Source organism: Okeania sp. SIO2C2 (assembly GCF_010692625.1).
Taxonomy (GTDB): domain Bacteria; phylum Cyanobacteriota; class Cyanobacteriia; order Cyanobacteriales; family Microcoleaceae; genus Okeania; species Okeania hirsuta.
In genome coordinates this window covers 34,174-264,859 of the sequence record NZ_JAAHGM010000002.1, presented here as the reverse complement: position 1 = coordinate 264,859, position 230,686 = coordinate 34,174, and the positions used below count along the sequence as shown (strand labels likewise).

The window sequence follows — 230,686 nt, the reverse complement described above, 5'->3', positions numbered from 1 at the left end:
ATATTAATCTTTTTTCTTAAGATTTTACTTTTTGTTGTAATATCATTTCTCTATAACAATGCGCTTAATAATTGTTGCTCATACCTGATTAACCTGACTATTCTAATCTTTATATTAAGTGCAACTTCATGGAGAAATGGTATAACTTTTCTCAGTTGCATAATTTAAGCAATTAATAATTAATAATTAATAATTAATAATTACTTCTCCTGAAAATTATCGGATTGGCGAACAGTTTTTTTTATAGTAAACCTGATTACCACAACCCCTTTATGATAGTTCACTCAATTCCATATTATATAAAAAATTTTGTCTACTAAAATCAGGGTGGTATGGTAACCGGATTTAATATTATTTATTCTATAAAAAAAATGCTTTAAACTTTAATTATATCATGTCCAAATAATTAGTTATCAAAAAAAGATTTTTTTTCCTCTTTATTCTTTCTTCTTCTTTCTTCCCTCCTGACTCCTGAGGACTGACTGCTCCGTCATTTATTTGTAAGTATTCAACCGGACATGATATTATTCATTAGTTCGGTAAAAAAAAATGTAATTTTAGGGAGTAGATAAAAGGTAAGGTATAGCAGTCGAAGGAAAGGTTAGGACAGTTCAAAAGTTTAAAACTCAGACAATGTAATACTTTTCCTTCTTCCTCTCTTGGTCAGCATTCCCTTAGGACTGTCGCCGCTGGGTATTACCCCTTGCGTCTGTCGCCGACGCGGGGTCGCACCGCTTCTTTATTCTTCCTTGTTCCTTCTGCTATAAAATGCTATATTTTTAATCTTTTAATATTTTTTGACGCTCTATTTGCATTTGTTCAATTTCTTGTCTCAGGGTTTCTTTTTGTTGTACTATACTATTGAGTTGGTTTTGAGTTAAATTAAGTTCAGCTTCAGTTCTAGCTTTTGCTTTTTGAACTTGCCTAAGTTCTTCTTGAGTACGGATTTTTACTGCTTGAACTTGATTTAATTGCTCTTTGGTTATTTTGAGTTGGAATTCTGTTTCTGTTTTTTGGACTAAAGCCTTGTCCAAAGACTGATTAACTTGATTCAATTGAGTTAGAGCTAATTCTAAATCAGCTCTTGCTTTTTGTAATTCATTTTTGATTCGGGTGGTTTCAAATTCAGCTTTTGTCACTTCCTTGCGAGTTTCATTAAGTTTGGTTTGGATTTCATCTATTCTGAAAACACCTTTTCTTAATGGTTTGCTAGTTGCAAATAGGATAGCTAAAGTTAAAGCTGAAAGAATACTGCCAGTGAGCATAGTAACCAATGCGGCAGTATCCCGCGGCCTAAGATTAAAAAGTCGTAGTCTTGCTTTACCTACCTTTGTCCCCAGGCGATCGCTAATAGTAGCGATGACACCGCCTAACACCAGAATTGCTAATACTAAGATAATACCGGCGGTCATTAATGGCTGCTGGTAGTAGTTTAATTATGAGGTTGCCTTTAGTTTATTGTCTCAGACTATATGCCTAATATCAAAAATTATAGACAGTAATTATTATAGACAGTAATTATTTATTTGGCTAATAAATATTATATTTTATGGTTTTTATAAGGCAATCTTTGTTACTTAATTAATATTTGAAGAGAAAATAATATGATCTCCTCAGATTGCCATTATACAATTATTTCAGTTTACCCTCAGCAGTTATTTCATCTTGATTTTTACAGATATTTGTGTCTCTAAATCAGGTAAATTGTTGACTTAAAGCCACTGGGTTATGTACTGTAATTTTCTTCTTGTGAATAGATATCATTCCATCTTGCCGAAGGTCTCCAAGCAGACGAGTAACTGTCACCCTTGTTGACCCAATTGCTTCTGCAATTGCTTGGTGAGATAATTTCAGGTCTATGGTAATCCCATCTTTGCTAGGAACTCCAAAATCTCGACAAAGGATTAACAAAAAGCTAACCAGTCTAGACCCCATATCCCGGTGTGCCAAAGTTTCAATCATCATCTCTGTCTGTAAGATTCGAGATGAAAGTCCACGCAATAAAACAACTGACAAATCTGGATCTTCTCTGAGAGCTTTCTCCACTTGGTCAATTGGCACAGATATTAATTCTACAGGGGTAAAAGCCACTGCATGGTAGAAACGGTCAGACTTATGGCCTGTAATTAGAGACAATACTCCAAATACACTATTTTCCCGGAGTAAGGCCACTGTAATTTCATCTCCTGCTTCATACACCCTCGATAGCTTCACTGCGCCTTTAATTAGAACGTAGACGCGCTCTGCAGGGTCTCCTGGAAAAAATATTGTCTTGCCCCGTTCAAAAGTTTCTACAACTGGCGGATATGACCCACCAGATATATTACGGAACACTGCTGCTAGCGGTCTATCATGCGTCACGACCAATTTCCTTACTCTCTAATAACTAACTAAACATCTCTTAACCTTAATAGCTCAGTTGCTGAAATATACTATTAAGTTTCTACATATTGCTATATATATATTTAATATATTTAATACTTACTTTACTTTTATATTCATATATATTAGGGCAGTGAAACCGAGAAATTCAATTTCTCATTATGGCCATAGGTGCTAATATTATCTATAAATTTGCCTAATGTCAAAGATGCTATGTATTATAGCTTCTAAGTATGAAATTAAATTTTAGACTTTATTATTTGATTGAAAATTTTACTATAGTTTCTCCATAAATCAAGGTATTATGTTAGATTTAACAGGAAAAAATGCTCTAGTAACAGGTATTGCGAATAATCGTTCTATTGCGTGGGGAATTGCTCAACAACTTCACAAAGCTGGGGCAAATTTGGGGGTTACTTTTCTGCCAGATGATAAGGGTAGATTTGAAAAGAAGGTTTGGGAGTTGGTAGAACCTTTGAGTCCTTCTTTATATTTACCTTGTAATGTTCAGGACGACGAACAGGTTAAGGCTACTTTTGCTGCAGTCGGAGAAAAGTGGGGTAAGTTGGATATTTTGATTCATTGCTTGGCCTTTGCTGGTAAGGAGGAATTATCTGGGGATTTTAGTAATACTACTCGTGAAGGTTTTACTCGTGCTTTGGAAATTAGTTCTTATTCTCTGATTGATTTGAGTTCTGAGGCGAAGGAACTGATGACTGAAGGAGGAAGTATTGTCACTCTCACTTATTTAGGGGGCGTGCGGGTAGTTCCTAATTATAATGTGATGGGCATTGCTAAGTCTGCTTTGGAAATGAATGTTCGTTATTTGGCAGCGGAACTTGGTCAGAAAAATATTCGGGTCAATGCTATTTCTGCTGGTCCAATTAAAACTTTGGCTTCTTCGGCAGTGGGTGGTATTAAAGATATGATTCATCATGTGGAACAGATAGCTCCATTACGTCGGACTGTGACTCAAATTGAAGTTGGTAATACTGCTGCTTTTTTATGTAGCGATCTGGCAAGTGGCATTACTGGTCAGGTTATTTATGTGGATGCTGGTTATGAAATTATGGGAATGTGAGTTTTAAGTCAAAATTCAAAATTCAAAAGTCAAAAGTTAAGGATAGCCAAATTGGTAGGGTGCGTTAGACGGCTTAAATTTAGACTATGAAAGGGATTCAGTAACCCGTCGTCACGCACCATTTTAGGTATGTCGTTCCACTACTGGACTAGACTGCTCAACGGTGCGTTACGGCGCAACGTAATATTTGACAGTTCAATGGTAGTTTGTGGTAAGCGCCTAACGCACCCTACTGGACTGTCATTTGATATTTTTCATCATTCTCAACCTACCTGTGAAAAATTAAAATTCAAAATTTATATTGATATTTTTATTATGCAGATAAGCGATCGCCATTCTTCATCTACTCCAGCAAAACTGAATTTGCCTGCCAGAGTTGCTTCGGTGAAACGGACGACTGGGGAAACTGATGTAACTGTTACTCTTAATCTTGATGGTGTGGGCAATTGTAAGGCTAGTACTGGGATTCCTTTTTTAGACCATATGTTGCATCAAATTTCTTCTCATGGACTAATTGATTTGGAAATTCATGCGGTGGGGGATATTGAAATTGATGACCATCATACTAATGAAGATGTGGGGATTACTTTGGGCCAGGCTTTGAAGCAGGCATTGGGCGATCGCAAGGGTATTGTGCGTTTTGGTCATTTTTTGGCTCCTTTGGATGAGGCTTTGGTTCAGGTGGCCTTGGATTTTTCTGGTCGTCCACATTTGAGTTATGGTTTGGAAATGCCTACTCAACGGGTTGGTACTTATGATACTCAGTTAGTGCGGGAATTTTTTGTGGCTGTGGCTAATAATAGTTTGATGACTTTGCATATTCGACAGTTGGCTGGAATTAATTCTCATCATATTATTGAGGCAGGGTTTAAAGCTTTTGCTCGTTCTCTACGGATGGCTACGGAAATTGACCCCAGGCGAGTTGGGGAAATTCCTAGTTCTAAGGGAGTTTTGTAAGAAAGGAGTCAGGAGTCAGGAGTCAGGAGTCAGGAGAATGAAGTTATTCAAAATAAGCTGGCTGGATTTGTTAGTATTAGTGAATTTAAACAAGAATATCTTTCTAATCCATTAGACAAATAAGCAGTCATATCTACACTATGCTGCTCCCCAAGAATCAGCTATTCCTATAGAAGACTGGGATATGGAGAATTGTTGTGAAGAGGTTTTATGATTGTTTTGGACACTCATATTTTTGTTTGGTGGAATTAGAATGACCCTAAACTAACCAGTTACTATCTCTTTATTTCTATTCTATGTCCCTATTTCCTATTCCCTATTCCCTATTCCCTGTTTCCTAAAAGCAATGATTTATTATGGTTTAAACTGTTCAAGCTCAGGATATTACTCTAGAAGAATTACAAGAAAACTTTGGATTACAACTAACAACTGATAGTCAATTTTTTCGAGAATGGCAAGATGATTTACCTTCTTTAACTGATGAAGAAAAACGCAGTTTAGAAAGAGTTAGAAGTAACTATTTTAATTTAGTTAATCGTCGCCCTTTATTGGAAGAGGGAGTCAAATTGGTTATTTTAGCACCTTTACTAGATTTAGCTGGATTTTTTCAATCTCCCTTTTCCATAACAACTGAAACTTCTGTAGAAATTTCTGATGAAGATAATGATTTAATTATTAGAGGTAGAATAGATGTTTTAGTTCTACAACAGAGATTTTGGATATTGGTTATTGAATCGAAAAGGACTAAATTTGATGTGATGGCAGCTCTACCTCAAGCTTTAGTTTATATGTTGAAAAACTCCCAACACGATCGGCCAACGTTTGCTTTTTTGCTTAATGGTAGAGAGTTTGTTTTTGTTAAACTGCAAAAAGCAAATGTTCCTATATATAGTCGTTCTTATGCTTTATCTACTGAGAAAGAAAATGAATTGGAGCAAGTTTTAGCAGCTCTCAAAAATATTGGTAATTTAAGTTATCACTTATCAGTTAACGGTTAAATGAAACTGATAGCTGATATAGCAATCCTATTTTATTCGTGTCAAAAATCTTACTGCTTTTTAGGCAACAGGCAACAGGCAACAGGCAACAGGCAACAGGCAACAGGTGGGAGTTTCAGTTTTTTTATTTACTTTTTGATTTGTTACGACATATTTAGGATTACTATAGCTAACAATACAGAATGCTTACGATAGATTTAAGCTATTAGCCAATGAATTTATGGTTGTTTGGCAAGCTCAAACTAAGCAATAGTTAATATTCAGGAAGGTATATCAAATGAAATTTATTAGCCCTAAAACTGACTTTGCTTTTAAAAAAATCTTTGGTTCTATTCACAGTCAAAATATCCTAATTAGTTTTCTCAATGCCATAGTTTATGAGAACCAAAATATTATTCAATCCCTAAAAATAATTAACCCTTATAATCCTGGAGCTACTAACAGTCTTAAGGAGACTTATTTAGATGTAAAGGCAGTTTTAGATAATGGTTCTACAGTCATCATTGAAATGCAAGTATTGAATGTAGAATATTTTGAAAAACGAGTAATATATAACCTAGCTAAAGCTTATGGAAATCAATTAGATGTGGGGGAAGGTTATATGATGTTAAAACCTTTTATAGCTTTAACAATTACCGATTTTATTTTATTTGAAAACACGGATAAAATTATTACTAAGTTTAGATTGAAAGAAGAAGCAGAAAATTTTAATTATCAAGATGAATTCACTTTAATGTTTCTAGAGTTACCTAAATTCACTAAAGAATTATCAGAATTAGAAACCCTCAGTGATAAATGGACATATTTTATTAGATCGGCACCAACATTAGAAGTAATACCCTCTTCATTAGGAGAAGTACCAGAAATAGAAGCGGCATTAAATATGGCGAATAAGGCGAATTTAAAGAATGAAGAATTAGAGGAATTAGAAAAACAGGAAAGGTTGATTAGAGATAAGAAAGGACAAATTAGTCTAGCCAAAAGGGAAGGAAGAGAAATTGGACGGGAAGAAGGAAGAGAGCAAGTAGCGAAACAAATCTTACGTCAAATTCGCCGAAAGTTTGGAGAAATAGCTCCAGAAGTTCAAATTCAGATAGAGCAGTTATCTCTGGAAAAATTAGATATTTTAGGGGAAGAAATTTTTGATTTGGCAACTATAGTAGATTTGGAAAACTGGTTAGCTAATCAAGAATAAAAAAAGACGATATAAATAATTTAGTCATCTTGAGATGACTGAAAATAGCTGATTTATTAGGGCTAATTAATTAGGCTTGATATTAATATACAAATAGATTAATTACTCTATATGTGAGGAAAAGATTATGATTAAAACTAATGTTAATATTACTCCAGAGGCTCAAGAGCTTTTGAAAAAAGCAGCAGCTAAAAAACAAGTATCTGTAGAAGAACTCGCTTCAGAAATATTAAATGAAGCTATTCAAAATAAGCTGGTTGGAGTTGTTAATATTAGTGAAAATAAAAAGGAATATCCTTCTAATCCATTGGCAAATAAGCAGCCCTATTTTTACTATGCCGATCCCGAAGAACCAGCTATTTCTGTAGAAGACTGGGATATGGAGAATAGTTATAAAGAGGTTTTATGATTGTTCTAGACACTCATATTTTTGTTTGGTGGAACCAGAACGACCCTAAATTAACCAGTTACCATCGTGAGATAATTAAGAGAGAAAGACCAGATGGATTAGGAATTTGTACTATCAGTCTTATTGAGATAGCAAGACTTGTTAAAGCAGGAAGAATTATTCTTCCTTTAACTATTCAAGAATGGTTGAAAATTGCATTAGCACAAGAAGGAGTTATTCTTATTTCTATTACTCCTGAAATTGCGGTTGATGCTCAATCACTGCCAGGTAATTTTCACAAAGATCCAGCAGATAGAATAATTGTCGCAACGGCAAGATTATCTAATTTTTCTATAGTGACGGTAGATCAGAAAATACTTAACTATTCTTATGTGAGTTCTATTCCACCTACCTGAAAACCACTATACCGAAACAAAAATGGGATTTATATGATTTATATCAGGTTTATTAATTAGGGTTTGCTGAAAAAGTCTTATGGGTGAGGGTAGGAGACAGGAGACAGGAGACAGGAGAAAAGGGAATGAACGAGAAGGTAGCAGTAAGAATTGTCCTTTGATTTTTCTGCCCAACTATGCGCCTAAAATAAGCTCCTTTTTGAGCATGAAGAGCTGAAAACCAGGCACTTTTTTCGACCCCAAAAAGGCGAAAACCTTTATCTGTAAATACTTTTAGATTTAATCAGCAAGCCCTAATTAATCACAATACAAAAAGATGGTATAAATAATTTAATCATCTTTAGATTACTTAAGCTATTAGCCAAGGATTGAAATCCTTGGTGAGCCAGAGGAAAAAGCTTATTTTCAAAGAAAAGCATATAATATGAAATTGAGATAAATTATCAACCAAATCACGATTAATCCTCGTAAACTAACAGAATATGCTCTCAATCCTGATAATCCGAAAGGTGCTAATAAAGCTCTCATGTTTGAGCGTCATTTGGGTTTCACAAAAGATAATTATGAACTACTATTAGAACAAATTTCCACTCAAGTTTTAGAGGCCGAAGCTATTTTTAAATCTAGGGATGAACATGGCGATCGCTACCAAGTAGATTTAGAAATTATCGGTACACAAGAAGGACAAAAAGAGATTGTTTGTACGGGATGGATAGTTGAACTAGAGATAAATACTGCTAGATTAATTACTCTATATGTGAGGAAAAGATAATGATTAAACCTGAATTATTTGATGTTGTTGAATTATTAGTTAATTTACCTTCAGAGCAACAATTTATAGGCAATCAAGGCACAATTGTTGAATGTTATAATGATGGAAAATATGAAGTTGAATTTTCTAATGAACAAGGAGAAACTTTAGCTTTATGTAGTCTAAGTAATAATGAATTTATGGTTGTTTGGCAAGCTCAAACTAAGCAATGGTTAACTACAACGGATAAAGTTACTGCTCTGATTAATTTCCTTTCGGAAGAAAAACGGGTGGAACTCTTAAACTTTGCTCTAGGTCTAATTGAAAAATCGTAAAAAAACCCCTCTGCGCTTGATTTGCTATTCCTAATTTGAGGTTTAATTTATGTTAGATAATATTGTTAAAACGATTATTAATGCTGCTAAATCTGCTGTTCCTCAAGCGATCGATGCAGCTCAACGAAATGAACTTGTTGTTAATACTTTAAAAAAATTAAAGCTTGACCCCACACAACCTCCGAAAGATGTTGATGGAGTTTATGTTTATGCTTTGGTGGAATATGGCGTGGGTAAGGATGAGCCAATTTTGAAGCTTTTTCGGGAGAAAGAAATAAAAAATGCTTTTTGGAGTGCCTATTCTACTAATTCTCCTATTAGTTTCTGGAATAAGGTTGATGACTTTATTCAATCTTATGCTTTGGGGGATGAAATAAAAGAATCTCAGATTAATGTTCGGTGAGAATTAGAAAAATTTGGTATAGCTTTTATTGATGTGGCGAAGCGGACTAAATCTCCAGAATTTCGCCCTTATCCAGATTGGAATTTTGACGAATATCCGGCAGAATTTAAGTCTTTAATTATGGAAAAAATTAAGGGTTTTTGTGGTCGGGAATTTGTGTTTAAGGAATTTGGGAATTTTCTCAATCAAAATTCTAATGGTTATTTTACTGTGGTTGGGGATGCAGGGATGGGGAAAAGTGCTATTGCTGCTAAATATGTTTATGACCATAAGTCTCCCTGTCATTTTAATGTTCGTGCTGATGGTCGTAATAGACCTGAACTTTTTCTGGAGAGTATCCGCAAACAATTAACTAGACGCTACGAGTTGGGAAATACGGATAAGGTTAATTTGTCTGCTTTGCTGCAAAAGGTTAGTGAAAATCTTCGGGGGCAAAAGTTGGTTATTGTGGTTGATGCTTTGGATGAGGTGGAGCAAACTGGAGGCGGTAATATTCTGGATTTTCCGACGACGTTGCCGGATGGGGTTTATTTTTTGTTGACTAGGCGACCTTATGAACGAGAGAATAAACCTTTGAATGTTTCTCCAGGGGTGGGGATGACAGAATTAGATTTGAGGGCGAGTCAATATCGGGGTTTTAGTCGGGATGATGTGAAAGAATATATCGGTTTTATGTTGAATAAAGACCCAGACTATGGGGTTAAGTTGCAAATGTGGGTGCAAGAGCGGGATATTAAAAAGGAAGATTTTATCGAGCAGATAGCAGACAAGAGTGAAAATAATTTCATGTATCTGCGTTATGTGTTACCGGATATTGCTAAGGATAAGTATCCAGATTTGAGTTTGAAGGAATTGCCTGATGGTTTGCAAGATTATTATCAACAACATTGGGTGCGGATGGGAATGGAGGATAAACCCCAGAAGGATGTGGAGAGGGTGGAGAGGGGGAAGAGGGGGGAGAGGGTGGAGAGGGGGAAGAGGGGGAAGAGGGGGGGAATGGCATTCGCCCTTGGGATGTTCCTATGGCAGGTTTAGAGGAATATTATCAGGGTTTGTGGCAAAAAATGGCAGGTGAGGGTTTGTCGGAAATTGAGTTGGGAGTGCTGAGAGTATTAGTCGAGCAAGAAGAAGCAGTTTCTGTGGAGGCGATCGCCAAATCCATAGACACTGACGAATATGATGTGGAAGAAGTGTTGGAAACTTGGCTAGAATTTTTACATTGGCAAGAAATTGGGGGAGAAATTTGTTATAGTTTGTATCATTGGGGTTTCCGTGACTTTTTGCAGCTTAGGGTTTAGTATTCTCTACTGATATCATTTCTCAAAAACTTTTCTACATTTTATTGAGTAGTAGGGACGTTGTATGCAACGTCCCTACAGGGAGGGAACCCCCCCCTAACGCTACCGCTAATACACCATACTGGACCGACACATCTAAAATGGTGCAATAGAAAATGGGGGGAGTGGGGGAATGAGGTGAGGGGGTGATATCAAATCCGTTTAATTGGACATAAAAAAAATCTTCAATCGCCATAACTACGTTTATCTTTGTAATTCTTTCTCCTCCTGAGGACTGAGGACTGAGGACTGACTCCTCCTAACTTAACTATTCTATGGCTGTTTAACCGGATTTGATATGATGGGATGATTACGAAAAAGGCTAATGCACTATTTTAGTGAAACAGTCCACTACTGGACTATTGACGGTGCGTTACGCTGTCGCTAACACACCCTACTGGACTTGTGGAAAAAATGCTGGATAAACAAAAGCAAAAGCGGTGGAACTAGGGATAGTTGTACCATCGAATTCTTCAACAATAACGGTTTGCATTTGACTGTCCCATTTGGCACGAATTTTTCGCCCATTAAATTCTACAATTTTTTCTTTTAGTTGCTTAATTTCTGAATGTAAAAACTGAACACTACTACCTGAGAAATAATTTTCAGGTGTTTCTCGGTCTGCTTCCCAAACATAACTAATAATAGCTTTGGGATGTTGGTTAATTTGGTCTTGATTTCTGACTGGAAAAATCAACATTTTATCGGTATAGTAACTGCCATAAGGATAGTTAAAATAGTCACGTTTATAACCTGTTTTTGTAGATAAAATTTTACTATTAGGATACACTGCTAACCAATTTTTTAGAGTAGTTTTAATAGCAGAAATTCTATTCAAATTACTGTTAACATTCTGACCAAGAATACCAATAGCCCAAGGTTGAGAATAAAGAGTACTATTAGAGCGGTCATACATAACTAAACAACTTTGATAAAGTTTGCCAGAAACTCCATAAGTTGTATTGCCACGTTCAAATGCAATTATAGTGTCACAAAGAGGGCAATAAGAAACAGTAATATTCATTGCTCCTACTGTATCATTAACAATTTCATGCCAATTCATAATGCCAAAAGGATAAGCAACAGCTTCACCGTTTATTTCTATACCAATTACTGTTTCATTAGTGGGAAAAGGTGTTGTTGTCGCCGTATCAAATTTCGGATTATCAATAGAAGGGATACCATCTTTTTGCGGTCCGCCGTTCAACAGTTCAGCTAAATTAATTCGACTATATTTCTGAGGGTCGAGATTTTGTGCTTGAATATCTTGGAGTTCTCTATCTTGATTATTGAGATATTGTGTGAGATTAAAATAGCGAAGTTTAAAGTTATTCCAGCTACCTGCTTGTAAGACTATAGAACTCAAACCCAAGCTAGCAAATAAAGCAGTATTGAGAATTATTTTAGCTACTTTTTTCATAATTCAATAAGGAAGGAAGAAGGAAGAAGAAGTAAGAAGGAAGAAGTAAGAAGTAATATTGTCCGCTTGAATACTTATACTTTGGTGGAAGGAAGACAGAAAGGTTTATTCCAATTTTGACTTGATTCTATACACAAACGATGCTACCGGACATGATATAAGAAGGAAAAATTTTGCATTGTCTGAGTTTTAAGCTTTTTATATGTCAAATACAGTAATAGCGACTGCTATAATATTTTTAATAGGTTCGTTTATTGATACTAGAATTTGAATATTTTCTGGAGAATTATCAGGATTTTTTACCTTACTTTATTTTGTCAAATTACAATATTTTCAATTTTAAGAATGGTGTATATACCTTAAATTAAACTGAGTTAAAAATTAAGTTAAGATAAATATAGCAATCCTATTTTATTCGTGTCAAAAATCTTACTGCTTTTTAGGGAACACTTAACTGGGAACACTTAACTGGTAAGAGTTTCAGTTTTTTTATTTACTTTTTTATTTGTCATGACCTATTTAGGATTGCTATAATTAGATTATGTCAATTTGAATACTTATAAATAAATGTTCAACAATTAATAATTGACAATTACTTCTCCTGAAAATGGATAGGATTAGTGAAAAGTATTTTTGATCTTTATTTCTTCTTCAAAGAAGAGGCTTTAAACCTTAATTACTAGGTAATCTTATTTTTTTCCAATTGGTATTATACCATTTTGAAAAAAGAATGTTACAAATAGTAAGCAGTATTAAAGTAATTTATAGGAAGTATCTATTGGACGAAAAAGATAAATTACTAAATAAAAAATGGTATCAAACCTATTCCCATACGACTCGGTCTTCCTGTATTCCCCTCCTGGGAGGGGGAGGGGCGAGGGGTGGGTTGACTCCTAAGCGGTAACCTAAATATTTGTAGCAAAGATTTATCAAACTGGTATTACACTTTTTGAAAGTTATTTATTTAATAAACTTGCATCTATCTAAATATAAACTAAATATAAAAGTAATAGCTTTATCTAAAAATTTATTTGTTATTTTTGTCTTTTGTCAAATAATATCAAATCGATTTAATTAGCGATAAAAACATTCTCCTTCTTCACCATTACCTAATCTTTATAACTGTTGTCTATCCTGAGATTATGTCCAGATAATTAGTGATAGAAAACTTTCTCCTTCTCTTCCTATTTTTTCTCTCCTGACTCCTGAGGACTGACTTCAAAAATATTTTATACCGATATTACCGGACTTGATATTACATCATATCTCTTTCAAATTCAAATTCAGAAATTGATTTTTCTCCTTCCTGTTTCTGTGCTCGAACTAAAGGAATTAAATAATTATGAGCTAATTGATAGCTATCTTGCGGTAAATCTGGCAGCAGTAAAACTAATCCTCGAGCAACTAATACATCTAAAACTAAATCTAGTTTATGGCGTTGCATTAATAACTCTGATGCTAATTCAGCACGAGTTTTTAGAGGGCGAGTACCATGTTCATTTGTTAATAAGTATAAGACAGATATTGCTGTTCGTCCGTTCAGAAAGCCACAATCTTTTATTACTCCATCTAAAAAATTTATTGTGAGTTTTTTGATAGGATTATCTCCTAGTTTATGATATGCTTCAACAGTTGTAATTGCTTCTTCTTGAAGTTCAGTGCCTACTACTTGCAATTCTATCGGACTTACTGTATTATCTGCTGAACTTAAATCTTTTACTACTTGAGAAATTAAATCTGGCTCCCAATTTAATTGAGCAGGTTCAATTAAGTTTTTGATAATTTCTTGACTATGATTTGGCTCAAAATTACTTATGTAGTAAAGAATTTCCTTAGATAAAATTTGATAGTTAATTACTGCTTCTAAGTTTGTCAGGCGGTCGCATTCTAATAAGTAATGTAAGTAATCTGTTTGGATAGATAAAACTACTTTGACAAAATTCAAGCTTAAACAGTCATATAAAAATTTATAAAGTGGTAGTCTTTGAGCTAGTTTGGGACAGACAGTAAATAACTCTTCAAACTGGTCTAAAATTAATACTTTTAAATTATTTTTTTGATGTTTTTTACGCAATGTTTCTAGTACATATTCTAGATTCCAAGTTGCAGAGTCAGAATTTCTCATCCAATCTGTATAGACTCGTAGTGGTATGAGTGAAATTGCTTGATTATCTTCTGAATTTTCTGCGAGTAGAGTAGGTATTAACCCAGAATTAATTAAAGAACTTTTACCCACACCAGAGACACCATGTATAATTATTAGTTTATGGTTCTGGCTTTTGATTCTTGCCACTAAATTATTCACATCTTCTAGACGACCGGAAATTTTAATTTCTCTAGGAATTATCGGACTATTATCAGATTTTTGTTGTGGTTGTAATGGATTTATTCCTATAAAAGCCTTTAATCCATATTGATGCTCAAGTCGTAATTTTTCTTCTTTGATTCTGGCAGATTTTCCATATTTGTCTTGGTCAAAATAAAGTTTTTTTAATGCTTTTAGTATGGAAATATAAGAGTGTAAATTATGATGGGGGCTTGTTTGTTGTCGCGCTTTTTCTAGTTGATTAACAGTAGCTTGCCACTCTTCTAAATTACTTTGAGATTCACTTAAAATTGAGAAATAAGAATTCTCATATTGTGCAATTTCTACAGGATTTCCCATAGATTGATTTTGAATGGCAACTGCTAATTCTGCTAATTGACTAGCATGGTCCCATTTTGACTCGTGCATTGCTGCCTCAGCCAAAAATCCGTAATCTTGAGCAATTTGCTCTTCTGTACCGTAAGTTAAATGTAGTTCTAAAGCGCGTTTAGCAAGCTTGTATAAATCGCTCCATGCTTCTAATTTTTTCAGAACTTCACCTTGCTGAATGATAAATTTAGCTACTAATTCTTGTCGGTCTATTTGAGCAAATAAATCTAGGCTTTGCTGAAAATTATTTTGTGCTTGTTGCCAATAATTATTTTTTTGTTCTACTGGAATGTTTAAATTGCCTTGATGCTCGTAACATAATCCGATATAAAAGAGGACAATTCCTATTTTTTCTAATCTTTCATTAATTTGTTGAGTGACTGCTTCCCCTGGTAAATTTTTTGTACTTTTTTCCCAGATTAATAGGCTATTTTTAAACTTATTTAATGCTTGCTCTATTTGATGATTAGCATACTCTTCTCGACCAATAATAAAATCTATATTGGCAATGTGTAATGGTAATATTGGCTGTATTTTATAATTACTATATAACTGTTCAATTGCTGCTTTTAGTTGTTGGCTCTCTGTGGCATTCAGAAGATTTGAATTGCTTTGAAACTGAATAATATGAGAATCTAAAAGATTATAAAAAATTTTACTGGTACAGTATTCAATTACACTAATAGCTGTAGTATAAATAAGTTGAGCTACATTTTTTGCTTGGTATTTGTCAGTCATAGCTAAGATTTTTAATTTTTACTAATAGGCCAAAGAGTCTGAATTGATCTTTTTCAATTATGGGAATTAGTTTTAATTTTAATTCATTTTAACACTTGTCAGGATTATAAGTAATACCAAATTAATAAATATTTGCTACAAATAGCTAGGATATTTTTTAGAAGTCAGGAGTCAGGAAGACCAAGTCAGAATGAATAGCTTCAATACCATTTTTCAGGTCGAAAATCATTCTTTTTGTCAAAGGACATATCCTGCATTTGTCTTTTTATTCCTCTTATTATTCGTAACATTCTTTTTTCACGCTTGGTATAATATCATGTCTGGTTAAATACTTATAAATAATGATGAAGGTGTCAGGTGTCAGGTCTCAGGTGTCAGGAGGGAAGAAGAAGGAAGAGGAAAAGAAAGTTTTTTATCACCCTATTAAACGGACATGATATAAATATCAAATTTTGTAGAGAAGGGAGGAAAAATTTGTAGAAATCAAAGGTGAGCTAAGGGTAAAAGTAACTTACTTTCTACTAAACCACTTTCTTGTAAATTTAACTCTAGCTCTCCTCCCATTTGTTGAATTAGTCGCCGACAGATAATTAAATGCTTGCCTGGAGGTGAAACCAAGAGAGAAGGTTCTAATACATCTGGGATAGAAACGGAGTTAAATTCTGCAATTAATTTTGAGCTAATCTTACCTGCATCAATAATAGAAATTTCAAGCCATTCTTCATCTAAAGTTTGGCATTTAATATCGATTTTTCCTCCTGTTTGAGAACGACTACAGGCACTAATCAAAAGCTCGTAAACAACTAATTCTAATTTAATAAGATCTCCATAAATATTCAAATTTCCTTCCCGATGAACTTCTAATTGCAGTTGTCTTTTTTTTACTTGGGAATCAATGCGAATGAGCGATCGCCTCAACAAATTAGCTACAGAGACAACATCAAAATTTGCTTGTAAACGCCATTTTTCTTGTGTAAATAATGAAGTAGTAGACGATAACACATTCCCAATTTGCCTTAGTAATTGCTGATAACGTAGATTTGTCAATACATTTTTTTGTTGGGCAGGATTTTCTGATGGAGTATAATGCAATTCACTTAACTGCTTAAAACCAGAACCAACAGTACGGTAAAGTTCTTCTAAACGCTTTTGTTTATACCAATTCAACCACTCTAGTTCTTCTCGCTGAGATTCTAAAGCAGTCTTTACTATTAAATAGCGACGCGACCATGCAAACTGAGAAACCAAATGAGTCAATAAATTTTTCAGAGTTTCAGTAGGAGAATGTGGTTGCGGCAGTTCTGTTTTTTGCCATAAAATTTTGTGAGGGTCTGCAATTAACAATATACCCGTCGGTTGATGTTCAATAGCAGTACGCAAAGCAGTTGCTACGACCTGACCGCTATCAAGAATATTGAGCCACCGTAAAGTTTTTGCTGGTACATCACTCACACTCAGATGCAACCAACCATTTGTAGAAATTATTTGTTGAATCCAAGAATCAGTACGAACTGGAATCGAAATTTTGTCAGTGCTAGTAATATGACACTCAGGATAACTATAGCTCATAACTCTACCTGTTTGTGATAATGGATACCAGGTAATTAAAGCAACTAGGGGAATAGTTTGCGGGTTGATCTGTGCTATTGCCACAATTGCTTGAGCAATAAATTCGAGAAAGTTTCCTTCTAGACAGTCTAGGGATAAATTTCCTAATACACTCAGTTCTCCAACTAGTTCAAAATTGTTCACTTCTTGCGATAATAAGGAGTTGGAAGAGTTAATCAATACTTTTGTTGGATTTGCAACTATTGTAGTTGGTTGCAAAGTAGTAAAACCAGACTGAAGATATTCTGTATATTGCTGCTGCTTGTTGATTATCTGATTAATATGTCTTTGATGCAGGAGAAAACCTAACTGTTGACTGGCAATTTGGACTAATTCTCGTTCATTGCGATTCCAGGTGCGAGGGGTTTCATAACCAATAATTACGAGTCCTTCGGGTTGGTTATATCGATCGCCTTGATTCTTTGTAATAAATTCTTCTTGTTCCTTTTTCCCAGCTCCTATTGTGCTGCACAACAGAAGAGAACGTACTCCAAGTTTCTCAAAATCTTCCTGCCAAGCATTCAATATATGACTTTCTGACCAATTTTCAATTCCTACTACTTCAGTGTTTCGTCCTAGCAAGGTCATATCCTCCTTGCTGAGGGTGGGTAGAGAAGTTTTGACTGTTCGACTTTGAGTAGAATGATTTTGATAAACAACTTCAAACTGCCCTCTGTTGCGGATTGCCAACATAAAATATTTAGCACCTAAGCGCTGAGATATTTTTTCTGCCGTTGTTTTTAGGGTTTTCTGCCAATCATCATCACCGTAAATAGCGCGAGTGATGCCTGCAGTTAAAGTCTGGTCTAGTTTAGCTTGACGAATTTTGTCCTCCATTTCTGAGAGGGGAGAAGTTAAAGCTAGCAGTTGACCTACCCCTTGCAAATAGTTTTTTTCATCATCTTGCCATGGACGGTTGCGTTGTTCTTCTACAGCAATAAATCCTAATAGTTCGTCTTCTAAGATAATTGGTGCTGCTAATACAGAAGCAGCTCTAATTTGTCGGATTAATCTGCGAATAATATCGCTGTCTACAGAAGTGTAATATTCTCCAATGCAAACAATTTTTCCTGCTAATAGTACATGATAGAATTTACCTAAATCTTGCAATGTAATGCCAGAAGCAGGACGTTTAAAGTCGCTCCATTCTACTATTACTTGATGATTACTCGCACGACGCCAAAAATAGCGTCCATTGGGATAATACCAGTAAATATTTGTGCGGGATGGCTGTAAAAATTGATGAGTTATTTCTACAACTGTTTCGAGGCGTTGATCTAAAGTCGTTAATTTTCCTAATTGAGATAGTAATGAGAGTATTGGTTCATCAGGTCGTTTTGCTTGTTGATCTTGCCATTCTTTTTCTATTTTTTGTAATGTTTGTCCTAGTTCACCCCAGATTAAAGATAGTAGTGCTTTTTCTTCTGATTCTAAAGATATTCCCCACTCTTGTGAACCCATTAAGGCAATACCAAAACATTTTTCTTTGTAATGTATGGGAAAGAAAATTGTACCTTTAATATGATATGTTTGTGTTATTTTTACCCATTCTCCAACTTGCTTTTCTGCCCTTAAGTCAGCGACTTTAATTGCTTTTCTTTTCATTAATACTTGTTCTAATATATCTCCATGACTTATGGTGAATTTTTGTTTGAGAGCAGAAATTTCACCATTGGGAGTAATTCCGCCTTTGCCTACTATTTTATTTGCTAATCGATCGTACAAACAGACCCAAATCAAACAATAATCAAATTCTGACTGAAGATAATTTATGACTTTTTTCATGAGAAAATCTAAATCTTCTTCTTCTCTAATTGCTCTAATTATGCTTTCTAAAGCAATCAGATTATTATGATTTTTTTCTGCTTCATTTTTTTTTAACATCGATGGATTATCCTGATTATTTAATAGTTATTTTGAGAATAAAAGAAATAAATTATAGTATGTCAGCTTAATTAGTTAGCTAGTGGTCAAAAACTTTCTATTCCTATGGTCTCTTGCTTTATTTCTGCCTTTATAACCCATATTCGGCACCCCCTATTACTGTTTATTTATCAGCATTCAACTGGACATCATCTTCTCAATATTTTTGACTAATCAGTATTAATTTTTTGTCCGCTAAATCTGTAAATACGATTTAATATCAACTTTAGATAAGCCGTTATCAATAAAATATCTTGTTTTTGCTGATGAGAAAGAGAGATTGTATGAAATTCTCCTGTTGAGACCTTGCATATCTATACTCTTACTGCTGTTTCCCTTATTTATCAGTAGTATTCCAGCTAACTCGATCTAAATGATATATTGATGATCGAGAATTAATTAGTGTGCTTTGATCAAAAAGAGTCTTGTCATTCCAAGATTATACCTGATAAAAATTTGAGTTTTAATTTTTAGTTTTTAATTTTCAACTACTATTTAGAATCAAGTGTTAAATATTTATCGTTCTGTCATATTTCCGACTCTATTTTCTGGATTAAAAGCTGATCCAGAATGGGTACATCATCAACTTCTAAATATTCTCAGTTTTATGGATACTAACTCCTCCAGTAAACTAATAAGTAGCTTGCAGACAATAATGCAAAAATCTTTATGTTTTGAGGATATTCGCCTAGAACAAACTTTGTGGGGATTAAACTTTAAAAATCCTGTGGGTTTAGCTGCAGGATATGATAAAGATGGTGTGGCCATTAATGCCTGGCCTCAATTAGGTTTTGGGTTTGCTGAACTTGGTACAGTTACTCTTCATCAACAACCGGGAAATCCTCAGCCAAGATTGTTTCGTTTGCCAATGGATCGAGCTGCTTTGAATAGAATGGGATTTAATAATCAAGGTGCTGCTGCTTTAGCTATGAGATTACAATCTCAAGGAAAAAATATTCCAGAGGCCCTCAGATTACAGGAGAATAATTATTCTTTTTATCCGAATTTTTTCCCTTATGGTATAAATATTGGTAAATCCAAGATAACCTCTTTAGAGGCAGCAGCAACAGATTATTTAGGTAGTTTTAAGTTGTTAAAAGATTGGGGTGATTATTTTGTAGTCAATGTTTCTTCTCCTAATACTCCAGGGCTACGTTCCCTGCAAAATGTTGAAAATTTAAGTAGCATTTTAACAGATTTACAAGCAGAAAATCAAGGTGTGAAGCCAATTTTAGTTAAGATTGCACCAGATTTAGAAAAAGAAGCGATCGCCTCAATACTAGACCTGATTAAACAATATCAAATATCTGGAATTATTGCCACCAATACAACTATTTCCCGTGATGAATTAAAAACTAAAATTATTGCCAAAACTGGTAAACTTGTCACTGAAGAAGCAGGTGGAATTAGTGGCGCACCATTAACTCAAAGAGCAACAGAAATCATTAAATTTATCTGGCAAGAAACTCAAGGAAAATTACCAATTATTGGTGTAGGGGGTATATTTACTGTAGAAGATGCTTGGGATAAAATTACTGCGGGGGCAAGTCTAATTCAAGTTTACACAGGATGGGTCTATCAAGGACCGGGAATGGTCAAACAAATTCTCCAAGGATTACTGCAAAAGTTAGATGAAAGAGGATTAAATTCTATTTCTGAAGCAATTGGTTTGGCACATCAGAAGTAAATCAAAAGTCAAAAGTCAAAAGTCAAAATTAATAGGATAATTGATAATTGATAATTGATAATTGATAATTAATCCCCAGAGGTTTAAAGCCTCTCCTTTTAAGGATAAAAAAGCGGTCGTTAGCGTAGCTTCCCGAAGGGTGGGATGGCGATCTTCGGAGCGGGTCTGCAAGAACGGGTCTCCTCGCTGTCCTCCAATCGACCAAGAGAAGAAATCAGATTTCCTCATATTCAATTCCGTAACGGTTTTAACCAGAGGTAATTATCCATTATTCATTATCCATTATCAATTAATGAAATATGGCTGCGAAAACGAATGAAGGGATGTTTTATAGAACCTCCCTGTCAAGGTGACTCGAAATATCTCTCAATAAATACTATTTATTTTTTAATTAATTATTGCCTATGTTACCTAAATTATTTTTACTAAATCAACGCTTAATTTTTCTAGCTTTAGTATTAATAATGCTACTAATTCCTCTAGCTTTAAACGTTTATGTCAAAATAGCGACAAGCAAATATCGATACAAAAACCCGGAAGATGTGCCAGAGCAACCTATTGCTATAGTTTTTGGGGCAGGAGTATGGGAAGATGGTACTCCCACACCAATGTTAGCTGACCGAGTACAAGGAGCTGTTAACTTGTACAAAACTGGTAGTGTTAAAAAAATTTTGATGACTGGTGACAATGGTACTCCTGATTATAATGAAGTGAAAGCAATGCAAGAATATGCAATTTCCCGTGGTGTATTTGTTGATGATATTACTTTAGATTATGCTGGTTTCAGTACTTATGAAAGTTGTTATCGTGCTAAAGAAATATTTGGCATTACCCAAGCAGTTTTAGTAACTCAAAGTTATCATTTACCTCGTGCGGTTTATACCTGTCGTCAACTGGGAGTAGATGCTACAGGTTTAGGTACACCAGATTGGGGAAAGTTTAGAAATGATTCTATGAGACGTTATTCTCTCCGCGAACTTTTGGCAGTCTTAAAAGCATTGTTAGAAGTTCATATTACTCGCCCTCGCCCTACTTTTTTAGGACCTTTTGAGGGAATTAGTGGTAGGTAGTAGGTTGTAGGTTATACCAAGCGCGATCAATGTTTGCTACATTTTTGCATTGGGGGGGGCTACCCCTCGCCCCTCCCCCTCCCAGGAGGGGAATGTGGGGAGAGGGGGAAGAAATTAAAAAATATATATCTTCCTTTCTTCCCTCCTGAGGACTGAGGACTGACTTCTTTGTAATTAAGGTGTTGCACAGTGACGAATGATTTGATATTTTTGATTAATTGGATTGTGGATTAATCAATTGCTAGAATGATTAATATTAGGTTTTTCTTAGTCAAAATATAAAGCAATTTTTGGCAATATCATTCCATAATGTGCAACCCCGTAATTAAAATTAATATCATACACGTGCTTCAGCAACGCCAATTTTTGTAGGAGAAAAAAAATGGTTCTTTATCTTGATTCCGCAATAGTAACAGAAGCTAGAGTTGCCAGTAAATTTGGTTGGATATCTGGTGTGACAACTAACCCTACTTTGTTAGTAAAAAGCGATTTGTCTCCAGAAGCTACATTAAAGGAACTTTCAGAAATTGTTTCTGGAGAATTATATTACCAACTTACTGCTACTAATTTTGATGACATGATGGCAGAAGCGAAAACTGCATCAAAATTAATTGGTCATAAAATAGTTCTGAAAATTCCGGCAACTGCCACTGGTTTTCAAGCTCTATCTCATCTGTCTGGAGAAATTAATTGTTCTGTGACAGGAATATATCATCCTGCTCAAGCAGTAGTAGCTGTAGAGGCGGGTGCTAAATACGCGATCGCTTATGTTAACCGGGCAACAAGACTATTGGGAGATGGTTTAAAGTTGGTACGGAAAATGGCTGAGGTAGTGCAGGGTAGCGGTACAGAAATTTTAGCAGCAAGTATAAAATCTCCTGATGAAGCTGTGGCCACTTTACTGGCAGGTGCTAATCATCTGACATTACCATTTTCTGTTTTACAAGCAATTACTACCCAGGAGTTATCAGAGCAAACTTTTAAAGAGTTTAATGAAAAAGGGCGAGGAATTATGTATTAATTGGCGATTAGAAAATATCTGTAGAAGGAAGCTGAAATTGAAGATAAATATTTCAAATTTTAGGTCGATGAAAAGCTTACTCCTAGATGTATAAATGACCGTTTTTATCTTGTTAATTAGGGCTTGCTGATTAAATATAAAAGCATTGACATCTAAAGAGAAGTTCCTTTTTGGGGCCTTTCAAAAGTGCCTGGTATCACGTCTAAAACGCTCAAAAAATTAGTATTTTAGGCGCATAGTTGGGCAGAAAAATCATTCTTACAATTGTTACTCCTACCTCCTCGCTCATTCCCATTTCTCCTGTCTCCAGTATAGCTGTCTCCTATCCCTACTAAAAGACTAGTGAAGCGCAAACCCTAATTAATGTTATTTGTGGCAGCTAAAGATATATTTCATCAATCCGTTTGTATGGCTATAGAAAAGGATGGCTGGAACATTACCCATGACCCTCTTTATCTGAAAGTAAAAGAAAGGTTAATTGCTGCGGAAAAAGCAGGTCAAAAAATCGCCATAGAAATTAAATCTTTCTTAGGGGCATCAGAAGTCACAGAATTTCATCTTGCATTAGGACAAATCCTTAATTATAGGTTAGCTTTAAAACAGGAATATTCTGAAAGGATTCTCTATTTAGCGATTCCTCAAGATACTTATGAAGATTTCTTTTCTCGTCAATTTATTCAAGATTCTGTGGCAGAATATCAAATTAAACTTTTAATTTTTGATTCTATCAAACAGGAAGTCGTGTTATGGAAAGAATAGATTACTCTCAACTTATCCAAGATATTCTCACCGAACATTCAGTTAATGATGGAAAAAGTAACACAGAAATTCAACTTCTATTTGACACAAAACGCCATCATTACCAAGTCTTAAATATTGGCTGGAAAGAACAAAAAAGAATCTATGGTGTGATTATTCATGTTGACTTAAGAGATAATAAAATTTGGATTCAAAGAGATGGAACAGAAATCGGAATTGCTAATCAATTAATAACTGCTGGGGTTCCTAAAAAAGATATTGTCTTAGGATTTCATGCCCCCTATAAACGCAGTTTAACTGAATTTGCTGTTAGTTAGTAATTGTTACCTGCTGGAACAATGTTTCCTGTCAGGAATCTGAAAAACAGCTTGATTTTCGACTTCAATTACCATTGCCAATGATGTCTTGTCATGCCAAGATGACCCTTGATCTCTGAACCATATGATGTCAAAAGTTCTTGCCGTCTTTTTCGCTTCATATAGAGCATTTTCTCAAGATCCCGATCGCGCATAAATGTCATAAATTTTGAATCAAGGAACCCGCGTCGATAGGAATGTTGAGAAAGATCAATATCACCAAAGTATGTAAGTTCAAGTATTGTCGGTCCAGATTCACAAATAGCAATATCCCAACCAGGACAAAGATAACCAGGAAATGCTAAATGTGCTTCAAGTACAAGTTCAACTATCTCACTCCAGTAAGGAAGTTGGAACCCAACTAAATCCCGCTTTGTCTTTGGATGTACAGGATTTTGAACTTGGGATAGACCAATACCAGAGATAACACGGGTAAGTTTACCAGTTTCAATGTCTACAGAGGCTAAAAGATTTCCACTTACACCATGCTCAAAGTTGTCAGAGTCCAAATTACCTAAGTTGATCTTAAAAATTGCACGGATTATTTGCGGACCGGAGTCTAATAATAATGTATGTATTCTGACACCTGAGATCTTTTCAGTACCAGAAATCTCAGCAATTTTAGGATGGGCAGTGAGGGGTTGCTGTAAAATCCACCCCAGTTTTATTTTCTCATCCAAAGAGTTACAAAAATCTTTAAGTGGTTGTGAAGAACCTGTACCCAGGTGGAGGATGTCACCATCTAAGCGTTGGGCTAAAACATTACCATGACCATAGGAACCTGAAGATTGCTTAAAGTAAATAGGTAACGATTCTGGTTCCCTCAGATAATCTTCAAGGTCTTGTCGATGAGAAATATTAAGTATAGCACTTGGACGATGAGATTTATAAATTGCCCGAATCTCAGGTGTTGGTAAACCACATCCACGAAACAAGAAGTACATTGTTACTTTATCAATACTGAGGAATTTAGAATATTCATCAGCTAGTATCTCTATGAGAACACGTTGCATACGATGCCCACAATTGATTTCACTCCTAAGTCAGCTAGGGTTTTGCCAACCCAACCAGTTCCTGCGCCAATATCAAGAACTACCATATCTTCAACTTTACCACCTGCTTGAGTAAATTGTTCAACCAATAAAGAAGTCACAACAGTGTGAGATTTAGATTCCAGCTTTTCCATCAGATGCTCATAGAGATAGGGAACTTGGTATATCTCAACATAGTCGTGTAAGCGCAGTTTGCGTTGAGTTCCATTTTGCTTTAACCAAAAGTATTCCTCATGGATCGATAAATTGCGAACACTTTCAATTTCTGGTAGTTCTATCTCAAAATCCACTTTCTGCATATCTGTTTCTTGTTTCCATAAGTTAATTACGAAAAAGTTGTTCACTTTTCCATCAGAACAAATTGACTTGATCGTTCCAGATTTATATACCACATCAACCCGATCATTGTGAAGAGCAAAATTGATAAAACTCTGATTATAGCAGTTTTAGAGTTAGTGAGGTACAAAGTTTGATTGCTTTAGTAAATAGGGAAGATAGATTAATCTTCAACTGTCCTTTCGATTTTGGCTTAACCAAAAGAATTATTCCTGAATGATTAAGTTCTTAATCTCTTCTGGGATTCGGATTTCAAAATCAAGTTCTGTCATTATTTTTTTACTTTTTATTCAATCAACAAATAAACGCTAAGATTGGGGCAATTCTGGTAATTATCTCAAGAGTCTTTACTATGAGATTTAGGGTGAGAATTGCCTATCTTAACTGCCTAGATTTAGCAGATTTAAGAAAGGCGAATACTTTATTTTACCAGATAAATAAAATCGGCATCACATCTTAGATTGAGCTAACTTGTGGCAGATAGTTAAATTACTATTTGCCTTCTAGAGTATAGAGTATTCTGAAATTTAGAGGCAGATGTTGCCGAAGTTTAGCATTTTGACGGCCAATTTGGCTGAAATTGTAAAGAACTAAAGGTGTCCCGTATTGCTTTGACGCTTTGTATTTCCTTATGAGGTAAGATTATCCCTCAAATTTTACTCTCATTGAAATTAGATTTTTTCAAGTATCAATTAGACTTAAATTTTACACTAACTAAAACTATCTCGTTAATACTTAAGAAAAACTTAGTGGGCTACTTTTACCTGATTTTGTATACAATTTAGGCTAAGATGCATACTTATCAACAAATCCCTGTAAACCTGAATTATAACCTTGTCCGACAGCTTGGAATCTCCAATCATTATCTTTGCGATAAAGTCTGCCAAATTCTAGAGCTGTTTCTCGTGAAAAATCTTCTTCTAATTCATATTTAGCTACTTCTTCTTCGGTGGTAATATCGTAGATTCTAATAAAAGAATTTCTAACTTGTCCAAAGTTTTGTCTCCTGGCATCTGCTTCATGGATAGTCACTACAAATACTATTTCTTGAATAGCTTGGTCTACTTTTGTTAAATCAATTTCTATTAGTTCATCATCTCCCGAACCTTCTCCTGTTCTACTATCTCCTGAATGTTTAACAGAACTATCTGGTGAGATGAGATTATTGTAGAAAACAAAGTATTTTTCTGCTGGAATTTTTCCATTAGCTCCTAACATAAATACAGAAGCATCTAAGTCAAATGCTGACCCTGTGTCTGTAGTATTTATATCCCATCCCAAGCCAATACCTGCTTGCTTCAAATTGGGAGATTCTTTGGAAAGATTTACTCTTTCACCTTTGCTGAGATTAATAGACATAATTTACCTCTTGCGTAATCTTATTTGCTCATTTATATTATACAGTAAATACTATTGATAAAAATTAGTATATTAGGTTATAAACTCAGTCTTTAACTATTTTGGGTTGTGCGATGTTAATTTGTTGATATAATATTAATTATCCAGTATTTTTGACCGGATAATTAAGGTTTAAAGCCTCTGTTTTAAAGAATAAATTAATCAAAAAAAACTCTATTCACCAATCCTATAACTGTCAGGATTGGTGATGATTAATTATTAATTATTAATTATTAACTAGCTATTAGCTTTTAGTATTTCCGTACCGGAATGCTCCGCAAACAGGATTCAGCTTTTAGAGCTAGGGGTTGAAATCCTCTTTCTGTTCCGGAATGCTCCGCAAACGCACACATTTACTGCTGACTGCTGACTGCTGATTGCTGATTGCTGATTGCTTTTTAATTACTTATATGCTTCTACTCCCTGATTAACAAATTGTAAAGTAAAAGCTTCTTTATAATTAGTATCTGGCTCAATTAATCCTGCCTCTACTACACTATCAAAGAATAATTTCCAGCGTTCGTCTGTCATAGCACCGATACCTTTTGTGGAAGCATCTCCAGAAATAATAATACCATATTTTTTCATTTTTTCTAAACTATAAGCTAATAAATCATCTTTCATTTCTGGGTTATCTTTTTTAATTAATTGATTTGCCGGTTCAGGATTTTCTAAATAACTATACCAACCTTTAATTGAAGCATCGACAAATCTCTGGACTAAATCAGGATTTTTTTCTACCATTTCTTTTGTTGTTTCTATAGTAGTAGCATAAGGTTTATAGCCAGCATCTGCTAATAACATAACTACTGGTTCAAAGCCTCCTTTTTGCTGGATTGTGAAAGGTTCAGATGTCAGATAACCTTGCTGAATTACATTTTTATCTACTAAAAACGGAACTACACTAGAATTATAAGGACGTCTCTGGTCATCTTGATAACCAAACTTAGTTTTGAGAAATTGCCAATAGCCTTTTTCAGCTAAAGATGATACTAAAATTGGCTTGCCTTTTAGTTGTTCTAAAGAGTCATTTCCTACTCCTGGATGAGCAATTAATACTTGGGGGTCTTTTTGGAAAATAGCTGCAACTGTAATAGTAGGAATTCCTATTTCTACAGAGCGAATTGCTTCTAGACTAGACCCCATAAAAAAGTCAATTCCTCCCCCTACTAATAGCTGAGTTCCATTTACTTGAGCATTTCCCATTCTAATAGTAACTTCTAAACCATAATCTTCATAAATTCCTGTAGCAATTGCTTGATAAAAACCTCCATGTTCGGCTTGAGCATACCAATTAGTTCCATAGGTTACTGTGTCAAGATTTTTATTATTTTTAGCAGTAGAGTTGGAGTTATTAGGAGTAGCACAACTTGTTAATATGCTGGTACTAATAGCGAGGCTACTATACTGAATAAATTGACGACGATTAATATAATTCATCAGAATCTATTTAACTTAATATTTTACTAGAGTTATTTAGTTGACCAAAGTCACCAGAGAATAGGGAACAGGGATTAAACTGTGCCTCACACTTCTTAAATTAAAAGTGCTGTATTATTGGATAAATACTCACTTAATTATAGAACACTATGGCAATAGAAATTCATGTTGTTTGATTTTCATTAAAAGGTCTTGAAGTTGTTCTTTGTTACATTATGCTATGCTTGATTTTATTAAAATTAATGGCGTAATTATTATCTCAAAGTTAAGAAAAAATGGCAAAGCATAAACATATTGTATTAACATCTCATCCTGGTCCTGCCGACAAAAAACCAATTCCCGTGCAGTGGGGTGCTCAAAACCCCATAGAGCGAGGACCTGCGATTGGGTCTTTGAGTAACCCTAACCATCGTAATGTCATTGGTACTCACTCCGGTTCTTATGCTGTTTATCGTGCCCTGGCGATCGCCTCTGGTAAACTACAATCAAATCACCGTGCTGATTTAACAAATACTTCTCCGGCAGCACATATTGGCCCCTATCCAAGCTGGTATGACCCCGATAAAATTGTCTGTCTCGATCCATTAGGGGCAGTGGTGGAAGAAGTATTTGCATCTTACTATGAACAAGGATACGATATCCGACCTACTATTGCAGTCACGAAGGCAAATATTAATATGCCAGAATTACAGGATGCTGTTGCTAGAGGTGTATTGAAAGTTGATGGCAATATTGTTAAAGATAATGGCAACTTGGTGGTAACGAAAGCAGCGATCGACCCAGTTTGGTATTTGTCTGGGGTAGCTAAACGACTGAATGTGGAAGAAAGTGACTTGCGTCGGGTGTTGTTTCAACAAATGGGTGGAATGTTTCCGGAGTTGGTAACGCGCCCAGATTTACATTTGTTTTTACCTCCTATTGGTGGTACGACTGTATATATAGTGGGAAATGTTGCTGATGTTGCTGACCCCACGAAGAAACTTGCAGTCAGAGTTCACGATGAGTGTAACGGTTCGGATGTCTTCGGTTCTGATATTTGTACTTGTCGCCCCTATTTGGTGCATGGCATTGAGGTTTGTATTCAGACAGCGCAGGAGGGAGGTGTCGGTGTCATTGTTTATTTCCGTAAAGAGGGGAGAGCGTTGGGAGAGGTGACTAAGTTTTTGGTTTACAATGCTCGGAAAAGACAGGAAGGTGGCGATCGCGCGGATGCTTATTTTGCTCGAACGGAATGTGTTGCGGGAGTCCAAGATATGCGGTTTCAGGAAATGATGCCAGATGTTTTACACTGGTTGGGCATTACGAAAATTGACCGTTTCGTGTCGATGAGCGATATGAAGTATAATGCTATTGTTAATTCTGGGATTAAAATAGTTGAGCGCGTACCTATTCCTGATGAGTTGGTGCCGGAAGATGCGCAAGTGGAAATTGCTGCGAAGAAAGCGGCGGGTTATTATACAGATGGGGAGGTGCCGGATGAGACTATTTTATCAGAAATTAAAGGAAGGGAGTTGTCTTGAGAAGGCAAAAGTAAAAAGGCAAAAGACAAAAATCAGGGGTTGGTGATTAGGTAATGCCATTAAATATTTATGAACGGTACAATTATAGTTTTTTCATAGATATTTGAGACAAAAGCATTACGCATTCACCAATGCAAAAAATCATCTATGGTTGAGTTTGAGAATTTAGGAATGTTCTAAGTTTTGCTAAAGTTGAAGATTCTTTACCTTGGTTTGAAAAGGCAACACAATTAGAACCGAATAATGTTAAAGTTATCAATAAATGTGCTAATACTTTAATAAAGTCAGACAGAATAGAAAAATCCTTACCTTTATTTGAAAAATCTCTGCAACTGGAACCTGATAATGTTAAAACTGTTACTAACTATGCTAGTGCTTTAATAAAGTCAGACAGAATAGAAAAATCCTTACCTTTATTTGAAAAATCTCTACAACTTGAGCCTAATAATGTTAAAACTATTACTAACTATGCTAGTGCTTTAATAAAGTCAGACAGAATAGAAAAATCCTTACCTTTATTTAAAAAATCTCTACAACTTGAGCCTGATAATGTCAAAACTATTAATAATTACGTTAATGGTTTAATAAAATTAGGCAAAAGTGTAGAATCTTTTCCTTTTTTAAGAGTATCTCTACAAGGCATTATTGACGATGCCAATTATTTGATAAAATTAGGAAAAACCCAAGAATCTTTGCCTTGGTTTGAACAAGCTTTGGAACTAGAACCTGATAATACTGATGTTATATCATGTCCGGATAATTAGTGATAAAAAAACTTTCTCCTTCTCTTCCCCTTTCTTCCTTCCTGACTTCTAACTCCTGACTCCTGACTTCTCCATCATTTATTTATAACTGTTCAACCGGACATGGTATTATTGTTAATTATCATTTTCTTTGTGGGTTTAATACCCCACCGTCTACACGGTGTTCAAAATTCCCAGGGATGAAATCCCCATGTAATTTTCCTCCTGTCTCCTGTCTCCTGTCTCCTGTCTCCTTCTTCAAGCTAAACTTTATTTTGAAAAAGCTCTAAAATTGGAACCTGATAATGTTAAAACTCTTACTAGCTATGCTATTGCTTTAATAGAATTAGGCAAATTTGAAGAATCTTGTAAATTTTTTGAGAAATCATTTAAAGTTAGAAGATAATAACTATATACGATACAAATATGCAACAGCACTAGAAGAATCAGGCCAATATCAACCAGCAACTGAACAACTAGAAAAAATTAATTTAACTGATTTATTACAATACCATGCCAATGTAATTCGACTAACACTAGGAAGACTATATTATTCTATTAAACAACCAAAAAAAGGCGGTCAATATTTCGATGAAGCAGTTGATAATTATGACGATCAAGAAAAAACTTTACTCTACAGTGCCAGAAGTATTTTAGCTAATAACTCTGATCACAAAAAAACTATAGAAAAGCTAGACGAAATTGCTCAACACTCACCTCGTTATGCTGATGCTTTAAAAATGTTAACTCTTAACTTAACCTCAGAAGAATATTTCGATAGAATTGATCCCAAAATTAAGTTAGAAGATACGAAAATGCTTAACGAATAAATGTATCATAGTATCATAAAATAGGCAACGAAATTGCTATTTTAAAAAGTATTGCTTACCGTATTTTAAGGAACTATCAAGACAAAAATTTAATTTTAAATGACATTATTGAAAAAATTGAAAAATTAGTAGAAAACATTGCCGAACGGAGATAAACACAACAAGACAAAATATACAAAATTACTGAAGGTCATTACCAAGAAATCCTATCTGTTATTTCTAAAACTGCCCATGATATTTCTGACTTTTTCAATAATGAATTAGCAGTTATTAAGTCAAAAACTCGTCGGGTGATCCGTAAAATTGGTAGTGAATCTCAAAACTATTCCCAGTTTAAAAAACTTTGAACTCAACTAGAATTAACTGAAGCTGCTTTGAGCGATTTGAAAGCAATAAATAAAGGTATAGCTATTAAAAATCAACACTTTCTAGTGAAAAAAATATTTGAAAAATGGCAAGTTAATCCAAAAATTTAAAATACATAAATTCAATGATCAATTATTAATGGTGACTCAGAATCTTATGGAGATGAAGAAAAAATCAAAAGTTTTTTAAATGAAATGGTGGAAAATTCTCTAATATTATGTTCGGACGGGTCAGTTATAAATAAAATTTAAGGACTGACAATACCGACAGTACCAAATAAATACTGAAATTATCAATACCCCCAATACCAATATTTCCTCTTTTTCTCCTTTCTTCCCTCCTGACTCCTGACTTCCTCTCCTGGGAGGGGGAGGGGCGAGGGGTGGGTTGACTCCTGAGAACTCACAATAGTTATTTATAAGTATTCAACCGCAATTCGTAGCTCCCCCGGAGGGGGAACATGATATAAAACATAATTAATACCAAAAACATTTAATTATCAAAATGAAATCTCAAGATATTATTAAAGCTAAAGGTATCATAGGTCAGAGTATACCTGGAGAAAAAAAATATTTATTAATAGAATTTTCTGACAATGGTAAAGTTATTCCTGAAAATCAAAAATAATGGATATTTAAACCCCTAATCACTACTTCCAAAAAATGTCAAGGTAGTGGTTTAGGATTGCATATTATTCGTAGAACTCTATATGAAATTGGAGGTTATATTCAAGAAACCAGAGAAAATGATGTAATGTTTGAAATGTATATTACTTATGGTGATCGCTAACAAAAGTTAAATCAAAATTCAAAAATAACAGGATTAACTATGGAAACAAAAAACGTTCATTTACTATTAGTTGAAGATAACCCAAATTATCTCGAAGAATTAATAGAGTTGTTAAAAGAAGACTTTGGTTATCAAAATATTGAAACAGCAGTTAGCGCTAAAGAAGCAACAGAAAAATTACAAAATCCTTTTGACATTATTGTTGCTGATATGCGTATGGAAGCAGATGATAGTGGTTTTGCTGTCCTAGAGGAAGTTCAATCTCGAAATCTTTCTTCTTTTGTGATTATCTTAACAGCAAATGATAGCGTAACTGACTGTCGCGATGCTTTTAAAAAAGGTGCTTGGGATTATATTTCCAAGAATATGAAAGGCGATGTTTTTGAAATTTTAGACAAGTCTATTAAAGAAGCAATTACTGATTTTAATAGTTGGGGTAACGTTAAAAATGACCGATGGATTGAAAAAAATAGAGAACACTTAGAAGACCAATATTGGGGGAAATATATTGCAGTTATTAATCAAACAGTCATAGAAGTAGCAGATACAGAAGAAGAACTGAATCAAAAAATTGAGGAACGAAAATTAAGAAGATTTTTAACGACTATTCGTAAAATAGACGAGTTTAAACCTATAGATGAATTGATTAAACAAGGGGAAAGCGATACTTTAGAATTTAAAAGTACTTTACGATGGGATATTGAAAAATATCACAAAAATGAAAAGTTAAAATTTAATGTTTTAAAAACAATTGTTATTTTTCTCAATTCTCAAGGAGGAACTTTATTAATAGGAGTTGAAGAGAATGGTAATATTTTTGGTTTAGAAAAAGATATTTCTTTCTTGGAAACTCTAGACAAATTTAAACAAACATTATCTAATTTTATTTATGACCGCATTAGAGCTGGTTTTCCTCAATATATTAAAGTCCGTATTGAAACTTTAGAAACCAAGGAAATTTGTATTGTTGATGTCAAAAGATCGCTAAAAAAGTCATTCCTTAAAACCGAAAAAGGTTTAGAATTTTATATTAGAGTAGGAAATACTTCAAGAGGATTAACTATTCCTGAAATTCACGATCATTTTTCCTAATTAGGGCTTGCTGATTAAATCTAAAAGTATTTACAGATAAAGGTTTTAGCCTTTTTTTGTTCAACAAAAGTGCCTGTTTTTCAGCTCTTCACACTTAAAAAGTTAGTATTTTAGGCGCATAGTTGGGCAGAAAAATCATTCTTACAATTCTTACTCCTACCTCCTCTAAGTACCCATTTATCCTGTCTCCTGTCTCCAGTATAGCTGTCTCCTACCCTCACCAATAAGACTTTTTCAGCAAACCCTAATTAGATTAAACAAATTATTATTCGTTTCCGACTATAGCAATATGAAATGATTGGTGAAAAAAAACTGTAGGGGTTTAGTCTTTTCATTCCATTTTTGCTTGGGTAAACTTTTTACCTCTAAGCGAGAATGTTTCTACTCGTAACCCAATACTGTTCAGATAAGACCAAAACTCTGATGATATAGAACCATTAGATAAGATTTTCAGATTACAGAACTCAAAAAAAAATCTTTAACTGAACCGTATTGACCCGTAACCAATAACTTCTGACTTCTGATACCAATTCACTTTAAAGATGTCACAAATAATTTCAAACTTTAAATGTGAAATAATTTCCTGAAACTACTGTTTCGTCAAAGTCTTGAATTTATAAAATCTTACTTTTGACTTTTAACTTTTGACTTTTAACTTCCGTGAAACGGTATGACTTCCTAATTTTCTCCTTCTAAATATTGAGTTTCAACCGCTTGAGTTCTACTCATAAGTTTTTCCCCTGTTAAATATTGAGATTCAACTGCTGGAGTTCCACCCATAAACTTATTATCAGATTCAAGTGGCAATAGAATACTTGATGCTTCTTTAACCTCAGAAATTAAAGCTTGCCCACTACCATTAAATAAGCGAATAACTGCATAGGAAATCAACACTGGTGAAGCTAAAATTAAAGCAGCTATCATTCCCACAGGCGCTACTAATTGATAAACAATTAAAGCAGTAGGTTGAAATTCCTCATATTGGGAAAAAACCCGAGATAACCACCACACTAATAATGCCATTACCGCAAATCCAAAAAGAGTAACAATTGAAGGTACAATAAAAGATAAAAATACAGCCATTAGTGCAATTAAAGCACCCCAACCTTTAGCAACAATTTTCTCTGATAGGTCAGAAACCATAATCGTTCCATGGACAAACCAAATCATAAATCCAAATACTAATGTAATTGCTGACCCTGCCAAAAAAATGTTAACGCCCTTAATAAAAAGTTGTTTAATTTCATCGTTATTTAAGATAGGTTGTTTTTGGTTGACCATTTTTTTAATTCCCTAGCCTCTAACCTTTTAGTATACCTTATACTGCTCCCTCTAGATTTAACCAAGTAGATGGGTAAGTTTTTTGTGTATTTTCAAATTTTGCTGGAAAGTCGATTGAATAAAAATGCTGCCAGTTGTCAATTAAAAATGGAAAAATAAGTCTATAATTTTTCCAGGCGTTGCTGAAGAGCGTGTATAATATTAATATTAATTACTTAACTTAGGAGTCAACCCACCCACGCGCCCCTCCCAGGAGGGAAAGTCAGTCGGACCGAGTCATATCATGTCCGGTAGTATCGGTATTGTATAGCAAAGGTAGGCAACAGGCAACAGGCAACAGGCAACAGGTAAGATATTTTTACGAAAAAGGGACGAAAAAGGATTTTTTAGGGTGAATTTTTCGTATCCTTAGCCTGCTCTAATTAAAAGGTTTATTTATTTTCTGGAGATGTCTATTAGAGAAACCTGGTTTTTGTGAGCAGATGTTAGTATTGTGGGATATCTAATACCAGGTTACTACACATTAGCAGGTAGAAATTATATCACTCCCAAGCCAGCAGATTCAATATCAAATATTATAAATAGGACTTACGCACCTCCAACGTATTTCTGTCCGAAGCGACCCACAGGGTTTGCGCAGCAGTCCGGAACGGATAGCAATCTCAAACGCTATTTTTTCGTGCGTCGTGCGTAAGTCCTGATAAATTTACCTGCTTCATAAAACCGATATAAAACGTCACATAGCATGATATTCTACTGTTTACTTCCTGCTTCTACTGAGGCCGTCGGCGGTTACTCATCCACAGGCATTCACGGGTCTTGCCCGACCGCATTTCTTAAATTAATACTTGCATCTCATACGCGGTCTATAGATATCCCACAATCGGGGCAGTCATAAGTTCTCACATTTAAGGGCAGATCTTGGACATGACCGCAGTTCGAGCAAGTTTTTGATGATGGAAAGAATCTATCAACGACTACTAATTCAGAGCCGTACCAGTGAGTTTTATATTCTAGCTGTCGTCTAAACTCATAAAATCCTTGATCTGCTATTGATTTCGCCAGCTTATGGTTAGCTAACATACCGCTAATATTCAAATCTTCTATAGCAACAACGCTGTGGTTTTTAGCTAGATATGTTGTCAATTTGTGAAGTGTGTCAAGACGGATGTTAGCTATTTTTCTATGTAGCTTGGCAATTTTGAGTTGTGCCGCCCTCCAGTTAGCAGAACCAATTATTTTATTTCGGTGCAAGTATTGTAGTCTGGAGAGTTTGTCTTCAAAGGAGCGGTAAGATTTCGCACCAGGGAAAACAACTCCCGTACTTAAAGTTGCTAAGGTTTTTACACCTAAATCAACACCTACAACTTCAGTAGTTTTTGGAGTTGAAGTGGGAGTAAATTCAAAAGCTAAGCTAAGATACCATGAACCCGCTTGTTTACTAATAGTTATTTTCTGAGTAGCCACCTCAATGGGTTCATAAGTTCTAACGATACCAATAAAAGGTAATTTGTGATTCCATCCGTTTAGTTTTATCGGTTTCCCACAATTATCAATTGTGTTTGCGTAGCATTCCGTAGGAAAGGAATCATGTTGGCCTTTCTTCTTAAACCTTGGGTGTTTACCTAATCCTTGTTTGCGTTTGCGTAGCATCCCGTAGGGAAGCATTCCGCAGGAAAAGAACCTTTTAAATGTCTCACCCAAGTGGATGTTTGCGTTTGCGTAGCATCCCGTAGGGAAGCATTCCGAAGGAAAAGCGTATTGATAAACTCTAGACGACAAGTTTTTCATCCAAGGATAAAGAGGTTTTGTGTGGTTGGTAAAAACTTCTCTCAATTTACGGGCATTAGGTTTATAGCCATCTTTATATGCTGCGTTCCACAAACTTAAACCCCAGTTGTAACACCACCTGGAATAACCTGCGTGTTGAGCCATCATGGTTTTCTGCTTGTTATTCAGTTTGAGCTTAGTTCTGATGGATTTCATCTATGGGTATTGCCAGTATAATGGTATGCTTAAATACCTATTATATCGTTATTCTCTGATTAAGTCAATGCTCTATTAAAAAAGTTAATTCTCTAGAAAACATTAATAAATTTTGCAATAGCTTGAGCATAATCAGCAAAAAAGAGAATCTGGTAAATATAAGCGAGCAGGAGGGCAAGAAGGTCGAATGACTTTATCTATCCTATAAAAAACACGGCCAACCCATGCCCTGCCATAAAGACGTAAAAATCGCTCATCTAACGAAACACTAGGATGTACCCGCCTACCACTACTAATTTCCACTTTAGGCCATCCCTCACACTTACTGTAGATAGCTTGTATTATAGATTCAATGATATTTATAGCCAGAACACGCCCCTTACAAGCACGAGGGCCACTACCAAAACCGATCCATTGGTAAGGGGGAGGACTATTTGAGCAGAAATCTTCTGGATTAAATTGTAAGTCAGTTTTATCAACAACTTCAACATCAATATGATAGGACGTATCCTTACCATCAGCTACGCGAAACATGGTTTGTAGAACAGGGTACTTACAAGCTATTGCCAAAATTACAGCTCTCAGATATCTTTCATCCTTAACAGCACGTTCTAGAATTTCTGGATGGTCTTCATATTCTTGAAAAATATTAGTAACAACCTCACCAATTTCTAAAGCAGGGGTGACAAAAAATTCCATAATAATAGCTGTTAACCATTCTTGCATTGATAAAGAATAAGTAACTCTTAACTGAACTAAAAAATCCAAATTGCTACTATTTTTCCCACCCTCTTCAAACAAGTGGGCAAGATGTTTACACCATTCCAAACGTTGTTTCCAGTCAGGGTCTAGATTTTCTGTAAAGCAACAGCAAATATCTTCAATCAGGTTGTATAGAACTTGCTTAGTATTTAACTGCCAGCTATCATCCTTTGTTTCAATATCCAAAATAGCACACCACATTATATCTACAACCAAACAACGCAAAATGCTATCCCTAACTGACTCTTCTCCTAAATTCGGTAACTTATACACTTGTGTTCTAGCGATCGCTCCACATCTGTCCTCAAGCTCAAAGTGGGACATAATGGCCTTAAACCGTACGAAAAAAACTGTAGAAAATCGTAACAGCTTTTATCTTGATATTGGATTAACCAATACAGGCTGTACGGCACAGCTCACTATTCCCTCGGCAGTAAATGCCCCTGGGAATTTCTTTCTAATTATTTGAAGACTACCGTTGATATCGGCGTTAATCACTTTACCTGTTGCACTTCTGAACAAACCACGTTTGACTCGTTTACCTAGATAGTTTTCATGGCAGATTGGTTCTTCTAGGTCAATCGCAGATGTTTTACTGGTGTAACTTTCTTCGGTTTCAATGACTTTTACCCCAGCCAGTTGACATTTATAAGTTATCTGTTGAATTAACTTATAGTGAGGTATTTGAGTAAAATTTTGGTTGTTTTTTTTGCCGATGTTTGCACCTTGTTTCCAATGATCATTTTTTCCAATTACTACAGTACCAATATTATTTGTGGTTAAATACTCAACCACTAAGAAACTGGTATTATGCAGATAATTCTCCACAAAACGATTTCGGTGATAGGTTAACGCTTCAATCTTACGGCTAGTTTTTTTCTGGCCCTTGATCACACTTTGATATTTAGCTTTTCGCTTGTTATATAATTGATTGACGCTTTTTAGTGGCTTCCCATTAACAAGCAGAGGTTTCACACCAGGCTTGTTTGTAGCTAGAGCAACTAATCTATCAATCCCTAAATCTATTCCTGCTACATATGTAGACTCTATATGTTGTTGTTGAGTTTTTTCATACACAACTTCAATTACATAGCAGCCAGTTGCAGGTACTATCCTCACTTCAACTACAGACTCAACCACTACAGGTATTTTGATATCACTCATAGATAAGTGACAAATACCCTCCTTTAGTCGTCGTTTATATACAGACTCGTTTGAGTAGATAACTACATTTCGGCCTTTGGTTTTGTCCTTATACTTTGGTATTTTTGGTTTACCTAGAAACCTTTGTGGATGTTTTGACCATTCTTTTATAGCTTGAAAATAACCACGCCAAGTAGCAACCAAGCATTTGATTATTTGTTTTGATACTTTAGTTGGTAATGCTCTATAGGCATCGCTATCTTTGGTGGCGTGATATAGTTTGGTTAAATCTAGACTTTTTGAACACTTGAAAAAATGTTGACGACAATAATAGTTAGCTAAGTTGTACAAGTGTTTCGACTTAAAGGCTAACTCATCGCACACCCGCCAATACTGATGTGTTCGGTTAATAATATGTCTGTCAACAACTTTCATTGAACTTGCCCTTTAGTGCGAGACTTGATGTGATTTTGACGTCGCTGGCTGCTCCGTTTCCCATATAATTTAGCCGAAAATGATGCCATCAAAGACACTATATCTTCTACAAGTTCTGCCTCATAAGACTTGGGAAAAACTGACTCTATCATCTCTATTTCAACTCCATAGCTACTAAAAAAATTATCTAGGTAGTTAAAGTTAAATCTAGTCAGTCGATCTTTGTGTTCTAAAACAACTTTGTTAATTAACCTTGAGCGCACTAAGTCAAATAATCTGTTTAATTTATGCCGATTATCATTCATCCCTGAACCAACTTCGGATAAAATGTGTTCAACTTTGTAGTTTTGTTTGACACAGTATTCTAATGTTCTAGCTTTCTGTCTATCTAAGTCTCCCTTACTCTTTTGATCGTGGCAGCTAACTCGACAATATACGGCAACTACCTTGTGGTTTTGAGCCTCACTCGGAGTTTTTACCCCCATCAATTCATTTACTTCACTCTCATGAAAGCGTCTATGGCCACCAGTTGTTCTGATTGGCTTTAATTTATTTGCTTTTTCCCATTTAGCTAAAGTCCACCGAGTTACATTTAAGATGATGCAAACTTCAGATGTAGTTAGGAGTTTTTTTGTCATGGTTTGTTTGCCAAATATGTAACCAATGGTCATAGAACTGTTGAAAAGCTTCAGGTAATGGTACTTCTTCATACTCCAATGGTATTGGATGTTCGTATACCCGCCCGTCACTTAATTCAAACTCTGTTGTCGTTACTCGGACTACCTTGATTGAGTTTTCATCCATCGCCTTATCCCACTTTGTTCAGACCTACTTTAGATATTATACCACTTTTATACAAATAACAACAACTTTCTACATTTTTAGTTCAACAGTTAATCACCCCTGCATTATTCGCTGCCAACTAGGAGTATCAGATCCGCTTAAGTCAAGGGGTAAGAATGGGTAGACAAAACCAGCAAAGAAATATTCAATTCCCACTGGACGAGAAGGTTGTCTGATGATATTTTTTTCAGTATCGGCAAACTCTTTTAATGTTGTTGGTAAAAGATATTTTTCTGAGTCTATCACAGTGACTTGAGTATAGCTGTACTTGCCTCGCAAATAAATTCCCCATAATATCCGAAATCCACCTAATAAAGATTTCATCTGTAAGTTTGTGAGCAAGGGATGTCTCCAAGGAAAACTTAAGATTACCAAGGCCAACACGGTAGTAGTGATACTAAGTAAAATGAGTATACTGAGTAATTTCATTTTGTTATTTATTTAATAGACATCTCCAATCATAAAAAATCAAATCAATTATCGTAGGTAAATCATCAATTATTTCCCCCTACTCCCTACTCCCTACTCCCTCTTTTCCGGAGAGGTCTAATAGTAATAATTTGGCAATATTACCAATAATAAGTACCTGTGAAAAATTAATTTAATATTTACAGGACTTAAGCCTTTTTAGTTCTAAACACTATATATTTCTAAGGTTATATTTTTTGCCTACTACAAATAATTTAGTGTCTTTACCTAATATCATTTCACCCCAATTACCTCTAATAAAATAGCAACTTCCATAACATCAAAAAAATTATTTTTTCAGGAAAAAATAAATACACTCAAATTTATCACAACCAATTTAGGAGTAATAAATTAGTATAGCACTCCTAATTTTATAGAATCAAAAAATTACTTTTCCCTTTTGAATAAATACATTTACTCGTACAAGTTTCATCAATTCTAACTGCTACAAGTCCAGGAATTTTATTTTCTAATTGCTCATAAATCCATTTAGCGATCGCTTCACTGGTAGGATTAACTAAGCCTGTAGTTTCGTTTAAGTGATAGTGGTCTAAATAATCATAAAGCAGGGGTTTTAGATGTTTTTTTATATCTCCATAATCCATAATCATTCCCTGCTTTCCACCAGAATTTACTAATTCATTACCAGAAACATAAATAACACCACGCCAAGAATGACCATGCAATCTTGCACATTTACCATCGTGATTAGGTAGTTGGTGGGAAGCTTCAAATCTAAATTCTTTGCCTATTATCCAAGTTTCTGAGTTAGATTCAGTTTTTTTAATTTCTGGTATTTCCTCCTGATTAGAACTCATTTTTATTTTTCGTTTAAATAATCAGTAATATCAAAATATAAATTGTCAAAAATAGGGATGAAAAAATTATAACTACAAATTCCAGCCCCCAGAAACTTCTAAAACTTGCCCTGTAATATAATCAGAATTAGGGTTAATAAAAAACCAAACAGCATGGTTAATTTCTGGCAAAGTTGCTGGACGTTTAGCTGGTAATTTAGGAATCATTTCTTCTAAATCAAAAGAATTTTCGGCTATTCCTGGCGATACTACGTTAACAGTAATTTTGTCTTGAATTAGCTCTTGAGCTAAAGATTTAGTATAGATGATGATGCCTGTTTTGGCAATTATATAAGCTGTATTTGTCCGGCGTGCTACCACATTTTGGGCATGAGCACAAGCGAAGTTAACTATGCGTGCGCCATTAGCTGCTCTGAGATAGGGAAGTGCTGCTTGAGTAATATAAAAAGTGGCATTGAGGTTAGAATTAATAACTTCCTGCCACTCTTTTATAGATGTTTTGCTAATGGGTTTTCTGAGGTAGTTACCCACATTATTAACTACTACTGATAAACCACCCAGTTGTTTAGCTGAATTATCTACTAGAGATTTAGCTTGTTCGGGTTTGGTAACATCTGCTTGTAGGGCAATAGATTTTACTCCGTAGTTAGCTGCTTCTTGACTTGCTTGATTGGCTGCATCTGGACTGCGGTTATAGTGAAATGCTACATCAAATCCTTTACTGGCTAAATCTAGAGCGATTGCCCTACCTATTCCTACTGCTGAACCTGTCACGAGTGCTTTTTTGAGCATTGTTTTTAAGACCTAAATATAATCACCAGTCAATTTTAGGTTAATCATTTTGGCAAAATTTCATCAACCAACACCCAATGTTATAAGTAACTTGGACAGAATTAAATGTCGCCAAGGTAGCACTCCTCCAGTGCCCAGGAAACTAGATGGCTCATGTCATACTCATGATTGTAGCAATTTGCTGTAGTGAGCCTCCATCTGGTCATGTGCTATGGACACTCACTTTGCTCGTTTCGGAGCTAAAACGACGTGGAATAGTTACCGAAATCAGTAGAGAAACAGTACGTCAGAGTTAAAAAAAAACCAGCTGCGGCCTGGGAAGAAACAACGATATTGCATCCTGGAAAAAGACAGCGCCCGCTTTGTAGCTCAAATGGAAGTACTTCTAGATGTCTACATAGCTGAACACTCTGATGATCAACCATTAATTTGTATGGATGAAGCAGTCTTGGAATTAAAAGGGGATGTTAAACAATTAATTCCTATTCAACTAGGTCACGATGCATTTATAGGATTATCACTATGAACGCAATGATACTAGTGCCGCTACGCGGAAGTCAAAAGTCATGCATTCAAAAGTTAAAAGTATTGATTGGTAAGGCTTTTAGGATTTTGTAACTGGTTAGTTATTTCTGCCATCCTGCACTAGAGCTATATTTCTATTTGTAGACCCGATTCGCGGTTGGCGACGAGTTAAAAGCTATGAACATCGAACTCGTATTGAGTGGACAGAACAAATACGTCATCTACTATTAGTGGACTATCCAAATGCACGCAAGGTCAAGTTAGTCTGCGACAATCTTCACACTCATCATATTGCTTCTTTGTATCAAGGGTTTCCGGTATCAGAAGCTGATCAATTAGCTCGGTACCTTGAAATTCACCATCCCCCACGCAATGGTAGTTGGCTAAATATCATAGAAATAGAAGCGTACTTAATCAACAATGTCTTGAGCGTCGGATTCGGAGCGTTCGCGGTAGCGTTGCGTCAGCAAATCCCATACTAGAGCAAGAACTTCGGGCATGGCAGGATGAACGCAATGCTTCTCAAGCTAAGGTTCATTGGCGCTTTTCTACTGCTGATACTAGGATAAAACTACATCATCTTTACCCACAATTTTAATCTAGACGCGCTAGTAGAATTGCTATTTTAACTTGCCAGTTTAAAGTTTAGATACTCCTGAACATTCTACCTCTTCTAGAAGTTGAGCGATCGCTTTTCCTGATACTGGGTCAATCCAATCAGGAGCTATTTCTGCTAGGGGTACGAGAACAAAAGCTCTTTCTCTCATCCGAGGATGGGGTATTTGCAGGTTGGGAATATCTAATATTAAATCATTGTATAAGATTAAGTCTAGGTCTAGAGTTCTAGGTCCCCAATGTACTAAACGTACTCGCTTAAATTGTTTTTCTATATCCAAAATAATTTCTAACAATTTTTGAGGAGTTAATTCTACTTTTAATAATGCACAACCATTCAGATAATCTGGTTGTTTTGGACCGATAGGTTTAGTCAGATACCAGCTAGAATAAGTATTTAAGGTAATACCTGGAGTTTTGGATAAAATTTGGATTGCATTTTCTAGAATACTTAAAGAATCACCAAGATTACTACCAAGAGCAACAGCTACATTATTCTCTTGTTTTTCTGATTGGCTGAAGTCAATTTGATTAGACATTAACTGGCGGAATATTTGCTCTAATTTTTTGCTGAATTAAATTTAAGAAAGTCAACAAGAAACTATCAAAGTTTCCTATCTGACAAAAGACCCAAGAACTTACAACAGTCTGCAACTAGCTGAAAAACTACGCCAAGAACAGCAAATGAACTTGAGTCCTGAGTATGTACGTCAGTTGCTCAAAAAAAGAGGCGTTGCACAATAGAGAATGATATTCTAGAATTTTATTGAGAAATGGACTGTCCTGATTGTCAAAGCCATAAAGTAGTGAAAAATGGTCATCGTCAGGGAAAACAGAGTTATCTGTGCCGTGACTGTGGCCGTCAATGCGCGAGAAAGTCCCTCTCCTGCGGGTTATAGTTCTGATCTTAAAGAGCTTTGTGTGAAAATGTCCCTTAATGGCATGGGATTGGGAGCCATTGAGAGAGTAACTGGTATTTCCCATAACACAGTGCTTAACTGGGTACGGCTTGCACCAAGCACAGATTCGCTTTGGATAACTATGAAATACCTGAAACTGCTCACGCTAGATGAACTGCAAACTTTTATGGGCTCAAAAAAAACCAAATTTGGGTCTGGACAGTCGTGAATAGCCAAATGCCAGGAATTCTTAAGTTTGTGATCGGCGATCGCTCCGCCGTTACCTTTACAATATTATGGCAGATGATTCACGGTTGGGCCTGTTTTCTCTACATTACAGATGGATACAAGGTGTATCCTTGCTTAATTGACGATTGCGTTCGCGAAGTTCGGTGCGGAGCACTATCACCTAGTCAGTAAAACAGCAATGACGAGAGTAGAAGGAGAAAACTGCCGTCTGAGACACTACGCACCCTAGGTTAGATCGCAAAACTTTGTGCTACTCCAAGTCCATTGATATGTTGTACAGATCAATTAACTTGCTGATCTATTATTTGAAACATCAGCAAATTCCTCAATTCTCCTAATCATTCGTCACTGTGCAACGCCAAAAAAGAGGGTGATTTGGAAGTTTACACGAGTGAGCCATCAAAAACGGCAAAATCTACACAAGCTCTCTGTCAAGCAGAATGACCTAGAAATTCTAGAACTCGCGACGGTGGCCAGAGAGATTGACTTAATTTATGGGGACGAATCGGGATGCTGTTTGTAGAGTGCAGCCAGTTATAGTTATTACTTCCGACTAGAAGGGGGAGGCTTCAGACCCAATTTTTCGGTGATAATTTTTTTCTAGCTTACTATTTATATTATATTTCTTAACTCTGACTTTTAATGAATAAAAAAATTCCAGAAGTTATTACATACCTAAGAACTGCCCAGGCCATTCGAGAAAGGTGTGATAGCATCTTTAATCTTGCTTGTCAAGACCAACTCAATAATTTTCAAGTCGATTTAACTCAACTAGATAAATGCGCTAATTATGTCATTAATATTATTTATGCTCAGTATCCCAAATTAAATATACCCTTACATAGTCGTTGGCGACATTTCCAAGTAGGAGATGTGCCTCGCCTAGCTGAACTTGACCAAATGTTGGCAGGACTCACACCTGTAGAAAAAGCCAAGGTAAAATTTGATTTAGCCATTATTAGTGTACTACTAGATGCGGGTGCGGGTGCAAACTGGCAATACACTGAACCTGAAACTGGCTTAATATTTAGTCGTTCGGAAGGTTTGGCAGTTTGCAGTTTCCGACTATTTTGTCAAGGTTTTTTTTCTAGTAATCCCGATTTTCCCTGGCAAGCAGATACTAGAGGACTTTCACAAATTGATGTCCAGACTTTAACTCAAGGATTCCAAGTTAGTCCAGAAAATCCCTTGGTAGGTCTTGAAGGTCGTCTGGAATTGCTGCAACGCTTGGGGCAAGTTTTAAATCAAGACTCTCATTTATTTGGTATTGATAGTCCACGTTCAGGAAATATGGTTGATTATTTGTTGCAAAATCAGGCCAATAAAGAAGCAATTAAAGCTACTTCAGTATTAAATGCTGTATTGGAGGGATTGGGAGATATTTGGCCAGGGCGTAGTACTATTTCAGGTATTAATTTAGGAGATGTTTGGCCTCATTCTCTGCTCAAAAGCGATCGCTTGGGGGATGAATATATACCTTTTCATAAATTATCTCAATGGTTAACATATTCATTGCTCGAACCATTACAAGAATTGAGTTTAAAAATAATTGGATTAGATGATTTAACTGGATTAGCAGAATATCGGAATGGTGGCTTATTTATAGATATGGAACTAATAAAAATCAAAAATCCTTTGATTCTACAACAACAACATTTACCAGGTTCAGAAATTATTGTAGAATGGAGAGCGCTAACTATTAGTCTTTTAGACAAAGTTGCTCAAGTAATTCAAGAAAAACTTAACTTAAATACCTCAGAATTACCACTGGTAAAAGTCTTACAAGGGGGCACATGGACAGCAGGGCGAAAAATAGCAACAGAATTAAGAAAGGATGGTGCGCCTCCGATTAAAATCAAGAGTGATGGAACAGTTTTTTAATTAGTAATTATGGACTCAATCTCAATTACTGGAATTCGCTGCTACGGGTACATTGGGTTTTTTCCAGAAGAAAAAGTATTGGGACAATGGTTTGAAGTAGATTTAATTCTAGGGTTAGATTTGAATGCTGCAAGTAAAAGCGATGCTTTAGAAGATACCGTAGATTACGGCCGCATAGTTAATACTGTCCAACAACTTGTGAAAAATTCTAAGTTTGCTTTGTTAGAAAAAGCAGCTTATACGATAGCTACGGCTATTTTGCAAGAACCATTAGTACAAAATATCAAGGTTAGTTTAACTAAGTTAGCAGCTCCAATACCAGATTTTAGTGGCAAAGTTACTATTGAAATTACTAGAGCAAAGGAAGCATTAGTATATAACTCATTTAGTTAATACATTTGGTAATTTAGATGATTTTTTAATGTGGTGAAGTATATACTTTATTTTGATTTTTCGAGAATTTAATAAAGTCAAAAAAATGTACCTCGTTACTATCGTAAATTCTATCTAAATTTGCTCTAGAGACGGTTCAGCTAAAGTTCTCTATTTTATAATAATTTAGATGGCATCAGGTTATATCATGTCCGCACTTTATCGTTTGTGTAAAACCAAGGGTGAATATCTACAGGAAATTTACGTTTTTTCAAGCTTTTAAGCCTTCTTTCCTCTCTCCTAGATAACTAAAACCTTCCTCCTTCTTCCTTGCTTTCTTACCTTCACGCTGACAATACCGATGCTACCGGACATGATATTAGTCCTGTAAAAGTATAAAAATTATCCATTATGGTGAATAGGGAATAGTTGCTGTTGTCTACTTATATGATGTCCGGTTGAATATTTATAAGTAGAGGAGTCAGAATTCAGGAGTCAGGACGGAAGAATAGGGAGTTTGAAGTAAAAGGTATGAGAAAGTTTTTTGGTAACGCTCTTATCTGTATATGATATTACTTCTTTCATTACATTGTTTGATACCCTACACCTCACCTACAGTGCATCAATTGGGTAGGGGTTAAATTTCTATGTCAGTTACCCTGATTTTTGATTCATTAATTAGGTGGATTTAATTCTCTGTAAATATTAAATTGCGATGGATATTCAAAACAGTAAAAATATCTTGAAAATTGCCTTCATACTTCATTTTTATATTCTTCGTTTTCAGGTTTATTTATACCCACTTATACCATCGATCAAAAACTTTTCTACATTTTATTGAACAGAGGAATAGCTGGGGACGTTGCATGGGTCCGTACAGAGAAATAAACATAAGAATAATTAATGCACTCCTAGGGTGCTAATTATCAAAAAGGTAATTCTGTTTGTGTTAATTACCTAATAATTGAATTGATACCTAAGTTAAGCATTAATGCATGGTAATTGGTATTATACCAGTGTGAAAAAAAGAATGTTATATGAAATACGTTAATGTTTGCTACCAAAGATTGATGGGGAGATAGGGAGATAGGGAGAGTCGTATATTTGTACAATTTTTTGTATTTCATATTACCGAAAAATTGTGGGTATGCGCCTCCCCTTTTAAGGAGATAATAAGCGGTCGTTAGCGCAGCTTCCCGTAGGGTGGGATGGCGATCTTCGGAGCGGGTCTGTAACAACGGGTCTCCTCGCCATATCCAATCGACCAAGAGAAGAAAAATTTTCATGATTAGTCAATCCTCTCTTTGAAAAGAAGAGGTAATAATTAATTATTGAAAAGACTACTATGGTTATAAGCAACAGGCAACAGATATTTTTAGCAAAAATTTATCATACTTGGTATTACATAAATCGGTAATTATATACAGCATATTCCACCAGTCGTGAGATACACCCATAGCGGGCAAAATGCCCACACAGGGAACATTTAATTATTAATATCTGTACTTCATATACGAGGGAATTTTCTGTATAATTTGATGAATTAAACTAGGTCATAAAATGACAAAAACTACTATCATTAATCATCCATTAGTTCAGCATAAATTGACATTATTACGTCAAGTAGAAACTACCACTGCTCAATTTCGCCAACTGCTTAAAGAAATCTGTACTTCATATACGAGGGAATTTTCTGTATAATTTGATGAATTAAACTAGGTCATAAAATGACAAAAACTACTATCATTAATCATCCATTAGTTCAGCATAAATTGACATTATTACGTCAAGTAGAAACTACCACTGCTCAATTTCGCCAACTGCTTAAAGAAATAGGAATGTTATTAGCTTATGAAGTAACTCGCGATTTACCAATAAAATATCAACAAATTCAGACACCAATGAAGTTGATGGAAGCACCGATGTTAGCTGCTGAAAAAAAAAATGGTGATTGTTTCCATTATGCGAGCAGGTCAAGGACTTCTTGATGGGATTTTAGAGTTAATACCTACAGCAAGAGTGGGACATATTGGTTTGTATCGTGACCCTAGTACTTTAGTTGCTGTAGAATATTATTTTAAAGTCCCCCATGATATTGAGCAGCGAGATGTGTTAATAGTTGACCCCATGTTGGCAACTGGAAATTCAGCAGTAGCAGCAGTCGATCGGATTAAAGAATCTAACCCAGAATCAATTCGATTTCTGTGTTTATTGGCAGCACCAGAGGGAATTGAACATTTCCATAAATATCACCCAGAGATACTCTTATATACTGCTGCTATTGATGAAAAATTAGACGAACACGGTTATATTATTCCAGGATTAGGAGATGCGGGCGATCGCTTGTATGGAACGAGATAATTTTATTTTCCTATGAACTCAAACATAACTGCTATATGACAAATAATATTTCCTCTAAACAAAAATTTTTCGATCTTTGGGCACCTAATTATGATTGGTTATTTCCATCTGTAGTTTATCAAGCGGTACATCAAAGATTACTGGAATATGTAAATCTGCCAAGTCCATCAAATGTACTAGATTTAGGTTGTGGTACTGGAAAACTTCTGCATCGTCTTGCTGTTAATTTTCCCGATCTTCAAGGTACTGGTTTAGACTTATCTCCCGAAATGGTTAATCAAGCTAATAGTCGTAATCGTCATCAAGAAAGTTTAACTTTTTTACTAGGAAATGCTGAAGAAATGTCTTTTGCCGATGAAGAATTTGATGCTGTTTTTAATACAATTAGTTTTTTACATTATCCTCATCCTCAACAAGTTTTTAATGAAGTGAGTCGAGTTTTACGCCCAGGAGGATATTTTTACTTAGTTGATTCCTATTTTAAGTGGCAAGATGAATTTCAGTCTTTGAGTATTTCTCCTGGTGGAATTAAGCTTTATAGTCCAATAGCTCGCGAACAATTAGGTAAAGAGGTTGGATTAAATTTACAAGCAAATCAGTATTTGTTAGGAGCAGTATTACTAACTATTTTTACTAAATAATTGTAACTTCAAGTAGATTGATTCTGGTTGGTATAAAAAAGCCAGTAATAGTAAAATTACTTGAGCAAATGTCAGACTTTTTAGCTTAGTAAAAAGCTGACAATGACTTTCGCTATCGCCATACAAACTAGCAGTAGCTATATTACTTAGAGTAATTAATAAAATTGGCAACAAAAATGTTGGTTAATTAGCATAAATTCTGACTAGCTCAGAGCTAACTGAGTAAGCACTTGTCCAAGCAATATATACAAGAATTGCATCTAGAAGTACAAATCCAATTGTACCTAATCAGTGAATCTTAATACCGCGACTTAGACTAACAATTCTATTGGGCACACCTTGGTCTTGTTTACTATTTTGAGTATCAGAATTTATACGTTTTTTCGAGTACTGCATTTTTTGATTACCTATTCTATCTTAACATTCTCTATGATATGATTTAAAAAAATTAATTGGCTTTGCATAATCAAGCCGATTTTATTTTATTGTCTAAGATCACTAGGGAAATTCATCTGAACTCAAATAAATCATTTACCAGTTTTTTCTAAATTGCTAATTGATAGCATAAATTCAATCTCCCATTTTATTTTATTTGCTCACTGTTCATTTCTATGATTACTATAAAAAAATTATAAATTCAATTATTTGTTATCTGGTAGCATTACGTTGTAAAGGAGTGATTCTCTGAGAATTGGCAAAGATGCCTTCTCCCTGCATTTGATTTATTGGTGGTTTGATTTCAATTTTCATCACTTTTTCTGTAGAAATACAAACTGTTTGATCTATTAAGTGAAAAGTTATCCAAGGTTGTTGGAGTAACTGTGGTAATATAGTTTGAAACTGTTGAGAATTGATTGGTAAACTAAAGGTCTCTGAATTACCATTGAGATAATAAAGTATTATCTCTGTACTGCTTTCTTGAGCGTATTGCGCAAATGAACCTTTCATTGTTTTTGCTCCTCAATTTAATTGTGCAAAGACTTAGTCTTGTTTGATACTATGACTGTTAGAGATTTTAATAAATTTGACTGTACCTACTCCTGGCTTAAACTTTTATACCTGAATAAACATTAATTAGAGGATAATAAATACTTGTTAACTATAAAAAATTATCAAATTTTAACCATCTTGAAAAAATATTTATTACTATAGACATCATATTTAGTTTGAGTGAATAAAATTATTACATAAGTCAAAAAAAATATGATTTTAACTAGCTGTCAGCTTGGTTTAAAATTGCCGTTTTAATTGTATTGATTTCGGTTTTAGTATAGATATAAGATATAGCTAAATGCATCAATTGCCGTTAGCTTTTTAAGAGTTAAAAAATCATTCTGAGATTGATATTTTATCTAGATAATTAAATACTTGATGGAGTAGAAAAAAGTACAGAAAACTTTTTAGTTTCACAATTAATGTGTAAACACCATATATTTATAATAGAGTTGTCGCTAAATAGAGGGAAAAAATCGCTCCAACCTAGACAGAGCAATAATTCCAATACTTTTGGGCTTTCAATAGCTACAATCCTCACAGAATAAAGTTTTTGGGGATTTTTTAAGTTATAAAGCGACAAGTCTAATACACTCAATTATATTCCTCTAGTAGTAGCCAGTAAAAAAATTAATAATCAATCTTTAGTATAAAACTTATAAATTCAAAAAAAAATTAAAAATTTTCAGGAAAGCCTGGCAAGTATAACAATATTTGCCTATACTCAATAAAATTGACTCTAATCTAGCCTTTGTCGCCATGATTAAACAGACCAATACCTGCCAACCAGCAACAACTATATTATCCCTAAATATTGCGCCAACTCAAATTATTCGGGGAAAAAATGCTCTGGCCAAATCAGGAGAAGTGATCGCCCTTCTTGGCAATAATCCCTTAATTGTAGGAGGCGATCGCTCCTTGAATATCATTCAACCACACCTTGGGCCTTTACTACAAAATCATCATTTAAAATTTACTCAGGTCAACTACGGGTCGGACTGTAGTGAAGCGAACCTAGCTAATCTTCGCCAAATCGTTACAACTCAAAAAGCAGACCTCATAATTGGCATTGGTGGTGGCAAAGCTCTCGACACAGCCAAACTCTTAGCCCACCAATGTCATTTACCTATAGTCACCATTCCCACCTCAGCAGGCACTTGTGCAGCTTGGACTGCATTATCAAATGTCTACTCAGACCAAAGTGCTTTCTTATATGATGTTAGTCTAGCTAAATGTCCAGACCTGCTAATTCTGGATTATAGTTTAATCAAAACTGGGCCCTCCCGTATTTTAGTAGCTGGTATTGGGGATGCGATCGCTAAATGGTACGAAGCTTCAGTTAGTAGTGGCCATTCAGAACAAACAATGATAGTTGCTGCTGTCCAACAAGCAAGAGTTTTGCGGGATATTCTCTTTCAAAAATCAAAAGTAGCCTTACAAGAACCTGGTGGAGAAACCTGGCAAGAAGTTGTCGATGCCACAGTCTTATTAGCAGGTTTAATTGGAGGTATTGGGGGTGCTCAATGTCGGACTGTCGCTGCTCATGCTGTTCATAATGGCCTAACTCATTTGTCAGCAAGTCATGGTACATTACATGGAGAAAAAGTTGCTTATGGTATATTAGTCCAACTAAGGTTGGAGGAAATGCTACAAGGCAATCAACTAGCTATGACTGCTAGACAGCAACTGTTAAAATTCTATGATGAGATTGGTTTACCAAAAACATTGGGTGACTTAGGGTTAGGAGAAATCAGTTTATCTGACTTATGGCGCGTTGCTGAAGTTGCTTGTCGTGACAATTCTGATCTTCATCGCTTACCATTTAGGGTGATTCCTGAACAATTAGTAGCAGCAATGGTTTCAACAACAGTCCCACAGGAGTCAGAGAAACAAAATTCAGGAATTGATACCTATATAGATACAGATACTACAGCTAATTTCTGAAGATTGAAATCTGAATATTTTGAAAAAAATAGTTGATTTTAGCTAGTCTGAGTGTTACCGAATAATTAATAATTAAATAATTCTGGTTTAAAGCTTCCCCTTTGAAGCTATGCTTTATAAACATCATTTATTAACATAAAACTTGACAAAAATATCATTTGATGTTTTGAAGTCTGAAAGCTCCTAGTGTCGTCGCGATCGCCACGACAAAAAACAACTTTTAGGAGTACACAAGAAAGCCCAAGAAAGTCAAATCAGTAAAACCAATAAAATGCTCTTCATTAATGAATGGATAATGGGTAACTATCAATTATCAATTATCCATTATCCATTATCAATTATCCATTAATTAACTACCTTATTTCCTGCTTCAACTTGTAATAAATATGGATTGGATTAGTCCCGCAAACAGAGTACAAGCACTACCACCTTATGTTTTTGCCCGTTTAGACGAACTAAAAGCTCGTGCCCGCGAACAAGGGCTAGATTTAATTGACTTGGGAATGGGAAACCCTGATGGGGCGACCCCTCAACCTGTGGTAGAGGCCGCCATCGCCGCTTTACAAAAAGTAACTAACCATGGTTACCCGCCTTTTGAAGGTACTGCTAGTTTCAGGAAAGCAATTACTAATTGGTATTTCCGTCGTTATAATGTAAAACTTGACCCAGAGGGTGAAGCTTTACCACTGTTGGGTTCTAAGGAAGGTTTAACTCATTTAGCTTTGGCTTATGTGAATCCAGGAGATTTAGTTTTAGCACCTAATCCTGCATATCCTGCCCATTTTCGTGGCCCTTTAATTGCTGGAGGTAAGATTCATAGCATTTTACTGAAACCAGAAAATGATTGGATTATTGATTTAGGGGATATTCCCGATAGTGTTGCAGAGCAAGCGAAGATTCTCTATTTTAATTATCCTAGTAATCCCACTGGTGCTACTGCCCCACGAGAATTTTTCCAGGATATTGTGGCTTTTGCTAAAAAGTATGAAATTATGCTGGTTCACGACTTATGCTATGCTGAGTTAGCTTTTGATGGTTATCAGCCTACAAGTTTATTGGAGATTCCTGGGGGAAAAGATATTGGTGTTGAGTTTCACACTATGTCTAAGACTTATAATATGGCTGGTTGGCGAGTAGGTTTTGTGGTTGGTAATTCTCGGATTATTCAAGGGTTACGTACTCTGAAAACTAATTTAGATTATGGGTTGTTTGCTGCTCTACAATCCGCTGCTGAAACTGCTTTACAGTTACCGGATGAATTTTTACATCAGGTTCAAGAACGTTATCGGCAACGTCGAGATTTTCTGATTCAAGGTTTAGGAAAGTTGGGTTGGAATGTGCGGAAAACTCTGGCAACTATGTATTTATGGGTACCTTGTCCAGCAGGAGTAGGATCTACTGATTTTGCTTTGTCTTTATTACAAAAAACTGGGGTTGTGGTGACTCCTGGAAATGCTTTTGGTAGTGGAGGAGAGGGTTATGTGAGGGTTAGTTTAATTGCTGAATGTGAGCGTTTGGGTGAAGTATTAAGTCGGTTTCAGCAGGTAGGAATTTCCTATCATTGAATTAGCAAAATTTTATATGAAGAAAGACTCTAGCATCATTAGCTGAGTCTTTGATATTTACTATTATTTTCTCTGGATTTCTGAATACTTAACAAGCAACTGTAGCTCAAAACTTTGTAATTTAATTGAAGATATTTGGTTTGATCAGTCTACAGATTTTTTTACTTCCACTTTAGAGTCTGCTTTCAGATATGTCCCGGTATGGTCTATTTTTTCTAACACGTTTATGCTTACACTCAATACATTAGATATTTCCAGAAATTAAATATTTCTATTCTAGCAACTCTTGTAGAGAGGTTATATACAGTCCATTTAATTAGCGTTCAAATAACCTCTGCTATTGATCTAGATCGAGTTTTCCTATTCTCCCCGATCCCTGTCTTATGTTTCAGTGCTCAACATTTCTACATTCTTTTTTACACCTATGTCTATTTGAGGGGGCATTATTTCTAGCAACGTTTTTGATAAGTTAGTATCTGTTATTATTATTACGAGAGAACTTAGGATTATTGCCACCACTGTAGTTGCCACCACCCTTATTTTCTCGTGGCTTGGCCTTATTAACTCTCATGTCACGACCCATCCAACTTGCTCCATCCAAAGCTTCAATTGCTTTTTCTTCATCCTCCTCATTTATCATTTCCACAAAGCCAAAACCACGTAATCGCCCTGTTTCACGGTCTACAGGTAAGTTAACTCTTTTTACCTGTCCATATTCAGCAAATACTGCGTTTAAGTCATCTTGCGTGACTTCGTAGGATAAGTTACCCACATATATTGACATAGACTGTCTCCCAAATCAGTTAAAAATTTAAACAAATATAGAACTCGGAGACAAGTCTGTAAAGAAAAACTGGAAAACGCCCATCGAACTTAAACAGATCCTCGAAACCGATAACATATTCTATTATATCACAAGCTCGATGTAGCAATAGCAAAAATTAAAGAAAGTTTTGCTCAAAATAGATTTGTATACTTATGGTTGAGAATCAAGCAGATTTTTCTACTATATTTTATTTCGCCTCACTACAAATCCAAGATATTACATCTAAAGGTCAAATCTTGATTTGATAATTTTTAAGCAGACTCATGCTGTTTATGCCAAGTTGGATGCCATAACAATTCAGCAGTAGATCGTTTTTCTACCATTTCTTCAGTGATAATGCAACGGGTGACATCTTTACGGGATGGTAACTCATACATTACCTCTAACATTAACTCTTCTAAAATACCTCGCAATGCTCTAGCTCCTGTTTTGCGTCTATATGCTTCTTTAGCGATCGCCCTGAGAGCTTCTTTTTGAAATTCTAACTTAACATTATCCATCTTTAATAATTTTTGATACTGTTTAACTAGAGCATTTTGTGGCTCAGTTAATATTTTCATTAATGCCGTTTGATCTAATGGGTCAATTACTGTTAATACTGGCATTCGTCCAATAAATTCTGGAATCAAACCAAACTTAACTAAGTCATCTGGTTCTACATTTTTGAGTACATTAATATGACGTTTTTCTTTTGACTGTAAAGCTATACTATCTTGATTAATATTTTCGGCTTGAATAAAGCCTAATGATTTTTTTCCCTGTCGTTGTTCAACTATTTTCTCTAACCCGACAAAAGCACCACCACAAATAAATAAAATTGAATTAGTATCAAGCTGAATAAAATCTTGATAGGGATGTTTACGCCCTCCTTGTGGTGGGACATTAACTATTGTCCCCTCCAATATTTTTAATAGAGCTTGTTGTACTCCTTCTCCAGATACATCTCTTGTAATGGAAGTATTTTCACTTTTACGAGCAATTTTATCTATTTCGTCTATATATATGATTCCTCTCTGAGCAGCTTCTATATCAAAGTCTGCTACTTGCAATAACCTTAACAAAACATTTTCTACATCATCCCCTACATAACCTGCTTCGGTGAGGGTCGTTGCATCTGCTACAGCAAATGGCACATCTAGTAAGTCTGCTAGAGTTTGGGCTAACAGAGTCTTTCCACAACCAGTTGGGCCAATTAATAGGATATTAGATTTTTGTAATTCCACATCAGGGTCAAGGCTGTTGTCGGAATTATGATTTGTTTGACAACTCAGACGTTTGTAGTGATTATATACTGCTACTGACAGTACTTTTTTTGCTTGGTATTGTCCAATTACATGATGATCCAAGTATTGATTAATTTCTGTAGGTTTTGGAACTGCTTCTAAGGAAGTTTTACTCTTACCTGAATAATTATTATTTGCTAATTGCGCTCCGATTTCGCTAGCTGAAGTATCATCTTTTCTAGAGTTAAAAATTTCTTCTTCTAATATTTCGTTACAGAGTTCTACACATTCATCGCAAATATAAACCCCAGGACCTGCTATTAACTTACGGACTTGATCTTGGGACTTGCCACAAAATGAGCATTTAAGATGGGAATCGTATCTGGACATACTTCTGGACATACTTAGTTTTCTTCCTTGATGGTGGGGTTCTTTTTTTCTGAGGAGTTCCAAAGCTGTTATTTGATATTGATGATTGAAAAATCCAGATATTAGTCATATTATAAGTCTGAATTTTACAACTTCTCAGTTCTAATTATATTATATATTTTTCACCATTTTAATTTTTCAATAACTGGAGAGTACAAAGTTCTGCTAAAAAACAGTTGGTTCTCAAGATTGAAAGTGTTACTGGGAAAGGTTTACAGCACCTACGCTCTGTGAATGGAGAATTTTTAACCTTGAGTCCGTGAAACCCTTGACTAGCAATAGTTATTCCCAGAACTTTGCACTGTCTAGTAAATAAGATAATTGAAATAATTTACGATGAGGTTTATATATTCAGAACGTTTAACAAGTATAATTATTTGGCCTGATTATTTAAAACTCAAAAAATAAAAATAAGCTTGATCTCAATCATTACAATTATAGTTTGGATGATGATTATATTATATCCACAGTTTATTAGTTTTTTGCATAATAAATATAGTTTTAGATACTAACTAACTATTTTTTTGATTTTGATCAAGATGTATTAAGCAGAAAATGTTGAAAAATTTATAAAAATCAAAAAAATTTCGATCGAGAAGAGAAATATTGTGATATACTCTTCAAACTATGTTGGTTCTAGCGAGGGTCAGTCGTTAGAAGTAATGGGGAAAGTTTGGTGTAAATCCAACGCTGTCCCGCAACTGTGAAATGAATTTAGTAAAATCTAAAATTTCATTAAGCCAGAATGCCCACCAACATTAATTAAGAAAAATAATCAATACATCTGCGAGGTACGGATGAAAGACATACATGACAAACCCACAAAAAGTAGGGTTAGTTATCAATTGCATAGAATAAGAGTAATTTTAGCGCTGGCAATTTTAATTTTTTTCAGCACAATAGAATCGGCAATAGCTCATCATCCAATGGGTGGAAAAATACCAAGTAATTTGTGGGAAGGTTTTCTATCTGGTGTAGGACATCCAATTATTGGAATAGATCATCTGGCTTTTGTAGTTGCAGTTGGATTAATTGCAGTAGGAATCCCCAATGGTATATCAATAATAGCATCTTTTCTCGCTACAGTAATATTAGGAACGGGTATCCATCTTCTCAGTATTGATTTACCTTTAACAGAAATAGCGATCGCTCTATCAGTAGTTGTTTTTGGTACAATGCTAGTTCTTAAAAAGAAGCTAAGTCTTCAATTATTAAGTATCTTTGCAGCTATTGCTGGTATTTTTCATGGTTATGCTTATGGAGAGGCAATTATTGGTGCAGAAATGACGCCTTTATTTGCATATTTGTTAGGCTTTACAGTGGTGCAGTTATTAATAGCATTATTGGTAATGAAATCTGCTGAATTAGTAAGTAATTTTTGGGAAAATAAATTCTTTCTTGTAACGCGCTTCCTGGGTTTGACAATAGGTGCCATTGGAATGGTATTTTTCACCAGCGCCATATTTAGTTATTAGTTAATAGTTAATAGCAAAATTAAATTCCTGCAAATTATCAAAGAAACATAATGTCTACGCCACAATTACTATTTGTTTGTACTACTTGTGCAAGTGTTTGGAAAGATGGGAAACGACAAGGTATTAGTGGAGGAGAAAAACTACTTGATCGACTTTCCCAACAATATAAAAATTGGCACTTACGGGATAGATTTACTATAAAACCAATAGAATGTATGAGTGCTTGTAGTCACTCTTGTGCTATTTCTTTTGCTGCTCCTGGTAAGCATACTTATGTATTTGGAGATTTACCATCTCAAACAGAAATTTTGTCAGAAGTATCAGCAGCAGTATTAGAATGTGCGAGTCTCTATGATACTAAATCTGATGGATTATTATCTTGGTCTGAAAGACCTGAGCGGTTAAAAAAAGGTGTTTTAGCAAGAATTCCACCATTAATTTATGGAGAGATTTAAGCAAAATTAATCCTTAAGGATGGTTAGGGTTAAAAGAGTATCAAGTAAGAGATAAATGGAGCCTAGAACGCTATTTGATCTTGATGTTTTGTGCTGATACTTTTATAATTTGGTATAAGTTAACAGGAGGATTACAAAGGCAATGGGCTAACAAACCTTTAAAGACTTTTACTGAAGCAATGGTACGCTTTTTGTACAGCGATGTATGCACAGTTTTTGAGGTTGGTTGACTGAAAACATGAACGTATTTGCCTGCTATAAATAGGGTTTAGGCTATATTAAAGCTCTAAAAATTGTGTAAGTCCCACTAGCACCCTTTACGATTTTTTTATGGGTTTAATTCCCCACGGTCTAAAGGGTTTCTACAATTGGTTGAGGTTAGTAGAGAAGAAGTGGCTTTTTGAATACTATTCCCATTTACTTTTTTAGTATTTCAGTCTTTCTTTCTTCCTTATTCAAGACTGTAGTAGTTCCTCTGTTTGTTCGCTAATCATGCCTGGTTGAATACTTATAAATAACTATGGAGGGGTCAGGAGTCAGGAGTAGGGCAAAACGGTGGTTTGCCCGTACAGGAGGAAAGAAGAAGGAAGAGGAGAAGAAAGTTTTTCCTGAACGCTATTAAACGGACATGATATTAAATGTAGCTATAGAATTTACACTTCCAATGTAAATAAGAAACTTAATTCTCTAGAAAACAAGGGAAAGTTTTATTAACTTTTTTTGCCTCGCAAAAAATTTATAATCCAGCTTCAAACTCATTTCATTTCTAAGTAGGTGAGCATCATTGAAGAAGGAGACAGGAGACAGGAGACAGGAGACAGGAGGAAAATTACATGGGGATTCGCTCCCCCAAGTAATTTTGAACACCCCCGTTGACTGTGGGGTATTAAACCCACAAAGAAAATGATAAATGCGGCGTTGCATAGTGACGAATGATTTTAGATTTTTGATGAACAGGATTTTGGATTAATCAATTGCTAGAATGATTGATATTAGGTTCTTTTTAGTCAAAGTCTAAACTAATTTTTGGCAATATCATTCCATAATGTGCAACCCCATAAATGCAATATTAGAGGGGGGTTTTTAAACTCATCGCACTTAAGTCAAAGCTTTCGGTTAAACCCGCCCCTACAATTTTTTTAAGGTTTAATTAGACCTACTTACTTAAACTCTAATGGCAGGAAACGGGCAAGAACTCCAGAAAACAACAATGGGAAAAACATATCCCCTTATTTGATTCATCATCACTCTATTTCCTCAGCAACTCAATATTTGCTTTTGCTATAGATAAAGGAAAAAATCCAAAGAAAAGAAAAGATGAAATTTCGTAGTTCATAAAATATTCATAGCAGTTAAAGGAAAGGTTTAGGAGATATCAAAAGCTTAAAACTCAGACAACATAAGATTTTTCAGTCCTTCCTTCTTCCTTTTTCCTTCTGCCTTCTGCTATACCTAATAAATCTAGGTAATTTTGTACTTAGTTTTATTTATTCTAATTTTTGATTCCTACCTTGTTCCTTATTCTCAATTTTCTATTTGTCAAAAAAATCATCAATAAACACGATTAAAATTTATGAGTGCAAAAATTCCTGTTACTGTGATTACAGGCTTTCTCGGCAGTGGAAAAACCACCACAATTCGCCATTTATTACAAAATAATCAAGGTCGTCGTATTGCAGTTTTAGTTAATGAATTTGGAGAAGTTGGCATAGATGGAGAACTTCTACGTTCCTGTCAAGTTTGTGATGAAGAAGATGCTACTAATAACATTGTTGAACTAACAAATGGTTGTCTTTGCTGTACAGTGCAAGAAGAATTTTTTCCTACTATGCAACAACTCTTAAAGCGTCGAGGAAAAATCGATTCTATTTTAATAGAAACTTCTGGGTTAGCATTACCTAAACCTTTAGTACAAGCATTTCGTTGGCCGGAAATTAAGACTTCTGCAACTGTAGATGGAGTTGTTACTGTTGTTGACTGTGAGGCAGTTGCAAATGGTAGTTTGGTAGGAGATATTGATGCTTTAGAAGCTCAACGTCAAGCTGACCCAAATTTAGACCATGAAACACCAATTGAGGAATTATTTGAAGACCAATTAGCTTGTGCGGATTTAGTTTTATTAACTAAGGTTGATATGGTTGATGAAGCTACTTTAGATAAAGTACAAAATTGGTTAAAAGAACAGTTGCCTAAAACTGTAAAAATAGTTCCTTGCATTGGAGGAGAAATTAGTCCGGATGTATTGTTAGGATTTAATGCAGCAGTTGAAGATGATTTAGATGCTCGACCTAGTCATCATGATACTGAGGAAGACCACGAACATGATGATGAAATTAATTCTGTTCATTTAATTTTAGAGCAAGAGTTTGAACCGAAAGAGTTAGTAGAAAAGTTAAAAAGGTTAGCGATAAATGATGAAATTTATCGGATTAAAGGTTTTGTTGCAGTGCCAAATAAACCAATGCGTTTAGTTTTACAGGGAGTTGGTTCGCGCTTTGATTATTTCTATGACCGTCAGTGGCAAAAAGAGGAAGTTAAACAGACTAAGTTAGTGTTAATTGGTCGCTCTCTACAAAGAGAAAAAATTCAGTCCGAGTTAGGTAAAAAATTATCTAATTAACTAGCTATCAGCTAGAGCGCACTTCAGCACTTCAGCCTAAAAATTTGTGCATATAATTAGGTATCTGGTAAGGGGAGCATTCCGGACTCAAACGCTTTTTAAGTGAAATATTTTATTACCTTTTTTTGGGGATACAGTAAGCATTCAGCTAGCCTCCTTTTCTGCGGAATGCTGCACAAACGGAGGAACTACGTTAACAGCAATTATTAATGAATAATTAGGGTTTGCGCTCATAAAGTCTTTTTGCTGGGGTAGGAGACAGGAGACAGGAGAAATGGGAATGAGCGAGGAGGTAGGAGTAAGAATTGTCAGAGTGATTTTTCGGCTTTTGCTTCGGTGAAAATCCTCACTTTTTTAACCTAAGCTACCGAAAAGCTCATACTTTTTAAAGGCATAAAAAGCCTAAAACCAATATCAGTCAATGCTTTGATATTTAATCAGTAAGCCCTAATTACTTCTAAGGTTTAGTCCGGGGACCCATGGCAGTAACTTTTTATTCTTTCCTCAATTTCAAAGCTTGCTTTTAAGCGGACTCAAAATTAATAGCTGAAGTCCCCAGTTCCTACCTTATGAGGCTAGCTAATAATTGATGGCTGAATGCTTACGAAATACATAATATTTAAGAGTTTCATTATCAGTATTTAATTGTGGAGAGCGTGTAGCAGTAGAAATAGTTTTTCTTAGGGACATTAAAATTTGTTTAAAGTTTTTATAGCGAATGCGGAAATCATCACCTTCTCCTGAATCAAATGCCATTCCTTTGACTCCAAATAATAACTTTAAATTAACTTGACTTTCAACATCTTGAGTGGCAATAACTAAATAAAACTGCTCTACTTCTATGGTTTGAATAGCTGTTAATACTTCTTCTATATTTTTAGTTTCTTTATCGAAAATATGTGGAGGAGCATCTGTTACTAAAACAATAGCTTTATTACTTTCTAAATCAAAGGGTTGACGCAATGTTAACATCACTGCATCTAAACTACTTTTTGGTGCATCTCCCCTACAATAAGCTTCTAGTTTAGTAACTTCTTGACGCAAAAGTAATGGGGATAGGCTGTAAAAACACAGAACGACACATCTCCCGAATTTCTTCAGACCTTGATGAATCATTTTGAAGTTGAATTAAACGGTTTGCAATTTCTTCAAAGTCGGAGAGGGTCAAGATGCCATTTTGATCAACATCCATGAGTTTGAAGTAAGTCTTCATTCTGGTGCGCCAAACACTGGATGACAAAAATTGTTCAGGAGACATTTTTACTGATAAGTCAAGAAAACTATATGAACGTCTTGATATTATCATTATCTATGCAGAAGTAAGAAGGAAGAAAAGTATTACGTTGCTGAGTTTTAAACTTTTTAACTGTCCTAACCTTTCTTTAGACTGCTATAATTGCTGATTATGGAATTGGTTGCCATAAATAAATAAGTTAAATCTGCATTCCGCGCTTCAAAACGTAGTATAAAAAATAGGGAGTCAAGAGTAAATAATGAAGTCCTGATGCTTAATATTTTCCAGATAATTTGAATTTGAGAAAGGCCATTTCAGTTATCAGTTATCAGTACCTCTGCCTGAAGTATTGAGATTGAAATATTGAGCTTTATTTTCTCTTGGTCGATTGGATATGGGGCAGGTTTCCTCGCTATCCCACCCTACGGGAAGCTGCGCTAACGACCGCTTTTTTATCCCCTTGAAAGGGGAGTATTGAGACCTTATTTTTTGGTCAATGAAGATAATTGATACGGATATATAAATATTCACTTATCTGGCATTTTGTCTAATTTTTCTCTGAAGGATAACTGAAATCCTGACTTTAAAACTAAGATAAATCCTAATCCTGATAATATACAAACTACTATTGCTGCTTTCATAGATCCTCCTACAAATAAAACTGAAGCTGAGAGGAAAGTAAAACCAGAAAAACAAGTATAAATCAAAATTTTTAACGCTAAATTAATTCGTTTTAATAATCGATCGTTTTCAATAGAGCGGACTCTAAATTGAATTTCTCCATCTTCAATTTTCGTTTCTAATTGACGGATTAAAATTTCACTTTTACTAGGTTGCTGTAATTTATACTTAATAAAATCTCTTGTCTGTTTTGCCAATTCTCCTACAACTCTACCTCTACCTTGAGCAACAGTAATACTTTTGACAAAAGGTTGAGCGCAAGTAACCAAACTATAGTCAGGATCGAGGTTTCTCGCAATACCATCTAAGGTAGATAGAGACTTCAGAATAAAAATCATTTGGGAAGGCAAACGAAATGGTTGCTGCTCAAACAAAACATAAAGCTCCTCTTTTATCTCATCAAAATTATAAAAATCAACAGGTTTATCTGTAAAATTTTCCAATAGAAAATTCACTAATCTTTTTACAGGCATAATATCCGGCATTGGTTCAATTAAACCAATAGTAATCAAAGTATTAAGCACCTGGTCAACATCTTTTCTGAGAATAGCAAAAAACGTTTTAATCATCTGGTCTTTTGTCAATGACTTTACCTCAGCCATCATGCCAAAATCATAAAAAATAACACCACCATCTAAACTAACAGCTAAATTTCCTGGATGAGGATCTGCTTGAAAAAAACCATCTAATAATAATTGCTTTAAATAACAACAAACTCCTATTTGATTAATCCCTTTTGGATTAATCTTACAAGCTTCTAGTCGTACTTTGTCGTTAATTTTAATTCCCGGTAAATACTCAAGAGTAATAACTTTTTCCGTAGTATAAGTCCAATAAACAACAGGTACAATTATTTCCGAATAATCTTTAAAATTTTCCCGAAAACGATCGGCATTTTTACCCTCATTCACATAATCAATTTCTTGATAGAGAATTTTAAAAAAATCATAATAAATAGCATCTAATTCATACCTTTTAGCCCAAGCAAAATACTTTTGACAAAAACGGATAACACTTTTGACAACCTTTACATCCAAGTCAAATAAAGATTTTAATCCAGGACGCTGTACCTTAACTACAACTTCCTCACCTGTTTGTAACTTGGCTTTATGTACTTGTCCAAGACTAGCTGCAGCAATGGGACGTTCTTGAAAATCTCGATAGAGAGAATAAAGAGAGTTACCAAGTTCAGACTCAATAATAGCGATCGCTTCTGTCGTTTCAAAAGAAGGCACATTATCTTGTAATTTTCCTAACTCCTCCACATATTCCTTCGGTAATATGTCAGCCCGCGTGGATAAAGACTGACCTATTTTGATAAAAGTTGGGCCTAAATCTAGCATAGTCCTCACCAACCACTTAGCCCTACGCTTTCTCACAGAGGCAGACTTATTTTGAAATAAATTGTCCCACCATAAAAAGAAAAAAAATTTTCCGAAGGCACTAAAAACATCTATTTTTCTCGTCAGAGGAGAATATTGAGTGCGTTGCCAACGAAGGGACTTAGAAGCATCTTGAGTGAGCATACTATAAGTTATGTAAATCTATCCACCGTCCATTGATTGTAACTGGGAAACGAAAATTCCGGAAGATGGGTCATTTCAGTTATCAGTTATCAGTATCAAGCTAAAAAAGAACAGCTAAGTCCCTTGACATTGGAAGCAATTCTATAGCATATTGTAACATATTGTAACAAAAAAGTGCCTTTCCTTTTTGAGCTAGTGAATTATGTTAATGGTCTAAAAACAAGGAAAAGTCTTATTATGTCTAGCGAACAAAGATCGAAACACCCCTTTCATATGTACGAGGCGATTTTTGCACAACCTCAAGCATTTACTCATGTAGCTCAACGCAATGAAGTCTTAATTGATAATTGTGCTACCCGTATAGCCTCCTGTGAGCGACTATTTTTAGTTGGTATTGGAACTTCATATCATGCAGCTCTCGTGGGTGAACACTTAATGCATTTGTATGGGGGAGATCTTTTCACACAAACATTTCACTCATTTGATTTTGCGCTTTATAGACCCCGAATAACACCAAGAGATTGTGTCATTGGTATTAGTCATCGCGGGAATAAACTTTATACAGTTGAATCTCTCAAATATGCTCGTGAAGTAGGTTGTTACACGGTGTTCATTACCGGCTGTACAAAGCGATGTCACCTTACCTACAGTTGCACAGGATAAGTCAGCTGCTCATACCATTAGTTATATTGGTACGATTTCAGTCTTATCTACTCTTGCGGATCGTATCGGCTTTCATCGTACCGGGACAAGTCTTCTATCGAAAAGTTTTCTGGAGTATGAACTTTCTGAACTACTGTCTGTAGCACTAGAAACGGAGAATGAGATGGTACGCTTCGCCCACGAACAAGTCAATCAGCGACGCATCTGGTTGGTTGGTGGCGGCCAAAATGCTATCACAGCTTATGAAATAGCCCTTAAAATTAAGGAAACTTCTTATTTGCAAGCTGAAGGTATGTCAATCGAAACGATGCTGCATGGGCCATTTCAATGTACTGAAACAGAAGATCTCTTTTATTTTGATTGCGCCGACTGGTCCAGCACAGAGGCGCGTTTTCGAGCTAGCGAGACTTATCCAAGAAATTGGTGCACCTTATATAGTAATTAGCGACGGGGCAGCGGAATCGCTGCATGCTAGCGCAACAGGGTGGGTTATTGTTCCAAAAGTTCCAGAACCATTCTGTTCTCTAACCTGCATTGTGCCACTCCAATTATTTACCTACTACTTAGCATTAGAGTGCGGAACAAACCCTGATGGATTTAGGCTCGAAGACCCACGTTTTGCCCGTGCACGCTCATTAATACAGTTCTAGGAAGATTTCATTAATGGATAATTGATAATTGATAATTGATAATTACCTCTGGTTAAAATCGTTACGGAATTGAATATCAGGAAATATTATTTCTTTTTTCCCCTTAAAAGGGGAGGCTTCAAGGCGCGAATTATATAATGTCTGGTTGAACAGTTATAAATAAATGATGAAGGAGTCAGGAGTCAGGAGTCAGGAGTCAGGAGGGAAGAAAGAAGAAGAAAAAGAAAGTTTTTTTTATCACTAATTATCCGGACATGATATTATTTAATATTATATTAATTATTAATTATTAATTATTAATTATTCGGTAAAAAAAATGATACAAATTATACATAAATAAATAGAGAATTTCTTATTTTTGATTGGCTTCTTGTTTAGCTATATCGCTGTATTTTTGGTAAAGTTCAACCTTATTCATTGCTACATCATAGCCTGAGTAATAAGGTGTAGGGTTATTTTTTGAATTTAGTAAAAAAATGATACAAATGATACAGAAATAAATAGAGAATTTCTTATTTTTTATCGGCTTCTTGTTTAGCTATATCGCTGTATTTTTGGTAAAGTTCAGCTCTATTGACTGCCACATCATAGCGTGAGTAACTTGGAGTAACAGAGGCCATTAGTTGTGATGCCTGTTGCCATTTGGAGGCGATCGCCGTCCACTCCTCCTGAGACTGAGCTGTTTTACCATCAGCAGCAGCTTCTTGAGCAAGTCGCACCGCTTGAGCAAAAGCTTCTTTCGACTCAGCTTTAGTATCCTCTGAATTTTTAATAGTGGAGTCCGGAGATTGTAAGGTTGTATTTTTCAGAGCTGATATTCTATCTAACCTAGAAAAATTTAGCCATTTATTAACTTGGATGCCCAAAACTAGCATCAACAGACTTAGAAAAAAACCACCCATCATACCCAGTTGGAATTGATTTTGCTTTTGTATTTGAGCGCGATCGACACTTTTAGATAGAGATATGGGAATTGCTTTAGGCTTATTTGTCTGAAAATGACGTGCTATTTGTTTAAAAATATTGGGCTTAGTCAAAGTAATTTGTTGAGACCAGAGCAACTTATCTTTTGGATCTCTGGTAATTTCATCAAGCCATAGTAATTGCTGTTCTTGAACAATTCTGCTATTAATATTTACTTTTCGGATATTACGAGGTGAGATTTCTTCGAGAATGTACTTAACTTGTTGTACAAGGTTAGACTGTTCCAACTGTTCAATCTGAGTTGCTTCGCATAAAAGCTGCAAAACACCATCAGAAAATATAGCTCTAATTCTTACATCTAATGTAGCAAGCTGTTGATTAAGAACTTGAATAATAGCTGCTACACTTCCTTGACGTGCTTGTATAAATATATCGTTAATTTTATCTGTCATTGGTAGTTACTGCAATTGATTTAATAGTTAACTCAGATGGTTAAATATCATTTTTAATTTGTCTAAATTTTCTTGGTCATACTTGACAGTTATTACCGAAAAGAAAGCAATAAAATCAAATTAAATTTAAAGAAATTTATAGCTTTTTCCTAATAGTATATACGGACATAGTTATACCATTTATCTATGAAGTTGCGCTTAATAAAAGATAACAGCTATTAGTAAAATTCAGGTTTGGGAAAGAATTATTAAGCGCATTATTACAGAGAAATGGTATTAGAACTTTTGAAAGATATTCCTTGCATAATTTAATTCCCACTATAAAACCTTGGCTTTACTTATAAACTGGCCGTTTCACTAATATGACCAACTTCTGATTAAAAGTAGAGTTGTAATACCAAATTGATAAATATTTGCTATAAATAGCTAGGATATTTCTTAGGAGTCAGGAGTTAGAATGAATAGCTTCAATACCATTTTTCAGGTCGGAAATCATTCTTTTCTCTTGGTGCGCGTTCCGCAAGCGAGCTGGGGTCGTCGCGGGGTCGCACCGCTTTGCCAAAGGACATATCCTGCACGCGTCTTTTTATTCCTCTTACTATTCGTCACATTCTTTTTTCACGCTTGGTATAAAATATACCCCCTATATATAATAAGTAAAAATTATATCTGTTATCATCCTTTTTTCTCTTTTCTGTTCTATGTTTCCGGCAACTACAGCTAAGTCTAGTAATTCTTCAAGAGGTCTACGGTATTAGCTATTTGAAGTTAAAAGTCTTATGTTAAAATTTGCGACAGCAATAGAGGGAAAACAGGAAAGTGATTATGGCCCAATCCCTAAGTGGCAAAATCTTTGTACTAGATGACAATATTGATACTGACCAAATTATTCCCGCCGAGTACTTGACTTTGGTTCCTTCCAAGCCAGATGAATATGAAAAGTTAGGCAGTTATGCTCTATGTGGGTTGCCTGATCGCTACGGTAAGTTTATCTCACCGGGAGAAATGAAAACCCATTATCCAATCATTGTGGCTGGAGAAAACTTTGGTTGTGGGTCTTCGCGGGAACACGCACCTATCGCCTTGGGTGCTTCTGGTGTCCAAGCAGTAGTGTCTCAATCTTATGCTCGCATCTTTTTTCGTAATTGTTCAGCCACTGGGGAGTTATATCCTTGGGAGTCTGTTGATCGCCTATGTGAGTTATTTGAAACTGGTCAGGAAGTTACTATTGATTTTGAAGAAAATCAGTTAACCAATCATACTCTTGGTATAAGTTATCAATTGAAGTCTTTAGGAGAAGTAAAACCTGTCATTGATGCTGGTGGTCTTTTTGCCTATGCGCGTCAAACAGGTATGATTTCCCAAAAACCAAGTTAAATTGTTATTTTCAATAGGAGAGAAACTAATCTCTCCTTTTTACTGTTCAATTTTTCGATAATTTTTAGTTGTGTACTTTTGTATTTTTTGTAAGCTAAATCTTCAGAAAGTACCAGTCTAAAATTAATTATTTGGTAGTGGTGCATAGTAATGGTAGAGGGAGATGGGGAGATGAGGAGATGGGGAGTGGAAAAAACTGTGAGTAGGAAAGAAACCGAAATACATGCTCTCTCTTGGTCGATTGGATATGGCGCAGGTTTCCTCGCCATCCCACCCTTCGGGAAGCTGCGCTAACGACCGCTTTCTTTTAATTAATTGGAACTGAGGTAATTTGTCCCAAGTTCAATCAATACCATTACGGTTGCAGGATTGCCAATTATTTTATATCAGAGAATTATTTTTTCCTTCTTCCTTAGATTTGTCGCTAAATAGATAGAAAAAATCTCCAAAACCTAGACAGGGTAATTATTTCGAGTCTTTTGTTCGATAAATAACTACAAGCTTTACATAGCGGGGGTTTCTACAATTTTTTAGTTTATAAAGCTACAAGTCTCTTCTCTCCTAGATAACTAAAGCCTTCTTCCTTCTTGAATGCTACTTTCGTGTTGGTAATTTCTTTAATTTCTGCTTGGATCTGGAGACATTATGATGCTCTGACAACTTTGGCTCAACTTAATCTGAATTGATGGCCAGCTTCAGACAGTAGAATTAATATTAAAGCCGATTCTAAGTGTTGATATTTTTAGTCTTAAATTATAGTTATTTAAACATCTTTGTATGGTAGCCCGATAATTATAGCCTTGGTTGGTCTGTTGTACGAAAAAGTCTGGTCTAAAATTATTTTTTTGGGATTAGTTGGTTGACTATTACCATTAGAAATTAAGTAACTAATATATGATTTCTCCATCATCAGATTAGCTATTTTTTTACTTAATTTATCTGTTTTTATCTTTTTAATTATCCAAGAATTAAAACCTAAATACTAAATTTTGCTTTTACATAGGAAAGCCATGAAAAATTTATTTACGCTAGAAACTATCGATGTAGAAAAAATAAAAACTCACAACTCAATATTAGATTATTGATTTAGGAAACAATTAGAGGTTCTTAATTAAATTTCTGACATAGTTTATAAATATAGATATAGTAGTCGAAGGAAAGGTTAGGACAGATCAAAAGCTTAAAACTCAGATAACGTAAGATTTTTCCTCTTTCCTTCTTCCTTCTTCCTTCTTCTTTCTTCCTTCTGCTATACATTCTTAAATTTGCTTAAGATATTCTCAAATTCTCAAGCTGCAATTATAGCAATAATTTGACTTTTCAATTTAGCAAAATAAACTAAAACATACCCTCTTTGATACTTTCTGGCGTTGGTAAATCACAGAATGAAATTTGTAGGGGCAATCCCCCAGTCACTAATTGGGGTAGGTACGGGGGTGCTATCCGAAAATATAAATCATCCCATCAATTACCAACGCCTACTTTCTCTTATAGAAAAAGTAAAAGAGGGAAAAAGCAACAATAGATGAGTTGCTACATTGACCATCAATCCATTAATTTTGCATAAATTCCTGTAAACCACGAGTCATCATCTCAACTATTCCCTCTTGGTTATTCAGTTCAGTTTTTACCTCAGTTTCTATACGCTCCACTATATCACCTGGAAGATTCAGCAATTGCTTTAAATTTTCATAAGCAGCTTCTTCATCTTCATTAATATTTGGTTCTTCAGGAGTACGAGCACTACAAGCAATTACTTCGTAACCCAACTTTAGCACCAGTTCCCGTTCTTGTTGGGATTCTAATTTAGGAATTGACTCCCCTAATGGGATATTTTGCATGAAATAATCCCTTAATTCTTCCTGAAGTTGTTGCTGCTGATCTCCTGTAGCAAAAAGACTACTAAATCGATTTAACATTAAGTCCACTTCTTCTTGTGCCAGTTGTCCGTCAGACCATGCCATATAAGCAACAATCCGCAACAAATTCATCTGGCGTGGAGTAATAGATGGAGGTGGAGGTGGTTGCACTGCCATAGATTTTTCCTCAATTTTTGGCTATTCATAGCTAAAGTTTTAACCTATCATCAACTCAGCAATTCTTATCCAATCGTTGACAATTTTTAACTGAATTTGCGAAAAGTCCCACCATACTATTGGCCTTCATCCATTGGTGAGACGGACTTGGGTAGAGCGAGGCCAACAACCGCCAGCCCTTATGAACTAGAAACGAGAATAGTTGTAGTGATATGCGTTCGTTCAACTTAAAACTGGACAGACATACTGGTGGATATTGTCATGGGTGAGGATAGACCTATTTAGGGCTTGCTGATTAAATCTAAAAGCATTGATATATAAAGATATTAGCCAAGGCGTGTACTAAAAAAGTGCAAGGTTTTTGCTCCCTTAAGCTGAAAATGTCAGGATTTTGAGCAGACAAGAGCAGAAAAATCTCAGAACAATTGTTCCGACTATATTCTCTGTAATTCCTCATTGCTCATTCCTCCTGAATTCTGAATCCTGACTCCTACCCTCACCCATAAGATTTATTCCGCAAACCCTATTTAGTGAAGTGTTCAAAGATTTTGCCGAGCACTTTGAGATTGGGGCGAAAAAGCGAGTGCTTCTAGTTGTCAATCAAGTAGGGTGACATTTGAGGGAAAAGTTAGAGGTGCTTTCTTGGGATTCACTTATACCAATTTGAAAAAAGAATGTTACGAATAATAAGTGGGATCTAAATAGGGCTTGCTGAATAAATCTAAAAGTCTTTGCAGATAAAGGTAAGTGCCTTTTTAAGTATCAAAAAGTGCGAGGTTTTAGGTAGTAATGGTTCAATTAGGAGCGGATTTTGGTCAAGATAGGGGCCAAAAAATTAAGGGACTATTCTTCCTACTATCTCCTCTATAATTCCCCGTTCCTCCTGAGGACTGAGGACTGAGGACTGACTCCTACCCTCACCCATAAGACTTTTTCAGCAAACCCTAAATACTTTACAGGAAATGTCCCTTTGACAAAGCGGTCGTTAGCGCAGCTTCCCGAAGGGTGGGATGGCGAGGGAACCTTGCTATATCCAATCGACCAAGAGAGGGAATGGGGACTCCTGTGAGGGAATAGAGGAATGTCAAGAGCCTATTTGCCTAACACTATATATAAAATATATCTACTTATCTATGCGATCGCTGCCCTTACTATCAGGAGTAATATCAAATCCGGTAGCATCGGTATAAAATCTTTTGAAGGTAGGACGACTGAGTCAGGTAGGGGAACCGTCGGTAGAGCGACGTATAGGAGGGAAAACAGTTATAAAGATTTGGCAATGGTGAAGATAGAGAATATTTTTATACCTAATTAAACGGATTTGATATCAAAATACTCCCAAGCATGGAAGTTGGTTGAATATGGCTGAAATTGATGCTGGTTATGGTAACAATACAACATTTATAAAAAAACTCGAAGAAAGGGAATTAAAATACGCGCGGACGAATCCCAAAAAACCGTTTGCCTAGCATTCCGTAGGAAAAAGTAGTAGTTAAAGAAAATTCAATTGAAGAAAAAAAATCAGAATAGCGGTCATTACTTACTGCAATAGGGAGGCGAGAAGATGCAGAATTTCCTTTTTTATCCTCTTAATAAGGGGAGGCTTGAGACCTTATTTTTTTGGTCAGCTTATTTACAGAGTCAACTAAAAATATAGATTTTTTATTTCAATTTTTACCTGTAGATAAAGAATAAATTAGGGAGAATCCGGGAATTATAACAATATTTATATATTAACTAGGTAATTATTTTAGAGGTAAAATTAATCTCCAATCTAGTCAATTACAATTCCTCGGCTTCTCCATTCCATTTATTCTTCTATCTGTGAGCCATTACCATTAGTCTCATCGACCTTCTCATCTTCTACTTGAATTAAATGAATGTGTTTGTATCCTAGCTTTATTTCAAATTCATCTCCTGGTTTTAATCCCATAGATGCGGTATAAGTTGCTCCTATGACAATTTGGCCATTTCTATGAACGCTAACTCGATAAGTTGGTTCTCTACCACGCCCATCTTTACTACCGTCAGGATCTAAATCAACTCCTTTTGCTGCTAGAACTGCATCATAAAAATCTGTGAGATTAACACGAGTTTCTTCATTTTTTGTAACTGTGTAATATCCACAACGTTTAGCAGTTTCCCTTCGTGGTAAGTGAGCAAATTCTTTTACCTTTTGAAGTAAAAATTTTCCCGTTAATGGAGTTTCTGAATTTTCAACCATAGTTCTTAATAATTCTCCTTCTCTTTATAATATAGTAAATCAATTTTACTGAAAATTGTTAGGGTTATTTAAAATATATCCTGAAATTTATCAATTGTGCAAAAAAAAATTTACTAAGCCTTAAGGCCACTAATATTTGAGTAGATAATCTAGATTTCCATAATGTGGAACTTAAGCATTCTTGTTACTCTGAAATTCTCTCCTAATTTTCAAGAGTTCCTATTCTATTAGATTCTATTAGGTTTATTTTTGTACAAAATTATTTTAGGAGGTAGGAGAAAAGAAAAATGTGACAAATATAAGGTAAATTATCTAATCAGTTTGCTTAATTTACCAGCCGGATTTTTTGAAAATGGATCTGTCATTCTAGGTATTTGGATATCTGAAATTTCCTCTACAAAGTTATGGCCTAACTTTGAATAGTGATTTAAAATATTTGCTAAAATTGTATTTATTGGTAAAAATTTTGATAAGTAGCAGTTAGGCTATCGTGTTAATTGGTAGATGTAGTGACTTTACTGATAGAAACCATTGGTATCTTTGTTAATATTAAGTTTTTTTATAAGAGTTTGAAGTAAGAGGGATGTTGGTTAAGCAATACGGGAAAGTTAAATTTGAGGGCTGATTTTTCATCAAAACAGATACTGAAAAGACTTGCTAATGGTAGTTATTATAGATGTCATATAATTTACGATTGAATACTTATAAATAAGGGAGTAGAGATTTAGGTAGTGGTGATAACCCAAGAGATTTGCCGTCTAAACTAGAGGAGCTTTTTCCGGATCGCTATTACAACGCTTTTACCGATCTTTGAACCACATCGTCATAAGCAAAACCCTGTAATGGCGTTTCGCTCCGCGACATATAAAGCGGAGCTTTGCGTAGCGCAAATGGCCATTTGCCCCTACTAGACATCTCCAAAAATCAAAAATAAAATCAATTCTCACACTAGATATATCAATTATTTCTCCCTACTGCCTACTGCCTACTCCCTCTTTTGGAGGAGATGTCTACTGTGGTCTAGTGAAATGAAAACCGCTGTAAACGGAAATGATACCAAATGGTTTCTATGAAAATAAATACTCATATCAAATCTGGTTAAACAGTTATTGTAGGTAAAAAAAATTCGTGAGTATATCTCGCGAATTACTATGGTTTTCTTGCAGGGATTTCAAATAGTTATCTAAGGATATTGGTTGTAATTTTTGATGATTAATACTATGTCCGGATGATTAAGTATAATACAAATTTTCTCCTCTAAATGTTGAAGAAATATCTCACATTTCCGCCACTTTCATTGTTCCCTCCTGAATTTACACCTACCACTGCGCCACCTAAGAATTTTATGATCTCGCTACCCGAGCGGACATGATGTAAATTCGTCTTTTTATAGAGTCAGGATTTACGCATGAGGTAGGAAAAACTAGGATTTGAGATTGCTTTCCGTTCCGGACTGCTACGCAAACCCTGTCGGTCGCAATGATGAGAATACTTTCTAATATCATGTCCGGTTGAACAGTTATAAATAAATGACCAAGGAGTCAGGAGTCAGGAGGCAAGAAAGAAGAAGAAAGATACAGTTTTTTGATTGCGATCTTATCCGGACATGATATTATGCCTAAGTCCTAAAAGTATTGGCATTGCTGATTTGGGGTATGATTTGTATTTTTTGGCGATTGCTAAACTATATCAATGACAAATATTTGAGATTCTTCAGTATGGTGCAATTACATCAGCACCTGCTTGAGCTTGAGAAACGGCTGTTTTTTCAGCAATTCTAAAGTAGGGTCGTTTAATACACGACCTGTTAAGTCTCCTACTTCTAAATAACCACAGTGACCATGACTGGTGTATTCACACAAACAAGTATCTACAACTACTAATATAGTCATTACAATTAAGTTCCGTACAGTCTAACAATGTCATCCAGTGTTGTTTCTGGTGGAGCATATATCCGTTGCTTTTTGAGAATGGCAAAATCTTCTTCAATCTTGTTGAAGTCCGGTGAGTNCCTATGATTTTCAGGATGATAAATAATTTCAAAAACAAAGATAATTCCAGTATGAATTCGGTCTTTAAATCTTAATTTCAGTAGTTAGTGTAAATATTACGCTAACTTTTTTTGTCCAAAGTCCAATAAATTTATTCATTGAATTAATAAAAAATCTTCTGTGCGAACAGTATTTTTCAGTTCAATTCATCTCCTAAACATCACGAAATACAGCATCAAAAATTGAACGAGAAATTCTAAACTTGATATTGACAAGATTTTGATAAAACTCATCTTTATTACCTATTTCTATTTTTCCCTCCACAACTAACTTTTTCAAAATTGCTAAAGTTCCTTTTACATTTAATCCTAAATTAGTAGCTATTTTTCTAGCAGCTAAATCATCTAAAATTACAAAATCAGCTTGTAATTCCGTAGCCAGAGCAATAGTTTCTGATTCACCCCGACCAAAACTCTTATGTAACCGATTAAATAAAGAAGTTAAATTAGTGCTTTGTACTATTAACTTTTCTGCTGCCAATACAGGAGTCAATGCCCGACTAATCTCATCACTTTTAGCATTAATTTCAGTCACAACAGAGGGCGTTGTATAAAATTCATAATTGTTATTAAGAAATAATTCTAAAGCTTGCAACCTGACTAAAAAGATGATAGGAGACGAATTAATTACAATTTTCAAAACTTTTACCACCTTTGTTCCTGTTCTATATCCTCAGAAGAAAGATAGGAAAATTCAATGCCTAATAAATCCAAGATTTGCAACAATTCCTCAGCATCAATTCCCATGATTTCAGCACCTTTTCTCAAACTAATTAATCTAGTTATTAAAGCACCTAAAACAAATAAAAACTTTTCCTTTTGTTCGGGTTCGACAAAAATTGGTAAAGCACCAGCAATATCTTTAAATTCAAGAGTAGTTGTCATTTCAGTTATCAGTTATCAGTTAGATAGAGATATTATTTATTTTGTCATATTTTCCTCCTATAAATTCCCTGAAATATATTTGTTGAAATTTGCCAAACCCAAACCATTCTGAGTGAATAGCACTTTTTAATATTCGTAACATTAAATTTATTCATAATATCAATTCCATAAATTAAGAGTGGAAATAAAATAATTATTTTGGTAAATATTTTCATTGTAAAAAACAGATAATTATCAATTATCCATTATCAATTATCCATTATTTACAGGTCTCCTAATAAAACTCTCATCGCTTTCAACGCCGGACTACGTTTACCATTGTTAATTTTAGCAAACCAATAATGAGCTTCCTCACTACTCATTTCCATTACTCCCTCAGTAATATTAGATATTCTTTCAGGTTTTGATAAAGGTTGTAATGCCTGAAATAAAATTGCTAAACTTACTCCAGACTCTTCAGACAAAATATAAGGAGATTGCCGTTTATAAGAAAGAGTTTTCGGGTCATATTTATTAACCTTAAGAGTTTGATAAATTGCCTGCCTTGCCAATACCAAAGCATTACCTTTTATCTTGGCAATTTTCTTAGCAGCAGGTCGTTTTTTCTCCCCTGCTTTTTTATAAGAACATTGATATAATTCCAATGCCAAATTATTATTATCTAACGGCACAACTCTTAACTGAAACTCCTGCATTAATATGTCACCTTTGCACTTAAGCTAATGCGCTCTACCGGGTTGCGGGTTAACGCTTGTTTGATAGCATTGAGTTCGTGCCCTCCTGGTGTAATAGGTGTAGGAAACTCAATAGTAATTTTGAGATTAACATCTGCTTGAGCGTTTGGTACATTCAGTAAACCACTAATAGTAGTGAAAAAACTTTGAAACCCCCGTATTTTCCCTTGATATTCAAACCGCACAAACTGGTCTGGTGCTTGAATAGTTACTGTTTGGTCTATGGAAATGTTTAACCTGCTAAGTAATGGTAAAGCTGTACCTATTTTACGATAGTCTACTGCTTTATCTACCGTTAATTCTAAAGATTCAATAGTTGCGACTTTGCGATCGCTACATTCATCACCAAATTTAGTCAACACAGTATTAACCGTTCCCTCTAGATTAATATTGGGGGGTTGAAAGTCAAAGATATCTCCTTGAGTACCTTCACTGTCACTCTTACCAGGAACTTGATAGGTACTCGTGGGAGAGCTAACACTTATCGCCGGAGTAAGAGTAACAGCATATTCTTTTGACTCAGTTTCATCATTACCATAGTCAGCTATAACTTTGAAAACAGTATCCTCAGTAATAGTAGTTTCATACTCATCACTTGGTTTAAAATTACCAGGGATGACATCATTATCTTGGTAGAGAGTAACAGTCAAAGCACCCTTAGCTTTCCATCTGACTCGTACAGGTTTAGCAGCTTCCCGACTCTGCATCACCTGAGCGTTAAGTTCAATTATTTTCGGTGCAGGAGGTTCTAATATTCCCCGACGGTACAATACCATATTGTCAGAAAATTCAATATTGGGTAAACTGGGTAAACCAAGCTCTGTTTTGATAAACAACCGCTCCCCTACTTTCATATCCCATTTCCCCTCTTGCACCCCCTTGACAATAGTATCTCGTAACAATGAAATTTCTCTACCCATGAGAAATTTTAGGCTTAAATCTTTAGCAAATGCCTCCTTGATACCTTTTGTAGATATTGAGTCTAACCCACTAGACCAAACTTTCTGTAAAATAAAAGCGGGATCATAAGGTTTAGCTTCCTCTTCCGAACGAAATTTTTGACAGTCTTTGAGAGCTTTAACAATTACATCTTGTTGATTACTTTTACCTTTAATTGTACTCGCATCTTGAGTAGGTAAAGTATAGTGCATTAAACCATTAGGAGCTTTTTTCGGGTCATTACTCGGATAGAATAAATGACGGTAAGTGCTAGTTAAGGAAATTCTCACTTCTATGTCTTTTGCTCTGCCGTTCAGTTGTTGCTGCTGAGTTTCTGATAAATCTTGCAGACGATTTTGGCTTTTTAAGATGTTTTGAATAGCCTTATATTCCCTAGCATTATCGACAGCTTTTTCTAGTTCAATTTTATTAGCAACTAAGAATAATAAACGGTTGCGATAAACTCTAAATTTTCCTGATTCACCCGTATTATTAAATATTTTATCTACAATTTCCGGCGGATTATCTGTAGTGGATTTTACCAGCGCCTCATCAAAATCAATTAAACACAGAGCAATTTCATCCGGTTTATCATCAACCTCAGAAGGACTAGCAGGAGCCGGAATTGAGTTAAATATTCTCTTAGCAAAAATAGTATCCCGTTGCTTTCGTAAATATTCTTTAGCTTCAATTATCCCTATCATATCTTTTTCCTCAGTCACAATTTTATTAATTGAAGGCTCTTCTTTAAATCTACTTCTAGATGTTATAGGGTCATAATCTAAATACCAAGCAACTGAGGTTAACTTTTCCAAAGCACGTTCCACAAATCCAATTTCAATTCCTGGTGTTAAGAGGGATAAATTTAATTCCGATTTATTAATACCAGAAGAAGTACCTTGAGTCAAGGAATGAAGAAAAATTGTTCTGGCAGTCCAAGTTGTAAAAGGTGGTTTACCTGCTGCTATCCAGTTTTCATCTTGAACCTGAGCATAAGCTTTTCTGCCATCGGTATTGTAAATATCTGCCCTAATAGGTGGTATCATTTGAGAACGTTTTAGTCTGGAAGTCAAGTCATTAGTTACGTCATCATCCATTCCCACTGGTATGTGGTGAGTATGTATCATGGGAATGTTTTCTGTGGGGTTTTGCCATAGATGTTTGACAACCTGAGCAAATAAACGCAACGCACCTCTAGTTTTTTGAAACTCTGGGATAGAGGCAATTTTTTTCGTCAATAGGTTAAATAACTCTGGATGGAATGGGTAACTTTGAGCGATTGCACTTGCATAGTCAGCATCTTTACATCCATCTGGTAAGTTGAGTTTACAAGCGCGATATGATTTAAGATATTGTGTGGAGACTTTTTCAGCAACTTCAGCACTTACACTATCAAATAATCGTTGTTTGACAATATTATAAACTTCCACATCTGTAGAAGGACTAATAATTAATTCTTGTCGTGCAGAAGCAGATATTACTTCTTTAAATTCTGTGGATATTAGTTCTTTTAGTTCTGTAGTTTCCTGAGAAAAAGTGTCGGATATGGAAGCTAAAGAGTAAACAAATACAATATTATCGCTAGCACCTGCTAAGTCCATTAAAGTAAATAGAAAAGCCACCACTTGTTCTGCTAAATCACTATTACCAATAACCTTTGCTTTAGCAGTTCGTAAACAATGAGCAATTTCATCTAATATAATTACTGTGGGGTTGCCATTAATCAAATGTTTAAGAACAGAAGTACCCGGACTAATCCCTTTTTTATCACTACCAGACAAAAGTTCATAACCAGCAATTCCTCCTATCTGATAGGCAATTTCTCCCCATAAAGTGTAAGTTGTAAATCCTGCATCTTGACGGAAAATACCATTCTCTGGGTCTAAGTCACGACCATCTACTGCTGCTACTTGAATAGGAGAATTAGGAATTAAATTTAAGTCAGTAAAACGTTCTAATCCTTGTATTTTTCTACCTGTTTGACAAATATGCCAAATAGCTATTTCATCGTGAGTTTTACCACCACCAAAACTTGTTTCTAATCTAATCACAGGTGCGCCCGCTGCTGATTTATTGAGACGAGAAAATACTTCTTTAATCAGAGTTTTTAGCCCGTCGGTGGGATAAGTATTGGCAAAAAAAGCATCAGCATTTTGATAAACATAAGGAGCGTTTCCTTCTACAACTGATATTAGTTTAGCTGCAAATATTTCTGCTGATAAATTACCTGATTGAATTTCGGCTTTAGGAACGCAAGCTTTAAATATTGAGGGTAGCATGATTACAAATATTTTAATTTATAAGTAGTTAATTTGATTTTTTAGAGAACAAAATTTCAGATTTTTTTGTAGAGAAAAACTTATTTAATAAATCTGTTTTATCCTTTCCTAATGCCTTAATTTAATGGTAGATTAATTTCATCACCATTGGAGAGGGGCGGTTATGTCCATTTTCCCCACTATTTACTGTCTGGAATGATATACCTAAGTGTTTAGCAAATTTTGTCTGAGATAGTCCTAAACGCTGTCTCAGGGTTTTGACTAGATGTGGAATGTCTGCTGAGGTAGTGTGTGTCATGGGAGTTATTACAAAAGGGTAGTATTATCTTACCTATCAAAAGTTAGATAAGCAAGAGTAATTTTAAGATTATTAATTAATTGATAAATATTTGTGTCAGAAATTTTACTTTAAATAACATTTGAAAGTTCGATTAATTTAGAGATTTAAAAATAGATAAATATTATTTTTGGTCAAAGTAGAAATAGAGAGCGATATAGTTACTGCAATTGCTCCGCTTTTAATGTCGGCGACATGAAAACGCTTTAAAACTCAATATCATCCTCATCTTCTAAGTCCTCAAAATCAGTCTCAAAATCCTCACCTTTATCGTCTTTCCATAGTTTCCGGTAATCATGTGGTAGCCATTTCGGGTAAGTTATTGCATCCTTTTTACCCTCCAAAACCAACCATAAAATACCACCTTTAGCACGAGCTAGGCAGCGGGTTAAAGCAACATAAATCATGTGTTGTTCCTGTTGCCTTTCTTCTCTAGATTGCTTCTCAAATTCAATCGGCATATTCTCAGGATAAAGGATAAATGTATAATGCCCTTCTCCACCTTTTCCACTATGAATTGTATATAAATCTATAATCTTTTTAGTAGTAGTTGATTCATCAAATATTTTATCTATCTCAGTTTTCCAATCATTCAAACTTTTAGGTTGAAATTTAGCAAATAAAGCCACTAAACAATCTCTATAATCTCTCAGTTCAGTTAACTTTTGCTCCTGGACTTTTTCTGGCAATTTATTAATAGAATTAGCTTGAAATTCAAACCAACTATCAACCTGGTTCAAAAAAGTATCAACATCATAATTACCTTTCACAACTTCTTTCACTTTATTAAGTAATTTTGCCCCTAAATTTCTATCTTTAATACGGGCAGCATATCCAGCAGTTAAAAGTCTAATAGCAAAAATTAATAAGGGTGCATTCTTACGACAAATACCAAAGAAAGATAAGGAGCGATCGCTTTCATCAAATATATCTAAAAAGTGATTTTCTTTGATAATTCTAATCTCACCATCTGGAGCTGTAGGAGCTGGTTTAATATCTATATGCGGGTAAATATCTCTGACTAATTCTAAATGTTTTTTACCACATCTCCAGTTAGTAGTTAATGGCATTTTATCACAGTTAAATTTTTTAGCAATTACATCAATTCCATCTGTTAAACAACCGCGAAAACTGTAGATAGCTTGGAACTTATCTCCACAAGCAATTATAAAATTATTAGATGATTTGTGCAGCAATTTAATAAACTCTATCTGTAATAAATCTGTATCCTGGCACTCATCAATAGAAACAACCTTCAGCTTGTTTGACCATTTATTAAATACATTTTTATATACATTTTGGTCGTGCCATAATAACCAAGTTTGGTCTAAAAAATCTATGTTTAACTTATTAATTCCATCATCTAAACCAGCTTCTAAAACATCACAAACAGCTTCAGTTATTTCACCTAACCTATTTTTATATATTTCAATTCCATATTTATCCGCTATCTCCCATATCTCATCGCTACTAATCTCATCTACAAAATAACAATGCAGTCTCATCTTATCCAATAAATCTACAAAATCACCCTTTGACTTAATAGCTATTTCTCCATTATGATTTTCAATTTGTAGCTGACCTGGTATTTTCTCACCCCATTTATTATATCTATCTATATAGCCTTTATCCTGAGCTAGTTTCTCATACTTTCCATTATTTAGTCTGAATTGTTTGTGACTTTTGCCTAGTGCATCTCTCAACATTTCATAGCCTAAACTATTGAGAGTTTGTACTGATTTTTCCCACTTTATCTCTGATAATTTATTAGCTAAATCCTGTTGATTTTTCCTACCAAATACAACAAATCTACATTCTAGTGAGGATAACTTTTCAGATTTCAAAACTTTAGCTATCTCAGCTAACATTGTACTTTTTCCAGTACCAGCTAATGCCTCAATTAATAATCCTTTTTTCTCAGCTTGAGGGAGGCGATCGCGGAGCGGAACGGATGTTCTATCGCGCACAGCTTCTAATATATTAAATTGCTCTTTAGTTAGGAAATTTCCATCCGCACTTTTATAGTCAGAAAACTCAACTACTGAAACAACTTCTGACTTTTCTAGGGTCGCATCCTTAGCTAAGTTAACTTCTGGAGTGCTTACTGTATATGGTTTTTCTGTTGTAGCTTCACATAATACGTTTGACCTTGCCAACTGACTTTCTGATGTAGGTTCTATTTCAGTAAGGTCAATATCTGACCAATAGGCAATAAAGTCAACAGGAGAAAATTTACTAAATATTTTATCTAGCAATTCAACCAACGCTTTATCCTCCAAAGCTTTTGATAATTTTGGAGGTAGTTCATTGTTTGTATCTTGCTGTGGGAGGGTTTGATTATGTAGCAGAAAATTTTCCACACTCTCCCACTTACTCAAAATATAATTAGATTCTAATTTGGTAGTTAATTTCTTAATTTTATCTGCCAAATTTTCTTCAATTCTTATTGTTTTAGTAGGGGCTTTAGAAGGTCTACCCGCGCCCTCTCTAACTCCTCCTCTGCTATGATATGCCATACTTTTAGATTACTGTCACATAAATCTATAGTAGCATATAATACTTATTGTCAACCCAAAATAATTTATATTTTTGTATATATTTGATGCGCGGGGTGACAACAGAAATTTGTCATAATTAAGTGAATCGCGACTCAATAGGAATAGAAATATAAATAAATATTGTTAATACAATAATAATTAAAATTACTTAATCATATTGGATTAAAGTATTATGAAATTTCTATCTGTATAATTTATATGGACGTTATATGATAAGTAATTGATTTAAAATCCTTTTATTTATTGGTAGTTCCTATACTTGAAGCCGTATATAAGTATATATAAATCAATTAAATTTTATTATTTTAGTGGTTTGATTTTGGCGATCGCTCTAAACACAAACAAGCCAGTAGGATTAGATACCTACTGGCTTTTCAGTCAAACTCGTATATTTTTTGTTATGTTACTATTAATACTCCTAAATTAACTTTCTCCTAAAATCTCTTGAAGTTGTTCTTTTAAATTGGGTAAATCATTGCTAATAACTCCCCAAATAATATCCAAGTTCACCCGAAAATATTCGTGAGTAATAATATTTCTAACATCAATTGTTCCCACCCAAGGAATATTAGGATAACGCTGTCTTGTTTCCTCAGACATTTTGCTTGCAGCCTCCCCAATAATCATTAAATGATGAACCATCCAAGTTTGAATTAACTCATCCCCCGTAAACTTATTTTTTCCCTGAATTGCGTACTTTTCTATTTGAGAAATTGCTTCTAACATATCTATCAATCTTTCCCGATCGTTTCTCATAATTCTATTGCTTCTTCTAACACCCTTTCTCTAATCCGTTCTTTCAATCCTCCCACCGTAACAATATCAACTTTACGACCTAAAATAGACTGTAAATCTTGCATTAATCCCGAAGGAAACCAAGGACTAATTTTGTTTAAATCATAATCAATTAAAAAATCAATATCACTATTTTCATCATCTTCCTCTCTGGCAACTGAACCGAAAATTCTCACATTGTATGCCCCATGTTGGGATGCAAAATGAAGAATTTCTTCTCGTTTTTCTAACAGTAATTGCTTTAGTTTCATATAAACTCCGTGAGTAAAAGTTTCAATTTACAAAAAGTAAAATATTATCTAGTCGAAGTGGTTGGGCTTCAAATGCAACCCCTTTTCGCCGTTTGAAACGGCAGTGAAGTTTGAGAGTGCTTTTATAATGCGGTCGGTGCTGAGGTTTTTTTAACCTACAGCAGAACTACCCGCCCGCTCCTCCTGGTATTGTCTTAACCATAGTCCTACAGCTTCCCTAATCAACGCTGATTTGGTCATCCCTTCTTTTTTGATGATTTCATCAACTGCTTTTTGCTGACTTTCTAATATACGTCCTGAGATGTAAACAGTGCTTTCCTTGGGGTCAACGGGTGTGAACCATACTGACTCAGCATTTCTGTTGCCTATTGGTGCTGGCATTGGCCATTTCTCCTGTAATCTTGTGTATTGACTATGGCCTAAGAATAGCATAAAAGTTTTTTATTGAAAAGGTTGACATTATCCTGTGTATGCTCTATTATAATAAATGTAGAGGTAAAGAAGACAACTACAGGGGCAAAAACAAAAAGGACATTGCCCGTACCGTCGAAAGTCTAGGCAATGTCCTTTTTATAAAGTCCCAACCAAACATCAAAGTAAAGTAAGGAAATTACAATGATACTAAAATCTGAGAAAATCCACAACCAAGAGCAGTTAATCTCTATTATCAAGAATCAATTAGATACAGCAACAGCCCAACTAACTAAATTAGTTGAAACTGATTCACAAATTGCCTCAAAGGTTGCAGAATTGGAATTGCTACTAACCCAACACCCGGACTATCAGTCAGTGGTTAGCGATCGCCTTTCACAACTCCAGCCTACTCCAGAACCTACACTACCACCAGTAAGAATTGAGATTGAGTCTATTGAATCTGTGGATGAGTTGGAAAAAGCAGCAGAACATTTCAAAGCAGATATATTTCCAGAAGAGCAACAATTACCCCAAACACCCGCCCCACAAGCTGAGGAAAAAATTGAATCACCTTACTCTAGTAAGGAAGAGGTGGCAAAAATAGAAGCAGCATTTAATAAAATCTCAGAAAATCGTCAGCAATCCGAGCCAAAAATTATCACCAGCCCTGAGCAAAAAGTAGAAATTTCTCCAGAACCAAGCCCCACTTTAGAAGCTAATGAAGTTGTAGCGAGTGAAAATGATGTTAGTTTGCAAAAACCAGAATCTACAGAACAGATTTTTGACGAACTTCAGTCAGAGTCATTGAAGGAGCGGATGTTGAGCTGTAAGAATCGCTCTGAATTGGAAAAGTTTAAAGTAGAGATAGGTTCAGACAAGGCAGGCAAGGTTTGGGATTCCTGTAGTATCATAGAGCGTAACCTAATCAAATGTGCTAACGCAGCTATGGATAAAAAAGCAGCAACCCCTTTTGACCTTATCCAATGGCGCGATGTACTAGGCAAGCTTCAAAACGCTCGGTATGTTGGATTTTATTTGCACGGGTTACAAATTAAAAATGAAGATGACCGCGTAATCTACCTAATAAACCAGGATGTATTTAAAGTAGTGGACAAGCGATCGCTCAAAGCTGTGGCTGCAAAATCCCAAAAACCTTGTCCTCCTGAGTTAGTAGTAAAACTAGAAAAAGCTCTTTCTGAACCGGAAGATACAGAAGATACAGCACCTACAGCAGACGAGATAGCAAACAATACTTTTTCTGGACTCGTACCTGTAAAAAAGCAACAGACTGGTTTACAGATTGGAAACAAGCCAGAGTCGCAGCAATCAGAGCCAAACGTAGGAGTACAAACAGAATTAAATCTTCAAACTCCTGAACCACCAGAACTACCTCCCACTCCTACTCCTGCACTAGAAGTAATTGCAAGCGAACTGAAAAGATTCCACCCCCAAAACGCATTGACATTTACTTACGAAACTACCCCTCGCTCAACATTCCTTACAATCAAGCATGGTGACAGCCAGGTAGCTTGTTTCGAGGACGATGGAAGTGACATTTATGAAGTTGGGAACAACAGCCTAACTTTTCATGGATTCACGCCAGAGCAAGTATCAAAAGCCTACGATGCGGGTGAAGCTGTACTGGAATCACTGAAACAAAAAAAAGCATAGAGTCATTATCTGGGGAGGTATTAGAATCCTCTCCAGTGTTAGGAGAGGATGCAGATGATGACTTTGAAATTGCTTTTTTTGATGATGAGGATGACGATCCTACTTGCTTTGAACTTGTACAGACTGAAATTGAGCAGTTAGAAGGGTTTAAGGTTGATTTTGTGGAGTGGGAACAGCTAACAGTTTACCACTATGGAACAGTAGTAGGAACCTGTAGTCACCAAGGAAGTTATATAGACGTTGACTCCGCTCTGGTTAATGAGTTAGCCAAGTATGACTGCGATTTAGAAGGTTTCATGGTTGAAAACGATATTAGCTATGAATTAACAAAAGGAATCAAAGTCTACACCCCAAAAATAAGACCAGACCTACATCTTGGAATCAAGTGGGACGGCTGGTATTGCCCTAATTCCGGCACAATTAACGGACATTATTTCTGCCATCATCATAATGATGTTCATGGGAACTATATTAATTTAGTTTTCAATAATCAGATTTATCTATCTTTCTCTGATTTTACTCCAGACCACATAAAACCCTATTTTGATAAGATTTGGCAAGAGTTACGGGAAACAGGGTACATAAACCATCCTAGAGAAATATCACTAGGTAGTAAGATAGCAGCCCGGTTGCCGGAACATTTCAAAGCTTACAAAACTGACGATGAAGACCAATGTAAAGTAGCTAGGAGTACCACTAAATACTGTTATATCAAAAGGTACAGGGATTGTGAATGGTATGTTTCTCCCACTGACAACTCCCAACTCATGGCAAAACGAGCTGATTCAATGAAAGGCGCGATTAGTGAAGCCCTGAAAATGATAGCAGAAATGATAAGCAATCCCAATCACCCCTGGAATAATTAACTCAACAAAAAACCCCCTATCTGTATTGGATAGGGTAAATACACAATTAAAAGAAAATTAAAAGCAATGACATCACTTAGTATTTTCGGAACAAAACCAAAGGATGCAATTTTGGTAGCAGATAACATTCCTAATTTAAGATGCAACTGTCAAGAGGGACAATGGAAAATTTCTGATGAAGCTCTTGGAAATAAGCTTGAGTGTTCTATTTTGAAGTTTAGCAAGTATCATGGAACTTTAGGACAAACCACCAATACTATTTGGGGGCAATTGTTCTTTGTGGCTGAGAACAGTGGGAGTAGTTCGGACATTTACAGGGAATGCCTTATGGTCACTTACCAAAAAACCCGATCGCTCTCCAGTTTCCTAAATCTCATCACTAAACTCCAGTGCAAAGGAATTGAAGCAGCAGAAGGAGTTTTTGTTGCCAGTTTTGTTAAACATAGCGGTCAAAAGCCTGATGAAAGTGGTATAGTCAAACCGATTAATTACTATAGCGTTGATTGGCAGTGGAGAGAGAGAACTGAAGAGGATAACAGCATTGACCAATTAGTAGGTGCATTAGGAGAAGTTGATAAATTTATTGACCTTGAGGGTACAGCTAAAATGAGATGCTTAGATGGTTTATCCGCTTCTGAGGTACAAGCAATTATCTCAGGAAATCAACTATTATTAGAAAGTAATAAATAGTTTAATTCCGACAATATCCTCCTATTTATATCCTATAAGATAGGAGGTTTTAAACCAGAAAAATATATTCCTTTTGAGGGGGAAATTATGGATAAAATTGAGAGAAAAGAAATTAATTTAATGGGAGTCTCTTATTTTTACACTTTTACACCCCGAAAAGAATAAGCAATTGATAAGCCTTTCAACCTACTATTTGGAGGTTAGTGAGTTGAAACAATTAAAACACACTTTAAACCTGCATCACAACACAAACTACCTAAAATCATCTCAACCCACCTTAAACGCTCTCCTAGACACCGCAAAATGAATATATTGCTTCACGCGCTCGACGAAAAATTCACGGGCGCATTTTTAATTCAATTTTCAGATCAAGATTTTTATTCAAACCTCTAAATTAAAAAATTTTCTTTCTTAGCTGCAACTAAGATATATAAACAATTTCATCTTTAACAAATAATAAAAAAATGTAAATTAAATTTTTCCAACGCCTCTTGATCTTTTATTGGAGTTAGATTAATTATTTATTTTTTATTATATATATTTAAGTGTAGTCCCACCATGAGACTCGCCAATCCCACCATGAGACTCTAGAATCCCGTCATGGGATTCGCCAGTCCCACGATGATACACTGTAATCCCTCCATTCTTGATGTGTTTAACCGCTTCATGTTAATATCGCTATTAATAAATAAATTTTATTAGTTAATATTAATAGGTTATAATTTAACTACGGAAATTAACGGGAGAAAGTCTATATGTGAAAAATAATTAATACTTATTTATCTTTATTGCTAATAGTAATAAGCATAATAATAGCTATCACGGCTACAACAAACGCTTCATTAATCCTGTATATCCTGTCTATATTTAGATTAATACTAATATTATTAATAAAATAGGCTATTATTAATTATAATATCTACCAAAAACAACGCTTGAAAATAGCTTTTATTCACCATGAGACTTTTAATCTCACCAAGCTTATACAGAGTCTCACCAGTCTTGTGTAGTTTTTGTCAATTCTTTTAAACTTATGACTTTTTATAAATAGACTATTAAACAAAAAAAACTGGTGATTACACTCAACCTCCTATTTGGAGGTTAGTGATTTGAAATAATTTTACCCATTAATAAATGACCGCATTTTTTCTTAACTGCCGAGCCAAGGCTACCTTTGTAATTTGATGGAACATGGAACCCCAGACGAGTCGCTACATCTATAAAATAACAACTACTTAAATAAAATTTAAGACAAAAAATCCGGTAAATAGAATTACCGGATTTATACTTGTACCTTATATCTAAAAAGGATAATTATTTATTTCTTTAAAATCGAGTTAGTTTGATTTAACTGTTTATTTTACCATTTTATAATACCTAACTTATTCAAGAGCCAGAGTGCAAATATAACTCCAAATATTAACATTAAACTATCCATTTGTTTATCTGTTAGAGATAGTCCAGAAGTTTTGACAGTAGTCTTAATTCTTGGTGTTTGAATTTCAAATTCTCTAGCTACAGGAGATTTATAATTAGGTAATACACACCCTATACCACCTCCTCCTGATAAACAGATAATTTGTACTTCAGATAAATTTTAAAATACCATATTAGATTCATTATTATGGTATTTAATTGTGGCTTTTTTGCCATCTAAAATCAGAGTATAGGGAGGTAGTTTTGGTTGATTATCTGTGACTTGATTAGTAACTTTTTCTACTACTTTTTCTGGCTTAGGTTTGGAACTAAATACTGCTACTAAACCACCACCACCTAACACTAAACATAGTAATATTAATGGGAATGCTTTTTTAGCAATTTCTAATACTAAATTAGGTTGCTCTTCTTTGTTTGGTTGTAATGCACTTTTCATTGTCTTTCTTCCTATTGATTAGTAACTTTATTGTTTGAAACTTAGCTGTCACGGCGATCGCTGTACCTGATGCAGCTTCCTTGTAGATTTTGGGGAATTGAGGCATGGGAGAGAAACAAGATAAAATCGCTGGACAACCTATAAAATATGAGTGACAGCCTGAAAGAAACACCAGAGATACAACCAGTGACACCTAGCTGTCACCCTCGCTGTCACTGATAGTAAATGTCACACTAACCGCCCCTCCTACTTTTTTCTCCGTTACACTTCCTAAACCTTTTCTTTCAAAATCTCTGAGTATTGATTTGATAGCTTCAGCAGATAACTTATACTTCTTAAATGCCCTCTGAACCTCTCTAGCCGTGACTGAATTTTGTAAAGCACAAAAAGCCAATATTTCCTGTTCAATCTGTTCTAAAGTTGGTAAATTATCCTTAGTTAAGTCGATTTTACTATCTGAGAAATTACCTTGTATTTGGTCAGAATCGTCACTAGGATTATCCTCAGAATCGTCACTAGAATTATCCTCAGAATTATCAGGGTTAATATCAGGATTGTTGTAATTGCTTGTTTCATTCTTATTATTAGAATTTTCTTCAAAGTTATCCTCAGAATCATCCCCAACTTTGACAGATTCAACAGCCATCACATTGATAGGAATTGGTAGTTTTGCTGGAGTATCTTCTACTAAAATTGGATACTCTTGAGTATGGCACCAGGAATAAACTTCGGGGTCAATTCTCTTACTATAAGTTTTAGCAATCTCCCCTAGTCTTACTCTCTTAAAACACTTCCTGACTGAACCTAATCCTTTTAAGTCTAAAGCCTCTAATTCAGCATTTTGTACCAATCCAATTAGTCTAATATTGACTTTTCTTGCTTGCCTGAGAATTGAAATAAAACATTGTTTAAATGTAGGCTTAAACCATTCATTATCTTTAGCAGATTTTGACTGCTTTAATTCATCTATAGTTTCGTTAAACTCATCAGCTATTATATTGACAAAAGGATAGTTTTCTATTCCTTTTTCTCTCAGTTTGTAACGCCGTTTCATTTCTATGTGAATGATTTTAAAGAAGTGAGCGCAACTAACTGAAAAAGGTAAATTATCATCAATAAAATCTTTAAACAGTGTTTCCATTGATTCATTATCCTTGAGATAATGTTCAGGAATTGTATCTTGCTTCCAACTGCCGTAATTCATGCCTTTGCAATAGTTAGTAAATTCTGAAAAATCACCTGGTTTGTAATGTGGGTTTGATACTACTGCTTCACCTCCTAAATATTTAACTAATGCTGTTGCTAAGGTGCTTTTACCTCCTCCTGTTTCTGCTTCCAAGATGGCATGAGGGTACTTGTCAGACTCAGTTACAAACCGTATCCATTCAAAATATTTATCCGCATCAAGTTCAGTATTAGACATCATCATCGGTAGTTGCTGTTGTGGGTAAGCAGACTCATATATTTGATTGATTCTGATTTCTGCTTCTGCTGCTGTGGAGGAGACTTGATACTCGCGCATGGTGTTAGCTATTGCTCCATCTACCTGTAACTCATAGGAGCGCTTCATGGCATAAGCAGCAGACGCTATTCCACACCCCGCAAAGTAAGCACTCACAGCATTTGAACTGTTGGGATGGAGAGCGATCGCCATACAACCAACGCCTCCTACAAGGAAAGTGACTGGACTGCCCATAATATCCATGATGCGCCACCCCCTACTAATGCACCCGTAAAACAAATGAGCAAACACCAGCCGTAATCAATACTTCCCCTACCTAAATTAGCTGCCATTCCATCACGGGCTTGGGGATGTTGATTGCCTTGAAAAACTCTATATGCAATATATCCTAAAGCTAGATAGAACAAAGCTAAAGCCGGGTACATCTGCACTATTTCTGCTAAAAAAATACTCAGGCAGCAGCTAAAAACTCCTAAACTGGAGTACCAGATTAATTTCTGTTTGGCCATAATATTAGAGGGGGTAAAATTCCCCTCTACTAAACTAAACTAAATTAAGTTAACTTAAGTCACTAATTCTTAGAACTCAGTGCAGCTAACTGTTCTGAGTGTTTTTGTTGCATTGTTCCTAAAGTTGTTTGACGTTGCTTGTCAATTAGTTGAAACTGTTGCTGACGGCGGGTTTTGCCCACATCGTAGCCAGCCCACAGCCTGTCCATTCCTGTAAACATGGCATTGAAAGCATCCCACTGTTTCTTAACACTTTGAGCTACAATTAACTTGCTCTTGCTCCAGAATTTAGCGATCGTACTTTCACTCTTAGTAATAGATTTGATAGCAGCAAAATTCTTAGACGCGAACATAGCTTGCTTTTTTAATTCTTTAGCTAGTTCCTGATTACCTGCAACTTCCTCCTCAGATAGCATCAAACCATTGGCTTCCCAAGTGTTTACAGCATTGCTTCCTTCTTCCAAAAAAACATGAGAATATCCGCCATGATCCGGGGTAATGCAACCAGGTGTAATAGCTGCAGTTTTACCTCCTGAACTCTTATTACCGACTTCTGCTCCACCGAAAAACATTGAATTATCTGCCATTAATTTTTACTCCTTTTTGTTTGAGTAGTTGTGCCATGTGTTTCCTTCTGCACCTTTCATCATTCAAATATTTGATATGTGGAGGCGCATTAGGAAACCTTAAAAATGTATCCACATAATGCGGAATATATTGAGAATGAATTTTTATCAATGCTTTAGTCCATGAAATCGTCTAAATCTATTTCTACTTCAGGAGTCTGGTCTGTTTCTGCTGTAGTGTTTTCTACTGGTAACACTGTAGGTGTTGTCAATAATTGCTGTTTGATTTTGTAATCGTCCAAAAGAAAGTTAACAACAGTTGATAAATTGTTAGTCTCAAGGGTCGCTGCAACCCTTCTCAGGAAAGGTATTTGGTCAGGCCGGACAGCAACTCTACGATGTTCCCATGCCAAATTATTATCTGTTGCCATTTTGTTGACTCCTAGCTTGTGCAATTGATAACAGACCTTCAGCGTTACAGAACTGGCTATTACCTAAGATTTCAAATCCTTTTTTAGTGAAATAGTTACCGATACTAGGTAAATTACCACCGCCACCAACTAAAAATAAATGTGCTGCTTTTGGAATCCTGGGGCGCATTTTATCCATTGCTTGCTTCAAATTAGATTTAGTCCAGGAAATTAATGCTTCTGTGTATTGTTTAGAAAAGTCAAAAATACCTTCTTCAGTGCGATAGATAAACTTTTTAGTCTCAATAGCAGTTCTGACAACGTGACTATCTCCTTCAACTCCGTTTAAGGCTTTTCTCATTTCTGGATGCTGGCAGATGGAGTTATACAAGTCTCTGACTCCCCATCTAAAAATAGATCGTTCTAAGATTTTTCCTTCCTGGAAAACAGTATAAATTGAGGTTCCAAAACCCAAATCAAACAACAGAACTAAGTCTGATTTTTTAACTTTTCCAGACTTCAGAAGATAGTAGTAAGTACCTTTTCCTTCTGGGGTAACGCTAGTATTAGATATTTCAATATCAAGAGGTTCACCGTCTAACTGTATTCTGTGTACTCCTTCTATTTTCTGCTTAATCTGTTCCCCAAAAGTTGTGGAATCGTGGACAGACAAGACGGGGTTAATTACGCGATCGCATTGAGGTAAAAGCCCCACCGCTCCTAACAACAACTCCAAAGCATAATCAGCTTTTGCTTGGGGAGATTTGGCGATGGAGATGCAATTTAAAGGGTCGATGCTATATGCAATATCACCGATTAAAATTTGCTTACCAATAAGGTCAGACCGTGAACCGGAAACATATAACACAGAACATCCGTTTTTTGCAACTACCCCACCTTCAAAATATTCTGTAGGATAGGCTATTAATGAAGGTAAGATTATGCTGTCTCCCTTGTCAGCTCTGGCTTTGACAAACCCATTACCAGGGTCAATTCCTAGTAGTGTCTGTATTGGTACAGAACTGACAGATTTTGACTTATTCGTAACTCCATAACTTGCTACCATTATTTTCCTCCTTAATTTATATCCGTGTAAGTTATGTTTCTGACATACTGGTATCATTGCAGAACTTTTAATTAGTGTCACTAGACTGTGTACAATTTTTTTATCTGCATAAAAAAATCCCCACTGACTCTGTTGACAGTGAGGACATTTTGTGGCCATTGTTGATATCAACTTTTTAATTTTTCTGAGACCAAATAGCACAATTTTTTGATAGCAGTTTGAGGCGATCGCCTGTTATATCTCCAGGACTCAACTGTGTATTTACTAACTCCTAATAGTGCAGCTAGGTTATCGGCTGACAAGTTGTAAGGTGGGAATAGTAAGTCTTTTGGATGTAGCTCTGGTATTTTCGTGATCATAGTATTAATGTCTTATTTGAAACCCGTCATTGCTTTTGATGACGGGTTCTTTTGTCGTTGATCGTTGACATTAGTGCAAGCTGCACATTAACTTGATTGTGCCTAGAAAAGCTGCACTAAAGCTGATATAGAAAATTAACTCATTAAGCATCGTTCAACACCTCATCGACTATAGACATAACATCGGTCTCTTGTGCGGGTGTTAAGGTGGTATTTATGCGATCAAAGTCTGGATATTTTTCTTGAAAATTACAGACCTCAGCAATTCGCCATTTGCAGTTTGCTTTTTGAGCCTCAGAGATATTCGGGTCTTTAATTCTGAGTGCATGAGTGCGGATATAATTTTTATCCATTTCATCCATTATTTTCTATTGCTCCTATTCTCTGATTTAGTTGTGTAGCCAAGGCTTGAGCTTGCGAGTGCAGTTCGGGAAGAGGCGATCGCGCATCCACTCTAAATAGTCGTTTTAGTACCTCGCCCGAACTACCTTACCTGCACAGTAAAATTCCGATAGTGTGATTCCTTTGGGTTTTATTCGTGATGTCATTGTTGCTATTACTCCGGCAACAATGCCGAGGGTAATATTTCTACTTAATAACCTTCATTTACGACCCACTTGACTACAGCTCGTTTGTCACGGGAATTTAGGTCTTTGATTTCTGGAATTACTTCTGCTACAGCTTTTTCTATAGCTTGGCGTTGCTCGTCCGTTACTTCGGGTGCAGTGCCGTCATAATTCAAATTGCGGGTCGCCTCATCAGAGGAACCGTAATAGCCTAAACAATTTGCCATTATTATTTTTCTCCTTAGAATGTGTAGATTTTGTTAGAATTGAAAAACGTACAAAAATCAAAAACCTAGTATTATCAAAGCTTTTGATGGTTTTGCTTATAGGTCTTCTGCAATAACATAGTCACGCAAAGCCCGGACTTTGACGAAAGGAAGTCCTGGAGTTGGTGCAGGGAGATACGCTAGTTCTGCTATTTGTGCCAGTGAGTTCTCAAAGTCACCATATTGCTCGTGCTTTTCGTAGGCAATATCTTTAATTTGCTGCCAGACATCATCAGACAGAAAAGCCTTTAGGAATTGTGGTAAATGGTTGATTTCACAGAATCCTATATCCTCTAGTTGTCCGTTGGGGAGGTATTGCTGATGAAGTAGTTCTATGGTTTCGTTATTGTGAATGTCCTTATGGATTTCTACCTGCCAATGCTCACGGCGATCGTCAATTAATATCACTTCACATCCCAGGTTTTTTTGATAATCTCTCTCGATGTCGTAGGTAATCAAGGGCAAATTATCAATTAGTTGCCGAATATCGTCAGCCAATGCAGAGTCGCAAGCTGGACTCATTGGCCTATCCAATGCTATTGTCATTTTATGTCATTAAGTTGTTAGGTAACTTTTGGGCTAGGGTTATTGCTGGACTGGTACTCCGCTTTAACCCGCTTACCTGAAAAGTTTTGTTATACGCTTCAAATTTAGCTGTATAGGTGATATATTAATATAAAGTACGATGAAAAGTCAACATATAAATAACAAAAATATATGGCTCAAGTTAGTATAATTATTCCTGATAATGTCTTAGAAAATATCCAAATGATATGTACAGAAACTGGACGCTCACAGTCAAGCCTATGTGCTGATTGGATAAAAGATGGTGTTTACAGTGAAATAGAAAAATTAAATAAAGTAGAAGTTTACAAACAGATGGTAAGAAAGCGTAAGGCTGCTGAAGTGGACAAGTCTACAGGCAAATAAGCAGAAGGCCATTAGTTTGATCTCTAACTCTTGGCCATTTATCACCTATCATTCAAAAATCAAAAACAGATAAACATAAATAGCTAAAATAGTTATTTGTTTATATAATGTCACCCCCCTCTTGGTGGCCTAATTATTATTTAATTTACTATATCCTGTGTTTATCCATGTTATATCACTGGAATATGTCAGGCATATACCATGTATATCACAATGATATCCTAAAATGTTGTACAATAGGGATATAAATGTAATATGTCAGATATATGTCAGATATAGCCATTGATATGAGTAAAAAGGATTTTAGAATAGTAGTAGATGATGAGGTAAGAGATAGGTTCAAAGCAGCTTGCAAAAGCCTAGAAACGCCTCCAAGTATGAGTTCGGAGATAGAAAAATTTATGACTTGGTTTGCAGATTGTGTAGAGAAAAAGGGTACAAAACCCAAACTATCAGATATATCCCAGGGATATCCATTAGATAGCCATGAGCTATCCGCAGGGGGGGAAGATTTATTTGATGAAAAGATTTTATCTGTTTTAGAAGCGGTGGAGGGAGTAAAAAATAAAGTAGAAGGAATGGACAATCGTCTAAGTTATTTGGAGAAATGCCCTGACTTTTATAAGATGTCAACCCCTTCAGGTGAGAAACCTTTGGAGAAAAATAATAATATTGGTAACACTGAATGCCAGGGGGATAATGTTATACCTAATAGTATAACTGAAGACGACATTATCATTATAGGAAGTGATTACACTACTAAAGAGCAAGTCAGAAATATTAAAATCACACCTAAGCACCGACTACAACAAGACCAGATGGGGCTTAGGTTAAATTTGGAAAGCCGTAAAAATGTTCCGACCAAAGAGAAAAATGGAATCCTAGCAAACCCTAGCTTGAATAATGATCCGGAGGGGTTAGGATGGGTTAGAATCCCAAAACAGCAAGGTAAGCCGATACTATACAAGCCTATTTTGGAATTGGACGAGCCTATCTCTGAAGAGTAATTCTTGAGCTTGCTAAAAATCTTTTTATGATGTACAATTAAAGCATAGACGCAAAAAACAGAAAACTCTCATACCGCCAAGTTAGAGAGTTTCCTTGAAAACTATATTTAGTTTTTGCGTTTTTTCTATAAATAAAATCAGAGAGCCTTTATATGCCTTCTGAGGAAATAGTAAAAGTTACCAGCTTTTCTATTCCAGGACTAAACTTACATCACCTAAAGGTGTCAAGATTTAGTATTAGTATATTTCTATAATAATAGAACTTTCTAGTTAGTGTCAACCCCTCTTTCTTAGAAACTAATACAACCTCCTCAGAAGATAAATAAAGGCTCTCCCAGATAAATTGGAGAGACGTTTTGAATAAAATTTCCGTATATAACTCTATTGTACTCTATTTCTTAAGTTTTTACAAACTTTATAGTAAATCAGTTACAAAATGCAAAAACTTAGGTCAACCTACACAATGGCCAACTAACAACTCACTAGCTAACCCTTGGAATGTAGTAGGGGGTGCGGTGTGATGCTACTATTCACTACTCTACTAACTGGCAAAGCAGCATTTGATAAAGCCTTAGAAATAATCGACAGACCTTCTTACTGGTTTAAAGAAGGCCACAACAGCTTTTGGAAAGGGGCTGCTGAAATTGTCGCAACCAAAAAACTTGATAACGGAGATCGAGAATTATATGGTCATCCATACAATACCTACTTTAAGCTTAGAAATATATCAGAAACTTCAGTAGATGATGGTGTATTTTTCCTCCCTGGTGATGCTAGTGATGCTCCTAAGAATAAATACCATACAGGAAGTAACCTTATATCCTGTGAAATGGATGATGGCAGCACGGAGGAACAGGTACAGCGACTAATATGGTTTAGTGAAGTTTCTCAACTAGATTGGGCTTTAATCATTGGCTCTGGTGGAAAGTCTAAGCACGGACATATAAAGGCATCTGAGAAATTATCAGCAAGCGATCGCTACTACCTCCAGAAGCTTCTCAATATGGTCATGCGGAGTGACCCCGCTGTAATTTCCCCTCACCAACCCATGAGGTTCCCTGGGTTTTTCAGAAAAGGAAAAGGGAATGAGCAAACCCTAGACTATTTCAGTTACTCAACCTATTCTTATGAGCAACTACTAGCAGGTTTTGCCAGAGTATTTGATTTTCTTGGATGGAGACTACCCTCACCAGAAGAGCTAACTGTAGAGTTAGATGAGGGCAACCCTGACACTGTTTGGGGAGATGGTAAATGGCGCAAACAACAACCTTTGTGGACTGAGTTACGCCGTCGTGTCACCAGAGCTAAAAGTGTAAGTAAAGATAGAGTTAATTACGACTACTCTCAGTATACTGATACTGACGTTATAGCAGCAATTCAAGAATTATTGGGTTTACCTCCTGAACATTGGGAGAAGCAAAAACCATTACCTATATCTCCAGAAGAAAATAAAGCTTTAAAAACTGAGGTACAACAATCTCTACCTAAATTAATTGATGGATCGGTTAAGTTATTTGATTGCTTAAGCCGTGATGCCCAATATTTGATCCAAAATGGTGTTGTCAAGGGGACAGCAGGCCGCGACCCGGAAGGATTTAAGCTATCTTGCCATATCCAACAGACAGAGGAGATTTTACAAAGAAACAATATTAATTATTCTGGCAACGGGCGATCGCTTTTAGATGAGTATTGCTTAAATTGTTCCCCTGCTTTAAGTAGTAGTGATGCAGATAAGCTATGGAGTAGGTACTCCCAATACGGGAGAGTAGATAACACAGCAGAGAGTTATGTACTAAAACGAGTAGCATGGTTGCTCCGAGACTCTAAAGAAGCATCAAAGCCCAAAACTATTACCAAGCAACAATGGTGGGAAAAATTCGGATTAACCAGGGAAGCAAATAATCTAGCTAAATTTGTTCGCGGTAAATTCAAAAAATTCTCTCAGGTAGTAAAGCCCAGACATACAGAATATAAAGGCTTTTTGAATATTGAAACAAAAATCATTAAGCCTATTACCACTACCACAGCCATTACTTTATGGGAGCCACCACTTAAATTAGGTCGGCCTTATATCAAATACACGGGTCCAGGCAGCATACCCACATATTCAGAATTTCAGAAGTTATTAGAAGCTGAGAACTGGTTAATTAAACAACCTGAGATTAAATTTGACTTAAGAGAATGGGGTGATGCTCCTGCAAGAGAAGCGATCGCTAAAGGATGGCCTCTAATATTAGATAAGCATGGTTGTGGGGAAGGTAAATCTCATACTTATGGTGGACTAACAGCAAACAAATTAGAAGGAATAGAGCGGACGGTATTTGCAGCCTCTAACCACCGGAACCCTACAGTTGAAAGTGTAGAACATCGTAAGGACTTAATAGCAAAACATAACGGTTTAACTTATGATTACAGCAAAAAAACTCCACTAGGCAATCCCTATCAAGTAGCTACACCTTCAGATAAAAAAGATGATATAGAACCGCCTTGTGTAGACCACAAACTATTTAACACAGCCTATGCACTCCAATTAAATGCTTACTCTGGTAAAGGTAGCCCTATTTGTCAAAAATGCCCTATGTTTGCTTCTGGTTGTGAGTATTTGGAGGAAAGACGCAATACTCTAGGCACAGAAAAAATCAAAGATGACGCGGGAAAAGTTATAGCAGAAATTCCTAACTATCCTGATATTAGAGCTGACTTAAACGGGTTAAACCAATTTGATGTACCTACAACTTTAATAGTTGATGAGATTGACCAAACCCTAGAATCTTCTAAACCTTTATATGTAGATTTAGATGATTTATCAAGGGCGGTAATGCAACTGGAGAAACTTAAAGATAAAAAGTTAGCAGCAACTTTAGAGAAACTAATTAAACTACTTTACAAAGCTATTGAAGACTACAAGCCCAACGGTTTGCACGGTTTACCGCATGGAGAGACTATTAAACTACTTCCGAGTAAATCTGATGTAGAGGATATTATTAATAATATTTATGCAGAGGATTTAACTAATCCTGGTGTAAGTTTGTGGGGCAAGACTGAGTATGTATACGATGTAGAACGTGACCCCGTAACAGGTGAGTTAGCTTCCAAAGTGGTTAGTGAATATGAAACATTCTCTATACCTTCTATTGACGACATAATAACTCAATGCCAGAAGCTACTTAAAACTAATTTTGATGAAATTCTTGATGTAAGAATGACTCCTGCTGAGAAAAGAGAAGCATTAGAACTAAACCATATTCTAGATTTCATTTCTCCCATCCTCAAAGTGATTAACGGTCACGAACCTACTATTATTGGGTTTCAAAACGAAGAAACTCTTGGTATACTTCGCACTAATCCTGATGTAAAAAATACTCTCACTAAAATCTATGAAGACAACTGGACTAATCCTGAGATAGATTTATGGGATGCTGATATTACTGGGCAATTATTCAATAACTCATCATTTCCTACACCTTCTATAGAAGATTTAATAGCTCAACTTAAGAAAAAACAAGCGGTATCGAAACAACTTAAGAAAACCAATGGTTACAGAAAAATCAACCTAAGTCTGAGTAAGAACTGCCTAACCATAACCAAACCCTGGTATCGGCATCAAAACATTATTAACTCAGCAAAAATAAATATTTTCTTAGATGCAACCATAGACCCGGCTGATTTAAGACGTAAGCTCAAACTAGATAAAGATGAACCTATATTAGTATTTTCCAGTCTGGAAAAAGACCACAGTAATTTAACTCTAAAATTTGTACAAGACTTTGGTCATGCCAGTAATCAACGCCGTAGTGGTTCCGAATATTGTGAAACTGAAAGAGTAGCAGCATTAATTAACCAAGTAGCTGAGAACCACAAAGATGAAAAAATTGGATTGATCGACTACAAAGCTCATGCTTACTCTCACCAATTACCAAAAAATATAGAGATAGCTGGACATTGGGGGAATGATAGTCGTGGTTCTAATCAGTTCTTAGATTGTAATGTCATGGTTAACATTGGAGACTTTACCGAAAATCTAGGAGCTTTAGCTGCTGACTGGCAATGTACGACAGGTCAAATCACAAACCCTACAAACTTCTCCGGTAGCTTTGGTCGTTATGTACAACGTCGGAGGTTAGCAGATTTAGAACAAGTTATAGGTCGCCTCCGGTCAACTAACCGAACTGATGAACAATTAACTATTTATTTACCTGGTAAATGGACAGATGAGGAAATAAATGCTATTGCCTCCAGACTATCAGGAGTAAATATTGAGAAAGTATCTACCTATGATATATGTCCAAAAGCAGCAAGAAAAGGCCAACAGTCTGAAAGAAAATTTGTTGAGCAAATTTGGCTGCATATTCAGAGGGGTGAAAAATTCGCGCAAGAGCAAATAGCTAAAGTTGTAGGTTTAACCAGGGGGCGGGTATCCCAGATAGCAAAAGACTTATCACCAGGAGGTTATAAGCAGATCAAAAAAATGTTAGTTTTGCTTTGGGATACCTTAAACAAAACTAACATTCCTGAAAAAGCTTTATCTGAACTACCGGAAGATGCCCAGTGGTTTATCAAAGAATGGGTTCCTAATTTCCATGAATATGTGGAACTAGGGGAAACTTTGGAGGATACGATCGAGAATTTAAAGGTAGGTATCGACATACATGGGGTAAGCCTCTTGGAATATTTATCAGTTGATACGATTATTGACTTGATTAAATTATTTATGGCTCCGATGCCGATAAGTTTTTGGGAAAAATTACGATCGCAACCAGAACCAATACCAATTTAACAAGCAAAATTAGCTCAAATAGTAGTGAAATTTGTTATATTCATAACAAATTTAATTACATTATGTGAGAGGGCATATATAGCTGCGATCGCAAGCTTCTTATAATTCTCGTAAACTATCTAAAATCATATATTTTGTACTAATTATTGGTTTTACTTTACCTGCTGCTACCATTTTACTACCCTTTAGATAAACCTTAGTTGTATTGTAAAGTATGAAATTTGTAACAACAATCTTAACTCATCTCTAATTATACCATAGATATTCTGTACATAGTACCTAGCTACTACCAGGGGGGATTGATTATGATAAGGGTGCGTATGTAAATCTATGAACCCAATTACGGCCAAAATGAGTGATTTTGTCTCAAAATCCAATGATTGGACATTACAAATAGCCAAGTTGGAGCAAGAAAAGGACTTATGGCAGGAGATGATTGCTAATCAGCGATCGCCAAATACTCGACGTGCTTATTCCATAGATATGAGAGATTTTTTTAATTTTCATGGTGTGGAGCTAAATCAAACAACGGTGCAGCAGTTTTTGAACTTAAGTAGGTCTCAGGCGGTACAGTTGGTGTTAAAGTTTAGGAGGTATCTAGTCACAGAGCGTAATTTAAAGCCTGCTTCAGTAGCTAGGAAAGTCAATGCTATTAAGGCTTTGGCTAAGTATGCTTATGATGTGGGGTGTTGTCAGTGGAAGTTAGATGTTGAAGCTTTGCAAGCGGGTAGGGTTGAGAAGTACCGGGATACGACGGGAGTTTCAGTTACGGATATTCAGAAGATTTTGTCATATCCTGACAGAGATACGTTGATAGGTAAGCGGGATTATGCTATGTTGCAACTGTTATGGGGTAATGGTTTGAGACGTGCTGAGGTTGTTAGTTTGGATTGTACGGATGTAGAGTTAGGCGATCGCTCTTTATGGGTGATGGGGAAGGGGAAGGATGATAAGGAACGGGTGAGGTTGAATAGTGTAACTATAATGGCGTTAAGGGAATGGATGATTCCCAGGGTTAAGTATCCATCTAGCACTGATGCTTTGTTTATTAGTTTGGATAATGTTAATCGGGGTAAGAGGTTAACTGCTCAGTCTCTTTATAATTTGGTTAGCAGAACTGCTGAAGTGGTGGGTATTGAAAAGAAAATGAGTCCTCATAGAGTGAGGCATTCAGCCATAACTACTGTGCTTAATCTTAATGGTGGTAATATTAGAAAAGCTCAGGATTTTTCTCGTCATGCTGACCCGAAAACTTTGATAATTTATGATGATAATTTAAACAAAGCACAGGGCGATATGAGTGATTTATTAGGAGATTTAATTGATGATTGATTAAAGGTTGCTGCTATTATTCATTATTAACCCTAACAACTCGTCAAACAAAGGTTCTCCAAAACTCATAAATCTTACAGATGGTTTACCCTCAAAAACATTCACATCAAATGTTACTTGATAATTACTATTTTGATAATTTAACTGCCACAATTTATCCTCTAAAAATGTAAATTTTACCCCTAATAATTTTAATATTAACGAATCAGTAAATAAATTTTCTATTAGTTCAGCAGATAAATTTGTAGGAATTAACGGCTGCCTAATTTCCGTTAAATCTGCCTCTACATCCATAGCTATCATCTCATCTAAAGCAGGTCTTAATGGAGGAGTATTTAACACATTTTTATCAAAATCAGACATTAATACATTTTCCTCTTCAGGGTCGGCACTCATAACTGCCTGCTCTATAAAAGTAGGAACTTTGGCTAAAATAGGCTGAAGATTGCCTACTATATTTTGAAAAGTATCAATGCGATCGCGCAGTTTTTTATAAACTTTAGCTTCTACTGTTCCATCATAATAAAAGTTATAAATTCTCACAGTGGGATAAACTTGACCTATTCTATCTAATCTACCAATTCTCTGTTCAACTCGCATCGGGTTCCAAGGCATATCATAATTAATAATTACTCCACAAGTTTGTAAGTTTAAACCTTCGGAAGCTGACTCAGTACATAATAAGATTTTTATCTCTCCAGCTCGGAATTTTTGTTTGATTTTCTCTTTAGGAACTAGACACCATTTTTCATCTTGATAAAGTTCACCACCACGTCCAGAATAACAGGAAATTTGACTCCCATATAAATCTTTTAAAGTCCGTCGTAAATAATCCATTGTGTCAGTATATTGGGTAAATACAATTACACTTTCTCTATCTATTAATTCTGTTCTTAAAGTTGTGATGAAGTGAGATAGTTTAGTATCCTCACCAGTATTTTCAAACTGGAGTAATAGACTTTCTAAATATTCAATTTCTTGGGGATCTACAGTTTCAGTTTGACAATAACTTTCTAATCCTGTAATAATAGCATCGTCAGCATCATCTAAGTCTCCCAAGTCATCAGCAGTAATGCTAATACCATCCAAACGACGCTGCAATGACTCCCGAATCGCAAAAAACGAACTGGTGAGACGTTTGCGGTAAAGAGTCATTAGAAAACCTAACGCTTGACGTTTTTCTTTTTGAGCTAATTTATAGAAATGACGTACATAGTCACTAACTGCCACATATAATTGTACTTCCCTGTTGGGTTCTAATACAATAGCTTTATCTTGCACAACTCGTTTGGGAATATCCCTAGTGAGAATACCACGGCGATAATATTGACGTAAGGTGTCGCGGGTGTGACGAAACATCAAGTCTTTGAGGGGAGTATTAATAGTTAAATATTGACGAGAAGTATTCACAAAGGGTTTATCCTGTGCTAGACTTTTATAATTAACTATTTTTTTCCCTTGTTGCCAAATATCTCGGAGGCGGTAAGACATTAAGCGATCGCTTTGATTTAGATAAGATGCAAACTGAGAACAAGGTACTCCTCCTAGTCTAAAATAATCTGTAGTCATTGTCTGCCAAAAATTGAAAGTATGCTCGTCTGGTTTACTTGATAAAGAGGCAAAATAGTTACAAAAATTATCCCCATAACTCCAATGTCCTTTTAATCCTAAAAGTTCTAATAAGTCAAAAACTTCGATAGGGTCTATTTGCATAGGAGTAGCAGATAATAGGATTAAAGATTTAGTTTTTTCTCGTAACTGCTGCATTAATTTCAAGAGAGAGTTAGGAGTTTCTTTCCTATTTTGAGGAGCTTGACGACGAGCGTGATGAGCTTCATCTAAAATAATTAAATCCCATTTTTCTGCTGCTAATATTTCTGTCATTCTCTCAGCACGTCTGACTAAATGGGACGATGCTAATATTAGTTTATGACTGTTCCAAGGGTTAGTTTGATTAATAGTTGAAGTGTTGCCGTAGGGGTCTTTAAATTCTCCTTTGTTGTAACTCCAAAAGTGGAGATTAAATTTTTCTCTGAGTTCCTCTTGCCATTGTGGTTGAACGCTGGCTGGTGCTAATACTAAAACTCGTTGGATGGCTTTGGTGAGGAGTAAATAACGTAAGATTAAACCTGTTTCAATTGTTTTTCCTAATCCAACTTCATCTGCTATGAGAAAATTACAGGGGAATTTTTTAGCAACTTGTTTAAGAATTTTTATTTGATGAGGCCAAGGTTTGATTGTGATGGATTTTAAGCAATAGTCTAGGCAACCAGGATGTTGATGATAATTTATGATAATATTAAAATCTTGACGTTCTTTTTGTTTGTCTGCTTCTGAGATATTTGTGATAGTTTTTTCTACAATATTATCTGTAGAAAATATGTTTTTACTTTCCTGTTTTTTCTCGGAGTTGTTGTCAGAAAAATATGATAGTTTTGATGGTAATGGTCTCGTGTCAAATTCAACTTTTTGATTCCAAGTAGGTTTAGTAGAGGGAGTGTAACGTAACAGTTTGTCCGCAACAGCTTCCGGGATATCAAATACTTTAACATTAGGTGCTAAATTATGCCAAAGTTGCTCAAATCTAAATACTTCCTCTTGTACTCTATCAAAATCTCTTTCTCCTTCCCAAGCACAATAAACATGAAACGATTCCACATTTTGTTCCCATCCTCCTAACGATTCATTATTAGAACCACTAAAGGCTATTTGGTCGCCATTTTTATCGGTAAAAATTCCCACTTTTTCATGGAAAATATGTTGGGGGTCTAATTGGCGATCGCTTGCTTCTGGCAGTCCGTTATCTTTAACGGGAATGGCAATTTTAATATCTAAATAACCTGTATAAATTAACCAACTAAGAATTTCAAAATGTTTTAGTTGGGCAAAATTTTCTGGAGGTTTTAAGTCAGCATCAAGACGAAAAGTTAGAGCTTCTCTCAATTCATAACCTTTTTGAATAGTTTCTAAATCTTGAGGGTTAAATTGACATCCCATAATCAGACGTATTTTACCTTGATTTTGAAGCATTGCTCCTAAACCTCTGGCTACTTTACTGAGAATAGCACTACCAAAAAAACCAGATTTTCTATCATATTGAATGGCACATTCTAAGGCAGGGATATAGAAGTCAGTAATAGGATTATTTTCATTACTGGAGTAGCTAATAGACCAATGATGGGAACGGAGGTTAGGCATTTTTCAGTTATCAGTTATCAGTTATCAGTTATCAGTTATCAGTTATCAGTTATCAGTTATCAGTTATCAGTTATCAGTTATCAGTTATCAGTTATCAGTTATCAGTTATGGGAATTAATTTAATGTCTACATTAGCTTTTATGTCTGCAAATTTACTGATAAAATTTCTATTAGTTTTGAATGTAGAAGTTTTAACTATAAATTGCTATTTAAACATCTCCAAAGTCTAAACTTAACTGCCCTTCAAATAATTCTAATTGTTTCCCTTTGGTACTGACATTATCTTTAATTTCATCCATCATTAAATACAAATTCATCAAAATTTGTTCCTCTTCTATTTTGTCGGGAATTACTTTTAATGCTACTTCAATAGTTTGCATAAACATTTCATTGCTTAATAATCCTGTTTTTTCCATAAACCGACGGACTACTTCTACATTTTCCTCCTCTTGATAAATGGCAATAATAGCATGAATGCCATCTACTAAATATTGACCAGAAAAATCTTCAGGAGTGACAAAAAACGCTCGTTTTTTCAGTCGTTGTTGGGGTGTTAATAATTTGCAAGTGCCACTCGTTGAATCTAGTAATTTGTGAACTTTAACGAGGTCGTTGACGTTGAAACCTCCTATAGCTAGGGCAAGTTGTCTGGCTTCATCAAAGGGGAACTCCCTGGCACTGAAAGCATCCCAAGCTAATAAATACCATTGGGTCAAAATATCAAAACCTGCTGTATCTGTTTGTACAAGTTTCTGGAAGCGGTAGTTAGCGATCGCTTTTCTAGCTTCAGCAAAGGCGACTTCCGGGCGAACTTCTACTCCACTGCTGTCTAATATGGGATAGGAACGACTGAATACGTTTAATGCTGGGCCGAATGCGCTGAGATATAGGTCAATTCCGGTGATGTCATTTTTTTCAAAGTCGGGGGCGCGTTCCTCTACTTGGTTGGCAACTTCCGGTTGCAGGTCATCCCACCATGCTTGAGGGGCGTTGGGGTCGCGTTTGCGACAGACGAGTAAGACGGTGCTGGAAACAGAATTTTTCTTAGCTTGATGGAGGTTTTGGGGGTTTTCGGTACTGACAGCCCAAGATGCGGTGATTTCAAAACCAGCGTCAATAAGAGATTTAGCTAAGACATCCCACGCGCCGGACTCTTTGTGGTTGAATTGTACTGTCATTACCCCGTCGTCGCGCAATACTCGGTAATGTTCGGCAAAGGCGAGTGCCATTTTGGCTTCGTAGTCTTGGTTTGCGAGTTTTTCGGGGGATGTTCCCATGTTGCGGAAGCGGGAGGGGTTGGCAACTGCTTCTCTGTCTTTGTCAGTGAGTTCGGTTAAAAAGAGGTCGGGGAAGATGTCGCCTAAGACTCGGCGTTGCCAGACGTAGAAAAAGTCCGATAGTTCGGCGTATTGGATGGTGGCGTAGTAGGGCAGGTCGGTGATGATAGCATCTACTGAGTTCTTGGGGATGTGGTAGAGGGTGTCTGCTGATGCGGAGTCTATTTGGATGGTTTTTGAGTCGTGTTTTTCAATTCCAGGTAAGCTGACTGAGTGGGGTTTTGTGCCGAATAAATTAGACAGCTTTGTATAATCTTGTGTTACTGCACTACAAGCTAATTCCCATAGTCGAGCAGTCCCACATACCTCCGGATAATTCCACACTAGATTTAGGGAATGTGTAATTGATGCTCTTTGGATTTTATTGACACTAGAATCCCAAATCGAAAGACGAGAATTTAAGTCAGCGCATCTATCTAATACAAAAGCTAAGTAAGTAGCGATCGCCTCTACTTGATCGGGTTCATATTCTGCCTGTAGTTGTAACTTAACATCATTGATAATTTCGACATAAGTGACAAGAGTTAGGAGTTGACGGGGGTTGAAACAGTCTTGATATTTACGCAGTCCATATTCATAGTTTCTTGGAGAATCATGTAAACCTGTGCTTGTGGGTTCATTAGGAATCAAACTAGCGATAGTAAAATCAGTTTCTTTTTGCTTTAATACTTCTTCAGCTTTTGTAAATCCTTGAAAATCAGTTGTTTCTGGTAATCTAAATTGTAAGTTGCTTTTACCTTCTTTATAAGCTACAGCATAAAGTTGATGACCAAAATTATGTACTGATGAATAAGCTTTTATAGATTCATCCTCAATCACACTACCACAATTCAAACATTTACCCACACCTCTACTAATAGTATTGTAATCATTCGGATCGAACTCACCGTCATCAGTCTTAATAGTCGTACCTTTTCCCTTCCTCCCTTTTATCAATTCAAAATTAACCCGCTTCCCTTCAGGATTAGGAATAGGTTTCACCGCATACCAATCACTTGTCACCTTTCTTGCTTGCCCCTTCCCTGCATAGTTGCTCGTTTTACTCAACCACCAATTCGGACTCAAAGGTACAACAGACTGACAACTCGGACAAACCACCGTATGCGCCCACAAATAATTCTGCACTGTTTCCCCTGGCAACGACGGGAAAAACTCAGCTAACCGTTTCTCTGCTTCATCCCCTACCCACTGCACCCACTTATCAATATCCTGCTGTAAGTCAGGTCCGAATTTCAAGGGATATTCCATTGCTGCTTTCATCGTCACCACTGCCACCGGATTCAAATCTGATGCCAAAACATTCAACCCATACCGCGCTGCTTCAAAAGGAATGCTGCCACCACCCCCGAACGCATCTAAGATAGTAGGTGTTCTCGTCCCCCAGGTTTTCTCACAGTAGTCGTGTACTTGCTTAATTCTTGTTTCATCAGGAGGAGTTTTGTAAAGCTTAGTATCATCCTTGTACTGTTCACTTTTTTGAATAGAATTGCTCCGCTTTTTCAACCCTAACAAATACTCAAACTCTTCTACAGAGATATCATCAGGCAATAAAGAAGCTAAAACGGAAGCTCTTGAAAACGATAAAGGTTTACGAGAATACCAGCGATGCAACCCCTTAAAAGGATTACCTCCATGTTCATAATAAACCTGTTGATTTAATAATTTCACAGGCATAATTTTTTCAATAAAAACAGCCGGACGTTGGGAATTGTTCATTTATTTTTTCCTATAAATAATGGATGGATATTAGTTAAAATATGGCCGCGATATATAAGCTCGCACTGGATGAGATTTTAAATATCAATATTATTAAATTTTGGACTTTGGACAAAAAGCAAAATAGTTAGTGTAATAATTACGCTAATCATATCTGGCAATGTTCCTCTGTCTCCAGTGAATTTAATCACTGAAAAATAGAAATAATTGAGAGTGATCGCCGACGGGGATGCCAACTTTTAGTTATTTTCCTATGATTTTCAGGATGATAAATAATTTCAAAAACAAAGATAATTCCAGTATGAATTCGGTCTTTAAATCTTAATTTCAGTAGTTAGTGTAAATATTACGCTAACTTTTTTTGTCCAAAGTCCAATGCCCTAACGTTAACCATTTTTCTGATAACGAGAAGATTGGCATTTGGGACAGTAGATTTTTTCTTGAGTTTGACAACAATTTTATTCTTAAGCATTCTATATTCACCAACGCCAAAATTTGTCCTGTGCCATCATCAAGCATAAATTCATCGCCCGAAATTCCTATGACTTGCCCGGAAATAGTCGCATTGTCACCACGTTGTAATTCTCCTATGGGAGTTTATAGCAAGAGTAGGGGTGACAATGACAATTGAGAAAAAACTTATATAAGCAGCGATCGCTCCTGTTAAACTTTTGGCCACTCTACCAAGTTTAATAAAATTCATGGCAATTAACCTCCTATAACTGTTTCCTAGCTGAATACTTATGAAAATTGTTTTGAAGAAGGAGACAGGAGACAGGAGACAGGAGACAGGAGGAAAATTACATGGGGATAGTCAACGAAGGGCCGCTCCGCGTCTACGCTCCCCCAAGTAATTTTGAACACTGTGTAGACGGTGGGGTATTAAACCCACAAAGAAAATGATAATCTATAATATTAAACTAAGATAATTACTGTAGTCAAGTCATTGCAACTAGAACGGAGTGAAATAAAGGAATATCAAGGGTTTAGGGGATTGCTTCCTCTGGTTGTAATGACTACTTTTCAAGGGAATCCTACATAATAATGTTAAAATAACTTTTTACTCAAAACACTAATGACAACAGCTAAAACAAAACAAATAAATTGGGATGCTTTAGCATCAGACCTAAAAAATATCGAAATTATTACCGAAACAAATCAAGTCATTAAACTCTCCTTAGACTATTATCATTTCAGCCCAATTTTACAATCCCAACTAAAAGATAAAAGAGCTAATTTAATTGTCTGCCCTACCAATGAAGCAGAGGTTTTACAAATAGCTAAAATTTGCGTTAAATATCAAGCACCTTTAACAGTAAGAGGTGCTGGAACTGGTAATTATGGGCAATGTATTCCTTTAGAAGGAGGGGTAGTTCTCGACACTACAAAAATGAATAATATTAATTGGATTAAACCAGGTTTATCTTGCGTCGAACCAGGAGTAAAATTAATAGCATTAGATAAAAAAACCAGAGAAATTGGTTGGGAATTAAGAATGTCTCCTTCAACTTATCGCACTGCTACAATTGGCGGTTTTATCGGTGGTGGTAGTAGTGGAATTGGCTCAATTAATTATGGTGGATTACGTCATCGTGGCAATGTTTCTGCTGTCCGAGTTGTTACTATGGAAGAGGAACCAAGAGTTATAGAATTGCGTGGCGATGAGGTACAAAAAGTTAATCATGCTTATGGAACAAATGGAATTATTACTCAATTAGAAATACCTTTAGCTCCTACTTATCCTTGGGCAGAATTAATAGTAACTTTTGACGACTTTATGACCTGTGCAAAATTCGGTCAAGCATTGGGAGATAGTGATGGAATTGTCAAAAAATTAATTACTGTTTTTGCTTGGCCGATACCTAGTTTTTTTGCTGGGGTAAAAAGTTCAATTCCTGAAGGAAAACATTGTGCTTTTTTGATGGTATCTGAATATAGTTTGGAGTCTTTTCAGGATTTAGTTAAAGAATTTAAGGGTGAAATTTGTTATGAAAAAACTGCTGAAGAGGCAAGTAAGGGTACGCCAATATATGAATTTACTTGGAATCATACGACGTTACACGCTCGGAGTGTAGATACAAATTTGACTTATTTACAAAGTGGTTTTCCTGCTGATAGAAATCTGGCACTTGTAGAAAAAATGTATCGGCATTTTGGTGATGAAGTAATCATGCACTTAGAGTTTATGAAAATGGATGGTAAAACTACACCAGTAGGATTACAAATTGTCCGTTATACTTCAGAAGAACGACTAAATGAAATTATTGAATATCACGAAAAAAATGGGGTAAATATTTTTAATCCTCATACCTACATTTTGGAAGATGGGGGAATGAAAACTACAGACTTTGAGCAGTTAGAATTTAAGAAAAAGGTAGACCCCTACGGATTATTAAATCCTGGAAAAATGAAAGCTTGGTTAGAGAGATAGAAAAAATTATTAGAGTTTTTCTATGGAGGTAAGGAGCAGACTTATTTCCTCTGTTAGAAAAAAGCTCAACTGCTCAAGATGATTTAATGAAGGAAAAAATAACTCGTCATATCAAATCCGGTAGGATCGGGATAAAATTTTTTGAAGGTAGGAGTCAGAAGTAAAGACGATAGCAATCGCTCTTGAATAGACAGTAAAAAATCAAAAAATAAGCGTTGGCGGAGTTTAGCGACAGCTATATCGCTACTGGTTGATAGTGAAGGTGAACAATCCGGGGGAATTATTGATGTTTGGAAGTTTCAAATACAGGATAAAGATAAAGATGTTGCAGTTTGACTCTAGCATCGAAGCGTGGAAAAACGCCAAACCACCTTGCTAAGATTTTGATTCCGCTGTTGATTCCAGGTTTCTAACTCTTGGCGTAACTGCTCAGTAGTAGGAATACGTCTATCTCGCCATGTTTAAAGATTGTAAAACAGGTGGATATAATCTAGAGGGAAGTCTAGGTAATGTACAAGGTTTGACTAATTTAATTTGACTGATCGCTATTGCTGATACTGGTTGATTTTATCAAGGTAAATTTATCAAAAAATCTGGTGTTCAAAATTACATTTGTAGATGAACAGAAGCTCAAAGAAAAGATAGAATACATAGCAATTTTTGGGTGGGTATGTATAGTGACCTGTGGGGGATTGCTGGGGATTATTTAGTTGATATTGTTAACAGATAATTAACCTGAATCCTCAAAAAAAGTCTGATGTTCACAGGGGATTAAAAGCTCTGTCAATGTTAGATAATATTTAACTATTTACACTCAACGTCTTACCTTTCATCTAATTATTAAACAATTTTAAATTGACTTACATAAATGTTCTCGTGTCCCTAGGGACGTTGCACGCAACGTCCCTACTGCTCCCTGCTCCCTACTGTACTTCATAAACCACCGAATACACTGTAACACTCCCTTTTTCATTGTTTCTAGCATACTGGATTAAGACTTGATTCTCATGCCTGTAATGTTTTATATCATGTCCGGTTAAACAGTGATAAATAAATAACTAGGGAGGAGTCAGTCCTCAGGAGTCAGGAGTCAGGAGGAAAGAGGGAAGAAAGAAGAACAACTGGAGTTGAAGGAGAAAGTTTTTTTATAACTAATTATCCGGACATGATATTAGAGATTATTTGACAAAAGAATCTTAAGAAGTTCTATTGTAATTAATTAAATAGATTGAATATGAGATAATTGATTATATTCTTATAGTTATCCTTCCAAGAGCTAGTGGAAAAAGCAATGGATTATCTCGCTTCAGACATATTAATATGATGTGTTTTAACTATCAATACACAGTTGCAAACAAACTACACATTTAGTTTGCTTCTTATTTTTAGTCACTGTAAGAGTGCAAAATTTACTAAATCCTTCTATTTTTCTTATGCGCTTTTAGAAATATATGCAAGTTAAATGTTTAATTACTGATTTAATATTTTGACTGATTTGTTGGTAAATAATATTATAAATTGACGAAAAAAAATCAGTATAAAACGATGCAAAAAGTCAATTAACACTCTGACATACTGAATTATAGTATCTCCAAAGGTACTGTGATTTCCGAGAAAAATTTAGAGAAAACGGTAAACATTTTTTTTCTGCAAACCCGAATTAATCTCAATTAGTTATATAGAATTATCCCTCCGATCAAGCAAAAATTTATTAGGGGATAGTATATTTATTTGTCTAGCATTAATAACTTTAGGGTTAGTATGCTTTCTCGAAAAGCAGAATAAACGGCTGAAAAGTTATTAATTATAGGAGTAATTAGGAGTAATATAATAGTGAAAAATAAAGTATTTCCAGTAAAACAAACAAACAAGAGAAAAAGCAATTATTCTACTTTTAACCAATGGTTCAAATCTCTAAGTCTAAGCATAATTCCTGCTCTTTTAACTGCTTTACCAGTGAATGCAGCAAAGCAGATTTCTCTAGGCCATAAAGATCTAAATATTTTGATTCCTGTATCAGCATTAGAAAATTATGCCAAAACGGGAGAAATTAGCTATGAACTAGCTAGTTATATGCTACTGTTAGAAGCTGAAAAAGAAGATAAATATCGGGATCTATTACAAAACCGCTATAATTTTCCTCCTCAGATAGTCTCTCAATTTATCAATTCCCCTATGGGAGAATTATTCCTGAAAAACTTAGGGAAAGTAATCAAAACTTCATCAAATTCTGAGAATGAGAATTTAACTACTGTTGAAAATGGTGCTGAGGAAATTAGAACTGCTTTATTAAAGGCGGCAAATGATCCTGAAGGCTTAACTATCATAAATTTTATCCGTCATTTTCCCCGCAACACTATGTGGCTGGATACAAAAGAAGTCTTTGCTGTAACTGACAAAATTGCTGCTGTACAAGAAGATACAAAAACTTTTATAGAAACTGTAGCAAATCTGACACAAACAGAAGCTTACAAAGAAGAAAAAGTAGATTTTTCTCGTTTACCAGATATTAGGAAAAAAGGAAAATATAACTTTTCAAAGCAACAAATTATCCTGCAAGATGAGGGACGCGATCGCAATTTTTCAGTACAACTTTATTTACCCAATATCTCTTCAGCAGAAATATCAATTCCTGTAGTTGTAATTTCTCACGGTTTAGGTTCTAATGGAGTTAATTTTGAAAGTTTAGCTAAACATTTAGCTTCTTATGGATTTGCTGTTGCTCTACCCCAACATCCAGGTAGTGATTATGAATATATCCAGAAATTTTTAGCAGGTAAAACTAAGGATATGTTCCATGGCAATGAATTTATTGACCGCCCCTTGGATATTTCTTTCTTATTAAATCAATTAGAGCAGTTAAATCAATATCAATTCCACAATCAATTAAACCTGAAAAAGGTAGGTATATTTGGTCATTCTTTTGGTGCTTATACTGCTTTTGCTTTAGCAGGTGCAGAGATTAACTTTCAGCAACTAAAACAAGACTGTGGCCCACAAATGGAAGTTTTAAATATGTCGCTACTGCTACAGTGTCGTGCTTTGGAATTGAAGCCTCAAAAATATAATTTGAAAGATGATAGAATTGGAGGAATATTTGTACTCGATCCAGTCAATAGTAGTTTATTTGGAAAAGCTGGTTTGAGTCAGATTGAGTTACCTGTGTTGTGGGGAAGCGCAAGTGAAGATAAAATTACTCCTATTGTTTTAGAACAAGCAAACTCTTTTACTTGGTTGACAACTCCTGACAAATATTTGGTCTTAACAGAAGGAGCAGATCATATCAATATTGATTTTGAGGCAATTAGAGAAAATAGTTTCACTACTCTAGCAGAGTTGATTCAACCAGATCCAGATGTAGTCAATGGTTATGCTAATGCTTTTGGTTTAGCATTCTTCCAAACCCATGTTGCCGATCGCCCTGAATATAGTTCATATTTACAAGCATCTTATGCTCAGACCATCGGCGAAAAACCTTTTAATCTGAGTTTTGTGCGGTCTTTGTCAGAAACTCAGTTAAGTAAAACATTGAAACAGGCAAGAAAAAACTAATTGAGATGATCTCCAGTTGGGTATCTAAAGAGTGGTGTGTGAGCTATAGAAAATAATATGAGCAAACCTAAATCATTCCGCACATTATGATTATAATCATACACATTCAGACAGATGATCAGAAAATTTCGCGTTGCATAGTGACGAATGATTTTAGATTTTTGATGAACAGGATTTTGGATTAATCAATTGCTAGAATGATTGATATTAGGTTTTTTTTAGTCAAAGTCTAAACTAATTTTTGGCAATATCATTCCATAATGTGCAACCCCGAAAATTTTGTCCTGCTCTAAATGAATTTGCAATCAGTTTTTTGATTACCTGTTGCCTGAGTAATATCATGTTGTTTAATAGCGCCATAGAACTCTGTTCCGCTTTCCTACAGAATGCTACGCAAACACAATCAAAAACTTTCTTCTCCTCTTGCTTCTTTTTCCCTACTGACTCCTGAGGACTGACTCCTTTCATTGTTAATTTGTAAGTATTCAACCGGACATGATATAAAGTACCATACTACTTATTTTTTCTGAGTTTACCTTTTAACTGATATCTAACTGTGGAATAAACTGCTTTGTAAGAAGCATTAATATTATATTCTTCTTTCAACCATTTTTGAATTTCTCCATAACTCTGAAAACCATTATTGGGGTCGTTAAGTCGTTTTTGCAACCCATCTCGCGCTTCTGGTGGGATTGCTGGTTTGCGACCACCACTTTGTTTTACCTGTAATAACCCCGATAATCCTTCTTTACGATATTGTCTCAACCACCTTTGTACTGTAATCCGATTTACCCCTAAAGTAACTGCCAATTCTTTGACAGTTGTCACTTGACCAATTTTAAATAGATATAGTGCCTGAATCTTCTGAAAGCCACTAGCAGTTTTTTGGCCATTTAGCAATGTTTTGAGTTCTGGGACTGTTTCTGTAATTTCTATTTTACATACCCCGGCCATATTTGTTTCCTCTCAAGTCCATACTACTATTCTCATATAAAAATCTTTTCTATCATATCTGTAGCATGCAAAAAAGTAAATTATTCTGATATTTTTTTTTACGAAGAGCAAAAAATATCAGGTAATACCATTGATCAAAAATAATGCTACAAAAATGAAATTGAAAATTTATATTTCAAAGAACCCAATCCAATTCTTTTTCCTACCTATTTCTATCATTTTTTTCCTTTAGATCTTCTTATCTCTTGATTTTACTATTGCGATAAAATTGGTATAAGATTAAGATATGGTAAATAAAAAAAACTAACGGCTAATACATGATTTGCTAATTGCTTTACTGATGAAATTGAAAGGAGCAACTATGGGTCAAAGAAACCTAGTCAAAGTTATTATAGTTATCCTGGTTTTGGGTTACGGCATTTCAATTTTTTGGCTAAATAATGTACAAAAAAAATCCATAGCTCTAGCTCAAGCAAAGATAGCTAATTTAGGAGATATTAATCAAGATTCTGATGTTAATAAACTTAGAGCTGCTCTAACTCAATTGCCAGAAGCAATAGATATTTTAGAACAAGTTATTCAACTGCCTGGTGTACCCTTACAACCTGTATCTAGAGAAATAACTAAACTAAATTATCAACTCATTGCAGTCAAGCGAAAACTATATTTAGCAGAACACGGATTAATCTATTTAAGGTTAGCAAAACAATCTGCAATGTCAGCAGCTTTATTAGTACAAAATCCTCCTCATCCTGTTGACACTTGGTATCAAGCGCAGCAAAAATGGCAATACGCAATTAATTTATTAGAAAAAATTCCTGAAGAAAGTTTTTCATATCCAGAAGCTAGAAAAAAACTCAAGCTTTATCGAGAAAATTATCAAGTAATAACTAAAAGATTTAATTTTGCCAAACAGGCAATTAATCTGAATAATCAGGCTAAACAAAAGATGGAAGCAGGAAATTATCAAGGTGCTATTCAGGATTTAAATAAAGCTATAAGTCTCAATCCTGGTCAAAGTGAAGCTTACTTAAGTAGAGGAGTTGCTTATTCTCAACTGGGAAGAAAAATAGCAGCGATCGCTAACTTTAATAAGGCAATAGAAATTAATCCTGAAAATGCTAAAGCTTATTATTATCGAGGGGATGAATATCTACAAATAGGAGAGCAGAAAAAGGCTCTTCAAGATTTAAATAAATCTATCAAGATTGATGCTAATAATCCTAAGTCATACTTTAATAGAGGCATAGTTTACTACTTAATTGGAAATCAAAGTGAGGCGATGGAAAATTTTCAGCAGGCGGCTTTTTTCTTTGGATTGGATGGCGATTCTGATAATCAAAAAATTGCAGTAGATATGTTAGATAAATTTCAACAAAATTAGATTTAACGGCAAGAGTCAGGAGGACTGAGTCAGTTAGGAGAGTGAGGGAGAAGTAAACATAATAATAATTAGAATTAGGGTTTGCTTATGGAAGTCTTTTGGTAAGGGTAGGAGTCAACCCACCCCTCGCCCCTCCCCCTCCCAGGAGTGGAAGTCAGGAAGACCGAGTCAGGAGGAATGGGAGTTATAGAGGATGTAGTCGGAAAAATAGTCTGTTAATTTTTCTGTCCTAGTGAGCCTTTTCTGCTAATTTTTTGAACCTTTTTGACCTCACTTCTGGCACTTTTTCCAGCCCTAAAAATACTAAAAGCATTGACATATAAAGACAAGTGCCTTTTTGGGGTCGAAAAAAGCGCCTGGTTTTCAGTCTAAAACGCTCATGCATGGAGCGTATTTTAGGCTCATAGTTGGGCAGAAAAATCCCAAATTGACAATTATTACTCCTACCTCCTCGCTCATTCCCATTTATCCTGTCTCCTGTCTCCTTTCTTCCCCTCTTGGGAGGGATTAGGGGTGGGTTGTCTCCTACCCTACTCAAAGACTTTTTCAGCAAACCCTACTTAATAATTGAAGTGCTACCTAAGTTAAACATTAATGCATGGTAATTGGTACTATAGCAGTCTAAGGAAAGGTTAGAACAGATCAAAAGCTTCAAACTCAGACAAAGTCATATTTTTCCTTCGGCATTGCTGAACTAAGAGATGAATCTTTGCAGAAAAGGTAAATCTCATCTTTATACTTTCTCTTTCTCTAAAACTATAATTCCAATGTGCAAATATACAACGCCCCCACACTAATTTATCCCACAAATATGCAATGCCATATTTTTCCTTCTTCCTTCTTCTTGTAATATCATGTCCGCTTAATTAACAATCAGAAACTTTCTTCTTCCATCTTTTTTCTTTCTTCCCTCCTGAGGACTGAGGACTGAGGACTGACTCTTCCGTCGTTATTTATTCAGTATTCAACCGGACATGATATAAGTCATAGCAAATACTCCCAAGCTTCATTAAGAATCTGACTTAGCAGTTGTCTTTGGGCCATGTTTAATAAATGATCGTCCGCAAGAATCTCTGCCTTAAGTTCTTCTATGGACTTTCCTTGAGAACGAGCAACATTAACTATACCAACCATAGCTACAGCGACAAGTTCATCGTTAACTGGCTGTTGTCGCAAAGCAATTACTTCTTGATCGCTTGTAGGTACAGGATAATTCATATCTACTCCCTTACTGTCTTTGAGATTTTGTTACTACTCTACTGATTGAGGCTAAACTATTTTGTAGGCTTGAGCTAAGTTTACCAATTTTAAGATAGTCATCTAGAGACAGATTTATCTTTACCTATCAAGAGAGACTAGAAACTTAAAAATATACTACCCAAAGGAAAATTTTTCTTGGGTATACTTCATGGTAGAAAATATTGTAAACTTTTATATCTGATTAAAGTTTTATCTAACAACTATAGCATAAATTAAAATATTGTCAATTTTAAGATTAAAAATTAATTCCCAAAAAAACAGATGAAAGAAATTCTCTACCTAGAGGTACCAACGTCAGATACAAAAACTGTTTGTCAATGGTTACAGCATAAATTTAAACCAGGGTTCGGTGATAAAATTCTTACTTCAGATGGTTTTGTTATGAAATTTTCTGAAGATCCTACTCAGGAATTTTCTGTATTTACCTGGTCATTACAACGAACTACTTATCTCAAAGTTTTTGCTCAAGGAAATGTATCTTCGATAGAAAAACAATTCACTGCATCTTTGACTACCAACTTGAGAAAAGAATTTCCTTTCAATTATCCAGAACCTCCGATAATTGACCTATCAAATCAGTCAATTTTTACTGCTTTAGCATCTGATTATCCTCTGACTGCAAAATACTTTCAAAAAATGCCTCAAGGGGAATACGATCTTAAACGTTTATACTGGTGGGAAAAACGTTGGCGAGAATCAGTTAAAAATCCTCAAACACCAAAACAAGTAGTGTGGAAAAAGGAGTTAGGAACAAATAATAATTCTGTTGAATATGACCTCATTTATGTTGGTGGTGCTCTGGGAGTTATTCATGCAGCTGTGATGGCAAAATTGGGGTACAAAGTTTTATTATTGGAACGTTTGACTTTTGGTAAAATGAATCGAGAGTGGAATATTTCTCGCTCCGAACTACAAAGTTTAATTGACTTGGGTTTATTTACTGCTGCAGAAATAGAAGGTTTAATTGCCAGAGAATATAAAGACGGATTTAACAAATTTTTTGATAGTAATAACCCTGATTTTGCTAAGGCTGCAATTCTTCATACTCCTACAGTTTTAAATGTGGCATTAGACTCAGAAAAAGCACTCACTTTATGTGGGATAAAACTACAAGAATCAGGAGGAAAAATTGTAGATGAAACAGAATTTATTAAAGCTGAAATTGAACCAGAAAAAGTTGTAGTTTATACTCAAAACCTATCTAACAAAACTGAACAAATTTTCTGTGGGCGTTTGTTAGTAGATGCTATGGGTACTGCTTCTCCCATCGCTTGGCAGTTAAATGGTAAACGTGCTTTTGATAGTATTTGTCCAACAGTTGGAGCAGTAATTAATGGTGGAATTGAACCGGAAGTTTGGGATTCAAATTATGGAGATGTTCTTAATAGTCATGGCGATATTTCTCGTGGCAGACAATTAATTTGGGAGTTGTTCCCTTGCGCTGGTAATGAGTTAGCAATTTATTTATTTCATTACCATCAAGTTCATCCTGAAAATCCTGGTTCTTTGTTAGAAATGTATGAGGATTTTTTCACAATTTTGCCAGAATATCGACGGTGTGACATGGATAAATTAGTCTGGAAAAAGCCAACCTTTGGTTATATTCCTGGGCATTTTAGTATCAAAGGTAGCGATCGCCAGGTAGCTTTTGACCGTTTAATTTGTATTGGCGATGCTGCTTCTCTCCAATCTCCTTTAGTATTTACTGGTTTTGGTTCTTTAGTCAGAAATTTACCTCGTTTAACCGATCTTCTAAATACTGCTTTAAAATATGATTTACTCAGTGCGAATCACTTAAATCAAATTCGTGCTTATCAAAGTAATATTGCCGTTACTTGGTTATTTTCTAAAGGAATGATGGTACCAACTGGAAAGTTTTTACCTCCCCAAAGAATTAATTCTATATTGAATACATTTTTTGGGTTATTAGCAGAAGAACCTCCAGAAGTAGCAGATACTTTTATTAAGGATAGAGCTAATTGGTTTACTTTTACCAGATTAGCTCTAAAAGCAGCTAGAAAAAATCCTTATCTTTTATTCTGGATTCTAGATTTTATCAACTTTCAGGAAGTATTACTCTGGACAATAAGTTATATCAATTTCACCTTGTTTAGTTTAATGAATTTCCTATTAGGATGGTTGCCTAGTTTTGCCCGCTGGATTCAACCTTGGTTAGAACCTCGTTATCCTAGTTTATGGTTTTGGATATTAGCTAATAGTTATGCCTTAACTTATAATGTTGGTCAACCAAAAGTGAAATTTACACTACAAAAATCGGCGTTGGTGAATTAGTGTATGATATTAATCTCAAAAGTGAAATTTAAACTACAAAAATCGGCGTTGGTGAATTAGTGTATGATATTAATCGCGCATTACTTAGGAGTCAACCCACTCCTAACCCCTCCCAGGAGGGGAGGGGAAGTCAGTCGAAGATCCTCAGGAGGGAAGAAAGAATCAGAAACCCCGAGTAGAAGGAGAAAGTTTTTTGGTCGCGTAAAGGTCACGGAGTTCTATCGCGCTCTTATCCGTTAGCGTAGCTCCCCCGGAGGGGGAACATGATATCATACCTTCTTTTCACCAACGCCCAAAAATCTAAACTTAGTATGCAAAATTAGATAAATTTAACGTAAGCATTTCCTGCAGAATGCGCTCGCATTCAGCTATTAGCAGTCAGCGCTTTCTTCGGAATGCGCTTGCATTCAGCAATTATTAATAACTAATTATTTCTAAGATTTAGTCCGGAGACTTTGGTAGTAACTTTTATTCAAACTCAATTTCAAAGGTTGCTTTTACCTTCCCCAAAATTAATAGCTGACTGCTGAATATTTACGCAAATATAGCAATTCCCAAAAAGAGTGAGGTACAAAATTTGTGACGTTGCACAGCGACGAATGATTTGAGATTTTTGATTGAATTGGATTGTGGATTAATCAATTGCTAGAATGATTAATTAATGGTTATTTTTAGTCAAAGTCTAAACTAATTTTTGGCAATATCATTCCATAATGTGCAACCCCAAATTTGTTTGTTGCGTGGGAGTAGGTAGGGACATTGCCTGCAACGTCCGTAGTCCCGAGGAAATAGAAAAGAAGAAAAACAACTTTACCTCAGTAACTTGATAAACACTATATTATACCAATTCCCAAAAATAATGCTATACTTCATGAGAACTTCAGTTATTAGGTAATTAACTTATGTCGAATAACCTTTTTACTACTTTGAGGTAAGTTAATGTTAATTATTCTTATGTTTAATTCTCCCTGTAGGGAAGTTGCATGCAACTTCCCTACCCACTCACCTACTCCCCTACTATGTGAAAATATAGAAAAGTTTTTGAGAAATGGTATTATTTGATTGCTAATTAACAACACAATCGTCTCAAAATCAAATTTATGGATATGGTAAAGGGTTGAAAATAATTGGAAAATACATCTATTTGGGTGCATCTCACATTTGCAAAAATACTTTTTTCCTATATATTCCCTATTCCCTGTTGCCTGTTGCCTAAAAGCGATAAATTTTTGGCTTTATTCTTGCATTGAGATGCACCCATCTATTTTTACCCAACTTCACTCCATAGATTAGAACTAAAAATCTCAAACAATTATGCGGTTAGATTTAGAAGGATTAGAAATTACAAAGGGTGAACTTAAACATCTAAGTGGAGTAAGTTTAGGTAAAATATTGCTACCGCCCACCAAAACTAAATATTTAATAGAAGGTTTGAAAAGTTTACTAATAGCTTTGCTTTTATTAGTTAGTTACTGGATGGTAGTAAAAATCTTAAATCAACACCATTTATTATTAATAGTTATTTATGTAAGTATGGCAATAGGATTATTTTTAGAAGATATCTATAAAATATTTATGACTCGTAAAAATCAACGTCTGATTAAATTATTTGAGGATGTAGATAAATATAATTCGATTATTCAAGCGATCGCTATTAATGACAGAATTGAAGCTGCTGGGAACCCCCAAGTTAAATTAAGTAATCGCACTAAAATTATAGAAGCTCTACAACTAATTAGAGAAGATTTAATTAGAGCTTTGAAAACCGAGCGAATTATCCGGGAAAATCAGAAATTTGTTAATAAAAATACAGACTTATTTACCTTTAATTTTAATACTTTGACAGCTTTGCAAATTAATGACAAAGCTAGCGAACATGGAAAATTACTTAACGAAGCTCTAGAAATAGCAATTGAAGTTAGGGAAGAGATGAAAAAATTACAAAACGAACATTTGCTCAACTAAGGGACTTACAAGTAAAAAGCTGTTTTTTCCCCATCACTCTAATTATTTTGCCTTTCTCTATAGCAATCCTATTTTATTCCTGTCAAAAATCTTACTGCTTTTTAGGGAACACTTAACTGGGAACACTTAACTGGTAAGAGTTTCAGTTTTTTTATTTACTTTTTGATTTGTCACGACCTATTTAGGATTGCTATAGTAATTTTAAAGATACTAACTGATAGCTTTAGGCTTAAGCAAACAATTAATTATTTGTCAACGATCTGGCACATACTTTCTTGATTTTTGTTGCATAATCGTTCTGCTCTAACTAAGAATTCTTATAGAACCCATTTGGTATCTTTGTCCGCAATTAAGTTTTTTTTACCAGGATTCAGGAATCATGATATGTAGAAAAGGAATAGGGGAAAAAGGTAAAAAAATACTCCCTACCTCCCTATATTCTCACCTCCTCATAGCTTCAATGATCGATTACTAATCTATACCAAAAAGGCAGTAAATTTGTCAGAAGTAGTAGCCCCAAAATTAGTCATAACCTACTAATTTGTAAATGCTGATCGAAGTCGTCTACTAACTGAGATATAACCCCTAGCTACAGTCTTAATATATTTAGACCTGATTTTTTGGAGTTGCAAATTATGGAATGATATTACCAAAAATTAGTTTATACTTTAACTAAAAAAACCTAATATTAATCGTTCTAGCAATTGACTAATCCAAAATCAAATTCAATCAAAAATCTAAAATAATTTGTCACTGTACAACGCTGATTTTTTATAGTTTTGTCAACAGACAAGAAATTAATCAAAAAAATTCAACAACATCCCTATGGGATTATATTTCAAAGTATAGAGTACTCAGGGACATTATATCTTCAAGAGAAGCTTAAAAATACTTAAAAATATGCATAGGAGTGTTGAGACATTTGAGTTAGGTGAGTCATGCAAGTACCCATCAGAAAATAAACTACCATCATTGCAGCAGCAGATGTAGCAACTAAAATACCAGCTAGCATTAGGGAAAATTCTCGATGATTGAATGATTCCTGCATGAGATGCAGAGACCAAGCCACTAAGGCCACATCAAGTATTAGAATAGTGAATAACATAAGTTACATTTTGTAACAGTCCCTCTATTTTAACAACATTTCTTAAAAAAACACCCTAATTTTTTTACTAAAAAAATATAAAAGTAACCTTAACCATGTCTCACAGGAACTTGATGATTAGCCAAATAATCCTTAATTTCCGACACACTTAGTTGACCATAATGAAGTAACGAAGCAAGTAAAGCAGCTTCTGCCCTACCCTCAGTTAAAGCCTCAAAAATGTGCTGACAGTTACCCGCACCACCAGAAGCAACCACTGGAATTTGAACATTCTCTGCTATAGCTCTAGTGAGCGCTAAATCATAACCAGCTTGGGTTCCATCAGCATCCATACTTGTAACAAGAAGCTCTCCTGCACCTCTTTTCTCCACTTCCAACGCCCAAGATATTGCATCTTTGCCAGTATTTTCTCGTCCACCCCGAACATAAACGTCCCATCCTAATTTATCTGGGTCTTGACGACGACGAGCATCAATAGCTACTACAATACACTGATTCCCAAAGCGGTCACTTGCCCGATCAATCAAGTCAGGATTACGCACCGCTGCTGAATTTATACTGACTTTATCTGCACCTGCTCTTAATAAATCTTTAATATTTTCTAAGGATTGGATACCACCACCAACTGTCAGAGGAATAAAAACCTGCTCTGCAGTCCTATAGACAACATCTATTATGGTACCTCGGTCTTCGTGAGTAGCAGTAATATCAAGAAATACCAATTCATCAGCACCAGCATCATTATATACTTGGGCCAGCTCTACAGGGTCTCCAGCATCTTGAAGATCAACAAAGTTGACACCTTTAACTACTCGACCTGCATTAACATCAAGACAAGGTAAAATTCTTTTGGCCAGCATAGAAATAAGTTAGTTATAAACGACGGAGTTAGAAGTCAAAAGTCAAAAGTCAAAAGTTAAAAGTTAGAAGGGAAGAAATCATAAGTTAAAAGTTAAAAGTTAAAAGTTAAAAGTTAAAAGTTAAAAGGGAAGAAATCAGAAGTTAAAAGTTAAAAGTTAGAAGGGAAGAAAAAGGTGTAGACAAAATGCCCCCTATACCTCACTGATATGAAAAATACTGATGACTAATAGCTGAGTGCTGATACCATTTCTCCATGAAGTTGTGCTTAATAAAAGATAACAGCTATTAGTAAAATTCAGGTTTTGGTAAGAATTATTAAGGGCATTGTTACAGAGAAATGGTATGAGTGTTACCGAAAAATTCATGCATAAAGCCTCTCCATGAATGGAGAAAAAAAGCGGCCGTTAGCGCAGCTTTCCCGTAGGGTGGGATGGCGAGGAAACCTGCGCCATATCAAATCGACTAAGAGAAGAAAAAAAAGTCCCTCGATCCAATCCTCTTAATTTATAAGAAGAGGTAATTCTAAATTCGCGCATTCTAAATTCTAAATTCTTGAACTCAAGTTAATCCTTCAATCACAGGATGATAATAGAAAGCTAATCCCAAAACGGCATAAGCTGCTAATAATAAAGCTCCTTCTAACCAATCAGAACGACCATCAGAACTTACAGAATTAGCAATTAATACTGCTACTACTACTGCTACTAATTCAAAAGGATTAAAATTCAAATCCATTGGTTGACCAAGTAATAAACCTGCCAAAATTAACACTGGTGCTACGAATAAAGCAATCTGTAAACTAGAACCTACTGCCACTGAAACAGACAAATCCATTTTATTTTTCATCGCAACAGTAACTGCCGTAGCGTGTTCGGCAGCATTACCAATAATTGGAACTACAATTACACCAGTAAATAAAGTAGTTAATCCCAAAGTTTCTGTAGCTTCTTCGAGAGAATCAACCAATAATTCTGATTCAAATGCTACGGCTAAAGTTGCTACTAATAGTACAGAAATCCACAGTAATAAATTAGGTTTATGCTCAGAATGTTCTTCTGATTCACTATTAGAATCTGATGATTCATTACCTGCCACACCAACTTCATATAAATAAGAGTGAGTCTTCATGGAAAATAATAAGGTGAGTATATAAACAGCAATTAAAACTATTGCTACTGCACCCGACAGATTTTGCATCGTATTTTCACTAATACCATCAGAAGTAGCATTTACCGCTGTTGGAACTAAAATTGCAATTACAGCTAAGTTCATTGCTGAAGCATTTAAACGAGCTACCACAGACTGAAATTTTTGTTCTTTGAAACGTAGCCCACCTAAAAACATTGATAAACCCATTACTAACAATAAGTTACCAATTATAGAGCCAGTAATACTCGCTTTTACTACACTTACTAACCCAGCATTTAGAGCAATAATACCAATAATTAATTCTGTAGCATTTCCGAATGTAGCATTCAATAATCCACCTAAGTTAGGACCAAGAACAACAGCAATTTCTTCTGTCGCTGTACCCATCCAACCTGCTAAAGGAATAATTGCTATAGCAGATGTAATAAAGATAGCTGATGAACCCCATTCTAGGAAATTACCTGCAATTGAAATTGGAATAAATACTAATAAAATTGAAAGGATTGTTTTTGTATTTAGCATAAGTGTAAAATTCCAGTTTAGTGAATCATAAATTAGGTAAAAATCAATAGAATTTGCTGAAAAAGTATTTGACAGATGGGTATAATTCAAGAGTTATAAATCAGGAATTATAAATCAGGATAAATATGAAAAACCCAAGCAAGAAGTAGAAAAAATAGGTAAGCATTCTGCGGTCAGCTATCAGCTATCAGCTTTATAGAATTAAAAGTATAAGTAATAGAATTGCCTATTACTTAACCTTAGCAATAAGTGCGAGCCACATCTACATTTCTCTCCATAGAGTTGAAAATGTAGTAGAAGTTAAACGAGTATTTGCTTCATTCATTTTTATTGCTGAGAGCTGACTGCTAATAGCTGAATGCTTACATCGGGTATTTTTTTGGATATCCTAAACTGATTATAGCAAATTAGTAGTTGAAATGAGTTTAAACTTTTAAATAGCATAGGATTCAACCAAATAAAAATCCATTTTTCTAAGAATTGCTTTTTTGTATTCCCATAATCCTTGCGTAAAATTCTACCTCAATAACCCATTAATTAAAACCTGACATAGTACTATAATCTCGATCTTTTTCCAGTTTAGTTTATAGTTTTTGACGGACTTGAACATACATTTGTTGCCATACACCAGGAGTTGCTATTTCTGAAAAGAACTATAGAGTATATTTAGTATCTTTTTCAAGCTAAATACCCTTGCTGAAGTAGCTAGTATATCGAGCAATTTCAGGGGAAGTAATGGCCTGGTAATTTCAGTTATCAGTTATCAGTTATCAGTTATCAGTTATCAGTTATCAGTTATCAGTTATCAGTTATCAGTTATCAGTACCTCTAGCTGTTTGCGCAGCATGACCTAGGAAAGCAAAGTGAATTGAAATACAGAATCTTCTTTTCAAGGAGAGGTAATTATTAATTATTAATTATTAATTTTTGAACTATGTACATTGGTGAATGAAAACTGATTTATTTCACTAAAAATTAAGCTTTTCCAACACATTTTACTTAAACAAATAAGCCTGTTAAAAATAGTGGGATAGGTTCACTCTGTAATTACTTCAATATTCAATTTCCCCTACTGCTCTACTCCCCACAACTTTATAATAAGTATTCAACCGAATCTGATATTACTGTAGAAATCAACAGAAAATAATATTACTATTAGACATCTGGCGATCATCAAAAATCAAATCAATTATCCTGCATAAATCATCAATTATTTCCCCCTACTCTGTACGGACGTTGCATGCAACGTCCCTACGACCTACTGCCTCTTTTCCGGCTATGCTTTATAAACATCTTTCTTAACATAAAACTTGACAAAATAGACAAGTTATGTGTAAGTATTTAAAAGTTTTTGTCAGAGAAAAAGTGTATTCAAAAGTACATTTTTTTTGATGACTTAAGTAGTTTTTCCTATCTACTATGATTATTTCTCCTTTCTCCCCTGCTCCCTGCTCCCCTACTCCACCGCTGACCACAAGGTTTTCAGGAGTTCTCGATCAGGGATAGCTTTTCAGGAGAGGTCTACTAATAAACAAACATTAACCAAGGTCCACACCTAAAAATTTGTCTAGAAGTTTGGCTCGCCAGACATAACGTAATAATAAACACCACACTATAGCCACCCAACTAATCACAACATAATCATGGGCACTTAGTAAAGATAATTCAAAAAATTGACGTAGAGGCGGAACGGCTAAAATTACAACATAGATTCCTAGCAAGGCCAAGGCAACTAGGGAATAACGCCAGTCTCTACTCAAAGGTTCTCCACCAACCCAAACCCTACTTGGGGGCTTCAGAAAAGGCACTAAGAGTAGACCACACAAAATCATAATAGTTACTAAAGCACTGCGAGGAACAGAAAGAAGCTGATTAGTAATAACCACACTATTATCCATCAGACTATTTTCCTCAAGAGAACCCAACACTGTCACAACCAAATAACCCAAATAAACACCCAAAGCAACAAGAGTAAGACTCAAAGTAGCAGGTAAAGTAAAGTGGAGTAGCGATCGCACCAAACTACGACGAGGCAACATTCCCGACTTTGCCCACAGAGGAATACAAAAACTAGGAAAACCCACTGATATGAGAGTAACAACCGCACTATGCTTATTTAATAATGGGAAAGTCCCACCAACAAATCCTGTAGCAAAAATCAATAAGGTGACACAAAACACCCTAATCATAAACAATTTCAGTACATCCTGTATACCATTGCGAATCCGTTGTCCTTCCAGAAAAGTATGGGGCAAAGACCCAAAAGAATTTTTCAGCAAAACAATATCCGCCACACTACGAGTGGCCTTACTACCACCCTCCATAGCGATCGCCAAATTTGCCTCTTTCAATGACAGAACATCATTAACCCCATCTCCAATCATCGCTACATAATGACCTTGCTCCTTAAAGCTGCGAATTAGTTGAGCTTTCTGCTCTGGAGTAACACGGCCAAAAATTGTATTAGCTTCTGCAGCTTGAATAAACTGAGCTTCATCTAGTTCTGCCAACTCTGCCCCAGAAATAACTTGAATATCCGAGCCAAGTCCAGCTTGTAAGGCCAAAGTAGCCACAGTCTGAGGATTATCTCCTGAAATTACTTTTACCTCTATTCCAGCTTCAGAAAAACCATGTATCGTTTCACGAGCTTCTGGCCTTAGTTCATCTTTAAAGCTAATAATTCCCAGAGGAGTTAATTCAGTAGGTAGTTGTGGCTGTTCCAAATCATTATTCAAGCTATTAATATTTGGGCTATGAGTAAATAAAAGTACTCGAAGACCCTGTTGAGCTAATTCTTGAATTTGCTGAGTAACTTCTGTACTTAGAGGTGTAACTGTCGCTAATACTTCTGGAGCGCCAAGAATGTATGTTCCAGAATCTGAACTTTCCTGTTGACCTGCAAAACTCATACCGCTCCATTTACGAGCTGAAGTAAAAGGAATTTCTGCAATTAGCTCCAGTCGATGTCCAGAGCAAACATATTCTACTGCTTCTATTGTCTGGTTTTTAGCAGTGGTACTAGCCGCATAATCACCCAACAAATTTCGTAACTTAACTTCATTAATTCCTATAGGATAAACAGTCTGTAAACGAATTCGGTTAGCTGTTAACGTGCCAGTTTTGTCCAAGCATAAAACATCTACATTACTCAATGATTCCACAGCATTAGCTTGCTGAATCAGAACTTCCTGTCCCACCATTTTGACTGCCCCCAGGGCATAAGCAAGAGTAATAGCCAAATAAAGCCCACTTGGTACAAGGCCAGCAATTACTGCAGCATATTGTACGCTGTCAGCAAATGTATAAATCCTGATAAACCAGTTAATGGCAACAAGTATCCACAGGAAGCATGACAAGAGTAGAAATACTCTAATTACCAAGTTAATTTCTTGTTGGAGAGGAGTGTAAATTTGGCGGAATGCTCTGGCACTAACTGTTAATTGATAGGCCAAACTTTCGGTTCCTACTTTTTGAGCTTCATAACAAGCAGTACCACTAACACAAAAACTACCAGAATAAACTGGTTGTCCTACTTGTTTCGGAATTAGGTCCGATTCTCCAGTTAGTAGTGATTCGTCCACTTCAATTCGGCCTTCTCCTACTACTTGGCCATCGACCACTATTTGATCTCCAGCCTGGGCAACTAATATATCCCCGACTACGATTTCACTGGGATCAATGTTTTGTTGTTTACTCTCTCGAATAACGGTAGCTAATGGTCTTGTTAATAGAGCAATTTGATCTAATTTTTGTTTAGCCCATATTTCTTGGCAAACACTAACTACAACGCCACCTAAAATAACCACGATCACAAGGAAAGCATCCCCATAACGAGAAAGAAAGATTAAAACGACACTAATAGTTAAGAAAACAGCATTGATAAAAGTAAATAAGTTTTCCTTTAATATCTGGCTATAGGAACGACTTGTATGTAATTTGACCTGATTCCCTAGACCAGCAGTACGACGAGCAATAACTTCATTTTCTGTAAGTCCCTGAGTAATTGAGGTCTGGTTGATATCTTGGCGATCAATCATGGCATTTGTGCTAAATATATATCTCAAAAAAAATTACGTGTTGACAGTTTCAGCAAAAGTTTTCGATATTAGACATCTCTGAAAAAGATATAGATTTTTTGTAGGAGTAGGCAACAGGCAACAGGCAACAGGTAATACCAAATTGATAAATGTTTGCTACAAATACTTAGGGTATTTATTTGAATTTATAATTTATAATTTAGAATGCATAATGGATAAATTTAATACCATTTTTGATGTTGAAAATTACATTTTTCGTGAAACAGACTTTATATTAAAGTCTTTTTATGGTGCTTATTATTCGTAACATTCTTTTTTCAAAATGGTATAATATATTTTTACGAAAAAAGCACGAAAAATTATTTTTTAGGGTGAATCTTTCGTATCCTTAGCCTCCTCTAATTAAAAGATTTATTTTCTGGAGATGTCTACTCAGTTAATAGCCTTTTGGAGGCAATAAATTAACTGAACAGGACTTACCGAATAATTAATAATTAATAATTAATAATTAATAATTAGGGCTTGCTGATTAATTATCAAAGTATTTACTGCTAATCGTTTGAGCGTTTTTTTGTTGAAAAAAGTACCACCTTTTCGGTGGAAAAAGCTCAAAAAGTGAGTATTTTAGGATGATTATGGCAGAAAAATTCAAGGACAATTTTTCCGACTACCTCTTCTAAATTTCCATTTCTCCTGTCTCCTGTCTCCTGTCTCCTACCTCTACTAAAAGACTAGTGAAGTGCAAACCCTAATTAAATAATTCACGCCTTGAAGTCTCCCCTTTTAAGACGGTTTTAACCAGAGGTAATTATCAATGAATGAAGCATAATCACCATATACAGTAGGGGTTAACGGCCGTCAACCCCTAGAATTGGTGTATAATTTCGTCTTTTGCGTAAGTCCTGCTGAAGTTGGTATAGCAGTGAACAGCAGTGCGACCCCACATCAGCGACAGACGCACCTGGTAGCCCACCAAGAGAGAGAACAGTGGCAAAAGCTTTTTTCTGTCTCAGGTTCATCATTAACATAAGTCAAACACCAACTCGTTTCTTTCAAATTATCGCTTTTACCATTTTCTCATGGTTTGACATCAACTTGTATAGTAAGAAACAGACAATAAGCAAAAGTTGTGAAGTTCCTAAAGGGTTAGCATTTTTGCTTCATCTTGGGAGACTACAAAATCGTAGCCGATCGCCGATACGGCGACAGAAGTCTTAACACAGCGCCATCAGATCGCATCTGAGTAGTAAACCTAGCACCCCTTGGTATAGTAGGAAACAGACAATAAGCAAAAGTTGTGAAGTTCCTAAAAGGTTAGGATTTTTACTTCATCTTGGGAGACTACAAAATCGCAGCCGATCGCCGATACGGCGACAGAAGTCTTAACACAGCGCCATCAGATCGCATCTGAGTAGCAAACCTAGCACCCCTTGGTATAGTAGGAAACAGACAATAAGCAAAAGTTGTGAAGTTCCTAAAAGGTTAGGATTTTTACTTCATCTTGGGAGACTACAAAATCGCAGCCGATCGCCGATACGGCGACAGAAGTCGTAACAAAGCGCCATCAGATCGCATCTGAGCAGCAAACCTAGCACCCTTTGGTATAGTAAGAAACAGACAATAAGCAAAAGTTGTGAAATTCCTAAAAGGTTAGGATTTTTGCTTCATCTTGGAAAACTTCAAAACCGCACCCCTTAATGAAGTCAGAACTCAGAAGTTAACCCACCCCTAACCCCTCCGGTGCAGGAGAAGTAGGGGATTTGAGCTTCGCTCCAAAAATATTTCGCCATTTCCCGGGGGGAAAGAATTAGCCCTACATTTCAAAGGGATGACAAAAAATAAAGTTCAATATTTCAAAATTTCAAGCCTCTGACTTCAGGTACTGATAACTGATAACTGATAACTGAAATGACCAGAACAACATTGATGAAATGAAAAGTAATATTACTAATGTACAGAAAATTATAAGTAAAATTAAGTTTTATAACTACAGCCTTGCTTTTTAACTAAGTTAGACTTTATAATACAAATTACAGACATAACTATTAAATCTTTTTGAACTCTGCAAGCAAGCTCTCAACATTATATTAAACTTACGAAATTCTAACCTACCAAAATTAAGGCAAAGAAAGGGATAATTTTGTAGCTTTCTATATGAAAGAGCTTGGACAACTAATCAAGAGCATCTAACCACATGATCTGCCTTTCATAAACTCTGCAATAATGGCTAAAAGTAGAAAATGTAATTGATCTTAAAGTAAATCAACTTAGATTTGGAATTAAACAACTATATTCAATGTTGGAAAATAATTCTAAATCTATAGCAAGGAACGAGTTAGTTAGGAAATAGATTGATGATGAAGCTGAGACAGAGAAAAGCTTTTGCCACTGTTCCCCGTTTCCTGCTATAGCAGTTTCGTCAGACTAAGACGAAGCCAATAACTTATTATTTAAAAAGGAGAATGCGATCGCATGGTTTCCTCATTTGAAAAGAAATTGAATCAACTTAACGACTCTGTTGTAGAAGTATCATTGTCTGAAACAACTAACGCTCAGACAACTTCTGTAGCACCTTCTAACACCGCTACAGGAATTTATGTAACTATCCACGGTCACTTCTATCAACCACCAAGAGAAAATCCTTACCTAGACGCTATCGAACGTCAACCTAGTGCAGCTCCAAACCATGACTGGAATGAGCGAATTTTACACGAATGCTATCGCCCCAATGCTTTTGCCAGAATCTTAAGCGAACAAGGAGAATTGGTGGGGATCGCCAATAACTTTGAATATCTGAGCTTTAATATCGGTCCAACCTTAATGAGTTGGTTAGAGCGTCACGATATGGAAGTCTATCAAAAAATTATCGAGGCAGACCGCAAAAGTTGCCAACGACTAGATGGACATGGTAATGCGATCGCCCAAGCATACAACCATATCATCTTGCCCCTAGCCAATGAACGAGATAAATACACTCAAATTCGGTGGGGTAAAGAAGACTTCCGCTCCAGGTTTGGTCGCGATCCCGAAGGAATGTGGCTAGCAGAAACGGCGATCGACTATCCTACCCTAGAAGTGTTAGTCGCAGAAGGGATTCGTTTTATCATCTTAGCACCTTCCCAAGCAGAACGTTGTCGCCCCTTCCCAAACTCAGAAAACGAAAATCCTGAATGGATAGAAGTAGGTGGCAGTCAAATTGACCCCACCCGGCCTTATCGTTGTTTCTTACCAAATAACAGCGATAACTCCACAGAAATTCCATACATTGACATCTTCTTCTATGATGGTCCAATATCAAGAGATATGGGCTTCAACGATGTCCTAAATAGTTCCCACAACTTTGCCGGACGATTAGGCCAAGCTGTACGGGGAGACCACCGACCCTCCCAATTAATTTCTGTTGCCACTGACGGCGAAACATTCGGTCATCACAAAGGTGGTACAGAAAAATGCCTTGCCTATGCCTTCTTAGGAGAATTTCCTCAGCGTGACTGGAAAGTAACCAACTTTGCTCATTATCTCAGCATTAGTTCCCCTACTTGGGAAGTTGTTTTAAAACCAGTAACAGCTTGGAGCTGTTCTCATGGTGTTGACCGTTGGCAAGATGATTGTGGTTGCGGTGGTGGAGGCACCTGGCATCAAAAATGGCGCAGACCATTGCGAGATTCACTCAATTGGCTCCGGGATCAATTTGTAGACATTTACGAAGATTTGGGTCGTCACTTCTTCAACGATGTTTGGGCAGCACGAGATGAATACGTTAAAGTAATTCTCGACCGCTCTATTACTAACATTAATAATTTCTTTTCCCAGCATCAAAGTCATAACTTAACAGAAATAGAAAAAGTAGATGCTTTGCGTTTACTAGAAATGCAAAGACATTCACTATTAATGTTTACAAGTTGTGGCTGGTTTTTTGATGAAATATCCCGACCAGAAGGTACTCAAATTCTGCGTTATGCAGCTAGGGCAATAGAATTAGCAGAGGATGTATCAGGGATACAGCTAGAACTTGAAAAAGAATTTATCGGGCGACTTGCTTTTGCCCCCAGTAATGTAGAGTTGTTCAAAACAGGTGATGAAGTTTATCGACAATTAGTTGCTACAGCTAAAATTAGTTTAGAGCAAGTAGCAGCTCACTACGCCATTAATTCTTTGTTTACTACTTATACTCGCGAACAGCGAATTTACTGCTATAACGCCAAGCAACATGATTATCAAATGCGACGCATGGGTAATCTAAGCCTAGCAGTTGGTCAGTTAGAGCTAGTTTCAGAAATTACACTAGAGTGTAAAAATTTTGTATTTGCTGTACTGCATTTGGGAGGATGGGATTTCCATTGCTGTATTCGACCCTTTAGCGGACAAATAGTTTATGATAAACTGAAACAAAAGCTATTTGATGCTTTGCAGGAAGCTAGTATAGCAAATGTGATTATGACTATGAGCGAGTTATTTGGCGAACATTCATTTAGCCTGAAGGATCTATTTGCAGAGGAACGTCAACGAATAATGGGGCTACTGAGTCAGGAAACTCTCAATCGCCTGGATCAATTGTATAGTCAGGTGTACCGAGATAATTATAGCATAATGATGGCTTTCCACCGAGATAATTTACCTGTACCCCAAGAGTTACAGGTAGCTGCTGAAGTGGCATTAGGTCATAAGTTCTTAACAAGTGTACGGGGGTTAGAAGCGGAAAGTAGTGATGGAAAATTGAGCCAGAATCATTTGGCTGATTTAGAAGCTCTTGCTACTGAAGTAGGTCAACAGCAATGTCGGTTCTACAACCTGGAAGTTAAAGAAGCTTTAGAAAGGTTAATTGTTAGTTCACTCCGGCATATTTTGCATCAGAATGAACATCATCATGTAGAAGAAGATGTCTACAACTTAGAGCGAATTATTGAAGTAGGCGATCGATTAAATCTAGGTTTATCATTAATTAATGCTCAGGAGATATATTTCCAATCTCTGGAGAATCATATTGTACCTCTGTGTTTAGGTTATATTCAAAGGCGAAATAATGCTGAAATACAAACTAATGGTATAAAGGTAGGAGAAGCTTGGGAATTGCCTCAAATTAGCAAGTTATTACAATTAGGTAAGAAGCTGGCCATTGATGTGGATCAATGGCTGAATCAATTGTATTAATATCGTTTCTTTTTCACAGTAGAACTAAACTCTCTCCTTTTTCGGCTAAGGTGTGCATTAGTCGCATTTTTCTTAGCATCTCGATTGATTTTGTTATGTTAGGTGCAAAAGCTGATTAGGAGGGAGTTTTGGACAATAAATAACCCGAAATCCTCTCTATAGCTAAAACTGGAGCGTTGCATCATCATGGGATGATTTTGATATCTGTCAAAAAATTTGTTTTAACCTATCAACATTTTCAGATAGGTGCAAATGTGATTATCATCCCGCAATTATGCAATGCCAACGATCAAAGGAGTCATTCATATCTGGCAGTGAAGAAAGCAAAGCATTAGACGGGCAGTATTCAAACCAGTGACCTAAGACGTCATCCATAATAGGTGTATTTACAGCACTTTCCAGGAGAGTGAGGTACAGTAACAGTAATGATTGAATCAGTCAAATAATGTCTCATAGGCGATCGCTAAAGTCAAAATCAGAACTTAGTGATTTGGCCAAAATTAAATTTTGATCAATTATTAAAAATCTCATTTCTGTTCCTATATATGAAAGCTTATTCTCTCGATCTGAGAAAAAAAATTATGGAAACTTATTTGAATCAAAAAAGCTCAATTCGTCAACTGGCTGTTCGTTTTCAAGTAGCGAAAAGTTTTGTGCAAAAACTAATCAACAGATATACGTATGGCAGGTCATATAGATGCAAAATCTGATCGTCCAGGTCCAGGTCATAAATTAAAAGGTTCTCAAGAATTAATCTCAAAATTAGTTCCAGAAAAACCAGATGCTACTTTCAGAGAGTTATGTTCTAAAATTCAAGCTAAAACAGGAATAACTTTCAACAATTAATAATTAATAATTAATAATTACCTCTCCTTGAAAACAAGAGGATTGACTAAAAGGAAAAATTTTTTTCTTTTTTCCCCTGAAAAGAGGAGGCGCATACCCACAATTTCTCAGTAAGTAGCTCTACTCTGTGTGTTGAACTGCAAAAATTCAACTTGACGCGAAAAAAACTTTTCGCACAGCTCAAGCAGGAACCACAAAAAATCTGGAAAAAAGGCTTGATTATGGGGAAAACGTTCGAGATATCCAGGCAAAAAACCTAGTTTTTTTAGATGAAACTGCTATAAATTTAGCCATGACTAGAACCTATGGCCGTTCTGCCAAAGGAAATAGAGTTTATGATACTCGTCCCGATGATGCGAGGAACAAACTTAACATTAATTGGTACAATTTCTTTGTCTGGTTTTTCTGGGATGATCACCATTGATAGTGGTACAATTCAACAATTAATTATTAATAATTACCTCTCCTTGAAAACAAGAGGATTGACTAATCATGAAAAATTTTTTCTTTTTTCCCCTGAAAAGGGGAGGCGCATACCCACAATTTCTCGGTAAAAATGTTTTTCAAGTTTTTATTGAACAAGTTTTATTACCTAATTTATGGCCAGGTGCATATTTGGTAATGGACAATTTACCAGCTCATCAAGTTGAGGAAATCAGAAATATAATTGAAGAAGCTCCGAATAAAAGTGCTATATCTTTCTCCATATTCTCCTGAATTTAACCCAATTGAAAATTGTTGGTCAAAAATTAAAGAATATTTGCGAGGGGTTGCGGCTCGTACTAGAGATGATGCTCGAAATAGCATTAATGGAAGCAATTGAGCAAGTGACTTTAACTGATATGAGAAATTGGTTCACTCATTGCTGTTACTGTACCTCACCATCCTCAAAACTGCTGTAAATTGTGCCTTTAGTGTAACAAATACAAAACTTCTCAAGCTGTTGCTGGCTGAAATCAAAAAAAGTCCACCTCAAACAAGAAGTGGATTTATTTTTTTTGTATTTGATGAAATTGAAATTAGGATGCTACATAGTATTCTTGGGGTTGCACATTAAAGAATGATAATAGATTTTAAACTGTACATATATTGAGGAAAGAATTATCCAAAAATATCTACTTTCGGATTTTATCATCCCTGATTGTGCAACGCCGTATTCTTCCTTAATATTTCAACAATGGAAATTGAAAACACACTAAGGATATAACCAAAATTAAAACAATTGTCCAAGGAGCAAAAATAATACTCAAAAATAGACAAAGTAATGCTATCCCTGCTGTGACTATTTTGACAATCTCTTCAGTAGTATTGACATAAACATAAACGGCAAAGAAACAAATGATGAGACTCATCAATGAAGTCGAAATCATTACAACTACCTCAAATAATAGTAGTACGTTCCTTCGGGATAGATGATTTTGCTGAACTTACTAAAAGTAACCCATGCAAGATTGAAGCTTTATCTAGAACCTTGTTGAAGATAGGTATTTAAGTAAGTTTTTCTTTTTAGCTAATATTTCTAGCCCCTACTTCCGTCTTCCTCAAGCTCTTGGTTAATCAGCCAATCTACACTGTGGGAAAGATGAACGATGGATTTTGTTATTCAGCCTAGTATAGCTTTTTATTAAAGCATTGTCAAGAAAATAAATATTTATAGCAGGGAGTAGGGAGTAGGGAGTAGGGAGTAATTATATAACCTGACTCTATATGACTCTTAGAAAAAATATACTTAAAATGAGTAATTGTATCCATCTCGTCTATAGACCGGTTGGATATGGTTTCGAGATACAGACAAAATTTGATCCCCCTCTCGGATATCAAAGTTGCCTTTGCTTGTCACAGTTTTCATCCTGACTGCTTTTAACCCAGAATTTTGGCCTTTGACGACATTGATCATATCCCCTGTTTTCCAACCTGGTACAGGTTTTTTTGCTTTGTCACCAATTTTAGGAAAACCATATTTATCCATCTGTACCATTTGTCGGCAACCATGTCCCATTGCTGTGACGACCAGGGGTTGAGAAGTAAATATTGTTAACTTTTCAATTTCACCAACGCCAGCAGCATCTATCCAATGTTCTTTTGGCAAATTCAACCGACAACGGTTATATTTAGTACCAGCACCACTACCGGTAATCACACGCAAACCTTTTGCTTTTAAAGTTTCAAAGATTTGAGTGTAGGTTGAGTTAACCGCAGCAGCATCTTTTAATGGCGTTTTGGCAACCTTTAGAACATGAGCTAGTATAGACGGTTTATTGCTGTTGCTTCATCGGAACCATAAACCATAGAACCATCAAGAAACGCCGTAATTTCGTTAATCTGTTCACGGGGGTTTGTGGTGCCAGTGGCAGGATCGAAAATAGAACGGGTTAAGGGGATAGTTTGAGTTCCTGTTCCAAAAGAATCAAAATCTGGATCGCCTGTAGGAACTGGAATAGGAAATGAGTCCCCTGAAGAATCGGCTTCCGTTAAATCAATGTCATGATCGATAAATTGTCCCCACTGCCAAAACCAGTCAGAAAGTTTAAAGTCGTTGGCAATAGATTCTTCTCCTTGATCGGCGATCGCATTACTGACTGCCCGCGCACTAGGAAGTTCTAGGGGTGTCGTTAGTCCACCATCTCTTGGTTCAGATAATCCATCTTCGTAAGCTTCAGGACCTAAGCGTAATAATTGAGTATATCGAGTGCCTTTTTCTGTTGCACTACCAAATTCAGGGTTTTGAAGATTATTATTTAAACCATTAATAGTGCGAAAGGTATTTTCGGCAATAACATCATCCCAGAGCAAATCATAGGTATTCCCTGAAAAAGTACCATCCCCTGAAGTAACTTGGATATAATAAGTTCCTGCTTTGTCAACAGTAAAATCAATTATTTCATTATCATCTAGAGAATTTGAAGAGGCAATTTCATTTCCTGTTGAATCAAAAAGAAATAAATCAAGATTTCCTTCATTATGGTTAAAGGTTCACTCGACAAAGATATCTAAAGAGCCTTCTGTGGCTTCAATTTCATAAAAGTCATCATCTGAAGCCACTCCCAGCCCATCAATGTCGCTCAGAAGAGTCTGTTCATTCTCTTCCAAATTAAAAGCTTGTTGAATACTATTATTTTGTTCGTAATTATCGTCCATTTTTGCACCCTATAATAATGTTGATTGGCATCGCCAAGATTATATACCACATTCTATAGAATTTGCGTAGCATTCCATAGAAAAACAATCTCTAATACCAAGCGTGAAAAAAGAATGTTACAAATAGTCAGAGAAATAAAAAGACAAATGTAGGATATGTCCTTTGACAAAGCGGTCGTTAGCGCAGCTTCCCGTAGGATGGGATGGCGTACTTCGGAGCGGCTCTGTCACTCTTAGGGTCTCCTCGCCATATCCAATCGACCAAGAGAGCGGTGCGACCCCGCGACGACGCCAGCTCGCTTGCGGAACGCGCACCAAGAGAAAAGAATGATTTCCGACCTGAAAAATGGTATTGAAGCAATTCATTCTGACTCGGTCCTCCTGACTTCCCCTCCCAGGGGTTATATTAAATCCGTTTAATTCGGTATAAAAAAATGTTCCATCTTCAACCATTACCAAATATCTCCCCATCTCTCACACTCCCCACACTCCCCACTAATTACACCGATGCTACCGGATTTGATATTACGGGTGGGTTGACTCCTAAGAAACATCCTAGCTATTTGTCGCAAATATTTATTGATTTGGTATAATATGAAATCCGGTTATACAGTTGTCGCACTCTATACTTCTATTCAATGCAGACATAAAATGCCGGAATATCCCCAGATAATTCCCACTCTCATCCTTCCTTTATCCTTTATCCTGACTTCTGAGTCCTTTATCCTGACTCCTAAATGATACGATAACTAATTATCCGGATACTATATCAGTCCAATACTCTTAATTTTTGCCCAAACTACCTCGCTGCATTTGCTCTCTTTCTATAGCTTCAAATAAAGCTAGAAAATTTCCTTCACCAAAACCTTGAGCTTGCATTTGTTTACCATTCACCCAAGCAACCCTGCGTTCAATAAACTCAAAAAATACAGTTGGTTGAGGAAAAATGGGTTTGGTGAAAATTTGCAGTAACATTGCTTCCGGTCTCATTTCCTGCCAGTCTAGCAAAATTTGATAATCTTGAACTTTTTGCCAGTCAACTTCCGGTAAATAACTTAATGCTTTTGTTTGCAGTTGAGAGTAATATGTTGCCGGAACCCGCAAAAAACCCAAACCACGGGATCGCAAATCTCCTATCACCTCCAAAATATTCTCTGTCCGTAAAGCAATATGTTGTATCCCCGCACCATGATTAGCATCCAAAAATTCTTGAACTTGAGAATTAGCAGATGCAGGTTCATTAATGGGAAATTTCACTCCACCATCTGGGTCAACCATCACTTGACTGCGTAAAGCAGATTTATCTGTTTGAATTTCAAAGCTTTGCTGAGGTTGAAATTCTAGAATTTGATGATACCAGTCGAGAGCAGATTGTAAATTATCCTCAGCTACATTCAAAACTACATGATCGATAGCTACAATATTTGTAGAGAGTTGAGAAGTAGGATGTAAAATTTGTGCATCATCAATTTTTTCAACTAGAGTATGACTTATATCTCCCCATCCGGAAATTTTGGCCCATCTCAAACCCTGTAAGTCTTGCTGAATAGGTTGCAAAACTTCTGCTCCATTCGCCGCAGCTTTGGCCACAACTGAGTTAAGGTCTCGAACCCGAAAAGCAACATCACCTACTCCGGGAGGATGTATCCTGAGAAAATCAGCAACAAAATTTTCTGATGTGATGGGAGAGGATAGGGCAAAATATACTCGACCTCTGTTGATAATTTCCTTATGAGTATGTTGAGTGGTTTCAGAGGCGATCGCTTTAAAGCCTAATTTTTCAATAAACCAATCTCGTGACTCCATTGCATTTTCAACGTAGAAGTGAATGTGATCGAATTCCATAACCAACCTTTATTACTGATGAGCCTAAATTCTTTTCTTTACCGAATAATTAAGGTTTAAAGCCTCTCTCTCCTTTAAAGGAGAAACAATGAATTAATTTTCCTTTGAGTCTTACCTTTTCTTTTCCAGGAGAGGTAATTATTAATTATTAATTGTTAATTATTAATTGTTGAAAGGACTTACGCAAAGACACTATATATAGTAGATATAAACTATAGCACCATTGTATATATAGTGTTTTTGTTGGAAAAATGTGTAATACCAACTTGAAAAAAGAATGTTACGAATTAATTTGGGCAATTAAAATACTTTATAGGAGATGTCTCTTGGACAAAAAAGATAAATTCAGACCTAAAAACTGCTATTAAAGCTATTCCCATACGACTCGGTCCTCCTGACTTCCCCTCCACGGTCGGGGTTAGGGGTGGGTTGACTCCTAAGAAATATCCTAGCTATTTGTAGCAAACATTTATCAATTTGGTATAACTTCTGCTTTAAAAAAATAAATGACTGTCTGGCTGAATATTAATTTCCATTGGTACAGCTTGGGGTTCTGCATTGAGGGCAAACATTATTGCATCGGCAGCAGTTTCAGAACTTAGCATTTTTGAGCGATCGACCTTTAGGCTGACATTATCCCAGAAAGGTGTATTCACTCCTCCGAAATAGAAAAGAGTCACCTTAATACCATAGCGTCGTAACTCATCCGCCATACATTTACTCAAACCCACCAAACCAAACTTAGAAGCACAATATACAGTCCCCATGGCCATTGAATGTTTGCCGAGAATACCAATAACATTGCAGATATGGCCTGATTTTTGTCCTTTCATGACATTGGCAGCGGCTTGACAAGTATAAAAGCTACCTTTCAAATTCAGGTCAAGCATAATATCTAGGTCAGCAGGTTCAATTTTGTTCCATTGTTTGAGAATACCTGCTCCTGCTGCATTGATTAACACATCAATTTTGCCAAAATGGCTGGAAGTTTTTTCCATTAGAGTTTCTACTTCCTCTGGGTTGGTAATATTTGTTGGTACAGTAATAACTTGGGTAGTAGATAGTTGAGTGGCTAAACTGTCCAATCTACTGGTATCCCTGGCAGCTAAGACTAAGCTAGCACCAGAATTTGCAAGTTTTTCTGCCACTACTGAACCAATACCACCAGTAGCACCTACAATCACAACAACTTTATCCTGCATTAACTTTCTCTTTACATTTCTTTACATTCTCTTTTATGATATAGCTATAGTCAGAAAGTTTCATCCATAACTTTTAACTTTTACAGCATATTTCAGACTAATGTGGTATAATTGGTAGGCAGAATATTTTATCCTTGTTCACTACCCTAGTTCCCATCTTCCCCCTACTCCCTACTCCCTACTCCCTAAAACCATCAACATAAGTAGGGCTTGCTGATTAAATCTAAAAGTATTGACTGATATTGGTTTTAGCCTTTTTAGGGCCTTGAAAAAGTGCCTTGTATCACGTCTAAAACCCTCAAAAAGTTAGTATTTTAGACTCATAGTTGGGCAGAAAAATTATTCTTACAATTCTTACTCCTACCTCCTCTAAGTACCCCCTTCCTCCTGTCTCCTGTCTCCTGTCTCCTGTCTCCTACGCTCATCCATAAGACTTTTTCAGCAAACCCTAAGTACCTCATAACCCGCAGAAACTGCTGTAACTTTATCTCAAGCTTACAAACCAACGACCTTCTTCAGATTGATGCAACTTCAGCGAACTACACAACTCCAAATATTTGGGAAATTTTTTACTGGGTTGAAACCGCTTAATAGTTTTAGTAATTGGTCTACCATATAGTCGGTGAAACTCACTGCCGAGATTAGAAATAGGAACATAATTATTTGGAGATCCATCAATTAATTTACTCACAATTTTTACTAATACTTTTTCCATGATTTCCTGAGAAGTAATTTCAGAAATATCCGTAATATTGGTAGGTACTTCGCCATTATCTGTAGGAGGAGTTAAACTTTTTTGTTCCGGTTTAAACAAATTAAAAATACTGACATAAGTTTGGGATTTTTCCGACGGTTGATGAATTGCAAAATAAGCTGGATAATTGACAAATATTTGCCTAGACTTTTGGTCAGGAAAGTGATTCACAACTACATCTTTAAGATTGAGTTTATAAGTTTCTTTATACAACGCAGAAATTCTCGAAAATTTAATCCATTGTAGTCCTATTTTTTCTGATTCAGACCTGATTAACTCCTGTAATTGAATAATAAATGTGTCAAGAGTAGGTATGTCTGGAACCGAAATCGCATATACTTGCGACTCCCCTGTTTGACTATTTAAAACAGTAATTTGGTTTTTATATTTCCGTACTTGATACACAGTTAATCCATGAGATTGAAGAGTAGTACCCAGATGAGTTAATCCTCGATCTGAAGAACAAACTAAAACTTCTTTAGCTGTGGGATAATTGACAAAAATAGAAGCACCTACAGTTGCCATTTTCAAATCAGCACTATCCTTGCCAGGAGGAACATGAATTAATTGATAACCACGTTGATGAAATTCTTCATCTTTTTTTCCCATACTGCGCCAATTAGCAAAAGCAACCTTAATTTGAATCGGATAATTACAGATATCTACAAGAATTTTTTCTGTTTCAATATCAAGGTGTAAATTTTCTACATCTAACAATAAAATCGCCATACCAGACTCAACTAATTTAGTTCCATTTGTAGAGAAATCAGGAATATGAGAATTAGTAATTTTGTCTGATGAAATGATATTTATTTCTGGATAAATAAATCTATCTATCTGAGAAATTAAAGCATTATATCGATCAGAATTAATAAACTCGGGAGTCAGAAGAATTTGAAGATAATTTATGGCTTTAAGTTGTAAATCCTCCTTGGTTGCAGCACAAGAAAGCCCTTTTGTCAACTTATTAGTCAAAGTAGATTGATTCTTGGCATTATTCCAAGGAATGCTCTTGTACTTTGGATTTATCCATTCTGGATGTTGTTGTTGAATAGAAACGATCGTTTGGTAAATATAATTGCTAATGGCCTTAATAGCAGTAGCATTATTAGTCATCAGCAAACCAGAATTATCTGACATAGTCCATAAGCAATTAATGGTCACTCAATTTTGGATGATTCACAATTAGCTTGGATCCACCATTTTGAGACCTATAGCAAAGAACGAGTTGGTTAAAACATAGACTGACAATCGACCTTAGATAGGGAAATGTTTTTCCCACTGTTGCCTCTGTTGCTATGCGTGCCGTCTCTTGGTCGGCATTATCATGGCGTTCCCTTCGGGAATGGAGGGACAGGAAATCCGAAAAGTGCAGAGGTCATCCGCTTTTAATATCGGCGTTTCGGCTATCGGCGACATGAAAAGCTTTAGCTCCTCTGTAAGAGGCTAGCCGTTAACGTACTTGTACCCTAGCTTTTAACGGAGCTTTACCCTAGTAAAACGCCTGTTTCCGACAGCTTTCTTCTGCCACCGACGCGGGGTTGCATCACTGTTCCTTATTGCCTGTTGCCTGTTCCCTGCTATACACATATCAATAATCATTTGACATACTCCCGACGTTGTGCTTGAGCTACAACGTGGAATTCGCTAACATCGCTAGTAGGAGCTTTTTGCTTCCTCTGAACAGAAGAGCTACCCTAACATAGCACCTGCCTCCAAGAACCAACCTTTTCTGGTCTAAAGGCGCGCTCCACAGTATGTAGCCAATCTGACGGCTTTCCTAGAAACTGCTAGCCCAGCATCCTTATTAATTCTAACATACTATTAGGAAAACCGCAGCATTGATTAGTTTTCTCATCCCTCTGCTCCCACCCTCAGGAGAGTGCGGGTCTTCAAACAAAGTTGAGATCGGAGATCCCTAATAGTTTGACAATCCATTTTAATATGGCCACAGTCAATTTATGTTATGGAGTAAATACTATTTTTCTCCTCATACCAAATTCATTTCTAACTTGCATAGAATAATATCTCGATCGGGGTTGACTGTAGATCGAGATAGACAAGTTAATAAATTTCATAATTCTGTGCCACCTCACATAAAATTGGTATCACACCTAAAAGCTAACACCTAATACCTAATAACTAATTTTGTGCAACCTCACATAAAATTTGTATCACTACAAACTTGATAGTAAAAAACTGGGGGGTGGTATATACAAAGAGATACTGCGAACTAATTAGTTTGTCAGGCTACCTGAAGACCCATCCCGTATTGAAAAAATCACTATGAATTCAAACATGAAGCCTATAGAATAACTCAACGGTAGCGAAAGGGGCGTTGCTGAAGTGTCATTTCAGTTATTAGTTAGCCTCCTGCCGGAGGAACTGCGTTAACAGTATCTATGCAATAAGGAGGCTTGAAAGATAGAATATTCTCTTTCTCTTGGTCCATTGGATATGACGAGGAAACCCGTTCTTGCAGACCCGCTCCGAAGATCGCCATCCCACCCTACGGGAAGCTACGCTAACGACCGCTTTTTATCCCCTTAAAAGGGGAGGCGCATACCCACAATTTCTTGGTAAAATTGAAAAACTTATGTTTTGCGTTGATACTTAATCTAAAAATCGTTACCATTCAGCAACGTCGTGAAAAGAACTGAAAAACAGGGCAAGCACAACTATTATAGAAATTATAGAAATATTTGCCCAAAACTATTCAGACAGGAGTATTAAGAATTAAAATTAATTGAAATGAAACAAGAGTTAAGAAAAACCTTCCTCTCAAAAGTGAGAATATCCTGAAAATACATATCAAAAATTAACCGTGAATATCTCCATTAGGCATTACAGCGCCTTGCATTTGAGCACCACTTAAATTAGCTGTACTTAATTCAACCCTGGTTAAGATTGAGTCATTCAAACTGGAATTACGGAAATTTGCTTTTGCCAGATAAGCGTCAGTTAGGTCTGCTTTAGTGAGATTGGCCTGACTTAAATTGGCTCTGCTAAGATCGGCCCTCACCAAATTTACTTGAGTTAGATTTGCTTTGATTAACTGAGCTTTACCCAATTTTACGTCTGCCATGACCGCGCCAGTTAAGTTCGCTTCATTCAGCCGTGTATCCATTAATCCTGCTCTTTCAATTTTGGCATTAATTAAACTTGCCCCAGATAAGTTAACTCCTGCCAAATTAGATTCTGTTAAAAATGCCCCATCCAAAATTGTTTGAGCTAAGTTTGCTTTTGTTAATTTAGCACCTCTAAGTAAAACTTCACTTAAGTTTGCTCCTCTTAAATCAGCTTTTGTTAAATCTGCCCCAGCCAAATCAACACCACGCAAATCAGCTCCACGCAAGTTTACTCCTCTAAGATTAGCTATTTTATAAGCTCGCTTTTCATGGCGGAGATTTGCTCCACGCATATAAGCACCACGCAAGTCAGCACCCTGTAGATTCACTCCTCGCATATCTGCCCCACTCAGATTAGCATCAATTAAAGTTGCTAATTCTAGATTGGCCTGCCGAAAGTCTGCATTCTGTAAGTTTGCGCCATGAAGATCGACATCAGCCATTTTAACAGATTGCAAATTTGCTTGAGTTAGATATGCACCACTGAGTCTGGCAGTAATTAGGTTAGCACGTTGTAGATTAACTCGGTTAAGGAAGGCTAATACAAAGTCTGCTCCTTGAAGGTCTGCTCCAGAGAAATTTGCACCAATTAAATCTGCTCCATTTAACTGTACACCTTTAAGATTGATGCCATGAAAATCAGTATCTCCTGCTGCATATCTTCTCAGAATTTCACCACCACTCATTATAATTTTCCTTTCCTTACTTAAAAAATTAACTCGAAGTAAGAAGGAAGAGGGAATAAGGAAGAAGGTTTCTTAATTGTTTTGACTAAAATCAATTCTTACGTCTTACTTCCTTCAGGTTTTACTTCTTCTTTCTTACTTGTTTTCATCAAAATATTTTAGCATTCAATTGTTTGGGTCCAAGCAATTGATTTTTCTCCTAGTTTTCTACCATGAATTTTGATATTTTTCAGAGATTCTGATTTAAAACTAGCGATTTTTTTTTGCACTAATGAAGTTACCATTTCTTGATTTGGGATTTGCTCAGATTCTAGGATAAGATGTAGCCAACCATTTCTTCTACCAGCTATTATTTTAATTTCTTGTTGCTGAAGTAATTGATGAATTATTAAGGCAACTGCTTTGGGATTACCTTGGGTTGCTAATTCTAGAATTTTTTGTTGATTCTCATCAACACTTTCTTTTTTTTGTTCTAATTCTGTAGAGTTGGTATTGCTAGAATTACTGAAGTTAAGTTTTTTTCTTTCTTCTATTTCTAATTGTTTGAGGATTTCCTTGAATTTTGCAGACTTATTTTGTATATTACTAATTAAATTTTCTAAGGCTGTATATTTTAATGATAAACGTTGTTCTTCTGGCTCAAATTGTAAAAGGTCATTTAAAGTTTCTTCTAAGGAAATAAATTGTGTTTCTACAGTATCCATTACAGTATCTACTCTCTGATTTACCAATGTAGAAATTTCATGCTCTATTTCTAACTTTTGTTTGATTGAATCTAGGATATTTTTTCTTTCTATAGAATCTGTTTGCTCTTGGCCTTTACTATCTATTGTTGGTTCAATAGCGACAGAATTTACTATTTGTTGTGGCTCAATCGAATCGGTAATATTTTTTGCTTCTTGTTGATGATTACTTCGTTCTATTCTTTCTGCTTGGGAATTTTCAAATGAACTTATAGACGATGATTCTTGAGTAAAAAAATTACCTTTCTGAAAAGCACTGTTATTTTCTGTATTGCTGATTTTTTGCTCTGAATCTTCAACTTGTACTTGACTATTTGTAGGTAGGATAATTTCTGATGAATAGCAAGTACTTAAAGCATTGATAATTACATTTGCTACTTGAACATATTCATCTGGAGATTCAAAATTATTAGCCATACTATATAAAGAAGATTCTAAATCTGTAATAGATAGGCATAAATTAAATATTTGCCTGATTAGACTATCTAAGTTTTTTGTTTTCAGCAATAACCAATCTCTTTCCCCAAAATTAAATTGATGTTCTACTATTGAAAAAATCATAATTTTTGTCTTTAATGGATTAGTTCCTTCCATAATTTTTTGCCGGACATCAAACAATTTTCCAGGGTCTCTTTCATAAGATTCTTCTACTACTAATCTATCTTTAAGAGTTATTTGTTCACCTGAATCTCCCTGAATACCCCAAATGGGACTAGATTCCATAATTGTCATGTCTTCTTCTTCTTCAGGATATAGTTTACCTACAGTCTCAATAATTTTCTGTGCTAATAAACCATATTCTGTTTTTTTGTTAACTTTAGAAACTATTCTAGATAAGCGATGATCTAAGGTTTCTATATTTCCGGTTTTTTTATATAATTCTTCTATTAATTCCTTGAGATTAATTTCTTCTAATTTAGTTTCATCGTTTTCCCACCTGCCTTCGCAAGCACAATAGATTACTTTCTTAATTCTGATTAAATCTCCATCTTGTTTGAGTTCATTAACTACTGTATCTATGATTGAAAATGATTCCATACCTTTGATCCCTGAATAATCTGTAATTTTTTTCTAAGTTATTGAAAATTTAAAATGATTTACTGATAATAGTCATCTCTTAAACATCAGTTTGGGCAAAAAATAATACTCAAATTGCTGTTCATCAAAAATAGGATTTTATTGGATAATTCAAGATGCTGTGTTTGATTTAGCTATAGTCATGGATAATAATCAGCCCATTATAAATTATATAGTAGTCCTATTTTAGTTGTGCAGAAAATATCTCGAAATTAGGCAACAGGAGTAAGGCTTTTCACTTTTTGATCTACTATTCGATTGTTTACAAATTATTTAAACTACTATATTACTGTGGTTATAGAATTATTTGAAATACAAAAGTAATATAGTCATCAACTCTACTAGAATATCAAGTCAATTTGTAATTAATTCACTCACTTTGCTATAGTAGAAAATTATTAAGCTGTTCAATATTTAAACAGCTTATATCAATTTTGGGAAAGGGAACCAGATCGGGAAAGGGAACCAGATGGAGAGATTGGGAAATAGTCCGATTTAATATTGAAGTGTGGATAGAATTATAAACATATACTGTATAACCGGATTTTATATTAAACAGAACTTACACAAAGATACTATATATAGTAGATAAAAACTATAGCACTATGGTATATATAGCGTTTTTCTCGGAAAAATGCGTAAGTCCTGTTAAACCCAAAAGAAAAAGATAATTATCTTTTCTGTGGCGGGTTTAATACCCCACCATCAACGGGGGTGCTTAAAATTGTGTGGGGTTTGAATCCATAAGCAATTTTCCCTTCTGTCTTTCCTAGGTCATGCTACGCAAACAGCTCCCACTGCCTTCTGCCTTCTTCAAAAAGAGGTCTTAGATTAATAACTGTTAAAGCTATTGTCAAAAAAAAATTAATATGATATGGAAAACTTTAATGTAATAGTCATTGGTAGTGGCATTGGAGGATTAGTTGCAGGAGCAATGCTAGCCTACTATGGCAAAAAAGTATTAATTTGTGAAAGTCATGCTATTCCTGGGGGTGCTGCTCACTCCTTCTCCCGCCAAGATTTCCACTTTGACTCTGGCCCTTCGTTTTATTGTGGATTAGCTGACCCCAATAGTCTCAATCCTTTACAAAAAGTCCTAGAAATTTTGGGAGAATCTATTGAGACAGTTGTCTATGACCCTCTGGGACACTATCATTTTCCTGAAGGTAGTTTGCCTATCTATTCTGATGCGTCGTCCTACATAAAAGCTGTTGCTAAGTTCACAACTCAAGGTGCTGAAGAATTAGAACAATTTCAAGAGCATCTCTTGCAAATATATGACGGCCTTAAAGAAATTCCCACTACAATTTTAAGAGCTGATTTTTGGTTAATTCCTATTTTATTGGGAAAATATGGATTATCTTTGCTGAAGTTACTGCCTTCTCTCAGAGATATTGGGGGTTCTGTTGGGCAAATAATGGACAGATGGGTGCAAGACCCATGGGTACGTCGTTTAATTGACTTGGAATGTTTTCTCCTCTCTGGTTTAAAAGCTGATGGTACTGTTGCTCCAGAAGTGGCCTTTATGTTGGGAGAACGTTCTAACTCAGTTGTGGAATATCCTATGGGTGGTAGTGGTGCTATAGTTGATGCTCTGGTTAGAGGTCTAGAACGTTGGGGTGGTGAGTTACGCTTGAATACTCATGTGGAACAAATATTGATAGAGTCTGGCAAGGTAATAGGGGTGCGGTTGCGTGGGGATGAAGTTGTCAGGGCGAATATTGTAATTTCCAATGCTACGATTTGGGATACCTATACTAAGTTATTGCAATTAGAAGATTTACCTTTTTCTTACCGCGAAGCTGCTTTGGCGACTCCTGCTGTAGAAAGTTTTATGCACTTACATTTGGGTATTCGTGCTGATGGTTTGGAGGATTTGACGGGACATCATGTGGTTGTGCTGGATGGGGATGTTGATATTAGCACTCCTGGCAATACTTGTATGATTTCTATTCCTTCGGTTTGGGATGCTCATCTTGCTCCCCCCGGTCATCATGTGGTTCATGCTTATACCCTGGAATCTTTTTCTGGTTGGCAAAAGGATGACTTTTATCAACAACGCAAACGTGAAAAGGCTGAGTCTTTATTTTTGGCTTTGGAAAGGGTTATTCCTGATGTCCGACAACGTATAACTCTGGAGTTAATCGGTTCCCCTCTTACTCATGCTCGTTTTTTACGACGCGATCGGGGTTCTTATGGGCCTGCTATTGTTGCTGGTCATGGTAGTTTCCCTGGGCCTCATACTCCTATTCCTGGTTTGTATCGAGTGGGTGATAGTACGCTGCCTGGTATTGGTGTTCCGGCAGTGGCTGCTTCTGGGGTGATTTGTGCTAATACTTTGGTTTCTGTTTATAAGTCTTTGTCTTTGGTTTAGCTTCTTACTATTTAACTATCAGTTTAGCTGCGATCGCTTGCCAATTTGATTGAATAAAAAATCAAGAATAGGGGCGAGTTGCACCCAATAATACAATCCTACTAGGAAAAAAATCCCTTGTCAACTCCCTTTCCTATCCATGGCGCGGATTTTTTGGGAATGGTTTGGCTCATATTTTTTGAGTTGGTGGTTTGGGTTGAGCCAGCGATCATCATGATGATGCCTAGTATTATTCTTCGTTATCTTTAGGGGCAAATACCATTCGCCCTTATATGTAGAGTCTCTGCATAATACCATTTCTCTGTAACAATGCGCTTAATAATTCTGACCAAAACCTGAATTTTACTAATAGCTTTTATCTTTATATTAAGCGCAACTTCATGGAGAATTGGTATAAGTCTTTTTATAAGAGAGAGGAATGATCGCTTGCTAACTTGATTGAATAAAAAATCAAGAATAGGGGCGAGCTGCACCCAATAATACAATCCTACTAGGAAAAAAATCCCTTGTCAACTCCCTTTCCTATCCATGGCGCGGATTTTTTGGGAATGGTTTGGCTGATATTTTTTGAATTGGTGGTTTGGATTGAGCGAGCGATCCTGATGATGTCTGGTGTTAGTCTTCCAGTGATGTCGGCTGGCATAAGAATACTTTGGTTTAGTGTAGCTGTTTACTTTTTCAGCTATGGAGAGAGGGGCGATCGCTAAGTCATCTTTAGATGACTTCTGCTATACAGCCAAGAAATTTATTTCTTGACGGATGACATGGCGAGCCTTGGATTGAAATCCTTAGCTAATAGTTTAAGTCTTCTTTTGATGACTCTTGAGGAGTATGCCATCTTTTTCATCTTTTTACATTGTGGTTAATCACTGCAACTTGATATTAGACCACAATTTTGAGGAATCTACGTCAAAGAATTTTCCATGCTAGACAACTTGCTCAGTGGAAGCAGTGGCGATCGCTTTTGTAGGTAATGAAGCACGATAGGAGTTTATGCTCAGTTGCTTTTGTTGCGTATGTCGCAATAGGAGTTTATGCTCAGTTGCTTTTGTTGCGTATGTCGCAATAGGAGTTTATGCTCAGTTGCTTTTGTTGCGTATGTCGCAATAGGAGTTTATGCTCAGTTGCTTTTGTTGCGTATGTCGCAATAGGAGTTTGTACTTAGGGTTTGCTGATTAAATATCGCGCTTATTGACTGATATTGGTTTGAGGAATTTTAGAGCTGGAAAAAGTGCGAGGTTTTAGGTGGTAATGGTTCAAAAATTCAAGATTTTGGTCAAGAGTTGGGCAGAACCATCTTGGGAAAATTCTTACTCCTACCTCCTCGCTCCCGACCCTTTTCTCCTGTCTCCTGTCTCCTGTCTCCTACCTTCACCCATAAGACTTTTTCAGCAAGCCCTACTTATATAATTCCTATTTCTTCTTACTCCTGATGCCAATTCACCTTAAAAAAGATGTCACAAATAGTTTCAAACTTTTGAGCTGATAAAATCTTACTTTTGACTTATATAGCGCTGTGCGCAGGGAACAGGCAACACTTAACAGGGAACAGGGGGAATAAATTGCCGTTTGCGCAAGCATTCCGTAGGAATCATATAAGACTTCTAGCTCTTTTGCCCCTACTACAATTTGTAAATATACCAGCGCTCATTGCTATAACTTCGTTCCGATACTTGTGCGCTGTCCCTGCGCTCAGATATATTGAAATAGTTCTGGGACAAAAATAATAAAGGAGACTTAATGAGATTAATCGTCGCATTCCTATTATCTTTTCTACTGTTGGGACAAAGTCCAGCTTTTGCCTTCTATCCAATTAATGGGGGTTTCACAATGAATGATAGTTGTGAAGCCTACACGAGCTTAAGAAAGAAAAGTGAACCTGTGGCTCTTGAAGTGGGAAAGGTTTACCCAGTCTTAGGGCTAAATAAAGAAACTGGAGACTACTTTAATATCAAAGTAGATGGACAAAGTAAATGGGTAAACAAAAGCTGTGGTGAATTTGATCCTGACGGAGAAAGTATAAGTGAAACAGAAGGAAACGATACAGAAGCACCCATTGGTCAAAGCTGCCCTATAGAACGTTGTGTAGATAAATATGTTCTTGCCATTAGTTGGCAACCTAGTTTCTGTCAAACAAAGCAAAGTAAACCAGAGTGTATTTCCCAAACAGCAGACCGCTACGATGCGACTAACTTTACTTTACATGGCTTATGGCCTGATAGAGTTTCCTATTGTGGTGTGTCTTATGAAGACAAAATAGATGATAAACAGGGAGACTGGGATGATTTACCTCCATTGGATCTGGATGAACAAACTACTTCTGAGTTGGCAGTATTAATGCCTGGGGTACAGTCTTATCTACATCGTCATGAGTGGGTCAAACATGGTACTTGCGATGGGCGAGATGAGGATACTTATTATGATATTTCCCTAGATTTACTTCGAGAAGTGAATGATTCTGAAGTACAGGAGTTGTTTGCGGAAAATATTGGTAAAATTATTACTCGGTCTCAGATTGATACAGCTTTTGAAAATTCTTTTGGAGAAGGAGCTGCTAAAAGTGTGAAAGTCAAATGTAGGGATGGCTTGTTTTCTGAGTTTCAAATTAAAATGCGTAGACCTCTAGTGGGAGACAAGTTAGCAGATATTTTGCTGCCGACAAAGACAGGGTTCTGCGATGATTTGCTTGTCGATCCTGCTGGGTTTTAGAAGTTGAAAGCTTTTGTCACTGGTAGCAGTGGTTTTATTGGGGCAAACTTGGTCCGGTTGTTGTTGCAGCAGGGTTATACTGTTCGATCGCTTGTTCGCCCCACAAGTTGTCTAGATAATCTCCATGGTTTGGATGTGGAGGTTGTGCTGGGTGACTTAAATGACTCCCACTTATGGGAGTTGATGGTGGGGTGTGAGGTTTTGTTTCATGTTGCTGCTCATTATTCTTTGTGGCAAAGGGATAGAGAGTTGCTTTACAGAAATAATGTGTTTGGTACGCGCAATGTTTTGGAGGCGGCACGACGGGCGAAAATTGAACGGACGGTTTATACGAGTTCTGTTGCTGCTATTGGGGTGGGGGTTTCTGGTGCGATGGTTAATGAGGGTTATCAGTCTCCACTGGAGAAGTTGATTGGTGATTATAAAAGGTCTAAGTTTTTGGCGGAGCAGGAGGCGGTGAAGGCAGTTAATTTGGGACAAGATGTGGTAATTGTTAATCCTACTACTCCTGTTGGTGCTTGGGATATTAAACCTACTCCTACTGGTGATATTATTGTGCGATTTTTGCGTCGCCAGATGCCTGCTTATGTAGATACTGGTTTGAATATTATTGATGTTCGGGATGTAGCTTGGGGACATTTGTTGGCTTTGGAGAGGGGGAAATGTGGCGATCGCTATATTTTGGGAAATGAAAATCTGACACTTAAGGGGTTACTAGATTTATTGGAGGAAATTACGGGTTTAGCTGCTCCTAGACAAACTGTTCCTGTTTGGTTACCTTTAACTGTGGCATGGGTTGATGAAATAATTCTGGGAAGTTTGGGGAAACTACCTTCTATTCCTTTGGATGGGGTACGAATGTCTCAACAACGAATGTATTATGATACTTCTAAAGCGGTGAATGAGTTGGGTTTACCTCAGTCTTCGATTAGAGTTGCTCTTCAGGATGCTGTTGATTGGTTTCGGGTTTATGGTCTGAAGGAGTAGGGGAGTGAGGGAGTGAGGGAGTGGGGGAGTGATATCAAATCCGGTAGCATTGGTCTTATTCAGCATTATTAAGATTGTAGGGGCGAATGGCCATTTGCCCCTACTGACGTGCTAATTATCAAAAATGTCATTGCCCCTGTGTTAATTACTTACAGCAGTTTTCTAGTTGATGAGGTACAAAGTTTTATTGCTCTAGGGAACAGGGAATAGGAAATATAAGAATAGTCCTACAAGTGTACCTTACTATCCTCAAAAGTGCTGTAATAATTGAAGTTTCACCTCACAAAAGCATTCTTTTTTCACTCAAATTCTCTAATTTTCATAACTACTAAATCTTTGTGATTTTCTCTCCTCCTGACTCCTGAGGACTGACTCCTGAGGACTGACTCCTGACTCCAAGAGACTTAACCAATCTATAACTGTTTAACAGGATTTGATATTACAACAAAATAAATAATAGTAGTAAAAATTTACCAGCAAATAATAAAGGTGTTGGTAATGGTAATTTTTGATCGCTTATATCAGGAGCGATATTATCGTTATTGGGAATAGTATCTACAATGAGAGTGATACCATGGTTACCTAAAACATATACAACTTCTCCTGTATTAACTGTAAGTTCTTGGATACATTTAGCATTCCATAAACTACCCCGATAACGAACTCTACCAAGTTGATTTGGTCGAATTATTTCATCAACTATTGCCTCTTTAGTCATGGATAACAAATATCGGTTATTTGTACTATAAGTTTTGACAGCACAATTAAAATTATTTAACATCGATAGCTCTTCTCCTATATATAAAATTAATTGTAAGGATTACCTGTAGAAAAAATGGTAATTATTAGTTTCTCTATGACTTTTGGTTGAAAGTTTTTAGTATAATATTCTTCTGTAGTCTGTAGTCTGAGTCCGCTAAAAATTTATTTTTTACTTTTGACTTATTCAATATAGATAGTCTTCACCAAATGAAACCTCTAATTGCCAACTACTATATAATAATTGGTGTTAATTTTTTCTACATTTGAAGCTTCAGTCATCTAGGTAGTAAATCTGGAACTTTTAGTCAAAATTAGATATTTTATAAATTCCTTGCAGAAGGAAGAAGGAAGAAGGAATAAATTTTAAGTTTTTGATATGTCGCGCCCTTTTCTTCGACTGCTATACTAGGCAATCAGAATTGATAAATTTCCAGAATGAAGAAAAAATAAATATTTTGCAGGTTAATCCTGAAAAATATAAACTTAATAGATATTATTTGTATTTTTCCGAAATATGGAGATAGTGAGCTGATATACTAGGTATAATTTTTTATATTATGTTTGGTTAAATATTTATACTTTGGTAGAAGAAAAGGAGCAAGTTTTTAACGGAGTCAGAAGTCAAAATTTAGATAGGAGAGCCTTTTTTTACCTACCACCTTCTTCAATGATATATATTAAGGAGAGAAATTAGAATATGGGAGGAAATCAATTTCGATTTAAACAGTTTACTATTCTACAAGACCAATGTGCAATGAAAGTCGGTACTGATGGTACTTTATTAGGAGCATGGGTAGATATTTCTGGAGCAGAAAAAATTTTGGATATTGGTGCTGGTACGGGCTTAATTTCTTTAATGCTGGCACAGCGTTCACGTCAGCGGTGTGGAACACTATCCCTTGCTCAAATTGATGCTGTAGAAATTGATGTTAACTCATCTATTCAAGCTAGAAAAAATGTGGAGCGATCGCCATGGTCAGATAGGATTAAAATTTACAATTCCTCTATTCAGAAATATACGGAATATTGTCAAAATAAGTATGATTTAATAGTATCAAATCCACCTTTCTTTGAAAATGCTTCTAAAGCTGCTAAAAAAGCCAGGACAGTTGCCAGACATACAGACTTTCTTTCGCAAACTGATTTATTACAAACAGCAGTTAAACTTTTGTCTGATACAGGTAAAATAGCTGTAATTTATCCGGTAGAGCAAGCTGAAAATTTTCAGATAAAAGCACGATATTTTGGATTATTTTGTCACAAAAAAATATATGTAAAACCCATGCCAAAAATTCCGACAAAGCGAATCTTGATGGAACTAAGTAAAAATCAATTACCCCCTCAAGAAAATACTATTATTATTGAAACTAAACAATATTTATACACCCCTGAATTTATCGCATTAATCAAAGACTTTTACCTAAAATATTAATCTTCTTCCTTCTTCCTGATTTAATATGACTGAACCACTAGAGACAGAACTATATTTAAGTTCAGAAAAAGACGAATTATTTGAAAAAAGCCCCTGGCCGAAACCTTTTACTTTTAATGCCGAAGTAGTCAAAGTTTTTGATAATATGGTATCTCGTTCAGTGCCTCTATATCGAGAAGTTGTAGCAGGTGCAGTGCATTGGACGCGAGCATATTACCAACCAAAAACACGCATTATTGATGTGGGGTGCTCCACAGGTACTTTCCTAGAATTATTGGGGCGATTTTTGAAACAGCCAGCAATTTTAGTAGGAATTGATAATTCTCAAGATATGCTGGATAAAGCCAGAGAAAAATTAGCTCAAATTCAAGATTTTCATCAGATAGAATTAATTTGTGAAAATGCAGAAAATTACTCCTTTGAAAATAGTAGTGTAGTAGTGATGAACTACACCTTACAATTTTTATCTCTCCCTCAACGACAAAAATTATTGCAGGCAATTTATCAAGGTTTAGTTCCTGGTGGTTTGTTATTTATAAGTGAGAAAATCAGGTCTAATTGTCCTCAGTTTCAAGAACAAATTGCCCGTCATTATGAAGCTTTTAAAGCTAAAAATGGTTATGCTCAGAATGAAATTGAACGAAAAAAAGAGGCTCTGGAAAATGTATTAGTTCCTTTGACAGAAATTCAACAATTGCAAATGTTGAATGACAGTGGTTTTCAACAAGTAGAATCGCTGATTAAATTTCATAATTTCATCTCGTTTGTGGCATTAAAATAGTTGGATTAAATTAAAAAAGGGAGTAGGGGAGTAGGGGAGTGGGGGAGTGAGGGAGTGGGGGAGTGGGGGAGTAGTAAACATAAGAGTAATTAATACTAAATGGCTAATAATTATCAAAAATGCTATTCCACCTGTGTTATATCATGTCCGGTTGAATACTTATAAATAAACGACGAAGGAGTCAGGAGTCAGGAGGACTGAGTCAGGAGGGAAGAAAGAAGCAAGAAGAAAGAGGAGGAAAAGGAAAAAGAGGAGAAAGTTTTTTGATCGCTAATTATCCGGACATGATATTAATTACTTAATAATTGAAGTTCCACCTAAGAAAAGCATTCTTTTTTCACCCTTAGTAATCTATATAGATGTTGCATCCAACGTCCCTACTATTCTCTGTTCCCTGTTCCCTGTTCCCTGTTCCCTAAGCAGGAAAATCATAGCTAAATTCACCAACGCCAATTTTTCCTACTTATTTAGGCTGACTATTAAATATACAATTAAATATACAATTAATTTTATACCAATTTCATCAACTTAGGCTACACTACTTATCTTATTCTTTGTGTGAAATAATTCCCTGAAATTACTGTAGCGTCAAAGTTTTAAGCTGATAAAATCTTACTTTTAACTTTTAACTTTTGACTTTTGACTTCCGTGAAACGGTATTACTTGACTACTTACAGCGTATTTCAGGTTTATGAGGTACACTCGCAACAATTTTACAGCACTTTTTAAGATGGTGAGGTACAGTTCAATATTAATCTATATCCCCTCTTCCCTACTCCCTACTCCCTACTCCCTACTCCCTACTTCCAAAATGTTAATATTAGCAGAACATATCCTATTCATCAAACTGTGAGGTTTTCTGATGTTGACTCTTTATCACACCCCAATATCTCCTAATTCCCGTCGCGTCTGGGTGACATTGCTAGAAAAAGGACTTGAGTTTGAGCTGGTAGAACTTAAACTGAGTGATGGAGAACAATTTCAACCGGATTATTTGGCCATTAACCCTTTCCACCACATTCCTGCTTTGGTAGATGATGGCTTTAATGTAGTGGAATCTTTGGCAATTTTGGACTATTTAGAAGCCAAGTACCCTACTCCTACTATGTTGCCTCAAGATGTCAAAGACCTAACAATTGTGCGAATGGTACAAATGGTTAGTGTTAATGAATTATTGCCTTCCATTGATGCATTAGTACCAAGAATATTTGATTTACCAGGAGAGGATTTAGAAAAAGTTGAGAAAGCGCAACAGAAAATTGCTACAGCACTAACATTTTTTGAGAAATTATTGGGCGATCGCTCTTATTTTGGTAGTGACAATTTAACTTTAGCTGATGTTGTTGCTGGAACAATTGTTCCCTTATTCTTAGTAAGAGGTGGTATTTCCTTGGTTGAATATCCTAAAGTAAGTGCTTGGTGCGATCGCTTAATGGCACGTCCAACATGGCAAGCTTCTGAGGCCACACCAGAAGCATTTGAAAACTTCAGGTCTATTCTGGTAGCTCGAATGCAACAAAATTGAAGAAGATGTTCAACAATTAATAATTAATAATTAATAATTAATAATTACCTCTCCTTGAAAAGAAGGGCGTTGGTGAATCAAGCTATGAAAGCTAAATTTATAAAGTATAAAATGCTTTTTAATTAGTATTTAGGCGATCGCCATTTAAAAAAATCATAGCCACGCATCACCAACGCCAAAAGAAGAAGATTGACGGGGAGCGTGAAAATTTTTTCTTTTTTCTCCTCTAAAGGAGAGGCTTTAAACCTCAATCATTCGGTAAGTGGTAGGTTTTAGGTATCATATAGAATCAGGTTATACAGTATATGTTTATAATTCTATCAACACTTCAATAGACTTGTCGCTTTATAACTTAAAAAACTCCCAAAAACCATGGTATGTAAGGATTGTAGCTATTTAGGAAAAAATGCTTAGAATTATTGCTCTGTCTAGGTTGGAGTAATTTTTTCCCTCTATTTAGCGACAACTCTAATATTAAATCAGACCATCTCCCCTACTCCCCCACTCCCCTATTCACCATCTCTGCCATATTACAAATCTCGGTGAGTAAATACCTTAGGGCGATCGCCAGAATAAGTAGCAGCAACATGACCATCACCTACAACTTGATATTTATAAGTTACTAACCCTTCTAAACCTACTGGACCTCTTGGTGGAATTTTCTGTGTACTAATTCCTACTTCAGCTCCAAAACCATAACGAAAGCCATCAGAAAACCGAGTCGAGCAGTTATGGAATACACCTGCGGCATCTATTTGAGCAAGAAATAACTCTGCAGTTTGTCTATCCTCAGTTACGATAGCATCTGTATGTCCAGAACCATAAGTATTGATGTGAGCGATCGCTGACTCTAAATTATCTACTACTTTAATTGACAATACTAAATCGCTGTATTCTGTTGCCCAGTCTACTTCTGTCGCCACCTTTACCGACGGTAAAATCTTCCGAGTAGCTGCATCACCTCGTAACTCTACCTGATGCTTTTCCATCATTGGGAAAACCTCTGTCAAAAACTTGTCAGCAATATCAGTATGAACTAACAAAGTTTCCACTGCATTACAAGCAGCAGGATACTGAGTTTTTGCATCCACAGTAACTGCAACTGCCTTTTGAATATCCGCTGACTTATCTACATAAACATGACATATTCCTTCAGCGTGACCCAAAACAGGAATTTGAGTATTTTCCTGCACAAATTTCACAAAAGAATTAGAACCTCTGGGAATAATTAAATTGACATATTTATCTAATTTCAGTAACTCCAGAGTTTCTTCTCGCGTAGTTAACAACTGTACTGCATCAGGATTAACAGAAGTTGTTGCCAGTCCTTGGCGAATTGCTGTAACTAACTCTTGACATGAATTAGTTGCTTCTTTACCTCCTTTGAGAATGACGCCATTTCCTGATTTAATTGCCAAAGCCGAAATTTGAATTACAGCATCAGGACGAGCTTCAAAAACTACACCAATAACTCCCAATGGACAAGTAATACGTTTGAGAATTAATCCTTCATCTAATTCTCGATGTATTTGCACCGTACCAACTGGGTCAGCCAAAATAGAAACATTCCGTAAACCTGCGATCGCGCTGTTAAGTTTGGCCTCATCCATTTTCAATCGATTATAAAGAGGTTTAGCAATGCCATTGGTTTGAGCTATCTGACAGTCAAGTTTATTTGCTGCTAGAATTTTTGGTGCTGCGGTTTCCAGTGCTTGGGCGACTGCTTCAATTGCTTGATTTTTTGCTTCTGTGGATAAACCTGCCGATTTTTGTGCTGCTTGACGGGTTGTTTTGGCTATTTCAGTCAAAGAAACTTCTATAATCATCGTCTTTTTGGTATTTTTTTACGACTTATTTTCTCATTATACTGCTTTGGTATAATAATTATTAATGATCTTGTGATTGATATTAATTCTTAAATTTATATCTCAAGTTTTAAATGAATTTTATTGAGCAAAAAAAAAATTGAGGGGATAAAAGTACAGGATATTTAATGTAAGTGTGGCACATCAATCAAAATTAATGTTTTGCTCTATACTCTAAATTAATCACACTCAGTTAAAACTATTTAATCTCAACTAAAATATGCTTAATTATTTTCTATTTCAGATATTTTTTGATTATTTAAAAGCTATTTGTGGAAAAAATAAGTATATATTATTTGGCATATTTTTATATTATTTTATTCAAAAAATGTTATCAGATCAGGCTTTAAAATCAAGCAATATCAGTAAATAAAAGCCTTTTTCCCATAGCATTACATTAGTAATAGGCTGATATACGACTTACTAATTGCTAAAACATTACAATTTCTGTCCGGATGTTTATCCTTTTAGCCAGAAAGCAATCAATAGACTAATTTTATCTTCAATAACCAAAAAAATCAGGTCTCAAGCCTTCCATTTTAAGGGGATAAAAAAGAAAGAAAATTCTGCATCTTCTCGTCTCCCTATTGCAGGAGGTACTGTTAACGAAGTCAGAATTCAGAAGTCAAAAGTTATTTTTGTAACGAGGATTTGAGCAAGGATCCAAAAATATTTTGCCTTAAAAGGCGGGGTTGCACGACCCAATTATTTTGATAACGCAGTTCCTCTTTCTGAGGCTAAATGATAACTTATATAGCGTTTTCAAATGAGATGTCAAAAAGAATTGGTTATTGACTAACAGTAAAAAGTCCAGCAAACCTTCTTACCTGTTGCCTGTTACCTGTTGCCTGTTGCCTAAAAGCGACCAGGTTTTTTACGCAACTCAAATGAAATTACTATAACTGAATTGACTTATGCAAATTTATAAATTTATTTCATTCAAACAACTACTCATCAAGCAAAATAACTTCTTTAATCGCTATAAAATCTCAAAAATCATCACAGTTATAATTTTTAGCCTCTTAACCTTTATTCTGATAACTAATCAAACTTTCTTAGCATTAGGCCAGACTTCAGAAACATTACAGAATAATAATATTGAAAATATTACTCAAGTTCCATCATTAACACCTATCAGTAATATAGTTTATAAACCAATCAAAATCGACAGTAGAGAAATTTTCAAAGTAGCCGCAGTAGCAGGACAAGAAATCCAAGGAAATAGCAATACATCTCCCCTAAATATTAGAGTTAGACTGTATGAAAATAATCTTAAACAAACAATTAAAGATTGCTTTGATGCTGACACTTTAAAATTAACTCTTGAAACCCGAGAAAACCAGACTTTAGTATTTGCCTCAGACGCAGAAGAACTAAAAAATAAATTTCTGATTGCCATCACAGATTTAGATGCTCAAATTCATGGCATATCTAGAGAAGATTTAACTAATCAGATTATTGGTTTTATGAAGGATGCCTTAATTAGAGCACAGAGAGAACGACAAGCAGACTATTTATTGAGGCGACTTTTAATTTCTTTCGGAATAATATTAGTTTTGATTCTGTTGAGCTTTCTCATATCAATTTGGCAAAAATACTGCTTCAGAAAGTACCAAAAAATCCAAAAATCTATAGAAAATTTAATAGTCTCTCGTCCACAGATAGATGAATTTAGAAATTATCAAGAATTAACTACAGCAAAAACAGAGTTAGCTTTAGGGCAAAAACAACAGTTAAGATGGGAACAACAGCAAGATAAAAATTCTTTTTTTAGAAGTTTTCTGCAAGTAAGTCACTTGATTTTATGGTTAAGTGGTATTATTTGGATTTTAGGTAATTTTCCTCATAGTCGTTGGCTACAGATTTTTTTAGTTTCTCATGTCATAGTGTTCACTATTATAATTGGTACTTATTTAGCAATTAAAGGTAGTCCGGTGATGGTCAACTGGTTTGCTATAAATAGTTTTAAAAGATTAGAAAATCAAAGTTATGGTCATAGAAAAATACCACAAGCAATTACTTTTTCTCATACATTGAAAGGAATTGTGATGTTTACATTAGGTTGTATTGGTATGCTGGGGATATTTCAAAATTTCAATTTTTCTATAACTATAGTATTATTAGGTTTAGGTATTATTAGTTTTACAGTTTCTTTGGGTGGTCATAATCTAGTTAAAGATATCATCAGTGGAATTTTAATTTTGCTAGAAGATCAGTATGCAATTGGCGATTTGATTGACCTAGATTATACTATAGGTTATGTAGAAGATATGAGTTTTAGTGTCACACAATTACGTGATGTAGGAGGACGTTTAAGTTCAATTCCTAATAGCAATATTTCTATAGTTCATAATTTTACGAAAGATTGGGCAAGTATTGATTTAAGAATAAAAGTTAATTTAGATTCTAATTTAAGCCAAGCAGTACAATTAGTTAAACAAGTTGCTAATGAATTAAAAAATGATATAGAGTGGGGAGAGAAAATTTTAGATTCTGCCAGTATTTTAGGTGTAAATAGTGTTTCTAAAACTGAAGTAGAACTTATGGTTAGAATGAAAAGCATACCAAGAGAACAATGGAATGTAGCCCGTGAATTTTGCTACAGGTTGAAACAAATTTTTGAGTTGAAAAAGATTGCCTTTAATGCCACAATAACTTCAAAATATAGATAAGTCCCTTCGGTTTCCTGTAAAATAGTACAAGTACCTAACTTTTACCCAAGAGTCAAGACAATAGAATCCTTGACAACTTTCACCAAATTAAAAATGATACTAAACAAAAAAATATCAAAATTACTGATCTTAAAAGGACTTGCCCTAATCATACCTTTGGCTGTAAATGCCGTAACATATCCTACATCTGCCCAAATTAATCCTAACCCACCCCCAAATAATCAAAACTCCTCAGGGCGCACCATGACTGTTCGCTCCGACATTCAAGAAGCAGACTCTCGAACAGGAGTTGTTACAGCTCGTGGTAATGTCCAAATTAACTATCCAGCTCGCCAAATTCAAGCCACAGCAGCTCAAGCTCAATACTTTAGTAGAGAACGTCGAATTGTCCTCAGTGGAGATGTATTTATCCTACAGGATGGTAATACAATTCGTGGAGAAACAGTTACCTATCTCATAGATGAAGGACGCTTTATTGTTCTACCTCAGTCTCAAGGGCAAGTAGAATCTGTATATTTAGTGCCTACAGGTGAAGATGCAGATGGGGGAAGCAATGTTACTGCTCCATTCAATCCAAAACCCGCCTTTAAAAGTCCAATAAGCCCATAACTATATTATATATAATTAAAAATTATCGCATATTACAAATTAATGTGGTGTGCCTGATTTTTTGTATCTGTTCTCTGTTCCCGAAAACTCTAGAAATCTTTACACAGCAAACTACCAAACAAAATTGTTTGTATAGCAGAAGGAAAAAGTAAGAAGTTTTATTCCCAAGTTTGTAGCTATTTCATAAGTCAAATACAGTAATGGCGACTGCTATATATCTACAAAATATTCAGGTATATTTTCTTTTTCCTGTTAAGGTTTTCCGTACCTCCAAGTATTAAATGAATTTTGCACAGGTAATAATATGATTGACAATAACAATATTTTGTGTATATTGAAGCAGCCTGGAATTGGTAAGATATTTGTTGTTTCTAAAGCTTAGGAATGAGGATTTTATTATCTACATAAGTTGAATTGCTTAAGCTCACTATTGTGTGAGTGCTTTAAAAAAAATCTGGACTTTATTTAATTCTTATTCCTTAGTTAATCTTTGAGAGCTGGCTTCTAACCCAAATATGAAAATTGTTCTTGAGAATATTCATAAAAACTATGGTAAACGTGCCATAGTTAGCCGAGTTAATCTATTCATTGCCCAAGGAGAAATTGTTGGCCTACTCGGTCCTAATGGCGCAGGTAAAACCACTACATTCTATATCGCTACAGGTATAGAAAAACCCTCCCTTGGCACTGTCTTTTTAAATGAGTTAGATATCACAACTCTACCAATTCACAAGAGAGCAAAACTGGGTATTGGCTATCTGGCCCAGGAACCAAGTATTTTTCGCAACCTCAGTGTTAGAGATAATATTCTCCTGGTCTTGGAACAAACAAAAATTCCTCGTCGCCAGTGGAAAAAGTTCTTAGATTCTCTATTGTATGAGTTTCGCTTAGAAAAAGTTGCTTCTACTTTAGGTTCCCAAGTTTCCGGTGGAGAACGGAGGCGAACAGAACTAGCAAGAGCCTTGGCCTCTAGCAAAGATGGACTAAGATTTTTGTTTTTAGATGAACCATTTGCAGGAGTAGACCCAATTGCCGTTTCTGAAATTCAAAAGATTGTTGCCAAATTAAGAGAACGAAAAATGGGCATCCTGATTACCGACCATAATGTTAGAGAAACTCTAGAAATTACTGATCGAGCCTATATTATGCGCGATGGACAAATATTGGCATCTGGAACAGCAGAAGAACTTTATAATAATCCTTTAGTACGTCAGTATTATTTGGGTGATAAATTTAAGTTTTGAATTATGGCGCTGTGCGCAGGCAACAGGCAACAGGCAACAGGCAACAGGCAACAGGAGGAATAAATTGCTGATAATATAAGACTTTTAGCTATTAGACAGTTCCTGTAATTTGTAAATCTGCTAGCGCACATTGCTATATTCAATTCCGTAACGGTTTTAACCAGAGGTAATTAGGGCTTGCAGATTAAATCTAAAAACATTGACATATAAAGACTTTAGTCTTTTTGGGGACGAAAAAAATGCCTGGTTTTCAGTCTAAAACGCTCAAAAAGGAGCGTATTTTAGGCGCATAGTTGGGCAGAAAAATCATTCTTACAATTCTTACTCCTACCTCCTCGCTCATTCCCCGTTCCTCCTGTCTCCTACCCCTACCAAAAGACTTTCCATACGCAAACTCTAATTATCAATTATCCATTATCCATTATCCATTATCAATTATCCATTATCCATTATCCATTATCCATTAATGAAACTGTGCCAACAACAAAGTTAAATCATCATCAGTTCTACCTGTAACTTTAGGCGATCGCAAAAATTCCTCCAATTGTTTAGTCGCCTCTTGTTCATCTGTCACCACAGTCATAAACTTAAACAATGGTGCAAAAAACGGACAATGAGGCAACCCCCTTGGCATCTTCAAAGCCAGCATTTGTAACCCATCGGAAAAAATTGCTAAATGAGCAGGCTTTCCTTGCCAAATATTGATTTGAGCAGCTTCCACACCTTGCTCTGAAATCAAAAAAGTTGTCTCATTAATATATTCTCCACTTTGAGGAGCAGTCAGCGGAAAGATATTTTCTTCACCATCTCCCACCACAGCCGCACCATCTCCCACCTGAGCAGCAATAGCAAACTCTGGTGTCGCCACCACCAAAATTAAAGTTGCAGCAAACTCCCGTGCCTCAACCTTCCTCACTTGAGACTCAGCCAAAACTGCTGTTCTCGCGGCTCTCAAAGCATCAATTAATTTATACTGCCAATCAACATTATTATCTTTAGACAGCAATTTTTGTTTAGAAATAGTTTCTACTGCAGCACTGACAGCGATTTTTGCTCCTACCTCCCCAAAATTGGATGAACCAGCACCATCAGCAACTGCTGCAACTAAAATATCTTCCGGTAAAATCTCCCAATGATTTGCATCCTGACATGGTTGTCCACGTTTTTTGTGACTCGTACCTGCCACTGACACCGATACCACTCGCCAATGACCTTGTTCTTCTGTTGACATAACCTAACTTTTGGTAACTTTCCTTATTTCATTTGTGCAAGATATTAGGTGTTCTGCTTTAGGTACTAATTGCTATAACACCTTCTTCTATAATTAACGAGCTATCAGCTTTTATCGCTCTGAGTTATTTCAGTTATCAGTTATCAGTTATCAGTACCTCTGCAATAACGAGGCTTGACATCAGGAATATGCTCTTTTTTTTATCCTCTTAAAAGGGGAGACTTTAGAGCACAATTTTTCGGTAAAAATCCCCGGGTTCTTATCATCCAGATGGTTGAGGAGGAGTCGAAATCTCCTTTCGGTTCCGGAATTATCTGCAAACGGGGGTGTGTCAAAAAAAATCTGCTGACTGCTGAAAGCTGAAAGCTGAAAGCTGACCGCTGAGGTGCTTCTTTAAACTGTTCCCCATCCAGGAGGAGGCAAGGCCACTTGTTCGTCAACTTTAGAGTGGGAAACCTGCTGCATACTGGCAGATAACCAAATAAACATTTCCCGAAAGTCAAGTCCTCTCAGTTTTAGCGGTGTTCTGAGCGCAATTTCTCCAAGCTTATCCATATTTGCCCCTTCTACACCCACTGCAAAAAAGGCAACGTGCTTGTTATCTTCTTCTTCTCTAATGCGCTCTGTTGCTTCCTTAACAACTTTTTCTGATTCACCTTGAGGTTCGCCATCAGTAATCAAAAAAATCCAAGGTCGATAGTAAGTTATGCCATTATTCCGATATTCTAACTTCCGAGCTGCAATCATATCCAGCGCTTTGTTAATAGCTGTACCCATGTAAGTTTGTCCTTGGGCTGTTAATACCGGGTTTTCAAATTGGTCTGCAGTGATAAACTCTTGCAAAATTTTTATTTGGTTGTCAAAAGAAATAATTGCCACCTCTACTCGTTTTTTAGCTAAGTCATCGGTAATTAAATTATTTCTAAAAGTTTCTAACCCCTCATTCAAAGCTTGAATAGCTTTGCCTGTCATTGATGCTGAGGTATCCAATAGTAGGACACAAGGACAGCGGGGTTCAGGGTTTTCTGCAAATTCTACTGCTTCATCAAGTCTCATAGTAGTTTTTTGGCCTTATATTAACAATTTATATTTTTTATATTTGTTTTCTTTATCTCTGATTCTAGAACTAACTATATTTCTAGTAACTTTGGATTAAATACAACTAACATTCAGATGACATAGTACACCATAAGGCATTTTCTGACTAATACAATATCTAAAATGGGGAGATAATCTTGGGTTGAGAGCTAGATTAATCAAAGTTTTTCCTCATCTCTATTTCTAAGCTCTAAAGATAGAATATAGCAGAAGGAAAAGGGAAGAAGGGAAGTTGGAAGAAGCTTGATTATTAATATTCCCAAGTTTGCAGCTATTTCCCCTGTACTTCGGCAGAGAATTAAAAAAGAGTTTGGAAACAGGGTCGAGAAAATTGAAGAATATAAAGCAAATATTTATACCTTATTATTGTTTGAAAATTAAATTATGACCACAGCACAAACACAAAAACTAACTTTTGATAACTTCTCAGAAAAATGTCCTGAAAAAGGTATTTACGAATTTGTGAATGGAGAAATTGTAGAAGTGAGAGCAACCCGAAACCATGATGATGTAGCTAACTTCCTTTTATTCTCTTTTAATGATGAAATTAGAAGACTTAATCTGAATTTGGTTGTCACTAATACAGTAGTCATCAAAAAATTAAGAAAAGACGGCGTAGAACAAGGAATAAATCCTGATGTTAGTGTAATTTATCGAACTATTTGGCGTTCCAATCGTTCTGATTATAATGCCTTACAAATGCCCATTCAATTAGCAGTAGAAGTTACTTCTACAAACTGGGAAGATGACTATGTAGACAAATTAGATGAATATCAACGTTTAGGAATTACTGAATACTGGATTGTAGATTATTTAGCTATTGCCTCAAGAGCATATTTAGGAAATCCCAAAGTTCCGACTGTCTTTGTTTTTTATCTGGATAAAAATGCTAAGTATAGACAAACTCAATTTAGAGGTGCTGAACAGATTACATCACCCACATTTCCAGAATTATCTTTAACAGCAGAACAAGTATTAACCGCTGAAAAAAATTGACTTAAGAAACAGCGTTTTTTTGTAATTTACCTTTGATATTTTTGTAAGCTTGCCTAGCAGCCACAGGTTTAAACTGAGTATCCACAAATTGCACCGGATGGTATGTCTCAATCCACAAATGAGCTCCACAGCGCAATGGTTCTAATGGTTTATAAACTATACGACACGGACCATGAATTTCCATTTGATGCCCCATATCATTGTGATTTGTTTGCTTCAAAGAGACTACAGGTATCAATTCCTCAATAGACACTTGAGGATTTTCTTTAATGATGTCGATATTTGCTTTGATGATATGTTGATTGACATGAATGATCGTCGGCTTCTCTCGCTTTTTATGACACCATACACCTTTAGGTCCTCTAGAACCTGGTATCACAATAGGCATCTTCCCATAAAGAGGAATTCGCCAAAATCCATTATGTTTGTAAGCGCCTTTAATTCTGTTTTGAGAAAGTAAAACCCTAACTCGTTGGCAACAGATACCCAATAAAAAAGCTGCTTCTCTAGTTCCAATAATAGTCATTTTTACTATAGCACTATAGTTTTTATTCTATATTCAAATATAATTTGAACTTTACTACATATAAAGGTAGTCATCAATTAAATAAATTCTGTTACTTTGATTACATTATGTCAATAAAGTTGGCTAACTTTAGACACATATAATTTTCGGTAAAAAATATGGCGATAGTCCTCTGGCAATAATCTTTGATTTAACTGTGAGAGTATCAAAAGTAGGGGGCGTATCAACACTCCCTACTTAATCGCAATTACAAAAATTCACCTCCCATAAAAGCTTGCAAGACTTCCGGTATTTTCACACTACCATCAACCTGCTGATAATTTTCCAAAATAGCCGCCATAGTTCTTCCCACTGCTAAACCAGATCCATTCAGAGCGTGAACATGCTGAGTACCTTTTTTCTTTCCTTCCTTAAACCGAATATTTGCCCGACGTGCCTGAAAATCTTTCACATTAGAACAACTAGAAATTTCTCGATATGTTCCTGATGATGGTAACCACACCTCCAAGTCATAACACTTAGCCGCAGAAAAACCTAAGTCTCCAGTACACAATTCTATAATTCGATAAGGTAATTTTAGTGCTTGTAAAATAGCTTCTGCATCTGCCACCAATTTTTGATGTTCTTCTTCAGAGCGATCAGGATGCACAATTTTTACCATTTCGACCTTATTAAATTGATGGAGTCGGATTAACCCCCTTGTATCTTTGCCATAAGCACCAGCTTCTCGACGAAAACAAGGAGTATAAGCACAATGATAAATAGGTAGTTGTTCCGCAGTCAAAATTTCATCCCGATACAAATTCATCGTTGAAACTTCCGAGGTAGGTATTAACCATAGATCGTCTGCTTCACACTTAAAACTATCCTCAGCAAATTTTGGCAGTTGACCTGTAGCTGTCAAAGACTGACTATTTACCAATAATGGGGCCATAACTTCAACATAGCCAGCTTGAATATGGCGGTTGAGCATAAATTGAATGATGGCACGCTCTAATACTGCTCCTGCTCCCATTAATGCCACAAAGCGACTTTGAGCAATTTTTACCCCTCGTTCAAAGTCGAGAATACCTAGTTTTTCCCCAATTTCATAGTGGGGAATAATTTTTGGATTTTGGGGAATATATTCATCCCCCCAACGTTTGACTTCGATGTTTTCTGCTTCACTTTTTCCTAAAGGTGTAGACTCACTAGGCAAATTAGGAAGAGGTAAGAGCAAGGCTTCTATTTTGGCCTTTATCTCTTTTTCCCTGGGCTCTAGTTCGCTGAGTTGGGTTTTGATTTGATTTCCCTCATCTTTGAAAGCTTGAACTTCGGCACCCTTGGGGTCACTGCCTGATTTAATTTTTTCTCCTACCTGTTTACCGATCTGATTACTGCGAGCTTGGAGTTGCGATCGCTCTGTTTCCAGTTCTCGTTGTTGCTGATCCAATTCTAGAATTGGCTGTAAGTCGTAGTCTCCACGACGGTTGAGTAATTCTTGTACAGTTTGCAGATTTTCCCGAATTTGTCTAATATCTAACACAATTTCTCCCTAGGCCCTTAATTTATCCCACTTAACAGAATATTACTTTAGCTCAACTATTGTTCAAAAAGTCAAAATTTGAAAATCAAAAGTCAAAAGTCATAATATCTATAATTAATCTGTCAAAGCGAATCCCCACTGTTTTTGTCCGTAGGCAGTGATGACCACAATCTTGACACCAGTATTCGTGATGTCCTTTTCTGATATTAGTGCTTCCGCACGCTGGACATTGCAATTTTCTGAAAGTTTTATCAATCTTCATCGGCAACATAAATTTTGGTGTGAGGTCGATAGTTTAAATATTCTTCTAAAAAGCTCTCTATGTCTCCAATATAAGTGCAGTGACTATTCATGTGTCGGAGAAGATTTTTATTCTTACGTCGAACTGAATTGCCTAAATTATTAATATCAACAGCATTTTTTCTAATTTGATTTTCAATCCGACCGATATACCGAAAAACAATCCAGCTACAACCTATCACAGAAAAAATAGTAGTAACCATGCCGACCGTCACAATAGTTTCTGGAGTCATTTATTAAAGACCAGTAACAATCTGGAGATGTTCAATATTTTAGAAATTCTGGTAGTTCTGAAGCTAGGAGTCAGTTATTACTATGGTGTCGGCAATGTATTGTTTATCCTCGGCATCGCCTGACCACTCTAGTTGGTAGGGAATTGGGGACTAAATATGATGAGTTGCTGGCTAAATATTCTAGTGATGAAAGTCTAAGCAAAGTCCAAGCTATTACTAAATATTTTGATAGGCAGATTGAGGCGATAGCGCTTATTGAGAAGTCCATGGCTGAAACTCCTAATATTCCTGCACTTCTGCAAATTAAGGCAATTAAAATTGGTGCAATTCAAGCTAAAAAAAGTTTTCTTTTGGCTGCTGAATCGGGTGTAAATGTAGATTTACTGGAGGCTATAAACACAGAAAAAGCTAAAGGCTTCAAAACTCTAATTCCTTTTAAAGTAATTAGCCTTGCTCTTAGAAGGTTATGGCTAATGCTTAAAAAGGCCAATTGTACTAATTGAGCGATCGCTATAGTTGTCCCAAAAGGTTTAGGAAGTAAGTAAAAAAGTTACTCCTAAACTTCTTACCTTCTAAAAATCTAGACAATCCTAGACACGCTCAACATCACCGATGAAGAGCGAAATTCCTGATCACCTGTCCATAAGTCTACTGGCATGCGAAGGTTAATGTTCCGCTCAAACGCATTGAGTTTAGGATTCCCTAGGCGGGTTTTCGTCAAACACGAAAAGTCGAGTGCCAAACACTCCATAATTGTTGCTAAAATCCTCTGATCTTAGCAGACAGATGTAATAATAACATAGATTAATGGCGTAAAAACATAGACATTTTGTAGATATAAGTCTTGGATAGTCCATGTTTTTCAGCTTTAGTAAGCAACAGTAAAGCGCCAGGCTCATAACCTGGTTGATGCAGGTGCAAATCCTGCCACTGCAACTATAGCAACTAGCAGTTAGCTATTGGCTATCGGCTTTTTAATTTTTATTTAGTTGTTTGCTGGAGCTGATTAGTTGTTGTACATGAAAACTTTTATGAGTGGAGATGGTGTAACGATAATATTTTGGCCTCCAATACCGACGATCTAGCTTTAAATCCTAGTCTCCGCGCCAACATCATTTGAAAATTTTGTTAGCAGTTTATAGAACCCATTTGGTATCTTTGTCCGCAATTAAATTTTTGCTCAGAAGTTAGGAGATGGAGGGAAGGAATATGGGAAAAAGCGGATGCAACCCCGCGCCGTCCCACGGCGCAAGCAGTCAGACCCCGGCGTTTTGCTGGCGCATAACTACGTTAACGGCTAGCCTCTTACAGAGGAGCTAAAGCTAACGCCCACATGAAAAGCAGAGCGGATCTGCACTCTTCGGATTTCCTCGCCATGGGAATGCTGACTCCTGTGAGGGAACGCGCACCAAGCAGGTTGAAAAATACTCCCCACCTCCCCATCTCTTTTTAAATAGATCTCAAATGGGTTCTATAGAAACCTAAAACCTTATCAGTATAGCTACCAATCTCACCTTGATTATATTGATTTGGATCTCCTGTCATCCACCATGCTGCTGCTCGACGCACTGCTAATGACTCATCATTACCACTAGCAGCATACTGCTCTTTCAAAATATCTTCCATTACGCATCCCAAAATTTCCCTTGCTTTTGTTGTATTTGCTTCAAACTCTTTTACAGTCATTTCCTCTCCAGTGCAAAGTCTCGACCACCTGGGAATATTATCTGGCTTAATTTGCCAGTCGCTATACAATCCATCATTTTCTGTTCCTGTTTGCGGTGCCGCTAGTCGGAGTGCTTCAACTAATGCCTGAACTTGAGTATTTGATATCTGTGCTTTTGCTGGCATTACCCAAATTATTAAAACAGCAACGATCCCTAATATAAATCTCATAGTGTCTCACCTATAACCAGAAGTCAATTTGACTTTATATTATATATTAAGTTAAAGGTGTTTGTGTTATATAAGTAATACCAAATTAATAAATATTTGCTACAAATAGCTAGGATCTTTCTTAGGAGTCAACCCACCCCTAACCCCTCCTGGGAGGAGAAGTCAGGAGGACCGAGTCGTATGGGAATTGTTTCAATACCATTTTTCAGGTCGCAAATCATTCTTTTCTCTTGGTGCGCTACTAGATGCGACTAGCGTCGTCGCGGGATATGACGCAAGGGAATGCTGACTCCTGTGAGGGAACACGCACCAAGCAGGTAGAAAAATGCTCCCATCCCCCCATCTCCCCATCTTTAACTATATAAATATAAGGCTTTGTTGCACAAAGAGAGTAAATAGGGTAAAAATAACAGTGCATGGTACAACAAACCTACACTAAACGTAGATATGAGTAAATCCAAGTCCAAGTCTAAGTCCAAATCTAAGTCTAAGTCTAAGTACCATCTCAGCAACTGGTCAGAGTATGATGATTCCTTAAAACACAGAGGGAGTTTGACATTTTGGCTAAATGACGAAGTGATAGAGCAGTGGGTAAACCAACAGAGGACTGGACGTAGGGGAGCATCTAATACTTATAGCGATGTAGCTATTGAACTAATGGTAACTTTCAGTAGTTTGTTTGGACTAGCGTATGGGACAAACAGAGGGGTTTGTAGAATCTATATTTGACTTAATGGGACTAGATTTATCTGTACCAGACCATAGCACAGTATGCCGTAGGGTCAAGAAATTAAAGATTGTGATACCAGTAATGCCAACCCGTGAGGGGATGCACTTAGTAGTAGATTCTACGGGGGTTAAAGTATATGGTGAAGGGGAATGGAAAACCAGGATTCACGGTGTAGGTAAGCGTAGGACATGGCGTAAATTACATTTAGGTGTCAATGAAGCCACAGGAGAGATTGTCACAGCAGTTGCCACAACTAATGATGTAAGTGACGACCAAGTATTTGGTGACCTATTAGATGGAGTAGAAGGGGAGATTAACCAAGTATCAGGTGATGGAGCTTATGATAAGTGCAAGTGTTATGAAAAAGCGAGTCAGTTGGGGGCGAAAACGACGATTCCACCACGAAAAGATGCGGTGATTTGGCAACATGGCAACTGTAGAGGAACTCCCCATCCTAGAGATGAAAACTTGAGACGCATTAGGCAAGTGGGACGAAAAAAATGGAAGCGTGAAAGTGGCTACCATCGACGCTCCCTATCAGAAACCACAATGTTTAGGCTCAAAGTGATATTTGGAGGGAAGTTGCGACGACGAAAATTCGACAATCAAGCCGTGGAGTTGTTTATACAATGTGCCATGCTTAATCGAATGATTCAAATAGGTAAACCCAAAAGCTACAAAGTTGAAATCTAGTTAACTCAACTCAGGGGAGTTATCACGATCGCCACTTTCATGCAACAAAGCCTAAATATAATATAGATAGATCTCAAATGGGTTCTATAAAATCTTGCTCTAGGGAGGTTCCATAGAACTTCCCTACTTTCTCCTCGGTTCGCTGTTACCCAAAAGCTTTAATTTCTGCAACTAATTTATCAATTTCTGCTTCTTGAGTAAAATAATGAACACAAGCTCTTACACAATCTGGATCGAGAATAGTTCGTACCATAATTTCCTGCTTTTCTAGATATTCAACTAACTGCTGATGAGACTTACCATTAGTTAACTGAAAAGAAACTAATCCTGCTTCTGGAGGTGCAGTTAGCAAACAATTAATATCAGGAATTTTCTGTAATTTTACCCATAAATATGCACTGAATTCTTTAATTTTTTCATATCTTTCTTCAGCAGTTCCCCACTGATTATGTAGAGCGATCGCCTCCTTTAAAGCCGGAGCTAAAGGATAAGCAGAAGTCGCAATTTCATAACGTCTACCATCAGGTTGCCAAGCAATCGGTTTACCACTTTTATCTTTAATAATACCCCGCCATCCAATAAAAGTAGGCCTTAAATTTTTCCTCGCTTCAACACTTACATAAAGTCCTCCTAAACCTCCTGGTCCACACCACCATTTATGACCAGTAAAAGCATAAAAATCAACTTCTGTTTCGGCTAAATTTAAAGGTAAAACACCTACAGATTGAGCAGCATCAACTAATACTTTCACTGGAGAATGAGAGAAACTGTGACACATTTTAACAATTTCAGTTAATGGCAAAACCTGACCTGTATTCCACAATATATGGCTAATTACTAATAATTTAGTGTTTGGCCGTAAATTATTAGCAATAACTTCTATAGGGTCTCCTTCATTTAAAGTTGCCATAATCGGGCAAGTAGAAACCTCTATATTAAAACGTCTTTGAATCTCCTCAATTGTAGCAATAACTCCTGGATGTTCGCAGTCAGAAAGTAATATATGATCGCCTGCTTGCCAATCAATCCCCCAAAGTGGAATATTACAACCTACAGTAACATCTTCTGTCAGAGTAATAGTATCTAGAGAAACTCCTAACTCAGCAGCGATTGCACCCCGGACTGAAGCTACTTGTTTTTCTACCCAAATTCCGGCTTTTCCAGAAAAAGGTCCGATATTTTGTATTTCTTGATAAGACTGATAAATTGCCTGTAAAGATGCTTCAGGCATTGGTCCTTGCCCACCATAATTAAAATAAATTTTATTAGCTAAAGCCGGAAAATTTTGTTGATAATTTGATAATTGAGAGGGATGATGATTCATATAAATATTGCAGATTATCTAATCATTTAGTGCTTTGGGATTATACCATAAATTTTTATTTAAATATGTTTTGTTGCTTCCAAACCATCCATTTCTGGCATTTGCACATCCATCAACACCAAATCATAGGGTACTTTTTCTAAAGCTATCAAAGTTTCTAATCCATCACTAACCACATCAGGACGATAACCCATTCGTGCTAACATTGACAATGCAACTTTTTGATTAACTACATTATCTTCAGCTAGTAAAATTCTTAAAGGTAGGCGTGTCGCCAGATTGCCATCAATCTTGATATCAGCTTGATTTTTCATATTGACTACCTGATTAGTAAAAATCTGCATCAGTACTTTATATAACTGATCTGGCTTAATCGGCTTATTTAGACAAGCTTGTAAATTGCTTTTATCACCTTTAGGACAACCTATAGAAGTTAACATCACTATTGGCAGTGTTTTTAGTCGAGGAAGCTTACGAATTTCAGCAGCTAAAGTTAGACCATCCATTTCCGGCATTTGCATATCTAAAATAGCTAGATCGAACTTTTTACCTTTCTTCAGCAACTCTAAAGCTTTTGCAGCACTATCTACTTCTGTAGATATGATATCCCATTTTTTATTTTGTATTTTTAGAATCAGTCGATTAGTAGGATTATTATCAACTACTAATATTCGTTTACCATTAAGTTGAGGCTGAGGGTTTTGATAAACTTTAGGAATACTGGGAGCACTTTGAGCTAAGATTGTGAAGTGAAACGTTGAACCTACAGCAAAAGAATTTGCAGAAGCTAAATTATTTTGATTTACCAAGGGATTTCCAGCGACATTACCCCCGCTTTCTGCCCACATTTGTCCGCCCATCATTTCACACAGTTTCTTACTGATAACTAAGCCTAAACCTGTACCCCCATATTTACGAGTAGTTGAAGAATCTAGTTGAGAAAAAGGCTGAAAAAGTCGCTTTAAACCTCCTGGTGGAATACCAATACCAGTATCTCTGACAGCAAAATGGATTTGGTGGGTGGGAGATTGAGAATTGTCTGAGTTAACTTCTTCAGCAGTAACATTTATTACTACTTCTCCAGAATGAGTAAATTTAACAGCATTACTGACTAAATTGACCAGAATTTGACGCAGCCGAGTCACATCACCCATAATTCTGCAGGGAGTATGATCGTCTATAATGTAGGCTAAGTGTAATGCTTTATCTGTAGCTTGAGACACTAGCAGATCTAGACAAGATTCTACACATTCTTGGAGGTCAAAAGCTTGGCTTTTTAACTCTAACTTATCGGCATTTATTTTTGAGAAGTCGAGAATATCATTAATAATGATTAACAAGTTATCTCCACTACTGCGAATAATTTCCACAAAGTTTCGTTGTTGGGGATTGAGATTAGTATCTAGTAGCAAACCAGTTATCCCAATTACTCCATTCATTGGGGTACGTATTTCGTGACTCATGTTGGCCATAAATTCTGATTTCAGCTTGGCTATAGATTGAGCTTCCTTTAAGGCCGCATTTAATTCCTGATTTTTTTGTTCTAATTCTGCTGCTATTTTGGTCGTTTGTTCCTGAGTTTTGACTTTTTCTTCCAGATAAACTTGAAGTTTGTTGACTGCAGGTCTAAATACAAATACTCCCTCTGATATTAGTAGTAATATCGCAACTGTTAATAATAAATTTTCGATTCGTCTAGTTTGCTGAACCTTTTGTCGAGCTTCGGCATCATATTGGAAGACAATTTGATTCATCCGTGGAAGAAAAAGGGCCTCATTTTTGAGAATGGTTTCTACAAAAGGGCTAGTATTTGCTTGTGGTGACTGTGAGTTAATGATTACTAGCAAACCCTGAGCGGCCTTAACTATTGCTTGATAATATTCGTCCATCTCCGCAAACATTTGTTTTACCGTAGGACTATTTTTATTACTGGGTAATCCTAAGTCTGAATCACCTTTTTGTAGTCCCTCATGGGAGGTTTGGAACAACTGGACAACATTTTCGAGTTCCTGTTGACGTTGTTTTCTGACTTTTGAGTTGGAGCTAGACTGGATAGCTAATGCTGCTTTGCTAAGTTTTTGACTCAGCATTCGTTGACGACCTGCGATGTTAATTACCCGAGAACTGGTAAACTGATATTTTAGGGATCTTTCTACTAAAAATTGTTCAAATATAAATAATCCGGCTATTACGCTGAGCCCGGCAATATAAAGTACCGTCAGGCGATTAGTTGGAGATGGCTGGCGTAGCTTTTTTGACATTTTTATAGTTATTGTTGCAGTGAATTTTGTCTATATTTCACTGTGGAATAATCAGAAATGTTTGGTCTTTATATCTCGATTTTATCTCAATTCAACAAGTGGACTAGACTAACTATATATATATAGTTAGTTGTGCTATTTTGGATTTTTAACTTCCGCAAAGTGGTTGACTCACTAACTAAATAATTAATGTTTATAACTGACTCTCAGCTACTTTCTTATCAACGTTGTTCTAGAAAAGTATTTTTAGATACCTATGGAGATTTTACGCAACAAGATTCTCCTAATGATTTTCTGCTGAAATTAATTAAGGATAGTTCGGAATTTAGGTCGAGCATTATCAAGAATTATATTTATCAAAAGCCTGATTATCCTCGTGGAGATTTAATTGCAGGAGGAAAAGCTACAGAAGTATTAATGGCAGCAGGTATTGATGTTATTTATCAGGGAATATTAATTATTCAGCAATCTTCAATCAACTCATTCTCACAAAATCAGACTATTAATTTGGTCAGTCATCCAGCTTTATTGATTAAACAGCCTGGATATTCTCGGTTTGGTGATTGGGTTTATATTCCCACAGATATTAAGTTAAGCAAACGTCCGAAATTAGAATATCAAATAGTTGCTACTTTCCACGCTCAAATATTAGCAAGTATTCAAGAAGTTTGGCCAGAAACTGCTTGGTTGATTCTCCGAAAGAAAGGGTTATATAAGGTTAATTTAGAAAAGCGAATTGAGCAAATGCAGGAAACTATTTCTGAGTTAATTTCAATGTTGCAAAATCCCTTAGAACCAGAAGTATTTATGACACGGCAAAAATGTAGTATTTGTACTTGGTATAGTAGTTGTCATACTGTTGCGGAAACTCAAAAACATTTATCTCTTTTGCCTGGGGTTACTCCTAATCGTTATGCTGTGTTGAAAAGTCTCGATTTGACAACTTTAGAATCCCTAAGTTCTGCTAATCCTAATGACTTAGAAGTTTATCCTGAATTTGCTGATGGAGTCGGTACACAAGTTGTGCAGCAAGCTCAATCTGTCTGGGAAAATAAAGTAATTATTAGAAATGAAAAGTTGACCGAAGAAATAGATAGTAAAACTTTACCAATTAATTATTACAAATTAACTAGGCTAGTCAATGCTCCTGTAGAAATATATTTTGATATTGAAGCTCAACCAGATATTAATCTAGATTATTTACATGGTGTCTTAGTAGTTGATCAACGCAAAAATACAGAAAAATTCTATGTTAATTTAGCCGAAAATCCCTTAGATGAAGAATTTATTTGGTATCAATTTTTAAACTTAGTTTGGAAATATCCTATAGCTCCAATTTATCACTTCTGTGAATATGAAATTCAAACTGTCAAAAAATTAGCTAAACTTTATAACACTCCAGATTATCTGTGGAAACCATTGTTGAAAAGATTTGTGGATATTCATAAAGTTGTTACTCAAACTGTTATATTGCCTGTAGAAAGTTATTCCCTCAAAAATATTGCTCGTTGGTTAGGTTTTGAATGGCGGAATCCCGAAGCTAATGGCGCTCAATCTGTCTGTTGGTATGAAGAATGGTTGAAAACTGGCGATCGCTCTTTTTTAGATGCAATTATTGTTTATAATCAAGACGATTGTTATGCTACTTATGATATTAAAGAATGGTTGTTAAAATTTTTAGAAGAAGGAGTCAGGAGTCAGGAGGACCGAGTCAGGAGTTAGATATAGGAACCGTCGAATAGACAAGGTAAAGTCTTCAGAAGGAAAAAGGAAGAAGGAAGAAGGAAGAGTTCAACAATTAATTATTAATTATTAATTATTACCTCTCCTTGAAAAGAAGACGATTGACTAATCATGAAAATTTTTTCTCTCTTGGTCGATTGGATATGGCGAGGAGACCCGTTCTTACAGACCCGCTCCGAAGATGGCCATCCCACCCTTCGGGAAGCTGCGCTAACGACCGCTTGTTTCTCTTTTAAAGGAGAGGCTTTAAACCTTAATGATTCGGTAAGAAGGAAGAAAGAAGAAGCAATTATTCATAATTAAGAAGAAGGAAGGTGAGAAAGTATTATGTTATCTATATCAATAGAAAATAATACCAAATTCAAAAAAGTTCGTTACATCTTAATTTGTGATTTATTCGTACAATAAAAAAATGATAAGTTCCATAGTAAGCATTCAGCCGTTAGCTATTAACTATCAGCTATTGCTTTTGGTGTAGTTTCAAAGCTGTATTAGGCGTTGCTGACTGGTGGGTATGATTTGATAATTTTGTATTTGGGATTTTTGATTTTGGATGGTTTGAACTACTTGTTAATATTAACTTTTCCCTGTTCCCTGTTCCCTGTTCCCTGTTCCCTGTTCCCTATAAACCTACTTTCATACCTTAATTCAGCAATGCCCTGTATTAATCTAGTCAGAGTTAAATCTTATGACAAAAGTTGTTAAATTCTATATGCATTTAAACTCCTTCCTTAAAGGCAAGTTATTATTGTTGATAGCTGACAGCTAATAGCTGAATGCTTACGTTCCATAAATTATAAAACTTCAACTTTTTCCCTCTTTTTTATTATGTTTTTCGGGTGGATATCATATTTGCAAAAATACTTTTTTCGGCATTGGTGATTTTGGCTATGATTGTGCTTTAATGGCAATTGCCAAACTATTAACTGAAAAGCATTTTATATTTAGCAAAATTTAGGTTTCATAGCTTGATTCACCAACGCCATTTTTTCCTATATATTCCCTGTTACCTGTTGCCTAAAAGCGATAAATTTTTGGCTTTATTCAAAATTGAGATGCACCCTGTTTCTCTTTCCCTGTTCCCTGTTCCCTATCAGACTTTTATATATGAATATCTTTAAACATAGAACTTATAAATACCTAATTATCACCTTAATTACTTGTTTGATTATTACTGTAATTACAGACAGAATAATTAATTCAATAACTCAAGCAACTATTCCTCAAATAACTTTTTTAGAAGAGGTAAACTTTCCCACAAGATTAGAATTTAAAAATACAGAAGTTGGTGGGCTTTCTGCCATAACTTACAATCCAGAAAAACAAATTTTTTATGCAATTTCTGATGACCGTAGTAGCAAAGCACCAGCTCGATTTTATACTCTGAAAATTGACCTACAGCAAGATGAAATTTCAGAGGAAACTGTAACTTTTACAGATGTCACAACTTTATCAAATGAAACAGGTAAACCATTTCCAGCTTTGAGTATTGACCCAGAAGGAATGACTTTTACAGGAGAGACTTTATTTATTTCTTCTGAAGGAGATAGGGAACGTCAAATACAACCATTTATTAGAGAATTTTCTCTCACAGGAAAACAACTACGAAATTTGCCAATCCCTGAAAAATTTTTCATACAATCAAACAGTGGAATTAGAAATAATCTGGCTCTTGAAAGTTTAACTATTACTCCTAGTCAAAAATATCTCTTCACCGCTACAGAAAATGCTTTAGTTCAAGATGGCGAAGAACCAACTTTTAGTATGGGTAGCTACTGTCGAATTATACGGTATGATTTAGCTAAAGGTCAGCCAGAAACAGAATTTCTATACATCACAGAACCTATTGCTACTAATTCTAATAATCTAGGTGGTTTTAGTACCAATGGTTTAGTCGATTTACTTGCGTTAGATGATACTCATCTTTTAAGTTTAGAACGATCTTTTTCCCTAGGAACAGGAAATGTAATTAAACTTTTCCAAATAGATTTATCAGATGCAGATAATATTCAAAAAATTGATGGTTTAAATAATCAAATTACTGATATTTCTCCAGTGCAAAAAAAAATTACTCTTAGATTTCAGCACTCTAGAAATAGTCTTAGACAATATTGAAGGTATAACTTTTGGCCCAAAATTGGCAGACGGTCAGCGATCGCTCATCCTAGTTAGCGATAATAATTTTAACCCTCTACAAATTACTCAGATTTTGATATTTAGCACTAATCTTTAGTTAGCAGTCAGTAGGCGAAATAAAAACTATAGTGCTACAGTATATTTAGGGTAGACTATCTGTTTAACTATTCAGTAGTGGTACTTAGACATTTTATCGTAGGAAAAATGCGTCAAATTCAGTCTAGACAAGGGAATTACGTCGATGCCTTAAAAATGGCTAGAACCCCTGGTTATTCAGGATTTATGCCTTTTTGATGTAAAAGCCTCTGCCCATCTATATTTGATCCTATTTTCTGGCTTGATTTTGTGTAAGTACCAGTAGTCAGTAGTCATGTGGAAATTTTAAAACTTACTGACCAACCATATCAAGCAGCAAAATAAAAACTATAGTGCCATAGTATATTTAGGGTAGACTACCTGTTTAACTATTCAGTAGTTAATCAGGGCTATTTCATTCTAAACTGTGCCATTTTATGTATTGACGAAACCACGTTATTTACAGCTTTAGGAAATTTATCTTTCGCTGTCTGAAAATCAATAAATTCATTGTCAAAATCTAGAATGAAATGACCCTGGTAGTTAATCGTCAGTAGTGATGTGGAAATTTATAGAACTTGCCGACCAACCATATCAAGCAGCAAAATAAAAACTATAGTGCCATAGTATATTTAGGGTAGACTACCTGTTTAACTATTCAGTAGTCATTAGTGATGTGGAAATTTATAGAACTTGCCGACCAACCATATCAAGCAGCAAAATAAAAACTATAGTGCCATAGTATATTTAGGGTAAACTACCTGTTTAACTATTCAGTAGTCAGTAGATTTACTGTTTCAGCCCTAATATCTGACCTCGGCAATTCCGTTAAAAGATTAAGTATCAAAACCTTACTATAGTCTCAGGTTTCAGCTCTTAGAACAATACAGAGAAAAAAAATTTAGAGAAATGCTTGACAAATAAAAAGAAAAACCCCATAATAGTACATGGCTTGAAAATAAGGGACTGTAGTTCAACTGGTTAGAGCACCGCCCTGTCACGGCGGAAGTTGCGGGTTCGAATCCCGTCAGTCCCGTAGAGAGACAACTTAAACCTCAGAATATACTGAACATCATACGAACAGTAACTGCTGTTTGGTGAAACTCTATATTTTATGATAAAAGTAGGGAATCAAATCAGTATCAAAATTATAGATTTTAATATCACTCTGGTAAAATTGATATCTTCTCAGATTGAGCCAGGATGTAGAAAAGAATCTAAAAACAAAAAACTAAAATAGAAATTGATATGAGTGTTAGAGTTCGTCTGGCCCCAAGTCCAACAGGAAATTTACATATCGGTACAGCCAGAACGGCTGTATTTAACTGGTTATTTGCCCAAAACCAGAAAGGAAAATTTATCCTCAGAATAGAAGATACAGATATAGAGCGATCGCGTCCAGAATATACAGAAAATATTATGGAGGGATTGACCTGGTTAGGATTAGAATGGAATGAAGGGCCATGCTACCAGTCTCAACGGTTAGAATTATATCAAACAGCCACTCAAAAGTTACTAGACAAAGGATTAGCCTATCGCTGCTATTGTACAGAAGCAGAACTAGAGGAAATGCGGGAAGCTCAGAAAGCTAGAAAAGAAGCACCCCGCTATGACAACCGCCACCGTGACCTTACACCTAAACAACAAGCAGCTTTTGAAGCAGAAGGAAGACAGCCAGTAATTCGTTTTAAAATTGACGATGACCGAACAATTAACTGGAAAGACCTGGTTAGAGGGACAGTAACCTGGAAGGGCAGCGACTTGGGTGGAGATATGGTCATCTCCCGTGCTGCTAGTGTAAAGACAGTGGGACAACCCCTCTACAATATGGCAGTGGTAGTAGATGATATGGATATGGAAATTACCCATGTAATTCGTGGTGAAGACCATATTGCTAATACAGCTAAACAAATATTACTTTATGAAGCTCTAGAGGGAAAAGTACCAGAATTTGCTCATACACCTCTAATTCTTAATCAAGAAGGACGCAAATTGTCAAAACGGGATGGCGTAACTTCAATTTCTGATTTTAAAGAATTAGGTTTTATCCCGGAAGCGCTAGCAAATTATATGTGTTTGCTTGGGTGGACGCCTCCAGACTCAACCCAAGAAATATTTACCCTGACAGAAGCAGCTCAACACTTCACTTTTGAGAGAGTGAATAAAGCGGGAGGTAAGTTTGACTGGGATAAGTTGGATTGGATAAATAGTCAATATTTACATAATTTACCAGTAGGAGAACTGACTGATAGATTAATTCCCGTATGGCAAAAAGCAGGATATGAAGTAGACCCACAGAGCGATCGCCCTTGGTTAGAACAATTGGCCGCATTGATTGGACCTAGCTTGACTCGCCTCACAGATGCAGTAGAAATGAGTAAGTTATTTTTCTCCCCCACTGTAGAACTGGATGCAGAAGCAGCAGCACAAATGCAGAAAGAAGATGCTGTAAAATCTATTAATTCTATTATTGAGGGGATAGATAGTGATGCACCTCTGCGAGTGGGTGATGCACAAAAAATTATTAAAAGGGTGACTCAGGCAGTTAAAGTGAAGAAAGGCATTGTCATGCGCTCTCTAAGGGCGTCTTTAACTGGTGCCATGCAAGGGCCAGATTTAATTCAGTCATGGTTACTTCTGCATCAAAGGGGTTTTGATATATTACGCTTCAAAAAAGCTATAGGTCAGGAGGTTGAAGAAAGTAAAAAAGTAAATGCTCCTGCTAATAGTAATAAAGGGTTTGCTGAAATAAAAACAGCAACTTCAAAAACGTCTGTTCCACCAAAACAACAAGCTCAGAAAATAAAAGCATCAGTTACTCTTGATGGTGAGTCTCAAAGTGTTAAACCAACTATAGATCAAGCACAAGCAACAACTCCAACGGGTAAGTCTCAAGTTGTTGAACCTACTGTAGAGAAACAGAAACAAACTACGACTCCCAAAGGTGAGTCTAAAACTGTTAAACCAACTATAGATAAGGCACAAGCAGCAACTCCGAGTGGGGAAGCTAAAACAGTAAAACCTGCTGTAGAAAAGCAAGCAACAGCAACTCCCAAAGTTCCCACAACTCCAACTACGGTAAAACCGACTGTAGACAAGCAACCAACAGCAACTCCTACAGTCCCGACAACTCCTACGGGAGAAACTAAAGCTGTAAAACCGACTGTAGAAAAACAAGCATCAACAGAAACTCCTACAGTTCCCACAACTCCAACTGGAGAAACTAAAACAGTAAAACCTGCTGTAGAAAAGCAAACATCAACAGAAACTCCTACAGTTCCCACAACTCCACCTGGAGAAACTAAAACAGTAAAACCTGCTGTAGAAAAGCAAACATCAACAGAAACTCCTACAGTTCCCACAACTCCTACGGGAGAAACTAGAACGGTAAAACCAACTGTAGAAAAACAAACATCAACAGCAAAAACTCTTACTACAAAACCGGAAACCGTAGAACAACAAGTTGCTGCTCAAGTTGAAACTTCAACCTTGGATGACCAAAAGTCTGTAGACACAACAACTAATGAAACCGTTGAGAGTGATCGACTACAAAAGATTAAAGAAAAATTGATTAATACTTTTGCTAACTTTCCTGATTACATTAGTCAATTCTATCAAACATATCAACGTCAGCTTAAAGTAATTGGTTCGCTGATCTTAATCATATTAACCTTCAGATTAATTCTTGGTTTCCTAGAAGCTTTAGAAGGAATTACTACTTTATCAATTAGCTTTGAGTTGATAGGTATGGGATATTCAGTATGGTTTGTTTACCGTTATTTGCTGCGGAAATCTAATCGGCAAGAATTATTAGATAAAATTCAAGGTATCAAAGCAGAAATTGTGGGCAAAAAGTCTTAAACTTCTAATAGTTTCAGATACTGAAAACAACATGGGGGAAATTAAAAATCGAAGTAAACCAGAAAAATGTTTGTTTCAAATTCCCCCAATAATTAGGGTTTGCTGAAAAAGTCTTTTTTAAAGAGTAGGGAAGTAGGGGAGTGGGGGAGTAGGGGAGTAGATAGTAGTTAGGAGGAAGGGGGAATAGAATTTAAATAGGAGGTATTCATATATATTTGTCTGTTGATTTTTATGCAATTATTCTGCCTTTCATGCTAACTTTTTGATGGTTTTGAACTGAAAATCTGGCACTTTTTTCAACCTAAAAAAGGCTTTAACCTTTATCTATAGCGTTTTCAAATGAAATGTCAAACAAGAGTTAGTTATTTGCTAAGAGTAAAAAGTTCGGCAAACCTTCTTACCTGTTGTCTAAAAGCGACCAGATTTTTTACGCAAATCAAATGAAATTACTATATAAATGCTTTGATATTTAATCGGTAATATCATGTCCGGATAATTAGTTATAAAAAAACTTTCTCCTTCAACTCCAGTTCTTCTTCTTTCTTCCCTCTTTTCTCCTGACTCCTGAGGACTGACTCCTGAGGACTCCGTAGTTATTTATTTATCACTGTTCAACCGAACATGATATAAGACCTAATTATTTTGAATTTCTTTATCCGAAAACAGCACTCTAAATGAATAAAAATAAACGAAGAAAAACAATATTATTTTTAGTAGTATTATTTTCATTAGCTGGGATACAGAAAATCAGTCCTGTTTTATCCCAAGATTTACAATTGACACCTATATTTGAAGATGTAAATCTGTATCCAAAATCTCCTCAAAACCGAATGATTATTAGAGGATTAAGTGGAGGTCCTGTATCTGCAAAAGAAACAACAGGCAGAAATGACACGGTAACTGGACCTTGTGTAGGTTTTATCGATCGAAAACCAGATCATAGATTAATTTTAAATGGCTTTTTTCAATCCCTTAAACTTGAAGTTAAAAGTAGTGAAGATACAACTTTAGTAATTAGAGGTCCTGGGGGTAGTTGGTGTAATGATGACTTTGAAGGAAAAAATCCTGGAATTATGGGTCAATGGTTTTCAGGTACTTATGAAGTTTGGGTAGGTTCTTATCAAAGAAATAAATATTATCCCTATGTCATTAAAATTACTAAGGAAGATTGATATATTCTCTGGGGTGAAGTTGTGGAGATTTTCATTTAAAAAATAATTCTTGATTGAGCGAAAAGAACAAAAGTAAAGATAATTTCAGTATTTATTTGGTACTGTCAGTTCTGAAATTTTATTTATAACTGACCCGTCCGTTAGCGTAGCTCCCCCGGAGGGGGAATATGATATTAGTCTTCTATAAAATTACGCTTTTTTTCATCTTCAATCCACTTCTCAAAATACTTAATTTCTTTTTCTAGATATTGCTTGTGTTCCAGAAGTTCTATTGTATTAAAAATTGGCAGTAGTAATTTAAGATATTTTACGATTTTATGTGTTGCTTCAATATTCTTAGAGCTACTCAAAATATAATCTTCTGAGGAAAGTTCCTTATAATTCTTAACATCAGGTTCTATGGGAAGTTTCTTAAAATCCTGAAAATTTTGATTGTACTGACAAAATAGATCGATAAATTGATAACGTCTTTCGTAGGGAAATGTTGTAGTTACGCTAAACAATAATTGCATCAAATCAATATCTGTATATCTATTTTCAATCAGACTTTTTAGCAGTTTATTTTGTCTATCCTCAAAAACAACTTTCTCTTCTTCTGTTACTTCCAAAAAAAATCTTCTTTCGAGAATAGTATTTCTGGATATAGAGATAGATAATTCCTTTTCTTTCTGATAAATATGCTCAACTACTTGAGTGATTAGTTCCTGATAATTTTCATGTTTCCAAAGAAATGTATAGTTTAAATCATCTCGGAAGTTTGAGAACTTTCTTTCCTCATCGTATACCCAGTCAATATATTCAATTATGAAATTTTTTTGGTCAGCAGCAAGAATGCGAGTAAATATATCTTCAGAGTTAGATGAGTATCCCTTGATTTTTTGACTTAATAAATATGCTTGTTTTAGTACATCAAGTTTTTCTGTGAATAACTCAATTAAACGCTCATTGACCTGAGTGTAAGGATTAAATAAAAAATCAAAAGGATCGGCATAATTTGTCTGTTCATTAATTTTACTCAGAATAATTTCTGTTACCTGAGCAACCACATTTTTATCTAAGTCACGATATTTGAGAAGAAAGTCAAATCTTTGTGGTATTTCATCAAGTTCGCTTTGCCGATATAAGTGATATAGTTGCTCCAAATAATCGGATGTAATTTTGTCTTCAGGTAGTAAGCTGTAAAATCCAAATAACCATTTTCTTTTTGAAGTAAAATCAAATTGATTGAGCAATTCAAAAGCTTTTTCAACTCCAGAAATTTCAATTAATTTCTCAATTAATAGAAAATAATTAAGTTGAAATGGGTCGCCAAAATTGAAATAATATTTCAGTACATCTAAATAAAGCTCTGAATTTTCGCAGGTGAGAAAAATAACTTCAGCTATTCTACCACTGGGAAATTCAGAAGAGTAATGGTTTTTCTCTTTTGTTACAGCTTTTATCTCATGGCATTTCTCAAAGAAATCCTGATAATCCTTAAAATCGTAATTGGCAAAATATTCTTTGATTTGATTTTGCTTAAATTGCTTATATTCTTTCCCGTCTAAATAGCAGTTGTTTCTCTCATTCCAATTATCTGAAAGTATCCTAAACACCTTATAAGTTTCATTGACAAATCGTTCTCTTAGTTCATTCTTAAATTCAACTTGGTGAGACTCTAGAAAATCCAAATATTTCTGAACAATAAGACAATGATAATAATCTTTAGGATTTAACTGAGTTTCAATAAAGTCAAGCACTTCTACAGCGTCCTGCTTAATAATTTCACCGACAGGAAACTTAGAATATGATTTACTATATTGATAAATTATATTGATTACCTCTTTCTCAAAAATATCAATCTGATAGAGCTGAAATACTCCCTGCCAAATTTTATTTCTCAAATTAAGTAATTCTGGTGTAGGTAGTGGGGGAAATTGACGCCATAAAAACTCTCTTTTATTTTTAAGCTTAGAAGTATAAAATTCAAGTTTGAGATATTTTTCCGCTACACCAAAAAATAGTTTGACAAATAATTTGTTTTTTCCTTGATTTACTTTTTCCAGTAGCTTGTCAATGACTATAGACTGACTAATAAATTTTGCTATGTAGGAATCATGTTCAAATCCAAACACTTCAATAAGAAGGCGAAACACCTGTAATAGTTCCTGTGGTTTTTTTGTCAGATATTCAAACAGCAAATCTATAGCAATCTGAAAATTTTGTTCGTCAAAATTACTCGATAAACTAAGTAAGTCAAGAATAGAATATGATGGAATGTCAATATTAGAATTAGACGGAATATCTAAAGTTGAAATATCTACTGACTCGACTTCCATCTTGTCAATACAATTTTTAGCATATATGAGAATTTCTGTCTGTTTAAAAAAACAAAAAAGTTTCATCAGTTCAATTAAACTCTTCTCATCTCCTGCATCCTCATAAATTTTCCAAACTCGGTCTACCTCTGGAGTAAGTATTTTGATAATCTCCTCACTATCAAAAGCACTTAAAACAGGATTAAGAGCATCAACAAAATTATATTGAAACTGAGGAAATAAATTATCTAAGAGAACGGAAAATTTCAACAATTTCTCCTTGAAAAAAGTAAGATAAAACAGATATGTAGCTAGAACTTGGTCAGATATTCTAGCAATCTCATTTTCATATATATCTACCAACTCAAATTCATATAATTTACGAACTGCTTTCCATAAATTTTCCCTGTCAATATAAAATGTTGTTTGAATCTTTTCCATCATTTCATCGTTAGAGCAATCTACCACTTGGAAAAAAGCAACTATACCAGCAACTTTCAATAAACTTTCATCCTTAAAACCTGTAATATCTTCTCTAATTGAAGAATAATATATATCATAAACATCAGATACATTTTTAAGAGCTTCGACAGTTTTTTCTCCCTTTACTACCAAAGCAGTCATTATTGCCAGACGAGGATTACCTTGAACTATATCAACAATTCTTTCTATGTATAATTGATTCTGAATTTTGTATTCTTCTTTAACAAGTTGCTCAATTTGCTTATCTGTTAATGGGTTGATTTTTAGTGGGTTTAAATTACTATTATAAGAACGTGCTACTTTTTTAATTTCCTCAACTGCATAGTCACGAACCGTAGCTATTATTTTAATTTGCTGATTTTCACGTTTATCCAGAAGAAAATTAATAAAATGCTTAAATTCTTTGACCCGATTAGCATCATCTACAAAAATTAGATAACTTCCCTCATCTGAAAAATAAACATGGATATCCTCAAAAATATCTCTTTCTTTATTAAAAATACATTGAACTTTGTACTCAGAATATTTCTCTACAAACTTTCTACAACACTCTAAAACAAATCGAGATTTACCTACTCCTGCTTTACCAGAAACTATAACTAGATTATTTTCCTCAAGTCGTTGTAATATTTCCTTTATTTCATTTTCCCGAAAGTAAAACTTTGTATCTAGAGGAACAACATTTGTTCTTTCATTATAAGTAGTAATAAACTCATCAATATCAACTATTTGAAGAGTATCTACTTTAATTTCAAGAAAATCTTTAGCAATACCAGGATAATTTTGATAAAGGTCAAAAGAAATAGAGTCAATACCAAATATATCAAGCTCAACTCCATACTTCTGACATTCCTTTTTCAGAGACTTTTCTTCTTTTGTAGTCAGAGTAGAATTATGACATAAAATAATCTTTTCTATTTCTGTTATTGGTATTCCAGTCTTTTCTTCATCAAAACATTTGCGGAGGTCTTTCTTAAATTTTCCACAGACCCTCTCTTGCTGTGTTGTATACTCTGCCAAAATATACTTTCCATTTTCCAGAATAATTAAAGTATCTGGAGTTCCTTTTATTGATTTATCAGCTCCAATTACAGACCCTAATGATTTAATTTGGTGAAGCTGTTTAATTTTTTTATTAAGGTAAGCATCAGCAAGTTTTTGGAATGTACCACCGTCTAATTCTTTAAGTTTATTTTGAATCTCATTAATTTTTGACATAGTAATTCTATACAGATAAAAATAATATATTATTTGTCAACCTAAAAGTAGCGATCGCCCTTCTGTGCTATCTCTATTTTAGCAATTAAATTTTTACTCTCAAGTGCCAAAAAGTAATATCTGGAGTTCCTTTTCTGATTTTTTTAGTTCCCGATACAGACCCTAATGATTTAATTTACTTAACTTGTTCAATTTTTTTTGAAGGTAAACATCAGCAAATTTTTTAAACTCACCACCACTTAATTCTTTGAGTTTATTTTCAAGTTTGATTAATTTTTTCAATAGTAATTTTGTAGAGATAAAAATCATATCTTATTCACAGACTTGAAAGTAGCGATCGCCTTTCTGTGCTATCTCTATTTTAGCAATTAAATTTTTACTCTCAAGTACCAAAAAGTAATATCTGGAGTTCATTTTCTGATTTTTTTTACCAAATCCAGTTATACAATTATCGCATTCTCTACTTCCATTCAACGCAGACAAAAAATGTCGGTATATCCCCAGATAATTCCCACTCTTATTCTTCCTTTCTTCTTTCTCTTTTCTCCTGAATAATACGATAACTAACTATCCAGAATATTTTGTAAAAGTTTGCCCCTATAAATGTAGCTGAAAACTATAGCAGTCGAAGGAAAAGGCGCGGACATATCAAAAGCTTAAAACTCAGACAACACAAAATTTTTCCTTCTATCCTAGATAACTAAAGCCTTCTTCCCTCGTCTTTCTACTAACTTCAGACAATAAAAAAGAGCTAGAGATACTTACACAAATAAAACATCTCTAACTCTTAGTTTTTTCCACTGATATTTTATAAATTTATCCTTTTCTTTTGGGTTTAATAACCCATCATCACTAGCGGTTTTTACAATTGGTTGAGGTTTAAATCCCTTGCACTTTTTCCAATTTCAGTCTTTCTTCCTTCTTCCTTCTTCTCACGTTTCAGAAGCAGAAGATTGACTGAGAAAAGGAGTCAAATAAGCAACCAAAGCACCAATCAGAAAAGCTGCAACATTACGAGTCAATGGCAACCAATCTGAAGTTCTCGTCACTACTGGACCAATTCCGAAAGCAATAAACAAAATTCCCCACAATGGAGAAAATATTAACGCCCACTGCCAAGAAAAAGCTTGATCCGGTTTCCGGGGTTGAGCTGCAAAACCACAAATTACTCCACCAAGCGCTGATGTAATCAAAGTTAAAATCCATTGCTCTCTTGGTAAACCAGGGACAACGTTACAACCACCTTGACGTAAACAAGTTTTGATAGACTCTAATGATTGGATGATAGATTGGTCTTCACCTTGGTCTCGCACAAAAAATTGATTACCGTAGCGAGTTTGTAACTCTACCCAAAATGTCCGAGGTAGAAATTCATAGAGAGCGCGACCCACATTAAAGTTCAAGATATTACCACCACGGGAGTCCGCTACTAACAAAACACTCTTATTATCAAGTTCCCAAAAATCTTTAACTGCTCTACCAGGAGTACGGTCAAATTGAGTCAAAACCCTCAATTTCCAGCCAGTTTCAGTTTCAAATTGCTCTAAATCTTTAGCTAATATATCTTCTTGAATGTCCGTTAAAGTTCTTGCTAAGTCAATAATTGGTGTTTGCTCTTCCGGGAGTAACTGAGGATTATCATAAGCATTGGCAACTCGAGGAGTTAGAGCAAAAATTGATAATGTCGCGAAAACTCCTACAATTAATACAGAAATTTTTTTTAAAAAGTTTTTTTTCATCTTATCTTTAGTTTTAAACTCAAAAGTGGACAGTAAATGCTTGTATTAAAAAAGGGTTCAGAAAAATCTCATATTTCTTTACATTTATTTACTTTACCTCACATTTATATAAAATGCGCAGCCAATGTTAATATTGTTGAAACTTTTGACTGAATAATACTGACTATTGGTAATACAAATAAGAATATAATTATGTATTAAAGATCACTATTTCTATTTTTTATTAAAATAATATGGGTCTAAAACCCAGCCTTTTAAGGGGAAATATTTTTGTAGAGTTGCTCAAATCCCCGTTATAAAAATAACTTCTGATTTCTGACTTCTGACTTCTGACTTCTGACTTCGTTAAGCTCACCTACTTAACATTAGAGTTAAGTAGGGCTTGCTGATTAAATATCAAAGCATTGACTGATATTGGTTTTAGCATTTTTTTGTCTAAAAAAATGCCAGCTTTTCAGCCTAAAGAGCTGCATAAAGCTAGTATTTTGGGACGATTATGGCAGAACAATCTGGGGACAATTTTTCCGACTACCTCCTCTATAATTCCCATTTCTCCTGTCTCCTGTCTCCTGTCTCCTGTCTCCTGTCTCCTAGCCCTACTAAAAGATTTATTCAGCAAACCCTAAGTAGCAGAAGTCTAAATTTAACTCAACCAACTTGCGGCCAAAGCAATTGCTAAAGCATCAGCAGCATCATCTGGTTTAGGAATCTCATCTAAATCTAATTCTCTTGCTACTGCTTGTTGCACATCAGACTTATCTGCATTGCCATAACTTGTTAGTGCTTTTTTAATTTGTGCAGGCGTAAACTCTATTAATGGAATTCCATGTTGGGCTAATACTAACATTAAAATTCCTCTAGCTTGAGCAACTAAAATTGTACTGCTCATGCGATAAAAAAATAGTTTCTCTGTAGCTGCTAAGTCTGGTTTAAAGGTATTAAATATCGTATGTAAATCTTCATAAATTGTGATTAAACGGTCGCCCATTTCTTGTTTTTTTGTAGTTTTAATCACCCCAAAATCAATCAGAGAAGTAGAGTCTATCTTGTCTGTTTTTGAATTATAAATACACTTAATTAACCCAAATCCTAATACTGCCAAACCCGGGTCTAATCCAAGAATTAATTTTTCCAATTTTAGACTTTTGATTCTTATAGTAAATTTGCTGGTTGTAGGGAATCGGATAAAATTATAAGCTCTTATCAAATATTACTTTTTATCAGTTTTTCCGCTGTATAAGGAACACCAAAATTCCGAACATGAGTAGTAGTTTTAAAAGGAAGATGTCCGTAAGGGGCTGAAATTTTATATGTAATATTTTTATATCTATTATCCTTATCACCCCACCCCACTTGCTTGATAAAAATGTCAGCGATGTAGCTGCCGCTAGGCTCCGCCAACGCGACATCAAAAATCCCTGGTTTACCTCCTAATTCTATCCAAATCTGTTTTTGAATGCTAAATCCAAATTTGCCGTTACTATAGTTAATCCACAATTGATTAATTTTATTTAAGTCTTTACAGGGGATATTTTTGATATCTTCTCAATCAAATCGATACTGTTTTTCTCGCCCTACTAATGAAAGTAATATTCTTAGTGTTTCTTCGTCTGCTTCTTTAAATTTATCAGATGACAAGAAGTTTTCCAAAGCTGTGTAATCTATTTGTTTATCTATTGGAGGACGAGAAGTTATCCAAAAATTTATATTGGGGGATAAAGATATAAATTACAACAACAAATATGAATATACCAGTTCCTATCAATAATCCATTAGCTTCTCCTGTATAAAAATTTTTGACAGAATTTTGAGAAATAGGTTTTGCACCTGGAATATGTAAGGTAGCAATTTGATATATAATTGCTTGAAAAACCTGAGACATTTGAGAAATAATACTCTGAGTTCAAAGCTGAAGTAATCTCAAACATTCTTGCACGGTTTGCAGGCGGTCTTCATGTCAAATTTCTATTCCTTTTATCATGGCATAATTGACGCGATCGCTGATTTTTTATTAATTTGTTTTGGTTCTACTAATAGGTAATAGGTCATATTTAGCTTGTTTTCCCGTCAGTTTAAAAACAAATTTTTATAGCCATTTACTGACAGCAACTTCGCAGTAAATGGCTATAAAAAGCATTAATAGCCATAGCCATATTTTAACAACTAAATTTTCGTTTTGTCAGCAGGACTATGCTGAAGGCTAATATGAAATCCGGTTAAACAGTTCTGATTACAACCGAAGGGAAGCAATCTTGCCCCACATGAGATTGCTTCCTTCCACTCCGTTCCAGTCCCAATGACGAATACAGTGACTAATTACTCTGATTGTATATAACTGCTAATCGCTCTATCAAAAGATTTAGTATTTTTAATTATCGGAAAAATTACCCATAATTTAATCAAAATAGGAGAAGCACTGATACAAGTTTTTCATAATTGTTAAATAGCTAATTTTTCACCTCAAAAAAATCGCTTTTATCAATCTGCTTCTCCCTAAAAAATTCAACTACAATTAACGAAGATTAATTCTTCAATTATTCTTCTACATCTGCCAATCCAAAAACTCTATTAAAAACCTTCTTTACCTTATCACCCGAATCAATACTTTCCAATGGATCTTTTCGTAGTCGATGTCGTAAACACATTGTAATCACACGACCAATATCTTCCACCGTCACTTCTGTCTTACCCTCAAAAGCAGCTAAAGCTTTTGCTGCACGGTTAGTTACAATATCTCCCCGTAAACCATCCACATCTAACTCAGAGCAAACTTGAGAAATTTTCACTCGTAAATCATAATCAACTTCCACTGATTTCAGCTTTTGTTGAGCTTCTACAAGCTTATCCTGTAATTCTTCCTGTTGTGTTTGGTAATTTAATAAAAATTCTTGAGAATTTTGGTCAAAAGCTGAACGTTGTTCAACAATTTGGACTCGTAATGAAGGGTCTTTAACAGTCCTAATTTCCGCGTGCATTCCAAATCTGTCCAGTAATTGAGGTCGTAATTCCCCTTCTTCTGGATTTCCCGAACCGACAAGCACAAAACGAGCAGGATGACGAATAGAAATACCCTCCCTTTCTACAGTATTCCACCCACTGGCTGCTGAGTCAAGCAAGACATCAACCAAGTGGTCATCTAAAAGATTAACCTCATCAACATATAAAATGCCACGATTTGCCTTAGCTAATAATCCAGGTTCAAAAGCTTTGACCCCTTCTGATAAAGCCTTTTCAATATCAATAGTACCACACACCCGGTCCTCAGTAGCCCCTAATGGTAAGTCCACCATTTGGACTTTTCTTTTCACTGTGGCAATTTCTTGCTGTTGTGCCAATCTATCTTGCACAGAATCGCTCATTAGATCGGGGTCTTGAGGATCGCTGTTGAAAGGATCGTCTAGAACAATGTCAATTTCTGGGAGCAGATCGGCTAAAGCACGGATAGTAGTAGATTTACCTGTGCCACGATCGCCCATAATCATTACACCCCCAATTTTGGGGTCAATTACGTTTAATAACAAGGCCAGTTTCATTTCTTCCTGGCCGACAATTGCAGTGAAGGGAAAAACAGCCCGAATTTTTGGAACGGCTGGTTTAACAGATGTATTTACCGTATTATTGGCTTGAGCGATTGGACTCACAGTAGACTCTAAATTCTGATTACTAATTTTTATTTTTGCACATTGACGGACAATTAGAGCTTCTTACTGTACTTTTATCTATAATCTATAATGTAAGGGAATAGATGAACAGAAATGTCTGTGCCATATTTGCGTAGCGCTATAGATAAAGTACTAGTGTATCAATTTAGAGAAAAACTTGAAGAAGATATTAGGTTTTAGGTGTCAGGAGAAATAATTAATTTAGTAAGAGGTCTTTAAGACACGAAGCTGCAAAACTCGGTATCCACTATAAATTCAAGACAATCAAATCAATGATTTGATGGGGGTCATAATTTTGAATAGATAATTCTTTCGTGACGTTATCTCTCGTTAAGCTAGCGCTATAACCAGGGATTCCCTTGCTCACGGAAAAGGGCTTCCTGTTTCAAAGGTTGAGCATCCTCTTCACCTCCAAAGGCTGCAACAATGAGACCCACCGCCGTTTTGTACTGTCCAGTTCTGTACTTACCTAGCTACCTTCAAGATTTTACTTTCTTACGGAAATTACTAGGACTCCTGAGTTGAACCCCAGAGCTTGAGTTGTCTCAGTTTTGCAATCAGGTGCGTATTACCGCTACTCCTGATAACATTAATTATAGGATAATTGAAGTTACTTTACTGTAGAGATGAGTTTTTTTTGCAGGTCGCGATTCCCCTCCCGTTAAATCGAAGATTATAACGGCAGACCCCTTGCGACATTTAGTTAGCAAATAAAATGATCTAAAATGCTTATGTTCACTCCTAGTATCTAGTATTGATAAAAATTATGACAAATCAAAGTTCTACTCCTGTAATTGTTAATGGTGCTGCGGGCAAGATGGGCCGTGAAGTAATAAAAGCAGTAGCAAATGCTAGTGACATGACTCTTTTTGGTGCAATAGACCGCCAACCTGAGTATCTTGGTAAAGATGCTGGCGAATTGTGTGGTTGTGGAGAGCTAGAAGTGCCAGTGATTAATGATTTACAGGGGATGTTAGTCATGGCCGCCCAGGAAAAACAACCAGCAGTAATGGTTGATTTTACTCACCCAGATAGTGTTTATGAAAATGTTCGTTCTGCTATTGCTTATGGTGTCAGACCAGTGGTAGGAACTACAGGTCTTAGTCAAGAGCAAATTCAGGACTTAGCAGAATTTGCAGAAAAAGCCAGTATTGGTACACTGATAATTCCTAATTTCTCTATTGGTATGGTTTTGCTCCAACAAGCAGCGATCGCCGCTTCCCAGCATTTCGATCATGTAGAAATTATTGAGTTACACCACAATCAAAAAGCTGATGCTCCTAGTGGTACTGCAATTAAAACTGCAGAAATGTTATCGGAGCTAGGAAAAACTTACAATGTACCTAATGTTGAAGAAACAGAAAAAATAGAAGGGGCCAGAGGTTGTTTAGCAGAGGAAGGAATTCGGATTCATAGTGTACGCTTACCTGGTTTAATTGCTCATCAAGAGGTAATATTCGGTGGGCCTGGTCAAATTTATACTTTACGACACGATACAACAGATAGGTCTTGCTATATGCCTGGAGTTTTATTAGCCATTCGTAAAATTCAATCTTTAACCAAACTAATTTATGGCTTAGAAAAGCTGCTTTAAACTAAGAACTACTGCGTCTACGTCTACTTTGGCGAGAACGAGTTGAAATATCGTATTCTAAAACTGCACCTATTCCAAACAAAATCGCAGTAAATACAAAAAATACCTCTAATAAACCCCCACTTTCATAATCTCCTTCAATGCGGGAATCTGACCACTTAAAATACATATCAGCAATGTAAAGTGAAAATGTAGCAGCAGCAATCATCCGCCAAGACTGAGAAAAACGTCCACCCCAAAAAGCTAGAAGTAAAGCAGTAGCAATAATTAGTAAAAATACATCGGCAATGACATAAAACAAGTTTATGCTATAAGCAAATGGTTCTAACTTCTGATCTATACTTAGTACCCAAGACGGAGCCAAATTGGCCGATACTTCTTCTATATCTACCTCTTCTAAGACTGAAGTATCTGGACTATATAATATACCAAAAAATGAAGGTTCAGCGACCCAAATAGCCAAAGCAACTCCTGCAACTGCTACTCCAGCTAAAACTCCCCACTGCCAAAATTCTAGATTTAGCCGTTTAGAAGTGACAGCTAAAGTCATACCCCAACCAATGAACAGGTAAGAAAAAATGTAGAAAATATCTGCTAGTGAAACATCGGGGTCTAGTTCCCAAAGTAGTTCCCAACAACCAAAAACCACACCAGCAATAAAGTAGAATAATAATCCTAAACCAATGCCCATCCATACATTGCGCCCACTAACCATTTGAGGACTTTGCCAATTTCTAAAGCAAACTATAGAAGCTAATAAGTAAGCTCCCAGTTCAAATATGTAAGTACCAACAGAGTACCAAAAAGGTAATTCTTCCCCGGGTAAAGGTACACTAAACAGGAGAAAAAATAATAGGGCAAGTACACCCCAAATAAGACCAGTAATTACAATAGTCTGGGCTGAGAATAAAGACTTAGTAAGGGTAGATGATTTTTCTGAAGTGCTGCTCATAGGAATATTCTCATCAAGCTTAACTTTGAACACATATTTTCTCTCCATTTTTCACCATTTTTAGTCTTTTTTTGAGATTTATCAAAGGTATTAAGGAGATAAAAATAGACTTACTTTATTTTTTTGACCGATCAATATTAAAGAAATAGACTTTTTTCATCAATCAAATTTAAATTAATGAATTTAACCTAGTCTTAATCAAGATTGGACAAAAGAAAATATTGATAGACTATTTGATTTTAAATGCTGTTTAAACATATAAATACAATCTGATGCCAAACTTATTATGTAGCAACATTTTATTTAATTTAGAGCGACCAATATCAATTTTTAACCTAACTCCAGAAGTGATACTGGCAAACTTTTTAAATTACTTTATTGCCCATTGTTTACCTTCAGGAAATTGATTCAGCCAAGCCATAAACTGAGTTTTATCAGCACTAGACATAGATTCTAAGATTTCATCAATACCTTCAGCAAAATTGGAATTACCAAAATATTCTTCACCTAAATGATGGACTTCTTGCAGTAAAGTATATAGATGAACTTCCCGCCAGGAAGGTAGTGGTAATTTTTTCACAGGATCGACAGTTAACAAAGCTTTAGTTGCATCAGGAGAATCAGTGTTAGGAAAGTTTCTTTTCTGAAGAAGTTTGGTAAAATCCTTGTGAAAGGACTTTGCCTGTCGATTACCTAATAAATCTTCTACATCAAAGTAAAGAGCTTGCACTAGCAACAAACAACCTTGAATAAAAGAAGGAGTAATGGCATCCTCATCTTTTGAGTCTTCATTACTAAGTTGCTCTAAGCGGATTTTTCCCCAAACACTATATCGATCGGGTTCCTCTAGTAAAACACAAGCTTTACCACGATTATCTGTTAAATCCCGCCAGAAGGATCTAGCTTCTTCAGCTTGCTCGGCCTTAAAAAGACTGATTAAGCGAAAACTTTGCCCTTGATAACTAAGAATAGGGATCTGTTGATCCTTTTTTGGGTGTTGAATACTTGTAATTTCAACATCTTGCCTTTTCAGAATAAACATGACACTTTACATTCGACTCCCATAATCACCTGGGGTACTATTGGTGTAATTGTAATCTGTTTTATATTTGCTAAAATTTGTTCACAAATACTTCCTGTTTCTAGCTAGAAGTGTCGGCACCACCTAGTTCACAGGGTTTAACTGTCACACCTGACCACCAATCAAAAACACAATCTGACAAAGATAGAAATTTTTTTCCCTAGTTAGAATAAGTTTGATCAGCTTTCAAAGCATTTAGTAGATTCTTACCAATAATTTAATTAATGAATCCTCTGACATAGATTTAATTTTATATATATAATAACTATGATTTTCTATAAAAATACTACAGGTATTTTAGTAAGCACAACTTTAAGTTATACTTGGTACGGATACAACTTGTGATTTTTCAATCTATAAATGGTAGTGGTAAATAAGTAATAATTTTTACAGCTTACCTCCTGACTATGACAAGGATCTACTAATAAATATCCTTACATATTTATCACTACCCTATAAATAATATAACTCCCTTAAGCAAAAGCTAAAATTGTGGACTTATAAAGTATAGATATATTAAGTTAGTATGAGAGACTTACCATACTTTATCGGTAGTGTAATGTTTAAGAATTATCTCACCCCTTCCCTGATTACCGTGTGTGAAATTTTTCCATCACCAGACATAGTATATTTTTACAGATTTTCTCTTATACGATTACAATACTGGATTTACAAGTTTTCAAGTATCTTGCTCCTAAATATATTAATAACTGTCTAGATCAAATTTCTGGGAAATAAGGCCATAATTCATCTGAAACTGCTCTACTGAAATTTTTGTGTGGGCTTCTTCGAGAACAAGCTATAGGTATTTTTACCTCAATGGACTACATATATAATAAATTCTACTCTCAGCACGAGTGTATTCTGCCCGATCCTCATAATCAAAATACTAGCGATCGCCGGATTTAGTATTTCTAGTCCATTTACTCTCAAGACACTTGTACTTAATTAATCTAAATATCAAAGATCGACTTGCGTATTTGGAGATTTGCCAAGTAGAATAATAAAGAGTAATCTCAATCTCATAGTTTAAACTTGGGTGCGTAACTCAGTTGGATAGAGTAGCGACCTTCTAAGTCGCGAGCCGCAGGTTCGAATCCTGCCGCACCCGTAGATACTGAATTTAAAAAATTCCTAGATACAGCAAGTGTTTTAGGCTTTCTCTAAAAATGATCAAACATAATTTTCATCCTACATTCCGCACTTGAAAGTGTAGTATAAAGGGCTAGTAGTCAGTAGTCATTATTTAGTAGTCATTAGTTAGTAGTCAGTAGGGAATGATGGTGGCTAATTATCTGGCTCCATCAAGTATTTCTGCTTAATTTATTTAATTTAATTTGGCTTTTGTCTGAGTTAAATAATGATTTATAGACTATAAATACTGAGCAACCCACTGATGTTTGTGGTACTTTTTATATGACAAATTGATGTGCGGAATCTGAGTTTTATTTAAATCATTTATCATTTTTTATTAATCTTCGGTGGAGGGTAGTAGGGAATAGGGAATTGGGAATAACTGCTGTTTAACTCCTTGACTATTGAGTTTAATACTTCACACTTCACCTGGAGTACGTCAATTGTCATAGATATTTAATGCCCATGATAATTACCCAGATTTCTATGATTAGTTTGATGATAATTTTTGCTCGTCAAAACTCTAGGAGAAGCTCTAAATATTGAGATGACACAAATTATGTAGATATGAGAATTTAAGCAGCAGTGCTATATTGCAGGTCAAAGTTTGCTTAGGACATTCTCAAATTCTTATACCAAGCGTGAAAAAAGAATGTTATGAATAATAAGTGCGATAGAATTAAGTTCTGCTGAGACGAACAAAAGATTTTAGAGGAGATGTCCCTTTGACGAAAAAGATAATTTATATCATGTCCGGATAATTAGTTATAAAAAAATTTTCTCCTTTTTCTCCTCTTCCTTCTTCTTCCCTGCTGACTCGGTCCTCCTGTACGTCGCCAATCCGGCGGCTTCCCCACCTGACTCCTAATAAATAACCTAGTTATTTGTAGCAAACATTTATCAAATTAATATTATACCTCAATCATAGAAATAATTTGGCTTTTGACCTTTTCTATTAGACTTTTGGTTTATACTATAGAACTGTGCTCAAGCACTAATTTCATATAAACTGTGGATTGATTCATACCACTAGGAGAACATCGTAAATAAAAATGGAAATAGGTCAGAAAGTAAAAGTAAAAGGTATCAAACAACAACCTATACCACCCGCAACTATAATTGACCAACTGAAGAAAAATCCAATTGGTACAATAAAAGAATTCAAAATGGTAGACGGTAGTGGAATCGGCTTTTGGGTCGAATTTGAAGAAAACATAGGTACTTGGTTTTTTGAAGAGGAATTAATACCTATCTCTTAACAGATGCTATAGCAGAAGGAAGAAGGCAGAAGGCAGAAGGCAGAAGGCAGAAGGCAGAAGGAAAAATCTGGCATTGTCTGAGTTTTCAGCTTTTGATATGTCCTCTCCTTTCCTTCGACTGCTATAAAAGTAGAGCATTAGGGATAATACCGATCAAGGATAAAAAAAGTATTGCTGTCAGTATAAAATCCTATCATAAGTTACTTATCCCTATTAGAGCGGGAGCAAGATGCTCCCACTGGCTATACCATTACAATGCACTAATACCAAACATTGTAGGGTGGACAGATATGACAGATATCCAGCCATAAATCCCTACAGCTACAAATTTTAGTTAACTTGAGGTTCCGAAGCTTTCAACTCACAAACCATTCCAGAACAAGCGGGGTCTTGAGGTCCCATCTCTGGCAACTCACTAGCTAACACATAACCATTCATCAGCTCGGAAAAATTATCGGACTTGCGACGACGCAATACATCCTCTTGCATTTTTTCATATTCCTCCTGAGATATGCGTTCAAATGGCAACCGGGGGAAAGGTGCATCAAACCGCGCTAACAACGCTGAGGAAATATAACCCTCGTCATCACGAATTGCTTCATAAATACGTTTGCCAAGAGGTTCAATTTCTGCTTCCGTTAATAAAATGGTGCTACTGCTGTTATGAGTTGTCCAATGTTGTTGTACTCCCATGTAAAAGTCAAACATCGCAGTAGCGCTGAACTTCTCAATGGTAATCTCTTCAACCCCAGGTAAATCTATCCAAGATACCTGTACTGGAATTTCTACTAACCATTCTTTAGCGCGATCGTCAAAAGGATCGTTCAGTAAATTTCCATTTTCATCTTTGCTTGACTGCCCTGGAATTACAGAATAACCATAGTCAAGACAAGCTAATGCTACGGGGTCATTTTTGGCAAAAGTAATTCGTCGCACCCACCGCAACCCAAAAGGTGGATGCCAACCGGGAGCAGCGTTTGTTAACAGAGACTTAGTGCCACTAGGTTGAACTGTTGTACAACGGTTTGGACGTTTGAGGTTGTGGCGATCGCAATAATCCCACACTACCTGATGTACTATTTCGCGCCAACGGGTTAAATATTCTGCTTCCTGTTGTTTAAACTCTAGACCTTGAGCAGTTGCGGGACGACCTGCTTGCCACCAATGCAACCATTCAATGCCAAAAGCTTTTACAAAAAAGTCAAATAAACCAGTAAAAGACACCCCAACAATAGGGTCTAATTCTCGACTATAATTATAGCGAGGTTCAATGAATTTATGGTTAAGTAAAGTTGCCACAGAAAGGGCGCCAGCAGTAAAAGCTTCTTCCTGTTCTTGATGATTATTTGGGTCAATTTGATTGAGATGAATCTCTGACAAATTACAATTTCCTGTCAAGGTATTGCCAAAAACACCTTTATGAAATTCTGGTTCTTCAAAACAATAAGTGTCATGTAATCCTGGCAATTCTTCAACACTTTGAATTGTTTGATTTTTACCTTTAGATTTAGGTTCACATCCTTTACTTGTATCTAGTCTTTGACAAGGAATTTCACTACAATCAGTTATTTGTAAGTAGTAAAGGTCTTTATTTCTTGCTCCTAAATTTGTAGTAGAACCGCGACTCGCCATTAAATTTACTGATGCACAAATACCACATTTTGTAAACAGTAATTGTAGTCTTTTTGCCCGTTCATAATCGGATACATAAATTCTGATTCCATTACTTTTAGTATTAGAACCATCTGTATCTGCTAATCCTGCAATAAAAGCCAAAATTGCTGGTTTATTCCAACTAGCAATAATATTTAAAGCATCAGGTTCAGTTTGTAGACGACGCAGTAATTCTCCAGAGAATCCTAAATCTGTGACATCTACAAAAGTAGGTAGATAATTATATTGTCGAATTTTGGTATTACCATTTCTATCACCGTAGGTTGAGTTGTTCCCGTAGGGTTGCGCAGCATGGGACGAAACCCAACTACCATCAGGTGCGTGTTTGGTTTCACTTTGTTCTACCCAACCTACATTTTTAGAGCTATCACCGTAGGTTGGGTTGTTCCCGTAGGGTTGCGCAGCATGGGACGAAACCCAACCACAATCAGGCGTGTGTTGGGTTTCACTTCGTTCTACCCAACCTACATTTTCAGGTTTGCCACTGATAACTGATTTGCCTACTGCTACACCTAATGTATAAGCGTAAGATAAATTGATAGAATCTCCACCCCGATAATCTATGACAAAAGGTTCCGTATATAAGGTATATTTGCTATGAGTTAACAAATCTTTGGTTTGTACTTCTTGATAGTTTTTACCAAACCTATCTTTGACAAAAAATCGGTGATATTCTGTCACATCTAGATAAGAACCATCCCCAAATTTTACCCGGTATAATTTTCTGTCTTTTCCTGTTTTTAAAGGAATTACTTGACTCCAATTTTTACCGTTCCAAACTTCAACTTTTTGACCAACAATATCTTTGATTTTGTGAATACTGTCGCGAGTAATTAATAAGGTATCTTCGCTGACGCAGTGAAAATTTGCCCCAATTATTTCGCCACAATTGTGAGTTAAACAACCATTAGCAATGAAAGAATTAGTTAAAGGAACGTGCAAATCATAAACAACTTCTTCTCCAAATTCTTCAACTTTTTTCACCTTGGAAGTAAACTTGGAATTAATGGTTGATTCAGAATAATTAGGCAATGGTTTGAGGAGCCATTTTTCAGCTTTAATATCCTTACTTGGGCATAGTGGAAAGCCAATTAATTGTTGAAATAGATCGAAGTTAAAAGTAGAGATAAATAATCCATAACTCCCTCTATCTAAGCTGATTTTTTCAGTTCCATCAACAGTTGTATAAGGAACACCTCTGTAACCTTCTTTCCTAATTGCTCGAACTGTACTAATAATGCCTAAATTGGAAAGAATCAACTGAATTTGTTGGAGTAGTTTTTCCGAAACCATAGCTAATTTGATTCTTCTGGAATCTTTATCTACTGTGCCATCTGCACTAAAAATCCCTTGTAAAAAACCAATTAAAACTTCCTGAGATTGACTCATAAAATCATTAGGAAGTTCTTCTTTTCCAACTATACCTAAATCGGCAAAAAATTCTTCTAATTTAGGAGATTGAGTACGAAATTCATAGACTCCTTTATGCAGTGTAGTTACATATTCTCTTCCTGTAATTGATGCCACTGCTTTACCAACAATACTGTAGGCAGTTTCATACTCATCTTGGTTAAAAACAAACCTTTCAGGAGTCATGTCAAAATCACTTCTGACTTCTGAATCCCCCTCCTGGGAGGGGTTAGGGGTGGGTTGACTTCTGACTTCATTATATCCATCTCCGTACCACCAACCAAGCATTTGAGCTTGAGCAACAGAAATAGTACCTTTGCCAAAATCACCTGCTCCTCTCTGAACATAAATATCGTCATCATCAGTTAAATCTTGAGTGCTAACCCAACCTCGACTGGTAAAATGTTTATGCTCTGCTGTACATCGCATTTGCATTCCATTAGTCAGCATAATTCTGTAGGTAGTTTTAACTCCCGTCGCAAAAGCGATCGCATCCGTCAACTTCACACCAGATAAACCGACAGAGCGCAAATCCACCAATGCTTTAAACTGTTTACCTACTAAATCCTGAATCGGAATTAACCCTTGGTCTGTAGATACTAAGGTATCCCCAGAATGACAAGGATTTAACCCTAATCTGGCCAACCGATGTTCCAGTTCATCATTACTAATATTTGGATAGTGTTCTTGAAACCATTTTTTGGCATTATCTTCCCCATACGCTTTCAGGAAATCACTCTTTATTTCTGTGGTTGAAAGTAGATCGCGATTAGCACGAGCAACTGCTTCACCTGCCCACTGAATTGCACCTTCACCAGAATAAAATTGTTTTCTCACTGCCTCAACACATTCTTCTAATGTTGGTTTGTGGTGGAAAACATGAGTATGATTTGCCATTCTCAAAGCATCTCTTTCTGGATCGATACCCCAGTTACCATCTTCATCCTGTCGCCAGAGATTATCCTTCGCTACAGCAAAGAGGCGATCGCTACTATTTCCTTGGCGCATTCCGGCACTGTTGGCTACTAAAACTCCTTCACAAACAAATTCATGGATACTGGCAACTTCAATATCATAAGTTGATGCTTTTCTCACATCCATCTCAACTTTTTTCACTTTTACCGGAATCAAATCTGTAGCATCGGCGATAAAGTTCTTGACAATCCGAACCATCATCTGCTTGCGCTTATTCCAATCAAAAGTATTCACTAAAGGTTGAGCCATTTCCCTGGGAAACCCATGATCGTGGAAAAATTTAGGCCGTTTACGTTTTTGCACTGGAAACTGAGTAGAGTAAGTCATCATTACTTTTTCTACTGCTTCAAAAGCACTCTGGCCTACAGTTACTAACTCACCTTCCCACTTTCCAGTTCGCTTGCGCACCGAACCACACAATCTCGTGGTGATTCCTAAAGATGCGTATAATGCTTGCACCTGTTGCAGAAAATCTTGGTAAACTGAAGCTACCAGTACGCACTGAGAATGACAACCATCTGTGTCTGCTAAACCTGCTAAATAAGCTTGACGAATTTCTGTTGTTCCCATCAGAATACAGTCAGGAATAGTAATAGAAGTAAATGACTGTTTAAACTGTGAAAGATATTTATTCAGAATGCTGCTATTTAACTGAAGTTCATAAGCTTTGGTTTTACATTGTTCTGGGGTTCTCAGTGTATGTGTTTCCAATCCAAATTCTTGAGCAACATTAATCAGTCGTTCCAGAATTTCCGGACTATCCTGGTGGACTCGAAATCTGACTCGCCATCCATCTGAAGCAACCGATCCATCTCCATGCAAATATCCCAGAAAATAAGCAACCTCATTGGTAAGAGCAGGTACTGTTATTGCTTTAGCACCATGGGAGGTTACACCTTTTAACTCAGGGAGTTCGGTGGGAGTACCAGGTATTGCTTGAGGCACAAAAATTAAGCGATCACCCTCTTGCAAGTCTTTAGCTTTAATCATTTTATAGTTACCATACAAATCTTGCAGCACGGCAACTTTATGATCGGCAGTACATTCAAAATATCCGTCTTCTGTTTGAATGCGACATAAAGACTGAGTACCCTGAACGAAGAAATTTGTCACAGGGTAAAATCCTTTGCTGGTTAAGACGCGATCGCCTATCCGAATTTTTTCAATTGGTACTAACCCCGATGCTGTATGTACTAAAGCACCTTCAGGTAAACATCTTCGAATATTTCCGGCGACTATCGTGACTGCTGCTTCGTCAATTAGCAAACAACACTCCACAGAATTTAATTGTCGCCCAACTGCTTGATTTAAAATATTCCCACAACGTTGATACAATTCTGGCAATTTTACCGGGTTCGCAACACCACCAAATCCTTTTAACTGTTCTCCCGCAGGTCTGACATCGCTCAAATCAATAATGACTTTGACTTCACCGGAAAATCGTTCGTCGGTTGACAATTCTAACAAAGCTTGATATGAACCTACCCAACCTTGACGACTGTCTCCAACATAAATTTCTACCTGGTCTCCATCGAATTTTAGTTCTGTGAACTCCCGACGTAACTCTACAGGAGTAGAACCAATTTCACCCCGCAATATCAGATTTAAGTGATTTCTAATTGGTGGCAGTTGATTTATATAATCTCCTTCTAATACTGCTCCAGTACCGCAACCCATCATTGCTAAGTCCATTAATAGACCAAAGGCACGCCAGTCCATTATATTTGTGGACGAACAATTGTAGGCCCCCGAAAAATTTTGTGGTTGTGTAATCCATTCTGTGCCACCGACCCACAACCAACGGCCAGAGGACATGGCTTTTAGTTGACTTTGCATCCGATATAGCAAGTCCGTTTCTTCCGGGGTAAGTTGGCCTAACTTTCTCAGGCCATTAATTGTGCGATCGCATACTTCTACCCAAGTCTCACGGCCATTTTCTGTTTTACGGCTATAAGTTCGATAAAATACTGGATTAGCAGTGGGAGCTGTTTCTGGGAACTCCCTATGATCTACTTTTTCTAGTTCTCGTACCATAGTTAAATAGAAAATAGAATTTTTTGGAAATAAGCAACAAATTACGAGTGTAGCGATTTTTTATATATAGCGTCAAATTTTTGACAAATTTACCAAATTACTCTATATTTTGCGTTTTTTGTTTTTAGAGGTGGAATTAGAATTGAACTAGAGTTTAACTAGAGTTAAAAGTACGAGTAAAACACTATAAAAAAACTGTTTGCCTGGCATGACCCAGGAAATACTTACCTGTAATAACTGAATCCTTACCAAGATATTAAACAAGGTACTGTATATGTTTGAGAAAATCTTTTCTTTTAAGAATAAGTATAAAGTCAGTATGACAATTTTTATATTTATTCTTTCCCTGATTATTATTCTCACTTTTAATTCAGAAAAAACTGTCTCTCAAGACATAAATCTAACTGTCTCAGAGAAAGTGATGAAAATGGAAGAAAGGCTAAAAAAAGAATTTGAGGCTTATTTTGATCGAGATTTTTCTAAAGTTTCAAAAACTGGTGATGATATTGCTCAAAAATTGTTAGAAATTAGCCAAAAAAGTAATATAAAACCAGCCGTATTTTGGGCGATTCCTGAACCAGAATATTTACATTTAGTCTTTATTTCTCCTGGAAAAAAACCTCTAGTTCAAGATATTCATTCTCTCAAAGAGCAAACCCTAATTCAGACAGTTAAATCATTTCATGGTGAAATTACTAATCTTCGGAGCCTTTTTGCAGAGTTTGGCTTAAGTCAGGCTCAACAACTCTATGAATGGATTGTTAAACCCTTTGAAGCAAATCTCCAAGCCGAAAAAATAGACACAATATTGTTTTGTTTAGGAAAAGGTTTGCGTACTCTACCAATAGCCGCATTACACGATGGAAAAAAATTTTTAGTAGAAAAATATAGTCTGGCAATTATTCCTGCATTTAATTTAATTGATTCTAATTATACTCCCATTCAAAAAGCTAGAATTTTAGCCATGGGGGCATCAGAATTTCAGACACAAAAGTCTTTACCAGCAGTTCCAGTTGAACTCTCCATAATTGTTAATAGGAACCTCACGGAAAATATCTCACCTAAAAATATTTCTGGAGCTTGGCCAGGAGAATTGTTTCTTAATCAGGAATTCACCTTAGAAAACTTAAAAAATCAACTTTATTCTCAATCTTTTAATATTATTCACTTAGCAACTCATGCAGAATTTCGGCCTGGAAAACCTGAAAATTCTTACATTCAATTTTGGGATACTCAACTCCATTTAGACAAAGTAAAAGAGATTAGTTGGAACACTCCTCCGGCTGAATTATTAGTCTTAAGTGCTTGTAAAACTGCCGTTGGAGATCGAGACGTGGAGTTAGGTTTTGCTGGATTAGCTTTAGAAGCAGGAGTTCAGTCTGTATTAGCAAGTTTGTGGTACGTTAATGATATTGGAACTTTAGCCTTAATGAGTGAATTTTATGAACAGTTAAAAACAGCACCAAGTAAAGCTGAAGCAATTAGACAAACTCAAATTAAAATGATTCAAGGAGATGTATTGCTCAGGAATGAAAGATTGAAGTTTTCTAGAGGTGAAATATCTTTACCTGAGAGTTTACAAGGATTGGGAGAAATTAACTTTTCTCATCCTTTCTATTGGTCAGGATTTACTCTTGTTAGCAGTCCTTGGTAATAATTAATAGGGAATAGGGAGGTAATAGGGAGAATATAAATAAAGATATGTGTACCTCATTAGTCTGAGAAGCGCTATATTGATTTTAGGTGTTGTGAATCAAGCTATTAAATCTAAAGTTGTCAAATATAAAATGCTTTTAAATTAGGAGTTAGGCAAGGGTCATTTCCATAAAAATCCTAGGCAAAATCACCAACGCCTGATTTTAATACTAATACTAAATATCCCTCATTACAAAAATTGGTATGGTAAAAATTCTCTTAACTAACTATTAGAAACTCTATATTTGGCAACAATGGGTCTTGAATTATTCCTACTCCTTGGAAACCCCATCTTTTTAGTATTGTTTTTAACTGAGTAGCTGAAATAGATTCAATGGCAAAGCGATCGCTCAAATCTGGAGCGTGGGTATTTAAGTAACTACGAGCATCAAAATCTTCTCGAAATAATAATAAAAATTTTACTGCCTCATCTGGATTTGGATTGGCACTAATATAACTACCATCAACTTGAGAACGAAGTAGATAATAAATTTGGGATAACATGAGAAAATTGTTATTTGAAATACTAAAGTTTTTTACTACTTATGTTGATGTTTTTCAAGGCAGGGTTGTTTGATTTTTCACCATTTGAATACGCAGTACGACCTATGTTCGTCATTTTGATATATCGATTAGGAACAATATCAAGAATAAGCTATGAAATTAAAAGATTTATAACTGCAACTGTTGGCATTAACTCCAGCACAAAAAGCTCAAGCTATTCAAGTATAATAAAAGTTATACATAAATATAGTCATATATAGTCAAACAATTTCAAATATCTTTGTTAATTTGTACTCACCAGCTACTAAATATTTGACAAAATTTAATAACTCAAAGGGCTTATGTTTAATGGTATAATCAAATTTGCTGAGAATTCCAGGCTACATCACCATAATAAAGATTAATAAATGCTCGAATCCTAATGTAATTTTAACCCCTTGATTTATGAGATTAGTTGAGAGAAATATTAGCTCAAAGTTTAACTAATCCTTGGTCTGGCATCGAAAAGATAGACGATGTTTGTGGGGGAAATGCTTGTATTGCTGGTACTCACATTCCTGTGTGGGTTTTAGTTAATGCTCGTCGTTTAGGAGTAAGTGAATCAGAATTGCTACAAGACTATCCTAGTCTCCAGGCATCCTCCTTAGTTAATGCTTGGGCCTATGCTGAAGTATATTCTCAGGAGATTGAGTTGGCGATTCGAGAAAATGAGGAGATTTAACCTGTGGCACGTCTAATGGTTGATGAACAATTTCCTAGCGGTGCGTTACATTTCATTAACGCACCCTACTGGACTGACTTGCCAATTAAACAAATTTTGCTCCTGACTCCTGAGGACTGACTCCTTAAATCACTTCAGATTTTCCAACTTAATCCTAGGATCTACAGCTTTCAACAATAAATCTGCCAATAAATTACCAATAATTAACATCAAAGCACCCATCATTAAACTTGCCATAACTAAATATAAATCCTGATTTCTTACCGCCTCTAAAATCAAAGTCCCTAAACCAGGCCAATTAAAGAAATATTCAGCAATAAACGAACCACCTAATAAACTGGCAAATTCAAATCCCAATAATGTGATTAAAGGGTTAATGGCATTTCTCAAGGCATGAACATAAATTACTCGATTCTCCGGAAGACCTTTAGCTCTTGCCGTTTGAATATAATTTTGTCGTAAAACATCTAATAATTGCCCCCGCATTAACCTCTGTAAACCAGCAAAACTGGTAATGCTTAAAGCAACAGTTGGCAAAATCATATGCCAACCCATATCTAAAATTTTACCCACAAAAGATAGCTCATCATAATCGATACTTTGCATTCCTCCTACTGGTAATAAAGGAGAAAGATTTTGAGCTAAAAATAATAATAATAGAGCAGTAATAAAACTAGGAAAACCTTGACCAGTGTAACTAATTAATTGGAGAAAACGGTCTAAAAAACGGTTTTGATTAACTCCAGCAATAATACCAAGAGGAATAGCGATCGCCCAGGTCATTATTAAGGAAGAAATTGACAAAACTAAAGTAGCTGGTATTCGCTCCCATAATAGATCGGCCACTGGTTGTTGAAAGACAAAACTCCTACCAAAATTGCCACTGGTAATAATTTGTGTTAGCCAACGTAAATATTGTTCTAAAGGCGACTTATCTAAACCAAACTGTTGCTCAAGTTGTTTAATAGTATCCTGAGAAATTTGAGGATTTTGACTTAAAGTATCTATATAACTACCTGGAGCTAACTGAATTATGGCAAAACACAGAGCAGATGCGAGAAATAAAGTCAAAATTGCTTGTAATAATCTCTTTAAGACATAAGCAAAAGTTTCACTGGCAATTAATTGTTTTAGTTTGCTATACTTCAATTTTTTATCCATTAACTTGCGGAAGAAAGAAGGAAGAAGGAAGAAGGAAGAAAGCTTTAGTTATCTGAGGAAAAAGGGGTTTATATTCGGATAAGGATAATTACTGATAATAAAGTTTTTGTTTGTAGTTGGGCTTTAGCCCTTACAATAGTTATAGTAGACTCCCTCCACTAAGTGTGAGGTACACCCCGAAGCTGGCAAGATGCCTACTGTTAAAGGCAAAATCTAACGTTGCCTGAGTTTTACAGCGCTTTTGCTAAATAACTAAAACCTCACTGCCAATGCTATATTGCTTGTATTTTATAGTCAATTAACGGAAATTATACTTAGCTTCTGACTTCTAATTTTCAATTAATATTCGATCAAACTAACAATTGGCACTTCAGGCAACTTCTGACGCCCACCCAAGTCTTTTAACTCAATCACAAAGCCAAACCCTACTAAATTACAATTTGCTTTTTCAATTAATTGAGCTGTAGCTGCTGCCGTACCACCTGTAGCTAATAAATCATCAATTACTAAAACTTTACTACCTGCTGCCATAGCATCTTGGTGCATTTCCAACGTATCTTGGCCATACTCTAAATCATAAGTGACTGAATATACTGCTGCTGGTAATTTTCCCGGTTTGCGCACTGGTACAAAACCTACATTCAACTTATAAGCTAAGGGGACACCAAAAATAAAGCCCCGGGATTCTATACCCACTATATAGTTTGGTTGAAATTCTGAGCATTTTTCTACCAAAATGTCAATAGTATAATGTAAACTTTCTGGGTCACTGAGAAGGGTCGTAATATCTCGAAATAAAATTCCTGATTTGGGAAAATTAGGAATTTCGCGAATTAAATTTTTTAGGTCCATAGATTTTAGTCAAAAATTATAAGATTTAGATAAATTCAAAAAAATTCCTCAGTGGGAAAAGTATATCTTTAAATGTATACCTGAGTTTCTATTGACATTAATAATGCAGTTTAGACTTAGAACAAAATCTATAATTGGGGTGTTATTCTTGATAGTAATTAATATTGTTTAGTTATATTGACATTTTTACCAAAATAGTATAACGAAATATTGAATATTGGCAATAAATAAAGTAATGGAATTGAAAACTGCCCCCAGTCCGTCCACACCATTAATATTGAAGAATTTACCAGATATACCTCTCCCCGATAATGGGTGTCCTCGTAGAACTAAAACCCAAATTGATTTAATTCTTTTGGCAGTTGAAGCTTTGCAACTTGGAGGAGCAGAAGTTATGCTCAAAGTTGTCAAAGACCTAGATCTACAAGGAATTATTCCAAATCGGGTTTCTTTGTGGCGACTGCGTAGTACAAATCCCCTACGTCTGAATAGTCAACGTCGTCCCTTGACATTGAATGAGGCCAAAGCTTTAGTGATTATTACTGGTCATTTGGCCAAACGTTTAACTGTTCCGATTCGGAAACTTTTGTTTGACTACCAGCAGTTAAATCAAAAACAGTTACCAATAGAAAATCATTTACAATTATCTTTTTATTTAGAACAGTTTAGAGCACATTTTCGCAGTCGTATGAACCCCAGACGGTCTGGTGTAATGGCCTACAATTCAGAGGAAAAGTTAAATCAACTAGGATTAGAGTTATTGGGTAAATTATTATTCTGTACTGGTACAACAGGTATGCAAAGGTTTTGGATTAGTCTGTTTGATGGAGAAGTGAGTTAAAAGGGAGAACAGGCAACAGCTCATCTGGCAAAAGGGAGAAATATAAGAATTGATTTGATTTTTGATTTTTGGAGATGTCTATTAACTTGAGAAAGTGAGTTAGTAGTTCTGGAGAGACCCCAAAATGTCAGGCACAATTGATTAAATTTGGTAAGGTCTACCGTTAATACTTGTGGACAATATACTTACTGCCGATGGGTTTGGATAAAGCAGTAGGGAAGTTAATTAAAATATCTGTATAGCAGAAGAAAGAAGGAAGAAAGAACAAGGAAAAGGCTTGCGTTGTCTGAGCTTTGAACTTTTTATATGTCCTAACCTTTCCTTCGACTGCCATACAACAAAAATGTCACTTTTTGTGAGCTATAGCTTTTTCAAATGAGATGTCGAACAAGAGTTGGTTATTAACTAACAGTAAAAAATCCGGCAAACCTTCTTACCTGTTGCCAGATGAGCTGTTGCCTGTTGCCTAAAAGCGACCAAGTTTTTTTTACGCAACTCAAATGAAATTACTATATTGTATTAGTTTTAATTTTATGGAGCAGAAGTGCAATGACGATTCAACGTCAGTACAGCTTGCCTAACTGTAAGTTGGTTTTGCAAGGTTTGAGTGAAACTGGAAGTCCTAATTTAAGTCAAGGGCAGGTATTATCTATTTTGACCAATGCTGAATGTCATATTCAAGGCCAAGAGCCATCATTAACTGGGGGACGAGATTTTTTTGAAAGCTTGGTAAGACAGGTGAGTAGTTATGCCCAAGAATTTCTCAGTGGAATATCTTTGCCTAGACACCAAAGTGAAAGTCAAGAGTTGGTGCATTTACAGAAAATAGATACTAATCTACACAGATTGACAGTTTTTGAGGGCAATGTTCAAGATCAAAAACCTGGAATAATTGTTGATTTAAATACAGTCCAACTATTTGATTTGGTTGAGGCGGTGGACCAGTTTTTTGCTGATTCTTTGACTTTACCTGGTTTCTCTCTGGCAGTAAGACCCGTGTCTCGAAAAGATGCAAAATTAGGAGAACCTGTAGCTCAGAAAGTTATACCTGCTGCTGTGGGAATGTCTGGTTTGGCATTAGCTAGTCTGGCCTTATTCTTTGTCCCTATTCCAGAAGTACAACGTCCTAAAGATCCTCAACCACAGTCAAATGAAAGTATTAATAATTTAGAGGTATCTCCTAACAGTACTCCAGAACCTGGTTTTAATCCTACCCCCACACCTGAAGGTTTGGACTCATCATCGGATGCCACTATTAATTCATCAGATGAAGTTGATGGGGTAGATACTTCTGAACAGACGCTGACTCAAGAAAATTCAGAGACATCTTTGACTACCAGTTCCAAAATTACCGACGAAGCAGAGATTCAACGATTAGAGAATTTACTCTTAGAAAAAATTAATAACGCTTGGACAATAGGAATCAACGAAGCTTTGATTTATCGTGTCACAGTAGCTTCAGATGGTTCTATAATTGGCTATAAACCCATAAATCCAGCAGCTGCTGATGAGGTAGATAAAATTCCTCTGCCAGATTTGTTAAATAAGCAAGCATTAGGTGAGGAGAATAATCAATCTATAGTTGAGTTTAAGGTATTGTTTCAAGAAAATGGTTTATTGGAAGTAGAGCCTTGGTAACTGAAGAAGGCAGAAGGCAGAAGCTATCCACCCTACCCCCTTTAATGAAGTCAGAAGTCAGAAGTCAGAATTCAGAACTCAGAACTCAGAAGTTATTTTTGTAACGGGGATTTGAGCAACCCTCCAAAAATATTTCGCCTTAAAAGGCGGGGTTGCGCGACCCGTATTATTTTGATAAGAAACTTCTGAAAATTTTGTGGGGAGCAGGGGAGCAGGGGAGCAGGGAGCAGGGAGCAGGGGAGAAAGAGTCATAGTAACTAAGTAAAACTACTTAACTTATCAAAAAAATTTACTTTTCAATACATGATTTTTGAGGAAAAAGCCTCTCAAACATAAACACATAACTTGTTTATTTTGTCAAGCAAGTTATGTGTGAAGAAAGATGTTTATAAAGCATAGGACTTTCCTAGGTCATGCTGCGCAAACAGGCACAGGTACTGATAACTGATAACTGAAATGACAGTGAGGTATTCAACCCACAAAAGAAAAGATAAAGTTATACTCCGGTATTATGTCTTATGTCTCAAATTCAGTTTTTGAGGTAGTATCAAATCAGAATAATCAACGAATGGGAAAAACCGTGAGTCAATCTTCTCCCGACCGGACTCCTAATACTAGGTCTCCGGGCATGGGTTTGTTAATACTATCCTTAATATTTCGATTTTTGCTGCTGATTGTAACTAGCGGTTTTTCCTGGGTTTTGGGAATGGCGATCGCTTTTCAATATCCTTCTACTAACCAAGAGATACCCATCTCAGAAAAATTACTCCGTGGTGTTAGAAGTATGGTATTTCAGAAAAAGTTACCTCAATCCTCAAGGTCTACTCCCGCATCTACCCCAGAAATTATTACGCCTCAAGTTGAACTGACTGAGGTACAAAGACAGGAACTACAAACAGAGCTTCAAAAGTTACAAACACAGTTAAATAGTTTAATTGGTCGTACCAGGAATTTAGAAAATAAACTGGGTGTGAGAAAATCGGATGGAAATTTAGAGGCAAGATTGGACCTAATAGCTCAACAGTTAGCTTTGCCTATATCTGGTCGTCAGAATCAAGAAGTAATAAGTAAGCCTTCTCAGCCAGTTTTTAGTGAAAAGACAATGATGGTTACTCTTCCTAGTGATGTTTTGTTTGAGTCTGATAGTAATACAATTCGTTCTGAGGGAAGGTCAATTTTAGATAATTTAATTGGTGAATTGAAAAATTATCCAGAAATGACAATTAGTGTTTCTGGTCATACTGATAATCGAGGTAAAGTCAAGGTCAATCAGGAAAAATCATTTTTGCAAGCAGAAAGAGTAGCAGAATATTTCTCAAAAAATATGGGCGATCGCTACCGTTTTTTGGTTATTGGTTATGGAGAATCTAGTCCTATAGTAGAAAATAATTCTAAAACTAATCGGCAACGTAATCGTCGGATTGAGGTGAAAATTCATAAAAAATAAGGAAGAGGATTAACTAAGTCAGAAGTCAGAAGTCAGAAGTCAGAAGTTATTTTTGTAACGGGGATTCAACAAAAATATTTCCCCTTAAAAGGCGGGGTTTTATATCATGTCCGGATAATTAGTGATAAAAAAACTTTCTCCTGTTTCTTCTTCTTTTTCCCCTCCTGACTCCTGACTCCTCCGTTAACTGTTTAACCGGATATGATATTATACCAATTCCCATGCATTAATGCTATACTTTCCATGGAACTTCAGTTATTAAGTAATAATAATGCTTCAGTAATGTTTGTATGCGATTATCGGTATTAAATCAAAATATCTTATGTCTTTTAACCCTACTGCCTACTCTCAAGGAGATGTAGCAAGAATGGGTGAGAAATGGTATTAGACCCAATTATTTATCAAAATAATTGATAATTTGGCGTTGGTAATTTTGGCTATGATTGTGCTTTAATGGCAGTTGCCTAACTATTAACTGAAAAGCATTTTATATTTGCAAAATTTAGGTTTCATAGCTTGATTCACCAACGCCAATAATTTTATAGATAAGAATTGCTTTTATTTTCACAAGGAAGAGGGAAGAGGGAAAAATTTTTTTGCGTTGTCTGAGTTTTAAGCTTTTTTCTCCCTTGTCCTCCAAGTCTAGTCAAATCGAATTAGTCAGAGTAATATACAGCGCTTTCGGTGTAAATAGGATTTGCTTGTTTCCCCACTCCCCTCCGTATCCGTGTATCCGTGCCATAATCAGTGTGAGCTACTGCATCAACACAGTTTGTTCAGTATTGTCTGATTCAGTATTATCAACTTCAAAGCGATCAGCATTAGGTAACTCTCTCTCTACTCGCCGTAACTCTGGAGTACGATAGGCGACTAATACTGCCCCAATATTCAATAGACCCATTAATACAAATAATAAAGCCATTCCCCGGCCATCTCCAACTCCAATAATTCTGCCTACGCTACTTGCTAAAATTCCATTTTCACTCATCAACGGCTTAAACATAAATTCCACTAAAGGCGCTGCACTTAAATGAGTAATTACTAACAAAGACTTTTCCATCATATTCTGCAAAGCAAAAACTCGTCCTTGTAAATCTTGAGGTACTTTCTGTTGCCAAATACTATGATTCAAACTAACAATAACTGCCCTGGAAAATAAATAACCAAAACCGCCAATTGCAGCTAATACTACAGCAGTTTTGAATCCTCCTAAACATAAACATAATCCCTGAATAAATGCAAAGATTAAAATTCCTTCTATTCGACGCTTAGTACCTCCCCATAAACTGACTGCTACACTACCTAGTAACATTCCAATGCCACTAACAGACATTACTATTCCTAATTCTTTTTCAGAGGCAAAACTTAATACCATTGGCAAGAATAAAACTTGCAATACTCCCGCACTTAGGTAAATAACACCAAAGAATATAGTTAACTTCCGTAAACCAGAACGTATAACTACATAATTCCAACCTGAAATAACTTCCTGCCATAACTCTTCAATACTTACTCTACGTCTGGTAATTTTCTTTTCTCTTCTAGGGAATTTTATACTCAACAGAGTCAGCAACCCAAACAGATAAGTACCAAAATCTACTAATAATACTCCGTGAAGATGGATTTTAAGAATCAACAATCCCGCTATGCTAGGACCTAGTATTCTTGATGTTGCTATTGCACCTTGTACCATCCCATTTGCGCGACTCAGGTGTTGCACTGGTACAAGTTGAGGAATGGCAGAGGTGTAAGCTGGCCATTGAAAAGCATTGCAGACGGAACTAATACCTACTGCTATATAGATATGCCAAACTTGCAGTTGCCCCCAGAAGACCAATAACATTATTGCAAATGCTGTTACTCCAGTGATTGAGTCACTGACAATCATTACCCTACGACGACTCCAGCGGTCTACCATTGCACCAGCAAATGGTGAAATTAAGAGACTAGGTAGATGAATGAATAAGGATAACAGAGCATAATGGGTAATCGAACCTGTTGTTTGATAAACCCATACTGCTAGAGCGAATTCACTCAGACTAGAACCGAATAGGGAAACAATTTGTCCCAACCATATAAATAAGAATGTTTGCATAACCTTGAGTTGCTAGAGGAATGAAAATAGAATGGAATAGCATTGATTTGGTAGACTTTTTAATACTTAATTATAACTTTAACAGACTAAAGCGATCGAATTAAGTATGTATTAATTTGTCGATTTTTTTTAATGATTGCTACAGCTATTAAAAATTTCGTTTTTACCCGATAAATTAATTTTCTGCTAGCTATTCAAGTACACTTACCTAATTAAGACCTAATTAAGTTAATAACTAAAATTCTTTGGTTTATGAGGTTTTTTAATTAATAGCATCTCTTAGTATCTCTATTTACTTTAACTGGATATTTTTTAACTAGCTTAAAGATTATATTGTCTTAATCTTTTTATCAGTAAGTTTTATCAAGAATTTTCTGTAATACTATTATTCAAAGGAATCCAAGAACTATTGTTGGAAAAGACACAAAAAAATATAGAAAATTCTATAGAGCTTTCAGGATATAATTTTGAGAAAAACAATCAGAATGTTATTTAAGTTAATTCATACATACAAAGTTGACTTTTGGGAAAAAACTGGGGAAAATTTTCAAGTAAATTTAGATTATGGTGAGGTTGAAGACTATTATCTGTAGTTCATATCAAATTTTAAGTAGTTTATGCTTGAGATTTTCCTCGATTCCATATGTCTATAATTAGGGCAGTTATACCAATTTTGTAAATATTTACTACAAATACAGCGTCGATTTGGTTAGTGATATATACCTGTTTTTCTTATTTTTCAGTATGAGAATTGCTATAAATAGCAAAAGCAAATTAATTGTATATTTGATAGTTAACTTAAGAGCTGATTTGTAAACTGAGTTAAAACTCCTTTCTAGCATGGGTTTGCCGAAAATTATGTCCTGGGGGCTTAGATAGTGTCAAACCCTTATACTGTAAAGCATTTATCCTCTTAATATTTACTTTATAAATCAGCTCTAAATAAGTAGGAAAAATAATTTTTAGATTGACATCTCTAGCACAAAAGTATATTTTATTCCCTATTCCCTATTCCATGTTCCATGTTCCCTGTTCCCGACTAACAAATGTTATAGTCATTTAACTTTAGATTGAGACAAAGCTTTTTTGCTATGAAGGAGTTTCAGACGAAAAAACATCTCATTTTTAAGTTAAACTACTATAAATTAATTTTGCACAGGTACTTATCTTGGTATTCCTGCTCGTGTAATGGTATACAGCAAAAAGGAATACCAGATACGGGAGCAAGATGCTCCGACTGCTTTTATCCTTGAGTAAAATAATTACAATAGACTACTAATACAATGCACCACCACCAAATTAAAGAAGCAAAAGTTGATAGCTGATATGCTTCGTTACTAATTTTTATCTTTTTCCTTTAGGTTTAATACCCTGCACCTCATAAGTGATGTTTACAATTGGTCGGGGTTTTATTCCCCATCCACTTTTTCCTTTTTTCTTCTTCCTTCTTCCTCCTTACTTTTTCCTTCTTCAAGAGACTTGAGTGATTTGCTCTTGCCAAATTTTCACTAGGTTAGCGACTGCATTATCCCAAGTATATTTAGCAATAGATTCTTTGGCATTAATACCCATTTGAATCCGTAAATTACTATCTTCTATTAATAGCTTCAATTTCTCACAAAAATTTGCCTGATTTCTTGGTTTAAATAATAAACCATTCCATCCATCTTGAATATTTTCCACTACTCCTCCTGCTTGAGGAGCAACTACTGGAATACCTGCGGCAAAAGCTTCTAATACAGTTAAACCTCTAGTTTCTTTTTCTGAAGCAGTGACATGAAAATCGCTATTTTTCAAAATATTAGGTATATTCTCTGGAGGTACTCTACCTAATAAATATACATTTTTTGTCAGTTTAGTTAATCTATTTGATATTTCATCGCGCATCGGACCATCACCAACAATTATTATGGCAAGACTGTCTAAATTAATTAATTGCTGAAGTCTGACAAAAGCATCTAAGGTAAATTGCCAACCTTTATCTTCGGTTAATCTCCCTAAAAAAACTATTTTTACTTTATTAGTTAAATTAGGAATTTGATAATTTGATTCCCAAAAATTAGCTATTATTCTCGCTGACTGAAATTTTTCGACATCAAAACCATGAAAATTAGTATACTTAACATTCTTGATACCCATATTCACAATTTTTTGATAGGTGACACTGCTAGAAACCAAGGTTAAATCATATTGATTGTAAATAGAGACAAAACTTTTTTCAAAGATTAATTTCAACATCAAGCTAATCCCTTTTGGCAAAGGTAAAAAATCTTCAAAATAATCTAAAAAGTTAGTTCTGAAAGTACAAACACAGGGAATTTTATGTTGTCGAGCAAATTCTATACCTGCTAAACGGAAAAAAGCAAAAAATAATCTTTCCGGTTCATCTACATGAATAATTTCCGGCTGAAATTTTTCTAATTCTCGGCAAACTATTTTATAAGTATTCAATCCCACATTTCTCTCAAAATCTAGAAATGGCGTACTGGGTAAATTAATGACTTGAACTCCAGGAAAAATATTACCCGTATAATCTTTCCAATTAGGATACAAATGAGCAAGGGGACTATAGTCTGGGCAAAACAATAAAACTTGATGTCCGAATTGACTTAATTTTTGAACTCGGTAAAAACCACTGACAGTTACTCCATCTAATACAGGTAAAAATCCAGAGGCAATAATAGCAATTTTCATAAATTAAGGAAGAAGAAATAAGGAAAAAGGCAAGAAATCTAAGTCTTAAACTAAGGAATTATTAATAAACCCGATTATAAGTGACAATATCAATCAAAATAATAACTTCTTCTGTGATATCTTGATCAATTTTTCAAGAAAACACTATCCTACAATCATAGCCACAAGAACAAGCTTTTAACTCTAATAATTTATCTTATATACCTAAAGGATGAATCTTAGACTAGGAAATGTCTTTCCAGCTTTTCCCTGTTCCCTATTCTCTATTCCCTGGTATAATGAGTGAGTACTTAAGGAGTAAGCATTTCCTGCGGACTGCTGCGCAAACAGCCGTCAGCTATTAGCTATCAGCTATTAATTTTGAGGAAGATAAAAGTAACCTTTAAAATTGAGAAAGAATAAAAGTTACTGGCAAAGTCTCCTTCCTAAACCTTAGAAGTAATTACTCATTACTAATTGCTGATAGCTGACTGCTAATAGCTGAATGCTTACCTTAAGGAAGTTGCAAAAATGTCTTCTTGCATTAACTTTATTATTTGAATAATTTTTTGTTCAAGTTTAGAATTTCGCTTCACAAACTTACGAAATGACCGTTTAAATTTTGGGGTTAAAACGATTTATCTCATTAATCTTCTGTTAAAGTTGCTTGTAACTCAGTGATAATATTTTCTATAGGTTGAGACTGTAATTATCCTCAATGAAAAGAGGCGATCGCTTCTTTTGCCTCTTGAGCTATTTCTTCCCGACTAGCTTCAATCATTTGATTTTTGACAATTTCTAATAACAAATACTTTGTTCAATAGGAAGTTGATTAACTATTATAAGAAGCTCTCTTATAGAGTCGCCATAATCTACAGTTTTTTAATTTAATTACTATTCTTTTGCCTAAATTATAGCTTAGTTTAAAAAAAAGTAGGGTGCGTTAGGCGGTTTAGTTGAGGAAAATAGATAATTTAGCAATATTTTGAGCCGTAACGCACCATTCCTTATAGATTAATTTATAGATTAATAATAGTTTAAAAAAAGTAGAATGCGTTAGGCAGTTTAGTTGAGAAAAATAGATAATTTAGCAATATTTTGAGCCGTAACACACCACTCCTTATGGATTAATAATAGTTTGATTTCTTTTTATCGATAGGTGGTGCATTACATTTAATTAACGCACTATACAAGAGCGATCGCTTTATTGTTTCTGATTTAATTTGGCTTGAAAAATTGCCTCAATTTCTTCTATTTCTATTTCTGATGGTAGAGGATACTTAAAACTTTCCGTTTTCCGACTCATTAATAGTTCTAATGCTTGACTAAACTTTTCTTCATCATTGCGATTTTCTGAAAGATATTGACGAAGTTCTGTATTATTCATTTGTGAAAGTAGTTTTTTCATATTTCAAAATCTTCTTGAGAGTAGGGAGTAGGGAGTAGGGAGTAGGAAGTAGGGTTTCAACCGAATAATATATTCTCGGTGAATGTAATGAATCGTTACTTATTACTTAATAACTGAAGTCTTGAGGAAGTCTCACATTATTTTTGGTAATTGGTATGATTTTTCGCCTTTTATTGTAACGAAATAAATTGATGGGATGATAAAAATTAGATAGCAACTGACAAATAAAAATTGCAGTTTATTTTTGTTGCTCTGTTGGCAACAATTAACTTCTTATTAAGACTTAAAAGTTGACTGAAAGTTAGTTCAATTAAATTCTGAATTTTGAATTTTGACTTTTTTATCAAAGCAGTGCGTTACATTTCACCGCGAAGTACCCTACAAGATTGCCATTACACTATTGTTTTAAAAAGATACTTCACGTTTGCTGTTGACACAATCTTGAAGGTATAAATTAATTAATTGTTGATACGAAATTCCTTTTTCTTGTGCTTTTTTCTCAAAATATTCTATGACTTAAATCCCTAAAGATAAATTTACTTGTTGCTTGAGTTTTTTGGCATAAGGATTAGGACAACTTTTCATCTTAGTTAGGTCATATTCTGGTTTCATGGTTTTATCTTCCATACAGTTGACTTTCTTTTTTAGTTGCTTTGCGGGCAGAAATAATTCTGATGACGGATTCTTGTTCTCGATAGCAATGAACTATCAATAATAGTCGCATTTTTGAGCTGATACCAAGCAATAAAAATCTATCCTCTAACTCAGAGTGTTGTTCATCCCAGAATTGAATGGCATTATCATCATAAAACACTGATTTTGCCTCTTCAAATGACTTTAACTCCTAGCTTGAAAAAGCTGATTAATGAGTATGCAGTATTAGCTTCTTTGCCTGAATTAAATCTGGAACAAGAAGAAAAATTAGGTGAAATACTTGAGCAAGCTAGTGAGGATGAAATTGTAGCTTTTTAGATTTCTGAGGTAGACTATATTTTGGGCAAAAGCTCAGGTTTGTTAAGGCCAGAAGACCTCAATTACTATGAATATCAAAAAGCAGGTATAAGGGAACATCTTTGGAGCGACCTAAAATGTTTAGATATTGATGATTCCCGATACCTACAGGCTATAAAATCAAGAGAAAATTAGTTAGTTTGAGGTCATAATTCTTAGCCCCTATCCTATATCCCAAAAAAAAGGATAGGGGCTATTTGCTAATAAGATTAAACTTACAAATAAAGCTATTAAAAATAATTATAAAATCAACAGTTTAGAATAATCAAAGTTCAATTTTTTTCACTTTTACTTTGGCAACGAATATATTTTTTTTAGAAAAGTAAAAAAAGTAGGGTGCGTTAGGTGATTTAGTTGATAAAAATAGATGATTTGGCAATATTTTGAGCCACAGTTGCACCGCACTTATAGGTCAATACGGTTCAATTAAGACGAAAACTCCTATGATATGGAACGATTAGATAGGCTTTTCAGACTACAGAACTGCAAAAAAAATCCTTAACTGAACCGTATTGGCTTATATAGTAGTTTAACTTAAAAATGAGACGTTTTTTCGTCTGAAACTCCCTCATAGCAAGAAAGCTTTGTCTCAATCTAAAGTTAAATGACTATAGGTTAATAATCGTTCAGTTTTTTTTGTCGATAGTATGGTGTGTTGCATTTCATCAACACACCCTACTGGACTCTCTAATCAACATCTGAAAAGTTTTAATTATCAATCTCAGCTTCTTTGACAGAAAATTTAAAAGATTGTCATCAACTCATGACAAAAAATCGTCAAAAATGGCTGAAGTCGTCAACATAGTTTCAATGGTTTCAGCCTTTTTTCCCCATCCTGTGATAGGATGATTCAAGGAAAAATCCAAGGGAGTGTTATTGCCTAATAAGATTTTAACGCCTGAAACACTTATAATTCCATTGTTTAAATGAGCGATCGCCTCATATTCATTTAACCATGATGAACTAATTTTTCTCAGCTCCTCTAACAGGGGTTTGACCTATTTACAACTATGTGGTAAGCAAGAAAAACTTACTAATACAATACTCTAATTATTAATCTGCTGAAAAAATCCTCAAATGGCTAAATACTCAACAATACTAGATATCCTAAACCATCGCTCACAAAATCTACCTAATCAAATTGCTTATACATTTTTGCCAGATGGAGAAACTGAGTCTGGAAGCTTAACTTATCAACAATTAGACACACAAGTAAGAGCGATCGCTGCTCACCTTCAATCAATCATCATCCCAGGAGACCGAATATTAGTCGTTTATCCCTATATCGCCGGACTAGAATTTATCGCCAGTTTCTTTGGTTGTATCTGTGCAGGAGCGATCGCCGTTACCAGTAACCCTCCCCTCAACAACGACGCAATAGCCAAACTCCAAGAAAGAGTAGAATCTTCCCAACCAAAAGCCATTCTCACCACAGAATCTTTTTTACGCGAAATTCAAGAAAAATTAGCCAAAAATCCAGAATTAGCTCCCAAACTCAACCAGTTACCATGGATAGCCACAGACAAAATTGATTTTTCTGAAGCACTCAATTGGATAGAACCAAAAATAGACCCAGACACCCTTGCCTTTTTCCAATACACCTCCGGTTCCACAGGCAAACCAAAAGGAGTAATGGTAACTCACCGCAACGTATTGCACAACTCAGAAATTATTTATCAGTCATTTGAACATACCCCAGAAAGTCAGGGCGTAATTTGGCTGCCCATGTTTCACGATATGGGATTAATTGGTGGAGTAATACAACCTTTATATGGTGGTTTTCCCGTCACCCTCATGTCACCCGTAGCTTTAATTCAAAAACCCATACGTTGGTTAAAAGCTATTTCTCAATACAAAGCAACAACCAGTGGCGGACCCAACTTTGCTTACGACCTAGTTTCTCGGCAAGTAACGCCAAAACAACTGAAAAATTTAGATTTAAGTAGTTGGAGTGTCGCATTTTCTGGAGCTGAACCCGTGCGAGCTGCAACTTTAGAAAGATTTGCCGAGACTTTTGCACCTTGTGGGTTTCGCCCAGAAGCTTTTTATCCTTGCTATGGCATGGCAGAAACTACCTTATTTATCAGTGGCGCAACAAAAACAAAACCTCCAATTGTTAAGTATGTGGATGCCGAAGCTTTAGCAGAAAACCGAGTTGTGGTTGGTGGCGAAAAAAGTAGAGCTATAGTTAGTTGTGGTTTTGCTTGGTTGGGCGATGAAATTATGATTGTTGACCCAGAATTATTAGTTCCACGTCCAGATGGTGAAGTTGGGGAAATTTGGGTATCTGGCGCTGGTGTAGGTAGGGGTTATTGGAATCAGTCAGAGGAAACGGAGCGAACTTTTAATGCTTTTTTGGCAGATAAAGGACCTTTTTTACGGACCGGAGATTTAGGATTTTTACAAGATGGGGAATTATTTATTACTGGTCGGATTAAAGATGTGATGATTTTGTGGGGTAGGTATCGTTATCCTCAAGATATTGAGCTGACCGTGGAAAAGTGTCATCCCGCTTTACGGTCTAGTTGTGGAGCAGCTTTTTCCATAGAGGCAGAAGATGATGAGCGGTTGATAATTACTCAAGAGGTGGAACGCAGTTATTTACGGAAGTTGAATATTGAGGAAGTAGTTGGAGCAATAAGACAAGCAGTGGCCGCAGAGCATACAGTAGAAGTTTATGCGATCGCTCTGTTAAAGACTGGTAGTATTCCTAAGACTACCAGTGGTAAGATTAAGCGTGGAGTTTGTCGCAGTCAATTTTTGGAAGGTTCTCTAAATGTAGTAGGTCAATGGCAACTTCAGACTGAAAAAGGTAGTGTATCGGAATTAGCTGGTAATTATATAGATAGCCAAAATTCTTAGGGGGTAAATCATAGCATCTTTCTGGTAGCAGGCAATAGTCAAATCTTTCTAAATTCTCTTCCCTCCTCATTCCTGTAGGGGCGAATGGCCATTCGCCCCTAGGACATCTAATTACACCGATGCTACCGGATTTGATATAATAAGCTCTTTAGGATTTCAACTATATAGTCAAAATATTCAAAGGCAACAGCTCCAGAAGGCAAAAGGGAATATATAGCAGAGGGCAGAAGGCAGAAAAAATCTTGCTTTGTCTGAGTTTTAAGCTTTTGATATGTCAAAAATGGCGACTGCTATAAAATCTAAATAATTCTTAAGTTTATGTAAAAATATCTTGTATCTTGTTAGTTTATTGAGAGTCTTTATTATTAAAAATTTATTCATTCCAGAATGAAAATGTGAGGAGAGTTCAAGATGAAATCTATCAATGTATTATGTGGCACTCTAATTAGTGCAATTGTCGGTAGTGGAGTAACCCCGGCATTTGCCGCATACTTTCAAACAAATCTTGTATCAAATAATCCGGACTTTGAGCCTCATATCCTTGACCCTCTAGTCGTCAATGCTTGGGATTTAGCCATCCGTCCCGCCGGATTTGGGGGACACTTTTGGGTAACTAATACTGATTCTGGGACTGTAACTACCTATGTCGGAGATGTTGGTGGAACACCCTTATTTCAAGACGACCTGAAATTTGTGACTATTCCCACATCCCCCAATGCACCAGAAGGAAGCGCAGGCGCTCCGACTGGGCAGTTTTTTAGTCCACACCCATCAGATTTCGAGGTAACAATGTTTCTCGATCCGGACAATCCTGATTTAGGAACAATTACTGGCCCAGGACGATTTTTCGCAGTGGAAGAGGGTGGAACACTTTCCACTTGGATAGAAGTACCTACAGACGATGGTATACTCAGACCTGTTGAATATTTGGTAGTGGCAGATAATTCAGAATTTGCAGACCAAAATACTGACGATAATCCAGATAACGATAACTTTGCCATCTACAAAGGTATGGCAGGAACAACTTTACCAGAGGATAATCTTCTATTTGCTGCTGATTTCAGTATAAAGTCCCCAGGGATAGATGTTTGGAATAAAGACTTTAATGACATTACATCTAATTTCTTATTTGAGAATCCTTTTGGTGAAGAGTATGCCCCCTTCAATATCCAAAATCTAGATGGTAATCTTTACGTTGCCTATGCAAAACTAAGTGATGAGCCTGGTGAAGAGCAAGCAAAGGTAGGTTTAGGGCGACTAGCTGAGTATGATATTGAAGGTAACTTGCTGAATATATGGGGGCAAGACACCGATGACCCTAATGAAAATGCACTGAATGCTCCTTGGGGTTTAGCGATCGCTCCAGATGATTTTGGCGAATTTAGTAATGCTTTATTGGTCGGTAACTTCGGTGACGGCAGAATTGTCGGTTATGATCGTACAACTCGCGAAGAAATTGGTTTCTTAATGGATGAATCTGGTAATCCTATTGAAATAGAAGGTCTCTGGGGACTAATTTTTGGTAATGGTGCTAGTTTGGGCGAGACAAATCATCTCTACTTTGCAGCAGGTCCTAATGATGAAGCTGATGGTTTGTTTGGCTCTTTACAAGTAGCACAGAACAAATCTACTCCCGAACCGACAGTCAGTATTTTAGGTTTACTTGGAGTTGCAGGTTTAACATTAGCGCGCAAGGGTCGTCGTGGTTAAGGTCGACTTCAAGTTGTTGTTTTTACGGCTATGAGTTGAGAAAAACAGGACTTACACATTTTTTAGCTGGATAATTTTGTAGGGTGAGCAAGTGTTACTTTATCGATCACGGGTCTATATTGCTCAATGTTTGCCACCCTACTAGGGTATCTAGCTTTAGAATTTGGATAAAGCAATTGCTAAGAAGACAGTAAATTCAATATTATCGGCCTGCATTTACTCATAATTTTGGTCTAGACGCGCTACTACTATGGCTGAATAGTAGAATTGATATTATCCCAATGCAACCAGGTTTGGTCTCAGGGGAACTTCGACACAGTTTTATCTTTATTCTTTTGGGTTTAATACCCCGCCGTCTACAGGGTGTTTACAATTGGTTAGGGTTTGAGTCTCCATCCACTTTTTTCTTCTTCAAGATAATAATAGTTGATATTAATGGTAAACAGCATATCAACCTTCTAAAATTCCCACCATAATCTGTAATAACTCTGTCAAGTCTGCTGGAACTCGATATAAATTTGTATCTTGTATAACTCGTTTTTCTTGAGTATCCAAAACAGCAAATTGCCAAATATTACCCATTGAAACTGCACGATATAGCATAGAATAGTTGGCAAATTCTGCTTTTTCTACAGCAATTAATTCCACTGCCAGTTGTATGAAACATCTTTGTAAGTCAGCATTTTTCGCTTCAATAACTAGAAACTGAGTTTTGGTCTGGAGAAAATAATCTAATTCACCTTTTAGGTGTTCGCTAACTTTTAAGGAATACCCCACTTTGATTTTGACTTGGGTGTAGTGAATTAATTCCATCAAAACAGGAGCAATCAGAAATTCCCTTCTAGCCATTTCGCTAGTGAAACTGACATAGGGTAAAATTTTTTGCAAGCGTTGTTTTAAACTTTCTAACTGTTCGAGTTGACGATGAGTTTGGGGTAAATTTAGCGGTCGTGATTCATGCCCATAGCCAAAGTACGATAGAATCTCGTCAGGTTCAGAGTTTAATTTAAAATAGTCAGCAAAGGTATAAGAATGAGTCGGATTAATAATTGGAATTATAGACATATTATGCCAATTAAAAAAAAAGGGTGCTACTTTCTAACTTGTGACAGATTAATACTTGATAGCTTGCATTTATTGTCAAAATTCAAGGTTTTTATCAATTTTTTAGATGCTTATATTTCCTGATTTCGTCGATTTCTATCTATTTTAACCTGTTATATCATGTTCGGTAGAACAGTTATGATTAGGCTCGTAGTTGGGCTTTAGCAATAGACATCTCCAGAAAAGAGGGAATAGGGAATAGGGAATAGGGAATAGGGAATAGGGAATAGGGAATAGGGAATAGGGAATAGGGAATAGGGAATAGGGAATAGGGAATAGGGAATAGGGAATAGGGAATAGGGAATAGGGAATA

General features: G+C 35.8%; 189 protein-coding genes, 3 tRNA genes, 9 pseudogenes and 2 riboswitches. Of the genes and pseudogenes, 99 read left to right on the top strand and 102 right to left on the bottom strand.

What is annotated here, in order from left to right; all coding sequences use genetic code 11:
* Positions 1–779 precede the first annotated feature (779 nt).
* Both F6K18_RS02040 and ntcA read right to left on the bottom strand, forming a co-directional pair.
* Complete coding sequence (locus tag F6K18_RS02040) at positions 780–1,412, bottom strand: DUF3084 domain-containing protein (protein ID WP_287518133.1); 633 nt, start codon at positions 1,410–1,412, stop codon at positions 780–782.
* A 283-nt stretch (positions 1,413–1,695) separates the two neighbouring features.
* Entirely contained in the window at positions 1,696–2,367 is a 672-nt protein-coding gene (gene ntcA / locus F6K18_RS02035) for a global nitrogen regulator NtcA (RefSeq protein ID WP_124146907.1), read from the bottom strand.
* A 319-nt stretch (positions 2,368–2,686) separates the two neighbouring features.
* Between ntcA and fabI the strand changes: the two genes are divergently transcribed.
* From fabI to F6K18_RS01975, 12 genes are all read left to right on the top strand, one after another.
* The gene (fabI, locus tag F6K18_RS02030) at positions 2,687–3,463 is read left to right on the top strand and encodes an enoyl-ACP reductase FabI (protein ID WP_287518131.1); all 777 of its coding nucleotides are present in this window, start codon (positions 2,687–2,689) and stop codon (positions 3,461–3,463) included.
* 315 nt (positions 3,464–3,778) lie between these two features.
* Positions 3,779–4,420, top strand: a complete 642-nt coding sequence (gene hisB / locus F6K18_RS02025) for an imidazoleglycerol-phosphate dehydratase HisB (RefSeq protein ID WP_287518209.1) — start codon at positions 3,779–3,781, stop codon at positions 4,418–4,420.
* Between the two features lie 383 nt (positions 4,421–4,803).
* The gene (locus tag F6K18_RS02020) at positions 4,804–5,418 is read left to right on the top strand and encodes a type I restriction endonuclease (protein ID WP_287518207.1); all 615 of its coding nucleotides are present in this window, start codon (positions 4,804–4,806) and stop codon (positions 5,416–5,418) included.
* 277 nt (positions 5,419–5,695) lie between these two features.
* The gene (locus tag F6K18_RS02015) at positions 5,696–6,613 is read left to right on the top strand and encodes an Rpn family recombination-promoting nuclease/putative transposase (RefSeq protein WP_287518130.1); all 918 of its coding nucleotides are present in this window, start codon (positions 5,696–5,698) and stop codon (positions 6,611–6,613) included.
* Between the two features lie 127 nt (positions 6,614–6,740).
* On the top strand, positions 6,741–7,022 hold the full coding sequence (locus F6K18_RS02010) for a hypothetical protein (RefSeq protein ID WP_287518129.1): 282 nt from the start codon (positions 6,741–6,743) through the stop codon (positions 7,020–7,022).
* Positions 7,019–7,417, top strand: a complete 399-nt coding sequence (locus F6K18_RS02005) for a type II toxin-antitoxin system VapC family toxin (protein ID WP_287518127.1) — start codon at positions 7,019–7,021, stop codon at positions 7,415–7,417. The genes F6K18_RS02010 and F6K18_RS02005 overlap by 4 nt, the downstream gene beginning before the upstream one ends.
* 79 nt (positions 7,418–7,496) lie before the next feature.
* Positions 7,497–7,634, top strand: a complete 138-nt coding sequence (locus F6K18_RS02000) for a hypothetical protein (RefSeq protein ID WP_287518126.1) — start codon at positions 7,497–7,499, stop codon at positions 7,632–7,634.
* Positions 7,635–7,856: 222 nt separating this feature from the next.
* The gene (locus F6K18_RS01995; protein WP_353734986.1) at positions 7,857–8,189 is read left to right on the top strand and encodes a DUF6883 domain-containing protein; all 333 of its coding nucleotides are present in this window, start codon (positions 7,857–7,859) and stop codon (positions 8,187–8,189) included.
* A complete protein-coding gene (locus F6K18_RS01990; protein ID WP_287518124.1) occupies positions 8,189–8,503 on the top strand; it encodes a DUF4926 domain-containing protein in 315 nt (104 codons plus the stop codon). The genes F6K18_RS01995 and F6K18_RS01990 overlap by 1 nt, the downstream gene beginning before the upstream one ends.
* Before the next feature lie 49 nt (positions 8,504–8,552).
* Complete coding sequence (locus F6K18_RS01985) at positions 8,553–8,906, top strand: hypothetical protein (protein WP_287518122.1); 354 nt, start codon at positions 8,553–8,555, stop codon at positions 8,904–8,906.
* A gap of 33 nt (positions 8,907–8,939) precedes the next feature.
* Positions 8,940–9,941, top strand: a complete 1,002-nt coding sequence (locus tag F6K18_RS01980) for an AAA family ATPase (RefSeq protein ID WP_287518121.1) — start codon at positions 8,940–8,942, stop codon at positions 9,939–9,941.
* On the top strand, positions 9,929–10,204 hold the full coding sequence (locus F6K18_RS01975) for a hypothetical protein (protein WP_287518120.1): 276 nt from the start codon (positions 9,929–9,931) through the stop codon (positions 10,202–10,204). Before F6K18_RS01980 ends, F6K18_RS01975 begins: the two co-directional genes overlap by 13 nt.
* Before the next feature lie 433 nt (positions 10,205–10,637).
* Here F6K18_RS01975 and F6K18_RS01970 read toward each other — a convergent pair whose 3' ends face one another.
* The 4 genes from F6K18_RS01970 to F6K18_RS01955 all read right to left on the bottom strand — a co-directional run bounded on the left by F6K18_RS01970 (position 10,638) and on the right by F6K18_RS01955 (position 18,588).
* Complete coding sequence (locus F6K18_RS01970) at positions 10,638–11,663, bottom strand: DUF3179 domain-containing protein (protein ID WP_287518118.1); 1,026 nt, start codon at positions 11,661–11,663, stop codon at positions 10,638–10,640.
* A gap of 799 nt (positions 11,664–12,462) precedes the next feature.
* Positions 12,463–12,585, bottom strand: a complete 123-nt coding sequence (locus F6K18_RS01965) for a hypothetical protein (protein ID WP_287518116.1) — start codon at positions 12,583–12,585, stop codon at positions 12,463–12,465.
* 333 nt (positions 12,586–12,918) lie between these two features.
* A complete protein-coding gene (locus tag F6K18_RS01960; protein ID WP_287518114.1) occupies positions 12,919–15,096 on the bottom strand; it encodes a hypothetical protein in 2,178 nt (725 codons plus the stop codon).
* 483 nt (positions 15,097–15,579) lie between these two features.
* Positions 15,580–18,588, bottom strand: coding sequence for a GAF domain-containing protein (locus F6K18_RS01955; RefSeq protein ID WP_287518112.1), 3,009 nt, complete (start codon positions 18,586–18,588; stop codon positions 15,580–15,582).
* 544 nt (positions 18,589–19,132) lie between these two features.
* Between F6K18_RS01955 and F6K18_RS01950 the strand changes: the two genes are divergently transcribed.
* Positions 19,133–20,314 (top strand): quinone-dependent dihydroorotate dehydrogenase, encoded by a 1,182-nt coding sequence (locus F6K18_RS01950; protein WP_287518111.1) that lies wholly within the window; start codon positions 19,133–19,135, stop codon positions 20,312–20,314.
* A gap of 15 nt (positions 20,315–20,329) precedes the next feature.
* On the opposite strand, the gene F6K18_RS01945 is transcribed toward F6K18_RS01950, so the two are convergent.
* Positions 20,330–20,542 (bottom strand): hypothetical protein, encoded by a 213-nt coding sequence (locus tag F6K18_RS01945; RefSeq protein WP_287518110.1) that lies wholly within the window; start codon positions 20,540–20,542, stop codon positions 20,330–20,332.
* Positions 20,543–20,718: 176 nt separating this feature from the next.
* On the opposite strand from F6K18_RS01945, the gene F6K18_RS01940 reads away from it, so the two are divergent.
* Together F6K18_RS01940 and F6K18_RS01935 are read left to right on the top strand one after the other, a co-directional pair.
* Complete coding sequence (locus F6K18_RS01940) at positions 20,719–21,384, top strand: vancomycin high temperature exclusion protein (protein WP_287518109.1); 666 nt, start codon at positions 20,719–20,721, stop codon at positions 21,382–21,384.
* Positions 21,385–21,766: 382 nt separating this feature from the next.
* On the top strand, positions 21,767–22,405 hold the full coding sequence (locus tag F6K18_RS01935) for a transaldolase family protein (protein ID WP_287518108.1): 639 nt from the start codon (positions 21,767–21,769) through the stop codon (positions 22,403–22,405).
* Positions 22,406–22,632: 227 nt separating this feature from the next.
* On the opposite strand, the gene F6K18_RS01930 is transcribed toward F6K18_RS01935, so the two are convergent.
* On the bottom strand, positions 22,633–22,758 hold the full coding sequence (locus F6K18_RS01930; protein ID WP_287518107.1) for a hypothetical protein: 126 nt from the start codon (positions 22,756–22,758) through the stop codon (positions 22,633–22,635).
* 10 nt (positions 22,759–22,768) lie between these two features.
* Between F6K18_RS01930 and F6K18_RS01925 the strand changes: the two genes are divergently transcribed.
* Together F6K18_RS01925 and F6K18_RS01920 are read left to right on the top strand one after the other, a co-directional pair.
* Positions 22,769–23,164, top strand: coding sequence for an element excision factor XisH family protein (locus F6K18_RS01925; RefSeq protein ID WP_353734981.1), 396 nt, complete (start codon positions 22,769–22,771; stop codon positions 23,162–23,164).
* A complete protein-coding gene (locus F6K18_RS01920) occupies positions 23,152–23,481 on the top strand; it encodes a XisI protein (protein WP_287518104.1) in 330 nt (109 codons plus the stop codon). The genes F6K18_RS01925 and F6K18_RS01920 overlap by 13 nt, the downstream gene beginning before the upstream one ends.
* 68 nt (positions 23,482–23,549) lie before the next feature.
* Here F6K18_RS01920 and F6K18_RS01915 read toward each other — a convergent pair whose 3' ends face one another.
* The 4 genes from F6K18_RS01915 to F6K18_RS01900 all read right to left on the bottom strand — a co-directional run bounded on the left by F6K18_RS01915 (position 23,550) and on the right by F6K18_RS01900 (position 27,746).
* Positions 23,550–24,533, bottom strand: a complete 984-nt coding sequence (locus tag F6K18_RS01915) for a sugar-transfer associated ATP-grasp domain-containing protein (RefSeq protein ID WP_287518102.1) — start codon at positions 24,531–24,533, stop codon at positions 23,550–23,552.
* On the bottom strand, positions 24,515–24,916 hold the full coding sequence (locus F6K18_RS01910; protein ID WP_287518101.1) for a hypothetical protein: 402 nt from the start codon (positions 24,914–24,916) through the stop codon (positions 24,515–24,517). Before F6K18_RS01910 ends, F6K18_RS01915 begins: the two co-directional genes overlap by 19 nt.
* Positions 24,917–25,694: 778 nt before the next feature.
* Positions 25,695–26,267 carry a TerD family protein gene (locus tag F6K18_RS01905; RefSeq protein ID WP_287518099.1) on the bottom strand — a complete coding sequence of 191 codons (573 nt, stop codon included), beginning with the start codon at positions 26,265–26,267 and terminating at the stop codon, positions 25,695–25,697.
* Between the two features lie 441 nt (positions 26,268–26,708).
* Positions 26,709–27,746: an ABC transporter substrate-binding protein gene (locus F6K18_RS01900; RefSeq protein ID WP_287518098.1), complete on the bottom strand. Its 1,038-nt coding sequence runs from the start codon at positions 27,744–27,746 to the stop codon at positions 26,709–26,711.
* A gap of 275 nt (positions 27,747–28,021) precedes the next feature.
* On the opposite strand from F6K18_RS01900, the gene F6K18_RS01895 reads away from it, so the two are divergent.
* The 6 genes from F6K18_RS01895 to F6K18_RS01875 all read left to right on the top strand — a co-directional run bounded on the left by F6K18_RS01895 (position 28,022) and on the right by F6K18_RS01875 (position 33,086).
* Positions 28,022–29,266: a GTP cyclohydrolase II gene (locus tag F6K18_RS01895; RefSeq protein ID WP_287518096.1), complete on the top strand. Its 1,245-nt coding sequence runs from the start codon at positions 28,022–28,024 to the stop codon at positions 29,264–29,266.
* 662 nt (positions 29,267–29,928) lie between these two features.
* Positions 29,929–30,030 (top strand): tetratricopeptide repeat protein, encoded by a 102-nt coding sequence (locus F6K18_RS01890; RefSeq protein WP_287273877.1) that lies wholly within the window; start codon positions 29,929–29,931, stop codon positions 30,028–30,030.
* Positions 30,031–30,301: 271 nt separating this feature from the next.
* Positions 30,302–30,415 (top strand): hypothetical protein, encoded by a 114-nt coding sequence (locus tag F6K18_RS36330; RefSeq protein ID WP_161564675.1) that lies wholly within the window; start codon positions 30,302–30,304, stop codon positions 30,413–30,415.
* Positions 30,366–30,839 (top strand): hypothetical protein, encoded by a 474-nt coding sequence (locus F6K18_RS01885; protein WP_287518094.1) that lies wholly within the window; start codon positions 30,366–30,368, stop codon positions 30,837–30,839. Before F6K18_RS36330 ends, F6K18_RS01885 begins: the two co-directional genes overlap by 50 nt.
* Before the next feature lie 870 nt (positions 30,840–31,709).
* Positions 31,710–31,832, top strand: coding sequence for a hypothetical protein (locus F6K18_RS01880; protein ID WP_287518093.1), 123 nt, complete (start codon positions 31,710–31,712; stop codon positions 31,830–31,832).
* Positions 31,833–32,033: 201 nt separating this feature from the next.
* Positions 32,034–33,086, top strand: coding sequence for an RNA-binding domain-containing protein (locus F6K18_RS01875; RefSeq protein ID WP_287518091.1), 1,053 nt, complete (start codon positions 32,034–32,036; stop codon positions 33,084–33,086).
* 678 nt (positions 33,087–33,764) lie between these two features.
* Here the strand turns inward: F6K18_RS01875 and F6K18_RS01870 are convergent.
* The 9 genes from F6K18_RS01870 to tmpR all read right to left on the bottom strand — a co-directional run bounded on the left by F6K18_RS01870 (position 33,765) and on the right by tmpR (position 41,614).
* Positions 33,765–34,367, bottom strand: a complete 603-nt coding sequence (locus F6K18_RS01870) for a hypothetical protein (RefSeq protein ID WP_287518090.1) — start codon at positions 34,365–34,367, stop codon at positions 33,765–33,767.
* A gap of 855 nt (positions 34,368–35,222) precedes the next feature.
* The gene (locus tag F6K18_RS01865; RefSeq protein WP_287518088.1) at positions 35,223–36,353 is read right to left on the bottom strand and encodes an RNA-guided endonuclease TnpB family protein; all 1,131 of its coding nucleotides are present in this window, start codon (positions 36,351–36,353) and stop codon (positions 35,223–35,225) included.
* Between the two features lie 132 nt (positions 36,354–36,485).
* Complete coding sequence (locus F6K18_RS01860) at positions 36,486–37,439, bottom strand: cytochrome P450 (protein WP_287518086.1); 954 nt, start codon at positions 37,437–37,439, stop codon at positions 36,486–36,488.
* Positions 37,440–37,487: 48 nt separating this feature from the next.
* Complete coding sequence (locus tag F6K18_RS01855; RefSeq protein WP_287518084.1) at positions 37,488–38,693, bottom strand: transposase; 1,206 nt, start codon at positions 38,691–38,693, stop codon at positions 37,488–37,490.
* Positions 38,690–39,331, bottom strand: coding sequence for an IS607 family transposase (locus tag F6K18_RS01850; protein WP_287518082.1), 642 nt, complete (start codon positions 39,329–39,331; stop codon positions 38,690–38,692). The genes F6K18_RS01855 and F6K18_RS01850 overlap by 4 nt, the downstream gene beginning before the upstream one ends.
* The gene (locus F6K18_RS01845; RefSeq protein WP_287518079.1) at positions 39,303–39,497 is read right to left on the bottom strand and encodes a hypothetical protein; all 195 of its coding nucleotides are present in this window, start codon (positions 39,495–39,497) and stop codon (positions 39,303–39,305) included. The genes F6K18_RS01850 and F6K18_RS01845 overlap by 29 nt, the downstream gene beginning before the upstream one ends.
* Positions 39,498–39,590: 93 nt before the next feature.
* Positions 39,591–39,965, bottom strand: coding sequence for a hypothetical protein (locus F6K18_RS01840; RefSeq protein ID WP_287518077.1), 375 nt, complete (start codon positions 39,963–39,965; stop codon positions 39,591–39,593).
* A gap of 410 nt (positions 39,966–40,375) precedes the next feature.
* On the bottom strand, positions 40,376–40,822 hold the full coding sequence (gene queD, locus F6K18_RS01835) for a 6-carboxytetrahydropterin synthase QueD (protein WP_287518075.1): 447 nt from the start codon (positions 40,820–40,822) through the stop codon (positions 40,376–40,378).
* 72 nt (positions 40,823–40,894) lie between these two features.
* Entirely contained in the window at positions 40,895–41,614 is a 720-nt protein-coding gene (gene tmpR / locus F6K18_RS01830) for a bifunctional dihydropteridine reductase/dihydrofolate reductase TmpR (RefSeq protein ID WP_287518073.1), read from the bottom strand.
* 146 nt (positions 41,615–41,760) lie between these two features.
* On the opposite strand from tmpR, the gene F6K18_RS37220 reads away from it, so the two are divergent.
* The 4 genes from F6K18_RS37220 to F6K18_RS37210 all read left to right on the top strand — a co-directional run bounded on the left by F6K18_RS37220 (position 41,761) and on the right by F6K18_RS37210 (position 42,737).
* Positions 41,761–41,910, top strand: coding sequence for a hypothetical protein (locus tag F6K18_RS37220; RefSeq protein WP_375341286.1), 150 nt, complete (start codon positions 41,761–41,763; stop codon positions 41,908–41,910).
* A gap of 77 nt (positions 41,911–41,987) precedes the next feature.
* On the top strand, positions 41,988–42,140 hold the full coding sequence (locus F6K18_RS37215; protein WP_287526020.1) for a hypothetical protein: 153 nt from the start codon (positions 41,988–41,990) through the stop codon (positions 42,138–42,140).
* Positions 42,141–42,246: 106 nt separating this feature from the next.
* Complete coding sequence (locus F6K18_RS01820) at positions 42,247–42,621, top strand: transposase (RefSeq protein ID WP_375341289.1); 375 nt, start codon at positions 42,247–42,249, stop codon at positions 42,619–42,621.
* Entirely contained in the window at positions 42,519–42,737 is a 219-nt protein-coding gene (locus tag F6K18_RS37210) for a hypothetical protein (RefSeq protein ID WP_375341285.1), read from the top strand. The genes F6K18_RS01820 and F6K18_RS37210 overlap by 103 nt, the downstream gene beginning before the upstream one ends.
* Before the next feature lie 40 nt (positions 42,738–42,777).
* Here F6K18_RS37210 and folK read toward each other — a convergent pair whose 3' ends face one another.
* On the bottom strand, positions 42,778–43,293 hold the full coding sequence (folK, locus tag F6K18_RS01815) for a 2-amino-4-hydroxy-6-hydroxymethyldihydropteridine diphosphokinase (RefSeq protein ID WP_287518071.1): 516 nt from the start codon (positions 43,291–43,293) through the stop codon (positions 42,778–42,780).
* Between the two features lie 234 nt (positions 43,294–43,527).
* Here folK and F6K18_RS01810 point away from each other — a divergent pair.
* The 7 genes and pseudogenes from F6K18_RS01810 to F6K18_RS01780 all read left to right on the top strand — a co-directional run bounded on the left by F6K18_RS01810 (position 43,528) and on the right by F6K18_RS01780 (position 49,157).
* A pseudogene (locus tag F6K18_RS01810) lies at positions 43,528–44,240 on the top strand (IS1 family transposase).
* Positions 44,241–44,293: 53 nt separating this feature from the next.
* Positions 44,294–44,425, top strand: coding sequence for a hypothetical protein (locus tag F6K18_RS01805; RefSeq protein WP_287518069.1), 132 nt, complete (start codon positions 44,294–44,296; stop codon positions 44,423–44,425).
* A 119-nt stretch (positions 44,426–44,544) separates the two neighbouring features.
* Positions 44,545–45,783, top strand: a complete 1,239-nt coding sequence (locus F6K18_RS01800) for a URC4/urg3 family protein (RefSeq protein ID WP_287518067.1) — start codon at positions 44,545–44,547, stop codon at positions 45,781–45,783.
* Positions 45,784–45,792: 9 nt separating this feature from the next.
* Complete coding sequence (gene folB / locus F6K18_RS01795) at positions 45,793–46,176, top strand: dihydroneopterin aldolase (RefSeq protein WP_287518064.1); 384 nt, start codon at positions 45,793–45,795, stop codon at positions 46,174–46,176.
* 1,539 nt (positions 46,177–47,715) lie between these two features.
* Entirely contained in the window at positions 47,716–47,856 is a 141-nt protein-coding gene (locus F6K18_RS01790; RefSeq protein WP_287518060.1) for a hypothetical protein, read from the top strand.
* A gap of 26 nt (positions 47,857–47,882) precedes the next feature.
* A pseudogene (gene upp / locus F6K18_RS01785) lies at positions 47,883–48,516 on the top strand (uracil phosphoribosyltransferase).
* 35 nt (positions 48,517–48,551) lie between these two features.
* Positions 48,552–49,157: a class I SAM-dependent methyltransferase gene (locus F6K18_RS01780; RefSeq protein ID WP_287518057.1), complete on the top strand. Its 606-nt coding sequence runs from the start codon at positions 48,552–48,554 to the stop codon at positions 49,155–49,157.
* A gap of 648 nt (positions 49,158–49,805) precedes the next feature.
* Here F6K18_RS01780 and F6K18_RS01775 read toward each other — a convergent pair.
* Entirely contained in the window at positions 49,806–50,105 is a 300-nt protein-coding gene (locus F6K18_RS01775; RefSeq protein ID WP_287518055.1) for a hypothetical protein, read from the bottom strand.
* A gap of 804 nt (positions 50,106–50,909) precedes the next feature.
* On the opposite strand from F6K18_RS01775, the gene F6K18_RS01770 reads away from it, so the two are divergent.
* Both F6K18_RS01770 and F6K18_RS01765 read left to right on the top strand, forming a co-directional pair.
* A complete protein-coding gene (locus F6K18_RS01770) occupies positions 50,910–52,094 on the top strand; it encodes an iron-containing alcohol dehydrogenase family protein (protein ID WP_287518204.1) in 1,185 nt (394 codons plus the stop codon).
* Positions 52,095–52,474: 380 nt separating this feature from the next.
* A complete protein-coding gene (locus tag F6K18_RS01765) occupies positions 52,475–53,659 on the top strand; it encodes an aspartate aminotransferase (RefSeq protein WP_287278264.1) in 1,185 nt (394 codons plus the stop codon).
* A gap of 469 nt (positions 53,660–54,128) precedes the next feature.
* Here the strand turns inward: F6K18_RS01765 and F6K18_RS01760 are convergent, their stop codons facing one another.
* Both F6K18_RS01760 and clpX read right to left on the bottom strand, forming a co-directional pair.
* The gene (locus F6K18_RS01760) at positions 54,129–54,443 is read right to left on the bottom strand and encodes an RNA-binding protein (RefSeq protein WP_287518053.1); all 315 of its coding nucleotides are present in this window, start codon (positions 54,441–54,443) and stop codon (positions 54,129–54,131) included.
* A 293-nt stretch (positions 54,444–54,736) separates the two neighbouring features.
* Positions 54,737–56,098 carry an ATP-dependent protease ATP-binding subunit ClpX gene (gene clpX / locus F6K18_RS01755; RefSeq protein WP_287518202.1) on the bottom strand — a complete coding sequence of 454 codons (1,362 nt, stop codon included), beginning with the start codon at positions 56,096–56,098 and terminating at the stop codon, positions 54,737–54,739.
* A 653-nt stretch (positions 56,099–56,751) separates the two neighbouring features.
* A riboswitch (cobalamin riboswitch) is annotated at positions 56,752–56,909 on the top strand.
* Positions 56,910–56,934: 25 nt separating this feature from the next.
* On the opposite strand from clpX, the gene F6K18_RS01750 reads away from it, so the two are divergent.
* The 5 genes and pseudogenes from F6K18_RS01750 (at position 56,935) to cobW (ending at position 60,687) form a co-directional block, all read left to right on the top strand.
* On the top strand, positions 56,935–57,612 hold the full coding sequence (locus F6K18_RS01750; protein WP_287518051.1) for a HupE/UreJ family protein: 678 nt from the start codon (positions 56,935–56,937) through the stop codon (positions 57,610–57,612).
* Positions 57,613–57,662: 50 nt separating this feature from the next.
* A complete protein-coding gene (locus F6K18_RS01745) occupies positions 57,663–58,067 on the top strand; it encodes a DUF1636 domain-containing protein (RefSeq protein ID WP_287518050.1) in 405 nt (134 codons plus the stop codon).
* A gap of 17 nt (positions 58,068–58,084) precedes the next feature.
* Positions 58,085–58,332: pseudogene (locus F6K18_RS01740) on the top strand (IS701 family transposase); the annotation flags it as partial.
* Between the two features lie 519 nt (positions 58,333–58,851).
* On the top strand, positions 58,852–58,974 hold the full coding sequence (locus F6K18_RS01735; RefSeq protein WP_287518047.1) for a hypothetical protein: 123 nt from the start codon (positions 58,852–58,854) through the stop codon (positions 58,972–58,974).
* Between the two features lie 666 nt (positions 58,975–59,640).
* Positions 59,641–60,687 (top strand): cobalamin biosynthesis protein CobW, encoded by a 1,047-nt coding sequence (cobW, locus tag F6K18_RS01730; RefSeq protein ID WP_287518045.1) that lies wholly within the window; start codon positions 59,641–59,643, stop codon positions 60,685–60,687.
* A gap of 579 nt (positions 60,688–61,266) precedes the next feature.
* Here the strand turns inward: cobW and F6K18_RS01725 are convergent.
* The 3 genes from F6K18_RS01725 to F6K18_RS01715 all read right to left on the bottom strand — a co-directional run bounded on the left by F6K18_RS01725 (position 61,267) and on the right by F6K18_RS01715 (position 64,128).
* A complete protein-coding gene (locus F6K18_RS01725; protein ID WP_287518044.1) occupies positions 61,267–61,731 on the bottom strand; it encodes a VWA domain-containing protein in 465 nt (154 codons plus the stop codon).
* Complete coding sequence (locus F6K18_RS01720; RefSeq protein WP_287518041.1) at positions 61,712–61,993, bottom strand: hypothetical protein; 282 nt, start codon at positions 61,991–61,993, stop codon at positions 61,712–61,714. The genes F6K18_RS01725 and F6K18_RS01720 overlap by 20 nt, the downstream gene beginning before the upstream one ends.
* Before the next feature lie 455 nt (positions 61,994–62,448).
* Entirely contained in the window at positions 62,449–64,128 is a 1,680-nt protein-coding gene (locus tag F6K18_RS01715; protein ID WP_287518039.1) for an AarF/ABC1/UbiB kinase family protein, read from the bottom strand.
* Between the two features lie 237 nt (positions 64,129–64,365).
* On the opposite strand from F6K18_RS01715, the gene F6K18_RS36325 reads away from it, so the two are divergent.
* Complete coding sequence (locus tag F6K18_RS36325; RefSeq protein WP_353734980.1) at positions 64,366–64,791, top strand: SIS domain-containing protein; 426 nt, start codon at positions 64,366–64,368, stop codon at positions 64,789–64,791.
* Between the two features lie 163 nt (positions 64,792–64,954).
* Complete coding sequence (locus tag F6K18_RS01710) at positions 64,955–65,236, top strand: SIS domain-containing protein (RefSeq protein WP_287518038.1); 282 nt, start codon at positions 64,955–64,957, stop codon at positions 65,234–65,236.
* Between the two features lie 717 nt (positions 65,237–65,953).
* Here the strand turns inward: F6K18_RS01710 and F6K18_RS01705 are convergent.
* The gene (locus F6K18_RS01705) at positions 65,954–66,817 is read right to left on the bottom strand and encodes a hypothetical protein (RefSeq protein ID WP_287518037.1); all 864 of its coding nucleotides are present in this window, start codon (positions 66,815–66,817) and stop codon (positions 65,954–65,956) included.
* 825 nt (positions 66,818–67,642) lie between these two features.
* On the opposite strand from F6K18_RS01705, the gene F6K18_RS01700 reads away from it, so the two are divergent.
* Positions 67,643–68,194 (top strand): 3-isopropylmalate dehydratase, encoded by a 552-nt coding sequence (locus F6K18_RS01700; protein ID WP_124147478.1) that lies wholly within the window; start codon positions 67,643–67,645, stop codon positions 68,192–68,194.
* Between the two features lie 150 nt (positions 68,195–68,344).
* Complete coding sequence (locus F6K18_RS01695; protein ID WP_287518035.1) at positions 68,345–68,488, top strand: hypothetical protein; 144 nt, start codon at positions 68,345–68,347, stop codon at positions 68,486–68,488.
* Between the two features lie 469 nt (positions 68,489–68,957).
* Here F6K18_RS01695 and F6K18_RS01690 read toward each other — a convergent pair whose 3' ends face one another.
* Positions 68,958–69,104, bottom strand: a complete 147-nt coding sequence (locus tag F6K18_RS01690) for a hypothetical protein (protein WP_287518033.1) — start codon at positions 69,102–69,104, stop codon at positions 68,958–68,960.
* A 643-nt stretch (positions 69,105–69,747) separates the two neighbouring features.
* Entirely contained in the window at positions 69,748–70,230 is a 483-nt protein-coding gene (locus F6K18_RS01685; protein ID WP_192901217.1) for a TerB family tellurite resistance protein, read from the bottom strand.
* A gap of 1,081 nt (positions 70,231–71,311) precedes the next feature.
* On the opposite strand from F6K18_RS01685, the gene F6K18_RS01680 reads away from it, so the two are divergent.
* Positions 71,312–71,545: a hypothetical protein gene (locus F6K18_RS01680; protein ID WP_287518031.1), complete on the top strand. Its 234-nt coding sequence runs from the start codon at positions 71,312–71,314 to the stop codon at positions 71,543–71,545.
* 495 nt (positions 71,546–72,040) lie between these two features.
* Here F6K18_RS01680 and F6K18_RS01675 read toward each other — a convergent pair whose 3' ends face one another.
* From F6K18_RS01675 to F6K18_RS01625, 11 genes and pseudogenes are all read right to left on the bottom strand, one after another.
* Entirely contained in the window at positions 72,041–72,454 is a 414-nt protein-coding gene (locus tag F6K18_RS01675; protein ID WP_287518028.1) for an AbrB family transcriptional regulator, read from the bottom strand.
* Between the two features lie 1,719 nt (positions 72,455–74,173).
* A pseudogene (locus tag F6K18_RS01670) lies at positions 74,174–74,334 on the bottom strand (porphobilinogen synthase); the annotation flags it as partial.
* A 324-nt stretch (positions 74,335–74,658) separates the two neighbouring features.
* The gene (locus tag F6K18_RS01665; protein ID WP_287518027.1) at positions 74,659–75,144 is read right to left on the bottom strand and encodes a DUF3368 domain-containing protein; all 486 of its coding nucleotides are present in this window, start codon (positions 75,142–75,144) and stop codon (positions 74,659–74,661) included.
* Between the two features lie 5 nt (positions 75,145–75,149).
* Positions 75,150–75,389: a hypothetical protein gene (locus F6K18_RS01660; protein WP_287518024.1), complete on the bottom strand. Its 240-nt coding sequence runs from the start codon at positions 75,387–75,389 to the stop codon at positions 75,150–75,152.
* 263 nt (positions 75,390–75,652) lie between these two features.
* Positions 75,653–76,084, bottom strand: coding sequence for a hypothetical protein (locus tag F6K18_RS01655; protein WP_287518023.1), 432 nt, complete (start codon positions 76,082–76,084; stop codon positions 75,653–75,655).
* Positions 76,084–79,341 (bottom strand): ATP-binding protein, encoded by a 3,258-nt coding sequence (locus F6K18_RS01650; protein WP_287518021.1) that lies wholly within the window; start codon positions 79,339–79,341, stop codon positions 76,084–76,086. The genes F6K18_RS01655 and F6K18_RS01650 overlap by 1 nt, the downstream gene beginning before the upstream one ends.
* Positions 79,342–79,462: 121 nt before the next feature.
* Entirely contained in the window at positions 79,463–79,639 is a 177-nt protein-coding gene (locus F6K18_RS01645; protein ID WP_287518018.1) for a helix-turn-helix transcriptional regulator, read from the bottom strand.
* A gap of 245 nt (positions 79,640–79,884) precedes the next feature.
* Entirely contained in the window at positions 79,885–82,194 is a 2,310-nt protein-coding gene (locus tag F6K18_RS01640; RefSeq protein ID WP_287518015.1) for a UvrD-helicase domain-containing protein, read from the bottom strand.
* A 465-nt stretch (positions 82,195–82,659) separates the two neighbouring features.
* Positions 82,660–82,992: a DUF86 domain-containing protein gene (locus F6K18_RS01635; RefSeq protein WP_287518013.1), complete on the bottom strand. Its 333-nt coding sequence runs from the start codon at positions 82,990–82,992 to the stop codon at positions 82,660–82,662.
* Positions 82,989–83,282: a nucleotidyltransferase family protein gene (locus F6K18_RS01630; protein ID WP_287518011.1), complete on the bottom strand. Its 294-nt coding sequence runs from the start codon at positions 83,280–83,282 to the stop codon at positions 82,989–82,991. The genes F6K18_RS01635 and F6K18_RS01630 overlap by 4 nt, the downstream gene beginning before the upstream one ends.
* A 150-nt stretch (positions 83,283–83,432) precedes the next feature.
* Positions 83,433–83,714 carry a ribbon-helix-helix domain-containing protein gene (locus F6K18_RS01625; RefSeq protein WP_287518008.1) on the bottom strand — a complete coding sequence of 94 codons (282 nt, stop codon included), beginning with the start codon at positions 83,712–83,714 and terminating at the stop codon, positions 83,433–83,435.
* A gap of 183 nt (positions 83,715–83,897) precedes the next feature.
* Between F6K18_RS01625 and F6K18_RS01620 the strand changes: the two genes are divergently transcribed.
* The 3 genes from F6K18_RS01620 to F6K18_RS01610 all read left to right on the top strand — a co-directional run bounded on the left by F6K18_RS01620 (position 83,898) and on the right by F6K18_RS01610 (position 86,923).
* Complete coding sequence (locus F6K18_RS01620; RefSeq protein ID WP_287518006.1) at positions 83,898–85,367, top strand: hypothetical protein; 1,470 nt, start codon at positions 83,898–83,900, stop codon at positions 85,365–85,367.
* 35 nt (positions 85,368–85,402) lie between these two features.
* Positions 85,403–86,233, top strand: a complete 831-nt coding sequence (locus F6K18_RS01615) for a hypothetical protein (protein WP_287518003.1) — start codon at positions 85,403–85,405, stop codon at positions 86,231–86,233.
* A gap of 66 nt (positions 86,234–86,299) precedes the next feature.
* A complete protein-coding gene (locus F6K18_RS01610; protein WP_287518001.1) occupies positions 86,300–86,923 on the top strand; it encodes a hypothetical protein in 624 nt (207 codons plus the stop codon).
* Between the two features lie 1,597 nt (positions 86,924–88,520).
* On the opposite strand, the gene F6K18_RS01605 is transcribed toward F6K18_RS01610, so the two are convergent.
* The 10 genes from F6K18_RS01605 to F6K18_RS01560 form a co-directional block, all read right to left on the bottom strand.
* Positions 88,521–88,796 (bottom strand): hypothetical protein, encoded by a 276-nt coding sequence (locus F6K18_RS01605; RefSeq protein WP_287517998.1) that lies wholly within the window; start codon positions 88,794–88,796, stop codon positions 88,521–88,523.
* A gap of 193 nt (positions 88,797–88,989) precedes the next feature.
* Positions 88,990–90,492, bottom strand: a complete 1,503-nt coding sequence (locus F6K18_RS01600) for a hypothetical protein (protein WP_287517996.1) — start codon at positions 90,490–90,492, stop codon at positions 88,990–88,992.
* Positions 90,465–90,767, bottom strand: coding sequence for a hypothetical protein (locus F6K18_RS01595; protein WP_287517994.1), 303 nt, complete (start codon positions 90,765–90,767; stop codon positions 90,465–90,467). Before F6K18_RS01595 ends, F6K18_RS01600 begins: the two co-directional genes overlap by 28 nt.
* A 62-nt stretch (positions 90,768–90,829) precedes the next feature.
* Positions 90,830–91,354, bottom strand: coding sequence for a hypothetical protein (locus F6K18_RS01590; RefSeq protein ID WP_287517992.1), 525 nt, complete (start codon positions 91,352–91,354; stop codon positions 90,830–90,832).
* Between the two features lie 155 nt (positions 91,355–91,509).
* Complete coding sequence (locus F6K18_RS01585; protein ID WP_287517990.1) at positions 91,510–91,764, bottom strand: hypothetical protein; 255 nt, start codon at positions 91,762–91,764, stop codon at positions 91,510–91,512.
* A complete protein-coding gene (locus tag F6K18_RS01580; protein ID WP_287517988.1) occupies positions 91,751–92,809 on the bottom strand; it encodes a ParM/StbA family protein in 1,059 nt (352 codons plus the stop codon). Before F6K18_RS01580 ends, F6K18_RS01585 begins: the two co-directional genes overlap by 14 nt.
* Before the next feature lie 167 nt (positions 92,810–92,976).
* On the bottom strand, positions 92,977–93,168 hold the full coding sequence (locus tag F6K18_RS01575; protein WP_287517986.1) for a hypothetical protein: 192 nt from the start codon (positions 93,166–93,168) through the stop codon (positions 92,977–92,979).
* 143 nt (positions 93,169–93,311) lie between these two features.
* Positions 93,312–93,530, bottom strand: coding sequence for a hypothetical protein (locus tag F6K18_RS01570; RefSeq protein ID WP_287517985.1), 219 nt, complete (start codon positions 93,528–93,530; stop codon positions 93,312–93,314).
* A 230-nt stretch (positions 93,531–93,760) separates the two neighbouring features.
* Positions 93,761–93,961, bottom strand: coding sequence for a hypothetical protein (locus tag F6K18_RS01565; RefSeq protein ID WP_287517983.1), 201 nt, complete (start codon positions 93,959–93,961; stop codon positions 93,761–93,763).
* A 96-nt stretch (positions 93,962–94,057) separates the two neighbouring features.
* Positions 94,058–94,546: a hypothetical protein gene (locus tag F6K18_RS01560; RefSeq protein ID WP_287517982.1), complete on the bottom strand. Its 489-nt coding sequence runs from the start codon at positions 94,544–94,546 to the stop codon at positions 94,058–94,060.
* A gap of 171 nt (positions 94,547–94,717) precedes the next feature.
* On the opposite strand from F6K18_RS01560, the gene F6K18_RS01555 reads away from it, so the two are divergent.
* The 4 genes from F6K18_RS01555 (at position 94,718) to F6K18_RS01540 (ending at position 102,046) form a co-directional block, all read left to right on the top strand.
* Positions 94,718–94,930 carry a hypothetical protein gene (locus F6K18_RS01555; RefSeq protein WP_287517980.1) on the top strand — a complete coding sequence of 71 codons (213 nt, stop codon included), beginning with the start codon at positions 94,718–94,720 and terminating at the stop codon, positions 94,928–94,930.
* A gap of 266 nt (positions 94,931–95,196) precedes the next feature.
* Positions 95,197–95,937, top strand: coding sequence for a hypothetical protein (locus F6K18_RS01550; protein ID WP_287517979.1), 741 nt, complete (start codon positions 95,197–95,199; stop codon positions 95,935–95,937).
* A gap of 520 nt (positions 95,938–96,457) precedes the next feature.
* Positions 96,458–100,714, top strand: coding sequence for a hypothetical protein (locus tag F6K18_RS01545; RefSeq protein ID WP_287517977.1), 4,257 nt, complete (start codon positions 96,458–96,460; stop codon positions 100,712–100,714).
* Between the two features lie 351 nt (positions 100,715–101,065).
* A complete protein-coding gene (locus tag F6K18_RS01540) occupies positions 101,066–102,046 on the top strand; it encodes a tyrosine-type recombinase/integrase (protein ID WP_287517976.1) in 981 nt (326 codons plus the stop codon).
* On the opposite strand, the gene F6K18_RS01535 is transcribed toward F6K18_RS01540, so the two are convergent.
* The 3 genes from F6K18_RS01535 to F6K18_RS01525 all read right to left on the bottom strand — a co-directional run bounded on the left by F6K18_RS01535 (position 102,047) and on the right by F6K18_RS01525 (position 109,000).
* The gene (locus F6K18_RS01535; RefSeq protein ID WP_287517974.1) at positions 102,047–105,244 is read right to left on the bottom strand and encodes a helicase-related protein; all 3,198 of its coding nucleotides are present in this window, start codon (positions 105,242–105,244) and stop codon (positions 102,047–102,049) included. It lies immediately after the preceding gene.
* A gap of 209 nt (positions 105,245–105,453) precedes the next feature.
* Positions 105,454–108,297, bottom strand: a complete 2,844-nt coding sequence (locus tag F6K18_RS01530) for a DUF1156 domain-containing protein (protein WP_287517972.1) — start codon at positions 108,295–108,297, stop codon at positions 105,454–105,456.
* Between the two features lie 568 nt (positions 108,298–108,865).
* Positions 108,866–109,000, bottom strand: coding sequence for a hypothetical protein (locus F6K18_RS01525; protein ID WP_287517970.1), 135 nt, complete (start codon positions 108,998–109,000; stop codon positions 108,866–108,868).
* A gap of 372 nt (positions 109,001–109,372) precedes the next feature.
* Here F6K18_RS01525 and F6K18_RS01520 point away from each other — a divergent pair, with 372 nt between their 5' ends.
* On the top strand, positions 109,373–110,728 hold the full coding sequence (locus tag F6K18_RS01520; protein ID WP_287517969.1) for an FAD-binding oxidoreductase: 1,356 nt from the start codon (positions 109,373–109,375) through the stop codon (positions 110,726–110,728).
* 1,833 nt (positions 110,729–112,561) lie between these two features.
* Positions 112,562–114,280 carry an alpha/beta hydrolase gene (locus F6K18_RS01515; RefSeq protein WP_287517968.1) on the top strand — a complete coding sequence of 573 codons (1,719 nt, stop codon included), beginning with the start codon at positions 112,562–112,564 and terminating at the stop codon, positions 114,278–114,280.
* A gap of 234 nt (positions 114,281–114,514) precedes the next feature.
* Here F6K18_RS01515 and F6K18_RS01510 read toward each other — a convergent pair whose 3' ends face one another.
* Together F6K18_RS01510 and F6K18_RS01505 are read right to left on the bottom strand one after the other, a co-directional pair.
* Positions 114,515–114,748, bottom strand: a complete 234-nt coding sequence (locus F6K18_RS01510; RefSeq protein WP_287517965.1) for a hypothetical protein — start codon at positions 114,746–114,748, stop codon at positions 114,515–114,517.
* A gap of 45 nt (positions 114,749–114,793) precedes the next feature.
* Positions 114,794–115,234 carry a helix-turn-helix domain-containing protein gene (locus F6K18_RS01505; RefSeq protein WP_287517963.1) on the bottom strand — a complete coding sequence of 147 codons (441 nt, stop codon included), beginning with the start codon at positions 115,232–115,234 and terminating at the stop codon, positions 114,794–114,796.
* 361 nt (positions 115,235–115,595) lie between these two features.
* Between F6K18_RS01505 and F6K18_RS01500 the strand changes: the two genes are divergently transcribed.
* The gene (locus F6K18_RS01500; protein WP_287517961.1) at positions 115,596–116,618 is read left to right on the top strand and encodes a tetratricopeptide repeat protein; all 1,023 of its coding nucleotides are present in this window, start codon (positions 115,596–115,598) and stop codon (positions 116,616–116,618) included.
* 98 nt (positions 116,619–116,716) lie between these two features.
* Positions 116,717–116,851 carry a hypothetical protein gene (locus F6K18_RS01495; RefSeq protein ID WP_287517960.1) on the top strand — a complete coding sequence of 45 codons (135 nt, stop codon included), beginning with the start codon at positions 116,717–116,719 and terminating at the stop codon, positions 116,849–116,851.
* Here the strand turns inward: F6K18_RS01495 and F6K18_RS01490 are convergent.
* Positions 116,848–117,171 carry a hypothetical protein gene (locus F6K18_RS01490; RefSeq protein ID WP_287517957.1) on the bottom strand — a complete coding sequence of 108 codons (324 nt, stop codon included), beginning with the start codon at positions 117,169–117,171 and terminating at the stop codon, positions 116,848–116,850. The genes F6K18_RS01495 and F6K18_RS01490 overlap by 4 nt on opposite strands.
* A 431-nt stretch (positions 117,172–117,602) precedes the next feature.
* Entirely contained in the window at positions 117,603–117,836 is a 234-nt protein-coding gene (locus F6K18_RS01485; RefSeq protein ID WP_287517956.1) for a hypothetical protein, read from the bottom strand.
* Positions 117,837–118,139: 303 nt separating this feature from the next.
* On the opposite strand from F6K18_RS01485, the gene F6K18_RS01480 reads away from it, so the two are divergent.
* The 3 genes from F6K18_RS01480 to F6K18_RS01470 all read left to right on the top strand — a co-directional run bounded on the left by F6K18_RS01480 (position 118,140) and on the right by F6K18_RS01470 (position 122,135).
* Positions 118,140–120,170, top strand: coding sequence for a flavin-dependent dehydrogenase (locus F6K18_RS01480; protein WP_287517955.1), 2,031 nt, complete (start codon positions 118,140–118,142; stop codon positions 120,168–120,170).
* 63 nt (positions 120,171–120,233) lie between these two features.
* Positions 120,234–120,410 carry a hypothetical protein gene (locus F6K18_RS01475; RefSeq protein ID WP_287517954.1) on the top strand — a complete coding sequence of 59 codons (177 nt, stop codon included), beginning with the start codon at positions 120,234–120,236 and terminating at the stop codon, positions 120,408–120,410.
* A gap of 1,074 nt (positions 120,411–121,484) precedes the next feature.
* On the top strand, positions 121,485–122,135 hold the full coding sequence (locus F6K18_RS01470) for a hypothetical protein (protein ID WP_287517951.1): 651 nt from the start codon (positions 121,485–121,487) through the stop codon (positions 122,133–122,135).
* 892 nt (positions 122,136–123,027) lie between these two features.
* Here the strand turns inward: F6K18_RS01470 and F6K18_RS01465 are convergent.
* The 5 genes from F6K18_RS01465 to F6K18_RS01445 all read right to left on the bottom strand — a co-directional run bounded on the left by F6K18_RS01465 (position 123,028) and on the right by F6K18_RS01445 (position 130,831).
* Entirely contained in the window at positions 123,028–123,240 is a 213-nt protein-coding gene (locus F6K18_RS01465; protein ID WP_124142948.1) for a hypothetical protein, read from the bottom strand.
* 89 nt (positions 123,241–123,329) lie between these two features.
* Positions 123,330–124,100 carry an imidazole glycerol phosphate synthase subunit HisF gene (gene hisF / locus F6K18_RS01460; protein ID WP_287275446.1) on the bottom strand — a complete coding sequence of 257 codons (771 nt, stop codon included), beginning with the start codon at positions 124,098–124,100 and terminating at the stop codon, positions 123,330–123,332.
* A gap of 559 nt (positions 124,101–124,659) precedes the next feature.
* A complete protein-coding gene (gene cax / locus F6K18_RS01455; protein ID WP_287517950.1) occupies positions 124,660–125,772 on the bottom strand; it encodes a calcium/proton exchanger in 1,113 nt (370 codons plus the stop codon).
* Between the two features lie 1,538 nt (positions 125,773–127,310).
* Entirely contained in the window at positions 127,311–129,809 is a 2,499-nt protein-coding gene (locus F6K18_RS01450) for an HAD-IC family P-type ATPase (RefSeq protein WP_287517949.1), read from the bottom strand.
* Positions 129,810–130,657: 848 nt separating this feature from the next.
* Positions 130,658–130,831 (bottom strand): hypothetical protein, encoded by a 174-nt coding sequence (locus tag F6K18_RS01445; RefSeq protein WP_287517948.1) that lies wholly within the window; start codon positions 130,829–130,831, stop codon positions 130,658–130,660.
* Between the two features lie 1,450 nt (positions 130,832–132,281).
* On the opposite strand from F6K18_RS01445, the gene F6K18_RS01440 reads away from it, so the two are divergent.
* From F6K18_RS01440 to F6K18_RS01425, 4 genes and pseudogenes are all read left to right on the top strand, one after another.
* The gene (locus tag F6K18_RS01440; protein ID WP_287517946.1) at positions 132,282–134,960 is read left to right on the top strand and encodes a DUF3536 domain-containing protein; all 2,679 of its coding nucleotides are present in this window, start codon (positions 132,282–132,284) and stop codon (positions 134,958–134,960) included.
* Between the two features lie 681 nt (positions 134,961–135,641).
* Positions 135,642–135,806 carry a hypothetical protein gene (locus tag F6K18_RS01435; protein WP_161564302.1) on the top strand — a complete coding sequence of 55 codons (165 nt, stop codon included), beginning with the start codon at positions 135,642–135,644 and terminating at the stop codon, positions 135,804–135,806.
* Positions 135,807–136,098: 292 nt separating this feature from the next.
* Positions 136,099–136,230 carry a hypothetical protein gene (locus tag F6K18_RS01430; protein WP_287517944.1) on the top strand — a complete coding sequence of 44 codons (132 nt, stop codon included), beginning with the start codon at positions 136,099–136,101 and terminating at the stop codon, positions 136,228–136,230.
* A gap of 68 nt (positions 136,231–136,298) precedes the next feature.
* A pseudogene (locus tag F6K18_RS01425) lies at positions 136,299–136,629 on the top strand (transposase).
* A gap of 569 nt (positions 136,630–137,198) precedes the next feature.
* Positions 137,199–137,397, bottom strand: a riboswitch (Glutamine riboswitch).
* 138 nt (positions 137,398–137,535) lie between these two features.
* Here the strand turns inward: F6K18_RS01425 and F6K18_RS01420 are convergent.
* The 4 genes and pseudogenes from F6K18_RS01420 to F6K18_RS01410 all read right to left on the bottom strand — a co-directional run bounded on the left by F6K18_RS01420 (position 137,536) and on the right by F6K18_RS01410 (position 138,944).
* Positions 137,536–137,946: a hypothetical protein gene (locus tag F6K18_RS01420; protein WP_287517941.1), complete on the bottom strand. Its 411-nt coding sequence runs from the start codon at positions 137,944–137,946 to the stop codon at positions 137,536–137,538.
* Positions 137,947–138,047: 101 nt separating this feature from the next.
* Positions 138,048–138,599, bottom strand: coding sequence for a peroxidase family protein (locus tag F6K18_RS01415; RefSeq protein WP_287517938.1), 552 nt, complete (start codon positions 138,597–138,599; stop codon positions 138,048–138,050).
* Between the two features lie 30 nt (positions 138,600–138,629).
* Positions 138,630–138,761, bottom strand: a pseudogene (locus F6K18_RS36315) (PPC domain-containing protein); the annotation flags it as partial.
* Between the two features lie 18 nt (positions 138,762–138,779).
* Entirely contained in the window at positions 138,780–138,944 is a 165-nt protein-coding gene (locus F6K18_RS01410) for a hypothetical protein (RefSeq protein WP_287517936.1), read from the bottom strand.
* A gap of 434 nt (positions 138,945–139,378) precedes the next feature.
* Between F6K18_RS01410 and F6K18_RS01405 the strand changes: the two genes are divergently transcribed.
* Positions 139,379–139,537 (top strand): hypothetical protein, encoded by a 159-nt coding sequence (locus tag F6K18_RS01405; RefSeq protein WP_287517934.1) that lies wholly within the window; start codon positions 139,379–139,381, stop codon positions 139,535–139,537.
* 190 nt (positions 139,538–139,727) lie between these two features.
* Here the strand turns inward: F6K18_RS01405 and hppD are convergent, their stop codons facing one another.
* The 6 genes from hppD to F6K18_RS01375 all read right to left on the bottom strand — a co-directional run bounded on the left by hppD (position 139,728) and on the right by F6K18_RS01375 (position 148,340).
* Entirely contained in the window at positions 139,728–140,789 is a 1,062-nt protein-coding gene (gene hppD, locus F6K18_RS01400) for a 4-hydroxyphenylpyruvate dioxygenase (protein WP_287517931.1), read from the bottom strand.
* Positions 140,790–141,283: 494 nt separating this feature from the next.
* Entirely contained in the window at positions 141,284–141,991 is a 708-nt protein-coding gene (locus F6K18_RS01395; RefSeq protein ID WP_287517929.1) for an SDR family oxidoreductase, read from the bottom strand.
* Positions 141,992–142,311: 320 nt separating this feature from the next.
* Positions 142,312–142,452, bottom strand: a complete 141-nt coding sequence (locus F6K18_RS01390; protein ID WP_287517928.1) for a hypothetical protein — start codon at positions 142,450–142,452, stop codon at positions 142,312–142,314.
* 23 nt (positions 142,453–142,475) lie between these two features.
* Positions 142,476–143,885 carry an NYN domain-containing protein gene (locus F6K18_RS01385; protein WP_287517926.1) on the bottom strand — a complete coding sequence of 470 codons (1,410 nt, stop codon included), beginning with the start codon at positions 143,883–143,885 and terminating at the stop codon, positions 142,476–142,478.
* A 1,678-nt stretch (positions 143,886–145,563) separates the two neighbouring features.
* Positions 145,564–146,559 carry a pentapeptide repeat-containing protein gene (locus tag F6K18_RS01380; RefSeq protein ID WP_287517923.1) on the bottom strand — a complete coding sequence of 332 codons (996 nt, stop codon included), beginning with the start codon at positions 146,557–146,559 and terminating at the stop codon, positions 145,564–145,566.
* Between the two features lie 158 nt (positions 146,560–146,717).
* Positions 146,718–148,340, bottom strand: a complete 1,623-nt coding sequence (locus F6K18_RS01375) for a hypothetical protein (RefSeq protein ID WP_287517920.1) — start codon at positions 148,338–148,340, stop codon at positions 146,718–146,720.
* Positions 148,341–149,253: 913 nt separating this feature from the next.
* Between F6K18_RS01375 and F6K18_RS01370 the strand changes: the two genes are divergently transcribed.
* The 4 genes from F6K18_RS01370 (at position 149,254) to hpnA (ending at position 154,449) form a co-directional block, all read left to right on the top strand.
* Positions 149,254–150,753, top strand: coding sequence for an NAD(P)/FAD-dependent oxidoreductase (locus F6K18_RS01370; protein ID WP_287517918.1), 1,500 nt, complete (start codon positions 149,254–149,256; stop codon positions 150,751–150,753).
* Between the two features lie 506 nt (positions 150,754–151,259).
* Positions 151,260–151,460 (top strand): hypothetical protein, encoded by a 201-nt coding sequence (locus F6K18_RS01365; RefSeq protein ID WP_287517916.1) that lies wholly within the window; start codon positions 151,260–151,262, stop codon positions 151,458–151,460.
* 1,033 nt (positions 151,461–152,493) lie between these two features.
* Complete coding sequence (locus tag F6K18_RS01360; RefSeq protein WP_287517914.1) at positions 152,494–153,462, top strand: ribonuclease T2; 969 nt, start codon at positions 152,494–152,496, stop codon at positions 153,460–153,462.
* Positions 153,463–153,465: 3 nt separating this feature from the next.
* Positions 153,466–154,449, top strand: a complete 984-nt coding sequence (gene hpnA, locus F6K18_RS01355; protein WP_287517912.1) for a hopanoid-associated sugar epimerase — start codon at positions 153,466–153,468, stop codon at positions 154,447–154,449.
* Between the two features lie 439 nt (positions 154,450–154,888).
* Here the strand turns inward: hpnA and F6K18_RS01350 are convergent, their stop codons facing one another.
* The gene (locus F6K18_RS01350) at positions 154,889–155,230 is read right to left on the bottom strand and encodes an NfeD family protein (RefSeq protein WP_287517910.1); all 342 of its coding nucleotides are present in this window, start codon (positions 155,228–155,230) and stop codon (positions 154,889–154,891) included.
* Positions 155,231–155,908: 678 nt separating this feature from the next.
* Here F6K18_RS01350 and F6K18_RS01345 point away from each other — a divergent pair.
* The 3 genes from F6K18_RS01345 to F6K18_RS01335 all read left to right on the top strand — a co-directional run bounded on the left by F6K18_RS01345 (position 155,909) and on the right by F6K18_RS01335 (position 158,949).
* A complete protein-coding gene (locus F6K18_RS01345) occupies positions 155,909–156,643 on the top strand; it encodes a tRNA1(Val) (adenine(37)-N6)-methyltransferase (protein ID WP_287517908.1) in 735 nt (244 codons plus the stop codon).
* A 25-nt stretch (positions 156,644–156,668) separates the two neighbouring features.
* A complete protein-coding gene (gene cmoA / locus F6K18_RS01340; RefSeq protein WP_287517906.1) occupies positions 156,669–157,424 on the top strand; it encodes a carboxy-S-adenosyl-L-methionine synthase CmoA in 756 nt (251 codons plus the stop codon).
* Positions 157,425–158,286: 862 nt separating this feature from the next.
* A complete protein-coding gene (locus tag F6K18_RS01335; RefSeq protein ID WP_287517904.1) occupies positions 158,287–158,949 on the top strand; it encodes a glutathione S-transferase family protein in 663 nt (220 codons plus the stop codon).
* A 530-nt stretch (positions 158,950–159,479) separates the two neighbouring features.
* On the opposite strand, the gene F6K18_RS01330 is transcribed toward F6K18_RS01335, so the two are convergent.
* Complete coding sequence (locus F6K18_RS01330; RefSeq protein ID WP_287517902.1) at positions 159,480–160,775, bottom strand: glutamate-5-semialdehyde dehydrogenase; 1,296 nt, start codon at positions 160,773–160,775, stop codon at positions 159,480–159,482.
* A 953-nt stretch (positions 160,776–161,728) separates the two neighbouring features.
* Here F6K18_RS01330 and F6K18_RS01325 point away from each other — a divergent pair.
* The 3 genes from F6K18_RS01325 to lptB all read left to right on the top strand — a co-directional run bounded on the left by F6K18_RS01325 (position 161,729) and on the right by lptB (position 165,339).
* Positions 161,729–163,486, top strand: coding sequence for a mechanosensitive ion channel family protein (locus F6K18_RS01325; RefSeq protein ID WP_287517900.1), 1,758 nt, complete (start codon positions 161,729–161,731; stop codon positions 163,484–163,486).
* 93 nt (positions 163,487–163,579) lie between these two features.
* Entirely contained in the window at positions 163,580–164,095 is a 516-nt protein-coding gene (locus F6K18_RS01320; protein WP_287517899.1) for an LptA/OstA family protein, read from the top strand.
* 515 nt (positions 164,096–164,610) lie between these two features.
* Positions 164,611–165,339, top strand: coding sequence for an LPS export ABC transporter ATP-binding protein (gene lptB, locus F6K18_RS01315; RefSeq protein ID WP_124145171.1), 729 nt, complete (start codon positions 164,611–164,613; stop codon positions 165,337–165,339).
* Positions 165,340–165,802: 463 nt separating this feature from the next.
* Here lptB and F6K18_RS01310 read toward each other — a convergent pair whose 3' ends face one another.
* Both F6K18_RS01310 and F6K18_RS01305 read right to left on the bottom strand, forming a co-directional pair.
* Entirely contained in the window at positions 165,803–166,570 is a 768-nt protein-coding gene (locus F6K18_RS01310) for a PP2C family serine/threonine-protein phosphatase (RefSeq protein ID WP_287517896.1), read from the bottom strand.
* Between the two features lie 393 nt (positions 166,571–166,963).
* Complete coding sequence (locus F6K18_RS01305) at positions 166,964–167,626, bottom strand: VWA domain-containing protein (RefSeq protein ID WP_287517894.1); 663 nt, start codon at positions 167,624–167,626, stop codon at positions 166,964–166,966.
* A 426-nt stretch (positions 167,627–168,052) separates the two neighbouring features.
* Between F6K18_RS01305 and F6K18_RS01300 the strand changes: the two genes are divergently transcribed.
* Complete coding sequence (locus tag F6K18_RS01300; RefSeq protein WP_287517891.1) at positions 168,053–168,664, top strand: Uma2 family endonuclease; 612 nt, start codon at positions 168,053–168,055, stop codon at positions 168,662–168,664.
* Position 168,665: 1 nt separating this feature from the next.
* Here the strand turns inward: F6K18_RS01300 and F6K18_RS01295 are convergent, their stop codons facing one another.
* From F6K18_RS01295 to F6K18_RS01285, 3 genes are all read right to left on the bottom strand, one after another.
* Entirely contained in the window at positions 168,666–169,190 is a 525-nt protein-coding gene (locus tag F6K18_RS01295; RefSeq protein ID WP_287517889.1) for a hypothetical protein, read from the bottom strand.
* A 247-nt stretch (positions 169,191–169,437) separates the two neighbouring features.
* Entirely contained in the window at positions 169,438–170,715 is a 1,278-nt protein-coding gene (gene serS, locus F6K18_RS01290) for a serine--tRNA ligase (RefSeq protein ID WP_287517886.1), read from the bottom strand.
* Between the two features lie 251 nt (positions 170,716–170,966).
* Entirely contained in the window at positions 170,967–171,248 is a 282-nt protein-coding gene (locus tag F6K18_RS01285; RefSeq protein ID WP_287517885.1) for a hypothetical protein, read from the bottom strand.
* A gap of 143 nt (positions 171,249–171,391) precedes the next feature.
* Between F6K18_RS01285 and F6K18_RS01280 the strand changes: the two genes are divergently transcribed.
* Together F6K18_RS01280 and F6K18_RS01275 are read left to right on the top strand one after the other, a co-directional pair.
* Complete coding sequence (locus F6K18_RS01280; RefSeq protein ID WP_287517883.1) at positions 171,392–171,751, top strand: hypothetical protein; 360 nt, start codon at positions 171,392–171,394, stop codon at positions 171,749–171,751.
* 361 nt (positions 171,752–172,112) lie between these two features.
* A tRNA-Met gene (locus tag F6K18_RS01275) sits at positions 172,113–172,177 on the top strand.
* 520 nt (positions 172,178–172,697) lie between these two features.
* On the opposite strand, the gene F6K18_RS01270 is transcribed toward F6K18_RS01275, so the two are convergent.
* A complete protein-coding gene (locus F6K18_RS01270; protein WP_287517881.1) occupies positions 172,698–173,144 on the bottom strand; it encodes a hypothetical protein in 447 nt (148 codons plus the stop codon).
* Between the two features lie 447 nt (positions 173,145–173,591).
* Here F6K18_RS01270 and F6K18_RS01265 point away from each other — a divergent pair.
* Positions 173,592–174,567, top strand: a pseudogene (locus tag F6K18_RS01265) (IS5 family transposase).
* A gap of 145 nt (positions 174,568–174,712) precedes the next feature.
* Here the strand turns inward: F6K18_RS01265 and F6K18_RS01260 are convergent.
* Both F6K18_RS01260 and F6K18_RS01255 read right to left on the bottom strand, forming a co-directional pair.
* The gene (locus F6K18_RS01260; protein WP_287517879.1) at positions 174,713–175,891 is read right to left on the bottom strand and encodes an aminotransferase class V-fold PLP-dependent enzyme; all 1,179 of its coding nucleotides are present in this window, start codon (positions 175,889–175,891) and stop codon (positions 174,713–174,715) included.
* Positions 175,892–175,950: 59 nt separating this feature from the next.
* A complete protein-coding gene (locus F6K18_RS01255) occupies positions 175,951–178,152 on the bottom strand; it encodes a response regulator (protein WP_287517876.1) in 2,202 nt (733 codons plus the stop codon).
* Between the two features lie 189 nt (positions 178,153–178,341).
* Between F6K18_RS01255 and F6K18_RS01250 the strand changes: the two genes are divergently transcribed.
* The 8 genes and pseudogenes from F6K18_RS01250 to F6K18_RS01215 all read left to right on the top strand — a co-directional run bounded on the left by F6K18_RS01250 (position 178,342) and on the right by F6K18_RS01215 (position 187,139).
* A complete protein-coding gene (locus F6K18_RS01250; RefSeq protein WP_287517873.1) occupies positions 178,342–179,874 on the top strand; it encodes a TM0106 family RecB-like putative nuclease in 1,533 nt (510 codons plus the stop codon).
* Positions 179,875–180,024: 150 nt separating this feature from the next.
* Positions 180,025–180,198: a hypothetical protein gene (locus F6K18_RS01245; protein ID WP_287517872.1), complete on the top strand. Its 174-nt coding sequence runs from the start codon at positions 180,025–180,027 to the stop codon at positions 180,196–180,198.
* 804 nt (positions 180,199–181,002) lie between these two features.
* Complete coding sequence (locus F6K18_RS01240; RefSeq protein WP_287517871.1) at positions 181,003–182,010, top strand: esterase-like activity of phytase family protein; 1,008 nt, start codon at positions 181,003–181,005, stop codon at positions 182,008–182,010.
* Positions 181,925–182,128 (top strand): esterase-like activity of phytase family protein, encoded by a 204-nt coding sequence (locus F6K18_RS36310; RefSeq protein ID WP_353734985.1) that lies wholly within the window; start codon positions 181,925–181,927, stop codon positions 182,126–182,128. Before F6K18_RS01240 ends, F6K18_RS36310 begins: the two co-directional genes overlap by 86 nt.
* Before the next feature lie 940 nt (positions 182,129–183,068).
* Positions 183,069–183,142: transfer RNA gene (locus F6K18_RS01230), tRNA-Asp, on the top strand.
* A 212-nt stretch (positions 183,143–183,354) separates the two neighbouring features.
* Positions 183,355–184,788: pseudogene (gltX, locus tag F6K18_RS01225) on the top strand (glutamate--tRNA ligase); the annotation flags it as partial.
* 807 nt (positions 184,789–185,595) lie between these two features.
* Complete coding sequence (locus tag F6K18_RS01220) at positions 185,596–185,967, top strand: CAAD domain-containing protein (protein WP_287518197.1); 372 nt, start codon at positions 185,596–185,598, stop codon at positions 185,965–185,967.
* A gap of 674 nt (positions 185,968–186,641) precedes the next feature.
* A complete protein-coding gene (locus tag F6K18_RS01215; protein WP_287517869.1) occupies positions 186,642–187,139 on the top strand; it encodes a hypothetical protein in 498 nt (165 codons plus the stop codon).
* Between the two features lie 173 nt (positions 187,140–187,312).
* On the opposite strand, the gene F6K18_RS01210 is transcribed toward F6K18_RS01215, so the two are convergent.
* The 6 genes and pseudogenes from F6K18_RS01210 to bchI form a co-directional block, all read right to left on the bottom strand.
* On the bottom strand, positions 187,313–191,137 hold the full coding sequence (locus F6K18_RS01210) for an ATP-binding protein (protein ID WP_287517866.1): 3,825 nt from the start codon (positions 191,135–191,137) through the stop codon (positions 187,313–187,315).
* 932 nt (positions 191,138–192,069) lie between these two features.
* Positions 192,070–192,876: a TPM domain-containing protein gene (locus tag F6K18_RS01205; RefSeq protein WP_124145187.1), complete on the bottom strand. Its 807-nt coding sequence runs from the start codon at positions 192,874–192,876 to the stop codon at positions 192,070–192,072.
* A gap of 454 nt (positions 192,877–193,330) precedes the next feature.
* Entirely contained in the window at positions 193,331–193,495 is a 165-nt protein-coding gene (locus F6K18_RS01200) for a hypothetical protein (RefSeq protein ID WP_161564542.1), read from the bottom strand.
* A gap of 24 nt (positions 193,496–193,519) precedes the next feature.
* Complete coding sequence (gene ruvC / locus F6K18_RS01195; protein ID WP_287517862.1) at positions 193,520–194,011, bottom strand: crossover junction endodeoxyribonuclease RuvC; 492 nt, start codon at positions 194,009–194,011, stop codon at positions 193,520–193,522.
* 68 nt (positions 194,012–194,079) lie between these two features.
* Positions 194,080–194,541, bottom strand: a pseudogene (locus F6K18_RS01190) (GUN4 domain-containing protein).
* Between the two features lie 869 nt (positions 194,542–195,410).
* The gene (bchI, locus tag F6K18_RS01185; RefSeq protein WP_375341283.1) at positions 195,411–196,517 is read right to left on the bottom strand and encodes a magnesium chelatase ATPase subunit I; all 1,107 of its coding nucleotides are present in this window, start codon (positions 196,515–196,517) and stop codon (positions 195,411–195,413) included.
* A 787-nt stretch (positions 196,518–197,304) separates the two neighbouring features.
* Here bchI and dapB point away from each other — a divergent pair.
* The gene (gene dapB / locus F6K18_RS01180) at positions 197,305–198,132 is read left to right on the top strand and encodes a 4-hydroxy-tetrahydrodipicolinate reductase (protein ID WP_124155102.1); all 828 of its coding nucleotides are present in this window, start codon (positions 197,305–197,307) and stop codon (positions 198,130–198,132) included.
* 1 nt (position 198,133) lies between these two features.
* Here the strand turns inward: dapB and F6K18_RS01175 are convergent, their stop codons facing one another.
* A complete protein-coding gene (locus F6K18_RS01175; protein ID WP_287518191.1) occupies positions 198,134–199,084 on the bottom strand; it encodes a hypothetical protein in 951 nt (316 codons plus the stop codon).
* Positions 199,085–199,454: 370 nt separating this feature from the next.
* Positions 199,455–200,126 (bottom strand): Npun_F0813 family protein, encoded by a 672-nt coding sequence (locus F6K18_RS01170; protein ID WP_287517860.1) that lies wholly within the window; start codon positions 200,124–200,126, stop codon positions 199,455–199,457.
* 1,076 nt (positions 200,127–201,202) lie between these two features.
* On the opposite strand from F6K18_RS01170, the gene F6K18_RS01165 reads away from it, so the two are divergent.
* A tRNA-Arg gene (locus tag F6K18_RS01165) sits at positions 201,203–201,276 on the top strand.
* Positions 201,277–202,351: 1,075 nt separating this feature from the next.
* Positions 202,352–202,558 (top strand): DUF2862 domain-containing protein, encoded by a 207-nt coding sequence (locus F6K18_RS01160; RefSeq protein WP_353734978.1) that lies wholly within the window; start codon positions 202,352–202,354, stop codon positions 202,556–202,558.
* A 330-nt stretch (positions 202,559–202,888) separates the two neighbouring features.
* On the opposite strand, the gene F6K18_RS01155 is transcribed toward F6K18_RS01160, so the two are convergent.
* Complete coding sequence (locus F6K18_RS01155) at positions 202,889–208,651, bottom strand: LAGLIDADG family homing endonuclease (protein ID WP_287517858.1); 5,763 nt, start codon at positions 208,649–208,651, stop codon at positions 202,889–202,891.
* A 319-nt stretch (positions 208,652–208,970) separates the two neighbouring features.
* Between F6K18_RS01155 and F6K18_RS01150 the strand changes: the two genes are divergently transcribed.
* Positions 208,971–210,305, top strand: coding sequence for a CHAT domain-containing protein (locus F6K18_RS01150; protein WP_287517856.1), 1,335 nt, complete (start codon positions 208,971–208,973; stop codon positions 210,303–210,305).
* Positions 210,306–210,565: 260 nt separating this feature from the next.
* On the opposite strand, the gene F6K18_RS01145 is transcribed toward F6K18_RS01150, so the two are convergent.
* On the bottom strand, positions 210,566–210,850 hold the full coding sequence (locus F6K18_RS01145) for a hypothetical protein (RefSeq protein WP_287517854.1): 285 nt from the start codon (positions 210,848–210,850) through the stop codon (positions 210,566–210,568).
* Between the two features lie 454 nt (positions 210,851–211,304).
* Between F6K18_RS01145 and F6K18_RS01140 the strand changes: the two genes are divergently transcribed.
* Positions 211,305–211,571 carry a DUF433 domain-containing protein gene (locus F6K18_RS01140; protein WP_287517852.1) on the top strand — a complete coding sequence of 89 codons (267 nt, stop codon included), beginning with the start codon at positions 211,305–211,307 and terminating at the stop codon, positions 211,569–211,571.
* A 129-nt stretch (positions 211,572–211,700) separates the two neighbouring features.
* Here the strand turns inward: F6K18_RS01140 and F6K18_RS01135 are convergent, their stop codons facing one another.
* Both F6K18_RS01135 and F6K18_RS01130 read right to left on the bottom strand, forming a co-directional pair.
* Entirely contained in the window at positions 211,701–212,732 is a 1,032-nt protein-coding gene (locus F6K18_RS01135) for an ABC transporter permease (protein ID WP_287517851.1), read from the bottom strand.
* Between the two features lie 339 nt (positions 212,733–213,071).
* Entirely contained in the window at positions 213,072–213,584 is a 513-nt protein-coding gene (locus F6K18_RS01130) for an adenine phosphoribosyltransferase (protein WP_287517849.1), read from the bottom strand.
* Between the two features lie 235 nt (positions 213,585–213,819).
* On the opposite strand from F6K18_RS01130, the gene F6K18_RS01125 reads away from it, so the two are divergent.
* From F6K18_RS01125 to F6K18_RS01115, 3 genes are all read left to right on the top strand, one after another.
* Positions 213,820–214,425, top strand: coding sequence for a DUF3038 domain-containing protein (locus tag F6K18_RS01125; RefSeq protein ID WP_287273064.1), 606 nt, complete (start codon positions 213,820–213,822; stop codon positions 214,423–214,425).
* A gap of 549 nt (positions 214,426–214,974) precedes the next feature.
* Entirely contained in the window at positions 214,975–216,063 is a 1,089-nt protein-coding gene (locus F6K18_RS01120; RefSeq protein WP_287517847.1) for a DUF4335 domain-containing protein, read from the top strand.
* Positions 216,064–216,574: 511 nt separating this feature from the next.
* On the top strand, positions 216,575–217,510 hold the full coding sequence (locus F6K18_RS01115) for an OmpA family protein (protein WP_287517844.1): 936 nt from the start codon (positions 216,575–216,577) through the stop codon (positions 217,508–217,510).
* Positions 217,511–218,264: 754 nt separating this feature from the next.
* Here F6K18_RS01115 and F6K18_RS01110 read toward each other — a convergent pair.
* Positions 218,265–219,605, bottom strand: coding sequence for an MFS transporter (locus F6K18_RS01110; protein ID WP_287517841.1), 1,341 nt, complete (start codon positions 219,603–219,605; stop codon positions 218,265–218,267).
* Between the two features lie 467 nt (positions 219,606–220,072).
* On the opposite strand from F6K18_RS01110, the gene F6K18_RS01105 reads away from it, so the two are divergent.
* Positions 220,073–220,198 carry a hypothetical protein gene (locus F6K18_RS01105; RefSeq protein WP_287272947.1) on the top strand — a complete coding sequence of 42 codons (126 nt, stop codon included), beginning with the start codon at positions 220,073–220,075 and terminating at the stop codon, positions 220,196–220,198.
* A gap of 877 nt (positions 220,199–221,075) precedes the next feature.
* On the opposite strand, the gene F6K18_RS01100 is transcribed toward F6K18_RS01105, so the two are convergent.
* The 4 genes from F6K18_RS01100 to F6K18_RS01090 all read right to left on the bottom strand — a co-directional run bounded on the left by F6K18_RS01100 (position 221,076) and on the right by F6K18_RS01090 (position 224,500).
* Entirely contained in the window at positions 221,076–222,299 is a 1,224-nt protein-coding gene (locus F6K18_RS01100; protein WP_287517839.1) for a glycosyltransferase, read from the bottom strand.
* A gap of 1,183 nt (positions 222,300–223,482) precedes the next feature.
* A complete protein-coding gene (locus F6K18_RS01095) occupies positions 223,483–223,665 on the bottom strand; it encodes a DUF6887 family protein (RefSeq protein WP_287517837.1) in 183 nt (60 codons plus the stop codon).
* 127 nt (positions 223,666–223,792) lie between these two features.
* Positions 223,793–223,912 (bottom strand): hypothetical protein, encoded by a 120-nt coding sequence (locus tag F6K18_RS37205; protein ID WP_375341288.1) that lies wholly within the window; start codon positions 223,910–223,912, stop codon positions 223,793–223,795.
* Between the two features lie 390 nt (positions 223,913–224,302).
* A complete protein-coding gene (locus tag F6K18_RS01090; RefSeq protein WP_287517834.1) occupies positions 224,303–224,500 on the bottom strand; it encodes a BrnT family toxin in 198 nt (65 codons plus the stop codon).
* A gap of 5 nt (positions 224,501–224,505) precedes the next feature.
* Here F6K18_RS01090 and F6K18_RS01085 point away from each other — a divergent pair, with 5 nt between their 5' ends.
* From F6K18_RS01085 to F6K18_RS01075, 3 genes are all read left to right on the top strand, one after another.
* Positions 224,506–224,658: a hypothetical protein gene (locus F6K18_RS01085; RefSeq protein WP_287517832.1), complete on the top strand. Its 153-nt coding sequence runs from the start codon at positions 224,506–224,508 to the stop codon at positions 224,656–224,658.
* Between the two features lie 1,116 nt (positions 224,659–225,774).
* Complete coding sequence (locus tag F6K18_RS01080; RefSeq protein WP_287517830.1) at positions 225,775–227,559, top strand: fatty acyl-AMP ligase; 1,785 nt, start codon at positions 225,775–225,777, stop codon at positions 227,557–227,559.
* Between the two features lie 411 nt (positions 227,560–227,970).
* Entirely contained in the window at positions 227,971–229,269 is a 1,299-nt protein-coding gene (locus F6K18_RS01075) for a TIGR03118 family protein (protein ID WP_287517829.1), read from the top strand.
* Positions 229,270–229,719: 450 nt separating this feature from the next.
* Here the strand turns inward: F6K18_RS01075 and F6K18_RS01070 are convergent, their stop codons facing one another.
* On the bottom strand, positions 229,720–230,334 hold the full coding sequence (locus F6K18_RS01070) for a hypothetical protein (protein WP_287517827.1): 615 nt from the start codon (positions 230,332–230,334) through the stop codon (positions 229,720–229,722).
* Positions 230,335–230,686 lie beyond the last annotated feature (352 nt).

Coding starts and splice junctions, on each gene's coding strand:
- F6K18_RS02040 (WP_287518133.1), bottom strand. CDS start 1,412: ATGACCGCCGGTATTATCTTAGTATTAGCAATTCTGGTGTTAGGCGGT.
- fabI (WP_287518131.1), top strand. CDS start 2,687: ATGTTAGATTTAACAGGAAAAAATGCTCTAGTAACAGGTATTGCGAAT.
- hisB (WP_287518209.1), top strand. CDS start 3,779: ATGCAGATAAGCGATCGCCATTCTTCATCTACTCCAGCAAAACTGAAT.
- F6K18_RS02015 (WP_287518130.1), top strand. CDS start 5,696: ATGAAATTTATTAGCCCTAAAACTGACTTTGCTTTTAAAAAAATCTTT.
- F6K18_RS02010 (WP_287518129.1), top strand. CDS start 6,741: ATGATTAAAACTAATGTTAATATTACTCCAGAGGCTCAAGAGCTTTTG.
- F6K18_RS02005 (WP_287518127.1), top strand. CDS start 7,019: ATGATTGTTCTAGACACTCATATTTTTGTTTGGTGGAACCAGAACGAC.
- F6K18_RS02000 (WP_287518126.1), top strand. CDS start 7,497: ATGGGTGAGGGTAGGAGACAGGAGACAGGAGACAGGAGAAAAGGGAAT.
- F6K18_RS01990 (WP_287518124.1), top strand. CDS start 8,189: ATGATTAAACCTGAATTATTTGATGTTGTTGAATTATTAGTTAATTTA.
- F6K18_RS01985 (WP_287518122.1), top strand. CDS start 8,553: ATGTTAGATAATATTGTTAAAACGATTATTAATGCTGCTAAATCTGCT.
- F6K18_RS01975 (WP_287518120.1), top strand. CDS start 9,929: ATGGCAGGTTTAGAGGAATATTATCAGGGTTTGTGGCAAAAAATGGCA.
- F6K18_RS01970 (WP_287518118.1), bottom strand. CDS start 11,663: ATGAAAAAAGTAGCTAAAATAATTCTCAATACTGCTTTATTTGCTAGC.
- F6K18_RS01960 (WP_287518114.1), bottom strand. CDS start 15,096: ATGACTGACAAATACCAAGCAAAAAATGTAGCTCAACTTATTTATACT.
- F6K18_RS01955 (WP_287518112.1), bottom strand. CDS start 18,588: ATGTTAAAAAAAAATGAAGCAGAAAAAAATCATAATAATCTGATTGCT.
- F6K18_RS01945 (WP_287518110.1), bottom strand. CDS start 20,542: ATGAGGAAATCTGATTTCTTCTCTTGGTCGATTGGAGGACAGCGAGGA.
- F6K18_RS01940 (WP_287518109.1), top strand. CDS start 20,719: ATGTTACCTAAATTATTTTTACTAAATCAACGCTTAATTTTTCTAGCT.
- F6K18_RS01935 (WP_287518108.1), top strand. CDS start 21,767: ATGGTTCTTTATCTTGATTCCGCAATAGTAACAGAAGCTAGAGTTGCC.
- F6K18_RS01925 (WP_353734981.1), top strand. CDS start 22,769: ATGTTATTTGTGGCAGCTAAAGATATATTTCATCAATCCGTTTGTATG.
- F6K18_RS01920 (WP_287518104.1), top strand. CDS start 23,152: ATGGAAAGAATAGATTACTCTCAACTTATCCAAGATATTCTCACCGAA.
- F6K18_RS01915 (WP_287518102.1), bottom strand. CDS start 24,533: ATGCAACGTGTTCTCATAGAGATACTAGCTGATGAATATTCTAAATTC.
- F6K18_RS01905 (WP_287518099.1), bottom strand. CDS start 26,267: ATGTCTATTAATCTCAGCAAAGGTGAAAGAGTAAATCTTTCCAAAGAA.
- F6K18_RS01900 (WP_287518098.1), bottom strand. CDS start 27,746: ATGAATTATATTAATCGTCGTCAATTTATTCAGTATAGTAGCCTCGCT.
- F6K18_RS01895 (WP_287518096.1), top strand. CDS start 28,022: ATGGCAAAGCATAAACATATTGTATTAACATCTCATCCTGGTCCTGCC.
- F6K18_RS01880 (WP_287518093.1), top strand. CDS start 31,710: ATGAAATCTCAAGATATTATTAAAGCTAAAGGTATCATAGGTCAGAGT.
- F6K18_RS01875 (WP_287518091.1), top strand. CDS start 32,034: ATGGAAACAAAAAACGTTCATTTACTATTAGTTGAAGATAACCCAAAT.
- F6K18_RS01870 (WP_287518090.1), bottom strand. CDS start 34,367: ATGGTCAACCAAAAACAACCTATCTTAAATAACGATGAAATTAAACAA.
- F6K18_RS01865 (WP_287518088.1), bottom strand. CDS start 36,353: ATGAAATCCATCAGAACTAAGCTCAAACTGAATAACAAGCAGAAAACC.
- F6K18_RS01860 (WP_287518086.1), bottom strand. CDS start 37,439: ATGTCCCACTTTGAGCTTGAGGACAGATGTGGAGCGATCGCTAGAACA.
- F6K18_RS01855 (WP_287518084.1), bottom strand. CDS start 38,693: ATGAAAGTTGTTGACAGACATATTATTAACCGAACACATCAGTATTGG.
- F6K18_RS01850 (WP_287518082.1), bottom strand. CDS start 39,331: ATGACAAAAAAACTCCTAACTACATCTGAAGTTTGCATCATCTTAAAT.
- F6K18_RS01845 (WP_287518079.1), bottom strand. CDS start 39,497: ATGGATGAAAACTCAATCAAGGTAGTCCGAGTAACGACAACAGAGTTT.
- F6K18_RS01840 (WP_287518077.1), bottom strand. CDS start 39,965: ATGAAATTACTCAGTATACTCATTTTACTTAGTATCACTACTACCGTG.
- queD (WP_287518075.1), bottom strand. CDS start 40,822: ATGAGTTCTAATCAGGAGGAAATACCAGAAATTAAAAAAACTGAATCT.
- tmpR (WP_287518073.1), bottom strand. CDS start 41,614: ATGCTCAAAAAAGCACTCGTGACAGGTTCAGCAGTAGGAATAGGTAGG.
- F6K18_RS37220 (WP_375341286.1), top strand. CDS start 41,761: ATGGCTCATGTCATACTCATGATTGTAGCAATTTGCTGTAGTGAGCCT.
- F6K18_RS37215 (WP_287526020.1), top strand. CDS start 41,988: ATGGAAGTACTTCTAGATGTCTACATAGCTGAACACTCTGATGATCAA.
- folK (WP_287518071.1), bottom strand. CDS start 43,293: ATGTCTAATCAAATTGACTTCAGCCAATCAGAAAAACAAGAGAATAAT.
- F6K18_RS01800 (WP_287518067.1), top strand. CDS start 44,545: ATGAATAAAAAAATTCCAGAAGTTATTACATACCTAAGAACTGCCCAG.
- folB (WP_287518064.1), top strand. CDS start 45,793: ATGGACTCAATCTCAATTACTGGAATTCGCTGCTACGGGTACATTGGG.
- F6K18_RS01790 (WP_287518060.1), top strand. CDS start 47,716: ATGACAAAAACTACTATCATTAATCATCCATTAGTTCAGCATAAATTG.
- F6K18_RS01780 (WP_287518057.1), top strand. CDS start 48,552: ATGACAAATAATATTTCCTCTAAACAAAAATTTTTCGATCTTTGGGCA.
- F6K18_RS01775 (WP_287518055.1), bottom strand. CDS start 50,105: ATGAAAGGTTCATTTGCGCAATACGCTCAAGAAAGCAGTACAGAGATA.
- F6K18_RS01770 (WP_287518204.1), top strand. CDS start 50,910: ATGATTAAACAGACCAATACCTGCCAACCAGCAACAACTATATTATCC.
- F6K18_RS01760 (WP_287518053.1), bottom strand. CDS start 54,443: ATGTCAATATATGTGGGTAACTTATCCTACGAAGTCACGCAAGATGAC.
- clpX (WP_287518202.1), bottom strand. CDS start 56,098: ATGTCCAGATACGATTCCCATCTTAAATGCTCATTTTGTGGCAAGTCC.
- F6K18_RS01750 (WP_287518051.1), top strand. CDS start 56,935: ATGAAAGACATACATGACAAACCCACAAAAAGTAGGGTTAGTTATCAA.
- F6K18_RS01745 (WP_287518050.1), top strand. CDS start 57,663: ATGTCTACGCCACAATTACTATTTGTTTGTACTACTTGTGCAAGTGTT.
- cobW (WP_287518045.1), top strand. CDS start 59,641: ATGAGTGCAAAAATTCCTGTTACTGTGATTACAGGCTTTCTCGGCAGT.
- F6K18_RS01720 (WP_287518041.1), bottom strand. CDS start 61,993: ATGATAATATCAAGACGTTCATATAGTTTTCTTGACTTATCAGTAAAA.
- F6K18_RS01715 (WP_287518039.1), bottom strand. CDS start 64,128: ATGCTCACTCAAGATGCTTCTAAGTCCCTTCGTTGGCAACGCACTCAA.
- F6K18_RS36325 (WP_353734980.1), top strand. CDS start 64,366: ATGTCTAGCGAACAAAGATCGAAACACCCCTTTCATATGTACGAGGCG.
- F6K18_RS01710 (WP_287518038.1), top strand. CDS start 64,955: ATGGTACGCTTCGCCCACGAACAAGTCAATCAGCGACGCATCTGGTTG.
- F6K18_RS01705 (WP_287518037.1), bottom strand. CDS start 66,817: ATGACAGATAAAATTAACGATATATTTATACAAGCACGTCAAGGAAGT.
- F6K18_RS01700 (WP_124147478.1), top strand. CDS start 67,643: ATGGCCCAATCCCTAAGTGGCAAAATCTTTGTACTAGATGACAATATT.
- F6K18_RS01695 (WP_287518035.1), top strand. CDS start 68,345: ATGGTAGAGGGAGATGGGGAGATGAGGAGATGGGGAGTGGAAAAAACT.
- F6K18_RS01690 (WP_287518033.1), bottom strand. CDS start 69,104: ATGATGGAGAAATCATATATTAGTTACTTAATTTCTAATGGTAATAGT.
- F6K18_RS01685 (WP_192901217.1), bottom strand. CDS start 70,230: ATGGCAGTGCAACCACCTCCACCTCCATCTATTACTCCACGCCAGATG.
- F6K18_RS01680 (WP_287518031.1), top strand. CDS start 71,312: ATGTCAAGAGCCTATTTGCCTAACACTATATATAAAATATATCTACTT.
- F6K18_RS01675 (WP_287518028.1), bottom strand. CDS start 72,454: ATGGTTGAAAATTCAGAAACTCCATTAACGGGAAAATTTTTACTTCAA.
- F6K18_RS01660 (WP_287518024.1), bottom strand. CDS start 75,389: ATGACAACTACTCTTGAATTTAAAGATATTGCTGGTGCTTTACCAATT.
- F6K18_RS01655 (WP_287518023.1), bottom strand. CDS start 76,084: ATGCAGGAGTTTCAGTTAAGAGTTGTGCCGTTAGATAATAATAATTTG.
- F6K18_RS01650 (WP_287518021.1), bottom strand. CDS start 79,341: ATGCTACCCTCAATATTTAAAGCTTGCGTTCCTAAAGCCGAAATTCAA.
- F6K18_RS01645 (WP_287518018.1), bottom strand. CDS start 79,639: ATGACACACACTACCTCAGCAGACATTCCACATCTAGTCAAAACCCTG.
- F6K18_RS01640 (WP_287518015.1), bottom strand. CDS start 82,194: ATGGCATATCATAGCAGAGGAGGAGTTAGAGAGGGCGCGGGTAGACCT.
- F6K18_RS01635 (WP_287518013.1), bottom strand. CDS start 82,992: ATGAGAAACGATCGGGAAAGATTGATAGATATGTTAGAAGCAATTTCT.
- F6K18_RS01630 (WP_287518011.1), bottom strand. CDS start 83,282: ATGAAACTAAAGCAATTACTGTTAGAAAAACGAGAAGAAATTCTTCAT.
- F6K18_RS01625 (WP_287518008.1), bottom strand. CDS start 83,714: ATGCTATTCTTAGGCCATAGTCAATACACAAGATTACAGGAGAAATGG.
- F6K18_RS01620 (WP_287518006.1), top strand. CDS start 83,898: ATGATACTAAAATCTGAGAAAATCCACAACCAAGAGCAGTTAATCTCT.
- F6K18_RS01610 (WP_287518001.1), top strand. CDS start 86,300: ATGACATCACTTAGTATTTTCGGAACAAAACCAAAGGATGCAATTTTG.
- F6K18_RS01605 (WP_287517998.1), bottom strand. CDS start 88,796: ATGAAAAGTGCATTACAACCAAACAAAGAAGAGCAACCTAATTTAGTA.
- F6K18_RS01600 (WP_287517996.1), bottom strand. CDS start 90,492: ATGGGCAGTCCAGTCACTTTCCTTGTAGGAGGCGTTGGTTGTATGGCG.
- F6K18_RS01595 (WP_287517994.1), bottom strand. CDS start 90,767: ATGGCCAAACAGAAATTAATCTGGTACTCCAGTTTAGGAGTTTTTAGC.
- F6K18_RS01590 (WP_287517992.1), bottom strand. CDS start 91,354: ATGGCAGATAATTCAATGTTTTTCGGTGGAGCAGAAGTCGGTAATAAG.
- F6K18_RS01585 (WP_287517990.1), bottom strand. CDS start 91,764: ATGGCAACAGATAATAATTTGGCATGGGAACATCGTAGAGTTGCTGTC.
- F6K18_RS01580 (WP_287517988.1), bottom strand. CDS start 92,809: ATGGTAGCAAGTTATGGAGTTACGAATAAGTCAAAATCTGTCAGTTCT.
- F6K18_RS01575 (WP_287517986.1), bottom strand. CDS start 93,168: ATGATCACGAAAATACCAGAGCTACATCCAAAAGACTTACTATTCCCA.
- F6K18_RS01570 (WP_287517985.1), bottom strand. CDS start 93,530: ATGGATGAAATGGATAAAAATTATATCCGCACTCATGCACTCAGAATT.
- F6K18_RS01565 (WP_287517983.1), bottom strand. CDS start 93,961: ATGGCAAATTGTTTAGGCTATTACGGTTCCTCTGATGAGGCGACCCGC.
- F6K18_RS01560 (WP_287517982.1), bottom strand. CDS start 94,546: ATGACAATAGCATTGGATAGGCCAATGAGTCCAGCTTGCGACTCTGCA.
- F6K18_RS01555 (WP_287517980.1), top strand. CDS start 94,718: ATGGCTCAAGTTAGTATAATTATTCCTGATAATGTCTTAGAAAATATC.
- F6K18_RS01550 (WP_287517979.1), top strand. CDS start 95,197: ATGTCAGATATAGCCATTGATATGAGTAAAAAGGATTTTAGAATAGTA.
- F6K18_RS01545 (WP_287517977.1), top strand. CDS start 96,458: ATGCTACTATTCACTACTCTACTAACTGGCAAAGCAGCATTTGATAAA.
- F6K18_RS01540 (WP_287517976.1), top strand. CDS start 101,066: ATGAGTGATTTTGTCTCAAAATCCAATGATTGGACATTACAAATAGCC.
- F6K18_RS01535 (WP_287517974.1), bottom strand. CDS start 105,244: ATGCCTAACCTCCGTTCCCATCATTGGTCTATTAGCTACTCCAGTAAT.
- F6K18_RS01530 (WP_287517972.1), bottom strand. CDS start 108,297: ATGAACAATTCCCAACGTCCGGCTGTTTTTATTGAAAAAATTATGCCT.
- F6K18_RS01525 (WP_287517970.1), bottom strand. CDS start 109,000: ATGAATTTTATTAAACTTGGTAGAGTGGCCAAAAGTTTAACAGGAGCG.
- F6K18_RS01520 (WP_287517969.1), top strand. CDS start 109,373: ATGACAACAGCTAAAACAAAACAAATAAATTGGGATGCTTTAGCATCA.
- F6K18_RS01510 (WP_287517965.1), bottom strand. CDS start 114,748: ATGAAAGGAGTCAGTCCTCAGGAGTCAGTAGGGAAAAAGAAGCAAGAG.
- F6K18_RS01505 (WP_287517963.1), bottom strand. CDS start 115,234: ATGGCCGGGGTATGTAAAATAGAAATTACAGAAACAGTCCCAGAACTC.
- F6K18_RS01500 (WP_287517961.1), top strand. CDS start 115,596: ATGGGTCAAAGAAACCTAGTCAAAGTTATTATAGTTATCCTGGTTTTG.
- F6K18_RS01485 (WP_287517956.1), bottom strand. CDS start 117,836: ATGAATTATCCTGTACCTACAAGCGATCAAGAAGTAATTGCTTTGCGA.
- F6K18_RS01480 (WP_287517955.1), top strand. CDS start 118,140: ATGAAAGAAATTCTCTACCTAGAGGTACCAACGTCAGATACAAAAACT.
- F6K18_RS01475 (WP_287517954.1), top strand. CDS start 120,234: ATGATATTAATCGCGCATTACTTAGGAGTCAACCCACTCCTAACCCCT.
- F6K18_RS01470 (WP_287517951.1), top strand. CDS start 121,485: ATGCGGTTAGATTTAGAAGGATTAGAAATTACAAAGGGTGAACTTAAA.
- F6K18_RS01465 (WP_124142948.1), bottom strand. CDS start 123,240: ATGTTATTCACTATTCTAATACTTGATGTGGCCTTAGTGGCTTGGTCT.
- hisF (WP_287275446.1), bottom strand. CDS start 124,100: ATGCTGGCCAAAAGAATTTTACCTTGTCTTGATGTTAATGCAGGTCGA.
- cax (WP_287517950.1), bottom strand. CDS start 125,772: ATGCTAAATACAAAAACAATCCTTTCAATTTTATTAGTATTTATTCCA.
- F6K18_RS01450 (WP_287517949.1), bottom strand. CDS start 129,809: ATGATTGATCGCCAAGATATCAACCAGACCTCAATTACTCAGGGACTT.
- F6K18_RS01445 (WP_287517948.1), bottom strand. CDS start 130,831: ATGATGAACCTGAGACAGAAAAAAGCTTTTGCCACTGTTCTCTCTCTT.
- F6K18_RS01440 (WP_287517946.1), top strand. CDS start 132,282: ATGGTTTCCTCATTTGAAAAGAAATTGAATCAACTTAACGACTCTGTT.
- F6K18_RS01435 (WP_161564302.1), top strand. CDS start 135,642: ATGGCAGGTCATATAGATGCAAAATCTGATCGTCCAGGTCCAGGTCAT.
- F6K18_RS01430 (WP_287517944.1), top strand. CDS start 136,099: ATGACTAGAACCTATGGCCGTTCTGCCAAAGGAAATAGAGTTTATGAT.
- F6K18_RS01410 (WP_287517936.1), bottom strand. CDS start 138,944: ATGGACGATAATTACGAACAAAATAATAGTATTCAACAAGCTTTTAAT.
- F6K18_RS01405 (WP_287517934.1), top strand. CDS start 139,379: ATGTTCCATCTTCAACCATTACCAAATATCTCCCCATCTCTCACACTC.
- hppD (WP_287517931.1), bottom strand. CDS start 140,789: ATGGAATTCGATCACATTCACTTCTACGTTGAAAATGCAATGGAGTCA.
- F6K18_RS01395 (WP_287517929.1), bottom strand. CDS start 141,991: ATGCAGGATAAAGTTGTTGTGATTGTAGGTGCTACTGGTGGTATTGGT.
- F6K18_RS01390 (WP_287517928.1), bottom strand. CDS start 142,452: ATGAGGTACTTAGGGTTTGCTGAAAAAGTCTTATGGATGAGCGTAGGA.
- F6K18_RS01385 (WP_287517926.1), bottom strand. CDS start 143,885: ATGTCAGATAATTCTGGTTTGCTGATGACTAATAATGCTACTGCTATT.
- F6K18_RS01380 (WP_287517923.1), bottom strand. CDS start 146,559: ATGAGTGGTGGTGAAATTCTGAGAAGATATGCAGCAGGAGATACTGAT.
- F6K18_RS01375 (WP_287517920.1), bottom strand. CDS start 148,340: ATGGAATCATTTTCAATCATAGATACAGTAGTTAATGAACTCAAACAA.
- F6K18_RS01370 (WP_287517918.1), top strand. CDS start 149,254: ATGGAAAACTTTAATGTAATAGTCATTGGTAGTGGCATTGGAGGATTA.
- F6K18_RS01360 (WP_287517914.1), top strand. CDS start 152,494: ATGAGATTAATCGTCGCATTCCTATTATCTTTTCTACTGTTGGGACAA.
- F6K18_RS01350 (WP_287517910.1), bottom strand. CDS start 155,230: ATGTTAAATAATTTTAATTGTGCTGTCAAAACTTATAGTACAAATAAC.
- F6K18_RS01345 (WP_287517908.1), top strand. CDS start 155,909: ATGGGAGGAAATCAATTTCGATTTAAACAGTTTACTATTCTACAAGAC.
- cmoA (WP_287517906.1), top strand. CDS start 156,669: ATGACTGAACCACTAGAGACAGAACTATATTTAAGTTCAGAAAAAGAC.
- F6K18_RS01335 (WP_287517904.1), top strand. CDS start 158,287: ATGTTGACTCTTTATCACACCCCAATATCTCCTAATTCCCGTCGCGTC.
- F6K18_RS01330 (WP_287517902.1), bottom strand. CDS start 160,775: ATGATTATAGAAGTTTCTTTGACTGAAATAGCCAAAACAACCCGTCAA.
- F6K18_RS01325 (WP_287517900.1), top strand. CDS start 161,729: ATGCAAATTTATAAATTTATTTCATTCAAACAACTACTCATCAAGCAA.
- F6K18_RS01320 (WP_287517899.1), top strand. CDS start 163,580: ATGATACTAAACAAAAAAATATCAAAATTACTGATCTTAAAAGGACTT.
- lptB (WP_124145171.1), top strand. CDS start 164,611: ATGAAAATTGTTCTTGAGAATATTCATAAAAACTATGGTAAACGTGCC.
- F6K18_RS01310 (WP_287517896.1), bottom strand. CDS start 166,570: ATGTCAACAGAAGAACAAGGTCATTGGCGAGTGGTATCGGTGTCAGTG.
- F6K18_RS01305 (WP_287517894.1), bottom strand. CDS start 167,626: ATGAGACTTGATGAAGCAGTAGAATTTGCAGAAAACCCTGAACCCCGC.
- F6K18_RS01300 (WP_287517891.1), top strand. CDS start 168,053: ATGACCACAGCACAAACACAAAAACTAACTTTTGATAACTTCTCAGAA.
- F6K18_RS01295 (WP_287517889.1), bottom strand. CDS start 169,190: ATGACTATTATTGGAACTAGAGAAGCAGCTTTTTTATTGGGTATCTGT.
- F6K18_RS01285 (WP_287517885.1), bottom strand. CDS start 171,248: ATGACTCCAGAAACTATTGTGACGGTCGGCATGGTTACTACTATTTTT.
- F6K18_RS01270 (WP_287517881.1), bottom strand. CDS start 173,144: ATGAGATTTATATTAGGGATCGTTGCTGTTTTAATAATTTGGGTAATG.
- F6K18_RS01260 (WP_287517879.1), bottom strand. CDS start 175,891: ATGAATCATCATCCCTCTCAATTATCAAATTATCAACAAAATTTTCCG.
- F6K18_RS01255 (WP_287517876.1), bottom strand. CDS start 178,152: ATGTCAAAAAAGCTACGCCAGCCATCTCCAACTAATCGCCTGACGGTA.
- F6K18_RS01250 (WP_287517873.1), top strand. CDS start 178,342: ATGTTTATAACTGACTCTCAGCTACTTTCTTATCAACGTTGTTCTAGA.
- F6K18_RS01240 (WP_287517871.1), top strand. CDS start 181,003: ATGAATATCTTTAAACATAGAACTTATAAATACCTAATTATCACCTTA.
- F6K18_RS01215 (WP_287517869.1), top strand. CDS start 186,642: ATGAATAAAAATAAACGAAGAAAAACAATATTATTTTTAGTAGTATTA.
- F6K18_RS01210 (WP_287517866.1), bottom strand. CDS start 191,137: ATGTCAAAAATTAATGAGATTCAAAATAAACTTAAAGAATTAGACGGT.
- F6K18_RS01205 (WP_124145187.1), bottom strand. CDS start 192,876: ATGAAAAAAAACTTTTTAAAAAAAATTTCTGTATTAATTGTAGGAGTT.
- dapB (WP_124155102.1), top strand. CDS start 197,305: ATGACAAATCAAAGTTCTACTCCTGTAATTGTTAATGGTGCTGCGGGC.
- F6K18_RS01175 (WP_287518191.1), bottom strand. CDS start 199,084: ATGAGCAGCACTTCAGAAAAATCATCTACCCTTACTAAGTCTTTATTC.
- F6K18_RS01170 (WP_287517860.1), bottom strand. CDS start 200,126: ATGTTTATTCTGAAAAGGCAAGATGTTGAAATTACAAGTATTCAACAC.
- F6K18_RS01160 (WP_353734978.1), top strand. CDS start 202,352: ATGGAAATAGGTCAGAAAGTAAAAGTAAAAGGTATCAAACAACAACCT.
- F6K18_RS01155 (WP_287517858.1), bottom strand. CDS start 208,651: ATGGTACGAGAACTAGAAAAAGTAGATCATAGGGAGTTCCCAGAAACA.
- F6K18_RS01150 (WP_287517856.1), top strand. CDS start 208,971: ATGACAATTTTTATATTTATTCTTTCCCTGATTATTATTCTCACTTTT.
- F6K18_RS01145 (WP_287517854.1), bottom strand. CDS start 210,850: ATGTTATCCCAAATTTATTATCTACTTCGTTCTCAAGTTGATGGTAGT.
- F6K18_RS01135 (WP_287517851.1), bottom strand. CDS start 212,732: ATGGATAAAAAATTGAAGTATAGCAAACTAAAACAATTAATTGCCAGT.
- F6K18_RS01130 (WP_287517849.1), bottom strand. CDS start 213,584: ATGGACCTAAAAAATTTAATTCGCGAAATTCCTAATTTTCCCAAATCA.
- F6K18_RS01125 (WP_287273064.1), top strand. CDS start 213,820: ATGGAATTGAAAACTGCCCCCAGTCCGTCCACACCATTAATATTGAAG.
- F6K18_RS01120 (WP_287517847.1), top strand. CDS start 214,975: ATGACGATTCAACGTCAGTACAGCTTGCCTAACTGTAAGTTGGTTTTG.
- F6K18_RS01115 (WP_287517844.1), top strand. CDS start 216,575: ATGTCTTATGTCTCAAATTCAGTTTTTGAGGTAGTATCAAATCAGAAT.
- F6K18_RS01110 (WP_287517841.1), bottom strand. CDS start 219,605: ATGCAAACATTCTTATTTATATGGTTGGGACAAATTGTTTCCCTATTC.
- F6K18_RS01100 (WP_287517839.1), bottom strand. CDS start 222,299: ATGAAAATTGCTATTATTGCCTCTGGATTTTTACCTGTATTAGATGGA.
- F6K18_RS01095 (WP_287517837.1), bottom strand. CDS start 223,665: ATGAATAATACAGAACTTCGTCAATATCTTTCAGAAAATCGCAATGAT.
- F6K18_RS01080 (WP_287517830.1), top strand. CDS start 225,775: ATGGCTAAATACTCAACAATACTAGATATCCTAAACCATCGCTCACAA.
- F6K18_RS01075 (WP_287517829.1), top strand. CDS start 227,971: ATGAAATCTATCAATGTATTATGTGGCACTCTAATTAGTGCAATTGTC.
- F6K18_RS01070 (WP_287517827.1), bottom strand. CDS start 230,334: ATGTCTATAATTCCAATTATTAATCCGACTCATTCTTATACCTTTGCT.